Raw genomic sequence first — 230,686 nt, 5'->3', positions numbered from 1 at the left:
CAATATCCGTGACTTACGCTTCAAGGATATTGCCAAAGTGACCACAAACAATGGTTTAAACGTCAGCAAGAAGTACGAAATAAGAAAACCTTTCTTATTAAATATTGATTTAGTTCTAACATTCGAGAAAAATTTTGATCAAAGGTCAGTCCAAGCTAAGTGATCCTCGATTACCGAGCAGGATTGGTTACCAGTTTCAGCAAGCTGATTTACTTCAGCTTGCTTTAACACACCGATCTGTCAGTCACAAACATAATTATGAGCGTCTGGAGTTTTTAGGCGATTCATTACTTGGCATGATCATTGCCAATTATTTATATCAGACCTATCCGCATGAAAATGAGGGTCGGCTTACCCGTATGCGTGCTACACTGGTACGACAGGAAGCTTTAGGCAAAATTGCAAACGATTTGAAACTTAGTCGGTGTTTAATATTAAGCACAGGTGAATTAAAATCGGGTGGTCATCACCGTGAATCCATATTAGCCGATACGGTTGAGGCGATTATTGGGGCAATTTATGTCGACAGTGGTGATTTAGAGTTATTAAAAAGTATCGTTTTAAAATGGTATACGCCTTATCTGGATCATATCGAGCCAAGTGATCAGCTCAAAGATCCTAAATCGCGTTTACAAGAGTATCTACAAGCACGTAAAAAACCTCTCCCTGTTTACGAGGTTGTAGATATTCAAGGTGATGCACCTCATCAGCATTTTAAAGTGCAATGTTCGGTAGCGGGGCTACCCAATATTGTAGGTGAGGGATCAAGCCGACGTTTTGCCGAACAGGCAGCGGCGGCAGAAATATTAAAGTTATTGGAGCAATAGCCTGCATGTCCATGCATTCTGATCAAGTCAATCCAGATTCAAATGAAAATCCTGAAATTCGTGACAATGAAAATCAGGCTAATCAACTGATTGATCAATTCTTTAGTGACGAAGGTGTCACCATTCCTGCTGACTTTAGAAGCGGTTTTGTTGCAATTGTGGGGCGACCAAATGTAGGTAAATCTACATTGATGAACCATTTATTGGGTCAAAAGCTATCGATTACTTCACGTAAACCACAAACCACACGTCATAAAATTGTGGGAATTGATTCACGTGAAAAGTCACAGGCGGTCTTTGTCGATACGCCGGGTATGCATAAAAAAGAAGTCCGTGCGATTAATAAAATGATGAATCGTGCAGCGCATTCAGCATTACGTGATGTCAATCTGGTTTTATTTGTAGTCGATGCGCAAAAGTGGACTCAAAACGATGAGCTGGTTTTGGAAAAGCTGAAAAATGCAGAAATGCCTGTGATCTTGGTGATCAATAAATTAGATACCTTTGAAAATAAGAATGAAGCTTTGCCATTGATTCGTGAACGTGCAAAACTCATGAACTTTGCTGAAATTGTACCTGTTTCTGCGTTACGCGGTGCAAATTTGGATCATTTACGTGACACGATTGAAAAATATTTACCATTTCAACCGCCGTTGTATTCGATGGATCAAATCACTGATCGTTCTGAGCGTTTTCTGGCCAGTGAGATTATCCGTGAAAAAATCATGCGTCAGTTGGGTGAAGAATTACCTTATGATTTAACGGTACAAATCGAATCCTTTAAAACTGAAGAAGAAACGATCAGCGAAAAAACAGGTCGATTAAAACCTGCTTGTACTTACATTGATGCCACGATTTTTGTGGAACGCGCGGGACAAAAAGCCATTGTGATTGGTGAGAAAGGCGCTAAACTCAAACGTATTGGTATGGAAGCGCGTACAGACATGGAAAAAATGTTTGAACAGAAAATCATGCTCACTCTTTGGGTTAAAGTTAAAGGCGGTTGGTCTGACGACGAACGTGCGCTCAAAAGTTTAGGCTATAGCGATATTTAAAAAAAGAGAATAAGCAATGACAGTCTTGATACGTTGTTTGGGTACTTTAGCTTGTGTAGTGATGCTACAAGGATGTATTACTAAAGTCGTGACTGTTCCAGTCAAAGTTGCTTATGGCACCACTAAAGCTGTTGTAAAAGGTACAGCAGCTGTTGTGGGTGCTGCCATTCCAGATGGCGACGATGAAAAAGATGAGAAAAAAAAGGATGATTAACTTCGCTTATGCGTAATGAAGTCATTCATGGCTATTTAGTTCATCATCGTAAATATCGTGAAAAAAGCCATATCGTGCATTTGTTTACTGAAGAATATGGTCGTATGGATGGTATTCTAAGACAAACGCCACCTCCACAATATCAACCCATTACCTTACAAGCGACAGGTAAAGGCGATTTAAAGAATTTCACTAAACTTGAAATTTTAAATCATCCTGTTTTCTTTCATGGTGATGCATTTTTTGCAGGATTTTATTTGAATGAAATCCTGTTGCGTTTGTGTCCTCTAGAAGAAGCCATGCCGCAAACTTTTATTCAATATCAAAAAACGCTGGCGCAATTACAGCTTTTATCGACACATCCTCAACCTGCTTTATTTTTAAGACAAATTTTACGTCAGTTTGAACATGCGTTATTGCAAGAATTAGGCTATGCAGTCGATTTTTATGTGGATTGTAATCAGCAAGCAATTAGTAAGGTGATGTCTTATCAATTTCAGGCAACTGAGGGTTTTTTGCCTGTTGCGAGTCGCAGTGCTGCAAATCTTTCGGGTGAGTTGATTTGCTGTATGCAAAATTATGTAGAAGGTGCAGAATTTTCTGCCGAACAGTTACAATTATTGGGTAAACTATACCGTCAAATGATGAGTTCTTTGTTAGGTGATCGACCTTTAAAAAGTCGTCAGCTTTGGATACAAAGTACACAATCACATTCTTAAATTTTCTTTCAGGACTTATCTATGGCTGCTTTGCTTGGTGTGAATATTGATCATGTTGCGACCTTAAGACAGGCGCGAGGCACGACTTATCCAGATCCAGTTCAGGCAGCGTTGGTCTGTGAACAGGCGGGTGCAGAGGGCATTACCTTGCATTTGCGTGAAGATCGACGTCATATCCAAGATGATGATGTGCGTCGTATGCGCCCATTATTAAAAACGCATATGAATTTAGAAATGGCTGTGACGGATGAAATGGTAGAGTTTGCCAAAGAAATTCAACCTCATCATGTGTGTTTTGTGCCTGAACGTCGACAGGAAGTCACAACAGAAGGCGGACTGGATGTCGTGGGGCAATTTGAAAAAGTCAAAGCCGCGACTCAAGCCTTAGCTGAAATTGGCTGTGAAGTTTCTTTATTTATCGATGCTGATTTGGCGCAAATTGATGCCGCGATTGCCTGTGGCGCGCCGACCATCGAACTACATACGGGAGCTTATGCTGATGCTGCCAATGATGATGAGCAACAAGCTGAACTTGCCCGAATCATTCAGGGCGCAGAGTATGCTGCAAATAAGGGTTTAATTGTTAATGCTGGACATGGCTTGAATCTTGAAAATGTTGCGCCGATTGCAGCGATTCCACAGATTCATGAGTTGAATATTGGTCATTCCATTATCGCAGAGAGTATTTTTGTTGGTTTGACGCAAGCGGTACAGCAAATGAAAGCCGCAATACAGTCAGCACGATAAGAGTTTTGAACATGTCAAATCCCAACTATGATGAACTCATGCAGCCAGTCATTGCATTCTTAGGCTGCAAAACACCTCAAGCATGGTTAGATGAAGCCATCAATCATCTTGATTTGTTGATGCAAGATCATGCCAATTGCGAAAAAAAGGCAGCAGGCACTGCCATGAATTTGATGTTCCGTTACAGTTTTTTTACCGATTTACAGGTCAAATTGGCACAACTGGTTCGTGAGGAAATGCTGCACTACGAGCAAGTGCTTGAGTTTATGAAAAAACGTGGGCAGGAATGGAAAGCCGTGAGTGCAGGACGTTATGCAGGTGGTTTACGTAAAGAAATCCGAACTTATGAGCCTGAAGCATTGATTGACGTCATGATCGTCGGGGCATTTGTAGAAGCGCGCTCTTGTGAGCGTTTCCATGCACTGGCACCTTTGGTGGATGATGAGCTTGGGCGCTATTATCGTTATTTGTTGAAATCTGAGTCTCGTCACTTTGAAGATTATTTGGCCTTGGCAATGGAAGTCGCGACCACGGCTAAAATGAAAAATCCCGAAGAAGATATTCAGCAGCGTATTGAACATATTCGTGAAGTGGAGAAAAATCTAATCTTGACGCCTGATGATGTCTTTAGGTTTCATAGTGGAGTGCCCGCTAAAGTGGCTACACCAGCCTCCTAATCTTTAAAATGTTAAAAACACAAAAGCCAGTTTGAAAACTGGCTTTTACACTTTCTTTAACAATCATTAACTCACTATTTTCTTTTGAATATCATGATGAACTAAACTTCCCCATACCAGACCTGCAATAAAGCAAATACTAAAATAAACCGCAAAGGCAGTAATCGGTAAGTTTGGTTGATTCAGGAAGAAATAGCGATAAAGCAACATTAAAATCGTAAAACCACAGCCCCAGAATATTCCACCGTAGAGCAAAATAAATCTGAATTTGTCATTCATCATAATGGTCTTAAGCTATGCCTGTGATAAATGCCCTATATGATATATTAAAATATTCTCAAATAGTGAAATTTATTACAATTTTGTGAATAAAAGAATGTTGCTTAAAAACACAGCATTTTTGAAACAAAAATTCGGTTACACTAGGTTTTCTGATCGAAGTGAGCCTGTTATGCCGAACATACCATCTAAACTTAAGCAGGAAAAAATATTAACTCCTGAATTAAAAAAATGGTTGTATGCATCAGGCTCTTTGACCCAACAATTAACAGATTTAGCGTCTGGTCAGTTTCGGGTTGAACCCACCAAAGAACATTTTCAGCGTTTAAGTTTTATTGATAGTCAATGGATGAACATGCCACATGCTCATACTGCATGGGTACGTGAAAGTTTACTTTATGGTTGTGAAGCAGAGCCATGGGTGAAAGCGAAAAGTATTTTCCCAATTTTAAGCTTACAAAAAAAAGCCAGAATTTTTCAGCATATCGGTACAAAGCCTATAGGAAAGTTTTTATTCCAGCGTACAAATCCAGCTTGTGAACGCCGAGTGATATATTTAGAAGATGGCTGGACTCGACAAAGTTGTTATGTCTGGCATGGCTGTAAATTTATTGTCCAAGAAACATTTCTCACCACATTTGAAAACTTTATCAAGAAACAAAACGAGCAGGGGTAAGTCATGGCAGCAGTACAATCCATCACTTGGCGACAACGGTTAGAAGCCTATTATTATTTATGTCGTTTTGATAAGCCGATTGGAACCGAATTGGTTTTCTGGCCAATGATGTGGGCACTTTGGATTGCTGCTGAAGGAATTCCTCCATTACATATTTTATTACCATTTATGTTCGGCACCATTTTTATGCGTGCTGCTGGATGTGCCATTAATGACTTCGCAGACCGTGAAGTGGATGGTCATGTAGAGCGAACCAAGACCAGACCACTTGCGACAGGAATTATCCAACCTAAAGAAGCCATTGCTGTGTTTTTAGTTTTAGTCGCAGCCAGTGCCTGTATGTTGTTTTTCTTACCTATTGAGACATTTTACTGCGCTTTTGGCGCATTAGGACTCGCTTTTATTTACCCATTTATGAAGCGTTATACCCATTTACCGCAAGTGGTTTTAGGTATGGCATTTTCATGGGGTATCCCGATGGCATTTACCGCGATGGGTAAGCCGCTAGATTGGACATGCTGGTTACTATATTTTGGAAATTTATGTTGGACAGTGGCTTTTGATACTCAATATGCCATTACCGATCGTGAATATGATTTAAAAATCGGCGTAAAGTCCACAGCAATTTTGTTTGGTCGCTATGATATTGAAATTATTTCCTTATTGCAGTTTTTAAGTATTGTATTGATTGGTGCTTCTTTTTACCTTGCAGATATTCTATTTCCGTGGGGACTTGTCGCTTTGTTATTGGTTGCCGCAGACTATTTCTATCAATGGTCAAAAACCAGAACTCGCGATCCTCAAATGTGTTTTTGGGCATTTCGGCATAACCGTTGGGTGGGGGTTATCCTATTTTTAGGAATTTTTATGGCTTATTCATTTTAAAAAATTGACCATCTAGTAAAAGAGTGTTCTATGCAGAGCACTTTTTTTGTGCATAAATAAAGATGCATGTAAGACCATGCAGATTAAATACTCAAAAACATAAAAAGGATATTTTATGAAACGGTCAAAAATTGCTTTAGCACTAGCATTTTCAACAACAACTTTATTGCTAAGCGCATGTAATGACAGTAATGATGATTATTTTGGAGTAAATCCAGACCAAACCTATATCTCAGAAAAGACTTATAATAAGGACCAAGTTTCAAGCGCCGCATCTGTTAAAGTGATGACCTATAATATGGTCAATGTCCAAGGTAAAACAGCCAAAGCGACTGCTATGGTAATGTTTCCAAAGGCTACTCAGCCAAAAGATGGTTATCGTGTTGTGGTTTGGGAGCATGGAACAGTTGGTGTTGGAGATAGTTGTGCGCCAAGTAATAATAAAATCAATCCACGCTTTAGAATATTGGCTGAAAGCCTATTAGCAGCAGGTTATGTGGTGATTGCTCCAGACTATGAAGGTTTGGGCACATCAGGTATTCATCCGTATCTTAATTTGGGCAGTGAGGCGAAATCGGCACTTGCCGCAGTAAAAGCTGCAAAAGATCACTATGGAGTTCAGCTTAATGGCGCTTGGATGTCAGTGGGGCAATCGCAAGGTGGACAGGCATCGCTAGGGACTGCTGAATATGCAAATGCTGATGCAACCTATCAAGGTGCTGTTGCGGGCGCACCAGCATCAAGTTTGGGTAAAATTATTTTAGAGGTTGCACCAGCGGCATTGGCAGCAATTGAACAAAAAGAAATAACTGCGAACGTGCCATTAGCCAATCGTGTGTCTGTCGATTCTTACGCGACATTACTGGCTTATGCTGCGCTGACTGGTGTGGGAATCAAAGCATATGAAACGCGATTTAATTATCAGGATATTTTTCAAGAGCGAGCAAAACCACTGGCTGCATTTGCAGAAGGCACTACTGGAGAAAATGGACTTTGTTTAGACAGCGATGATACCAACTTAAGTTTGATTGATAAATTTAAAACCGACATTATCAAATTTATGACCGATAACCCAGATAAGAAAGTTATGGATTATCCTGGTCTGGATACCAATAACTTTAAAACCAATCAAACGGTACAAAACTTTTTAGCTGCGAATCAACCAGGGACTAAACGTATAGATAAACCAGTTTATATTGTTCAAGGTACAGCTGATACCAACGTTCCTTACCCTGTGACAGAAGCCTTGGTTGCGAATTTAAAAGGTTTGGGTTCAACGAGTATTCTACTTGATCCAGTCCTGAATGCGTCACATACACAGGCTATCGTTTGTCGAAATCTACAAGTCTATAATTTTATCCAATTGAAAATGCCAGCCAAAACCAATATCACGGTTGATCCGTCCACTATAGATGCCAGCAAAAATCCACAATGTACTGGAATAGGCTTATAAGGACTCATATTTAAGTTTTAAATCAAAATTGCGAAAAAAAGAGTAACTGATGATCTCAGTTACTCTTTTGATTTTTCGGGCTGATAAAGGCTTAGACTTGTTTCAGCGATAACATGTAATTCTCTGCTTTTTCAGCATCATATTGTTTTTGCCATTTACTGATGACCAATGCAGCTAAAGCATTCCCCACAACATTCAGTGCAGTCCGTGCCATATCCAAGATACGATCTACACCTGCAATAAATGCCAGACCTTCAAGTGGAATACCAACCACACCTAAAGTCGCAAGCAATACGACAAACGAAGCACCTGGTACGCCAGCAACACCTTTGGACGTGACCATGAGCGTTAACACCAAAATAAGCTGTTGAGTAATCGTTAAATCGATTCCATAGAGTTGGGCGATAAAGATTGCAGCAATACTTTGATAAAGTGTCGAACCATCCAGATTAAATGAATAACCTGTTGGAATCACAAAACTTGCAATCGCACGAGGAGCGCCGTAGGCTTCGGTTTTTTGAATAATACGAGGTAATACTGTTTCAGAGCTTGCCGTTGAAAATGCCAAGATCAGTTCGTCTTTAAGCAGTTTAATGATATTAAAAATATTTAAACCACAAAATTTTGCAACTGATCCAAGAACAACAAAGGCAAAGAACAAAATAGCGGTATAAACCAGTACCACCAATTTAAACAAAGGCACAAGCGATGAAAAACCGAATGTTGCAACAGTGGCGGCAATCAAGGCAAACACACCAATTGGAGCATATAGCATCACCATATGTGTAACTTTAAACATGGTTTCTGCAATCGCATTAAATACATTGAGCAAAGGTTGTTTGGTTTCGTGGGGCAAACTTGCCAAGCCAACACCAAAAATCACCGAAAAGAAAATAATCGGTAACATCTGGGCTTTAGCCATCGAGTCAATAATATTGGTCGGAATAAGACCTAAAATTGTTTGTAGGAAACCATGCGCATGCGATTGATATTCATGTGTAGTAGCTTCAAACTTGGTGATGTCGACTTTGTGCAGCATAGACATGTCCACACCTGCACCTGGCTGAAAAATATTGGCAGCAAGAAGTCCAACAATAATCGCAACCGTGGTAATGACTTCAAAATAAATAATAGTTTTTAAACCAATACTGCCAAGCTTTTTGGTATCACCAATTCCTGCAATGCCTAAAATTAAAGTTGAAATAACAATAGGCACGACAATCATTTTGATTAGGCTAATAAAAATTTGGCCTGCGGGTTTTAGAATATTCGTAACGATATAGTCTTGATATTCAGGCTGATTGTGCAGAATGCTACCAACAATAATACCTAAAATAAGTGCAATCAGAATTTGCCATGCAATGCTAATTCGTTTTTGTTTCATATCAATCTCAATATTTTACAAAGACTCCGATCGTGATGACATTGAAAACATAAGAAATTGTTAAAGATGGCATAAGTCGTTTTAACTGGTGGTAGGAGGAATCACGCTACAATAAAACGTTCAGTTATCATGCTAACTTTCAATTTCTTTACTTTTCATCTGATCATTTCGATGAATCTAAAATTTGCCCTTAACTCACCAAGGAAAATGATGGATCTCGTCCTTACAGGACTGGAAAGTAAATTCCGATCTCAAAAAATTATCTTTGGATCATTATTAAATGTGACTAAGGAAGATGCAGTATTTAAATACTAAAATCTAAAATTAAGTATCACTAAATAATTTTGTTGCAATGAATATGCCAAATTAATTAAATTGGAACTAAAAAATTAATAAGTCTGAATTATATTTAAATAAGGTTGGTTTTTGAAATAAATAAATTTGTCTGATGAGTTTCTCATAAAATAAATCCTTTTATATGAAAATTGGTCGTCATTTGATGGTGCATTTTAATAAAAATTGCACTAATAAAAAGCATATTACTCAAGAAAACTAAAATATCAATGCTTTTATAATTATAAATTTACTTTTATATCAACTATTTGTTGAAAATTAATCTAAATCTGAAGTTTGATAACGTTGTAAACCGAAATTATTTTATTTTGATATTTAAGTGTTATATTTGGATGTGGTTTTCCTATTATTAATCATAATAATTAAATATATTGAATATGTAAATTCGTATTTTTATAATATTGTGATATTAAAAACGTATGAGTTTTAGATTTTCTTTTATTAATCTTTTCTTACTAATGCTAGGCATGTTTTGCAATTGAAAAAAACATTCACCTTTAGAGCTTGAGCGAAAGAATAAAAAATATTTGGCGGGTGATATTGAATGCATTAGAAATTAAGATAAGCCTAGATCTGGTAAAAATAGGTGATTTTTCTATTAAAAAATGGATTTACTTCACTTAAGTTTTCTAAGCCTGATTTGTTGACAAAAAAAAGCCCACCGAAGTGAGCTAAAGGGCTAAACCTATAGACCTCTTTCATCATTGTTTAAACCCGCTTTATTTGTCTCCCGTAGGAGAAATAAAAGCGACTTAAGAAAGGAGTCTTATATAACGCTGAGAAATATATCATATTTATTATATGTATCTATAATACTTTGGATTAGATCAAATAGGTTTAATCTTTAGTCGTAGGCGTAGCAAAATTATGAACGGCACAGTCATCGTGCATTCAACAGTCGAAGTTTTAGAAAAAACAGTATAGTTTTTAAATTTTTCGATTTATCTGATGCGTTAATCTGTTTATTGCTCAAGCTGAAGATGTTGTAAGGCAAAATTAACTTGTTGTAATTGTTGATTCAATTGCTGAGGAGGAATGCGGGTTTCCTGTAAATGGGTAATCCATTGCATTTGACAAATTTTAAGCTGCTTAACATTGCTTGCATTTTTAATTTGTTCTAAAAGTTGTCTTGCCAGTAAACCACAATAGCGGGATAAGGTTTCTGCCATTAAAGTTTTGATTTCGTCAAAGGCCATTATTGCCATTGGGGTAATTTCAACTTGTTGGTGCTGAATCAAGTCATCCGAAACTCGATATTCTTGACTAGGACGAGTTGGATGATTGATAGCGTCTTGAATATTGGCGACTTCATTCTGGCGAGATACTGTGCTACTGCTGGATGGTGGAATTTCAGTGTCTGGTTTAGGCGTGGTGATAGAGCTCGAAAACGTTTGAGCTTGGATGAGTCCCATTGCTTCAAGTTGCTCTAGCAATTCAGGAGATGCAATTTTTTGCCTGAACTGATCACTTAACTTATTAAAGTCTTCAGTGCCGATTAATAGTAATAAGCGTCGTTGTCTTACATTCAGATTAAATTGACGGTTTTCAAGCGCAGTATGACCTTGCGCAGTTTTATAATAATGAGACATCCCCAATTTATCCCTTGTTATAAATTGGTGATACCATAAAACGAGAAAATTACATTAATATGAAATAACTTATAAATCAAAAAATTAGTTTCAAACGAGAGTGTTCTCTAGCGCTTTTTTGAGATAAGGATCAAGATCATCTTGACGAAGTAACCAATTGATATAGTCATGGGGGAGGTCTTGGATCAAGCTACCTTTATGTTTGCCGAAATTAATTTTAGTGGGAATACGTGCTTGTTCTGATGCCAGATAAAGATCATCAATATTGTGAATATTCAAATGATGCACAATATGCATCAGGATATTCGCAGTTAAAATGATATCCGCGTCGGCACGATGTGCACCTTTTAGTAGTTCTCGTGCTTTATCGCTGCCTTTAGAAATCAGATAAATTAAAGCAGAAATATTATGCGCATCTGCCTGTGGCCAGACTTTTCGTGCCAGTGCTAAGGTACAAATCGCTTTAATATCTTGTGTTTCTACACCGCAGCGCGCGATGGCAGCCATATCATAATCAACATTATGCCCAATAATATAAGTGGTATCAGCAGGCAACTCAAAAGAGCTATATAAAGGTTGATCGACGAGATCGGACTCTAAAATATGATGTACCGCCATAGCCGCATAGGAGATTGGTTGATTGACTTGATATAGCTGATCAAATAGCTGACTTTTATCCAGACTGAGTTTTCCTGCATGAACTTCTACAGGTGCGTAAGCAATTTCAATCGGTAAACCATTGAGGGTATGGGTTTCGGTGTCCAGAATAATGGCAGTCATTAAATGAATAATCTCGATGCGACAGCAAAAGTTAAATGTAGCATCTCTGATAAATCGTGAAAAGATTCAACTGTATTCATGAATGTTATGTTTCACTTTGTATAACTGTCTTGTTTATACGGTTAAACAAGGCATAATTTATAAATTGCATTACTGTGCAAAACAACAAGAATGTTGAATACCTTCAAAAGGATAAGAAAAAATGAAAAAGACGTTGCTCGCAGTCTCTACGCTCAGTTTAACTCTATTTTTATCAGCCTGTAATGATGACAATGACTGGGATGATTTTTTTAAACCACCCTCAGATATTCCTGAAAATAATATTCAAAACCCTGTTGTTCGCACGGATAGCTATGGTCTAACTGATATGAGCGCTATTGCTGGTGAAAGTCTGGTAATGACTTATAAGATGTTGGGGATTAATAATAAAGAAGTGCAGGCGACAGCGCTAGTTTTCACGCCTAAAGGAGCGGCACCCGTTGGAGGTTGGCCAATTGTTGCGTGGGCGCATGGCACAACAGGCGTTGCGGATAAATGCGCACCAAGCCGCACGGCAATGAATGATTATATTAAAGGGATGATTGCTGCACTACTTGCCAAAGGCTATGTGGTGGTAGCACCTGACTATGAAGGTTTGGGAGAGCCAAGCGGACAGGAATTGCATCCATTTTTAAATGTAAAAAGTGAAGCATTTTCTATAACCGATGCGGTCGTTGCTGCACGAAATTATTTGGGCAGTAAAGTAAATAATAAATGGGCGACCGTTGGGCATTCACAAGGTGGACAAGCAGCTTTAGGCGCTGCTCAATATGCATCACGGGCCAAGCTCGATTATAAGGGAACCGTTGCTGTTGCACCTGCATCTAACCTTGATTTGATTTTGACTTTGGGCGAAGCCTCAGTTGCAAATCAACCTGTAACTACACAGATTCCTGTATATGCAAGTTTGGATACCTTTACTGCACTGATTACCGCAGGATTGCGTAATCCAAATCCAGATTTTAAATATACTCAGGTTTTTAAAGATCCAACTGCGCAGATTGCCCAAACCTACGCAGAAACAGAATGTTCAGGTGATATTGGTAATGCCTTTGCTGGCAGTATGGGTTTATATGCTCAATCTACTGGAAGTTTGAATGGTTATGGGCGTACTCAGGATAATTTCCTGAATATTCCAGTGGTGAAAAACTTTACTTCTAAAGATGGTCAGCCTTTAACGGTTAAAGTGACGTCGCCAATTACCATTTATCAGGGCAGTAATGACACTACTGTACCGCGAATTGCGACCAATACACTGGTCGGTTCAGCCCAGCAAAAGGGTACAGCTATTCAATACATTACCGATGATGGTAATGCAGTGAAATGGGATCACGGGACTGCTTATGTGTTAAATATTCCAAATATTGTGCAAGATGTTGGAACGATGCTTTCCAAATAAATCATGATGGTTCTGCCGTATGGCTCATGTATATCACATGAGCCATTTTTATTTAAAACTGAGTAAAGTTCATTCTGCTTAATCCTAAAGTTCATGCTACAATAGCGCCCAATCTTAGCACGGCTTAAAAGCCCTAATTCATAGGACCCTCGCTAATGTTTGCCAACATTTCTCTTTCTGAATTTGATCCAGAATTGGCCAAAGCAATTGACGCTGAAGACGCGCGCCAAGAAGCGCATATTGAGCTGATTGCATCTGAAAACTATTGCTCTCCTGCGGTGATGGAAGCGCAAGGTTCAAAACTGACTAATAAATATGCAGAAGGTTATCCTGGCAAACGCTATTATGGCGGTTGCGAATATGTCGATGTGATTGAACAATTAGCCATTGACCGTGCTAAAGAACTTTTTGGTGCTGATTATGCCAATGTTCAGCCGCATGCAGGTTCACAGGCAAACTCTGCGGTATACTTAGCATTATTAAATGCAGGTGATACAGTATTGGGTATGAGCCTTGCACATGGCGGTCACTTGACTCACGGTGCAAAAGTAAACTTCTCTGGTAAAACTTATAATGCCATTCAGTACGGTTTAAATCCTGAAACTGGCGAGATTGATTACGAAGAAGTTGAACGTTTAGCTTTGGAACATAAACCACGCATGATCGTGGCAGGTTTTTCTGCATATAGCCGTGTGGTGGATTGGCAGCGTTTCCGTGATATCGCGGATAAAGTTGGTGCTTATTTGTTTGTTGATATGGCGCATGTTGCTGGTTTGGTTGCAGCAGGTGTTTATCCAAGTCCGGTTCAAATCGCAGACGTGACAACGACTACTACGCATAAGACACTTCGTGGCCCACGTTCTGGTCTAATCCTTGCTAAAGCAAACGAAGAAATTGAGAAAAAACTTCAATCTGCGGTGTTCCCAGGTAATCAGGGCGGTCCTTTGGTACATGCAATTGCAGCTAAAGCAGTTTGTTTTAAAGAAGCAATGGCCCCTGAATATAAAACGTATCAACAACAAGTGGTTAAAAATGCTCAAGCCATGGCTGAAGTATTAATTTCACGTGGTTATGATGTGGTTTCAGGCGGTACAGATAATCATTTATTCTTATTGTCTTTAATTAAACAAGACATTACAGGTAAAGATGCTGACGCATGGTTGGGCAACGCCAATATTACGGTCAATAAAAATGCAGTTCCAAACGATCCACGTTCTCCATTTGTGACTTCTGGTATTCGTATTGGTACTCCAGCAGTGACGACTCGCGGTTTTGGTGAAGCCGAAGTTCGTGATTTAGCGGGCTGGATTGCGGATGTATTAGATAGCAAAGGTGATGAAGGCGTCATCGCTGATGTTAAAGCAAAAGTTGAAGCAGTATGTGCAAAATTCCCTGTATATGCTAACTAAGCAAATTGCTTGAGAAGAAGCTCCCTCAAGGGAGCTTTTTTTATCTGTGAATATTTTAATCATCAGAACTAAACTCTGATATAACAATAAAATTATATTTAAGTCATTTGTTTTGAAAATTGATAGATTTAAGGAGTTTATAACATGTCTCAGCCTAATATTATTATTTCCTCGCAAGATCTACATCGTTTAGAAACGATGCTTGAACATCAAACGACTCAAAGCTCGACCATGCAGCATTTAGAAAATGAACTGGCGCGAGCAGAAGTGGTTGATCCTGAAAATATTCCAAAAAATGTGGTCACCATGAACTCCCGAGTGAGTATCACCATTGCACCTTCAACAGATTCTGTTGAGATTGTTTTAGTCTATCCACATGATTTTACAGGTGATAAAAGTCAGGTTAATATTTTGGCACCTGTGGGTGCGGCGATCTTGGGACTGACAGAAGGGCAGAGTATTGAATGGCCACAGCCTGATGGTCAATTGATGAAAATTAAAATTGAAAAAGTCATTTATCAGCCTGAATGAGAAGGAAAATATCTGTAATAGACTGCTTTCTCATGGTTTAAACTCTTTTTATTTTTCTCTCAATAGGGAGAAATAAAAAGGACTGATGAAAGACGTCTAATGTCTATTTGCAAAATGGTGAGATGAAAAATTTAAGATTTAACATAAAATCATCATGTTGATATAAAAAATAGACTTTGCACTATATCGATTTGTGCCTATGATGAATTGACAAAATATATTGGTTGATTATGACTCAATTTAATTTATTGATTCCGCTAGATCGGATTGAAGTTGATCCAAAAGCAATTTTGGCGATCAAACGCAATGATCTGGTGCCTTTACTGGATAATCAATATCAGCTCAATCATTATGCCGATCAGCTGATTCAATCGCAGTCGGTATTGCTCAATGGGGTTGATCCCAAGCTCAATCAAGAATTGAGCAAGGTCATTTCTCAATTGATTGAGAAGTTAGCGCAATCTAACAAAGTGCTCAAGAAACGTAAATTTAATGCATTACAAAAATGGTTAGGCATTGATATCGAATATGATCATGGGCAGTTGAATTACTTAAATGAATTGGAACGTCTGATTGACCAAGCCAGTTTTTTAAGTCAACGCTTGCAGATCGAAATTCAAAAATCACAGGCGCGTGTCCAACAGGTACTGGGTTTACGTGAACAGATGGCGAGATATATCGTTGCGGCTCAAGAATTTTTGCAGGAATATCCCGCTTTTATTCAGCAGCGACATCCGCTGGATAATTTTGCAGAACGATTATCTAAAAAAATAAACACCTTACACACTTTGCAAGCGAGTAATGATATCGCTATTACGCAAATGCAATTGGCCGAGCAACTTTCTTTTACCTTATTGGATCGTTTTAAGGAAGCGCAACAAGTCTTGATTCCTGCTTGGCAATATCACCTCAAACAGAGCATGCAAGGCAATTCAGTTGCAGAATTGCAAAAGCTGGATCATAGTCGTGAAATATTGATGAATACTTTAAAAAAATCATTAGAGAAAAATAGGGTGGAATAATGTCACAATCCGAATCTAACCATAAAAATGTACTGGTTGAACAATCTACAGAGCTTCAGCAGCAAGAGTTTGAGCGTTTAAACTTAAAAGAGCTAGGTTTACAGCCTGAAGATTTTGCTCAGGTGATGGATGCACATCAGACATTGACTGATATGACGCACAGTAGTGTTTCTGAATATGGTAAGGATATTGCGACCAAGACTTCAACCTACACCGATGAACTCCTGAATCTGGTTCAAAATAAAGATCTGGATACGACAGGACAAAAGTTAAATGAAGTAGTTCAAGTTGCCCAGCAACTCAATACATCGAGCATCTTGAATAAACCGAAAGGCTCATCAATTCCGATTTTAGGCGGTTTGTTGAATAAAATTAAAGGTGCCAAACAAAGCTTTGATCAACATTTTAATACCACGAAAGAACAAATTGATGCTTTGGTCAAAGAAATTGAGCAATCACAAAACGGACTAAAATCCCGTGTGAATACTTTGGATAAAATGTTTGATGCGGTGCAAGACGAATATAAACAACTTGGTGTTCATGTTGCTGCGGGTAAGATCAAACAGCAGGAAATTCAGCAACAGATTGCTCAATTAAATCAGCAAGAACAGAATCAACAAATGACTCAGCAGATCTATGATCTGAACCACCTTGCGAATAATTTAGAAAAACGGGTCAGTGATTTACAAGTTCTACAGCAGTCTGCCATGCAAACTTTGCCAATGATTCGTATTATTCAGTCCAATAATTTAATGTTGGTGGATAAATTTTATGCGATTAAAAATATCACTTTACCTGCATGGAAAAATCAAATCAGTCTGGCGATTTCTTTACAGGAACAAAAAAACAGTGTGCAATTGGCAAAGAGTATTGATGATGCAACCAATGATTTATTGCGTCGAAATGCTGATTTATTACATCAAAATTCAGTTGATACAGCTAAAGCCAATCAACGTTCGGTGATTGATATTGAAACCCTTGAACATGTGCAAAATACCCTCATTAAAACGGTTAACGATGTGATTCAAATTCAAAAAGAAGGTATGCAAAAGCGCGATGAAGCGGCAACGAGATTACGTACACTTCAGCAAAATTTAAATCAACTGGTCATTGAGTCGAGTCATGATGCTTCTTCAAAGTAGTAAATAAATTGGTACTTCTTAAGTCTAACAGTATGAGGAGAGTAGGTTGCCACCCATCGAAAATGCTCCGATGAATATTCAGTCGATACAGTCTCGATTGACCCAACTCAAAAAGCGTCAACATCGTGTGATGCTGTTGAGTCTAACGGTAACAGGGATTTTTATCATTGCGTTGGTTGCATCATTTACTCAACAGGCGTTGGTCTATAGTTTTTTTGATTTGAGCCAACAAGTCGAGCAATTGCATATTCCTGTGGCGATGGCTGATCAGTTATTGTTGGATCAACAGTCTGATTATTTTAGCAATCTATTGTCATGGTTCGGCTGGCTGTTTTTAAAAATTTTCACTGCATTTTTTGGTGCTTTTATTTTTGTCCGAATTTTAAAAAAATTTAAATTTTTTCAGTTACGTTTTCGTTCACTGATTTTACGCTTTGTGGCGTGGTTAATTGGATTTATTCTCATCTGGTCAGGTTTGACTTACTGGCAATATGACCGTACTAGTGATCAAGCCAAAGCTTATGCTGAATTGGTGGCTTATGATCAAAGTATTCAGCAAAGCCAAATCGCGCATGAGTTGAAAAATGTGGATACACCTGATGCAGTGAAAGATTATCTTTTAGCGCAAACCGCTTTATTACACCGACCAGTGGATAAAGAGACAGCATTACCTTATGTTTCACATTTGATCCGTGAAGAACGTCAGGATCCGCATTTTATGGAATATGGCTTTAAACCTGAACAGCTTTGGATCATGCAGCAGCAACTTTATGGGAAAGCAGTCACGCCATTGGCACAAAGTGTTCAAAAACAAGCGGATCAAGCACAACAACTTTCTGAAATTGTGAAATTCTTATGTTGGGGAATCAGTTTATTGGCTGCACTTATTGCAATGATGACCTATGCTTTAGCCTTAAATCTTAAGAATCGAGCAGATCGGATTGAGCAAAAAAGTAAATAATGATTTTATGTTCGGTAAAACCGATTAAAATCATAAAAACATACTGTTTCACCTATTTAAAGTTTTATCGTAATATTCTCAACAAGTTAAAAATTTTCTCCTTTGGAGCTTTACAATGTTAGATCAAAATATCAAAACTCAGTTAAAAGCCTATTTAGAACGTTTAGAAAGTCCTATCGAATTGGTCGCTGCTCTGGATGATTCAGACAAAGCTGCCAAGATCAAAGAATTAGTCACTGAAATTGCGGAACTCTCTGATCAAGTCACGGCTCGCTTTGATGGTCAAAATACACGCCGTCCAAGTTTTGGTATTGCCAAAGTCGGTGAACAACCACGGGTATTCTTTGCGGGCTTACCGATGGGTCATGAGTTTACTTCATTGATCTTAGCTTTGTTACAAACTTCAGGTTATGCACCGAAAGTCTCTGATGAGGTGCTCAACCAGATTAAAGGTTTGAATCTTAAAGCAGACTTTGATGTATTTGTGTCTTTAAGCTGTCACAACTGTCCAGATGTGGTTCAGGCACTGAATCTAATTGCGATTTATAACCCAAATACCACTGCGACCATGATTGATGGTGCCTTCTTCCAGGATGAAGTGGAACAACGCAAAATCATGGCTGTTCCGATGGTATTCCAAGATGGCAATCATATTGGCCAAGGTCGTATGACCTTAGAAGAAATTGTGGCAAAACTGGACAGTGGTGCTGCTGAAAAAGATGCAGCGGCAATTAATGCCAAACAGGCTTTTGATGTATTAGTGGTGGGTGCGGGTCCTGCGGGTGGTACTGCGGCGATTTATGCAGCCCGTAAAGGCATTCGTACAGGCATGATCGCAGAGCGTTTTGGTGGTCAGGTCATGGATACCATGGACATTGAAAACTTTACTTCTGTACAAAAAACTGTAGGTCCACAGTTTGCTGCGGATATGGAAAAACATGTACGTGAGTACGATGTGGACATTATGAATCTGCAACGTGTCAGTAAAATTGTCGGTGCAGATCAAACTGCTTCAGGTCTGGTGGAAGTTGAATTGGAAAATGGTGCCAAAGTTGAATCAAAAACCGTGATTTTATCGACAGGTGCGCGCTGGAGAAAAATGGGCGTTCCGGGTGAACAGGAATATGCGACTCGTGGTGTAGCGTATTGTCCACACTGTGATGGTCCATTGTTTAAAGGCAAAAAAGTTGCGGTGATTGGTGGTGGTAACTCGGGTGTTGAAGCGGCAATTGATTTGGCAGGTATTGTGGAGCATGTGACTTTGGTTGAATTTGATACCAAACTTCGTGCCGACCAAGTGTTACAGGACAAACTAAACAGTTTGCCGAATGCGACCGTCATCACCCATGCACTTTCAACTGAAGTCGTCGGTGATGGTGCTCAGGTGACCGCTTTGAAATATAAAGACCGTGCTACAGAGACAGAACACAGCATTGAACTGTCAGGAATTTTTGTACAGATTGGTTTATTGCCAAACACAGATTTCTTGAAAGGATCAGTCGAGTTAAGTCCACGCGGTGAGATTATTATCAACGAGCGTAACGAAACCAATGTAGCAGGTGTATTTGCTGCTGGTGACTGTACCACTGTGCCGTATAAGCAGATCATTATTGCCACAGGTGAAGGGGCGAAAGCATCTCTGTCAGCGTTTGATTATATTATTCGAAATAGTTAAACGCGCCTTTTTAAATCATGGAAAGCAGAGCAGTTTCGACTGTTTTGCTTTCTCATTTAACGGCTTGTCAATTTAAAGGCATTCATATTTAAGAGCTTTCAGATTTAATTTAAAATTCATTTTATACGAACTTGATCTTCTAACAGTCAAGTTCCTTTTTTTATTTTTCAATTAATTCGAAACTATATTGAGTTGTTTAAACTTATCCATGAGTTGCGTTTCATCTTCAATATGTGCAGGATCCACTATGATGCAGTTGATCGGACAAACCGCAATACAAGTGGGTTCGAGGTAAAACCCGACACATTCTGTACAGCGATTTGCATCAATTTCATAGACCTTTTTTCCTTCAAAAATTGCAGTGTTTGGACATTCTGGCAAACACATATCGCAATTAATGCATTCAGATGTGATCAATAAAGCCATTATTACTCCGCAGCATATGCCAAAGCAGAAGATGAAATCTGTTCTGTGGCATGTGGTAGGTTTCGAATCAGGAGTGCATATTTGATATCAATACTCGGATCTAATGGAATTTCAACCACATGTCCCGAGCCTTTGGCACTCTCGATTTGCTGACCTTTATTGTCCAAAATTTCACTGAGGACAAAACTTATGTTTCCTTGTGGGGTCATGAGCTCTAATGCATCTCCGACATCAAAACGGTTTTTGACATCGATCTTGATATAATTGCCATTACGTTCCAGAACTTCACCACAAAATTGCTGATAATCAAAATGTGAAGAACCATCAGCATAATTTTGATAATCGCTATGCACATGACGACGCAAGAAGCCTTCGGTGTAGCCACGATTTGCTAAACCTTCGAGCAGTTTCATCAAACTTGGATCAAAAGGTTTGCCCGCCAACGCATCATCAATGGCTTTACGATAAATCTGTGCTGTACGCGCACAATAAAAATAAGATTTAGTGCGGCCTTCAATTTTTAAGGAGTGAATACCCATCTGACTTAAACGCTCTACATGCTGTACCGCACGTAGATCTTTCGAGTTCATAAAATAAGTGCCGTGTTCATCTTCCTCAGCAGCAAACATTTCCTCATCATTGCGTTGTACCAAAACAGGTTGCGTGAACGGAGTTTGATCATCTTTCGGACGACAGCAACTGTGTGTGGAGGCGAGTTGCTGGGTAGGAATCACATCTCCAGTTTCATTTTCCATGGCATCATGAATTTTATATTCCCAACGACAGGCATTGGTACACGCGCCCTGATTGGCATCACGTTTATTCATATAACCCGAAAGCAAACAACGGCCCGAATAAGCCATGCATAACGCGCCATGTACAAACACTTCGAGTTCAATATCTGGAACATGCTTTTGTATTTCCGCAATTTCCTCAATCGAAAGTTCGCGTGACAGAATGACACGAGTAAGACCGTAATCTTTCCAGAATTTTACCGTTGCCCAATTGATGGCATTGGCTTGTACCGATAAATGAATAGGCATCTGTGGAAAATGCTCACGAACCAACATGATTAAACCTGCATCAGACATAATCAGTGCGTCTGGTTGCATTTTGATAATAGGCTCTAAATCGGCGATAAAATTTTTGAGTTTACTATTGTGTGGCTGAATATTGACCACCACATAAAACTTTTTGCCTAAAGCATGTGCTTCATGAATTCCAATGGCCAAGTTGTCATGATCAAATTCATTATTACGAACACGTAAACTATAGCGCGGTTGACCTGCGTAAACTGCATCTGCCCCATAGGCAAAAGCATAACGCATATTTTTTAGTGATCCAGCGGGAGAGAGCAACTCAGTTTTCATGGCAATTGAAAAGGCATAGTAAATATAAGTGATTATTTTAAAATTACTCAGTGTTTTGCTCAACCTAGCAAATTAGTCAGGATTAATCGTTCTAAAAATGCATCTGATTGTTCTGTTTTTATTATTGTTGTTGCATTGGTAAGCTTATTAAATATTAGACAATGATTGAATAAAACCTGAGGGAATATCCATGAAAATTGCAAATCATCGACAGCCTGTATTTTTTATCTCGCACGGTGGTGGACCATGGCCGTGGATGCCTGATTATCTGAATACGGTTTATGCCAATCTGGCCCAATCACTGGGTGATTTGTTAGATTCTGTGGTAGTACGACCTAAAGCCATTTTGATGATTTCTGCGCATTGGGAGGCGGCAGAATTTACGGTTCAGACGGCATCGCAACCCGATATGATTTATGATTATGGTGGTTTTCCTGCACATACCTATCAGGTACGTTATGAATCATCTGGATCACCAGAACTGGCTGAACGTGTTGTGGAATTGCTAGAACAAGCGAATATTCCAGTGGTGACCGATGCACAACGTGGCTACGATCACGGCATGTTTTCGCCAATGCAGATCATCAACCCTGCTGCGGATATTCCAGTGGTACAGTTGTCTTTGAAAAAAGGGCTAAATCCGCAACAACATATCGAGATGGGACGTGCTTTAGCGCAGTTACGTGATGAAAATGTGTTGATTGTGGCAAGTGGACTCAGCTATCACAACTTGCGTATGTTCAATGCTCATGCGGCAGAGCCTTCACGTGCCTTTGATCAGTGGTTGTTTGAAACAGTGGTTGAGCATCAGGGCAATGCACGTAATGCATTATTGAACGATTGGGAACATGCTCCTGCGGCGCGCGTTGCGCATCCTCGTGAGGAGCATTTATTGCCATTGATGGTGGCTGTAGGTGCCGCAGAGCAGGAATTAGCTACACGTAATTATCATGAAGAGCAATTTATGGGCGGCTTGTCGGTTTCCAATTTTGCTTTTGGTGAGCTTAAATCATAGATTCAGTGTATTGATCTAGTCTTGAATTTTATCAGCATAGTTAAATTGGTTAGAAGCGATCTGGAGAATTCAACAGATCGCTTTTTTTGTTCGTCTTATCATTATTTTATTTTTTGGTTGATGATTCATGTAATAACTAAAATAAATTGATATTTCTTTACAAAATTAAGCTTAAATTAAGTTTTTATCATTCTTTTTTGACATTGCCATCAGTTGATAGCCACACTAATTCTAGACTGCTGGCTATGTCATCAAATGCAAAATTATTAATCTAAATAATGGTTTTCATTTTTAATTTCGTGAGAATAAGGAGTGATCTATGGCTGCTACAAATGGAATGTTAGATCCAGACGATTCAGTTATTTTACTGATCGATCATCAAAGTGGTTTATTCAATACAGTAAGAGATGTTCCGGTCCCAGACTTACGCAATTACGTCATTGCCATTGCAAAAGCTGCATCCTTATTAAATATCCCTGTTATTACAACGGCGTCTGTACCTGATGGACCAAATGGGCCATTAATTCCAGAAATACATCATTATGCTCCTCATGCCGTCTATGTTCCACGTACAGGGCAAATTAATACATGGGACAACCCATTATTTGTAGATGAAGTTAAAAAGACTGGCAGAAAAACGCTGATTATTGCAGGTACGCTTACCAGCGTATGTTTGGCTTTTCCGGCAGTTAGTGCGCGTCAGGAAGGATATAATGTTTATTGTGTGATTGATGCTTCAGGTAACTGGAGTAAATTAGCAACTGACACAACAATTGCACGTGTGACTCAGGCTGGTGCAATTCCAACAGATACCTTTGCGATTGTGGCCGAGTTAATGCGTACATGGAATCGACCTGAAGGCTCTCGTTTTGCTGGAATTCTTGCTGATCATGTATGCCCAGAATACAAGTGCTTAATGGAAAGCTTTGATAAAGCACAAGCGGTTGTTCGCGATGGTCCAGAAACCAACTTGGATAAATATCAATAAGATAAATTAATTTTATTTGATTATAAATATAGAATCATGAACCCAAATTCTTGTTAAGAATTTGGGTTTTTTATTTAATATTGAATAGTCTTGATATCACCTTACAGACAAAATTGTTTTGATCTGGAAAAACAGCAATAATTTTGGTGGTGGATGCAGCAACTTTTTTGGTACTTTCATCGAATTAAAGAGTGGATCAAGCTTTCTGGTGATTTTCATATTTGTTTATGTGAAGCCAATCATAATCCGATCGTGACAGGATATTTGCAAACTTTAATTGCTAGAACTTCCTTGTTAATCGGGATGTATGAAACCAAACCAAATCAGTGTTCCGTTGAAGAACATGAGGCAATTTTGCAGGCGATTGAGCAAGGTGATGAGCAAAAAGCCATTCAATTGATGGAAGCACATTTAGGTGAATATGCGCGGAGCTTTTTAGATGAACAGCCAGATACCAAGTCGCCAAATCTAGTGGATATCTTTCAAAATAAAAAGCTCCAAAAATAATGAATATAAAAAACCGAGAAATTTTTCTCGGTTTTTTGGGTCATGAAGGCAGATTATTTTTCAACGAATGCACGTTCAATTACGTAATCGCCTAAAACGCCCATACGCGGAGATTCTTTAAGACCTGCTTTGTCTAAAAGTGCAGCTACATCAGTTAAGAAATGTGGGCTACCACAAAGCATCGCACGGTCAGTTTCTGGGTTAAATGGTGGTAAACCAATTTTTTCAAATAATGCGCCCGTTTCAATGGCAGTGGTGACACGACCTTCATTTTCAAATGGTTCACGCGTCACAGTTGGGTAGTAGATCAATTTGTTTTTGATGTCTAATTCTTCAAACCATTCATTATTTGGTAATTCATTCAAAATTAGATCTTGGTAAGCCAATTCACTAATCCAGCGTGTACCATGAACCAAAATCACTTTTTCAAATTTTTCATAAGTTTCAGGATCACGAATTAACGATAAGAATGGTGCAAGACCTGTACCTGAAGAAAGGAAATACAGGTTTTTACCTGGATTAATATCATCATGTACCAAAGTACCTGTCGGCTTTTTAGAAATCAAAATTTCATCGCCAACTTGCACTTTTTGTAAAATCGAAGTGAGTGGACCGTCTTGAACCTTAATTGAGAAAAACTCAAGTTCTTCTTCATAATTAGCACTGGCAATTGAGTAGGCACGCATTAATGGTTTGCCATTGACCTCAAGCCCGATCATGACGAACTGACCATTTTTAAAACGCAGTGCGGTGTCGCGTGTGGTTTTAAAACTAAAAAGAGTGTCATTCCAGTGGTGAACATGGGTGATGCGTTCAACGTTAAAAGCAGCCATTAAAGGTCTCAATCACGATCAAAAGAAAACAGGTTGCTATTCTAATCTAAAATCATTCTCGATAAACTGAATATATTTAATTGTGTTTATAAGAAAAAGTGATGATGAATTCTGTAAATTTGCCAATCATCGGCAGCATGCATTCGCCTTACCTTGAAAAGTTTGGTATTCCGCGCCAGCCTAATCTGGTGCAGGTCGAATCGTATATTGAAATGTATGAACCCTATAATGATCCATTGGCATTTGAAGGTATCGAGGAATTTAGTCATTTATGGCTGATTTGGCAGTTTCATGACAATAAACATCAGCAGGAGTTTGAAAAATTTCGTCCGCAAGTCCGCCCACCACGTTTGGGTGGTAATAAAAAAATTGGGGTGTTTGCGACCCGTAGTATGTATCGACCTGCGCCGATTGGGTTATCTGTGGTGCAATTTAAATCAATTGAAAAAATAGGCAAAACACTTCGTATTTATGTGACAGGCAGTGATTTACTGAATGAAACGCCTATTTTAGATATCAAACCTTATATTGAATATTCTGACGCCATCGAAAATGCGCAAAGTGGCTATGCACAGCATGAACCCGCGAGAAAAAAAGTCATGTGGACAACGGATGCTGATGCGCTACGAAAAAAATATTTAGATGAGAAAAAACTGACGGTTCAGATTGTGGATGAGCTTGAACAAGTATTGTCTCTTGACCCACGACCTGCGTATCAGGATGATCCTGATCGGATTTATAAAATAAAATTTGCTCAGTTTGATGTCAGTTTCAGGGTGAATGAAAAACACATTGAGATTGTTGATTTTACTGAATGAGCAGCATTATTTTAGTCTGCTTTACACTGTTGCTTATGGATATACATTTGCTCATCAGCGTGTTTACATGCGTCTTCCAACCCCTGACTTGGATGGCGCATTGCATAACCAATCGCAGCACTGATTTTAGCATCTGCCAAATGTTCCAGTAAGCGTTGTTTTAATTGTTCCAGATGATCATGGTCATGACCCAGTATCAGGATTCCAAATTCATCGCCGCCTAAACGTGCCAGTAAATCTTCCTGACGTAGTGAATTTCTTAAAATAAAAGCAGCTTGTTCAATAAAACGATCGCCCTCGGCATGTCCTTGTTGATCATTGATTGCTTTTAAGCCGTTCAAATCAATCATGAAAACAGCAGCAGGATGTCCATAGGTTTTACAACGTTCTTCTTCTGTACAAATGAATTGATTCCAGCCGCGGCGGTTATAGACACCCGTCATGGCATCAATAACGGCTTCGTTTTGCAGGCGTTCATGTAAACGAATTTGTTCATTTTCGCGGATTTCACGCTGCAAAATATGGCTGAGTAAATTACCAAATAATTCAACCAAACCACCATCTTCAATAATTTTTTCTGACTTGGGCTCTGGATCAATCGCGCACAAAGTGCCAAATAGACTGCCATCTTCTTTAACCAGAGGTTGTCCGATATAGGCCTTAATATTGACTTGTTGGGCAATGGGTGCAGAAGCGTAAAGTGGAACATCTTCAGAACGTGGCGCAATCCGTGGTGCGTGTCCTTGTACCATATGTGAGCAAAACGAATCTGCCCAGTTAAAAACTCGGCCAGGTTTAACATCATAACCATGATCTTCTGCCTGTAATACGATCCAGTCATTGCCTTCTACACGTGTGATCATCCATAAATCAAAGCCAAATTTTTGACGTAAAAAATGCAGTACTGCTTGTCCTGCGTCATGAAAGTTTTTAAATGCAATTGAACTCATTTAGCCGCCTATGATCTGGATATTTTATTGGTGCTTTTTATGGCACTTTAAAACAATTTTGGGCGGCTGCATATCCCTAATTTAAAGACTAAAAAATACATTGCAAATGAACTCTGCTATATTGTGTAGAGTGTTCGGGGTATAACAATGAAGTTTAATTTTGAAATAGATACGGTTTGGTGTTTAGAACAATTATTAAAAGATGGGCGCATCACTGAGCGTGATAAATTATTGATTCAAACCACACATCGTCAGAAAGATCAGTTGAAATGGCACCCGATTCAATGGATTGCCCAATTCAATCTTAAAGACCAACAATCACCAGATAAAGTATTAAACAGCACGCGTTTAAGTCAATGGCTTGCGGAAAAATCAGGGCTGGCATTTTATGTGATTGATCCACTAAAAGCTGATGTTGGTAAATTAACCTCGGTGATGTCACAAGAGTTTGCTTTACGCAATAAAATTTTAGCCGTAGGCATTACAGCAGATTCAGTTTTAATTGGGACAGACCAACCGTTTATGACAGACTGGTTGGTCAATCTTGAGCGTAGCTTGAGTCCGAAAAAAATTGAACGGGTGATTTTGAATCCTGAACAGTTACATCGTTATCTGGTTGAATATTATCAGGTCAGTCGCGCGGTCAATTCATCGCAAAATTCGGGTAGTTATGATCGGGAAAATAAAGGCGTCGAAGCACTTTTACAATTAGGCGATACCCAAACCCCTGATGCTAATGATCAACACATCGTTAAGCTAGTTGATTGGGTGTTGCAATTTGCTTTTGAACAGGGTGCAAGTGATATCCACCTTGAACCACGTAAGGATACAGGCAAGGTTCGTTTCCGTATTGATGGTGTTTTGCACACCATTTATAACATGCCTGCAAATACTCTAACTGCGGTGATTGCGCGGATTAAAATTTTGGGACGACTCAATGTTGCAGAAAAGCGTAAACCACAGGATGGACGATTAAAAACCCGAACGCCAAAAGGACAAGAAACAGAATTACGTCTTTCGACTTTGCCGACTGCGTTTGGTGAAAAAATGGTGATGCGTATTTTTGATCCAGAAGTTTTGGTGCGTAGTTTCCAACAACTTGGATTTGAAGGACGTTTACTCAATGACTGGAATACACTCACTCAGCATAGTCACGGCATTATTTTAGTTACGGGACCGACAGGTTCAGGTAAAACCACGACACTTTACTCATCATTAAAACAATTGGCAACTGAACAGGTCAATGTCTGTACCATTGAAGACCCGATTGAAATGTTGGAACCCAGTTTTAATCAGATGCAGGTCAACCCTGCCATTGAACTTGGTTTTGCCGATGGTGTCCGAGCTTTAATGCGTCAGGATCCCGATATCATCATGGTGGGTGAGGTACGTGATCAGGATACCGCCAATATGGCGATACAAGCAGCATTAACAGGTCATTTGGTACTTTCTACCTTACATACCAATGATGCACCATCAAGTTTAACCCGATTACATGATCTTGGTGTCCAGCCATTTCTGACGGCCGCAACCATTTTGGGTGTATTGGCACAACGTCTAGTACGAAAGTTATGCCCGCATTGCAAAGTGCAAACCCAGATTAATGAACAGGAATGGGAACACCTGACTTTTGATTACATTATGGATATGCCTGAAACTGTCTATTGTGCAGTGGGCTGTGAAGCATGTCGTAACACGGGTTACAAAGGACGTGTTGGTATTTATGAATTTATGCCTGTAAGCACTGAAGTTAAACATTTAATTAGTGCCCATGCGACCTTAAATGAATTACGTGCCCAAACTAAAAAAGAAGGTGTAGAACCATTGCGGATTGCAGGTGCGCGTAAAGTGATTGAAGGCGTTACCACGTTAGAAGAGGTTTTGCGTGTTGTTCCACTTAGCTAAATAGCCTAAGCGCAAATTTTCCTAAGATTCACCTCATCTTGTTTGTTTAATTTACGCATATTGAATGAATCAACTCGATACACCGACACCAATGAGGTCATTAAAATGAATATGATGCGTAATATCTTATTAGCTGCAACTTTAGCAACCACGGGTTATGTATCTGCACAGACACCTGTTAATCAGTCTGCTCTAGCGCCAACAAAAGTGACAAGTGTGAAGCAAGCTTTGACCATGAAAGATGATGCGCCTGTAATGCTTAAAGGGCAGGTGGTTAAATCTTTGGGAGATGAAAAATATCAATTCCGAGATACCACTGGTACGATTACAGTCGATATCGATGATGAATTATGGCAAGGTCGTGCAATTTCTCCCACTACGACCGTCACTTTGATCGGTGAAGTTGATATTGACCGTATCCCAACTAAACGTGTTGAAATTGATGTGGATAGCGTTCAATTTTAACAGTAAACCCTAAATGTTCTCCTCCAGAGAAACCGCATGTCTGATTTTGGATTTGCGGTTTTTTTACTTTATAGTGAAAAACAGATCTATTTAATCATAAAGCACTTGAGATCGCACATGCGCATATTAATAGCTGAAGATGATTGTTCCCAAGCCGAAAGTATCAAATCATGGCTCGAAATGGATGGCTATCGTGTGGATTGGGTTGAACGTGGCGATTATGCGATTGCCGCCATTGAACAACACCAGTACGACTGTATTTTGCTAGATCGAGGTTTACCTAAAGTGACAGGGGATGATGTATTAGTGGCTTTACGCAAACATCAGCCGATCACGCCCGTTATTTTTATCACTGCCAAAGATACGATTGAAGATCGAGTGACAGGGTTGGATTTAGGGGCAAATGACTATCTGGTTAAGCCTTTTAGTCTGGATGAACTTTCTGCCCGCGTACGCGCCCAGTTGCGTTCTCAGCAACGTGCCAATAGCCATATTTTAGAATGGAAACAACTTAAACTGGATACCCATGCCAAAACGGTATTGCTAGATCAGCACATGGTGGATTTAACCGCAAAAGAATTCCAGATTTTATATAAATTAATGCAATACCCAGAACGGATTGTAAGGCGTGAACAACTTGAAGAATCGCTTTATGCATGGGGCGAGGAAATCGAAAGTAACGCGATTGAAGTCTATATTTATCAGTTGCGTAAAAAAATCGGTGCAACTTTGATTAAAACCATTCGTGGTTTGGGCTATCGAATGGGTGAGTAAATAATGAATCGACCCGTGTCTTTGTCATTACAGTCGAAACTGATCAGAACAACGCTATGGAGTGGCGTGATTGCAGGCGTAATTGCTTTTATGTTGCTGGTGTTTTTGACCTGTTATCACACCATGAAAGTACAAGATGAAATCATGGATGAAGTTTCAGATATGTTACTGCTTTCTGATGTGCATTTACCTTCAGGTCAGCAATTGGATGAATTAAGTGATGAGTTCGATCTGCAATATGTCTTGTACTGGAATCATCAACTGCTCAGCCAATCCGCAGATCATGATGCTATACCTCTAAATTTAGACGTTGGAACAGATTTTTCCTTGCGATGGAAAGATGGACAGCTTTGGCGTATTTATCGGCAGGATAAAGCTGAAACAGGACTCATATCTATTGTGATTCAGCCTTTATCGGCACGCTTTGATGAACTATGGCAAAGCTTGATCTGGTACTTGGTGATTCTGATCATTTTATGGTTATTACAATGGGGACTGATGCGTTGGGGGATTCGCCGTGATCTGGCCAGTTTACGAAATTTATCTCAATCTATAGAACACAAATCGGCGCAGGATTTACAACCCATTGTCACGGCACACATGCCTACAGAAATTCAACCTGTAATCAACTCTTTAAATCATCTCCTGCATCGACTGGATCGAGCCTTACTGGCCGAACAGGCATTTACTGCGGATGCTTCACACGAATTACGTTCTCCTTTATCTGCCATACAAATGCGTCTGCAATTGATTCAGCGAAAATATCATGATATTCCACAGCTTAAACAGGATTTAAGCCAAATTCAAAATGATGTCAATCGTAGTACGCAGGTTTTGGAAAATTTATTACTTTTAGCCCGGTTGGATCCTGCCCATGAACAACAACTCGCAAAAACGCGGTTATCTCTAGATGAAATTATAATAGAAGTTATCGCCGCATTGTCTTTGTTTGCAGAGGATAAAGGCGTTCAAGTTATTTGCGATTTTAATGCAACACAAACGTATATCAATGCCAATCATGAACTGGTTTTTACCTGTATCCGTAACCTGCTGGATAATGCCATTCGTTATTCACCTAGCGATTCTCAAGTCCATATTCAACTTGAAAATATACCACCACAGCGCATTCGTTTAAGCATTCACAATCATGGCGAGAAAATGGATCAGCAAATTTTTGAACGTTTGGGGCAACGTTTTTTTAGAGGTTTGGGAACAGGGCAACGCGGTTCGGGATTAGGGCTTTCCATCACGCGAAAGATTGTAATGCTGCACCACGCACAATTGGAGTTTCATGTCGTTGAGCAGGGTGGTTTAACGGTAGAACTTGTGTTTACTTTGGCAGAAGATTTAGATCTTTCTTAAAGTGGGAGATGCTGTTTTAAAAAGCATTGAGTAGGTAATATTTAGACTATTCACAAAGAAAAACAGTATGGCTCAAGCCATACTGTTTATATATTTTATTTGCCCACGAGTGTTATTATTTTAGACGGTTTTTCTAATTATTTGGTTAGAATCAAACGGTTGTTACGGGTTAAGCGTAAGCGGTATTCTTCACCGGCATGCATAATGCGAATTTCACGACCTAGGGCAAATAGATTGTTTGAATGCAACATTGGCAAAGATTGAGCTGTTTCGTTGCTACGAGTAAATAGGTTAAAAGGTGCGTTCATTTGTTGTGCTCCGTGGTGTTTTAGCTAACGATTTAAATGATAATCATTATCGAATAGGCCTGTCAATCAAAAAATGAATATTTTATAAAAAATAAAATTTGCTTACACTTGGGTAAAATTGAGGAAGATCTAAACGCTATGTCAAAACCTGTGATCGATATTGCTATTGGGCTGTTATTACATCGCGGAAAAGTATTAGTAGGCTGGCGCCAAGCAAAGCAACATCAAGGCAATAAATATGAATTTCCAGGTGGCAAGGTAGAATCAGGAGAAAGCCCTGAAGAGGCGTGTCGCCGTGAGATTTATGAGGAAGTGGGTATTGGATTATCACAATGGTATGCGTTTGATCGTATTCAACATGAATATGACGATATTGTGGTCAATCTTCATCTGTTTTATGCCTATGTCCCTGACGACTTAATGCAGCTGATTCAGCAGCCGTGGACGTGGTATGCACGTGAGCAACTCACGCAGCTCAATTTCCCCAAAGCCAATGATTCGATTATTCGGCGTTTAGTTTGGCCGCATTACATAAAAATTAGTCATCAATTATCCGACTTTCGACCAGAGGCAAATTCACTTTTTTATTGGAGGGTAGAACCAGATCAGTTTTTAGCTGAAGATTTACATCGATACTCATCAGAAGATTTACAAAAACTGATAATCAATATTGAGCATTTTCAAAAAATGCCCAGCGATTTAACACCCTCGATAAAGACTTTGCATCTTAAGCAACATCAATTGATGCAACTGCGAAAAGGGGATTTACAACAAAGTAAGCGTTATATCGCTGCCTGTCATGATCTGGTTGCCTTACAACATGCCGAGCAAATTGGCTGCGATGCGGTGTTGATCAGTCCAATCCAGAACACACAAACCCATCCAGAGCGTAAAGCTTTAGGATGGGAAACTTTAGCGCAATGGACACAACACACTCATATTTTAGTTTTTGCACTGGGAGGGTTACATCCTGATGATTTTGTCAAAGCACAGCAGCATGGTGCTTACGGAATTGCAGGTATTCGTAATTTTTAAATTAATATAAAATTTCAGATGTTTGCAACATCTACGACAAGCCTTAAAGTGAATTTAAGGCTTGTTGAGCTTGCTGTACGGTTTGTGCATGATTTTGCTTTTGCCCAGCGACTAAAATAGCCTGCCAAAGTTGTTTTTTCATTGGCGCAGATTGAGCATAACTTAAACCGCGTCGTGCCAGTGATTCTGCTGAACTGTATTGTCTTTTTTGATTGGCGACTAAAGCCAGATACATAAAGGTTTCTGCCGCTTGTGGCGCTAAACGCTGAGCCTGTAGAGCAAACCGTTCAGCATCGTCCCATTTTTGCTGACGATATGCCATCTGAGTCTGTTGTATCAGATTTTTAAAAGCAGGAAGAGATCGTCCATCATTAAATTGCTGTTTTGCCTTTTGTTCAGGAACGACAACACGTACTGGTTTACGTTTGATTTCTTCCTGTTCATAGGGTGTGATTTTAACCCCATCAGGTGTTTCTACCGTTTTCTTGGTAGGTTCAGCAGGCTTTTGTGGTGCTTTTTTCTGTTCTTCATGTAAAGGGAATGTTGAACATCCCACAAAAGCAGCCATTGTTAATACTAAAAAACCTTGCTTCCACATACGTTTTAAATCTCTTTTACCAACCGTGATCATTAGTTTGAATAACTACCACTGGAAATGACGCGATTATTGGACAGATCATTTTGCATTTGATCTTCGCTGTCACGAATATAGTTGTCCATGCTATCGTTCGCAGGGGCACTTGTATCACCGTTTTCCGTATCAGAATTGTAAGTTGGCTCAACCTGATAATGTGGTAAGCCACACACAGTTGCCTGACGCGGGACATTGTTACGCATGAGTGGGATGTACATCGCACCTTCGCAGCCCTGAGCGGATAAATGACCTGTAGCAGAGTCAATCCATTGCCATTGCACATCATCTGTTTGACGTAAGTTAACGGGCTGTTGACGCAATTGTTTCATGACATTGGTCCAGACAGGTAATGCACCTGATGAACCTGTTAAACCCGTGATTTTATTGTCATCCAGACCCAACCATACGACAGCCAGATAATTGCCAGAATAACCTGCAAACCATGAGTCACGTGTATCGTTGGTCGTTCCTGATTTACCCGCAAGATTCAGATCAGGAGATAAAGTATTGTAAGCGGCTTTACCTGTACCTGAACGCATGACTTGTTGCAGGCCATAATTCAAAATGTAGGCAGCAGATGGATCAATGGTTTGTTGAACATTTAAGCCAAAACGTTCTAATACATGACCATTGGCATCAACCACAGAACGAATCGCACGAGTCGGGTATTTAAAACCGCCTGTTGCGAAGTTTCCATAGATACTGAGCATTTCCATAGGCGACATATTCACCGCACCTAAAAATGCAGATGGATAGTTTGGAATATCTGATGTGACGCCAAATTTTTTCAGGTTATTGCTAAAAGTGGATAAACCAAATTCCTGACCTAAACGCACGGCTGAAAGGTTATATGAGTGTGCCAATGCTTGTTGCAATGTAACGACACCATGCTCACCGCCACTATAGTTCTTAGGTGTCCAGCTCTTATCGCCGCCTACTGGGATATTGACCGCCGCATCTTGAATTTGACTCGCCCAGTTATAACGTCCAGACTCAATTGCACTTAAATAAATGACAGGTTTAAGTAATGAACCGACTTGACGTTTAGCATCTACTGTACGATTAAATCCTGTAAAGTCCTGAGTCGAACCAACAGCAGCAATCAACTCTCCATTTTCTGGATGTTGAACCAATACAGCACCTTGTAAATCTTTAAGACGAGCTGGATTACGATTTGCAATTTGTTCTACAGTCGATTTAAAGGCATTTTGAATACGAGTTTGAGCAATTGGATCAAGTGTTGTGAAAATACGTAATCCCTGATTGGTTAGGTCATTTTCCTGATATTCAGAACGGAGTTGGCGACGAACAATGTCGAGAAAATCTGGGAATTTCGCTGGCCCAAGACTTGGTTTAGCCACCACGCCTAAAGGACGTGCACTTTCTTTATCATATTGATCCTGAGTTAAGTAACCCATCACTAACATATTATTTAGCACGATATTACGACGTTTAAGTGCCGCTTCAGGATTACGCCACGGATTATATAACGAAGGTCCTTGTACCAAACCCACCAGATAAGCTTGCTGCGCGATGTTTAATTCACGTAGCGGTAGACCAAAATAAAACTGTGAAGCCAAACCATAGCCATTAATAGAATAGCTGCCATTTTGCCCGAGATTGACTTCGTTTAAATAGGCTTCCAGAATTTCATCTTTACTGTAATGTAGCTCTAACAACATGGCCATAAACGCTTCATTGGCTTTACGTTTGAGTGTGCGTTCTGGACTCAAATAGAAGTTTTTGACTAATTGCTGTGTCAAGGTCGAACCACCCTGACGTCGACCACCTGTGACATTACTCACCAAGGCACGTGCAGTTCCACGTATAGAAATACCATGATGACTATAAAAGTTACGATCTTCTGTTGCGACCAGCGCTTCAATCAAGGTTTTTGGCACTTTGTCGAGTTTAATCAGGACACGATCTTCATTGTGCTGCGGATAAATGCCGCCAATCAAGAGCGGTTCAAGTCTAGCAATGCCTGTTGAAGATGGCTTGGTGGCGCGAATATCTGAAATTTGATCATTGGCAAAAGACACCTGCAAAACTTGTTCAGGTTCAGTGCTATCACCAAAGTCAAAACCACGTGTATGCACATACATGGTATTGCCCTGAACCACGTAACTCCCAGATTTAGTGTAATTTTGGGTGCTTTTATAGCCAAGTAATCCTAGCTCTTGACTAAAGTCAGTCTGAGTCACAGGTGCATTGGTATAAAGTTCCAGAGGGCGTGCAAAAACCTTTGCGGGGATGTCCCAGCGTTTACCTTCAAATTTCTCGCGAATAATATTATCCAGTCGAATTAAATAAATACTAAATGCAAGAAAACCGCCAATAATGATCACTGAAAAAATAAGCGCAAAAAAGCCGATGCCACGTTCAAACTTCATAAATCTGTCATAAAAGCCAACAAAGTGTGCTAATCATGCGATAGCTTTTATACATTTTGCAATGATAAATCTGTGAACAAGCTAAAAAACTCATTTTTTCTGCTAAAGCTTCAAATTCTTTAGATATTATTGATTGATAATCAACATTTTTATAGAGATAGATGGGGTAGATTGATTCGAGACGATTTTAGAATTACTGTGTTATATTAGTCGCACAAATCGCATATGATATGTTGATCTTAGGGTTCATCGTGATTTTGCGATGGATGAGCCTCATGTATATGATGCTTCACAGACCAACCCTATACTGGCTTTAACTTATAGGCATCCAATGCAGTCTGCAAATCTTTCAGCCAAATCTTTTCGTAATATCGGTTTAATCGGCCGTCCTGATAAATCATCAGTCGTTGAAACATTAAGTCTGATTCACGACCATCTTTTGCATTTGGGATTACATCCTGTTTTTGATCAGGAAACGGCAGCACTTGTACCTGACAATAACACGCAAAGCGTAAGTCGTAGTTTATTGGGTGAAGTGGTCGATCTCGTGATTGTGGTGGGTGGTGATGGTTCACTGTTGCATGCTGCACGTGCATTGGTTCGACATAATACCCCTGTAATCGGGGTCAACCGTGGTCGCTTGGGATTTTTAACCGACATTAAACCGTCTGAGGTGATCTTTAAACTTGATCAGGTATTACAGGGACATTTTCAATTAGATCGACGTTTTTTACTGGAAATGGAAGTCCGTTCCAAAGGTGAAACTATTTATGATGCGATTGCGCTCAATGATGTGGTTTTACACTCTGGCCGCTCCGTACATATGATTGATTTTGAGCTGAATATTGATGGTCAGTATGTTTATCGTCAACATAGTGATGGTCTGATTGTATCGACACCAACAGGCTCAACCGCGTATGCACTGTCAGGTGGTGGTCCTATTTTGCATCCGGGTATGGATGCGATTGCACTTGTCCCGATGCATCCACATACTTTATCTTCACGTCCAATCGTGGTCAGTGGACACAGTGAAATAAAACTCACGATTCGCGAAAATCGTGTTCTCCCGATGGTGAGTGCTGATGGACAAAACAGTATTTCCTTGAATGTCGGGGATACAGTGCATATCCGAAAGCATCCATTTAAGTTAAACTTATTACATCCACCCGGTTATGACTTTTATATGGCTTGCCGTACAAAGCTTGGCTGGAATCAGGATTTTGACTCATTTCAACAGCAGGATGACGCATGAATATTGAACAAATGCTTGCCGTTTTAGATCCAGATATCGTGGAGCGTTTAAAAACGGCAGTGGAAATTGGCAAATGGCCAAATGGTGTTGCACTGACTCAAGAACAACGCCAAATTTGTATGCAAGCGGTCATTGCGTGGGAACATCAGAATGTCCCTGAAAAAGAGCGTACAGGTTATATTGATAAAGGTAAAAAGGAAGAAGGTGAGGAGTGTGATTCACACCTACCAGAACCTGAATTTAAACCGATCCGTTTTATTTAAAACGTATCGGTTTTCATGGGATTTAAAGTGCTTTGTCGAATCTAGTATTCCAAAGCACTTTTGCTTTTTGCATCGCTTGAGCATAATCGTCAACCACATTCATGGTATATAGCGCGATACCCATCGTTTCAATAATTGCCATTTCACCATATTCATGACTCGTCTGACCCAACCACACTTGTTTAAATGTGGCTAAATCAAGCTCATCTTCAGTTGGGCTACGTTCTGGGGTCAATTTAGGTAACTCGTATTCATACAATTCACCATTTTTAATACCGCAAATAAGCGTTTTTGCATCAGGATTACGCTCAAATTCACCACCTTCGCCTTTAATCACCGCACTATTTTTATAGCCTAGTTGATACGCTGCTTGTTGGTGTGAATTACGGTAGGCAGGATGAAAAATCGCTTGCAGGGTAGCTTTGGCATTAAAGGGATTAATTAAACGCGCTAAAGTATGAACAGGTGAACGAAGCCCCATGACATTCCGTAAATCGATCATATCACTCAGGACAGGGGAAATTACGTCCAAAGGTAAATAAGCAAAATGTTGTTGCTGTAATTGTTGCTTAACATCTTGTTCAGACTGACAAATTGCATAGTCCAAATATTGTAGGACTTGTTCAGTATACACACGGTTAATGGTATGACCCGCAGCACCATGCATGACAATGTTATAACCATGCTTTGCTAAAGTGAGTGCAGATAATAGAAACCACGGATAATGTTTACGTTTACCCGCATAAGATGACCAGTCCAGATCGACATCTAATGGCTGAAAGTTCAGTTGATCTTTGGTGGCTTGTACAAATCCCGTGAGTTCTTCAACAGATTCTTCCTTCACCCTTAGCAACATCAAAAAAGCACCCAACTGAACATCCAAGACTTCTCCTTTCAAAATCATGGAAAAAGCAGCATAAGCTTCTTCATAATTTAATGATCGCGAACCTGTTTTTCCTTTGCCGAGTATTCGTACATATTGGGCAAAAGGATGTTCACTGTCTTTATATAGATTTTTCTTAGTGTTCATATGCGGTCAATATTTCGTTGAAAAATGAATAGCATCACTATGACATAAAAATAAAATGAAAGAATTATTCTTAAGGGTATTAGACTAATGTCTACACTATTTTTGCACAAAAAATATCCAAAAAGAGGATTTTGTAACCGATAGAAACTGGAATTGCAGTACACTCTCGACGTTTTAAAACTGTTTAATTTTTATTAACGATTTACTTGTTATCTCCTGTTTTTTTACACAGATCAAGTTCTGGTTCGATCAGAATGTTGAAGTCATGAGACTTTTTTGAAAAACCAATTGTTTTTCGTCTTTATGGAAAGTTTTCTTTTAAGAAAACTTCCACCATGCGTCATACAGACAAGTGGACTAAAGGGCTGTCTATATACTATTTATAGATATTTTTATGGATATATTTCTAAGGGCTTAGAAATATTTGTTGACGTAGAGTTATGGCTAAAAAACCGATTTACAAATCACTTTATTTTCAAGTGATCATTGCCATTATCGCAGGTGTTTTGGTTGGACATTTTTATCCAAGCACAACCCAAATCGTAGATGGTGTCAAAGAAAATATTCCGGGGTTAGGAGAGCAACTCAAACCTCTGGGGGATGCATTTATTCGTCTGATTAAGATGATTATTGCACCTGTCATTTTCTGTACGGTGGTTAGTGGTATCGCGGGTATGGAGAGTATGAAATCTGTCGGTAAGACTGGCGGAATTGCATTACTTTACTTTGAGATCGTTTCAACCATCGCACTGATTGTAGGTCTTTTGGTGATTAATATTGCCAAACCAGGTGTGGGGATGAATGTCGATCCAGCGACACTCGATACAGCAGGGATTGCGAAATACGTTGCTTCTGGTCAGTCCCAGTCTACCATCGAATTTTTGATGCATATCATTCCTGAAACGGTAGTAGGCGCATTTGCCAATGGTGAAATTTTACAAGTTTTACTGTTTGCTATCCTATTCGGTTTTGCACTTCATAAATTAGGTGATGCAGGTAAACCTGTGTTGAAACTGATTGATCAAATTTCACATGTATTTTTTAACATCGTGAATATGATCATGAAGCTTGCGCCGATCGGTGCTTTTGGTGCAATGGCTTTTACCATTGGTAAATATGGTGTTGGTTCTTTGGTACAACTTGGACAACTTATCTTGTGCTTCTATGTCACGTGTTTGTTGTTTATTTTTATTGTACTGGGCACGATCAGCCGTGTGTGTGGTTTCAGTATTTTCAAAATGTTACGCCTCATCCGTGAAGAATTACTGATTGTACTGGGGACATCTTCGTCAGAATCAGTGTTACCGCGAATGCTGAAAAAGCTCGAAATCGCAGGTTGCGAAAAGTCGGTGGTCGGTTTGGTTATTCCGACAGGTTATTCATTTAACTTGGATGGTACTTCGATTTATCTGACCATGGCTGCAATTTTCATTGCTCAGGCCACCAACACCCAACTAGATATTCAACATCAGATTACGTTGCTAATTGTGCTATTGATTTCATCGAAAGGTGCAGCAGGAGTCACAGGTTCTGGATTTATCGTCATGGCTGCAACTTTGTCAGCGGTAGGGCATATTCCAGTTGCGGGACTTGCCTTGATTTTAGGTATTGATCGCTTTATGTCTGAAGCACGTGCTTTGACGAATTTAACGGGTAATAGTGTGGCAACGATTGTCGTTGCGAAATGGGTCGGTGCATTGGATATGCAAAAACTTCAGAATGCATTGAATAACCCTGAAGAAGTTGATCGTCAAATGCTTGAAGAAAAATAAGCCTTCAGTTACTTAACTAAGCCAAAAATGTAGAAAAAGGGATGATATTGATCATCCCTTTTTTATTGGAAATTTTGGGGTGTAATGAATGTTTTATTGCTGATGCTTCACGGTTTAGTGCGATATTTGTTTTGTAATTCTTAAAAATATAGTGGAATTTTCAACTTTAAAGTCAATATTATTAAAATCATCTTAATTATTTGTATCTAAAATAATCAATTTGTATAAAAATATTAATGCAAATGAGAATATTTTTTATTAGTATTCGCTTGTTTTATTTTACTAAATATTTTAAGTCTGAGTAATTTTTCTAATGAATCATTTAAATTTTAAAATGAAGCAAGTCGGGGCTTTTAAACTGAGTTTGTTGGCTATGATGATTGTGCAAAGCCAAGTTGTTTTTGCCAAAGATATTGAAGCATCATCACATTCAGAAATGCTAGAAACGGCTAAGGCGGTATTACCGACGATTAAGATCGAAGCGATGAGTGAGCTTGATCCTATCAAAAGTTATATTGACTACGACGAAGCCAATGTCACTCGTAATGGGCTAAAAAAGAAGGATATTCCGCAAACCATTGATACCATTGATGTGCAAAAATATAAAATATATGGCGCCAATGATCTGAGTATTATGCTGCAAGGGACACCAGGCGTTTCAACAAGTTATGATACTCGCGGTGATGGTATTTATTTACGTGGTTTTGCAGCAGATGCAGGCGATATTTATCGTGATGGTGTGCGTGAAAGTGGACAGTTACGCCGTAGTACCGCCAATGTTGAACGAATCGAGATACTAAAAGGGCCAGCTTCTGTTCTCTATGGTCGAAGTCAGGGTGGTGGCGTGATCAATATGGTCACAAAATTTGCCAATTTTGATTCGAAAAGTACGCTAGGGCTTTATACAGGATCTTATAACAATGTGGGAGCAACTGTAGATCTCAATCGAGTTTTAAATGATCACTGGGCAGTCCGTTTAACAGGTGAAAAGGCCGATACCAATAGTTTCCGTAAAGGAATTGGTTCGCAAATAGAAATGCTTTCACCGAGTATTAGCTATCGCAATGATGATCAAACTTTGTTATGGACGACACAATATACCTACGATAAATTGGACCGTACTCCTGACCGAGGGCCAAGTTATGAAAACTTGCCGAAAGATGTCTCATTAAAAACAGGTTTTGCGCGTCCAACCGATTATATAGAAGATGAACTTCAAACTATTCGTACAGATCTCAAATATGAATTTGCACCTGAGTGGAAATTCCACTGGGCGGCTAGTTACCGCCAAGCCTATCAAAATTTTGACAATTTCTTTGGCGGAACATGGTGTGATTTGAACGGTAAACAAATCACGGGTGCAGCGTGTACTTGGAAGGGATATTTACGCCAAAGTTATGCATGGCAAGAAACCATGAATAAAACATTACTTAATACTTTTGATATTACAGGCAAATTCAATACAGGTCGTCTTGAACATCAAATCATGTTTGGTAGTGATTGGACACATGAGGATCGAGATCCAAAGCTTGGTAACTATTCAAGCGGTAGTCAAAGTTATTATGGTTATATCAATCCTTATAATCCTTCAGATTATTATGATGATTTGCCTGTAAATGCCCATAAAGCAACCACGACCATTAACCATCACGATGCAGAAAATCTAGCGTTTTTCTTACAGGATTTAGTGACACTTACTCCAACTTTAAAAATGATGCTCGGTATTCGCTACGATACATTTGAATTTAAAACACAGGCACAGGTTGCAAATAGTAAGCCTGTAAATGTATCGAAAAGCTATGATGGCGAAAGCTTAAGCCCAAATGTTGGCTTTGTCTGGCAGCCAACAGATCAGCATAGTTTTTATAGCTCATATAGTAAAAGTTTTGCACCTTATGGTGGGCGAGGCATGATCAGTATTGATCCAAATGTGAATAATACCAGTGTCTATGATGCAAAACCTCAATACAATGAACAATACGAAGTCGGGGTTAAAAGTGATTGGTTCGAGCAGCGTTTAAATACACAGTTATCGGTTTTTGATATTACCAAGAATAATATTCGCTATCAGCCAGATCCAACAAATCAACCTAATGAATGGCAAGTCGGACAGCAACAACAATCAAAGGGTGTTGAATTCAGTTTTATTGGTCGTGTCTTAGAGAATGTCTTTGTACGCGGTGGATATGGTTATACCGATGCCAAATGGAAAAAAGATACTCGCGCTACAGTAGCAGAAACCAGCCGCTTGAAAGGTAATCGTCTTGCCAATATCTCTGAAAATACAGGTAATTTATTTATACGTTATTTACCCGTTGAAAGAGTCTATGCTGAAATTGGTGGCACCTACGTGGGATCATTTTATACCGCAGATAACAATCTGAACAAGATTGAGGGTTGGACACGCCTAGACGCAGCTTTGGGTTATAAAGATGAGCATTGGGGGATTACTTTCGCGGTAAATAATCTCACCGATAAAGAATACTGGCGCTCTAACGCGATGCCAGGTGCGCCACGAAATTATTTGGTTCGTCTTAATTATCAGTTCTAAAGTTTCAGTTTTAAATCTCAAATAAGCTTTTAATAAAAAACCGTGCAAATGAATTGCACGGTTTTTTATCTCTTAGAGTGAGCGTTTTTAAATTCTGGCGTGTTTACCGTACTTATCGATCATGATCGAACTTGCTTCATTTAGGCCTTTTACAGTGACCTGTATATTATTTTTCTGAAACTTTTCAATAATGCTATCGAGAGAAGCGACTGTCGTCACATCCCAAATGTGAGAATGCGTTAAATCAATAACGACTTGTTTAACATTTTCCTGAGAATCAAAAGCCTGAGAGAAACGTTCCGAAGAGCTAAAGAATAATTGACCACGTACATCATAAATGCGTGTGTCGCCATGACGTGAAGTTTCAATATGTACATCATTTTCAAGTTTTTGCGCCAAAAATAATGCAGAAAGGAGAACCCCAACCAAAACCCCAATTGCCAAATTATGAGTTGCAACCACCACGATGACTGTGGCTATCATGACAATATTGCTGCTTTTAGGATTATGTTTAAAGTTTTTAATCGATCCCCAATCAAAAGTGCTGATAGACACCATAATCATCACGGCAACCAATGCCGCCATAGGAATGACCCGCAACCAATCACTGATAAACACGACTAATATCAGTAGAAAAACACCAGCAACGAGAGTTGAAGGACGTTTGCGCGCGCCAGATTTTACATTAATCATGGATTGCCCAATCATGGCACATCCCGCCATACCGCCCATAAAACCAGTCACGATATTGGCAAAACCCTGACCTTTACACTCACGATGTTTATCGCTCGAGCTATCCGTCAGTTCATCCACAATAGTCGCGGTCATCATCGATTCTAATAATCCTACTGCTGCCAATGCACAGGAATAAGGTAAAATAATCCATAAAGTTTCAAGATTCCACGGAATATCTGGAATAAAGAAATGCGGTAGGCTATTGGGCAAATTGCCCATATCACCGACGGTTCGTACATGTGAGTTTAAAAATAGCGCCAAGAATGTAATGACAATAATACAGACCATGGGTGAGGGAATTAACTTGCCAATCTTGGGAACATAAGGAAATAAATAAATAATGGCGAGCCCTAAAATCACAAATACATAAACCTGATACGAAACATGTAATAATTCAGGAAGTTGTGCCATAAAAATTAAAATAGCCAAAGCATTTACAAAACCAACCACCACAGATTTGGAGACAAAGCGCATCAGTTTGGCGAGTTTAAGTTGTCCCGCAATAATTTGAATAATACCTGTCAAAATTGTTGCTGCAAGAAGGTAGTTTAGTCCATGTTCTTTGACTAGGCTAACCATCAATAATGCCATAGCGCCTGTAGCTGCGGAAATCATGGCTGGTCGACCGCCCATAAAAGCAATTACAACCGCCATGGAAAACGAGGCATATAAGCCAACTTGAGGGTCAACACCTGCGATAATGGAAAATGCAATTGCTTCGGGAATAAGAGCAAGTCCAACGACTAAGCCTGCAAGAACATCCCCGCGAATATTGGAGAACCATTCTTGACGAATTTGCTGAAACATAAATAGCCTGTAAGAGTATTTGTATATGATTAAAGGCTAGTGATGTGATATTTACACACACGACGACACCACATCACTAGACAGTGATGAATTGATAAATAAAAAACAATCAATTAAGGTGGCGTGATTTGCATAAAATGAAAGAGATTTTGAAACGAGTCGCTAGTGTAGCACCATTAGCCAGAGAAACCAAAGCGAGCAGATGAGTCACTATGTGATTGCTAAACTTGAACTTAAAAAAGTGAAGAATAAAAAAAGATGTATCTGCTGACAAAAAAAGTCACTTTATGCCAATCTGAATCATCCTAAAAATATCATGATATCAGACTGAGAATTTATCATTAAAACGGCAGAATAGTGATGCATTCATTATTTTGTCACGATAATACAATAATTTATTAGTTGAGGTATTGTAGGACATACGCTGAGTATATTTGTATTTCCCAGCTTAAGTCCTCATAATTTAATACCTAAAGATCATTTGTTGTGCTTTTAAAAGTCTAAAAATGATAGTTTTGATACTTAAGTAACCAAAATTATACGAATACAATGAATAGCGAAACAATGAAAAGTTTTTAAATTATCCGAAGGAGTTTAAGAATCAGATTGATGTTGACGCGATGGTTATCATAAATAGTTCTAAACTATTTGAATAATAATTTTAAATCAAAAGATTAACAATAAATGAGCGATCTGAAGGCTGTATTGTCCAGATTAGATCATGATGCACAAAGGGTTAAAAATTTCAAAAATGCATCACATATAAAGTATCAAGAGAATGTTTTATGTGTCGCTTTTTGTCTATTTTTGGTAAAATAAATCACAAATATGTGGATAACAAGAATATCGCTTATGAGAAATATACTTATTTTGATTTTTGCGAGCCTAGTGATTCTGCTTGGTTACAGTATTTATCTTGATTCTAAAGTAAAGAAAAGAGAACAGGTGAGTCGAGTAATCACAGAAGCAGAGCATAGTCTCAAGACACTTGAAGCGAATCCAAACTACAATCAACATTCGTCGCTTTCTGGTGTTCATCGTCAAGGTCTAATACAATAGCTTTAAGATTGTGATTTTAAGATCATGTTTTTAAATAAATTTTATAGATGTATCGAATTGGATTGCTAAAACAAAAATATAAATAATATGATATAATCTTCTCGGGGGAAGGCATTAAAGATATCAATTTATATTTTTAACATCATATTCCTTCAATTATATGTGAAGCTGCATACATCTATGCGGCTTTTTTGTGTTTTGGTCAGATGATTAAACCTTATACTTTGTTACTAATAGTGCGTATTTGGAAATAGGGAATTGCTTTTTAGTAATAAGCAAATGGCATATTGATTGCTTAATCCATTATACAATCGCAATGTGTCTTAGAAGTGTATTCAAATAAATATTTCCTTTAAGACCATATACATATAGCAACACAGTATGCTCAAACTTTTTGTAGGGACTATGTTATGTCAACTCCTAACCCTTCAGCAGACTTGTTAGAGCGCTTATTTAAACTAAGCGAAAATAAGACAAGCTTTAGAACTGAAGTGCTTGCAGGTGTAACGACCTTTTTGACGATGTGTTATATCATTATTGTCAATCCACTAATTTTGTCTGAAACTGGAATGGATCATGGTGCGGTCTTTGTCGCAACCTGCTTGGCTGCCGCAATTGGCTGCTTGGTCATGGGGCTAATCGCCAATTATCCAATCGCACTTGCTCCTGGTATGGGGTTAAATGCTTATTTTACCTACTCAGTTTGTCTGGGCATGGGTGTGCCGTGGCAAACTGCCTTAGCCGCAGTTTTTATTTCGGGTCTTATTTTTCTGGCAATCAGCTTTTTAAAAATTCGTGAAGCGATTGTGAATGCCATCCCGATGTCACTCAAATTTGCGATCGGGGGTGGGATTGGCTTATTCCTTGCGCTAGTAGCACTCAAAAATTCGGGCATTATTGTAGCAAACCCAGCGACGTTAGTCGGTTTGGGTGATATTAAACAGCCAACTGTTTTATTGTCACTACTTGGGTTTTTGATGATTGTAGTGATGCATCACTTTCGAATCCGTGGTGCGATTATTATCAGTATTCTGGTCATTACAGCTATTTCAACATTCATGGGTTTGAATCAATTTAAAGGTGTCGTTGGTGAGATTCCATCATTAGCGCCGACTTTCCTACAAATGGATTTTGAAGGACTATTTACCGCAAGTTTGATTGGCGTTATTTTTGTCTTCTTCTTGGTCGATTTGTTCGACAGTACTGGAACACTGGTTGGTGTTTCACATCGTGCGGGTTTATTGGTCGATGGCAAATTACCGCGTTTGAAAAAAGCCTTATTTGCAGATTCGACTGCGATTGTTGCAGGGGCTGCTTTAGGAACTTCTTCGACTACACCATATATTGAGTCTGCATCAGGGGTGGCCGCAGGTGGTCGTACGGGTTTGACTGCGGTGGTAGTCGCTTGTTTATTCCTTGCTTGTTTGTTTTTGGCTCCTCTTGCTCAATCAGTCCCAGGTTTTGCCACTGCTCCAGCACTTTTATTTGTTGGGGTGTTGATGATTCAAGGGATCACTAATATTGATTGGGAAGATATTACAGAAGCTGTTCCTGCGTTTTTAACCATTGTCTTTATGCCATTTGCTTATTCAATTGCAGACGGTATTGCGATGGGCTTTATTAGCTATGCCTTGATTAAATTACTGACAGGCAAAGCTAAAACTGTCCCATATATGGTTTGGATCGTAGCAGTACTTTGGGCATTTAAGTTTGCTGTATTTGGCGGTTAATTTTTATTGAAGAAAAAAGGGTGCAGAGTGTTTTCTGCGCCCTTTGTTATTTTGGAGTTATTATGAATCAAGTTGAGTTAATTCGTGCTTTACCCAAAGCCGAATTACATGTGCATATTGAAGGCACGTTTGAGCCTGAATTGATGTTTGAAATTGCACAGCGCAATCATATTCAGATTCCTTATCAGTCGGTCGAAGAAATCAAACAAGCTTATAACTTTCATAATTTACAGTCATTTTTAGACATCTATTATGCGGGCGCAAATGTTTTGGTACATGAGCAGGATTTTTATGATCTGGCTTGGGCATACTTCGAAAAATGTGCTGAAGATAAAGTCGTGCATACTGAAATGTTTTTTGATCCGCAAACGCATACTGAGCGTGGAGTTGAATTTGCGACAGTCTTGAACGGGTTAAAACGCGCTTGTACTGATGCAAAAGACAAACTAGGCATTAGCTCTCAACTGATTATGTGTTTTTTACGTCATTTAAGCGAAGAAGATGCATTTAAAACGCTCGAACAAGCATTGCCATTTAAACATGACATTATTGCTGTTGGATTAGATTCTAGTGAGGTTGGACATCCGCCGTCCAAGTTTGAACGTGTTTTTGCTAAAGCACGTGAAGCAGGTTTTTTAATTGTCGCACATGCAGGTGAAGAAGGTCCGCCAGAATATGTGTGGGAAGCACTGGATTTGCTTCAGGTCAATCGTATTGATCATGGCGTGCGATCAGACGAAGATCCAGCTTTATTGCAGCGTTTGATTGATGAAAAAATGCCATTAACGGTTTGTCCGCTCAGTAATTTAAAGCTTTGTGTCGTAGAGGATATGACTGAACACAATATTCACCGTTTACTCAAACAAGGTGTACATGTCACGATTAATTCAGATGATCCCTCTTATTTTGGTGGTTATATGAATGATAATTTTCTTGCGGTTCATGCTGCTTTGAATTTATCCAACGATGAGCTAAAACAATTGGCGATCAATTCATTTGAAGCCTCTTTTATCGATTCTGCTGAAAAGCAGAAATGGATTGCAACTATCCAACAGCTATAAAAAAATAGAATATTGAATTAAAAAACGCATCTGAATGAGATGCGTTTTTTATGGAATTTGTTTAAGGGATTATTTGGGTTGTCTGGTCATGCTGATCAACACATGATCTTTGTCAATAAAATGATGTTTAAGTGCTGCCAAAATGTGTCCAACGACAAGAAGCCCTGCAAACCATGAAAGATAAATATGCATCGGTTTTACGATCGCCATCACTTCAGGATTTTCACCAATCAGTTGAGGGATATTAAACAGGTAAAGCACAGGTGCAGGGTGTCCAGCACTCCAGCTAAATAAGCAGCCAGTAATTGGTAATGCCAATAGAATAAAATATAGGGCTAAATGACCTGCATGTGCCAGTTTTTTCATTAAAGGGGACATATTGTCTGGAAGTTGTGGTGCAGGATGGGTGTATCGCCAAAAAAGTCGAATCATGACAAGGAAAATAATGGTCGTTGCAATATTCTTGTGAAGAGTAATGACATCACCTTTAAAGCTGCCGTCAGTTTCATAGCTTAAAAAATTACCACTATAAAAACCAATGATCCACGCCGTAATAAAGATAATAGCCATAATCCAGTGTAAATATTGTGCCGTTCTGGTGTAGTACTGGCTAGAGTTAGACATGAAATGATGCCCTTTTACAATTGCGAATTATCACGCGAGAATAGACGAGAAGACACCTTGAAAAAATGGGGCTACTGTAACGAAGCGTTTTTTTAATGAAACGATCAAAACCGCCATACATACTGAGCTAGTGATGATTGATTTAATTTAGCGCTTTTCTACAAATTAGTTATTTCATCGTAGGCTGGCTTTAGGCAAAATAGCTAAAATTTTTTTGGAAACAGCGATGAAAAAATCACTATTCGGTTTGACTGCATTTGTCTTGCTTTTAACAGGTTGTGCAACAGATGGTTCGATGAATACAGCGACAAATACTACTGAGCAATTAAGCATGACTGCCTTGAAAATTGCGGTAAATAACAAATGTATGAATGAAATCAATACTATTCCTGCTTGGCAAACTGCTTCTAAACTGATGACTGCTGATCAAAAACAGGATATTCAAACTGAAATTTGTGGCTGTGTCAGTGAAAAAGCACCTTATAGCGTTACCGCCGCAGATTTAGCAAATGCCACCTTTGATCCAAATGCAAGAGCCGCAATGGTAGGTCAAGTGGTGTCGAAAACGGTAACTGCCTGTGTAAATGAAACGTTCCAACAAACTTTGACGAAATAAATCATTATGATTATTGCTGGTGTAGATGAAGCAGGGCGAGGGCCGTTAGTGGGGTCGGTAGTCGCTGCGGCGGTTATTTTAGATCCGAATAACCCGATTCAAGGCTTAAATGATTCTAAAAAACTGACTGAAAAAAAACGTGAAAAACTGTTTGTTGAGATACAGGAAAAAGCGTTGGCTTGGTCAATTGCGGAAGCAACGCATACTGAAATTGATGAACTCAATATTTTACAGGCGACTTTTCTGGCCATGAATCGCGCTGTAAATAATCTGAAAATTCAACCAAATAAAGTGATTGTGGATGGTAATCAAATTCCAAAAGGAATGAGCATCAGTTGTGAGGCGATTGTCGGCGGTGATGCAAGCCATGCTGAAATTAGTGCGGCCAGTATTTTAGCCAAAGTTGCGCGAGATCGACAAATGAAAGCGCTGGATGAGAAATATCCTGTCTTTGGTTTTGCAAAACATAAGGGATATCCTACCAAAGCTCATTTTGAAGCCATCACCAGTCATGGGGTGATCGATGAACATCGTCGTAGCTATGCACCTGTAAAGAAAGCACTCGCACTGGATGTTTGATCATCTAGGCCATAGAAATATTTAAAGCGGCTTGTAAGCCGCTTTAATCATCAACAACAATATATTCTTAACGATTAAAATTGTTTTGAGAGAAATTATCATCTTCAAATGAAGGCTGATAGTCTTGATCAAGATGTTGAAGGTGTTCATGCATGGCACGTTCGTGTTGAATACGTTGGTAGATTTCTTCACGGTGCACAGATACTTCTTTTGGTGCATTCACACCAATACGAACCTGATTACCTTTAACGCCAAGCACAGTTACACTGACTTGATCCCCAATCATTAATGTTTCTCCGACACGACGGGTCAGAATCAGCATGTTTATCTCCTTGCTAAAACGCTAAACCTGCGATAGTGGTTTAAGAAACCGAAATTACAACCTCAGAATTAGAGAAATAATTAACAGAATCAATAAAAAAGATGTTGTATTTAATGATGCTGCTTAATTTTTCTAAATACATAGGTGCTAATATAACAGAGCCACTATAGAAAAAACTACAGTGGCTCTATTTTTTTGACACAAATTGTTGAAAAGTGATCTATTTCACAATTTGTTTGATCAAAGTTTATGCACGTGCACTACTTTCACCATGTTCACGATCCAGACCAAATGCGGTATGTAGCGTACGAACTGCAAGTTCCAAATAGTTTTCTTCAATTAAGACTGAAATTTTGATTTCTGAAGTTGAAATCATCAAAATATTGATACTCTCGTCTGCAAGAGCGATAAACATTTTACTTGCAACACCCGCATGAGAACGCATACCCACACCGACGATTGATACTTTGACGATATCATCACGTGTTGCAACTTCACGCGCGCCAATATTTGCTGCGGTTTCTTTCAGAATTTTTTCAGCTTTGGCAAGATCACCACGATTGACAGTAAAAGTGAAATCAGTTGTACCATCTTCTTCGACATTTTGGATGATCATATCGACTTCAATATTAGCAGCACTGATTGGAGCCAAAATTTTAGCAGCAACACCTGGCTCATTAGCTACACCTAAAATGGTCAGCTTAGCTTCATCACGGTTAAATGCGATACCTGAGATAATCGGTTGTTCCATATCGTCTTCTGCCTCAGTGGTAATTAAAGTACCTACGTTTTGTTTAAAGTCTTCATCAAATGCACCGTCGTCGTCATTGTCAAAACTAGACAAGACACGCAGCGGCACCTGATATTTACCTGCAAATTCAACTGAACGAATCTGAAGGACTTTAGAGCCTAAAGAGGCCATTTCCAGCATTTCTTCAAAAGAAATACGATCCACTTTTTTGGCTTTTGGTGCAACACGTGGGTCCGTGGTATAAACACCATCCACATCGGTATAAATCTGGCATTCATCTGCTTTTAAGGCTGCTGCAAGCGCAACACCCGTGGTGTCAGAACCACCACGACCTAATGTCGTGGTATTACCTTCATCATCGACACCCTGAAAGCCTGCGACAACCAATACACGACCGACATCAAGATCGGCCGTCATCACATCAGTATCAATCGCTTCAATACGTGCCTTGTTATACGCGCTGTCAGTTCTAATCCCAACCTGACGACCTGTATAGGATTTAGCTTCTACACCAATTGAATTAAGTGCCATTGCTAACATGGAAATCGTCACCTGTTCACCTGTAGACACCATTTGGTCTAATTCACGTGGATCAGGTGTTTCAGTAATGGCTTTGGCAAGTGCAAGTAAGCGGTTGGTTTCACCACTCATTGCAGAAACCACCACTACAACCTTGTGGCCGTGATCATGCCAACGCTTCACACGACGAGCAACATTTAAAATGCGCTCAGGAGTCCCCATTGAGGTCCCGCCATATTTCTGTACGATTAATGCCATAGTTGTTCCATATAAGCCATGACTCTGAGAGGCTTAATTCAGAGTCAGTTACACAAAAGTGAAGTCTTAGTGCTGTCCAAGCCAGACAGGGAGAGCTGTCATAACCTGTTCAAACTTCTCGTTTAGTGGCGCGCCACCTTGTGCTAAGTCAGGTTTACCACCACCTTTACCACCGAGTTCGGTCGCAAGATGTTTAATGATATCGCCTGCTTTTAGATGTGCTGTATATTGTTTGGCAACCGATGCAATCAGACTGACTTTGTCATCTTCGACACCTGCCAATACAATCACAGCATCCTCTAATTTTGATTTCACACTGTCGTGTAGGTTACGAAGTGATTTCGCATCCATGTTTTGAACAGTGGTGATCAGGGTAGAACGACCCGCAACGGTTTGAACTTGGCTTAAAAGTTCAGTCGCCTGAAAGTTTGCTAACTTTTGGTTAAGCTGTTCAATCTGCTTTTGCAACGCTGAGGTATGTTCTACCGCAGCCTGAACACGTTCTACTGTTTGATCTTTTTGTGCTTTTAATAAGCTGTTGATCTGTTGAATGTCACTATCGGCTTTTTGTACAACTTCAAGTGCTTTGGTGCCTGTGACGGCTTCAATACGACGGATACCCGCCGCAACACCGCCTTCAGACGTAATTTTGAATAGGCCAATGTCGCCAGTACGCTGTACATGAATACCACCGCAAAGTTCAATCGAGAAGTTACGCTCGTCAATCACTGAACCCATGGAAAGTACACGAACTTCATCGCCATACTTTTCACCAAATAACATCATGGCGCCTTTGGCTTTGGCAGATTCAATATCGAGTAGTTCAACGCCAACAGCTGTATTGGCAATCACTTCGCGATTCACCAATTGTTCCACTTGTTGCAATTGCTCAAAAGTCACGGGTTGGTCATTGGCAAAGTCAAAACGTAAAATGTCGCTGGCAACCAATGAACCTTTTTGTTGAACATGTGTGCCTAAAATTTGACGAAGTGCAGCATGTAAAAGGTGGGTAGCGGAGTGGTTACGCGCAGTTGCAGCACGAATGTCTGCTTTAACGGTCGCTTCAACCTGTTGAGAGGCTTTTAAGCTACCCATGGTGACGATACCCTGATGCACAAATGCACCACCAGATTTTTTGGTATCTTGAACTTCAAAAATCCCTGTCTCGTTTTTGAATAGACCAGTATCGCCAATCTGGCCACCGCTTTCTGCGTAGAAAGGCGTTTGATTTAAAACGATTAAAGCTTCATCACCTTCAACGATTTCATCAACTTGCTCGCCATCTTTATAGATTGCGATAATTTGACCTTGACCTGCGGTCGCATTGTAGCCATCAAATTGTGTTTCGCCGTCCACTTTAACAATGCTGTTGTAGTCGACTGCAAATTTACCAGCATCACGTGCACGGCGACGCTGTGCTTCCATTTCACGTTCAAAACCGACTTCATCGATTTCCAGATCGCGTTCACGAGCAATATCAGCGGTTAAATCGGTTGGGAAGCCATAAGTATCATACAGTTTAAATACCGTTTCGCCCGCAATCACTTTGCCAGTAAGTTGCGCAAGTTCACCTTCAAGCAGTTTTAGGCCTTGCTCAAGGGTTTTGGCAAATTGTTCTTCTTCTTTAATTAAAGTCGCTTCAATGCGTGCCTGATCATGTTTAAGTTCAGGGTAAGCTTCACCCATGACGTCGATTAAAGGCTGAAGCATTTTATAGAAGAACGTACCTGTTGCACCAAGTTTATTACCATGACGTACTGCACGACGGATGATACGGCGCAATACATAGCCACGACCTTCATTAGACGGATTAACACCATCAGCAATCAGGAAACAGCAAGAACGGGCATGATCCGCCACAACACGAAGGGAAGGTTGAGCTTGATCTTGAACGCCAATAATTTCACAGGCAGATTTGATCAGATGCTGGAATAAATCAATGTCATAGTTTGAATTGACATGTTGCAGTACCGCACTAATACGCTCCAAGCCCATGCCAGTATCGACCGATGGAGCTGGAAGAGGGTGCAATACGCCATCCGCAGTCCGGTTAAACTGCATAAAAACGTTATTCCAGATTTCGATAAAACGGTCGCCATCTTCTTCTGGTGTACCGGGTAAACCACCCCAGATATGATCGCCATGATCAAAGAAAATTTCAGAACAAGGACCACATGGTCCAGTATCACCCATTGCCCAGAAGTTATCAGATGCGTATTTTTCGCCTTTATTATCGCCAATACGAATAATGCGTTCAGGCGCTAAACCAATTTCTTTGTTCCAGATGTCATAAGCTTCATCATCGGTGTGATAAACCGTGACATAAAGCTTATCTTTCGGTAAGCCTAACCATTGTTCGCTGGTTAAAAAGTCCCATGCAAATTTAAGTGCATTTTCTTTGAAGTAATCACCAAAAGAGAAATTACCGAGCATTTCAAAGAAAGTATGGTGACGGGCAGTATAACCGACATTATCCAGATCGTTATGTTTACCGCCTGCACGCACACATTTTTGTGATGAAACAGCGCGCACATAATCGCGTTTTTCCAGACCTAAAAAGCAATCTTTAAACTGGTTCATGCCGGCATTAGTAAACAGCAACGTTGGATCGTTGGCGGGTACAAGTGAACTCGACGCGACACGTGTGTGGCCTTGCGATTCAAAATAACGCAAAAAAGCTTCACGAATTTCAGCAGATGTCATAAAACGAGTACTCACGACCAAGTCACTCCATAAATTCAAATAGGCTATATGCAGACAGTGCATCGTTTAAACAAAAACGATGAAGGATGAATGCGTGGCGTAGATTTCAAAAGTGCCAAATTATAACGGAAAAACCCTGTTCAACCAATGATTTTACCGAGAAATGATGACAATTCTATGCAATCGTTTGATCGAGAATTGTCAGCGTATGTGATCAAAAAAGCAGTAAATTTCCAGAATGCCTATATTTGTTAAGGCAATTCAGCTTAATTCACAAATCATAGGGAAACCAAATGATCGTTAATGATAATTTCTGATTGGTTAAAAAATAACAAACTCGTCTAAACTCTCGATTCAATTGTATCATCGTGATAATCAATGTTTTAACATAGAGTCTGATCGCTTATATAAAAGGATAAATCATGCAACGTATTGCCATTAATGGGTTTGGTCGAATTGGCCGAAATGTGTTACGTGCATGGTTTGAAAATCCAAAACGATTTCATTTTGATATCGTGGCGATTAATGACATCGCTGATGTCGAGACATTGGTGCATTTATTTAAATATGACACGACGCATGGTCGTTTTCACGGTGAAGTTGCGATCAAGATCGAAGATGAGAAAATCTTCTTGCATATACAGGCGTTTGGTCGTGAATTAAAGCTACAGGTGTTTCGTGAAGAGGCGCCTGAAAATTTACCGTGGAAAACTTTAGAAATAGATGTTGTCCTCGAATGCACTGGATTATTTCGTTCACACGCCGATGCAATTCGACATTTAGGGGCAGGAGCAAAACGGGTCATTATTGGTGCTGCACCCTTTGATGAGGTGGATGCGGCGATTGTCTACGGAATCAATCAATCAGAAGTCAAAGCTACAGATCGTATTATTTCCAGTGTCTCATGTACCACGCAAGCGCTGGTACCCTTAGTCAAAATTATTGATGATGCCTTTGGGATAGAAACTGCGCTGATGACTGAAATTCATGCAGTGACTGCTGATCAGTCGGTACTCGATCATGCACATCGTGATTTACGTCGCGCTCGCGCATCGGGACAAAACATTATTCCGACCACATCAAGTGCTTTAAATGCGCTGAAAAGAGTGATGCCTAAAATGGAAAGTAGAATTGATGGTTATTCGATTCGAGTGCCAACGATCAATGTCGCTGCAATTGATCTCAGTTTTGTGTCGCAAAATCCAGTCAATGTGCATCATTTAAATGAAGTATTAATAAAAGCGGCAAAAAATGACTATGCCGAAATTATGTCTGTGACAGATGAAGCACTTGTTTCAAGTGATTTTAATCATTCACCTTATTCATTGATTGTCGATTTAACTCAAACTATGGTCGTGGGTCGCCAAGCAAAAGTTTTTGCGTGGTATGACAATGAGTGGGGCTATGCCAACCGATTGCTGGATTTGTGTGAATCATTTCATTAAGCTAAGTTGAATGTGTTGCTTTTTATATTTCAAAACTTAAAGCTTCTATGATTTAAATTAAATCTAAATCAACATGGATACTTTTGAGATATCTTTAATAGACTTCTTTTTATAAGTGTATAAGTGCCTTTTATTTCTCCCTATGGGGGGAAATAAAAAAAGGTTTAAACAATGATGAAAGAAGGCTAATCAACATAATTTGAATAACGCAAGAAATTCAGGGGAAAACAATGCTTATCTGGCTATTTATTATTATTTTAATGATCGCGGTTCTAATTTTAATTGTTTTGCAATTTCGCAAAGAGCAAAATTCACTCACTGACGAAACTCAGAATCGCAAGCTTGAAGAAAAAGTGGTGATGCTAGAAAGTAATTTGAAAAAGACTTTGGAAATTATGCAGGATCTTGCAAAAAGTGTTCAGGTTGATCGAGAATTGCTCAATCAAACTGTGCAAAAATCGAAACTTTTAGAGTTGCAGAATGCAGAACTAATTGCTCTGATCACTCAATATGTGGGGCATGCAGAAGATTTTAAGCGCCTCAATGAGTCTGAGAAAGATGACCTGAAATAATCATCAAATCAAAAGCCAAGCTATAAATTTAATTTTCCTAAAATTCTCAGGTGCATGGCAACTACGAACGTGTTAGACTTGGAGAAATCGGGTGTGTTCCCGATTTTTTTATGCGGATTGATTCCGCCTTGAGCAAATTTTAGGTTTGAAACATGCCGATTTCAGAGACATGGTTGTTACCTGATGGGGTAGCAGATGTATTACCAGAACAAGCGCAAGTCGTAGAAACTTTGCGTCGACATACACTCGATTTTCTTGCATCTCGTGGTTATCAGTTGGTGTATACACCATTTATCGAATACATCGAATCGTTGTCTTTATTATCTGAATCAAATCATGATTTGGATTTAGTCACCTTTAAAGTGATAGATCAACTTTCTGGGCGCTTATTGGGTGTCCGCGCAGATATGACCCCTCAAGTTGCTCGTATTGACGCTCATGTTCGTTCTATCGAAGGTGTAGCGCGCTACTGTTATGCGGGTACAGTTCTTCATACCAAACCACAAAATTTTAATTCTTCTCGTGCACCTTTGCAGTTGGGGGCGGAGCTTTATGGTCATGACAGCATCGAAGCTGATGTTGAAATGATTGATGTGATGTTGGGTTTAATTCAACAAGCCAAAGCTTTAGACGGTGTTCATCTGGATTTGGGACATGTAGGCTTGTTCCGCAGTTTGGTAGAACGCGCTGGGTTAAATAAACAGACGGAACAAGATTTATCTGATCTGTATCAACGCAAAGCACTTCCAGAGTTAGAAGAATTTACCCAAGATTTAGCTTTTGGATCAGACTTTTATGCCCTTGGGCGCTATGCCAGTGATCTTGATGCACTTGAGCGCCATTTAAGTGATGAAGTGCTGAATGACGTTGCCTTCCAAGACGCGTTAAATGCACTTAAATCCACACTGATCCAAATTCAGTCACGCTGGCCAGCACTACAAATCGGTATCGATGTGGTCGAACTTCGTAGTTATCACTACCATACTGGTCTAATGTATGCGGTTTATGCTCCTAATCGTGCTGCACCACTGGCACAGGGTGGTCGTTATGATGGCATTGGTGAACATTTTGGTCGTGCGCGTCCAGCAACAGGGTTTAGTTGTGACTTGTACGCGCTTTGTGCAGGGCAATTTAAACAGATTGAAACGATTGTCGCACCAAATGGTCAGGATCAAAGTTTGTTAGAAGCCATAGCAGTCGCTCGCCAACAGGGTTTGGCTGTGATTCAGTTATTAGGCGAAGATGACTTAAGCTCAGTTCCTTATGCAACGCATCAGTTGCGACATGTAAACGGTACATGGCAGATCGAAAAGATTTAAGGGTTTATTTGTCAGACATGCACAGCAAATAAACGTTCAATTTTAACAGCATGATGTAATGAGGCTATTATGGGCAAAAATGTTGTGGTACTTGGTACCCAATGGGGCGACGAAGGTAAAGGTAAGATCGTCGACCTGCTCACAGATCAAGCGGCAGCTGTGGTTCGCTATCAAGGTGGGCACAATGCAGGTCATACTCTTGTCGTAGGTGGAAAGAAAACTGTTTTACACCTCATTCCATCAGGTATTTTACGTGATAACGTACTGTGCTTAATTGGTAATGGCGTGGTGCTTTCTCCAGCTGCTCTCATTGAAGAAATGGATATTTTGGAAAAAGAAGGCGTTCCAGTTAAAGAGCGTTTACGTATTTCTCCAAACTGTCCTTTGATTTTGCCAAACCATATTGCACTGGATCAGGCGCGTGAAAAGAAACGCGGCAATGCCAAAATTGGTACGACTGGTCGTGGTATTGGTCCAGCGTATGAAGATAAAGTGGCTCGTCGTGCTGTGCGTGTTGCAGACTTGGTGCGTGGTGGTGCAGCACTTGAAGAAAAACTTCAGGAAATGCTTGAGCTACATAACTTCCAATTGACTCAATTCTACGGTGTCGAAGCTGTTAAGTTTGAAGATGTATTGGCACTTTGTAATCAATGGCGTGAAGTTTTGGCACCATTAATTATCGATGTGACTCAGGTTCTACACGACTATCGTAAAGATGGTAAAGCCATCATGTTTGAAGGTGCGCAAGGCTCGTTACTTGACATCGATCATGGGACTTATCCATATGTGACCAGTTCAAACACCACTGCGGGTGGCGTAAGTTCGGGTTCGGGTATGGGACCATTGCATTTGGACTATGTTTTAGGGATCACAAAAGCATATACCACACGTGTCGGTGCAGGTCCGTTCCCAACTGAATTGCACTATGATGCTGCGACTGATACAGGTGATGCGATTGGTCGTCATTTGGGTACTGTTGGACATGAGTTTGGCGCTTCAACGGGTCGTCAACGTCGTTGTGGTTGGTTTGATGCTGAAATTCTACGTCGTTCAGTCGATGTAAACTCACTTTCAGGAATTTGCTTGACTAAACTTGATGTACTAGATGGTTTGGAAGAAGTCAAAATTTGTGTCGGTTATGAAAATACTGATTCTGGTTGTATTGGTTCATCGGATGCAGTTTCATTTGAAAGTTTAAAACCGATTTATGAAACCATGCCAGGCTGGACAGATTCAACAGTAGGTTTGACCAGTGTTGATCAACTTCCTGCAAATGCATTGGCCTATGTAAAACGTATTGAACAACTAATCGAATGCCCAATTGATATTATTTCAACGGGTCCAGATCGTGCTGAAACAATTGTGCTACGCCACCCATTTTCTGCGTAAACACGTTCTTACGACTAAAGAGAGCACCTAACGAGGTGCTTTTCTTTTATGATAAAACTGATTTTTTTTATAAAAATGGGAAAATAACGTCGGCATGAAGCTACAACCACATATTGCACAAACGATTTTTTATTCGCTGTTATTTGCAATTGGCGGTGCGCCCACGATTGCCATGTGGATTATTTCTTTACAGACCAATGATCCAAACCTATTTATGGCAGCTTTTATGGGCTTAACTGTGATTATTGCTTGTGTTATTTTACCTGTGATTTTATTACAAAATGCTTATTTGCTTTTTAAGCGAAACGATTTAAATCTTGAAGACAAAATTAAGCCACTATTGAGATTTTATTTTATTGTGAATGTGATTTGTTTAATTTCATGGATTTTATTTATTTTTCGATAGAATTACATAAATCTAATGATATTCATCTCATTTATTTCAAACATTTATCTATAATGCACGTCAAAACAGCAAGTTAAATAGTTTTGTCTTGTAAGGAGATGCTTTTAATGAATAAAAAAATAGTATTTAGTTTTTTAACCGCTACGATGATGACACTTGGCGGTTGTGCGACTTTTGCGGACATGGCAGGTGCAGACTCTGCAACCCTGAATGCGACAGCAGCACAGGGCTTCAGTAAAATGACAACTGAAGCGCGACAAAAGGGTCAGTTGGATACTTCTTCCGCCACATATCGTCGTATTAATACGGTGATGCAACGCTTAGTTCCTTATGCAAACCAGATGAATCAAACGGGTCAGCCATTTCAATGGCAACTGGCAGTGTTGAAGTCAGATACAGTCAATGCTTATGTCGCGCCTGGTGGTAAAGTAGTGTTTTATACAGGTATTGTGAATAAACTGAACCTTACGGATGCTGAAATTGCTGCGGTGATGGGTCATGAAATGACACATGCGTTGGAAGAACATTCAAAAAGTAAAATTGGCGCTGAAGCTCTGACTGGTTTAGCACTCAATATCGGTAAAGCTTATGCAGGGGATAGCATTGGTCAGCTAGGCTCAGCTGCACTTGATTTGGGAAGTCAGGTTGGGGTGGGTTTGCCTTATTCGCGTAATCTTGAAAGCCGTGCAGATTTTGGTGGATTAATGCTAATGGCAAAAGCGGGTTATAATCCTCAAGCTGCGATTACTCTGTGGGAAAAAATGAACAAACTTGATGGTGCAGGCGCAGGACCATCATTCTTGTCAACACATCCATCAAATGCACAGCGAATTAATGATATGCGTAAGAACTTGCCAGCCGCGATGGCAGTTTATAATAATCGTCGTTAATTTTATTCAATGTCAGAATCAGAAAATAGGATGCCATCAGGCATCCTATTTTTATGCTTAAGGTGCAGGATTAGGTTGTTGTGTATGAATCTCTTCAATCCCTTTTAATACTGCTTCATCCAACGTAATGTCGAAAGCTTGAATATTTTCTTTTAACTGATCCAGACTGGTAGCGCCAATGATCGTACTGCTTACAAAGAACTGCTGTTTGATAAAAGCCAGTGCCATTTGGGTCAAGCTGAGACCATGTTTTTCAGCCAATTGAGCATATTGCTCGGTTGCCCATTCACTTTGAGGATTACTGTAGCGGGTAAAACGCGAAAATAAAGTCACACGAGCGTTCGCAGGACGAGCGCCATGACGGAATTTGCCAGTTAAGTAACCAAAGGCCAATGGCGAATAGGCAAGGAGTCCAACGCCTTCAAATTTGGCAATTTCAGACATGCCAATTTCGTAGGTTCGGTTTAATAGGCTATACGGGTTTTGTACACTGACAAATTTACTCACACCTAGCTTTTCCGCAAGTTGTAGAAACTTCATGGTTCCCCAAGGCGTTTCATTGGATAAGCCAATATGACGAATGCGCCCACGCTCAATTTCTTTTTGGAGAGCCAATAAAGTGTCTTGCATGGCTTCGATTTCATAATGCGCGGCCGCCTCTGCATTTGCATAGCCCAAACCGCCAAAGAAGTTGGTATGACGCTCTGGCCAGTGCAATTGATAGAGATCAATATAATCGGTCTGTAAACGCTTTAAAGAGCCATCTAGTGCTTGTTCAATATGTTTGCCAAATTGGGTATGACCTTCACGAATATGGCTGCCACCGAAACCAGGCCCTGCAATTTTAGATGCTAGAAACACTTTTTCACGTTGAGCGTGTTGTGCAAACCAGTTCCCAATAATAGTTTCGGTCGCCCCATAGGTTTCAGGTTTGGGGGGAACAGAGTACATCTCTGCGGTATCCCAGAAATATAAGCCATTTTCCAGTGCATAATTTAATTGATCAAAAGCTTCGGGCTGGGAGTTCTGTTCTCCAAAGGTCATGGTGCCTAAACAAATTTCAGGCACTTGAATGCCTGAATCACCCAATGCATGATATTGCATAACCTGATCCTTAACTTCCATTGAAAATTGACATTTTTGAACTTAAATGATTTGCTTTAAGTTGTATGTATGTTTTTGTATCTTAGATATTTTTCATAAAAAAAAGCAAACGATAAAGTTTGCTTTTCTTATCAGATAAAACGAAATTCTATTCTTCGTCATCAAAATCAGTATCATCCAGAGACTTCTCTTCTAATGATGCATCAAAAATGAGAATCGCTTTACCATCGGTTTCAATCATGCCTTGTTCTTCAAGCGTTTTAAGAACACGACCGACCATTTCGCGTGAACAACCAACGATACGGCCAATCTCCTGACGTGTAATACGGATTTGACGACCATTTGGTAAAATCATGGCTTCTGGCTGAGCAGATAAATCAATCAAACAGCGTGCAATACGACCAGAAACATCAATAAATGCTAAATCTGTGACTTTACGGGTCGTATTTTTCAGACGACGTACCAATTGGGCAAATACCGCGTAGCTTAAATCTGGATATTGCTTACTAAGTTCGTGGAAATTGTCATATGAAATTTCGGCAATTTCACAGACATCACGTGTACGAACTTCTGCTGTACGCTGTGGATTTGATTCAAAGAGACCCATTTCCCCAAAAAAGTCCCCAGGATTTAAATAAGCAACTACGATTTCACGTTCATCATCTTCACGTAAAATAATTGAAACGGAGCCTTTCAAAATCAAATAAAGCGATTTTGATTCGGTACCTGCGTCAACAATCGTCGTGCGTTTTGGATAGCGATTAATATGAGCACGTTTTAAAAGCGCCTTGACTGACTCTGGTAGTTGACCTGGAGACAAAGCATCGGTGCTGAGTTGTGAAAAGTTTGACGTCATGCTTAAGTTTTCCGATTAGGATATATAAAAAAGATCGCACAAGACCTAAATGAGCGTATTCACACACAAGAGATGAAATTCCTTATCAACTCATTTTATGCTAGTGTACAAGAACTATGTAAATTTATAATTTTTTTTGGGTAGTTGCAATGCAAACAAGTGTTCATTGGCTAGAGAATGTTGCTTTTGAAGCGAAATCTGAAAGTGGTCATCAAGTCGTGATGGATGGCTCTGCCGAATATGGTGGTGAAAACCGTGGCCCACGTCCGATGGAACTGATTTTAATGGGACTTGGTGGGTGTGCTTCGTTTGATATTGTGACCATTTTAAAGAAAGCACGTCAAGATGTGACCAATGTCGTATGTGAGTTAAAGGCAGATCGTGCTGATGCCATTCCAGCCGTTTTTACCGACATCCATTTGCACTTTGTAGTGACTGGAAAAGCAGTGAAAGAAAAACAGGTGGCAAAAGCAGTTGAGCTTTCCGCAGAAAAATACTGTTCGGCCAGTAAAATGCTGTCGGATGGTGGAGTCAATATTACGCATGATTTTGAAATTATTGAGGCTGAATAAGTTTAGTTTGAAAATAATTTGATTAAATCTGTAAGGTTAAGGCTGACAAACTGTCAGCTTTTTCTTTTAGATAGCATAAAAAGATAAAGAAGGAATGACTGTGGTGCAAATACGTGAAGCAAAACTAGAAGATGCCCAAGCATTACAACCTCTACTGGATCAATTGGGTTATGCTCAATCGATCCATTTCATTTCACAAAAAATCAAGGCCTTTATGCATGATCCTCATCAATATATTTTTGTTGCTCAAATTGAGGCTGAGGTTGCTGGCTTTTTGTCTTTGAGTATTATTCCACAAATCGCGACAGAAGGAGATTTTGCACGAGTCGCGTATCTCTGCGTACATGAACAATTTCGAGGGCAGAAAATTGGTCAGGCATTGTTAGCCTTTGCCGAAGAGATTGCACGACAGCGTGGCTGTGATCGGATGGAATTACATTCAAGCGATCATCGAAAACTGGCGCATCAGTTTTATCTAGCTCAAGGCTATGAAGATGCGCCAAAATATTTTCGGAAGTTCTTGGATTGAATTAAGGCTTTAAAAACAATTGCGGATCCACTCGCGCATTATTTAAGCTCATTCCCCAGTGTAGATGTGACCCTGTGACACGCCCCGTTTTTCCGACTAATCCTAAAACTTCACCTTGATGAATCTGCTGACCTTGCTTCACCTCTATTTTACTTAAATGACAAAACATACTGATTAAACCTTGTCCATGATCAATCAGTACAGTTTTTCCATTAAAAAAATAATCGCCTGTTTGCACGACTATGCCGTCGGCAGGAGCAACGACTTTTTGTCCAATCGGTGCAGGAATATCCAGCCCCGAATGGGGTGCGCGTTCTTCACCATTAAAAAAACGTTTGCGTCCAAAAGAATTGCTAAATTTACCTGAAGTAGGTGCTATAAAGTGAGGCATCGACTGCCATGAACTCGCTGTAAACGAACTATAGATGTCATTTTGTTGTTTGGCTTCTTGAGCATAACGTGCGAGTTGCGCCTCTGACGGATCTACATAATCCTGATTTTGGACCTTTATTCGTTGTTCAGCATACGCGTAAGGCTTTATTTCAATTTGAATCGGTTGGGCATTTGTATCGACTGTTAAAGTGCCGATTGGCGTATTTAATGGAATCCCTAGAATGGCATAACGTTGGGTATTTTCATTGCTAATCAGAATATTTTGCTGATTAAAGCGAACACTTTTAATCTCTTGACCCAGTGGAATAACTGCGATCCCACCTGGACGGCGTGAGTCTTGTGGTAACTCAGCATAGAGAGATTGTAAGCAGAGCAAAGATAAGCCTAGCATAAAACAGCTTTGTTTAAGCATAAGAAAATATCAGCAATAATTTCTTAGGTTTTTATCAGATTATTTTGAAAAATTCTGCTGCTTTGCTGTGAATAACTGAATTTGTTGGGCTGATGAAATGGGTATGTATCTAAGAATTAACAAAAACAGCATACAGACTTACTTGAAAATTTTGCCTAAAGAACCCATATTATAACTGAGTTATATATTATTTAATATTAATATAAGCTTATGAAAAATATAATGAAATTTTATAAAACTTATTTGAAATTTATAAAAGCGTTCCCATGTATTAAGCAAGTAACAAATTGATGATGAGGAATAACAATAATGCGTTTTGAAAAATTTACCAATCGCTTACAGCAAGCCCTGTCAGATGCGCAATCGTTAGCCACTGGTAAAGACCATACTTCTATTGATGGCATTCATATTCTTTCGGTTTTACTTGAAGAGCCATCCAATTTAAGCCTGTTGCAGCAATCAGGTGCAAGATTGCCTGAGTTAAAGAAAAAGCTGGAACAGGCGATTCAGGATGCGCCAACCATTGCCAATCCAACAGGTGACGTCAATCTAAATCCAGAAGCGGTGAAGGTTTTGAATCTGGCAGATCGTCATGCGCAAAAAGCAGGTGATGAGTTTTTATCAACAGATTGGGTACTGCTGGCACTTACTGAAACTGGTAGTACCAAAAGTTTATTAAACAGCGTAGGTGTAACGACTGATGCATTACGCAAAGTGATTGAATCTATTCGAGGCGACGATAAAGTCATGAGCAATAATCACGAAGATCAACGTGACTCATTAAATAAATATACTATTGATTTAACCGAACGTGCTTTGGCAGGCAAACTTGACCCTGTGATTGGGCGTGATGATGAAATTCGTCGCACTATTCAGGTCTTGTCGCGTCGTACCAAAAATAACCCCGTGTTGATTGGTGAGCCAGGGGTAGGTAAAACCGCCATTGTCGAGGGTCTGGCACAGCGTATCGTCAATGGTGAAGTGCCAGAAAGCCTGAAAAATAAACGGGTTTTATCACTGGATTTAGGTTCATTGCTTGCAGGTGCAAAATACCGTGGCGAGTTTGAAGAGCGTTTAAAAGCGGTACTTAATGATCTGGCCAAACAAGATGGGAATGTGATTTTATTTATTGATGAATTGCATACGCTAGTTGGAGCCGGCAAAACCGATGGCGCGATGGATGCGGGCAATATGCTGAAACCTGCTTTAGCGCGGGGTGAACTGCGTTGCGTCGGTGCAACCACACTAGATGAGTATCGCCAATACATCGAGAAAGATGCTGCTCTTGAACGCCGTTTCCAAAAAGTTTTGGTCGATGAACCAAGTGTTGAAGATACCATTGCGATTTTGCGTGGATTAAAAGAGAAATATGCCGCACATCATGGTGTACAAATTCTTGACTCCGCAATTATTGCAGCGGCGAAAATGTCGCACCGTTATATCACAGATCGTCAGCTACCTGACAAAGCCATTGATTTGATTGATGAAGCGGCATCACGTATTAAAATGGAGATCGACTCTAAACCAGAAGCTTTGGATCGTTTAGAACGTCGTATTATCCAGTTGAAAATGCAGCTTGAAGCGGTAAAACGTGATGAAGATGCAGGCAGTAAAGCTGAAATCAACCATCTTGAGGAACAGATTTCAATCATTGAGAAAGAATACAATGATATGGAAGAGATCTGGAAAGCTGAAAAAACTTTGGTTGAAGGGGATAAAAAGGCACAGATTGAACTTGATCAGGCGCGTATTGCGTTTGATAAAGCACAACGTGAAGGCGATTTGGCAGAAGCTGCACGTTTGCAATATGGCGTCATTCCAGAATTGCAAAAACGTCTGGAACAAGCTGAAGTTGCTGAAGAAAACGAAGAGCCAAAACTGATTCGTACCAAAGTAACGGAAAATGAAATTGCTGAGGTGGTCAGTGCTGCAACGGGTATTCCTGTGGCGAAAATGCTGCAAGGTGAACGTGAAAAACTTCTGCATATGGAAGAGTTTTTACATAACCGTGTTGTCGGGCAGGATGAAGCTGTCGTCGCGGTCTCGAATGCGGTTCGACGTTCTCGTGCAGGATTGTCTGATCCAAACCGCCCAAGCGGTTCATTCCTATTCCTTGGGCCAACAGGTGTGGGTAAAACAGAGTTGACCAAAGCATTGGCAAATTTCCTGTTTGATAGTGACGATGCCATGATTCGTATCGATATGAGCGAATTTATGGAGAAACATTCGGTGAGTCGTTTGGTGGGTGCACCTCCAGGCTATGTCGGCTATGAAGAAGGTGGTGTATTGACGGAAGCTGTGCGTCGTAAACCGTATAGCGTGGTATTGTTTGATGAAGTCGAAAAAGCGCATCCAGACGTGTTTAATATCTTGCTACAAGTCTTGGATGATGGTCGTTTGACCGATTCACAAGGTCGCGTGATCGACTTTAAAAATACGGTCATTGTGATGACATCGAACCTTGGTTCGCAAGATGTTCGTGAGCTAGGGGAAGGTGCAACTGACGATGAAGTGCGTAGTGTAGTGATGGCAGCGGTAAGTCAGCATTTCCGTCCAGAATTTATCAACCGTATTGATGAGTTGGTGGTATTCCACTCTCTGAAAAAATCACAAATTCGCGGCATTGCCGATATTCAACTTGATCGTTTACGCTCACGTTTGGCAGATCGTGAAATTGGATTGACCGTGGATGATACTGCTTTTGATATCTTAATTGATGCAGGTTTTGATCCTGTTTATGGTGCGCGTCCGTTGAAACGTGCAATTCAGCAACAGGTTGAAAATCCACTTGCTCAAAAAATTCTGGCTGGAGAATTTCAAGCTGGAGATAATATCATTATCAAAGGTGATCATGGTCATCTCGTGTTTGATAAATTAAAACTGAGTTAATTTCTGACTGAATGTGAAGCTTTATAAAGAGGATGTAGTCGATACATCCTCTTTTTTTACATCTTGATAGATGGATAACCGACAGATTATCGGGAACTTCTGTTTAAGCATTGCGGTTTAAATCAAATCTTGTTAGCGTGAAATTAAATAAGAAGAACTGAGTAAATAAAGGAAGAATCACGTGATGGAAAGTCAAGGATCTGCACTCTATATAATGATTGTTTTGCTAGGAAGTTTGGGGTGCTCAGGCTATACAATTTCTGCGACACCTTTAAATGAAAATGTCTTGAGAAATGAAAGTGATTCACTCGAACGTGTAACACCGCCTGTAGTAAAGGCAGTTGAACAAGACGCAAAAAAACCAGTATCTGAGCAAAAAAATCTAAACCAGAATATTGCAAAAAAGCATAGCAAACAATTGATTCAGGATAATCTGGATGCCAGTGTCTTATCTGAATATGAGGAACAGAAGAAAATTACAGAACCGACGAGAACCAGTATCTATCTGCAACAACAAATCCCTGAATTACCACCTTATGAAGAAAAAGTCCGTATGGATAAGCTTAATTTAAGTGGACCACAGCTTGGTAATGCCAAAGGTGATGTTACGATTACCATCAATAAATAAAGCCCGTTGAAATTTCAACAGGCTTTATTAAATGGATTACATTTTCTCAAAACATAGGTTTAGTTCGGTAGATGCTGAATTTTCCAAGCACGGTGAATTTTTTGATTTCGTTTAAAATCAGGGCCAATCGTATCATGGGTGATTTCTTCAGCATCAAACAGGGCTTCGATTTCTTCGTCAAGTTCAAAACCACGATAGTTATTGGAAAAATATAATGTTCCTTCAGAACTTAAACGATTCATGGCTCGTTTAAGTAATGACACATGATCACGTTGAATATCAAAAGTGCCATAAAACTTTTTAGAGTTTGAAAATGTTGGTGGGTCAATAAAGATCAAGTCATATTGTTCATGACCTTCTTTGAGCCATTCAAAACAGTCACTGGCAAAGAACATATGTTGTTCATCAGCATGGTCAACTGTGAGACCATTTAAAACAAAATTTTCTTTTGACCAATTCAAATAAGTGTTGGATAAATCTACGCTCGTCGTGCTGGCTGCGCCACCCAATGCTGCATGCAAGCTTGCAGTCGAAGTATAACTAAACAGATTTAAGAAGTGCTTACCGCGTGCTTCTTTAGCAATGCGCAAACGCATTTGTCTATGATCCAGAAACAAACCAGTATCCAGATAATCTGTTAAGTTGACTAAAATCTTGGCTTGACCTTCCTGAACAATAAAACGCTTAGATGCAGTGCTTTGTTTAGTGTATTGGCTTTTACCTTCTTGACGCGCACGAGTTTTAATAAATATCGCTTCGCGAGATAACCCTGTTACAGCACGAACAGCAGCCAATGCCAAATTAAAACGTTTCTTGGCTTTTTCAGGATCAATGGTTTTCGGTGGTGCGTATTCCTGAACGTGTAAGCGATCACCGTATAAATCTACCGCGACATTAAAATCAGGCAAATCAGCATCATAAAGGCGTAAACAGAACACTTGTTCTTTGGTAGCCCATTTTTTCAAGGCAGACATATTCTTTTGTAAGCGATTGGCAAAATCTTGCGCGCCTTCAATTTCGACAGGATCGGCATGCCAAGTTGCTAAAAATGGCTGGTTATTGGCGATAGGTTTAACTTGACCAAAACGAATGTAAATTGGCAATTTACCATTCATTAAGCGTAAGGTTTCTGGGTCGCTCAATGCCAATACATCAGCTTGCTCAATCTGTGCTGCAATCACGGCAGCATGCTGATTTGGAAAATGTTGCTGTAATAGAGCAGATAAACCTAAATAAAAAGCACGGTTTGAGGCTTTATCACCAAGACGTTCGCCGTATGGTGGATTGGTTACCACGAAAGCCTTGTTATAGGTGTTTTCAAAAGATGGCCAGTCTGCAAGTGGACGTTCTTCAATCTGGATTTGATCTAATAATTTTTCAAAACCTGCCGCAATAATATTTTGGCGAGTTGCTTTTACGGCTTCCCAGTCTGCATCAAAAGCATAAAATTTTGGAAGTGGTTTTTCCAAAGCGACCTCATGACGCTGCGCAGCCTCGGCTTTAATTTCAAGCCAGAGTTCACGATCATGTCCATGCCAACCATTAAAACCAAAACGACGAACTAGACCAGGTGCACGATCGGTCAAAATCATCAAAGATTCAATAATAAAGGTACCTGAACCACACATCGGGTCGAGAATTAAATCGGGTTGTAATTGTTCTAATTTAGCTTTTTGTAAAATTGCGGCGGCTAGATTTTCTTTAATTGGTGCTTCGGTCATATAGTGACGATAGCCGCGCTTATGTAAGGAATCACCTGATAAGTCTAAGCAAAAGGTGTGTTCGGTTTTACCTGCCAATACAAACAAGGTAATTTCGGGTTGTTTGGTATCAATGCTCGGACGACGGCCAACGGCTTCCATAAAGGAATCGACCACACCGTCTTTTGTACGAAGCGTTGCAAACTGAGTATTCACTTTGATGTCCCGTTCGACATGCAAACGGATGGCAAAGGTGCTTTGTGGTGCAAAAATCAGTGACCAATCAAAATTTAAAGCCCCTTCGTACAGTTCTTCTGCAACATCACGGGCATCATGACTAAATTCGATCTCGTAGGTATGAATTGGTTTGAGTACGCGTGACGCTAGACGCGACCACATACAAATTCGGTAAGCTTGTTCAAGCGACCCTTGGAAAATGAGACGACCTGCAAAGCGTTCAGTCTGCTCGATGCCTAAACCTTGTAATTCTTGTTGCAATAAGGTTTCCAGTCCATCTGCACAGGTAACCCAATATGTAGAAAGACGTTGCGGTGAATTCATTCAATTTTCCAAGAGCAGCTAAAGCAATCGGTTATTTTAGCGTATTTTCAAGGGGAAAACTTGTTCATTTGCCTAAAACTTCAACTGCCCGATTGAGAAAAATATCTGTATAATGCCTTAACTTAACGTCTAAGGAATCTCTCATGCACTTGGCGGCATTGCATACACCGAGTCAGATTCAGCTCAATCAGCAGGGCAATTTAAAACACTTTTTGACCATCGAAGGTCTTTCCAAAGAAACGCTTACAAAAATTCTCGATACCGCGCAATCTTTTATAAATGATCAAAATCAGTTGATCACGACGCCATTACTTGAAGGGCGTACCGTGATGAATTTATTTTTTGAAAATTCTACTCGTACCCGTACTACTTTTGAGGCGGCAGCGAAACGTTTGTCTGCCAATGTGTTGAATATTGATATTGCACGTTCAAGTACCTCTAAAGGGGAAACCTTGCGAGATACACTCTGGAACTTGGAAGCAATGGCAGCAGATATTTTTGTGGTTCGTCATTCCTCTTCAGGTGCGGCACATTTTATTGCCAAAGATGTCTGTCCAAATCTAGCCATTATTAATGCAGGGGATGGACGTCACGCCCATCCAACGCAAGCCATGCTGGATATGCTAACCATTCGTCGTGATACCCATAAACCTTTTGAAGAGCTTAGCGTTGCGATTATTGGTGATATTAAACATTCTCGTGTTGCACGTTCAGATATTGCGGCTTTGCAGACATTGGGCTGTCAAGATATTCGCGTGATTGCACCGAATACTTTATTGCCAGTTGGTTTCAGTGAATATGGTGATCATGTTCGTCTATTTAATAAAATGGACGAAGGCGTTAAAGATTGTGACGTAATCATCGCTTTACGTATTCAAAATGAACGAATTGATTCGCCTGCATTGTCTTCTCAAGCAGAATTTTATCGTATGTATGGACTGAATCAGGAACGTTTGGCGTTGGCTAAACCAGATTGTATTGTGATGCATCCAGGGCCAATGAATCGTGGTGTTGAGATTGATTCCAGTATTGCCGATGGTCCACGTTCTGTGATTTTGCATCAGGTGACCAATGGTATTGCGGTGCGTATGGCGGTTCTGGCACTCACAATGCAAGGGCAGTTACAGCAACAGGGTTTAATCGAAGCAATCGTGGTATAAGGGTCAACATTATGAGCAATATCAAACTTGAAAATGTCCGTTTACTTGATCCTGTAGAGAAAATTGACCTAATTACAACTGTTTATTTAAAAAAAGGTAAACGTGTTGAATCACTTGAGCATATTGATGAAAGTATCGATGCACAAGGTAAATGGTTGATGCCGACCATGGTAGATTTGTGCGCACGTGTACGAGAGCCAGGACAACAACAACATGGTACTTTGAAGTCTGAAGGTAAGGCTGCACGTGAAAATGGTATTTTACATGTGATTACGCCACCAGATTCTAAACCGATTGTGCAGGACAATGGTGCCTTGATTCATGGCTTAATTGAGAAAGCATGGACGGATGGACAGTTTCATTTACATATTATTGGCGCGCAGACCCAAGGTTTAATGGGCAAACAACCTGCCAATATGGCGGCACTTAAAAAGGGTGGCTGTACCGCCGTGTCAAATGCCAATGCATCTTTTGAAGATGATGATGTGGTGATTCGTACACTGGAATATGCAGCAGGTTTGGGCTTAACCGTAGTGTTTTATCCAGAAGAAGCACAAATTGCCAAAGATGGCTGTGTGCATGAAGGGTTTATCGCTTCACGTCAGGGTTTACCGATGATTCCTGCGATTGCAGAAACCATTGCGATTGCGAAATACCTCATCATGATTGAAGCCACAGGCGTTCGTGCACATTTTGGTCTTATTTCTTCTGGAAAATCCATTGAGCTGATTGAAGCGGCTAAAGCCAAAGGCTTACCTGTAACTGCTGATGTTGCGATGCATCAGTTACATTTAACTGAATCCTTAATTGATGGTTTTAATTCATTGGCTCATGTACGTCCGCCTTTGCGTTCTGAGCAAGATAAACAACAATTACGCCAAGCAGTAAAATCAGGTGTCATTGATGCAATTTGTACGCATCATGAACCTTTAAGTAGTTCTGCCAAAATGATGCCATTTGCAGAAACATTACCGGGGATTAGTGCTTTTGATACCTATGTGGCTTTGGGTGTCCAATTGGTCAAAGAAGGATTGTTTGAACCACTTGAGTGGGTAGAGAAAGTGACCATAGCACCTGCACAAGTGGCTAACATGTTTGAACGTTGGCAGGCTGAAAAAGGTTGGGTATTAGTTGATCCTGATTTACAGTGGACATTAGAAAAGAAAAGTATTCTGTCTAGTGGTAAAAATACACCACTTTTAAATCAGACTTTGACTGGAAAAGTAGTACAGACGTTCTTGATTTAAATTTTAAACAATCTTAAAAAAACTCGGTAAAATCATAGCCGAGTTTTTTATTGGATGAATAAATAAAAATAGAATAAAAACTCGATTTTTAGTGATAAAGATGATTAAAATATGCCCGCTATAAATAACGACAAACAATTAGTGGAAAGCGATGAAAAAATTTATCATTTTAACAACTTTATCAACTGCAATTTTATTTAGTGGCTGTGACTACTTTAAAAATAAGAAAACTGAGAATCAAGCTCAGGATGTTGCAGATTTTAGTTGTACTAATCAGGATAATCTTAATCAAATACAGGATTATTTAAAGTCTGAATATATTAAAGCTCTTGAAAAAAGTTTGCGTCAATCCTCAGGATATTATGAAGCTGACCGTACTTTGTTAGAAAAGATTAATAAAGGACTTCGATTTGAAATTAAAACCATTCGAACTTTGACAGAAGATCCTAAAACAGCAACCGAGCTCAACTGTGAAAGCCAATTGGTGGTGCATTTTCCAAAAGGTTTAATGCAACGTGCAGAAAATGCCTATCAAGCCTACATTGAGAATAATGAAGGAGATGGCTATGCCACTGTAAAAGATTATCTGGATAATAATGAATCAGGGTTGTCAGTAACGAATGATGAATTGCGTGGTAATTTATTATATGACATTACCAAGACTGATAAAGAAGGCATAAGTTTAAGTGTTCAAAATCAAAAAGAGATATTAGAGGGCGTTGCTTTTATCACTGAGCAAGCAGTTTTATTTGAAAGTTATATAGAAAAAAATAAACAATATCAATCTATGATTCAGGATAATGATCAGAAAGAAGCTGCTCAATATAATCTGGCAAAACAAGCGATGGATATCCGAAAAAAAGAGCTGGATGCTGAAAAACAGAAACAGGTAGAACGTTTAAATCAAACTTGGGACAATTTGACTGAGGAACAGCGAGAACAACTTAAACAAGATCAAACGGACTGGTTTGAAAAACGTGATATTGACTGTAAAGTTCTTGCACAAAAGTCTGCCCATGAAATTCCTGAAAAAGAAAAGGAAACTTATCAAAAACAATCGGATTACTGGGATCAGGCTTTGAACGATCAAAATACAGAAATGCAATACACCAAATGTTTTAATCAGCGAACCATTGAACGTATTGTCTATTTAAATAACGTATTTAACTAATTTTGTATCTTTTAAATTGATACAGGTAAAGGGCGATTGATTCGCCCTTTGTTTATTGGCATGCTTAAGCCTATTGCGATCAATGGGTTGAGTTATGCGGATTAGTTTTGTGGGTTCAGGCAAAGTGGCGACAAATTTAGCCAAAACATTTGCATCCCAGCATCAAATTGTTCAAATCATGAGTCGTAATCCCGAACGCGCAACAAAGCTTGCCGAGCAGGTTGGAGCACAAGCGGTTGATGATATAAAACAATTGAATTCAAAAATAGATTTAATTATTCTCGCTGTTAGTGATCAGTCTATTGCAACAGTCGTGCAATCTATTTCACCACAATTATTTGACGTTTTAATGGTGCATACTTCAGGAAGTACCGACCTCAAGGTATTATCAGATATACATCCAAATGCAGGGGTATTTTATCCGCTGCAAACTTTTAGTTTTGAACGTGAAATTGATTGGGCTGAAACTCCTTTGTTTATAGAGGCAAAACAACCACAGGCGTTAGAAATTTTAGATCAATTAGCAAATAGCCTAAGTAAACACGTTTATCATTATTCATCATCTCAGCGTTTAAGTTTACATTTGGCTGCGGTGTTTGCCTGTAATTTTAGTAATTATTGCTACGATATGGCCAAGCAAGTTGTAGATCAGCAACAGGTCGATTTTTCACTGCTTTATCCTTTAATCTTGGAAACAGCAAAAAAAGCGACCCAATATGACCCTGTTCAAGTTCAAACAGGGCCTGCACTTCGAGAGGATCATAATATTTTGCAAATGCATCAGCATTTACTCGAACAGGCTAGTCGTCCTGATCTAAAAGAAATCTATCAGCTTTTAAGTCAAGCGATTATCACTAGACACCATGTTTAAACTCGATTAGATTTTTTCATAACAGCGTAGATCGTCTTTATTTTCTCTCCCATTGTGAAATAAAAACAAAGATGAAATAAATCTGTTGATAAGGCATTGATCGAGATATAAAAAAAAGGGATAAATCATTATGGCAAAAGATTTTAGTTCACAGCAAGTGGTAGAAGGTTACGATCAACATATTCGTAAATTGATCCCCGGATATGAGGTGGTTCATCAACAAATACAAGCATTGTTAAAAACTTATTTGCCTGAGTCTGCGCATATTTTAGTAGTAGGTTGCGGAACGGGTTATGAGCTTGGTTATTTATTACAAACTTTTCCCAATTGGCATTTTACCGCAACTGATTTATCAGCCGCTATGTTAGATAAAGCGCGAACCTCTCTCCAAGATTTGAATGTTGATCATCGTGTTGATTTTCACTTGGGTGATGTACATGAATTAGAAAATATCGTGAGTTTTGATGCAGCGCTTTCTATTTTAGTGACGCATTTTGTTGCATTTCCTCAAAAGTTGAAATTTTTACAAGCCATTCAAAAACGGCTCAAAACAGAAGGTTTGTTTATTACTTTTGACTTAACTGAAATTTCTTCAGAACCCCAACAACGTGCTTTAAAAAATATCTGTGAAAGTAATGGACTAACACAAACTCAAACGACTGCCATGTTAAAACGGCTTGCAGATGATTTCTATGCGTTAACGGATGAGCAAACGTTTGAATTGCTCGAACATGCCGAATTCAATCAAGTGGCACGATTTACTCAAATTTTAAATTACCAAGGTTTTTTAGCTTTTTCAAAATAACAAAATTCAATGTAGTCTGAAACAGATCTATGATTGCTTGCGCATTGAGGATGATATATAAAATGATGATGAGCTGGACTTTTTAGAAAGGTTTGAGCATTTAAAAATGATACTATCGCAGCTCAGTGACTGCTCTGATCTAGGAAAAATTTTAAGTATTTCTCATCTGTTGGTACGTTGTTTATTGATTGAAATGCAATCTTATTATCGAAAAAATTAACAATAAAAGAGTCTTGATACATTATGAGTCAACCTTCATCACAGGATTCATTTTTGACTGAGTTAGATCAGAGTCGTTCAAATTCATCTCGTGATGTGTCACAGCGTAACTTATGTTGTTGTGAAGAGTGCGATGCAATTTATCAGAAAGTGAAACTCGGACGGGGTGAGCGCGCGTATTGTTGTTGCTGTGGTGCAGAACTTTATCGGCAAGTTAAATCATTTAATACGCTATTGGCGCTGGTGATAACTGCATTAATTATTTTTATTGTCGCCAATAGTTTTCCCATCGTGAGTGTTGAGCTCAATGGCAATGTTTCCCAAACCACATTGTTGGGGGCAGCCTTGATGATGTTTCATATTGATCGAGCTTTTGTCGGGGTGCTTATTTTAATCACCACATTTATTGTTCCACTCACAGATTTATTGTTACTGGCTTATATCTTTGCATCAGTCAGTGTTTTTAAAACCAGACCCAAATACTTGATCCCTGCGTTAAGAATAATCTATGTATTTCGAACATGGGGCATGGTCGAAGTTTTTTTAATTGGTGTTCTGGTCACTTTGGTGAAATTAGTGGGAATGGTGGTGGTGATTCCGGGGATCGCTTTATGGGCATTTGCAATATTGAGCCTATTACTGGTCTATATCGCGTCAGTTAAAGTTCAAGATATTTGGGATGAAGTTGATCGGTGCCAGCCATGAAAAAAATCAAACACATCGGGGAACAAGTGCATCAAACAAGCGATGTTGCCGATGATGATGCCCGTATTCATCGAGTGAATCCAAGAGCGGTTGATCTCGGATTAGTGGCATGTCATTGTTGTGGTCTGGTGAATCCACAAAGTCACCACACGGATCAAACTCAATATTGCATTCGATGTAAGAGTGCATTGCATATTCGTAAAGATCATAGTCAAAGCCGCACCTTGGCATTGGTGATTGCTGCGACGATTTTATATATTCCAGCAAATGTATTGCCAATGACCATTACCGATTCATTATTGGGACATCAGCAAGATACCATTATGAGTGGGGTCATTTACTTCTGGCAAAGCGGTGATTATTTTGTGGCAGCCGTGATTTTTACGGCCAGTATTTTTATCCCCATGGTCAAGTTGCTAATTTTATACTTTCTGGTTTTTGTCGTGCGAATACAATCTACTGCGCAATGGACTATATTACCTTCACATTGCAGCGTGTTATATCGTATTGTGGAGTTTGTGGGGCGCTGGTCCATGATAGATGTATTTGTTGTGGCCTTACTAACCGCGCTGATACAAATTCAATCATTGGCAACGATTTTGGCGGGGCCTGGTGCCGTGGCTTTTGGTGCAGTGGTGGTATTGACCATGTTTGCTTCAATGAGTTTTGATCCACGTATTATTTGGGATAATTATTATTTATCTCAACAGCGACTAAATACCTCAACCAATGCTTCAAAAAACAACATAGTGAATCAGGTCAATCATTTGCCATCTAAAAATGATTTTTTTCAGCCTCGTTAAAAAGAACATGCATGATGACGGAAAATAATACAACGAATAACCCCACAGAAGCTGATCCCACTCAAACGGATCATCAGACTGAGCAACGTGTGCCACAGCCTCAGAAAAAAAAGGGCAAATGGCGACCTGCATTGATTTGGTTGATTCCGTTTATTGCCTTATTAATTGGGCTGTCTTTGGCAATCAAATCTATTCTTGCAATCGGACCGACGATTTATGTTTCATTTCGAACGGCTGAAGGATTGGTGGCTGGCAAGACGACTGTTAAATATCGGCAAGTAGATATCGGATTGGTTCGTGAAATTGTACTGTCGGATGATCGCTCACACGTTATTGCCAAAATCGAATTACGCAAAGATGCCAGTAATTTTGCAGCGAAAGATGCGCGATTTTGGGTGGTGCGCCCTAGAGTAGGAACCAGTGGTATTTCAGGCATAGATACTTTATTTTCTGGCTCATATATTGGCGTCGATGGCGGAAAAGCAAAGGAAAAAAAAGAAGAATTTAATGGATTGGAAGTCCCGCCTGTCGTGACCTCGGATGTACCAGGTAAAAGATTTTTCTTAAAAGCAAAAGATTTGGGATCGTTAGATATTGGATCTCCTATTTATTATCGTCGGATCAATGTTGGTCAAATTACTGCGTATAATTTGGCTAAAGATGGTCAGCATGTTGAGCTACAAACCTTTATTCGTTCACCTTATGACAAATTTGTCACGCAAGATGCACGTTTCTGGCAGGCCAGCGGGATTGATGTGAGTTTAAATGCATCTGGATTTAATCTGGACACGCAGTCTTTGGCAAGTATCGTGGCGGGTGGTATTGCATTTGGATACCCTGATAATTCTGATGCGCCGATTGCTCAGAATTCGAGTCACTTTAATCTATGGGACTCTAAAACAGAGGCTTTAAAAGATCCTGATGGTAAAGCGATTAATATTGTCATGTACTTTGATCAGTCGTTACGTGGTTTAAGTGCAGGTGCGCCAATTGACTTTATGGGGATTGATGTCGGAGAAATTAAAGCGATCAATGCTGAGTTTGATCACAATTATACACATGTACGTATGCGTGCTGAAGGCGTGGTTTATCCATCCCGTTTAGCGCATGGTCAGGAGATGGATCCTGATGGAGAGATTTTTAAACGTTTTGTGCAAAATGGTTGGCGAGCACAAATGCGAACAGGTAATTTAATCACAGGTCAAAATTATATTGCTTTCGATCTGTTCCCTAAGGCTAAGCCTGCATCCGTAAAAGTATTGCCGAGTGGTCGCTTTGAAGTTCCAACCATGCCATCTGAATTAAAAGGATTACAGGCTCAGGTTTCTCAGATTGCAGATAAATTGACTAAATTCCCACTGGTAGAAATTGGTCAGGATATGCGTAAAACACTGGGGAATATGAATAATGCGATTAACTCAACCAATCAACTGGTTCAACAGTTAGATGGCAAAGTTGCGCCAGAATTACAATCTACCTTGAATGATGTACGTGGGACTTTACGTTCGACCCAATCTATTCTCTCTAGCGATGCGCCAATGCAACAAGATGTTCGCCGAGCTTTACAGCAAATGACTCGTGCAGCAGCATCTTTACAATTAATGTCAGATTATATTGAACAACATCCAGAATCGTTGATTCGCGGTAAAACTCCTGAGGTAGATCGAAATGAAAAATAAAAATAATTTCAGATTAGGTGTCGTCATCCTGACAGGAGTAATGTTGAGCGCCTGCTCAAGCTCACCAACACCCAACTATTACACCTTGCAGGCTAAAGCAACACCGATTACACATTCGGGGGTGAGAGTCATTGAAGTTATGCCTGTTGGATTGCCTGATCGCTTAGATCGGGCATCTATTGTGGTGCAGGATCATCAAGGCAGATCTAAAGTGCTGGACAATGATCGTTGGACATCAACTTTAAGTACCCAATTAAGGGATGGTCTGTCGGCTGGATTACAGCAAAAATTGGGTGCAGTCGATCGATATAATAGTGGCATGTCCGCTGGTCAGGTGTCGTATCGAATTGCGACTGATTTTTCAAATTTTGATGTGATTGAGGATTCTGCAAATCATCCACTGGCAAGTACGCATGATCACTATATGAATGTCATGGTGACATGGATCATTAAAGCAGATATTCCGCTGGCAATGGAGTCATCTGCTACGAATCAAGCTACAACTACTTTACAAAATCGTTCAATCAGTTGTCGAACTCATTTCACTGTGCCTATTCAGGGCGAGCGTCGAAATATTAATAATATTGTGGCGGCCTCCACACAATCACTAAACCGAATCATTGATTATATTGCTGATTCTGTGGTGATGATGAATGCGAAAAAAGTAGTGAGCATCGATGGTGTGACTTGTAGCTAAAGCTTCAATTGTTCTTTTTTTTAATGCGCTTATCGTTGTTTATTGATAAGTCATCTTCAATGAGGAACAGCGCATAAATTGGTATTTGTGCGCTCTGATCAGTTTGTAAGTGTCACATTTGGATACATCTGAAAAAACCTATTGCAAAGTACTAAAACGGTTTATTTTTATTCAGCTTAGCTTTAGCTATGGTTTAATCGGATCAAGAACAAAGATATAAATTGGGCTAATTGTTGAATAAGCTGAGAGAAATCCATGCTCTCCATCTAGCTGATTTTGCCTTTTCACAGTAGAATATGCGCTCTCTCTAAAGTCACATTGCGGTAAAGTTCAAAAGACTTGCCCGTGGAGCCAAAATCAACATGTTTATCGTGGCCGGTGCACCAGCACATTCTTCATTCAAGAAAGCTCAACTATTAACACGTTTATCGTCAATCAGTTCAGTCCAAACCTTTGACAGCCAATGGGTTTACCTGTTTGATCAAGCGCTCGACGAGCAGCAGCATCAATCTGCATTGCAACTTTTAAATGATGGTACATCGTTTGAGTTGCGCCAAGTGGCCAATGATGAACTTCAAGTTTTGGTCACTCCACGCATTGGAACGATTTCACCGTGGTCTTCTAAAGCGACAGATATTTTTAAAAACTGTAATACCCCAGTGCATCGTTTGGAACGTGGTATTTTATATACCTTAAAAGGTGTTTCTGAACTCAGTAATGAAGTCAAACAGGCTTTGCATGACCGTATGACTGAAACCGTTTTCAGCCAGATCGAAGATGCCCATCGTTTATTTTTAGAAACAGCACCAAAACCATTAAACTCAATTGATATTTTGGGTGAAGGGAAACAAGCACTGGTCAAAGCCAATAATGAATTTGGTTTTGCCTTGTCTGAACAAGAAATTGACTATTTAACTCAAGCCTTTACTGACTTGGGACGCAATCCAAACGATATCGAATTGATGATGTTTGCACAGGCAAATTCTGAACATTGTCGTCACAAAATCTTTGGATCAGAATGGACAATTGATGGTGAAAAACAACCATTATCGTTGTTCCAGATGATCAAAAATACCTATAAAGAGTCACCAGATGAAGTATTGTCGGCATATAAAGACAATGCTTCTGTGATTGTAGGTTATGACACTCAGCGTTTTTATCCAAAGAAAGACAATGAAACAGGTCATTTTATATATAAATATAAGAGCCAAGCGGCTCACATCTTGATGAAGGTGGAAACCCATAACCATCCAACTGCGATTTCTCCTTTTGCGGGGGCTGCAACAGGTTCGGGCGGTGAAATCCGTGATGAAGGTGCAACTGGTCGTGGCGGTAAACCAAAAGCAGGTTTAACAGGCTTTACGGTGTCTAACCTGAATATTCCGGGTTTTGAGCAGCCATGGGAAGATAACTACGGCAAACCTTCACGTATGGCATCGCCATTACAAATTATGATTGAAGGCCCATTGGGCGGCGCGGCGTTTAATAACGAATTTGGTCGTCCTAACTTAAATGGTTATTTCCGTACTTTTGAACAAAACGTCAATGGTGAAGTGAAAGGTTTTCATAAACCGATCATGATTGCAGGTGGTTACGGCAATATTCGTCCTGACCATGTAGAAAAAGATGCGATTCAACCGGGTGATTTACTGATTGTACTCGGTGGCCCAGCGATGTTGATCGGTTTAGGCGGTGGTGCTGCGTCTTCTGTAGATAGCGGTACCATGGGTGAAAATCTAGACTTTGCTTCAGTACAACGTGAAAACCCTGAGATGGAACGCCGTTGTCAAGAAGTGATTGATACTTGCTGGCGCATGGAAGACTTTAACCCAATCGTCTCTGTTCATGACGTGGGTGCAGGTGGTTTATCTAATGCCATGCCTGAACTAGTGAATGATCATGAGTTGGGTGCGATTTTAAACTTGCGTAAGATTCCATCGTTGGAACGTGGCATGAGCCCAATGGAAATCTGGTCAAATGAAGCACAAGAACGCTATGTACTTGCGATTCGTCCAGAATCGTTAGACTTGTTTGAAGAAATCTGTGCGCGTGAACGTTGTCCGTTTGCGGTCTTGGGTGAAGCAACTGAAGCACGTCATTTGACTGTTGAAGATCCATTATTCCATGACAATGCAGTTGATATCCCAATGCAAGTCATGCTCGGTGGTACACCGCGTATGCAGCGTTCGTATGAAACCGTTGAACGTACAGGCAACGAGTTTGATACCTCAAAAATTGATCTAAAAGATGCAATTTTCCGTGTTTTGAAAAATCCAACCGTTGCATCCAAATCATTCCTGATCACGATCGGTGACCGCTCAATTACTGGTATGGTGGCGCGTGACCAGATGGTCGGCCCATGGCAGGTTCCAGTCGCGGATGCTGCGGTGACTACAACCAGCTTGCAAGGTTATACAGGCGAAGCAATGGCAATGGGTGAACGTCCACCAGTTGCATTGTTAAACCCAGCAGCTTCTGCACGTTTAGCTGTTGCTGAGGCATTGACCAATATTGCATCGGCAAATATTGAACAATTAGGTGATATCAAGCTTTCTGCAAACTGGATGGCAGCAGCAGGTCAAAAAGGTGAAGATCAAGCCTTGTTTGAGGGCGTAAAAGCGATTGGTATGGAGATGTGTCCAGCTTTGGGTATTGCGATTCCAGTCGGTAAAGATTCACTCTCGATGCGTACTACATGGAGTGATGATGGCATCGAGAAAGCTGTCACTTCACCAATGTCTGGAGTGATTACTGCATTTGCACCAGTAAGTGACGTGCGTAAAACATTAACGCCTGAGCTTAAACATATTGATGGTTCTGTACTGGTACGTATTGATTTGTCTAAAGGTCAATTCCGTATCGGTGCATCGATTTTGACCCAAGTGTATAAAGCCATTGGTACGATTACGCCAGATGTAGACAGTTTTGAAAATCTAAAAGATTTCTTCAATTTGATACAAGACTGGAACAATCGCGGCCTGATACAAGCTTACCATGACATTGGTGATGGTGGTTTATTGGCTACTGTGGCTGAAATGATGTTTGCATCACGTTTAGGCGCAGCTTTAGAACCACAAACAATTGAAAGTTTATTTGCAGAAGAAATTGGTGCAGTTTTACAACTGAAAGCTGCTGATTGGGATGCGTTACAAGCTGAAATTGAAAGCTCGAACTTAAAAGATGCGATTAGCTTGGTTGGACGTGTCAATAATACGGATCAACTGAGTATCAATGGTTTAACTTTAGCGCGTGCCGAATTACAACAAGCATGGGCAGAAGTGTCTCATCAAATCCAGCGCTTACGTGATAACGTAGAAACAGCCGATCAGGAATTTGCACTTATTGCAGATCAAAACCATAAAGGTTTAATTGCACAAGCAACTTTCGATCTAAATGAACCTGTAGAAGCGCCATTCATTGCAACACGTCGTCCAAGTATGGTGATTTTGCGTGAGCAAGGTGTTAATGGTCATGTCGAGATGGCAGCAGCCTTCGACAAAGTTGGCTTTAACACCGTTGACGTACACATGAGTGATTTATTGGCAGGTCGTGTTGATTTGCAAGACTTTGAAGGTCTGGTCGCTTGTGGTGGTTTCTCTTATGGTGACGTGCTTGGTGCTGGTGGCGGCTGGGCGAAGTCAGTTCTGTTCAATCCAAAATTACGTGATCAGTTTGAAAGCTTCTTTAACCGTGAAAGTACCTTTAGTTTAGGGATTTGTAATGGTTGCCAGATGCTGTCACAACTTGCGCCACTGATTCCAGGTGCAGACAACTGGCCACGTTTCCATCGTAACGTATCAGAAGTTTTTGAAGCACGTGCGGTCAATGTACGTGTAGAAAAATCGGTATCGGTATTGCTGCAAGATATGCAGGGCTCGATTCTACCAATCGCTGTAGCACATGGAGAAGGGCGTGTGGTTGCAAGTAATGAGCACTTGGCTAGCTTGAATAGCAATGATCAAGTGACCTTGCGTTATGTAGATAGTTTGGGTCAACCGACGCAACATTATCCACTGAATCCAAATGGTTCACCTGAAGCAATTACGGGTGTAACTTCGAAAGATGGCCGAGCTACGATTATGATGCCACATCCAGAGCGTAATTTCCGTGCTTTACAACACTCATGGAAACCAGAAGACTGGAATGAAGATGGGGCATGGTTACGTATGTTCCGTAACGCACGTAAGTTTATTGGTTAATTACAGTTAGCGATTAAACATCACCACCTTTGATTAAGTTGATCAAAGGTGGTTTTTTATTATAAACCATCAGCTCTTGGTGAAAGCCAGTTTTTATACTTATCTCTTAATGCATTTCTTTTCATATCTTCAAAGATGATAAAATCAATGCCCCCATCATAGGGAGCAACTATAATATTTTGCTCAAATGAGATCATAAAAGCTTTTACTTTATCGTCAGCAATTCTTGTTAATAAGTCATTGTGAATATTGGGTTGCCAATTTACTTCAATAGAGCATGGTCTAAAGAAAAGGTCCTCTTCGTCATCGTAATCTTCAGGATTTGTTTGCGTTAAATTTATTTCTTTTTCTAAATGAAATTTGTATTGAAGATTAAAGATTGGATCATAAGCTTGATTCATATTAGATAGGCTAAAATAGTGACCCGAAACAATAAAAATAGAAGTATTTTCGCCGAAGCAGTCTGTAATAATTTCATTGTGCCGATTTAGCAGTAGTTCATATTCTTCAGTCGTATCTGCATATCTTTTTGATTCGGGTAAGCTATGTATTCTGAACCAAGACTTTGTAAAGTATTGAACTAGATATTGAGAAATCGGAACTTTGTTAGGAAATACAGTATCCCATTGTGATTGAAAGGAATGGCTCATATTTTAAGGTCAAAGAATTTATAAATATATTATTAATATAATTTTGCATAGTAAATTTAGAAAGTAAAATTTTTATAAGTACAGTTTTAAGATTAATTTTTCCGTGGCTCAATTCTTGCTAGTTATTTATTAATAATGAACAAAACATGGGAAGTCGAATGATGAAAAATGAAAATCACATGAAAGCAGTTTATAGCAAAGACAAAGGTTGGCTCTGGTTTGGCTTAACACTCATCTTTCAAGTTACATTTATTGTTGTAAATTATATTGTGATGAATATTTCACTTTGATTTTTCATTATTTTTGAGCTTATGATTAATGATTATTTAAAACTAATGTCATTAAAATCATGCTGAAACTAATTTATTACGTACCTGAATCTCATCTTGAATTGACTAAACAAGCTATTTTTGCAGCTGGAGCAGGGGGAATCGGCAACTATCAACACTGCGCATGGCAAGTGAAAGGAATTGGGCAGTTCAAGCCAGTCTGCGGTGCAAATCCATTTTTAGGCAAATTGGATGAGTTAGAACAGCTTGAAGAATGGCGAGTAGAAACCATTGTTTCAGAAGAAAAAGCCAGTACCGTTGCAACAGCATTAAAAGCAAGCCATCCTTATGAAGAGCCTGCTTTTGAATTTATTCAGATTTTAGATATTCAATAATTAAACTTTTTGAATGAATAAATCACGGTCAAAACGATACTGCGGGAAAAATACACCATCACTCGCACGTTCGCCTGCACCAATGACCATCACAGGAAATTGCTGATCATTGAGTTTTAGTATTTTACGAACCATTGGCTCATCAAAACCTTCCATCATGCAACTATCAAAACCATAAGCACGCAGCGAAAGCACTAGATTTTCACAAGCCAAAGCGGTGGATTTACTTGCCCAAAGTTTTGCATCGGCAGGGTTAAATGCGGTAACAGGAAGTTGTTTATCTAAGCTTCGTGCCACTTTAAAGGCGACTTTTTTAAAGTTGCCGAGTGCATTGAAATAACCAGTTTTATAGTTATACGGAATGAAACGATAGTATTTCTTAACCATTTCAGGGGCTTCAGGAAATGGAAATTCTGAAATATTCTTTTTTGCCATTTCATCGACACGATCTGTTCGCGCTACACAAACAATGAGTTCGGAAGCCGTTTTTGCTGCTAATTGTCCCAGACAAGCTTTAACTAACTGTTTTTTCTTCGCAGGGTTTTGGACCACATAAAATGTCCAAGGTTGTAGATTGGACGAGTTTGGTGCAAGGAGAGCCAAATCTAAACAAGCATCAAGTACTTCAGAGGGAATGGCTTTATCCGTGAATTTGCGTACGGAACGACGACTCTCGATCACTTTACGAAAATTTTCAACATCAATATCTTGGGGGGCAGGCTCAAAATAACGTTTTTTATCTGAAACCTGCTGAGAACTTTTTGGGAGATTTTCTGAATTTGCCATCACTATTCAAATATTTCGTTATGAAGATGATGAATGAGAATAACATTCAATCATTTTATCTAGGTAAAAAAGTGTATTCCTGAGATTAAGCTGCATCTTATTCATTGGTTTTTCAATGCAGACATTTAATCTCAGATTTTTTAGTATTAGACTTCATTCATAATTGTTGAAACCCTCTTTATTTTTCTCCCATAGGGAGAAATAAAAGGATTTATGAAAGAAGTCTATTGATTTTATCCAAATTGGGAAAAATCAGGCTTACGTTTTTCCATAAAGGCTTGAACCGCTTCTTTCATTTCAGGCGAACGGACACGTTGCATGAAAATCTCGGCTTCATCATCAACACATTGCACAATTTCATCAAGATCATGCTTCATGAGAGCTTTGGATTGTCGAATGGATGCAAGTGGCAAAGCAGCCAATTGCTGGGCAGTTTGTTCGGCCAATGCGTAAACATCATCACTGATTTGATTGACCAAACCTGCTTTTTCAGCAACTTCCGCGTTAAATTTTTTGGCGGTAAATAAAAGTTCTGCGGCACGGTGATAACCTGCTTGTTTCACCAATAAACGACTTGCAGCGCCTTCTGGCGACAGACCAAGACTGACAAATGGAATCTGGAATAGCGCTGTGTTGTCTGCATAGACAATATCTGCATGCAGTAAAATCGTGACACCAATCCCAATCGCAACCCCTTTAACTGCAACAATCAGCGGTTTAGAAAGTTTCGCCGCAGATTTAAGCAAAACAAAAGGAGGTTGATCTCCAGCTTTACCTTGATAAGGTTTTTGAATAAATGACATAAAGTCTTTCATGTCATTACCCGCAGAAAAGTCTGCATCTGCGCCACGCAAAATCACCACGCGAACTTGGCTGGATTGATCTGCTTCATCCAGTGCCTGTGCAATCCACAAATACAATTCACCATATAATGCATTTTTTGCTTCAGGGCGATGAATGGCTAAAGTCAGTATGCCATTTTCAAGTTTTGCATTTAAATGTTGATGAGGTTGTTGAATACAGCGAAGTGTCATCGTACTATCCTTGCTTTCAATCTTGGGTTTATGTTTGCCATTATGTCGTAAATTTGATTATAAATGACTACTGGTGAGTTCATAAAAAATTAAGTTGGTTTATGTACATATTTGATTATCTCGTTTTTATTGGACGTTTTCAGCCTTTTCATCTTGCACATTTGCAAACTGTAGAAATAGCCCTCCAACAAAGTCAAAACGTTATATTGGCTTTGGGATCGGCGCAACCTGAGCGTAATATTAAAAATCCTTTTTTGGCAGCAGAAAGGGAGCAAATGATTCTTTCTAATTTTTCCGAGGCAGATCAAGAGCGGATTCACTTTGTACATGTCATTGATGTCTATGATGATCAAAAATGGGTCAATCAAGTCAAAACACTGGTTAAGCAGATCACGCCACCGCATGCAAAAATTGGTTTAATTGGGCATTTTAAAGATGAATCTTCGTATTACTTAAAGCTTTTTCCTGAGTGGATCATGGTGGAGTTAGAAAGTTTGAAAGAGTCGATGTCTGCTACTCCGATCCGAGAGGCTTATTATCGTGGTGAAATCCAAAAACAGGCATTTCCTCAGGGAACGATTCAGTTTTTAGAGAATTTTCAGAAAACTTCAATCTATCGGCAATTACAAAATAAGTTTGTATTAAATGACAAGTCGAATCTGATTTAGGAGATTAAAGTAAAGTTTCTTTTCCTGTCTTGGTGTTTATGATGACTGTCATTGCAAATCAGCGATTAGCAAAAAGTTTATGGATTGGTGCGTTGATTGTGGTATCAATGAGCCAGGTTCATGCGGCAAATTGGGTATTAGCTCCAACAAGCAATGTCGGATTTCATATCGATTCAGCTCGTGAGTCTATGGTCATCGCTAAGTTTAATACTGTACATGCGACTTTGAACTTTGATGAAAATGCGCCACAGCAGTCATCTACACGCTTTATAATGGATGTGGATAGTTTAAGTTTGAATAATCCTGCCATGAAAAGTACATTATTGGGAAAAGATTTATTTTATGCTGCACAGTTTAAGACGGTAAGTTTTAAAAGTGATCAATTTAGAGTTTTGGGAAATAATAAGTATCAAATTATAGGGCAATTAACCATAAGAGGGATTACCCGACCTGTCATTTTTGATAGCACACTAAAACCTGTTACCAACAATCAAAAGTTAATGAATATGGTATCTTCAACAACGATCAATCGAACTGATTTTGGTATGAAAAAGGCACCAGATGGGATGGGTGAAAAAATAAATATCAAGATGAACGTCGATTGGAAAGTAAAACGTTAATTGTTTATTATAAAAATTCAGATGTAGCTTATGAGCAATCAATAAGCTACATCATTCGAAATCTAATTATTTTGCTGAAGAGTTTTTAAATCTTCCAAAACTTGTTCGGCATGTCCTGCGGCTTTGACTTTACGATAACTTTTAACCAATTTTTTGTTATGGAAAATAAAAGTTGAACGTTCTATGCCCATGACTTTTTTACCATACATATTTTTTTCTTTAATCACATCAAAATGCTGGCAAAGAATTTCATCTTTATCGCTAATTAAATCAATCGTCAATGCTTGTTTTTCAGTAAAATTTTGATGTGCTTTGACTGAGTCACGAGATACACCAATTACAGTTGCACCCAATGTATCAAATTGATCCTTCAGGCATGAAAACCCAATGGCTTGAGTGGTACAACCAGGTGTCGAATCTTTCGGGTAAAAGTAAAGAATTAACCATTCAGCAGAGACATCTGCCAGATTAATTTCACCCTGTGTTGTGGGGAAAGTTTGATTGGGTAATGAAATATTTTCACTGCTCATTATTATTCTCCATATTTTCCATAAAAAACTAGCCACATAAAGTGGCTAGCAAATCACATCAGTTCTGCTTATTTTTTGCCTTGAGCAGATTTCATCGCTTCTTCAGTCAAACCTTTTAACTTGCCAGTCAACTGTGGGCCAAAGCATGCTTGAAGATCTTTATTTTGCTGTTGTACAAAAGCTAAAGAACTTGGGCTTTTCTTGGCATTAATAGCACTTTGTACTTCCCATTTTTGTGCATTGGTCATTTTTCCATCGGCTTCGACTGCACAAGTACAATACTTACTCACTTCTGCCGCAGTTAATTTATTGCCTTTACCTGTTTCATCTTTACACAGATTAATTAAAGCACCTTTTACATTTGTACTTTTGTAGGCTTGTTGCAGTTTATTTTCATCAGCAGCATGTGAAACCGTTGCAGTAAAAGCAGCAGCAGCCATAAGTGAAGAAAGAAGTAGTTTTGTGTTCAATAATTTCATAAATATTACCTGATTATTATGGTATATAGCGTGTAGGATCTGCGACGCCAGCTTCAATAAACCCTTGTTTACGTAAACGGCAACTATCACATTTCCCACATGCACGACCTTCAGCATCCGCCTGATAGCATGAGACAGTTTGACTATAGTCTACGCCATGTTCAATACCTAAACGTATAATATTCGCTTTGGATAAATGTAACAAAGGTGTTTCAAATGTAAGAGGTTTTCCTTCTACACCTGCTTTTGTTGCCAATCGTGCCATATTTGTAAAGGCGTCGATATATTCTGGACGGCAGTCTGGATATCCTGAATAGTCAACCGCATTAATACCAATCACAATCGCTTCAGCTCCAAAAACTTCGGCAGCAGCAAGTGCATATGATAAAAAGATGGTATTACGGGCTGGTACATAGGTAATAGGAATACCTTCTTGCTCATGGTCAGGCACATCGATATTATGATCGGTCAGGGCAGAACCCCCTAAATTTCCCAAATCAATATTGATAACACGATGTTCAACTCCAGCGCGTTGAGCAAGTGCTTTGGCTGCATCTAGTTCAGTGGTAGAACGTTGTCCATACATGAAACTGAGCGCCATACATTCATAACGCGCTTGTGCCCAAGCTAGGCAAGTCGTCGAGTCTAAGCCGCCTGATAATAAAACAATGGCACGAGGGCGCATATGATATTCTCCAAAAATAACTAACAAAATAAACTGGATTAACGACCTGTTTCATCGTTCCAAAGCAATTTGTGTAATTGCAATTGAAAACGTACAGGGAGATGGTCATCTAAAATCCATTGCGCCATATCACGCGCTAACTGGGGTAGTTTAACCGAAGCTTTTTCAACTGCAAAAGCAGGGGAAAACCAGACGGTGCTGACTTTCTCATCCAACTGATAATTCTCTAATTGCTGTTTAGACCATTCATAATCTTCACGATTACAAATCACAAATTTGATTTGATCATGCGGAGTTAAATAATCCAAATTACTGAGCAGATTACGCTTTTCTTCACCAGACGTTGGAGTTTTTAAATCCAGTACTTTAGATACACGAGAATCGACTTTGGACACATCTAGCGCACCACTGGTTTCTAAAGAAACCTGACAGCCCAAATCTGACAATCTGGTTAGTAAATGCAAACAATTAGGTTGAGCAAGTGGTTCTCCACCTGTGACGCAAATATAAGGTGTTTTAAACGATAACGCTGTTTCGATAATTTGATCGAGTGACTGACGTTCACCGCCTTCAAAAGAATAGGTCGTATCACAATAGGTGCAGCGTAGTGGACAGCCCGTTAAACGAATAAAAACAGTGGGTAAGCCTGCGGTATTGGCTTCTCCTTGCAAGGAATAAAAAATTTCCGTAATACGAAGACCCGCCGCAGGATCTGATACCGGAATAGTCGTTGAGCGTAGAGAAGTCATTGCAGAAATACCACATCTTAGAAAACAAAAATCTCTACGATCAGATTTGAACGTAGAGACGAGGAACAATTAAGCTCCGCAAATAAATGCAATTAGTCAGAGCGAAGTAAATCGTTCAAACTGGTTTTAGCGCGAGTTTTGGCATCCACTTTTTTCACGATTACCGCAGCATAAAGGCTATAAGTACCGCATTTTGATGGAAGACTACCCGCAACAACCACAGAACCTGCTGGTACACGACCATAGTGAATTTCGCCAGTTTCACGATCAAAGATTTTGGTTGATTGACCAATGAATACACCCATTGAAATCACAGAACCTTCTTCAACAATCACACCTTCAACGATTTCAGAACGTGCCCCGATAAAACAGTTGTCTTCGATAATGGTTGGGTTGGCTTGTAAAGGCTCTAAAACACCACCTATCCCTACACCGCCAGACAAGTGAACATTTTTACCAATTTGAGCACATGAACCCACAGTTGCCCATGTATCCACCATAGTGCCTTCATCTACATAAGCACCAATGTTGACATAAGAAGGCATTAACACGACATTTTTTGCCTGAAAACTACCACGACGAGCTACAGCAGGCGGTACAACACGTACACCCGCAGCTTTGAACTGTTCTTCAGTCCAGCCTGCATGCTTAGTATCAACCTTGTCATAGAAACGTAAATCACAAGATTCGATTGGTTTGTTATCATTCAATTTGAAAGATAATAACACGGCTTTTTTTAGCCATTGATGAACCATCCATTCGCCATCGATTTTTTCAGCAACACGTAATGTACCGTTGTCTAAACCCGCAATCGCTTGCTCTACAGCATCACGAATTTCTGCTGGACAATCCGTTGCGCTCAAATTCGCACGATCTTCAAACGCTTGCTCAATGATTGTAGAAAGCTGAGACATGTTCTTCCTTCCAAAAAAATTTGCATAATTTTACACTAATTAGCGTCAATAATGTTGTGAAAGAAAAGATTGATTTGAAAAAAGCCATTTAAAATCTTGATAAAAAAAATTACGAATAACTGCTTTAAAAACAAGAACCAAACTTATTTGTATCAAAACTTAACAGAAAATGATCAATTCTCGTATAAAACCAAACCATACTTTCTCCTAAGATACATCTACGCAATAAAAATTTAGATTTGAATAAAAGTCTTTTGAGGAGAGAGCAATGAAAACATTAAAACTACTTGCGGTTGCTGGTGCTTTAGCTGCTGTGGCGGGTACTACTATGGCTGATGATTCTGTAGTCCATGATCATTATGCATTTGATCAGAAACAACTTCTTCCAGTGGGTGTTCGTGCTGAAGTCGGTACAACTGGTTATGGTGGTGCTTTCCTTTGGCAAGCCAATCCATACGTCGGTTTAGCTTTAGGTTATAATGGCGGCGATATTTCATGGTCAGATGATTTGAAAATCGATGGAACAACTTATGACATGGATATGGACAATAAATTAGCCTATTTGAATGCTGAAATTCGTCCATGGGGTGCAAGCGCTAATCCATGGGCTCAAGGTTTGTATGTTGCTGCTGGTGCTGCTTATGTTGACAATGATTATGACTTAACTAACCGTGTTTCTGGTTCTAATACCTTAAAAGTGAATGGTAACTTTTACCAAGGTACTGCTGGTCAGGAAGGTTCTGTTACAGGTAAGTTAAAGTATGATAACGACATTGCACCATATGTTGGTTTGGGTTTTGCACCTAAGTTTAATGAACACTGGGGTGTCTTTGGTGAAGTAGGCGCTTACTATACTGGAAATCCAAAAGTTCAATTGACTGCAAATAACTTATCCCCAGAAAATGGTGTAAGTGATATCAATGCGGATTTAAGAGCTGAAGAACATAAAATCGAAGACAAAAATAAATATGAATGGCTTCCAGTGGGTAAAGTTGGTGTTAACTTCTATTGGTAATTCAAACTTAATAAAAAGAACCGCAATTGCGGTTCTTTTTTTAACTTTGAAATAAATATTATGTCAAAAGATCTAGATGATTTTCTAAGATCTATTGATCTTGTACATCAGTCAGGCGATCTAGTTTTTTCTGGAAATAATCACCTTGTAAATAGCGCGCTTCAATGTTCCATGCATTTGCAAACAAAGTCATATCATTTAAACCCTGAGCTAAAATTTCTATAGGTTTAATTTGATGAAAGTTTTCTATCTTGTGTTGAAGAGAAGGAAGGTCTTTATCTGAAGCCAACATTTTGCATAAAGTAGGATGTAGGCTTAAATAATCCAGATTAGTCTGACTTAAAATAGAGTCGCTATACATTGAGATGCCAAAGTCACGTACAGAAATTTCCACTTCATTTTGCTTTAATTTAGCAAATTGCTGTTGAGCCAAAGGTAGGTTCTGACTAATGGATTCCTCAGAGAACTGTAATATTAATGGCGCTTTAGCGCGGCCACCGACAATGGTAAGAAGCTTGCCCATCAAATCAGGTAATTGTTTGTCATTTAAAAGAATATGACGATTTAAATTAATAATCAGCTTTGCAGTTGGATATTGTGTTAAAAAATTGTGTAATTGTTTGCAGGCTTCGACTAATATCCAGCGATCAACTTTAATAGAAAGTTCTGGATCATCACGTAAATCCGCAAGGTGATTAATATCTTGCCAACTATTGTCATAAATGAAGCCGCTCGTTACTTCATAAGTATATAAGTTACTGTCTTGTTTATCATAAATTTGTTGGTATTTTAGGTGAATATCACCTGTTTCAAGTTTTTGTTGAAGCGTTTGAAGTATCGAATGTTGAACTTTGGGAATATTTTCGGTACTGATGTCTATTTGTTTAAGAACAGCGACCTGGCCTAAATCACGTTGAGACAAACTTTGTTCCATATTAGGTAAAGGCTGATGAAATGCTTGCTCTAAAATATCATCAAAGTTTTTATCATCTGCGATACTAGGTTGATTTAATACAGAAAAACCTAAATGTAAATGTAGTGGTAAAGTTGATTTATCAACACTTAACAACTGAGGTTTTTCTAATGATTTGAGGCTGATTAATTGAGACTTAAGAACTTGGTCAGATTCTGCTTGAAATAAAGCCACGTAGAGTACGGGATTAATTCTGAAAACAGAAACGTTGACTTGTTCTTTAATAAAGCCATAAATATTGGAAAAATAAGTTTTAATCGTTTCTAGATTATGTTTAAAGACATCATCAGGACAGCTTGAAAGCGTCACTATAACAAGTGCATTGACCTCTGCGGGTTGTTTAGTTAACTGACGATTGATAGCATTTAAGGTATTGATATTGGATGACAGCTTTTCAGTTTGACTCGCTTGCGATGCTATTGCGTTATTGGGTTGGATTGAACTAGCTGTACTGTCTTCATACTCGATAGTCAATTGAACGGCATCATCTTCATCACAAGGTAAAAATTCAATTTTAAGCGGGTTTGCAATCGTAATTGCAGAATTTCTACAAACAATATCAAAGCTGGCTTGGTCAAATATTCCTTGTGAAACACGTTTAAATTTTTGTTTAAATTGATTAGGATCTGTCGGCTGTAAAATATCAAGAATAGGAAGACCGACTAGCTCATTTTCATTTTTTAACCCAAAAAGTGCCAAGTATTCAGCATTCGCTTTGATGTGAATACCTTCTTGTAGTGTCGCAACCGCCTTGTTGCTTTCTTTTACAATAGATTGAACGTGAGACTGTGCAGTCTCTAATTCTTCAATTAAGCGTTGTTCATTTTGTTGCAAACGGCTGTAGGATAATGCTCTAACAATTGCAATATATAAATGCTCTGGTGCTTTGAGATCAATAATTTCATAGACACCTTTATGTATATAACTCAGATAATCATTAGCGCTATATTGATCAGGAGTCAGCAATAAAACAGGTAAATTGGGCTGCGTTGATACTTGAATGAGGGACAATACCTGTTCAATTTTTAAGTCATAAGCTCGCCCAAAAATGACTATATCCCAGCCGATATTTAATTGCTTTTCAAAGCTATTTAAATCATCTAGCAGTGTTGCCTGAACTTGATGATTTTTGGAGTTAAATAGCTCAATAATTTGATTATAACGAAGCTGGTTATCATCAATAATGAGTAAACGTGTTTTGCTTAATTTTAACTTTTTAGAAAGTAACGAGTTTCTCACTTTAACGCTTCCCATAAATCCTGATTATCTGAATCTTTGGCCTGTTTAAACATCAATTTTTTCAGGCTATTTTGCTGTTGATCATCCAAGAGTTCATAGTCAAATTGCACAAAGCTTTGGGTGACCAGTTGCGCTTTGAGCAAATACACTTTGAACTCTTCTTTTTCTAACCTTAAATGAACCCCTTGCTGCTCTCTGAAAATTTGTGAACCCGGTAAAATTAGTGTTGTTTTAACCTGATCCAAATTTTGGCTTTGCATGAGTAAAGCAGGGTAATAATTATGACGATGACGGTCAGCTTGTACACGAACGGCGCAAGGAAAAATATCTTGCGCTAATATTTCTAAACCAATTTCCAGGCTTTTTTCAGCCGATTGTTTAATCCAGCGAATTACTCCACCACGCCATTGGCTATGTGTATCTTCTTTAACCAGTATAAATTCACCCGTTCTTAAATTTTTAGGGGCTTCTTCAGTCCATTTAATTCGATAACCATTGACACTAATATCTAACACTTCGGTTTGATAAATAAGTTTGGCTTCACGATTTAAACGCTGGTTATTGGGAACATCGCTTGATGATTCTTGTTGGGTTAAGCCAGATGAGGTTTTTGAGCTATTTTGGAAACCATAATGACTCTCAAGCTGAAGCGTTTCATTAAAATTTTTAGCTTTAGATAAGTAAAAATGGGCAGTTAGCAAACCAAAACAAATTTGTAATTGTGCTGAATATTCATATCGTTCATGATGACGTTCAGCCACCGTTCCTAAAATGTTCTGAACATGAAATTTTAGCGCAGGACTCAAATAAATTTTCTCTGTTTGAGACAGATAATCCGCATTACGATGCAAAGTAGCGGTAATGTGTTCAAGTAAATCTTGGATGACGACATAAATAGAGGGGCTAAAACCTGAGTTTTGATGTTTATTATAAACAGGCGGATGATCTTTTTGAGTATCAATCACATATTTGGATAGTGTCGTTTCTTTTGGAAAAATCTGGATCTTCTTAGCCCAATCATAACTACATTGATATAAAGCTTGAATCTCAGCCTGACGAATCTGATTGGTATTTAGAATATCCAGTAAAATCAATTGAGCATAGGCTTGGGTAATATTATTGAGCTGATTTTGAGTGCCTTGCAATTGATTGATATTACTCAGATGCACATGAGATTTCATTGCGACTTCATATAAATGATGAGCAATTAACCATTGTCCAGTCATTGGCTCACTGTAGAGCATGTGCTCCTGATATAGTAATTCTGTGAGCTGTCTTAAACCATAAAATATGGCAAGTGTTCGTGCCGTTTGTAGATTTTTCTTTTTATGCAATGCAAAAACAGAAAATTTATTTTGTTCGAGTTGCTCGGTACTACGTCTTACAATATCAATATAAATGCCCGCAAAGTGTTTGCGTAATAAAATGGCGAGTTCAATAATATGCCCGTTCCGATCGGTGTTGATCAGTCCTTGATTAAAAAAATGTTTTTCAAAGCTTGCCAAAACATTTTCAAGCACAGGATGCATGGTTTGTAATAGATCAAAACGTAAAGTTTCAGAGCAATTTAATTCTGAAAGCTCAATCAGCGCAGAAAATAAAGCCCGTGAAGTATCCCCAAGTTGCATAATGGATAATGATGAAACCCAGTCTGAAACAGCTTTAACATTAGCTTCACTAAAGCTTAATTCATCTCGACTTAAAGCAGTAGATGTTTCAAAAATATCCGTAAAAGTTTGATTCATCATAGTTTATTATTCAACTCAAAATGTTGAAACCCCAAATAGCGGTGTTTTATTCTTTTCGCCCGCGATTTCCCTAACCAGCTTAGGAACCAGATAACCTGGCAAATTCGCTAAGACTTCCTGATAGATACAATCAATCTCTGATGATACAACATCAAAATGTTGAGCACCCTTTACTTTATCTAAAACATGTAAGTAATAGGGCATAACCCGAGCTTCAAACAAACGATGACTAAGATGAATCAAGGTTTGTGCGTTATCGTTCACACCCTTAAGTAAAACTGCTTGATTTAACACAGTTATTTGCCCAAATGATAACGCTGCCAGCTTGCTACAGGTGTAGTCATCTAGCTCTGAAGCATGATTCGAGTGTACCACCACTATAATGCGTAGCCTACTGTTTTTTAATAGGGAAATCAGCTCTTCATCGACACGGTTGGGAATAACAATCGGAACACGTGAATGAATTCGCAAAATTTTTATTTGAGGAAGTGATTCAATTCTTTCTAGCCAGAGTTGTAATTTACGATTGGACAACGTTAATGGATCACCGCCACTTAAAATCACCTCATTAATCGAAGGATGATCTTGGATATAAGTTTGAATATTTAACCAATCTTCATTTTTGGGCAAATTTTCCTGGTAAGGGAAATGTCGGCGGAAACAGTAACGGCAATGTACTGCACAAGCACCCGTTAAAGTCAGCAAAAATCTGGAGCTATATTTATGTAAAACACCTGGAAGTTGATTGGCTTCTTCTTCGCCTAATGGATCGGTAACAAATTCAGGATGTTCTTCGAGCTCTAAATGATGTGGCAAAATTTGCAGAAGCAGGGGATCATAAGGATCAGACTTTTGCATTTTTTCAACAAAAGCACGAGGTACACGCAATTTAAAATCGTTTGATGCAAGAATAGCGCCAGATAACAACTGTTCTTTAGACAGTTGTAATACATTTAACAGCTCTAATGGATCAATGATTAGATCATTGAGTTGTTTTTGCCAGTTTTGCTCTTGATACAAATAGTTTATCATGCGACACGGAAAAAATAATGCTAGTCTAGCATTAATACATTTAAGTTAGTAAGTTTGGAGTGTGCCAGTCATGGCCAGTTATTCTACAAATGAATTCAAGCAAGGCCTTAAAGTCATGCTTGACGGTAACCCATGTTCAATCATGGAAAACGAATATGTTAAACCTGGTAAAGGTCAGGCATTCAACCGTGTAAAACTTCGTAACCTTAAAACAGGTAAAGTTTTAGAAAAAACATTTAAGTCAGGTGATTCATTAGAAGCTGCGGATATCGTAGAAGTAGAAATGGACTACTTATACAATGATGGCGAGCTGTGGAACTTTATGGATCCTGTAAGTTTCGAGCAAATTGCAGCTGATAAAGTTGCGATGGGTGATGCGGCGAAATGGTTAAAAGATGACTCAAATGAGAAATGCACCATTATGCTATTTAATGGTGTGCCATTAAATGTAAATGCACCAAACTTTGTGGTATTAAAAATCGTGGAAACTGATCCAGGTGTTCGCGGTGATACTTCTGGTGGCGGCGGTAAACCTGCAAAACTTGAAACAGGTGCTGTGGTTCGCGTACCGTTATTTGTTCAGCAAGAAGAAAGCGTTCGCGTTGATACTCGCACAGGCGAATATTTAGAACGTGCATAATGGTTTAAAAATAGACTATTATGCAGGGGATGATTAAAATCATCCCTTTTTTTATGCCAAAGTATTAGATGAAAATAAAAAGATGAGGAGTACAGTCACAAGGAAATTCTCTATATCAAGATGGATCTGAATTTTAGGGCGGTTAATCATAAAGAATGAGGTCATGAATGGATACAATTCAAAGGAAATCTACACTCCCCTCAAAAATACTCTGGAGTCTAGTCGCGATTATTGGTGCCATTTCTTTCGGGATACTGGCAGTCAGTCGTGGTGAACATGTTAATGCAGTCTGGATGGTGCTCGCTGCAATCTGTGTGTATAGCATTGCTTATCGGTTTTATAGTCTATTTATTGCTACTCGTGTTTTTGAACTTAATTCAAGACGCTTAACACCCGCACATCGGTTAGCGGATGGTCTGGATTATGTACCGACCAATAAATACGTTTTATTTGGACATCACTTTGCTGCAATCGCGGGTGCAGGGCCTTTAGTCGGTCCAATCTTGGCAGCGCAAATGGGTTATTTGCCAGGAACCATCTGGTTATTGGTGGGTGTGGTCTTGGCGGGTGCTGTTCAGGACTTTTTAGTTTTATTTATTTCGACTCGACGTGATGGAAAATCATTGGGTGAAATGGCAAAACTAGAGCTTGGCTCATTCGCCGGTGTTGTGGTCATGCTTGGTGCGCTAGGGGTTATGATCATCATCTTAGCGGTATTGGCATTGGTGGTGGTTAAAGCACTGGCACACAGTCCTTGGGGTGTATTCAGTATTGCTGCAACCATTCCGATCGCACTATTGATGGGCGTATATATGCGTTATATACGTCCGGGAAAAATCGCGGAAGTTTCAATCATTGGCTTTGTGCTGATGATGTTAGCCATTGTTTATGGTAGGCATATCGCGGCTGATCCATATTGGGGGCCATTTTTCACTTTAACTGGAACGCAATTGACATGGTGTTTGATCATTTATGGTTTTATTGCTTCTGTTTTACCTGTTTGGTTGTTACTTGCTCCGCGTGACTATTTATCGACCTTCCTGAAAATTGGGGTGATTGCAGGTCTTGCAATTGGTATTATCGTGGCCTTACCTGAACTTAAAATGCCAGCAGTCACGCATTTTATTGATGGGACAGGACCGGTTTTTGCGGGTAGTTTATTCCCGTTCCTGTTTATTACGATTGCCTGTGGTGCTATTTCTGGTTTTCATGCCTTGGTATCGAGTGGCACTACACCTAAACTCATTGAAAATGAAAAAGATATTCGTGTAATCGGTTATGGTGGCATGCTCATGGAATCATTTGTTGCCATTATGGCCATGATCTGTGCGACTGTGCTTGATCCGGGTGTTTATTTTGCAATTAATGCGCCAGCCGCAGTATTGGGTACAACGGTTGAAAGTGCCGCAGAAGCGGTGCGTAATATCGGTTTTGTAGTCACACCAGAAATGTTGACTTTATTGGCTCAGGAAGTTGGTGAAACCACGATTTTATCGCGTACAGGCGGTGCGCCAACGTTTGCGATTGGTATGGCACATATCATCTCTGAGATTTTCAATAATCGTTCAATGATGGCATTCTGGTATCACTTTGCGATTTTATTTGAAGCGTTATTTATTTTAACTGCGGTCGATGCGGGTACACGTGCTTGCCGTTTCATGGTGCAAGATACAGTCGGGATCGTTATTCCTGCGATTAAAAAGTCAGGCTCATTTGTAGGAAATGTGATTGGTACCGCCGTTGCAGTTGGCGGTTGGGGCTTCTTTGTCTATCAGGGTGTGGTTGATCCTTTAGGTGGGATTAACTCATTGTGGCCTTTATTTGGTATTGGTAACCAGATGTTGGCAGCCATGGCACTGATTTTGGGTACAGTCATTTTATTTAAAATGAAAAAAGAAAAATATGTTTGGGTCACGATTGTCCCTACGATTTTCTTACTGATTACTTGTATGACCGCGGGCTGGCAAAAGATTTTCCATGAAAATCCAAAAATTGGTTTTCTTGCTCAAGCAAACCGTTTTTCAGATGCAATGGGTCGTGGTGAAATGTTAGCGCCTGCAAAAACTATGGCAGAGATGCAAACGGTGGTGTTATCTAACCAGATTAATGCTGTTCTTTGTGCGTTCTTTATGATTGTGGCAGTGGTGATGGTGATTGCATCGATTGGCGTGATTCGTCGTGCTTTAGCGAGTCGCGAACCGACCACACATGAAGCGCCCGCTGTGTATGCCGATCCTGAAACGGTAGCGCCTGCTTCAACGCGAGGTGAATGATCATGAATCTAAAAGTTGCTCAAAATGGTCGTGCGGTGATTGTTAAAATCATCAAAATGACCATTATGTCGCAAAAGGATCTATTACTTTCTCCAAAGAATTGGTCACGTATTGCGACATTATTTAAGCGTTTACAGCAAAGTTTCCGTTTAATGGTCGGTGTCCCAGATTATGACACTTATCTTGAGCATATGCGTAAACATCATCCAGATCTGGAACCGATGGATGCCAAGACATTTTATCGTCACTGCGTGGATTCACGTTATCCATCCAGTGGCAATCTAAAAAAATGTCCTTGTTGATATCTGTTTCATTTGTTTAGAAAAAAGCAAAAAGGGTGTATGTTGATTCATACACCCTTTTTTTAATTAGGAAAGCTTGTGATGTGGGGCATGGAAAAACTCAAAAAAACTGAACTCCAACAGGAAAATTCAGAAATTGACCAGAAAATTGCGCAATATAGCCCCAAGATTGAGCAATTCTTAGCTGAAATTAATCAACTCATTTTAGATAAATCTAAACAAACTCAACTTGCACTAACTTGTTTGTTGGCTGGCGGGCATGTTTTATTTGAAGATTTACCCGGTTTGGGTAAAACGACACTGGCGAGTGCATTAGCGAGATTGGCTGGACTGGATTTTGGGCGGATTCAATTTACCAATGATATGCTTGCAAGTGATGTGATTGGTATCAATATGTTTAATCAAAAAGAACATGTTTTTGAGTTTAAACAGGGACCGATTTTTACCCAGATTCTTTTAGCAGATGAAATCAATCGCTGTAGTCCCAAAACTCAAAGTGCCTTACTTGAAGCCATGGAAGAAGGTTCAGTGACCGTAGATAGCATACATTATGATCTACCGAAGCCGTTTTGGGTGGTTGCTACGCAAAATCCGTTATTTCAGAGTGGAACATACGCCTTGCCTGAGTCTCAGTTGGATCGTTTTTTGATGCGTCTTTCACTTGGTTTTCCGTCCCGAAACGCTGAAAAATTACTATTACAACAAGCCTCAAGGCAAGATTTAGTTGCTCGGATTCAGCCTGTCTTCAGTGCGGACGAAATTCTTGAGCTTCAAGAGCTGGTAAAACAAGTTTATCTCAGTGATGTGATTTTGGAGTACGTACTGGATTTGGCAGAACAAACCCGTAAGCATCGACATGGTTTGTCTACACGTGGTGTTCTGGCTTTAAAGTTGGCAGCTCAGGCTTATGCCTTGATTGAGAAAAGAAGTTATGTCACTTCAGACGATATACAGGCTGTTTTTGTGGCAGTCACAGCGCATCGTATGAATATGACTGAGCATGAAGCGCGTCAATGTCTGGATGCCGTGGATATTTTATAAGTGAGAGAATCAAACATGCCATCTGGGTTTCAGAAATGGTTTGCCAAACGTTTTCGTATAGATCATTTTAAAAGCCTAAAGCAACGCGATATTTTGGTTTTTATCTATCAACAAGGATGGTTGTATCTGACTTTGATTGTGATTACGTTCATTGCAGGGATTAACTATGCAAACAATCTTATTCTTGGTTTTTGTTTTTTAATTAGTTCCGTGCTATGTATTAGTTTTTATCTCACTTTTAAACAACTTCATCAATTACAGATTGAAATGATTTATCCAGAGGTAGGACAGTTGGGTCATTCCTTGATCCTAAAATTACACTATAAGCAAACACGTGCATCGGCTCGCTTTATTCAAATACGGGTAGAGGATCAAGTGCATACCGTTCTTATTGATCAAATAAGTCAGGAAGCGGAACTTGTATTTTCACCTGAGCAACGAGGTCAATTTAAATTTCCTGTGATTCAGATATATTCAACTTATCCATTTGGTTTGGTTCGGGCATGGACATATCTTTATTTAGAGCAAGAGATCTGGATCGCACCACAAAGTTTGAATCTTGAGCTTGAATATAAACAACAACATCAGCTCAATCAGCATGATCTGGAAGAATTCCGTGAGCTTCGTAACTTTAGAGAAGGAGATTCTTTTCAGGCGGTGTCGTGGAAACAAGTTGCGCGGGGGCAAGGCTTATTTGTCAAAATGTTTGAAGATGAATCGGATCAGCATCAGTTTGAAATTGATTATGCTCATATTCCATGTCAGGAACATGAACAGAAACTGAGTTGGATGATGGCATTGGTTGAGCTTTGTGAACAGAGGCAGATTTTCTATAGTTTACATTTACCAATTCAACAGCTTGAATATGGTGCAGGTGAAAAGCAAGTGATTGAGGCACGCAAGTTATTGGCACAAGCTTGACCTGTTTTGCGAGTCTATTTGACTGGCTGAGTTGTTATATAGCGAAAAAGAAATTTTGCACAAAAAAGATGCACTTCAATCTATCTTGTCTTGTTAAGCAGAATCGAAAAAGTATTTTAGTTGCAACAATAGGTTGTTTATTCGATGATCAATCTGACAAAGTGTAGATGCATCGATAAAAATCAGATTGATGAAGTCAAATATATTTTAATACTAAATTAATTAAGTGTTTGATAGATAAAACAAAATACTTTGACTGCTAAAAATATATCAATTTATTTATATCACTAGTGTGAACCTATTTTGGCATAGCCCTTGCTAATCTATAACTGAGTATAAGCGGTTAGTGCGTTCAGTCGCATGGGACATTGCTCTACAGCGCAAGCTGTTCCTCTTAGGGGGACGGGGTTTTTATTGATCATAATAAAAGCCTTGAGAGTGTGTCATAAATAAATTGATCAGCACACTTAATGCCTCCTTTGAATGAATAGCAAAAGCTTTCACCTATTCATCAGAGGTTTATTATGAAAATTTATAACTGTTTAGGCAAAACGCGTCTGGCTGTGGTTGCCGCATCATTACTTTTTACTTCTTTGGCTCAAGCCAATGATAAATTGATTTTACAAACGACGTGGTATGCGCAGGCAGAGCAAGGTGGCTATTATCAAGCATTAGCAGAAGGGATTTATAAAAAACATGGTTTAGATGTCACCATCAAAGTCGGTGGCCCTCAAATCAATAACATGACCCTGCTCTTGGCTAAACGCGCCGATGTCATTATCAATTATGATTTACAAGTCTTAAAGGGAATCGAAAGTGGTTTCCCAATCAAAGCCATTGCTGCGCCATTCCAGTTTGATCCACAAGGGGTGATTACGCATAGTGATGTAAAATCACTGGCTGATCTAAAAGGTAAAACCGTTTTGGTTTCGACCAGCGGACAAGCAAGCTGGTGGCCGTGGTTACGTGGCAAGTATAAATTAGACAATTCTCAGGCACGTCCTTATACCTTTAATATGCAGCCGTTCTTGGCAGGTAAAAATGTTGTACAACAAGCCTATGCAACTTCAGAAGTCTTTCAAGCAAAAAAAGCAGAACCATCCAGTAAATTCTTTTTATTCGCGAATGATGGCTATCCAGCCTATGGCGGAATCTTAGTGACCCGTAACGATCTTTTACAGAGCAAACCAGACGTGATGCGCCGTTTTGTAGAAGCTTCTATGGAAGGTTGGAAAAGTTATCTGAAAAATCCTGCTGCGGGAAATGCCATTATTAAAAAAGAAAATCCAAATATGGATGATCCACTTTTAGCCTTTGCTGTTGGTCAAATGAAGAAGCTTGGTCTGATTGATGGTGGTGATGCCAAAACGATGGGCATTGGTGTTATGACCGATGCGCGTTGGAAGAAAACGCGTGATTTTATGGTGCAGGCTAAATTATTGGATGCCAAAGTGGATTGGAAAGCGGCTTATACCACTCAGTTTGTTAAACCCACTGCCAAGAAAAATTAAGCCGACCAATTAGGTTGTAAAAATGCCAAAGGGGGAACCTAATATGAATTCAGCAGTTTCGGTCAGTATTGCGACAGAACCTAGTGCAAACCTGAGTAGCCCTATGTTGATGGTGCGTGGCGTAGAAAAAGTGTATCCAAATGGAACACATGCTTTGCAGCGCTTTGATCTGGATATCCAGCGCGGTGAAATTGTGTCACTACTTGGGCCATCGGGTTGCGGTAAAAGTACCTTACTCAAAATGTTTGCCGATCTTGAGCAGCCATCTGCGGGACAGGTGCGCTGGAACGGGAAAGCTGATATGCAATCTCAGTGCAAAATGGCAATGGTGTTCCAAGAAGCAACTTTAATGCCGTGGGCAAATATTCAGGATAATGTGCGTTTGCCACTGGATTTACGACATGTGTCTAAAAATATCAGCAATCAAAAAGTAACCGCTGCTTTAACTTCTGTTGGTCTGGGTAAATTCGGTGAATCTTATCCGAAAGAACTGTCTGGTGGTATGCAGATGCGCGCATCACTGGCTCGTGCATTGGTCACTGAACCTGATTTATTGCTGATGGATGAACCTTTTGGTGCTTTGGATGAGTTTACTCGCCATCGCTTGGATAGTGATATTCGGACTTTGTGGTCTGAGCGTGATTTAACCATTGTTTTTGTCACACACAGTATTTATGAAGCTGTTTTTTTATCGTCACGTGTCATTGTGATGGGTGCGCGTCCTGGTCGAGTAGTGGCTGATATCCGAATTGAAGGCCCTGATCATCGCGATGAACATTTTAGAAACTCAGATATTTTCATGAAGCAATGTGCGCATTTATCTGAAGTATTAGAGCAAGCCAGTGGAGGCGAACATCATGGTTAAACCGTTAATGAGCCATCCTAAATTTCGCCGTATCGCTGCACCTTTGCTTTTGGGCGTCGTATTATTGTTAATTTGGCAAATCAGTTTGCAACAACTCAATGTCCCTGTTTATTTGATTCCAAAACCTTCCGATATTGGTCATGCTTTGGTGTCTCAGTCAGGCTTACTTTTTGGAAGTCTGTGGGTAACTTTAAAAGTGACACTACTGGCTTTTCTTTGCGCCGTTGTGATTGGAACTTTGATTGCTTTCTTATTTGTACAAAGTCGTGTGATTGAAGCCTGTTTTATGCCTTATGCCATTTTATTTCAGGTCACACCGATTGTTGCAATTGCGCCTTTAGTGATTATCTGGATTCAAAACACGACTTTGGCTTTAGTGGTGTGTGCCATGTTGGTTGCTATTTTCCCAATTTTAACCAATACCACCTTAGGTTTACGCAGTGTCAATGCAGGTTTGTTGAATCTATTTCGTATCAATAAAGCCAGTCGCTGGCAGGAGTTAATGCGTTTACGTGTACCAAATGCGTTGCCATATTTCTTTGGTGGTTTACGGATTTCCAGTGGTTTGGCTTTAATTGGAGCGGTGGTATCCGAGTTTGTTGCTGGAACAGGTGGAACCAGTGCAGGATTGGCGTATCAGATTTTACAGGCAGGATTTCAGCTTGATCTACCGTTAATGTTTGCAGCACTGTTCTTGATTACTTGCACAGGATTGGTTTTATTTGTTGCAATGTCCATGTTAAGTCAAATGTTTCTAAACAAATGGCATGAGAGTGAGCAGACCTGATGAATTATCTAATTAAAAATGCACACGCAATTTTAACAGGTCTGGCTGGTGAAGCAGCGCGTATTCAGGCAGACAGTATACGTATTGGAAATGGCGTTACTACCGAGATTGGCTCATCACTCAGCTTACAGGCCAATGAAACGGTAATCGATGCACGAGATTGCGTGATTTATCCTGCTTGGGTAAATACCCATCATCATTTGTTTCAGTCACTTTTGAAAGGTGAGCCGCAAGGCCTGAATCAAAGTTTGACACCGTGGTTGGCTTCTACACCCTATCGGTTTCGTGGGGCTTTTGATGAAGAAAGCTTTCGATTGGCAGCGCGTATTGGTTTGATTGAACTGCTGCGATCAGGCTGTGGGACTGTCGCAGATCATCATTATTTATATTGGCCAAATATGCCTTTTGATGGCGCGGAAATTTTATTCGATGAAGCCGATCGACTCGGTTTACGTTTTATCCTGTGTCGTGGTGGCGGGACGTTAACCCGCGGGTTGGAAGCAGAACTTCCGCAGGCATTACGTCCAGAAAAATTTGAAAATGTGATTGCTGATATTGAACGTTTAGTCAGTAAATATCATGACAGTCGCCCGCAAGCCTTTAAAAGAATTGTCATGGCGCCAACAACGGCATTACATTCGACTACACCAGAACAATTACGTGAAACGGCACAAGTTGCAAGACGTTTAGGCATTCGCTTACATAGTCATTTGTCTGAAACGGTGGACTATCTGGATGCGGCGCGGGCCAAATTTGGCATGACGCCTGTTCAATTTTGTGCTGAGCATGATTGGGTCGGTGAAGATGTTTGGTTTGCACACTTGGTTAAACTTTTACCAGAAGAAATTCAGCTTTTAGGGCAAACTAAAACAGGGATTGCGCATTGTCCACAAAGTAATGCGCGTCTCGGCAGTGGAATTGCAGATCTGGTAACTCTAGAAAAAGCGGGAATGAATATCTCAATTGGGGTGGACGGTGCTGCCTCCAATGAAGCCGCAGATATGCTGTCAGAAACTCATGCAACATGGATGTTACAGCGTGCCCGTAAAGGTATGTTTGCCCAACCAAAGTATGATGGTGGGACGTTTGAAGGCGGTGCTGATGCGGCGACCGTCGAAGATGTCATCCGTTGGGGGACGCAAGGCGGGGCACAGGTTTTGGGTTTATCTGATATTGGTACGCTTGAAGTCGGTCAGCAGGCTGACTTGGTGGTGTATCAACTCGATGATTCACGCTATATGGGGTTGCACGATATGGCAATTGGGCCTGTCGCCAGTGGTGGTCAGGCACAAATTAAACACATGCTGATTGGCGGTAAGACAGTGATTGAAAACAATCACATCCCTAATCTGGATATGCGTGAATTAGCCGCACAGGCTCGTGAAGCTGTCAAAAAACTTCAGCAGCGCGCTGAAAACATGGCATTAGCTTCATAAATCTGTATTAAAAAACAACAGCTCTCAATGGAGAGCTTTCTTTTTGCTACTGAAATGTAGTTGTCGCTTGAAAAAAATGATCAAGCCGAGCTAGTCTAAGCTATAGAGCAATAAATACAGGTAAATCCTTATGATACTTAATACTCATATCGTCGAATCAGATCATGTAACCAGTAACACACCAGTGGTTTTATTACATGGTTTATTTGGTAGTTTGTCGAATTTGGGTGTTATTGCTCGAGCTTTGAATACCAATCATAAAATCATTCAAATTGATTTGCGTAATCATGGTTTATCACCGCACAGTGATGAAATGAATTATGAAATTATGGCGCAGGATGTGATCGATACTTTAGATGAGCTTGGTATTCAACAATTCAGCTTAATTGGCCATTCAATGGGTGGAAAAACTTCCATGAAAATCACAGGATTATATCCTGATCGTGTCGATAAATTGATTGTATTAGATGTCAGCCCTGTGGCTTATCAGGGGCATCGTCATCGAGATATTCTGGATGCCATTAATGCTGTTCGTGCAGAGCCGCATGAGTTGAGTCGTAAGCAAGCGACAGAGATTATGAAACTATACATTCCACAAGATGGCGTGATTATGTTTTTACTCAAATCTTTTAATCAGGGGCATTGGTTATTTAATGTCGATGCGCTTGAAAAACAATATCCAAATTTGACTGGCTGGAATGACATTGAGCCGTGGAATAAGCCGTGTTTATTTATTCAGGGCGCGAAGTCTGAATACATTCAAACAGAATATGAAAAAAATATTCGCGAACAATTTCCACTGGCTGAAATTAAAACCATAGAGGGTGTAGGACATTGGTTACATGCAGAAAAACCTGAACAAGTGGTCAAACTTATTCAGGATTTTTTACATGAACAAGGTGAGTCACGCGCTTATTGATGCAGCATAAATCGTTAAGATTTGGCTCTAAGTACATTGAAATAAGCGTTAGAGTCAGTTTTTCTCATCAGCTTGTGAAGCTTGAGTTAAGAAATGAGGAGTTAAAAATTAAATTAATCAGGATCTGTCGCTGAATAAAACTTCACGCCAAGTTTAATCCGATCACGTCCCTGACTCATGCGCCAGCGATTGCTATCACGTAGCGAATAGACGCAACCGCAATATTCTTGTTGATAAAATTCTTCACGTTTACTGATTTCTAGCATTCGAGTCGCACCGCCATTTTTACGCCAGTTATAATCCCAATAGTGTATATCTGGATAATGTGATGCGGCACGAATCCCACAGTCATTAATTTGTTGCATATTTTTCCATCGAGAAATGCCCAAGGAACTACTAAAAATTTTAAAATCGTGTTCATGGGCATACAGCGCCGTGCGCTCAAAACGCATATCAAAACACATGGTACAACGAATACCTTTTTCAGGTTCGTTCTCCATTCCTTTGGCACGTTGAAACCAGTTGTCTGTATCGTAATCACAATCAATAAAAGGAATATTGTGCTTTTCGGCAAAACGAATATTTTCTTCCTTGCGAATCAAATATTCCTTAACAGGATGGATATTTGGATTATAAAAAAAGATGGAATAATCGATTTCAGAATGCAACAAAGTTTCCATGACCTCACCTGAGCATGGTGCACAACATGAATGTAGTAATAATTTATCAGCTTGCGCTGGAAGTTCGAGTTTAATACGCGATTTGCTCATGAAGACAAAATAAAGAATAAAATAGTTTTTTAAATTTAACTCAAATCATTCGAAGTAACCTGAAACTTATTCACGCAAAGTTGAGTGATCTTCATTGTTATCTCGTGATTTAAAAATATAGATATTCTAAATCAAAAAATTAAGATAAATTTATGATAAAGACTTACGGAAAAAGGAACTTAATTTCTATGAATGTCGAGTCGAGATAATAGATAGTCTTCTTTCATTCAAGTTTATTAGACTCTAAGTGTTTATTTCCTTTGATTATCTTTGACTTGCAGAAAATATCCACAAAGTCTCCATAATTTTACTATAATATAACAACTAATAATGATTCTTGTTATTGTTTCTATTTTTTGTTTCAGACATATCAGGGGATATTGCATATGTCTAGTTCTGAGTTAACACAACAGTCATCTGTTCAGGTTCAACAGATGCCACGGTCAAAACGTGCATCTAAAACCACACCTATTTCATATCGTATTCAAATTTTTATACGTTTTGTGGTTGCGTTATTTGGAGGTTATGCACTATCTGCTTCATTGGCCGTCGTAATCAGTTTAGCTTTTAAAAATACGCCTACCAGTGCAGTCATGACGGCAACCATGCTCGCTTTTATCTGTCATGTTTGCGTCTTTATTTGGGTATTTTTGCAGCATTCATTGATTAAATCGATTATGGGTGTGATGATTCCTTTACTGATTTTAACTGTCATCTACTTCGGCTTAGGAGGTACATCCTAATGCGCGTAGATGGAAAGGCCGAAGGCCCGCGTCAGTCAATGTCATGGTTACACACTTGGTCGAGTTTGATTTTGGGCTGGTTGTTGTATGCGATTTTTCTCACAGGAACTTTGAGTTTTTTCCAAAGTGAAATGACGGTCTGGATGAAGCCAGAGTTACATCAGTCATTACCGCCTCAGTCACAAGTGCAACAGGTTCAAACGGCATTAAATTTTTTACAACATAAAGCCCCAGACGCAGGTGCATGGAATATCAATTTACCTTCATCACGTCAAACGACGACTGAACTTAACGTTCGTGGTGCCAATGAAGATCCAAGAGCACGGCGCGGTGGTGAGCGTATTACGATTGATTCTAGTACGGGTGAAGAAATTAAAGCGCGAGAAACCCGTGGTGGTGGTTTCTTGTATCGCTTTCATTTTGAACTTTATGGTATGCCACGAATTTGGGCACGATGGATAGTCGGTATCGCGACATTGATGATGTTCGTTGCCATTATCAGTGGTGTGATTACGCATAAGAAAATTTTTAAAGATTTCTTTACTTTTCGTGCAGGCAAAGGTCAGCGTTCATGGTTAGATGCGCATAATGCGACCGCAGTACTGGCTTTACCTTTTCATATCATGATCACGTTTAGTGGTTTATTGCTACTGATGTATATGTTGATGCCTTGGGGAATTTCTTCTGTATATCCTGATCGTATTCAATTTTTACAGGCACAGCGCGCTGAAATGTTAGGTGAAAAGCCACCATCACATCAGGAAGGTGTTAGGAGAGAAGGGCGTGGCGAACAAAGTCAGAATCAGGGCAATCGCAATATGGTGGCAGGTCAGGACAGATCTCAATCGATGTCGCGCGGTGAAGGATCGGTCTCTCAATCTGGACAGCAACGAGGCGAGCGTCGTAACGGCGCTCCACGGGATGGCGCCAGAGAGCGCCGTGATTTATCAACACAAACTGCTGCATTGACTGACATCACACCTTTAATGTTATACGCACAGAAGCAATGGCCAGATAACACAGTTGGTACTATCAGTATTATTCGTCCGAACACGACCAACAGTGAAATTGAGATTAAGGCGTTGTATGCTGAAAGTGTACTGCATCGTAACGTTGTTCCAACTCTGATTTTCAATGGTGTCACAGGGGAGTTGGTTTCAGATGCGAAACCTGTTTATATTTCAGTTCCCACAGGAATCTATAATGCTGTGACCGTGTTACATGAAGGTCGTGGTCTAGATCCTGGACTAAGGTGGTTGCTGTTTATTTCAGGGGTGGTTGGTACCTTGATGGTCGCGACTGGGCTGATTTTGTGGTGTGTTAAACGTGCGCCGCAACAAGAAAAACAGGGATTTAAAAGTTTTGGCTTTCGTTTGGTTGAAAACTTAAATATTGCTGCGATTATTGGTTTGCCTATCGCGATTGCCAGTTATTTTTATGCAAATCGCCTTATTTCTGCACAACTGGAAAATCGTTCTGATTTGGAAATTAAAACCTTTTTCTGGATATGGTTATTTACGCTTATTTATGCTGCTTTACGTCCTGCACGTCAGGCGTGGCTTGAACTTTTGACATTGGCTGCACTGATGTATTTGTGTATTCCAGTCCTCAATGCTTTGACGGATGGACGTGCTTTATGGAGTAGTATCTATCATGAGCAATGGATGGTCGCCAGTTTTGATTTGGTCTGTTTATTTTTAGCAATCCTGTTTATCTTTAGCTTCTTTAAGTTAAAAAAACATAAAGGTACAGTTAAAGTTAAAAAGCATATTCAGCCGAAACAAGCTTTGGCAGAAGCGGTTGAGGAGGCATGATGATTTTTTTCATACTCTATATATTATGCCTATGGGGATTTGTGGCTTTAGCTTCTTATCTGGATAAACACCAAAGCCAAATTTATCAAAAAGTCTTATCTCGCCAAAAAGCAAAATGCGCTTTAGCTGTGGGCTATATACTCATTACAATAGCTTTAATCATTGCGATCAAAATGCTTAAAGCTTCAATTGGCATGAGTTACTGGTTTGGTATTTTGACTTTAGCTGCATTAACTGTGGGTTGGACATTATCTTATCAATCACAGCGCTTTTTTAAAGTGATCGGTAGTCTCAGTGTGTTTAGTTTTATTGGGTTGTTACTTGTAGCACTTCGTTAATTAAGCAGCAAATAATCGGAGTTTAAGAAAACCCTCAAATTTAAATTTGAGGGTTTTCTTTTATATGAGGCAAGTGAATATGTCTTTTGAATATTATTGAGCTGCTACAGCCACGCTAATAATGGTGTAGTACTGATTCTGTGGTTTTTGTGCTGGATCAACCGATTCTGTGACTTCAATCAGATATTCTCCTGCATGTGGAAAAGTGATAGCCGCATTCCCTTGTTCATTGGTTTTAAACTGTATGATCTGCTTGTCTGATGCACCTTTGGCACGAACATTAATTTCAGCCTGTTTCAGTGGCTGCTGTGACTTGCTGATTTTTAAGTTCTCTGGTTGATTGGCTTTGAGCTGGGTTGGATGATGACTAAAGACCACTTGAATCGGTGCTGTGCCTGACGTGCTAAGCGGCGTTGCTTCACCTTTAGTGATATAACTTTGCAATGTCCATTCACGCGTAATTTTTTCTGAAGTGTATTTTTTATTTTTAAAATCATCTGGAATCAAGTATTCACGCTGAGACTTTTCACCTGCTTTATCTGCGGGAACTTCAAATAACATTTTCCATTGCTTTTGATCTTTGACATAGGTCAAAGGGAATTGGGCTTTCGTCTCTACCAAATAAGTGCCTTTAACAGGTAATGCCAAATCTGCCACACTGACTGATTTTAAAGTACTGGTGACGTCAATTTGGCTGCTTTCTTGTTGGGGATTAATGACTGTAATTTTGGTATCTTTAAGCGCATGTTCACTATTTAAAGCTTCCTCTGCGTAGCCTGCAATTAAAGGAATCTGTGTATTATCGGTATGATAACTTAAAGGTGCTAAATATGGTTCGTGGGCAAAAGCAGAAGTAGTCAGCATTAAACATGCAAGAAGTTTTATTTGATTCATTGAAATAACCTGATCGGAGCAAAAAATTTAAACAAGCTATTATAACTAATAATCATTATCGTTAAATCAATTTTTGCTATTTAAACCCCATAAATCATTAAAATAAGCTTAAAAAAACAATCAAATGCCAAATTAAATCATTTCAACACTAAAACTTGTCTGTGCAATCTGGAACTGATTACGACCACTACTTTTTGCAAGATATAAAGCATGATCGGCTTTGGCTATAAAATCAGATATATCACAGTCTTGATTTGGCGTCATGGTTGCTACACCTGCGCTAATCGTCACGTGGGAAGAGACTTGGCTAGAAGGGTGAAGTATTTCAATGTTTTTGACGGCATTCATTAAGCGTTTTACATGCAAAATTGCTTCAGATTCATCGGTCATTGGAAATAATAATAAAAACTCTTCACCTCCATATCTGGCTGCAACTTCGCCACTGCGCGAAACAAGTGAGGCAATAGATGTTGCAATTTTTCTTAAGCATTCATCGCCTTGGACGTGTCCTAAGGTGTCATTATAATTTTTGAAAAAATCAATATCGACCATCATCACTGTAATGGGAGTTTGATAACGTATCGCCCGATTCCATTCAGCAGATAAAACCTCATCCAGATAACGTCGGTTGGCAAGTCCTGTCAATGAGTCTTGTTGTGAGAGTGCAGATAGTTTCTGAGCTTGTTGCACTAATTCCAAACGGTTGAGTTCAATGATGCAATCCTGTAAATAATTTTCCCGATGTTGTCGGTCTGTTGCATAGGCCAAAGCCATACCTAGAAAGCTACTAAATGTGTAAGTTCGATTTAATAAAGTCCAGTCAATTGCTCCATTTAAAGAATGGCTGACGACAATTCCAATAAAGCCTCCCAACCAACCCGCAATCAGGGCAGTATAAAAACGCATCCCTACAAACCCATAGATAATAACGATGGCATACATCATGGCTGCATGATACAAAATGCTGCTCTGACCGCGTTCAAGCACATTGATCATAATGAAAGTAATCGCGACAGCAGCGCAAGAACCTAAACAAACATAGAACTCGAAATAGGGATTAAGTTTTTTGACAAAAGATAAGAGCCATGCAATGAATACGATGATCCCAACCCAGCCATAATAGGAAAACCATTCATGGACTTGGCCTTTGGGTAATGTCTGATAAATACCGAAACATAAAAAAGCATATAGTGCTAAGATAATGGGAGCACGAAAGCGAAACTCATATGCAGCTTCAGTTTGATATTGTTGACGATAAGCAGACTCAAGCCGTCTGGGAAACCAGACAACATTTAACCCACGTGCAATCAACTGATCGATTTGTTCACGGGTTAATATATTTGAGCCATGTAATCTCATAGCTTATCTCACTGTCCTTGAAATTGTTAAGATCGTTATGTTTCATCATGTCCTATATTTCTTTTACTCTTTTTTATCAAAAAATAAAAGTCTGCTAAGCTGAGCTTATAATGTATTTTTTGCTAAAAATTATTTTTAAAATAAAGAATCTATTTTTTATAATATTATAGTCATAAAAAAATAGAAATAAATGATTTATGTAAATGTTTAAAAAATTATAAATCTTTATAAAACTATAGTTTTATCTGTTTTTAGTTGAGCTTATAAGTCATTGGAATCATTTGGTTAATGTAAATAAAAATTGGGGTTAAAATTATAAATTAAAAAACAGACTTAAATTGTCACATTCTGCCAAATTTTAAAAATAAAATAAAATGTTAAAATAATAAGGGAAAATAAAAAATAATTTGAATTATCTTTGTTTTATTTAAGAAATTGAGATTAAATTCACAAAGTATAAGTCATCCTATAAAAAACTGATCAATAACTTTAGAAAGATATTCTCTCTTATACAAATAGTAGGTAATATATTTTTTGAATGAGTCATCGATACTGAAACTAAAAGTGACTCCGATGAAATGAAGAAAATCTTTAAATTTCATGCAATAAATGACACTTACGGTTGATCATAGAAAGGGAAGAGAACGATGGGAGCTCTTACGCAAGGATTAGTACTTGAAATTACACCACATTCTGGTTGGGCTCAAGCATTTTGGGATGATTTAGTTCCCGTAAAAGAGCGAGTGAGTCATCATCCTTTATTTATTGACATGGCCAATGGAAAATTGTCGTTGGCGTGTTTTCGTCTTGCGCTATTGAATTTTTATCCTTTGGTCGCACATTTCCCTTCTTATATGGCACTGGCTTTATCAAAAGCAACCGATTTCACTCAACCGGGTGTTACTGAAAGTCGAGATTGGCTTATTCAGAATATTAAAATTGAAGAAAGGCATCTAAATTGGTATCGAGAGTGGGCGGTTGGTTTTGGGCTAACGGTCGATGAGTTGGATCGTGTCACGCCTCCAGTAGAAATGAATGCAGTGAATCATTTTTTATGGAATATGAATTATCGCAGTTCATTGGCTGAATGTCTGGCAGCAACCAACCTTGCGATTGAGTGGGCGACAGGAGATTGGTCAATTCAGGTCTATAAAGGAATTAATGCATATATCGATCATCCTGAAGTCAATATTAATAAGCGTTCACTGGCATGGCTACGTGCGCATGCACATTATGATGATCTGCATCCTTATGAAGCGATGGAACTGATTAAACGTTTATGTGACCATCAACCTGAGTTACAAACAAAAGCCTTTAAGGCAGCTCGAGAAGGGCTTGAATATTATGAGTTAGCACTGGATTATTGCTATAAACAACACGCTTAATCGCTAACACAGTGTGAATAAAAAGGCTCTGTCGATTTAAACAGAGCCTTTTTTTGATTATTTGATATTGTGATCTACTAAATGTTGGCGAAGAATACGTCTGAGTTCAAGGACAGCTTCAGGAGTTTTTTGAATCGAATGTCCACCTTTAATGATAACTTCTGATGTTGCTCCATCCAGATGCGCGCTCTTGTAAGGAACAATACCATCAGTCATCACATCTGGATCTTTGCTATTAGTTTTGTTGCCAATAATCGAATGGAAAACAAAGCCTTTTGGCGGGTTAATATCTTCAGTTAAAGCCATGAATTTAGATTTATGACTTAAATCACTTGGTCCATTTTGAATAAGACCTTTATCAATACGAGTCAGGATATCTTTCGCATCGATATCTTGATTGGTAATGGTATCAGTCACTGCACCGAGGAAAGCACCAGGTAACTTAATAATTTTACGGGCCGCACGAGTAAACCATAAATCTGCGAAATCAGTTCCACGATTCGGCGATGACATGAAAACAGCACGGTCAAAATTGGTAATCGGTTGAATTTTTAAACGTTCTGATACGATAGGGTGTTTTTTGAGCTTGGCTTGTTGATATGGACTCATCATCGACAAAGCTGATTGGGAAATATCGGCATTACTCACCAAAAGTCGACTGATAATGCCACCCATACTGTGTCCAATCAGAACGGCATCTTTGTCGGCTGGATCGTTTGGATTGAGTCCACCAAATGCTTGTTTAAGCAGAGCATATATTTGGAAACGGCTCTCCAATATCGGCATATTGGTCGAATAAAAGACCTGCCATACCTGATAATGTTCACGTAAGATACTATCTCCCATAATGTCATTGGTTAATGCAATCCAAGCTTCAGGACTACTTGCTAAACCATGAACCAGAACAATCACTTTTTTGTTTGGGTTATAGGGTTCAAGCATATAAAGATGTGGCATGGTCAACCGTTCTTCACGGTCAATCAGGCTTAAGTAGGCAGCAGCGCCTAAATTATTTTCTGCAAGCCATAAACCGTATGGGGCAGAAAAGTTTGCAGCCAATGGATAGCTCTTTCCTGCGATATCCACATTTTCTGTACGATATGGATCCATGACCTGCACAGTAATGTTAGGTGAATTAATAATGTCATCAACACTCTCTGCTTTGACTGGTCGTGCGACGATGGTTGCAGATAAATATCGAGCCTTGTGGATATTAGGGTTTATGCTTGTTTGGTAAGATGCATTGAGAGGATCGAGAATATATTTATTATTGGATTTTTCCTCTGATGCTGGAAAAACCGCGACAAACTCTGATCCGAAACCATCACGACGGTTGATGGTACGTAGCCCAGAGAAATTCAAATTATAGCTTGAGATAAATCGATCTAACTCTTTATTTTTTAACAGTTGATATTGATCCAGATTGATATTGTAAATGCTATTACCAATTTTTACGCTATCAGTTGCTTTTTTCACACTTGAACGTTGCGCGCTAATCGTCACTAATTTAGCAATGGCCTGATTATAAAAATCGCGAATTTGAACTTGTCTGTTATCAAAAATACGATCTATCGGTTTGCGTTTGGTCTTAAATAAGTATGCATAACTATAACGAATACTTTTATCCAGCATTTTGAGTTGTTCAGTTTGACAGTCATCATAGGTTTGTTGCGTTTGTCGTTGATGGTCTTCTGAACGATGCTTGGTAATGCTGCTCACGGTACATGCAGAGGATTTATCCAATTGCATGGCTTTGGCTAGATAGAGTTCACTTGCCGTTGAGAGAAATTGCTCATCGACAATTTCAGGGATCATTTTGAGTTCATTGACACAGGACGTCGGTTGATCCATACAAATTTTGGCTTCACGTCCAGACATGGAAAGAACATTTAGGCTCGCTTCACTTAATTTGTCTTGCATCAAAATACTATTACGTTCATTGGCAATAGTGACATTCACTGCTTGTTGTTTGACACTAACAACCTGACATCCGCTCAGCAGTGTAATTGAAAAGGCAGAAACCAAAAATAAAGTGCTATTTTTTTTTCTAAAATTAATCATGGTTTATAAAGAGAATCTGATAGAAACTTAGTTTGATCATACGTGATCTGTGTGAATTTTCAATTCACCCCAATTATAATTCACAAAAAAGGCTGTAGAAACAGCCTCATTATGAAAGGGATGATATTAAGATGCAGGTTTAGCTGCTATGGCAGGATTATTTAACACCTGCCAGACATTCCATCGTCCTTGTTTCTCAATCTCAGTGAGCAAACGGTCAGCGACTTCTGCTTCATCTGGATATTTGATTTTGTAATTTTTTAGGGTTTGGATCGCGTTTTTCTTTTGTTCCATTGCAATGTAGTTATTGACAGAAGCTAAATAAGCTTCTTGTACACCGCCTTGCATGGCTTTATTTAAATAAGGAATAGCTTCGCTTTGACCACCACCTTCAGATAAACCAAAACCAAACCAGAAATTCGCTTCTGGGTCTTCTGGATTAATTTTGAGTAAACGTTGAGCGTAGGTCAGCGATTTAGTGGTATAGGCAGAGCCTAAATCCAGATTACGACCTAAAACACTGGCTTTGAACGCACGAATAAGCACGTCAAATGATGCATTTGGATTGGTTGCTAGCGTATCTAATTGATGTGAAACTTCTTTTAATTTGCTTTCGTAGCCTTTACGTTCCTGACGATCGGTGAAGCGTGGTGGATAATGACGGGCTTTACCTTCAACCAATTGTAAAAAGTCATCTATATCAGTGACATCAAGCTCATTTTCACCAGCAAGGGCTGCATATTTCATCGAGCGAGTGTTGCTATTGACCGTTGGAATAATCAGTTTATTGACATCAAGCGTAATACTTTTATTTGGATCGTTTGGGTCTTTAACCACCATTTTGGTTACAGGCTGAGCCGCAGCTTCTTTAAGAGCAACTTCAAAAGGAGGGGGGGCATCATAATTGAATGGATTTAATGCATAAAATGGAGGTGAAACGTCAGGTTCGGTAAAAACAAAAGGTTCAGGTGCATTATTTTTTTTGACAGCAACAGGACTACATGCAGTTAATAGCGACGCTGCGAGTAGTGTGTATGCCAAAGGCTTAAGCATCATATAAACGTCCATTCTTTGTTGTTTAAAGTTAAAAAGATGTTTGTCGAGCCAGTCTAAGAAAAGCCAGACAAACATGCAATGAGAGACGTGTTACAGTATTAAACCAATTGTTTAAGCTTTAGACGAACTGCTTTGAGCTTCACATTCGCGTCGAACTTCTTCAATGATTTTGAGTTCTTCTTCGCTAAATGGTTGCTCTTCCTGATTTTGCTTTTTAAAGGTCGGGTCGAGCAGTGATAATCGTTGGCACAAGGTATTCATACGTGCTTCATTGTTCTGGATTCGATCCAGCAACACACGCATACCTTCTAAAATAGGATCAGTCTGATCACTGGTCGTTGCATAAGGCTGAAAACCAATACTTTCAGCATAATTGCGACGACGTTGTTCTTCTTCATTTTCAGTGACTTTATCTTTATAGATAAAACGGGCAGGATTACCCACCGCAGTGACGCCTGCTGGAACTTCTTTGGTCACGACTGCATTTGAACCGACTTTGGCACCTTTGCCGACTGTAAACGGCCCCAAAATTTTGGCACCTGCACCCACAATCACGCCATCTTCAAGTGTTGGATGACGTTTACCTTTATTCCAAGTCGTGCCGCCCAAAGTTACTCCATGATATAGCGTGACATCATCACCAATTTCAGCCGTTTCACCAATCACCACACCCATACCATGATCGATAAAAAAGCGTTTACCAATTTTGGCACCGGGATGAATCTCAATCCCTGTTGCGAAACGGCTAAAAGTCGATAATAAGCGCGCGCTACTTTTACAGTCTTTTTCCCAGAGTTTATGCGCGACACGATGCATGATCAGGGCATGAATACCTGGGTAGTTGCTAATGACTTCTAAGGTATTGCGAGCTGCTGGATCACGCGCAAATACAGCCTGAATATCTTCTTTGAGCTGTTTAAGCATTGGATTGATCCTCTTTATCCATTGATGTTTTTTTCCATGTGCCCTGACTCAAGGCTTGGACACGGCTAAATATGCCACGAAGTAAATGATATTCCATACGATCTAATTGTATACGTCCAAACAGACGACGCAAGCGTAAAGGCAGGAGTCGTGGATTTTGAGGATCAAGGAATTCGATATCCACCAGCATTTTTTCTAAATGTGGATAGAACTCTTCCATTTGTTTATGCGTGACCAAAGGTTCATCCCAATCCATTGCTGTGTCAGCGGTAACAGGCATTTGCTCAACTTTGGCATTGTCTTGTGATTCAGTCTTTTGTTCATGCTGTTGTAAAGTTGCCATGCGCATTTCATAACAGACCACTTGAATGGCTTGTGCTACATTCAGTACACCATACTCCGTATTGACAGGAATGGTCAGATGATAATTGGCCAATGCCAACTCTTCGTTGGTCAAGCCACGATCTTCACGACCAAATACAATCGCAACTTGCTGTTTTTTTTGTACGACTGCCTGCATGGAAAGCTCCGCGGCGGGGCGTACATCCAGCAATGGCCATGGAATGGTGCGACTACGCGCACTGGTGCCAAATACAAGATGACAGTCTTCAATTGCTTGTTCTAAGGTGTCTACAATCTCAATCTGATCAATTAAATCCTGTGCGCCTGCTGCCAGTGCGTCAATATCGGGATGAGGATAAGTTTTGGGTTTGACCAAAACCAGTTTGCTCAGTCCCATGGTTTTCATGGCTCTTAATGCACTACCAATATTTGCAGGCAAGGTGGTATTCACCATGACAATTTTTACATGCGACAAAGATTGTGAAACTGACGCATTGTCAGATGTATTCATAAATAATCCAGACTAAATTTTAAGAATATTGAGAAACTTCAGCCTGATACAAATCCATGGCTTCATCCATAGACAGATCGGTTGGCGGTGGTGCAAGTGGCACGGTTCGTACGGTTTCGGCTGCTTTTGCGGCTTTAGACTTCACTTGATATTCGATATACACCGATTCTTTACCAAAATAATCACGTAATTTCACCAGTAGTTCATCCAGTGGTGCAACTTTCCAGTTTTGTCCTAAATGTAATTCGGCTGTAGCATAGTTTTGTTCTATCGCGATTTGCACGGGAATGTGTTGGCACAGATCAATATTACAAAATGGTAAAATGATCTGTTGTAGCTCTTGAGCCAGTGCTGGAGTCATTAAATCTTGGGTCGGCTGAATCCGAATATGATTAGCACGTTTTTGACGAATTTCATTCAGGCTAAACGCTTTGCTTAGACGTGCCATTGGACGATCAAAGCCTTCTCGTTCGTAAATTTCACCCTCAATCACCACCACTTGTTCAACTTGGACAATATCTTTGAAACGTTGAAAGCGTTCATGGTTACAACTGACTTCAATTCGGGCAGTACCATCATCCAGTGTAATCATGATTCGATTCGGAAAGTTGGCAACGTCCAGCACCAGTCCTGCAAATACGGTGGTTTGACCCCGACGCGTCGGGGTCAACTCGTTAATTTTAAGTGGAATAAACGCTTTTAACTCTGAACGATACACATCAATTGGATGGCCAGTTAAATATAAGCCCAGTGTATCTTTTTCACCTTTAAGCCGAACCTCATCTGACCATGGTTTTACGGGTTTAGCAGGTTTACGTTGAACTTCTTCAACTTCACCAAACAAATCCATAATTCCAGTTTCACGGTTTTGTCGCGCTTGTTCCGCCGCCTGTACGGCTTCAGGCAATTGTGCCATTAAACTGGAGCGTTCAATACCTAAACAGTCTAGTGCACCTGCACGAATTAACGCTTCAAGAGTACGTTTATTGATTTTTTTCAGATCAATTCGATGGCAAAAATCAAACAGGTCGGTATAAGGGCCGTCTTTTTCACGCGAGTCGATCACGGATTGCATGGCTTGTTCGCCTACGCCTTTGATCGCACCTAAACCATAGACCACGGTTTTTTCGTCACTGGCATGGAAGCGATAAATCGACATATTCACAGAAGGCGGCAAAACGTCTAGACCATTACTACGGCAGTCATCAATCAAAAACACCACGTTGTCGGTGTTTTGCATTTCTGATGACATCACCGCGGCCATAAATTCAGCAGGATAATGTGCTTTTAACCACGCAGTATGATAGGCGACGAGAGCATAAGCCGCAGCATGCGATTTGTTAAAACCATAGCCTGCAAACTTTTCCATATAGTCAAAGATATGGTTGGCTGTGGCTTCATCAATATCTTTTTGGGCAGCACCTTCGATAAAGATCTGGCGTTGTTTCACCATTTCTTCAGGTTTCTTTTTCCCCATCGCTCGACGCAGCAAGTCTGCGCCACCAAGTGTATACCCTGCACAGAACTGTGCCGCCTGCATCACCTGTTCCTGATACACCATAATGCCGTAAGTCGGTTCGAGTACACTTTCGAGTAATGGATGCAAATATTCAAACTCGCCACCATGCATACGGTGAATAAAGTCAGGAATCAGATCCATCGGACCGGGACGATACAAAGATACAAAGGCAATAATTTCTTCAAATTTACTTGGGCGTGCTTCTTTGAGCATGCGCTTCATACCGACGGATTCAAACTGGAACACCGCTGTCGTATTTGCATCTGCGAAGACTTTATAGGCATCGACATCATCAAGTGGAACACGTTCAATCGCCAGCGGCTCTTTGACATCGCTACGTTTATTAATATTTTGAATCGCGTCTTCAATCACGGTCAGGTTACGTAAACCCAAAAAGTCGAATTTGACCAAGCCTGCGGCTTCAACGTCATCTTTATCAAATTGCGCAACACGGCTGGTTCCATCTGCTTCACACATGACGGCCGAATAATCTGTGATTTTACCCGGCGCAATCACCACGCCACCTGCGTGTTTACCTGTATTACGGGTAATCCCTTCCAGTTTGAGTGCCATATCCCAAATTTCACTGGCATCATCATTATCTGGATTAGAGGGATTGGTGACGATGTCCTTGAGCTGCGGTTCCATGTCAATGGCTTGCTTTAGATCGACACCTAAAGGTTTGGTCGGCACCATTTTGGAGATACGATCGGCCAAACCATAGGATTTACCCAAAACCCGCGCTACGTCTCGGATTGCACCTTTGGCCGCCATCGTACCAAAGGTTGCAATCTGGGACACGGCTTCACGTCCATAAGTACGCGATACATAATCAATCACGCGGTCACGACCTGCAATACAAAAATCGACATCAAAGTCGGGCATTGATACACGTTCTGGGTTTAAGAAACGCTCAAATAGTAGATCGTAGCGTAGGGGGTCAAGATCGGTAATTTTTAAACTATACGCCACCAATGAGCCCGCACCCGAACCCCGTCCTGGGCCAACAGGTACGCCGTTATTTTTGGCCCATTGAATGAAGTCCATCACGATCAGAAAGTAACCCGGGAAGCCCATTTTTAGAATAATATCAACTTCATATTTGATACGTTCATCGTAGGGTTTACGAATCTCATTCCAGTCTTCATCACGTTCGGCAACAGGATAGAGTAATTCCAGACGTTCTTCTAAACCGACTTTGGATAAATGCTCAAAGTAGGTATCAATGGTAAAGCCTTCTGGAATCGGATAATCAGGCAAAAAGTAAGTACCCAGTTGTAAACTGACATTACAACGCTGAGCAATATAATAGGTATTGTCTAAAGCGCTGGGAATGTCTGAGAATAATTCAGCCATTTCTTCGGCTGTTTTAAAATATTGTGCTGGACTATAGTTTCTTGGGCGGCGATCATCTGCCAGAACATAACCATCGGCGATACAGACACGCGCTTCATGCGCTTCAAAGTCATCACTTTCAATAAAGTGAACGTCATTGTGAGCCACGACTCCGACATGGTATTTTGCAGCGAGTTTAACCGCTTCCTGAATATAATCTTCTTCACCAGCACGATCGGTACGGGTGAGAGCAAGATAAACCCGATTACCAAATTTTTCTTGCCAGGCTTCAAGTAAAGCTTCAGCTTTTTGTGGATTGGAAGAACACAGCATTTTACCAACGTCACTATGTTGCCCTAATAGCACAATCATGTCTTGATGTTGCTGTAAAACCCATTCTTTTTGTACACAAGGAATACTAAGTTGCTGGCCTTCGATAAAACCACGTGACACAATTTCAGTCAGACTACGCCAGCCATCATTGGTCATGGCAAGCAGGGTAACGCGATGTTCAGCATCATTCAGACGAATTTCGCTGCCCAAAATTGGTTTAATCCCTTTAGAGAGACAACTCTCATAAAACTTGACCGCAGCATGTAAATTGGAAAGATCGGTTAATGCCAAAGCAGGCATACTTTCATTGACCGCAGCTTTGATCAGATCAGGTATCCGCACAATTGATTCGGTAATCGAAAACTCTGTATGAATACCAAGATGAACAAACTGCATAACACGATCCTGACCAAGTCCGTCGATGAATATAAGGTGCCAGTAGTTTAACATGCTCTGAGTTGAGCCGTTGTCTATTATTTTTCCAATAAAAACATAATCACTTTTTATGGGAAATACAATGTAAAAAGAAGCTCAATATGGGAAGTTGAGCTTCTTTTCAAATCATAGCTGAAAAACAGCAGATTAGTACTGCCAGAACATCCGCTGGATTTCTTTGGCATCATTGGTTTTGGTCAAAGCTAACGCTGCAAGAAGACGTGCTTTTTGTGGATTTAAATCGTGTGAGACAATCCAGCCATATTGATCATCGGGTTGTTCTGCGTTGCGTAGTACAAAGCCTTGAGGCACTCGTGATGAACGGATAATTTGAATGCCTTGTTCATCATGGAGTTGTCTTAAAGTTGGAACAATATAGTTTGCCACCGAACCGTTACCTGTACCTGCATGAATAATGGCTTTTGCGCCTGCTTTGGCGTAGGCCAAGTATGCATCAGGCAGCATTGAATCTGAACCATATACAATTTGCACCAATGGCAACTGATCACCCTTAATATTTTCAATATTAAATTCAGACGTATTGTTAAAACGTTTGACCGAGCTTCTAAACCAATAAGGTTTACCTTCTACTAGCGTCCCTAAAACGCCCCATTGGCTAGCAAATGCGTTGGTATGAATATTAATGGTTTTGGTGACATCTCGTGCAGCAAAGATGGAGTCATTCATCAGCACCATGACGCCTTTATTTTTAGCTTCATCAGAAGCAGCCAGCGCCACTGCACTATACAGATTAAGAGGGCCATCGGCTGAAAGCGCGGTTGATGGACGCATTGAACCCACCACCACAATCGGTTTATCAGTATGAATCACCAAGTTGAGGAAAAATGCAGTTTCTTCTAAAGTATCTGTGCCGTGGGTAATCACAATTCCATTCACAGATGGTTTTTTGACTAAGTCATTGACTTGACGCGCCAGTGAAAGCAATTCTTTATCGGTAATGCTTTCAGACGCAATCTGTAAAGCTTGAACGCCACTGACATTGGCGAGATCTTTGACTTGGGGAACAGCATTGATTAACGCATCGACTGGAACTTTGGCAGCAGTATAGGTTGCACTATTAGTTGAACTTGCTCCTGCACCAGCGATGGTTCCACCTGTTGCAACTACCACGACGTTATTTTTTGCATATAAAGACGCTGATGCAGCGAGCAGAGTCAGCGCAAGACCACATGATTTAAAAGTTTTACTTATCATTAACCGTTTCCTAGTTGTTAAAATTCCATTAAAAAGCAATGTCTATGCCAGACATTGCTTTAATTTATGATTTTTTAAACACCTAAGTCATTGGCAAATTATTATGTAGTCATAATTAACGCTTTGTGGCTAAGAAACGACCTAAACGGGTAATGGCTTCGCGTAGTTCATTTTCCGCAGGTAAAAACACTAAACGGAAATGATCAGGCGTTGGCCAGTTAAAGCCTGTTCCTTGCACCAAAAGAACTTTCTCTGCACGTAAAAAGTCCAGCATCAGTTGTTCATCATCTTCAACGTGATACATATTGGGATCAAGTTTTGGGAAACAATACATCGCACCTTCAGGTTTGACACAACTAACTCCTGGAATTTCATTGAGCATTTCCCAAGCAATATTGCGTTGTTCATATAAGCGACCACTTGGTCGAATCAAGTCATTAATAGACTGGTAACCGCCAAGCGCAGTCTGAATCGCATATTGAGCTTGATGATTGGCACATAAACGCATGGATGCCAACATATCTAGACCTTCGATATAATCTTTGGCGCGGGATTTATCGCCTGTAATGGCCATCCAGCCCGAGCGATAGCCTGCGATACGATACGACTTTGACAGTCCATTAAACGAAATACACAATTGATCGCCTGCTAAAGCAGCTAAGGCGACGTGTTCAATACCGTCATAAATAATTTTGTCGTAGATTTCATCGGCAAATAAAATCAGATCATGCTTTTTCGCCAAAGCGACAATTTGCTCTAAGACATGGCGCGGGTACACCGAACCTGTCGGATTGTTGGGATTAATCACCACAATCCCGCGTGTATTCGGCGTGATTTTACTTTCCATATCCACAATATCTGGATACCAACTATTTTCTTCATCACATTTATAGTGAATCGCTGTGCCGCCAGACAAATTCACTGCTGCTGTCCATAAAGGGTAGTCAGGCATTGGCACTAGCATTTCGTCGCCATCATCGAGCAGACCTTGCATAGCCATAACAATGAGTTCAGATACACCATTACCAACATACACGTCATTGACATGCATATCGCGAATGCCTTTTTGTTGATAATACTGGCAAATTGCTTTACGGGCAGGAAATATCCCTTTTGAGTCAGTATAACCAATGGCATTGGGTAAATTTAGTGCAACATCATTAATGATTTCTTGTGGTGCTTCAAAGCCAAAAGGGGCGGGGTTACCAATATTCAGTTTAATAATTTTGTGGCCTTGTTCTTCCATCTCATTGGCCGCTCGTAACACAGGTCCACGAATGTCGTAGCAAACATGCTCAAGCTTAGACGATTTTTTAATTTCTCGTGGCGTTTGATGTGTTGTGTTCATTTTGGGGCTCTCAGAAGGAGTAGGGGTCACTTTTGCATAACGATATAAATAACTTTTAAATGTTTCGGTTGTTACCAGATCAAGGTCATGTTGATCTCGAAGTAAGGCAACAATCTTTTCATGCGTAAATCCTGCCAGTTGATATTGTTTGATCACGGGCAGTAGATTTTTAAAAATAACGCTTTTTTTCTGCGACATTTTTTAATCCTGAGCAAGAATAGCGCTAAGCCTATCATATTTATGCTCACAAAAAAGCAATATTAGAAAATAAAATGCTCACCTTGTTTTATTATTTTGCTTACTTTTTGCTTTTATGAGAATTATAAGTGTTTTGTAATTTGTGAAGTAAAGACTAGAAATTTTAGAATGAATCACGTAAATATAGAATTATTCTATTTAAACAGTTAGATGAATAGGGAAATGGTCATGGGAAAACTCAATAAAACAGAACGAGAATGGCAAAGAGAGTTATCACCAGAAGAGTACCGAATTACGCGACAAAAAGGCACTGAACCTGCTTTTACCGGGCAATATTGGAACACCAAGCAGCAAGGAACGTATGTTTGTCGTTGTTGTGGTACCGAGCTTTTTACATCGGACACCAAGTATGACAGTGGTAGTGGCTGGCCTAGCTTTTATCGACCTGTCAATGCAGGCGCGATTGATGAACAGGAAGACTCAACCCATGGTATGACACGTACAGAAATTATTTGCCATAATTGCGATGCGCATTTAGGACATGTATTTGAAGATGGACCACAGCCGACAGGACTACGTTACTGCGTAAATTCGGCTTCATTACAACTAAAAACCAACGAAAAGAATGATGAGGAAACTTATCCATGACGAGTCTTTATCAGTTTGAAGCTGAATTATTAGAGGGTGACACTAAGCAGATGTCTGACTATGAGGGCAAAGTGCTTTTAATTGTCAATACTGCAAGTAAATGTGGCTTCACACCACAATTTGCGGGCTTAGAAAAAGTATACGAAAAATATAAAGATCGAGGCTTTGAGGTACTAGGTTTTCCTTGTAATCAATTTGGGGGGCAGGATCCAGGTTCGAATGATGAAATTGGAGCTTTTTGTCAGCGAAACTATGGAGTTGATTTTCCTATGTTTGCTAAAGTGGATGTCAAAGGCCCTGAAGCACATGCCATTTTTCGCTATCTGACGCGTGAAGCCAAAGGCATTTTGGGTAGCGAAAGCATTAAATGGAATTTTACCAAATTCCTTGTTAGTAAGGATGGTAAAGTGCTGAATCGTTATGCACCCACCACGAAACCTGAGAGTATAGAAGAAGATATTGAAAAAGCATTGGCTCAATAATATTTATACAGAAATTGAGTATGTCTCACTCAGATATCGCATTCTGGAGTGATCCTCGCATGCCTTATGTGGAAACACGTAAGGCATGTCAAAGTCGTATTTGCTATAAAGCGCATAGTCATCCGACTTTTTCAATTGGTGCTGTAGATCAGGGGCAAAGCCGCTTCAGTAGCTATTTACATACGACAGAGAATATTGAAGCGGGTTCAATTGTTTGTATTCCTGCATATATTGAACACGCGTGTAATCCATTGCCAGATCAGGCGTGGAGTTATCAGATGATGCATCTTGATCTGGATTGGCTTAAGCAATTATTAGAAGAATCCGTTACAGAGTGTATTTGCAACCAGATCCCTGAGTTAGTGCCAGAAATTATCAAAAAGCCTGAAATTTATCAGCATTTTTGTCAGTTGAATGATACTTTATTTGATCCAGGACGAACCATTTTAGAAAAAGAGCAATCTTTGGTTGAAACACTTACGCAGATTATTTTTCCATCATTACAATTAAAGCAAGTAGAGGAAAAACTTTATCTTCAGCAACATCTAAAACATTTAGTTGATCTTATTGTTCAGTACGAGCATTTTCTTTCACTTGAGCAATTATCCGCACAAAGTGGTATTAGCCGTTACGCGATTATTCGTTTATTTAAAAGAAACTTTGGTCTGACACCTCATGCTTTTCAACTCAATTTGAGAATTAATCAAGCGCGAGACAGGTTGAAAAGCGGGAGCTCAGTCGTCGATATCGCTTATGATTTGGGCTTTAGTGATCAAAGTCATTTCCATCGCGTGTTTAAAAGCTTAACAGGCGTAACGCCAAAACAATATCAGAGTGGCTTTTAAACGCAATTTTATACAAGAACACGATTTGACATTTGCCTAAGCTGCGATTTTTGATCTGACCGAATATTGTTTATGGAACTCTTTTTAGCGATTGCGGTGACTCATTTTGTTGCTTTACTCTCACCTGGGCCAGATTTCTTTTTAATTTTAACGACTTTGCTTGCTCGAAATAAAAAGGCAGCACAGCAGGTCTGCTTAGGGATTGCTCTCGGAAATGCTTTAATTTTATGGGTAGTTTTTTCCAGTTGGTACTTACTTGGAAAAATAGATCACTCGACTTTGAAATATTTAAAATGGGGAGGTGCATGTTACCTCTTTTATCTGTCATTTTTGTGTTTACGTCATGCGCATGCCAAGATTGAAATTTATCAAACTGAATCATCTCAATATTCTTCTTTTTCTGCTTTAAGACAATTATTACTTGGATTGCAATCCAGTTTACTTAATCCTAAAAATATCCTTTTTTATAGCAGCTTAACCTTACTCGTTTCTGAAAAATTTAATGTTTATCAAAAAATTACCATTTCAGTGTGGATGGTGATGGTAGTTTTAATTTGGAATTTATTTTTGCTGAGATTATTATCACATGAGCGCTGGATGGTCGCTTTACGCAGCCATTCTAAATGGCTTTACTATCTTTCTGGGTTAAGTTTTGTGGGGTTTGCAAGCCTTTTGATGTTGACTCCATCTTAGACATTCTTTAGAAAAAAATGATGTTTCTCATGGACTTTTTCATCAGTCTCTTTTATTTAGCCCTATGGGAGGAAATAAAGAGGGTGTAAACAATGATGAAAAGAAGTCTAATGTTGATAATGAATAAATTACATTGAAGTTTTTTACATGAAAAATTGCAATCGAATTGTGAAGTTCTATTAATAAAAACATTCTGTATTTGAGAAAAGTTATTTAAATTATTTTTATTCTCATTTAGTATCATCGCAATTTTATAAACTGTACTCGTGGAATTGTGATGATCAAACTTAAACCGCTTGTCTTGATGATGGCTTGTGCATCAGGCTATATCATTACCCATGCTGATGATCAGGTTTCTCAGCAATCAGAGTCGGATGGTCAACCCGCAACTGCTTTGGAAACTATTCGTGTGGTTGCTAGTGCAGATGCTTCTGCAACAGGGCTTATGGAAGCCTACGCAGGAGGTCAGGTGGCTAGTGGTGGACGAGTAGGAATTTTTGGTAATCAAAAAAATTTAGATACGCCGTTTAACTGACCAGTTATACCAATCAATATATTCAGGAACGTCAAGCCAAAAGCGTGGGTGACGTTTTAAAGGCAGATCCAAGCGTTCGTGTAGGACGCGGTTATGGTAATTTTCAGGAAAACTATTATATCCGTGGTTTTAATTTAGGTTCAGATGATACCGCCTATAATGGACTGTACTCGATCTTGCCACGTCAATATATTCCAACAGAGCTTTTTGAGCGGGTTGAAGTGCTGAAAGGGGCTTCTTCATTTTTAAATGGAGCGATGCCAAGTAATGGGGGGATTGGCGGGGCAATTAACTTATTACCTAAACGTGCAGGCAATGAGCCTTTAAACAGTGTAACTGTGGGCACTGACTTTAATGGTGGCTATATTTCAAGTGATATTTCACGCCGTTTGGGAGAGGATCAACAGTTTGGTGTTCGAGTAAACACCGCCTATCACGGAGGTGATACTCCAGTTGATGATGAAGAAAAATCTTTGGGACTTGTCTCAGTCGGGCTAGATTACCGTGGCGATCGTTTGCGTCTATCTGGAGATATGGGATATAGCAATAATCGTTTAACAGCAACGCGTCCAAGTGTAACTTTGGGTAGTGGTATCACCTCAATTCCGACACCTGTTGATAGTTCAAGTAATTATGCACAAAAATGGTCTTATTCCAACGAAGAAGATTATTTTGGAAGTTACCGCGCTGAATATGATTTAACCGATGCGATTACGGCCTATGCTGCTTATGGTTTTCGTCATGGTCAAGAACAAAATAGCTTGGGTAATGTGACACTTACAAATGCAAACACGGGTGATTCTACCTTCTATCGTTTTGATAATGCACGTGTGGATATGGTGAATACGGGGGAAGTCGGTATTCGAGGAAAATTGGATACGGGTTCTGTTCAACATAACTTAGTGCTGTCTGCGTCAGCTTTTCAACAGAATACCCGTAATGCATATTTTATGGATTGGGCAAGTCAGCTAGCTACCAATATTTATCAGCCAGTCCAATATGATCAGCCTGAAGCACTAAATCCGTTATTTAATGGTAATGATATGGATTCACCAAAGCTTACGACAAGAACAAGACTTAGAAGTATTGCTATTGGTGATAATTTAAAAGCCTTTGATGATAAATTGATTGTTATGTTGGGTGGTCGTTATCAGACCATTATTCAAGATACTTATCAATATGATAATAAAGGTAAAAACCCTTCATATGATGAAAGTAAATTTACCCCTGCATTAGGTTTAACCTATAAAATCACACCTGAAATTTCAGTCTATGGTAATTATATTGAGTCTTTAGCCAAAGGTTTGAGTAATACAACAGCTAATGTCACTACGACACTAAAACCATTTGTTGCTAAGCAAAAAGAAGTGGGTGCCAAGTATGAAAATGGCGTGATTGGAGCAACACTGAGTTTATTTGATATTAATAAGCAGCGTGGTATCAAAGATGCTAATGGTGTCTTTAGTGATGGTGGTGAACATGTACATCGTGGTGTTGAGCTTACTACTTATGGCAAATTAACTGATGATATTACCGTACTTGGTGGTGCAACGTGGATGCATGCTAAACAGGAAGATACAGGTTCAGTCACTTATGATGGCAACTATGAAGTAGGTGTTCCAAAGTTTCAAGCTAATTTAGGTGCAGACTGGAAACTCCCTGTTGCACAGGATATTTCTTTAAATGCACAATTGATTTACACAGGTTCGACGTATGCGAGTCTAGACAACAATCTAAAAGTGAAAGACTGGACGACACTTGATTTGGGTGCAAGCTATAAGACACATCTTGGACAAACACCGACTACATTTAACTTTGCTGTAAATAATGTATTCGATAAAGATTATTGGGGTTCGGTCGGACTGTATGACAATATCAATAGTACAGGGAATACCAATAATGGTTATGTTGTTGCAGGTCAGCCACGAACATTTATGCTAAGCGCCAGCTTTGATTTTTAATTAATTTTTGACTCAGTCAAAATAATAAAGCCTCAATATATATAGAGGCTTTATTATTTTAATTTTTTAAAATCTACAAGATTTTCTTTAAACGCTGTACCACTTGCTCACATTGTGCCAAGTCCGCGACCAATGCCATACGTACATGATTTTCGCCTGGATTCCCATGTGTCGTTCCACGAGATAAATAACGGCCTGGTAATACTTTAATATGGGCTTTTTCCATCAACATTTTGGCAAAAGCTTCATCATGATCCACTTGTAACCAATAGTAAAATCCAGCATCAGGCTTTTTTAGTGGTAACAAAGACCCAAGTTCTGATTGAAACAAATCAAATTTTGCGCGATATTGTTGACGATTTTCTTCGACATGCGCTTCATCATTCCATGCTGCGATTGAAGCCAATTGATGTTGTACAGGCATGGCTGCGCCATGATATGTACGAAACTTTAAATAGGGTTTTAACAGTTCGGCATCACCTGCGACAAAACCAGAGCGCATTCCCGGTAAGTTGGAACGTTTGGACAATGAATGAAAAACGATACAGTTTTTATAATCATCACGCCCCATTTCCGCACAGACTTCCAATAAACCAACTGGTGCTTGATCAAACCAAAGTTCTGAATAGCACTCATCAGAGGCAATCACAAAATTGTATTGATCTGATAGTTGAATCAGTTTTTTAAATTGTTCTTTAGATAATACAGCGCCCGTAGGATTGCCCGGTGTGCAGACAAATAATAATGCTGTTTTTTCCCAGACTTCGGCTGGAACCGCATCAAAGTCACCCAAATAATCATTTTCAGGCGTACAGTTGATGAAATACGGTTTTGCACCTGCAAGCAAAGCTGCACCTTCATAAATTTGATAGAAAGGATTTGGCATCACTACATAAGGTGCATCTTCACGATTAATCAGTGCCTGTACAAAAGAGAAAATCCCTTCCCGTGTACCTGTGACTGGCAAGATATGATCTTCAGCACTAATGCTATTGAGCTTAAAACGCTGAGTCAGCCAGTTGGCAATACTCTGACGTAACTCAGGTAGCCCTTTGCTATTGGGATAAGTCGATAAATGCTGAAAGTTGTCAATAATGGCTTGTTTTACAAATTCAGGAGCAGGGTGTTTGGGTTCACCAATAGAAAGCGGAATGAGGGGTAGATCTGCGGGTGTGACATCTTTAAAAAGCGCATTTAACTTTTCAAAAGGATAAGGATGTAATAGCGACAAACTGGAATTCATGAAACATTTACCGATTTAAAACTGTGAATTAATGTTGACTGATGACTTGATTAGATGCTTCGTCTAACGCAGATTTTAGCTTATCTGCAAAAAGTTTGGCTTCTTCAATATTCATGGGTTGACCATCTTTTTTAGTCACAAAGAAAATATCCTCAGCACGTTCGCCGAGTGTGGCAATCTTGGCTGAATGGATATCGAGTCCTTGCATCATAAAGACTCCACCCACTCGTGCTAGTAGGCCGGGCTGATCCAGTGTAGATATTTCAACCATGTTTTGTTGAAGTACAGGGTTTAGCGTAATATCAACGGTATTTTCTACATCAAAATGACGAAGTTGGCGCGGAATACGGCGTTGCATCAAGCCCGGATATTTATCGGACTGGCTAAGCGCTTTCACCAATGCCTCTTTCACGGTAGTCTCGCGTTCTGGATCGGTCAGCAGTGTACCAAAACGATCTAATATGACATAGGTATCCAGACTAAACGCTTTGGTAGCTGTGATAATTCGTGCATCCTGTACATCCAGATTCATGCGATCTAGCACTGCAACAGTGGTGGCAAACAGGTTGGGTTTATCTTGAGTATAGATAAAGATCTGAATAGCATCCTGAGCTTGTGTCGACTGACGATGTGCACGGAATAATACCAAAGGTGTAGGGTTATCACCGTGCTGCAAAATCGCACGGGTATGCCATGCAATTTCATCGGCAGATTCTTTAAGGAAGTATTCATCGCCAAGTTCTTGCCAGACTTTTTCAACAGCGTCTAGTGAGAACTCATTTACCAGCGCTTCACTCGCAGTAAATTTGGTGTCTTCAATCAACATTTGATAATCGACAGGACGACCTAAACCTGACCGGATCACGTCTCTGGAATAGGTATAAAGCTGACGCATGAGAGAAGCTCGCCATGTATTCCAGAGTTTTGGATTGGTGGCATTAATATCAGAAACAGTCAGACTATATAGATAATCCAGATGTTCCATATCACCTAGTTTTTCCGCAAATTCTTTGACGACATCTGGATCAGAAATATCTTTTTTCTGTGCAGTGAGTGACATGAGTAGATGGTTTTGAATTAGCCACGCGACCAGTTTACATTCGCGCTCGGTAAAGCCATGTTTACGACAAAACTCAATGGCATCTTCAGCACCCAATTCACTATGATCACCGCCACGACCTTTGGCAATATCATGAAAAATCGCAGCCAAATATACAATATCGCGACGCGCCAAACGCTGAAACACTGAGCTAACCACTGGAAAATGCTGTGCAAATTCTGGTTCTTTAAAGCGATTTAAATTACGAATCAGTAATAAGGTATGTGCATCGACGGTATAAATATGGAATAAATCATATTGCATCAGCCCCATAATTTGACCAAATGCAGGAATGTAGTTGCCTAAAATTCCATAGCGTTTCATATCGACGAGCGTGTCGTATAGACGATAAGGCGAACGGATAATTGCCATAAACAAGGCTTGATGCGCAGGATTATCACGAAATTCCTGATCAATCCGTTTTGCCGCCATAATCAACAAACGCAAAGTTCTTGCACGAATCCCTTCGATTTCAGGGCGATTGGCTAATAAATAGAAGAGTTCTAAAATTGCGCTTGGATGTTCAGCAAAAATTTTATGATGTTGTACTGCGAGTTTGCCATCGACTAATTTGAAGTTTTCATTAATTTCTTCAATTTTACGTTCATAGTTAGGCAAACGTGGGGTAATCACAGACTCATTAAAATAGGCCAGTAGCATTTCATTGAGTGTTGAAACCTGCTGCGCAGTACGATAGTAACGTTTCATGAACTGTTCTATCGCATAATTGGCCGGTTTACCTTCTTCTTGTACATAGCCAAATTTGGCGGCGATATCACGTTGATAGTCAAATAAAAGTCGATTTTCATCGCGCTTGGTCAAGCGGTGTAAATGATGGCGAATTTCCCATAAAAAGCTTTCGGCTTCTTCTAGTACGCTCAGTTCAAATTCGGAAATAAAGCCAAGATGAACCAGATCATAAATGCGGTTGACGCGGAAATGCCGCTTGGCAATCCAGCCGATCTGATTCATGTCACGAATGCCACCTGGTGCATTTTTTATATCTGGTTCGAGATTACTCTCGGTATTGTTATGTTGAGCATGTCGTTTTTCCTGCTCTTCCATTTTGGCATCAAAAAAGGTTTTATCTGTCCATGTTTGAGAAACAATGCGACGCGGCCATTTGGCTAAATGTGAGTTTCCTGTAATCAGTCGTGCTTCGATGAGCGTGGTGGCGACTGTTAAATCATTGGTGGCTTCTTCAAAACAGTTGCGAATAGTACGTACACTGATACCGGGTTTAAAATTCCCCACATCCCATAAAGAGGACACAAAAGTAGAAATCTGTTTTTCTTGTTCAGGTGCAATATCATGCTCGGACAAGATCATGATATCCACATCTGAATAGGGCAACATTTCACGACGGCCATAACCACCGACCGCAAAAAGCCCTAAATCAGTTTGATTTAGTCCTGCATGATTCCAAAGAAAAATCAGCGCTTCATCAATAAAATTAGAACGTGCTAAAACAATATCACGTATGGGTTGACCATTTTCATAAAACTCCTGTAGCTGCTGTTCAACGTCATTACGCCATTGATTAATTGCCTGAATGTCATGGTGACTGGTGACATAACTCAGCAGCGGAGAAGTATTGATCATAAAAATAGGCCTACCTTAAACTGATGAATTTGTTTGAACTTGAACAAGGCTGGCTGCTTGAGCAGCAAGCTCACGCGCCTGATCGGTATCTTCAGCACGCGCGGTAGCAACACCCATACGACGACGCTTAAAGCCTTCAGGCTTACCAAAAAGGCGCAAGTCAGTATCGGGGTGAGCTAATGCTGTATTTAAATGACTAAAGCTTAAATTATTGGCATCTACACCCGCATAAATCACGGCACTGGCTGCTACGCTATGTCGTGCAGTATTGACAGGTAACCCTAAAATAGCACGCGCGTGTAACTCAAACTCACTTTGAAATTGAGATGCCAAGGTAACAAGTCCTGTATCGTGCGGGCGTGGTGAAACTTCACTAAACCAGACTTGGTCACCTTTGACGAATAGCTCAACTCCAAAAATGCCACATCCGCCAAGCGCAGTCGTGACTTTATGCGCGATTCGTTTTGATTCTTGTAGGGCAGCTTCAGTCATGATTTGAGGTTGCCAACTTTCAACATAATCACCAGAATCTTGACGGTGCCCAATCGGATCACAATACTGCGTTTCAATTTCACCGGTTTCTGGATTTTTAGCACGAACAGTTAGTAAGGTAATTTCAAAGTCAAAATCAATTTGAGATTCAACAATGACTTTGCCCTGATTGACGCGACCACCTGTTTGAGCATATTCCCAAGCGGCATCGACTTCTTCAAAGCTTTTAACGCGCGACTGACCTTTACCCGATGAAGACATCACGGGCTTTACAAAGTTCGGATATGCAATATCGTCGCAGGCAGCACGGAAACTTTCCAGTGAATCTGCAAAGCGATAAGCTGAGGTTGGCAAACCTAGCTCTTCGGCCGCCAAACGACGAATGCCTTCGCGGTTCATGGTGAGATTAACCGCTTTAGCAGAAGGAATAACCGTTGCAATGGCCTTATTTTCAATCTCAACCAACACTTCAGTTGCAATCGCTTCAATTTCAGGGACGATCAGATTTGGTTTTACTTTTTCAATGAGTCGATGCAACTCATTTGCGTCCGCCATATTGAGCGTATAAGAATAATGTGCAACTTGCATTGCGGGAGCATGATCATAGCGATCTGCAGCATGAACTTCGACTCCTAAACGCTGCAAAGAAATGACCACTTCTTTACCGAGTTCTCCTGAACCCAATAACAGGACTTTAAAGGCAGAAGATTGAAGGGGAGTACCAATAGTCACGCTCATGCGAATCATCCGTGCAAAAGTTGGGTATTAAGCATAGCAGAACTCGATCGTGAATTAAGCCTTGATTCACATAAAAATATATAGTTTTGTTCGACAATAAAGGAAAAATGAATAAAAGTTTAAATCTGAATAAAAATTAGATGTTTATTTTATAATTTAGCTGTAATTCATCGGCATTTTGTCCACGAATACCCCAGTTTTCTTTAGGGGTTTCAAAGATTGTAATTTCTACATCTTGTGGACTGATTCCACATTGCGCCTGAATGTTGCTAAAAATCTGTTGAATCAGTCGTTTTTTGGTTTCTGCCTGCCGTCCTGAAAACATTGAAATCTCAATGATGGTATAAGCTTCACTTCTGTCCAGAGGATAAATAAAGTCTTCTGGAGCTAGTGCAATGAATCGATGGAAACGTTTATCTTCTGGGTATTGAAGAGTCATTACCAAAGCTTGGTGAATTGCATTTGATAGGGTCATTCGATGTTTGAATGGTACTTTGGTTGGCATAGATTTTAATTTGAGACATTTAATGATCACGTTTAGGTCAAACTCATAAAATAGCAATGTAACATCAACAATTCTTAGGTTTCAAAAAACAAATTCATAAAGATTGAGTATTGTCTTGGAATTCACTAGCATAGGGGCGAAATGTTGAGACAGGTAATCGTTGATGATCACTTCAACACCCAAATTTTTGATTTTTACTCCCGTATTTTTAACTTTGGCTATGCTTTCTGGCTGTAATCAAAATGAGCAGAAGCAGACCGACAAGGTTGAAATTAAAGCTGCTCCCACACTAACCAATGATGCAACCACCTATGCACACAAAGCATGGGATTTGATTAATCAAATAGATCCGATTGTATATACAAAAAAAGTGGATCAAATTGATGAGCAAGTCAGAAAACCACTACGCCAACTCAGTACAGACTGGCGAATTAATGTCAAAATGACAGATTCAGTCACTGAAGGTAAATATGCGCTATGTCGTAAGGCATTAACTTCGCTTGATACATGGGCAAGAGAAACAAAAGACAACAGTGCCACCGTGACCCAGAAACAAGCAGATTACGAACGGGATAAATCGCAGTGTAAGGATGCCATTGCTAACCCTGCTTTAGGTAATACTGATCCCAAACGCTAATTAAATGATTATGTAAAAAAGCGAGATTCAAAAGAATCTCGCTTTTTTATGATTCAATTTTTGTGAAAAACAGATTAATGGTTTTGGTGACTGGTTGTTGTTGAGGTGGTCGTGGTAGTCGAAGCGGCTTTAGCTTTTTCTGGTTTAGTTGTTTTCACTTCTGTAGTTTTTACTGTTTGCGTGGTTTTTTTCGCTTCAGCTTTAGTTGGTTTTGCTTTAGCACCTGATACAGCCACACATTTACCACCTTTATGATTTGGGCCAGTTCCGCCTTGTAGTGAGGTTCCTTTTGGGCAGGCAAATGCAGTTGCACTCATAAATGCTAAGGTGCTGCTTAAGATGATGACAGAAATTTTTTTCATAGTGTTCTGATGAATATAAGGCATTAGTACCTGATTAAAAAATAGAAGATCACATACTGAGCAAAAAGAGTAGTTTTGTGTTGTATTTAATTAAAAACATTAAGATTTATAGTAATGATTTTATTTTTAATTCAGATTTAAGTTTGATGCATTTAATCGACAATTGAACCAGCATATAAAAGCAAGCCCTATTGTAAACAAAACAATAGAGCTTAGGTCGCTATTTTGACAAATATACAATCATGTGGGGTTTAAATTTGAAAAAAATGGCGAAAAAACACCATGAATCCTCCGCACAAAATTAAAATACCGATCGTATAACGCAATAGTGCAGGAAAGGACATGTCATAAGAACCTGTATGCAAAATAGCTGAACCTCTTATTGGATTGCTGCTTGATAACGACGATTGACTTCATTCCAGTCCACCACATTGTAAAATGCAGCAATATATTCAGGACGACGGTTTTGATATTTCAAATAGTAGGCATGTTCCCATACATCCAGACCTAAAATTGGAGTATTGCCATTCATGAGTGGAGAATCCTGATTTCCACTACTTTCTACTACGAGTTTTTTCTCAGGGGTGACGCTGAGCCATGCCCAACCACTCCCAAAACGACTAATCGCTGCTTTGGTAAAGGCCTCTTTAAATGCATCAAAACCACCAAGCTCTTGTTCAATGGCTGTTGCAACTGCACCTGTTGGATTTCCACCTCCTTGAGGACTCATGACTGTCCAGAACAAAGAATGGTTGGCATGACCACCGCCATTGTTAATTACTACATTTTTGATATCGGCAGGCACTTCATTGACCTTTGATACCAGTTCTTCGACTGCTAGTTTTTCCCATGCAGTGCCTTCAATCGCGGCATTGATATTATTGATATATGTTTGATGATGTTTGGTATGATGAATTTCCATCGTTTTAGCATCGATATTGGGTTCAAGTGCATCGTATGCATAAGGTAACGCGGGTAGGGTGTACGCCATGAAAATGATCCTTTTTAAATCAATTCGTAAAATCAAAGTGTTTTAATCAGATTTAGTTTAGGGGATATTGGTTTTTATGTAAATATATTGATAATCATTATCATTGTATTTATTGTTTATAAATTCATATAAGCAATAAAAAAACCAGCAGTGCTGGTTTTTTTATAATTGATTAAATCAAGTCGTGATTACACGTTAAAACGGAAGTGCAATACATCACCATCCTGTACCACATAGGTTTTACCTTCAAGGCGCCATTTACCCGCTTCTTTGGCACCCGCTTCGCCGTTGTATTGGACAAAGTCATCATAGGCGACACATTCTGCGCGAATAAAGCCTTTTTCAAAGTCAGTGTGAATCACACCAGCCGCTTGTGGCGCTGTAGCACCCACTTTAACTGTCCAAGCACGAACTTCCTGTACACCTGCGGTAAAGTAGGTTTGTAAACCCAAGAGCGCATAACCTGCACGGATTACGACATTGAGACCTGGTTCTTGCATGCCCATTGCTTCAAGAAACTCTGCGCGATCTTCATCTTCAAGCAACGAAATTTCTGCTTCAATCTGGTTGCATAAAGGCACCACAATGGCGTTTTCTTCTGCCGCCAATTGTTTAACCGCATCCAAGTGTGGGTTGTTTTCAAAACCATCTTCAGCAACATTGGCAATATACATGGTTGGTTTTAAAGTCATTAAACCAAAACCACGAACAAGTTTACGTTCATCGTCACTTAAATCCGCCGCACGAGCAGGTTTACCTTCATCCAGTAAAGGCTGGATTTTTTCTAATACGGCTTTGGTTGCAATGGCATCTTTATCGCCGCCTTTTGCAGATTTGGTCAGACGCAATAATGCTTTGGCTACAGTTTCAAGATCTGCTAATGCTAATTCTGTATTAATCGTAGCAATATCATCGAGTGGATCGATTTTACCATTTACGTGAATGACATTTTCATCTTCAAAACAGCGTACCACATGCGCAATCGCATCGGTTTCACGGATATTGGCTAAAAACTGATTCCCCAGACCTTCACCTTTAGATGCACCTGCGACTAGACCTGCAATATCTACAAATTCCATCGTGGTTGGTAGAATGCGCTGTGGTTTTACAATCGCTGCAAGTTTATCAAGACGTGCATCAGGTACTGGTACGATGCCAGTATTGGGTTCAATGGTACAGAACGGAAAGTTTTCTGCGGCAATCGCAGCCTTGGTGAGTGCATTAAAAAGTGTTGATTTACCAACGTTTGGCAGGCCGACAATACCACAATTAAAACCCATGAGAGGACTCACAAAAATATAAATTAAAAACTGGCGCTGATTTTACATGAAAGCCATGACAAAGTCAGGTCATGGCTAAGTGCAAATCATCACAAGTTTAAATTTTGCGTTTGTCTAACTGTTGAGAAAGCGTATCTCCAGTGGCTTGAATCAACATCACCAATACAATCAGCACTACAATCACCGCAAACATCACAGTTAAATCAAAACGTTGATAGCCATATCGATAAGCAATATCCCCCAGACCGCCTGCACCAATCGCACCTGCGATAGCTGAAGAGTTAATCATGGTGACGATGGTCACGGTAAAACCTGCCACAATGCCCGGTAATGCTTCAGGCAATAGCACATGCCAGATAATCTGCTGACGATTACAGCCGATCGCTTGTGCAGCTTCGATTAGCCCTTGATCCACTTCGCGTAAACTGACTTCTGCAATGCGAGCAAAAAAAGGAATCGCGGCAAGGGTCAGTGGAACCACCGCAGCCCAAACGCCATAACTGGTTCCGACAATCCAGCGGGTGATGGGAATCAGTGCGACCATCAGGATCAAAAAAGGAATAGAGCGGGTAATATTAATGATCCAGCCAATCGGTTGATTGATGGTCTGAGAAGGATAAATACCATTTTCTGAGGTACTGACTAAAATCACAGCGAGTGGTAGCCCGATGAGAAATGCCAATAAAGCGGAAACCCCGACCATGATCAAGGTGTCGAGCGTTCCTGTCAGTAATAAATCAATGAGTTGGTCGTGCATAACCGATCACCTCGATATGTTGTATCAGCGATGTAAGTTGTTGTTTTAAATGATTTAGATCAGGATTGAGTCGTGGTATGCCGACCACCCACGATCCAATCAAATGTTGTTGAATGTTATCTACATAACTTTGGTACAAATACACAGGGGTATCAAAGCTCGCCAGAAGTTGCGTCAGATCCGGTGCATGTTGGGTATCGCTTTGATATTTCAGTTTAAGAATCGTATGGGTGGAGTCGGCTTGAATGTATGAATGCACTTGAAATGGTAAATCCAATTGTTCCAGATTTAACAGTTCTTGAGTAATCGGCTGTACAGGATTGGAAAAGACCGACCAGACTTGGCCTGACTCCACGATTTGACCTTGTTCAATCACCACCACCTGATCACAAATTTCACGTATCACTTGCATTTCATGGGTAATCAAGACAATGGTAATGCCAAGTTCCTGATTAATTTTTTTCAGTAAAGACAAAATGACAGCAGTGCTTTCAGGGTCTAAAGCCGAGGTTGCTTCATCACACAGTAAAATTTCTGGATGATGAACCAGTGCTCTGGCAATGCCGACACGCTGCTTTTGTCCACCTGAAAGCTGAGAAGGGTATTGCTCAGCTTTATGGCTGAGCCCTACCAAAGCTAAAACTTCATCGACGCGATTTTTAATGTCAGATTTGGCATAGCCCGAAACTTTGAGTGGGAGTGCCACATTTTCCCATACCGTTTTGGCTGACATTAAATTAAAATGTTGAAAAATCATGCCAATGCGTTGACGTAACTTGATCAAACGTGCGTGATCCAGTGTGGTCAGTTCATCTTGATGAATTTTGATTGAGCCTGAACTCGGTTGCTCAAGTCCATTTAGGGTACGCAATAAAGAAGATTTACCCGCACCGCTTTTACCAATGATCCCAACAATTTTACCTTCTGGAATATCCAGATTAATTTCTTTTAATGCCTCAACTTGTTGACCTTGACTATCATAGGTTTTATTGAGTGAGCGAATTTGAATATGTGGAACTGCAAAATTCACTTGAGCGCCGAAACTGACCATGACTTAACTCCATGAATGTAAGTTATACCCAACCTGGGAACCAAAGTTTTGGCCCCAAATCTTCATTCAGCGCTGCTTTAACCGCAGGCGAAGTTTGATAAATTTCGACAAATTTTTTCAATTTATCGCCTTTGTCCTGATAATCATCACGCACCACAAATAAAATCGCATAACGTTTATTGGTGGTATCGTCCAGCACTAAAGCACTTTCAGGATCAGCGGTTTTGGCTAAACGTAAATAATGTGGATAGCCAAAGGCTAAATCGACATCATCAATGGCACGTGCCGTTTGTGGGCCTTCTACTTCAATAAACTGTAAGTTTTTAGGATTCGATGAGATATCGCTTAACTTGGATAAATAATTATTTGGATCTTTCAGTTGAATCAGTTTGGCTTGTTGTAATAGCAATAACGCGCGTCCTTGATTGACAGGATCGTTTGGAATGACCACGCGTGCATTTTGTGGTAAATCATCCAGACTTTTATATTTTTTGGAATACAGTCCGACATGCGAAGCCGCACCTACACCAAACGCTTTAAGCTTATAGCCTGTTTCTTTAATGGCATTGTTTAAAAAAGGTTGATGTTGGAAAAAATTGGCATCAATATCGCCATTATTCAAGGTAATATTCGGGGTATTCCAATCGGAAAATTCAACCAGCTTAACATGAATGCCTTGTTTCTCTGCTTCTTTAGCCGCAGCCTGTAAGGGATGCGCAAAGGGTGGACTAATGCCAATCACCAACGCTTCATTCTGCGTTTGGCGTTGTTTATTCCAGATGAATAAACCAATAATTAGAATGACAAAAATTGCCCCGAATATAATCAGTTTTTTGTTCGATGAACGTGATGTGAAAGATGATTGAGTCATCCGATACTCCAAAATTTAAGCGCTAATATGTTGTGAAAGGTGAGAAGGTTTTTCTTGTTTTAAAGGTCGACATCGGAAGGCATCGGCAGGGTGCGATGCAGCAAGACGATCACCTTGTTGATGCAGTTTGTGTCGTAAAGAACCCGCCTGATATTCCGTTTTATAACGTCCGCGTTGTTGTAATTCAGGAACCACGAAACGGATAAAATTCTGATGTGATTCTGGCGCGACAGTACGGGTCAAATTAAAACCGTCAATGCCTGTGTCATCCATCAAGTCAATCAGTTGCTGTGCGACATGGCTGCCGCTCCCGACAATCAATGGATAACGTCCACCCAAAACATGCTGATTTTTTAGATCATTTTTCGTGATTTGCTGAGTTTTGAATTTTTCATTCACAGACGCGATACTGTTACTTTTTTGATAGGGGATGATTTCATCATCTGCGAATTTGGATAAATCCATGCCGACTGAACTGGCATAATGCGCAAGTCCTGCTTCTGGGCTGGCGTATTGACGATATTCTGCCAATTTCTCCTGAGCAATTTGCTCGGTTTCCCCAGTTACAACGGTAATGCCCAGAAAAATTTTGATGTCACTGGCTTGGCGGCCTTGCTGTACTGCAAGTTCACGAATTTTATCCACTTGCTGACGAATTTTTTTAGGTTGATCGCCACCAATAAAAATACATTCGGCATGGGCTGTCGCAAATGCTAATCCACGCGGGGAAGCGCCTGCCTGAAATAAAACAGGGGTACGTTGTATTGAGGGTGCAACCTGAAACACGCCCTGACTTTGGTAAAAACGTCCTTGATGCTGAATTTCGTGAACTTTGCTGGGATCAGTGAAAATACGACGGATTTTATCTTTTTGAATCGCATCATCTTCCCATGAACCTTCCCAATATTGATAGCAAAGCTGTAAAAACTCTTCGGCCTGTTCATAACGCAAATCATGATCTTTGAGACCTGAATGACCAATGAGACGTTCTGCGCTGTCCAGATAGCCCGTGACAATATTCCAGCCAATACGACCTTGTGTCAGATGATCCAGAGAGGCAAAACGCCGTGCAAATTGGTAAGGTGTTTCATAACTTAAATTAACCGTGATGCCAAAACCCAAATGCTGAGTGACTGCGGCCATTGCAGAAACCAAGGTACTAGGATCATGACTCGGCAGTTGAATCGATTCTCGTAAAGTCAGATCAATATTGTTTTGATAGACATCATAAACCCCTGTAATGTCCGCGATAAATAAACCATCAAATAGTCCAGCTTCCAGAGTTTTTGCCAGCTCAGTCCAATAACTTAACTCGTTAAAACGATGCGATTGATCACGCGGATGCGTCCATAAACCATGATTGATATGACCGACACTGTTCATATCAAAGGCATTCATTAGAATTTTCTTTTGTGATGTTTTTGTCATTACAATGTGCCTCTGCGTGGAGGCAGAATGCCATTTAAAATATAGTTTCCAATAAAGTAATATTTCCAGCGCGCGGCATCATGCAAGGTATGAACGCGCGCATTTCGCCAGAAGCGATCTAAACCATCCCCAGCCTGACTGCCACGACTGCCTGCCAGTTCAATCAGTTTTGATGAGGCTTTTAGTGCAGTATCGGTACTATGCGCCCGTACTTTTGCCACATCAATTGACGCTTTGGCAATCGTTTCAGCATTGGTTTGTAATTTTACTGCATCAATCGACTGTGCTGCTTGCTTGAGTAAAGCTTCACTGGCACGAATATCGGTGGCAACACGGCCAATTTCATAAATGGTCAGCGGATCTTGTGCTGCGGTTTCAACATTGGAATCGATCCACGGACGTGCCAGATGGACACGTTTCAATGTTTCTTCAAAAGCAGCACGGGCAATCCCCACTTCAATCGCTGCATGCATAATTTGTGCAAAAGGCCCAACCAGTGTCGGTTGCTGAAAAGCTGTATCGAATGGAATGACATCTTCGGCAGCAACAAAGACTTGATGAAACTTGACACTACCACTGCCTGTGACGCGTTGACCAAAACCTGTCCAGTTATCAATCAAACTCAGTCCTTCACTTTGACGTTGCACAAAAGCCAGATATTCACGACCTTCGGCATCCACCACTAAGGTCGGAATACGATGCGCAAATAAACTCCCCGTGCAGTAAAATTTTTCACCATTAATCAGATAACCCTCTTTAACAGGGATCAGCGCTGTTTGTTTTAAACTGGCATTTTTTGGTTTAAATTCTGCCAATGCATTGCCAAAACGGGCGCCATCGAGAACTTCCTGATATAACCGTTGTTTTTGTGCTTCGGTTCCTGTATTTCTTAACACTTCCAGCGCATAAAAATGGTTTTGCGGAATCTGACCAATTGATCCATCAACGCCACTCAATAACGCAATAATTTTGGCAACCGTGAGGCTAGATACTTCTGCACCACCATAACGTTTAGGGACTGTAATCGCCCAGAGTCCAGACTGACTAAAAGCCTCAATTTCAGCAAAAGGTAAGATACGCTGTGCATCACGTTCGATACTTTGAGTTTTAAATTGCTCGGCAAGTTGCTGTGCGACGTCAAGTGCTTCAGCATCATTTTGAATCACACGTAGCGCAGAATAATGCTGGGTACTGGGATGATTAACAAGATCATTTTCCGCTTGATGAATGGCTTGATAAGAGGTCATTTTATTATCTCCTTAGATCCATGCATGACGAGCAGGCAAAGTACCGTTCAGGTAATAGTTGCCAATGGCGTGTATTTTCCAGCGCACGGGATCATGCAAGGTATGCACGCGTGCATTACGCCAGTGTTGATCGAGATTAAATTGGCTCAAGCTGGCACGACTACCACCCAGTTCCAGTAATTTTTCTGAAATCTGTAAGGCTGCATCATTGGCATACACTTTGGCTTCTGCCACTAAAATCGATGCTTTGGCTGCTTGTTGTTCGGTGACTTGATTAAGCTGATCCAGTTCATCCAGATACTCAGCTGCTTCATCCAGAAGTAAAATTGCAGCATTGAGGAGAATATCCAGCTTGCCCGTTTCTTGTAGGGTATAAGGTTCAAGACTGGCCTTTTCCACTTGTGCATCGAGAATAGGACGGGCTTTTTTCACGGCTGAAATCAGATCTGCAAAGGCCGCTTCAGCGATTCCCACATCAATGGCGACCTGTAATAATTGTGAATACGCGCCACGATAGGTGGGTGCCTGAGTTAAAATACGTTCATCAAAAATCAAGTCTGGATCAACGATGACCTGATGCAGTTTTACCGTGCCACTTGCCGTGGTTCTTTGTCCAAAGCCATTCCAGTTATTGATGATTTCAATCCCGTCACTGTGTCGGTCTACAATCACCAGAACCACATGACCCTCTGGATGAATGGCTTTAATCGCAAGCCAGTGCGCAAAAATACTGCCTGTTGAGTAAAATTTTTCACCATCCAGATAATACTTGCCATTTTTAAGTGTGAGGGTGGTCTGTAGTGTTTTTGAATCTTTGGTATGACGTTCAGGGCCGCCATTGGCAAGGCGTTTACCCGACAAAATTTCATTAAAAATAAATTGTTTTTGTGATTCTGTTCCCATCAGATCAATTAAATTCAATAAGCTAATTTGATTTTGAGGAATTTGCCCAACACTTGAGTCTGCCTTATTTAAAATCCGAAATACCTGAGCCAGTGTTTTATTGGACACAAAAGCACCACCATAACGCTTAGGAATACGAATGCCGCCTAAACCTTTTAGACTAAATTGATCGATTTCTTCAAAGGGCAAAATCCGCTTTTGATCACGTTGATTACGACCTTCCAGTGCAAAATCTGCAACTTGATAAGCTGCATTAATTGCTTGTTGATCGTTTTGAATGACTTGAACCGATCGGGTAGGATAGAAATTTAACTCAGACATAATGATACCTACTATAGATAGGGGTACCTTAGAAAAAATATACCTAATGGTTAAACGAAGTATTGCGCGTAGTTTATGAAGAAAAGTGCTTAATCATTTTTGATCTAAATTAAGTTGTTTTTTGAATAACATGAAATTGATATAAATCAATGATATATTCATTTTTGATAATTTGAATTTTGGTTTTTTATATCGTATTTATTTGTTTTAAAGATATCTAGCGCGGAAAAACATATAAATTATAGGTATCCAAATCGGATTGCAGATTGTGCCAATAGACGATTTCGCCCAATGTTTGGCACAAAAAGTACATTGTTTTCATTTTGGGTTACTTTTAAAGTAAGCAAAACAAGATGTTGTTTTTTAAAATTGTTTGACTAAAAAAATAAATTGGAGTTTTTATGCGGGTTTTATACCAGTTTCCTTTGTCCCATTATTGTGAAAAAGCTCGCTGGTTACTTGATCATAAGGAATTGGATTATGTTGCGCATAACTTGATTCCTGGTTTCCATCGTGCTTTTGCCCAGTTAAAAACAGGTCAAAATAAACTTCCGATTTTAAAAGATGATAAAAGATGGATTGCTGAATCAACTCAAATTGCGTTGTATCTGGATGATCACTACCCAGAACATTCATTATTACGTCGAGATCCGCATTTACGTGAACTGGCTATTGAGATCGATAAAATTGCTGACGAACTAGGCGTTCATGTACGTCGTTGGAGTTTGGGGCATGCACTGACGCATGGTGATGAAGCGCTTGAAATCATGATGGGTGAGCAGGGCTATTTGCGTCAATTTGAAAAGTTTTCAAAACCGATTTTGAAAACTTTAGTGACCAAAAGCTATGAGCTTCAAGAAGAAAAGATTGCCCAATCCAAACTGCGTATGGATGAATTAGTATTGGTCTTGAATGAACGCCTTATTGATAATTTTGGACGTTATTTGGTCGGGGATCGTTTAGGGCTGGCAGATATTGCCGTTTGTGCAATGCTTGCGCCGATTTTGGAGCTTTCAGGAACACCGTGGGAGCGGGAAAATAATGAAGTCAGTTCACCTGAATTACGTCAATATAAAGACTATTTGCTCAGTTTACCTTTGGGGCAATATGTACAACGAATTTATGAAACTGAACGTAATGCACGTGTAGATTGGCGTGGTATATAACTTAAACTTGATGCAATTTTCAGAAACCTGATTTGATCAATCAAATCAGGTTTTTTTATTTCTTATGGATGATTTTCTACATACAAAAAGAATGGATTTACTTACTCAAACGCTATCTAAACCAAGATTTTGTATCAATAAGTGAGGCTTTGAAGGCGTTTTGCTGCAAAGCCTATTCAATGTCTTTAACTCTCTTTAATGTGGGTGGGTGTACAAATAGTGCCGTGTTTTGGTGACTCATCTGATTAACAGATATGCAAACAAAATAACGCCACATAATGTTGCTCGACCAACGCATTTTGAAATGTTTAAACCATTCAAATTTCACTTAAGATAAACATAATGATTGGAGATAGCCATGAGTTATCAGTCGGTAAATCCTTTTAACGGTCAAATTCTTAAAACTTATGACTTTCATGATCAAGCTAAAATTGATGAAAGTCTGGATCATGCTGAAAAGCTATTAAAATCAGATTGGTCTAAAAAAGATCTGGAAAAACGTCTTGCGCTACTCAAAAAAGTAGCAAGTCAGTTAAGAGCAAATAAAGAAAAACTGGCACAACTTATGTCTACAGAAATGGGTAAGTTGATCAAACAGAGCCTTGGTGAAGTGGAGTTATGTGCCAATATCGCAGATTATTATGCACAAAATGCCGAGAAGTTTTTAAGCCCACAAAAGTATCCGACTGAAATTGGTGAAGCGTGGGTTGAACATCATCCACTGGGGGTGATTATGGCAGTCGAACCTTGGAATTTTCCTTTTTATCAACTCATGCGGGTATTTGCGCCGAACTGCGCGATTGGTAATCCAGTCTTAGCTAAACATGCCAGTATCGTTCCGCAATGTGCAGAAGCCTTTGAAAAGATTATTCATGATTCAGGTGCACCAGCAGGGGTATGGACCAATTTATTTATTTCAACGGATCAGGTTGCTGAGATTATTAAAGATCCGCGTGTACAGGGTGTTGCTTTGACAGGTTCAGAAGGCGCGGGGAGTAGTGTTGCCGAACAGGCGGGAAAATATGTTAAAAAGTCGACTTTAGAATTGGGTGGAAATGACGTTTTTATCGTATTGGATGATGCTGATTTGCAGCGTGCGATTAAGGTCGGTTGCCAAGCACGTATCAATAATGCAGGTCAAGTTTGTACCGCAGCCAAGCGTTTTATTTTGCATGAAAAAATTGCAGAGCAATTTAAGCAAGGCATGATCGAAGCATTTAAAAACTTAAAAACAGGCGATCCACTAGATGAGTCGACAAGTCTGGGCCCTCTATCATCGGCTTCGGCAGCAGAAAACTTATATAAACAGGTAGTCAAGGCTGTTGATGCTGGAGCCACATTAGTATTGGGTGGTAAACCTATTGACGGAGCGGGTAACTTTTTTGAAGCGACTATTTTAGAAAATATTGAAGAAAGTAATCCTGCTTGGTATGAAGAGTTTTTTGGCCCAGTGTCTCAACTTTATGTCGCTAAAGACGACGATGAGATTGTAAAAATTGCCAATCAATCACATTATGGCCTAGGCGGTGCAATCCACTCTAAAGATATTGAGCGAGCAAAAAAACTAGCGTCACGTGTTGAAACAGGCATGATCTGGATTAATAGTTTGACTCAAACTGCACCAGAGTTACCTTTCGGTGGCGTAAAACGTTCAGGTTATGGTCATGAACTTTCTGAACTGGGTTTTAATGAATTTGTACAAAAAAAATTGGTGGTCATTCCTGCATAATATTGCAAAAAAGCCTGTCATGATTTTTCATGACAGGCTTTTTAATGGGTGATAGAGCTGCAAATTTACCAGTAGCCCAGAAATTTCCACCAGATGCCACCAATGACGATAAAAATCACAATATTGACCACACTCATGACAAAGCCTGCCTTCCACCATTCTCCCAAAGTGGTATAGCCAGACCCATAGATAATCGGTGAAGTACCTGTTGCATAGTGCGTAAGTGTCATCATAATACTGGATGCAGCAGCCATAATCAGTGCAAACAACATTGGGGGAGCACCAAGTGCAATACCTGCTGTGTAAAAGGCAGCGAACATTGCGGTAATGTGTGCTGTAGTACTTGCAAACATATAATGCGCATACATATACGTCAGTAAGAGCAATAAACTTGCCAGTACCCAGTTGAGTCCAAGATGTGCAATTTGGGCTTCAAGAACTCCAGAGAACCATGTAATAAGACCTAACTTATTTAAGTAGGTTGCCATCATCACTAAAGCAGCAAACCATGTGATGGTATCCCATGCACTTTTTTGAGTCAGGATATCTTCCCAAGTCAAAACCCCTGTTAAAAGTAAGAGGCTTAAACCAATAAATGCGGTCGTCGTCGCATCCACTGACCACGCATCACCCAAGATCATGGCAGGAATACCTGCCCAAAGTAATAGCATGATGCCAAAAACACCTAACATGATGAGCTCAGGTAGGGTCACTTTCCCCATTTCCTTCAGGCGTTCTTTTGCAAATTGTGCTGAATTTGGCGTTCGTTTAATTTCAGGTGGATACATGAGATAGATAATAATCGGCATAACAATAAGCGCCATGATCCCTGGAAGGATCATGGCAATTGCCCATGTTGTCCAACTGAGGTAAATCTGGGTATTGGTCGCTTTTGCGACCAGATCTACCACCAGTGGATTAGGTGCTGTTGCAGTAACAAACATGGCAGAAGTAATCGGATTGGCATGATAATTCACCAAAGCCAGATATTTCCCCATACGACCTTCAGTGCCTTTGGCGGGGTCTGAATCATAACTGGTCGCAATAGCGCGAACAATTGGATGGATAATTCCACCGCCACGTGCCGTATTGCTTGGCGTAACAGGAGCAAGTATGAGTTCCGACAACACCATGCTATAACCGATACCAATGGTTCGTTTACCCCATACCGCAATAAATAGATAACCTAAACGTGCTCCAAGCCCTGTTTTTTGAAGCCCTTTGGAGATCATGATCGACACCCCAATCAGCCAGATAAGAGGATTGGCAAAACTACTTAAAGCGTCCTTAATGGCTTCACTGGGTTTGGGGTTGGTGACGCCCGTAACGGCAACTAGCGTAATGGCAATCATCGCAATTGCTCCAATCGGGAGTGCTTTCCCGATAATGGCCGCAATTACCCCTACAAACATGGCCAATAAATGCCAAGCTTCAGGTGTTACTCCTTGAGGGACTGGGATAATAAACCAGATGATAAGTGTTAATGCACAGGATATTGCAGCTGGAATTGGTTTAAAGCCCATAAAAACCGCCTTATTATGAATAGATTAACGTTATAATTTATATAGTTAGTATTGTTAAACTGCATGCAAACGCATTTGAGTTTATGATTTTATTATGAAAGAGTCTTGCTCTATTACCAAATGAAGAATTGTTGCCTGTCTGTTACTGCATTCTCACTAGGATTAAGCTAAAAGCTGACACAAATACTGTGAGCATGTTAAATTGTGCCGAGTATTGAGCATAATTATAAGTTTTTATTTATGATGACTAAATTTTCCTTACGTCATTTACGTCGTTTTGTTTTTAATAATTTACAGAATCATGATTATGAAAGTCACTTAAGTCGTCTCCTGAATTTCTTTTTGATATTTTTGATTATTGCCAATGTTTTAGCCGTTATGTTGGAGTCGATTGATTCCATTTATTTTGCGCACAAAAAACTCTTCGATCTATTTGAAACAGTTTCTATCGCTCTATTTACGATTGAATATTTATTGCGCTTATGGTGTGTTGCAGAAGAGCACCCAGATCAACCTGCATGGAAAACACGATTGCAATGGTTTAGTAGTGGCGGTGCGATTATTGATTTATTGGCGATTTTACCCGCATACCTTAACTTTATAGTACCAATTGACTTACGGTTCTTGAGAATTTTAAGATTACTGCGTCTGTTAAAGTTGACCCGTTATTTCGTTTCACTCCAGATTTTACTTGCGGTTATCGAGCGTGAAAAAGGTTCATTTCAGGCAGTTGTATTTATTTTACTCATCATGATTGTTATGGCTGCGGGTGGTATCTATGTGGTTGAAAATAAAGCACAGCCCGGAGTATTTAGCTCTATTCCAGAGGCAATGTGGTGGGCAGTTGTTACGCTGACTACAGTCGGCTATGGTGATGTGACTCCAGTCACTAATATTGGCAAATTATTGGGCGCTGTGATTACAATTTTAGGCGTTGGTTTAGCTGCATTGCCAGCAGGTATTTTGGCGACTGGTCTTGCAAATGAATTAAGTTTACGTAATCAAAAACTTGCTCAGGAGTTTAGAAATTTACTGATTTCAAATCAGATAGACTATCTAAATGAAACAAAGGAAATCGAAAAAATCCGTAAACGAATAGGCTTAAGCAAAGAGCAAACCAATGAAGTGATTATGCAATTGATCCGTGAAAAAGATTTGGAAGAGCAGGAACAACAAAAGAAAGCCTTTAAATATTGTCCTCATTGCGGTGAAAAGTTGCCAGAGGCATGAGGTCACTGAAATTGATCTCATGCCAAAGAGTTTATTTCTTATATTTTTCTACAGCAAAGGCGATCAATAAAATCACTAATCCGCCAAGACTTAGAACAAAACCCACCCAGATAGGTGCGATCCAGCCCATCTGATGACTCAAGACCCAACCACCTAAAAAAGCGCCTAACGCATTTGCCAAATTAAAGGCTGAATGGTTGAGAGATGCCGCCAAGCCTTGGGCTTCGCCAGCAACATCCATTAAGCGCATTTGTAAAGTTCCGCCTAAACCCATGACCGTGAGTCCAATCAAAAACAAGGCAAAAATCGCAGTATAAAGCTGGCTCATCATGAAACTGGCTAAAACGAAAGCAAGTGCCGAACTGATAAGCACGGCTACAATGGTTTTATTTAGATTCCGATCGGCCAGCCAACCTGCCAATAATCCTCCAATCACCATACCAACGCCCCAGATGGCTAAAGCAATGGGAACAATATCGATACTGACTTGGGTATATTCAGTCAAAATAGGTGAGACATAACTATAGACCGAAAACATACCGCCAAACCCAATTGCACCCACAGCAAGCGTGAGCCACATATGGATATTTTTCAGCCCTGCTAACTCGGTTTTAACACTGGCTGTTGAATGTACTGGTATTTGGGGTACAAAAATGGCAATGGCAACTAAGGTAACAAAAGCAATAATTGAGGAAAATTCAAAGCCTGAACGCCAACCAAATTGTTGACCTAGCCATGTTGCCAATGGAACACCGAAAACTGTCGCAATGGTTAACCCCATCATCATTTGAGCAACAGCGGAAGCTCGTTTTTTAGGACCAGCCAGTTCTGCGGCGACCAATGCGCCTACACCAAAATAAGCGCCGTGTGGAAAACCCGCGATAAAACGTGAAAGTAAAACAGTTTCAGGTGTATGAGCCAAAGCGGTTAGAGCATTGGCAATGCCGTAAAATAACATCAAACCCAGTAATAACGACTTGCGTGGAATGCGTGCAGCTAAAATAGCAATAACTGGCGCACCAATCACCACGCCAAGTGCATAAGCACTGATAAAATGACCTGCATCTGGAACACTAATATGTAGATCTTTGGCAATTTCCTGAATCAGTCCCATTGCAACAAATTCAGTTGTTCCGATACAAAAGCCACCAATCGCTAATGCTAAAATGACCCAAAATAATGAATATTGTCGGGGTGAACCCGAAGCAATCGATGTATTTGATTTAGCTGACATAAAAAATTGAGAGAAATGGGAGAATAATCAAGAAATAATTATAGTGGAAAGAGATTGTAATAGTTAACTAATTTACTCGGGATTAAAGATTTTTAACATCTTTACAGCGATAAATAATGATTGAAAAAAGTTATATACAATATATATTTGCATGCTGCATTACGGGGTTTAATGCGGTGATGGAGTTAATCAGAATAATGAGTATGAAGATGTTAAAAAAATGTATGGCTGTGGGGTTGCTGGTATCTGTCTTGACTAGTAGTGGTTGTGCTGTAGTCATGGCAAGTAATCAGCCCAGTAAGAAAAATCTAAGTGTTTTAAATACAGGTATTTCACGTAATCACGTGATTGCTGAGTTTGGTGCACCTGTTGCAAGTGAATATAAAGATGGTCAACGTGTAGAAATTTATACTTTCCAACAAGGTTATTCCAAAGCAAATAAAACCAGTCGTGTGATTTGGCATGGCTTAGCAGATGTCGCTTCGATTGGTTTGTGGGAAGTCATTGGAACGCCTGCGGAATCATATTTTGATGGAAAGAAACTTTCTTATCAGGTGATATTTGATCAAAACGATAATGTTGCAAGTCATCAGTTACTTTCAATGGTTGCTCAATCACAAACTCAAGTTAATGATGTTGCACAATAACTCCATGATGAATTTGATAGATCAACCGTTCTGATAAAAAAAGCTCTAGGTCAACGTTGACCTAGAGTGTCTGGAGTTTTTGATTATAGTTTTTTATATTTATTATTTTAAAATTTATAACATTTTTATTTTCAATATCTTAGTAAGAATTTAGCATCCAAATTATTTGATCTGTCAAAATGGAACTAGAAGATGATTGTGTTTTAAAGTCATATAAGTTGAGTCATATTCATGTAGTGAACGAATAATGAAATAAAATTTAGGTTGAAACAAGCTAATAAATTTCATGATATAATGAATAATATTCACTCTTTTGTTTTGATTCGACTTTATGCTTGAAATTCGCCATCTTAAAACGCTTCTGGCTTTACGTGAGCATGGTTCACTGGTCGCTGCTGCAAATGATTTGTGTCTAACCCCTTCAGCAATTTCACATCAACTGAAAGAACTTGATCATTGGTATGGGGTCGAAGTCGTCAATCGTCGTAGTCGACCTGTAACCTTTTCAAATGTGGGGCAACGCTTATTAAAACTTGCCGATGATGTGTTACCACAAATTCAAATTGCACAAAGTGATATCACGCGTATTGTCCATGGGCAGACAGGACGTATTATTTTTTCGTCTGAGTGCCACAGTTGTTTTGACTGGTTAATGCCATTATTAAATCAATATCGTCAACAGTATCCTGATGTCGATCTGGACTTTGCTTCGGGTTTTGAAGCCAATCCACATGAACTTTTACAAACAGGTGAATTCGATTTACTCATTACCGCAGATCCGATCGCGCTTAAAGGGATTGAATATTTTCCGATTTTTGAATATGAATCACGTTTGGTCTTATCCAATACGCATCCTTTGGTGCGTAGCGAAAATATCACGGTACAAAATTTAGCTGAAGAAACGTTGATCACATATCCTGTTGATAAACATCGTCTGGATATTATGGCGCACCTATTTCTTCCTGCAAATATCCAGCCTAAAGCCATCCGTACCACCGATTTAACTCAGATGCTCATTCAACTGGTGGCCAGTGGGCGTGGTATTTCAGCTTTGCCTGATTGGGTGGTGAATGAATATGAACAAAAAGGCTGGGTGACAAGTCGTCGTTTGAGTTGTGTTGCACCACAAGGTTTGCGCCGTACTTTATATGCGGGTTATCGGACTGACGAGAAAGAAAAAAGCTATTTTGAAGGTTTTTTGAAACAGTTGGAAAAATTTTCTCAGAAAAGAATAAATTATTATTCAGCCTAATTATAAGACTTCTTTCATCATTGTTTAAACTTTCTTTATTTTTCTTTAATAGAGAGAAATAAAAGGAATTTATGAAAGAAGTTTGTATTCTTTCTAATAAAGACACTTGGACATTATTTAAATTGTAGGTCATTCGGCAGATTGATTAAAAATGCCCTTTTTGAGCGCATAAGTCTGTTTATTTTCTATGCATTTTTCATAATTAGTCGTAAAATTCCCTCCCATCACTTCCTTATTATTTTAATAGTCAAAAAGTCATCATTTTTAATACGGGTTAGGGCTTAGAATGTCAGGTAAATTTCAACCGACAGTCGAACAATTACTTTCTGTGATCAAGACGCAGACTGAAATTGTAAAATTGGGGCTAGATTTAGACTCAGTGATGACCGTGGTTGCCCAACAGTCAAAGAACATTATTGAAGCTGATGGAGCAATTATTGAACTCTTAGAAACCAATGAAATGGTGGTTCATTCAGTATCTGATCATAATTTAAATCTACTAGGTCATCGCATAAAAGTTAAAAATACTCTTTCGGGGCTTTGTATTGAAAAAAAAGAAATCTTATATAGTCCAGATACTGAGACAGATCCAAGAGTGGATGTATTTGCCTGTCGTTATGTAGGACTTCGTTCAATGGCGGTTGTTCCACTTATTCATTGTGAAGAACCTTTAGGCGTTTTAAAAATATATTCAAAAAAAGTAGCCGCTTTTGCAGAAGGAGACTTAAGACTACTCGAGCTAATGTCTGAACTGATTGCGGCCGCCATGTATCATGCAACACGATTTGGTACACAAGAACTCTATCGTATGGCGACTCAGGATGTGCTTACCGAGCTTTCCAATCGAAGTCAGTTTTTAGATCATTTCAGAAGATGTCTTGCTTCAACTCAATCTACTCAGAATTATTTTGCTTTGTTAATGATTGATATGGATGGTTTGAAACAAATTAATGATCAGTATGGACATCGGGTTGGTGATGCTGCTTTAAAAGAATTTGCCCAAAGATTAAAAATGGTGATTCGAGTTCAAGACCATCTGGCTCGTATTGGAGGAGATGAGTTCGCCATTATTCTTACTCAATTAGCTGATCCAAAACTAAGTTTGAACGTAGTTGATCGAATCAATGTTGTTTGTGATCAAGAATTTATCTTTGAAAATAAAAACTTGAGTATTCGAGCCAGCACAGGGGTTGCAATTTATCCAACCCATGCAGATAGCGTTGAACAATTACTTGAATATGCAGATCAGCAAATGTATTTATCAAAACGATCAAAGAAACAGCCTGAAGACTTAAGTGGTTTTAATCAATTGATTATTGATAGCTAATCAGTAAAGACAAAATTCCTGCTGCAATCAGTGGCCCGACAGGAACTCCTCGAAGTACAGCGACCCCCGCTACTGTACCAATCAATAAACCTGCAACAACATCTGGTTGATTGGTCATGAGTTTAACGCCGCGACCGCCCAGCCACGCCACTAATAGACCAACTGCAATGGCTAAAATGGATTTGTAACTCAGGAATGATTTAAGAATCGTCTCACCACTTAATTTGCCGCTGGCGATAGGCGTAAGCACACCGATGGTTAAAATAATAACGCCAATATTTAATCCATGTTGTTGTAAATAAGGGAAAAATTGACTTAATGGTGTAAGCTTAAAGAAGATTAGAACACCCGCAGCAATCGTGACTGCCGCATTTTGACTGAAAATACCACAGGCCAGTAAAACGAGTAAAACCAACAGATTGACATCAAGCTGTGACATGATCATGGTAATAAAAGCGTATATTGGGGGAGAGGTATATTGTATAACGATTTTTTATTTTACCAATGGTTGAAAAATATCATTTTTCTTTTTTAATATTTGATAATCACAGGCAATAAGGGATGTATATAGCTGAAGGCCATTATCTGTAATATTAGCCACACATAGTTGAAGGTATGAGTTGATTGAAAATATTTGCAGTAATATCGGGATTGATTATATCTGTAGTTGCCGTTTGAGCTAAGTTATTGTAAATACTGGATATGAGAAATGATAACGTACTTAAGCTCGTTACCATTTCTCATTACATTTACTAATTTAAAAATGCCCAGACATCTTGTGATTCAAGTTTACTTGAAAGCATTCTAAAACTTGTTGGCTCTAGATCGCCATCAACAACAATATAGCCTTGGGTGTTATTTTTTAGTAAATCACATTTATTATCTGTCAATGCATATATTGCAGTATTTGCCAGTTGGCTAGCAGTTATCACACCATTAAAGGTACAGTTAGGATCTTTAGCGATCATCTGTCCGTTAGCTTTCACTTCGATAGGAATCGTAGTGCCATTGGAAAATGAGAGGTTATAGAGTCCGATCAACTGATTAATATCCAGTTTTTCATCGACAATTTTTTCATAATGATCTAGCTTAATAACAAGATTTTTATCTTTCTGGTTACTTTGCCATGTTTTACTTTTTGCATCGTAACTCATCACGATTTGTGCACGATCTTGCTCATCATTGAGTACCAATAACTTGTTGCCATCTTGTCCTAAATAATACTTGCCAACCTGCGGTAAATCTTCATTGGTGACTGTACTAATAATGTATGTGCCTACTGGTAAGTTTGGGGCTAATTCAGGCGACTCAGCTATCGTATTTTGTTGATCCTTATGATCATCATTACAAGCAGTTAAACCTAAGCTCAAAAACAAAGCTAATAAGTAACGTTTCATCAATTTATTCCCCTTTACTTATTAAATAACCCTTTTAATCGTATTTTTAGCCATTCTTGAGCTGCGGGTCGCTGCTCATAAGCAACTTGCATTGCCGTAACGGCAATCTTACTTTGCATGACAACACTTTCATCGGACATTTGAGTAGAAGCTGGGGTACTAGATGTCACATCAAAGCCTAAACCATATTGATTGTTTCCACTATTATCTTTACTTACATTAAATTTAAAATTGTATAAATCAAAAGTTCCAATTTTTGAAAAAGCAAAAGGAGTATTGGTTGTTAAATTCTTAGGAAAATTAACATTTAAAGTTATACCTTTGGCTAATAATGGTCCTTTACCCGCCTTACTTTGTAATTCTTTTAGCAGCACTACAGTTTGCTTCGCCACAATCACAGAATTGGGATTTTTTAAAGATTTATCATCAACTGTATTAGTATCTGCACTTAATGCAATGGATGGAATCCCACGACCTGCAGATAATTGAACATTACCAATAGTTCCAGAATGAATAACTACTTTTCCGACATTTTGTCCTTCATTGGGCCCTGAGAGGACTAGATCTGGTAATTTTCCCCAATGCTTTTTAGCAACAATATCTAAACCGTAAATGGTCGCCATTACAGGCGTTCCATGGACATAGTTCCAGTCACCATTGGTATAGCCCGCTTTAGTAAAAGTTCCAGCGGCAGGTGCTCCTATTGGAGCTGCACCATTATGACAACCATTTTCTGCTGCAATTTGTTTATCATTGTCAGATGTTATTACAGTTGTACTATACATTACGATAGCACCTCCACGTCCACTTTGTGGTGAACAGGGTACTGAGACTAAAACATTATGACCCTCTGTCTTTAACTCGTCGTATAGAGCTTTAATATTACTGGTTAGACCATCATCATTAACTAATAATATATTCATTGCAAAAGCTTGTGTTGTACAAGCAGATAAAATAAGACTGCCCAATAAAATTTTTTTCATATCCAAACCATCGCATTATTCAATTAAGAAGTGGACAGTAATCAAAATATATTTAATTTTTATTACTATTGAAAATTATTTTATCAAAGCAAAACTTTAACTTTATTGTCATTAATTACAATTAAAATCCCAAAATTTCATGATTTTGAATCATTAAAATTCTTTTTTTTAAACTTAAATATATCTTGGATTAGATAATGAGTGAATTTCCCAATAGTAATCGTAGAAAATTTTTAGCTATAGGTACCGCACTGGCTGCGGGAACTTTATTGAGTGGTTGCAATGATAATGATCAGCAACAAGAAATAAGTAATCAAGAGCCAATAAATGACTCAAATTTACTAACACAAATTGAAGCTAAAATGAATCTACAACTAGGTGATGCTAAGCTCGCAAGTATTGTCTCTCCCATCATACTTGACTGTTGCTTCAACTGGGAATTACCACAAATTAAAGCGAATCAAATCAATAGTATTATTGGTTACGCTTTTGGTAATCGTCCTAATGAACAAAGTGGAAATACTTCTAGTAATGGTGGAAATCAAGCAGCAATGCCTGATCCTGGCCCAATGAATGAAGCACTTGCGGATACCATTTATAGTATATATAAATTAAAGCCTGTCAAAATTTATGCACAATGGGAAATTGCTCGTTTTTTAACATCTAAATATCATTTAGAGAAAGATGTATTAACTTCTATTGAGCCGATCATCGCGTCTGATGGAACTATTATCTATCTCAGTACTGACGATGTCGCCAATACAATTATTAAAATTTCTGGTGGAGCATCTGCGCTAGGTAATGCTGCTATTGTAGGCCATAGAGATCACGCAAAACGATGTATCTTGACTTCACAATTACGTGGAATACAGGCAGCCGTGGTTCAAGAGATTCCTCTACCAATGATTTATGATGAGCAGTCTGGGCAACCTTGGACACGCAGTCGTGATCTATACCTCATTCACGATATATATGCACAGCTTTATACCAAAACAATTTTATTAACCAAGCAAGCATACCCTCAGGGCTAATACCTTATTTAGGACATCTTATAATGTTAACACGTCGACGTTTTCTTACTTTAGCGCCCTCTATTGTGGGTTTGTGTACAATCGGTTCCTCTGTCTTTGCGACAGTTTCAACTTTGGCTGCATCAGATGCTGAATTAAAGCGACAAATGTTAGGTAAATTAACGACTGAATTGAATGATGCTACTTTGGCAAATACACAGACTCAGAACCTATTTAAGACATTATTTAATTGGGATACTGCTACTTTCGATTTGAATACAATTAATACAATCGTAGCTTATAGCTTTGGATATCGCCCAGCATTGAATGGTAATACAATGCCAGAATCTGGACCTATTAATGAGCAAATTGCCGATGCAGTGTATATGCTTTATCAAATGAACCCAGTATTAATTTACGCACAGTGGGAAGTGGCTTCTATCTTAAAGTCAAAGTATCACCTAGAGAGCGATAAAGTCATTACAGTCGGTAATCCAACGATCAATACAAATGGAGTCGTTACGGCAAGTATTGATCAAGTGGCCGCTATGATTGTTAAGAAAGCAAGCTCGGGCACTAGTTTAGGTAAAGTTGCAATCTTTACTCATGCAGATCAACAATCTTTAGCTATTGATATATCTAAAATTTATGGAATGAATGCAGCAATACCTAAAGGAATCGTGATGCCAATAAATTATGATGTCGATGCTTTGCCAGCACAGAATCGGAGGAGAGATTTATATATACTAACTAACCCGAATCGCGGATAAGCAATTGACTTGAAAAATAAGGGGACTAGAGCCATCAGTTGAGTTACCACACCAAACCTAAAGCTCTAGCCCTGATGTTCAATAGTACCGAATTATTCTGCATCATTGATGATTTCTTTCTTAAATTTGAAGCAACTTATTGGAAGTTTCTCAAACAAAGTCGTCGCTCTGTAAGAATTCGACCAGCCCAGCTGAGTCTCTCAGAAATACATTTTATCGCTATTTGGTATAAGTGTTCTCATTTCAACAATTTCAAAGCTTTCTTTTCATGGTTGAAGCAGGATAAAAATCATTTATTTAAACGCTTACCCTGTTACCAAAGGATGATTCACCTGATCAATATGCATCAATTAGCTTTACATGCTTTACATGTCGCTTTGATGAAAGGTGAATACAAACAATATTTATGGATTGATTCAACGACTCTGCCTGTCTGTAAAAATCAGCGTATTCAGCGTCATAAATCATTAGCCAAGATTGCATCTCGCGGTAAAAGTTCAATGGGATGGTTTTATGGCTGTAAGTTACATATCGTGATGAATCAATTCGGTGAGATCGTTAGCTCAGGCTTATCTAATGGGCATGTTGCTGACATAAAAATGGTTGAACAATTGGTTGAAGGCTTAGACGCAAAGCTTTATGCAGATCGTGGCTATATCAGTCAAAATTTAAAAAGCAGGTTAAAAGATCAAGGTGTTGATTTGATTACTTACCATAGAAAGAACATGCAGGCTATTCAACTCTGTTCATCAGATAAATATCATTTAAAACAACGCAATAAGATAGAGACGTTATTCAGCTTATTGAAAGGACAATACAATTTAGTGACGAGTAAAGCACGTAGTATTCATGGATTTCTTAGTGGAATTTATACATCGTTATGTGCATATCAATTAACTCATCGGAATAAGCCAACAATTCAAGTTATGGAATCATTAGCTTAAGCAGGATTCGGGTTAACTAATCTTTCAACACGAATGGGTCTTCTCCGAACCCAATTAATTAATCAAAAATATCCTAATGGTTAGATTTTAGAGTTATCACATATTTTTTAAAAAGTGTGGGTTAATTAATCAGTATATAATACATATAAGTATCTTGCTTATATGTATTATTTTTTAAATAAGGTTTATTTGGAATTTATAAAATATAAGTCATATAAATAAAATATGAAAGATAAATTTAAATATGAAGCGCGTTTATTTAAAATCGTAATATCTTTAAATAATTAGGGAATTGATTTAAAGGTGCTTTTAGAATAAAGTAAATAAGTCTTATAAAGGTTTAGATTTTGTTAATAAATTTTCCGAGCTATTCAGACTTTATATTTGTATTGTCGCTTAAATCTAGTTGATTTAAGCAAAGCTAAACTTTAAATTTCTGTGGCAGTTGTGCTATTTATGCCTATTTTATCGCGTTAAATTTTAAAAATCAGTTAAACTATACCATCGCTTATTTCGGATATTGTTATGCTCTTGGAAAAAATGTTGCAATCACAAGGTTTTGGTTCACGCAAACATTGTCAGCAACTGATTAAAAACGGAGCAATAAGCATTCATGGCGAAGTGCAAACAGACCTAAAATGTCGTGTCGATGTGAAAGATTTAAACTTTTCAGTATATGGTCAAGATTATATTTATCGCGAAAAAGTGTATATTGCACTGAATAAACCTCAAGGTTTTGAATGTTCACATCAACCTCAGCATCACAAAAGCGTCTTTAATTTATTCCCAGAGATTTTAAGAGAGCGTGGACTCGCTGCGGTAGGGCGCTTAGATCAAGACACAACAGGATTATTATTACTAACAGATGATGGTCAATTTTTACATGCGCTCACTCATCCCAAGCGTCATGTTCCAAAAGTCTATCATGTCACGACACTCGACCCGATTTTTCAGGAACAATTAATCGCGCTAGAAAATGGAGTTGAATTACATAACGAAAAAGGAATTTTTGCTGCAACAGATGTTCATTTATTAAATGAGTACCAACTCAGTTTAACCATTCATCAGGGTGTTTATCATCAGGTTAAACGTATGCTTGCCGCAGTAGGGAATAAAGTTCAAGCGCTGCATCGGCAGCAAATTGGTGAATTGGATTTGCCTGAGCTTGAATTAGGGGAGTGGATTTATTTAGATAAAGAGCAAATTCAGGCAGCACAACAATCAAATTCACAGTGAAATTATTTAAGAAAACAGTGATAAGTAAGAAAAGCATCATCCTGAATAAATCCCATAGACTCATAAAGCCGTTGAGATTCGACGTTGGTTTTCTGAGTCTCCAGACTAATTCTTAATGCACTTTCATGTCGTGCAAATAATATTGCAGTATCGATGAGTTGTCTGGCGGATCCTTGACGACGATAAATGGGGGTTACATAGACATCGTCTAAAATATAATAATTTGAACACGCAACTGAAGAAAAACCCAGATAAAGCAAGACAAAACCAGTGAAAACATCATCTTTAACATGGATGAAGATGACACTTTCTTTATTTTCGAAGCGTTGTTTTAGAAAATTATAAGATTGTTTAAGATTAGATGAAGCACCGTAAAACTGACGATATTCATCAAATAACACCGCAAGCTGATTTAGATCTTCTAATGTCGCGCGTCTTACAATCATCTAATGTCTCCATATATTTTATTAATTATCCTAAACATGGAGAGCATAACGAAAAAATCTAAAGAAGAACGTTAAAACTTGTTTATATTTATAAATAGTAAAGCGTATTTAAAGTTGATCACTTTCACCTAACAGCGCATTTAACTCTTCAAAAAATGCATCATCATCAAGTTCTGTATCTATAGCAGACCCATTGCTTTGCGTCGTCGCAGATTTCATTTTACGCAGCTTTAATAGCTGTTCCATATTGATATTCTGGTTCTCAATGGTAAATGGAATAGACTTAGTCAAAACCACTTGCTTGAAAAAAAGACGAACTGCTTGAGCAGGTGTAATCCCCAGTTGCTTAAAAACAGCAAAGGCCTGTTTCTTTTCTTGTGAGTCAAGGCGAACCTGATAGACTTCTGTTTTTCGCATGAATAATAACCGAATGATTTTTTAATTTTAAAAAATTCATTGTAAACCAAGAAATTGTAATTTCAATATTTTGCACATAAAAAATCGTTCATTTGTCATTACTTTGGTATGACAAACTCAAATCAAATGTTGATTCAATACAAATTTTCTGACTATTGATAGGATCGGTAAACTCAATGCTTTTGGCTAAAAGTTGTAATGGCGCAGAAAAATCATCGTCTGCTTTATGTTGAACAGTGGGATAAAAAGGATCATTTTGAATCGGAATACCTAAATAATTGAGATGAACTCGCAGTTGATGCTGTTTACCCGTATGGGGTTTTAACTGATATTTTGCCCATGTTTTATTATGCTCCAGACATTCAATCAAGGTTTCGCTATTGGGTTCACCGTAAGGATTAATCTGCATGGTATAAAAAGGTTGTCCTTTTTCCATACAGAGATTAAGAGCTTGGGGAAAATATAATTCTGGCTCATAAGCTGCAATTGCATGGTAAGTTTTTTGGACTTGTCGTTTGGCAAAAAGCTCCTGATACGCGTGTCTAACTTCAGCTTTTTTACTAAATAGAACGATTCCTGCTGTTTCCCGATCAAGCCGATGTATTGGACTTAATTCTTCAATTCCAGTCTGATTTTTTAAGCGTACCAGTAATGTTTCCTGTACATATTGTCCTGTCGGACTGATGGTTAAAAAATGTGGTTTATCGACAATCAATAAATATTCATTTTCAAATAAAATTTGGTGCTCAAACGGAACATGGATTTCATGTGCCAAAAAACGATAATAAAAAATATGGGTATTGGCTTGATATGGACTATCGACTGCGAGTATTTGTCCAGTCGAATCATAAATCAAACCCTCTGTAAAACGTTGTTGCCATTCTGGTTCTAAAATATGTGCAAAATGTTTGCAGAGATATTGAAAAACCGTCTGAATAGTTTGATCTCGATCGTGGGGTAAGAAGACTTGACTGGCACTCACGCCATTGATCATCGGCGGTTTAAATTCAATTTTGTTCATGAAATGTGATAAAAATAAACAGATGTAAATGGCTTGTTTTAAAATAAAACAGATGTCCGCCTAGCGTAAGCTTTTAAAGCCTGAAAATGCTATCATATTCCGTTCTTCGATTCATGTCGTGTGTGCTATGCAATATTCCTTATCGTTACAATTAAATAGTGAAGATGATACTCAGCAGTTTGCGCAGCATTTAGCTAATTTTGTGCAATCTGGTGTGATTTATTTGATTGGTGATCTAGGGGCGGGGAAAACCACTTTTACACGCTATTTATTGCAACACATGGGACATCAAGGTGCAGTCAAAAGTCCAACTTATACGCTGGTTGAACCTTATAAAATTAACAATAACGAAATTTTCCATTTTGATCTTTATCGTTTAAATGATCCTTATGAATTAGAGCTGATGGGGATTCGTGACTATCTCGAAGTGCCTAACGCTTTATTTTTATTTGAATGGCCATCTAAAGGTGGAGATGAAATTCCTCAGGCAGATCTTGTCATCAATATTGAAAAATCAGAAGATGATCTTCAGCGTTTTGTTACATTGTCTTTAAATGATGAAAACCTTTATCAGGTATTAAAGGAAACATTGGAATCATGAGTGATTCAATTAGCTTGCGTCGTATCCATGCTTTAAATCCTGCGTTAGCCAACCAGATTGCTGCGGGAGAAGTAATTGAGCGCCCGTCATCAGTAGTCAAAGAGCTTCTGGAAAACTCGATTGATGCAGGAGCAACCGAGTTGATTATTCGTGTTGCACAAGGCGGCGCAACCCTCATTGAAATCATCGACAATGGCAATGGCATTCATCCAGATGATCTGCCGCTTGCCGTTATGCGACATGCCACTAGTAAAATTCAAACTGCTGAAGATTTGCATGCGATTGTCAGTTTGGGCTTTCGTGGAGAAGCATTGGCTTCAATTGCAGCCGTATCACGTTTGACTCTGGTGAGTAGCCAAAATGAAGAAGGGATTGGTTATCAGGTAGAAGTGAACGGTACCGCTTTTGAACATCAACAGGTTCAAGCAGTGGCAGCACAAAAAGGTACCCATATTCGTGTACAGGATTTATTTTTTAATGTACCTGCGCGGCGTAAATTTTTAAAAAAACCAGGTACAGAATTTGGACATATTGAAGAAATTGTTCGCCGTTTGGCTTTAACCCATTTTGATATCCGCTTTGTCCTTGAGCATAATGATCAGATTCGTTTAAACCTGCCTATAGCAGATAGCGGTGCTTTAAGATTCCAACGAGTGCAACAATTACTCGGTCAACAATTTACGCAAAATGCTTATTGGCTCGATAGTGAAAGCATCAATATGCGTTTGTCAGGTTGGCTTGGACACCCTTCTGATGCCAGACCACAGGCTGATTTACAATATGTTTATGTGAATGGTCGTATCGTCAAGGATAAAACCATTTCTCATGCGCTGCGCATGGCTTATGATGGTATTTTACATGGCCATCAATATGCGGGTTATTTACTGTTTTTAGAGGTTGATCCCGAGCAGATCGATGTCAATGTGCATCCCACCAAGCATGAAATTCGTTTCCTCAATCAACGCGAAGTGCACGAGTTCGTCAGACATTATGCCAAAGAAACCTTGGCGCAGTTTCAAACCGCAAGTACTGATTTGGCTCAGGCAATGAAAGCTGATGAGCAGGTGACATCCGCTTTAAATAAGGTCATTCAACCGCGTTATCAGGAACAATTTGCTTTACATAAAAATTTGGATACGTCGCCACGTGTATCAGATCAGTCTGAAACAACACCAGAGCTTTCTACTGAGTTACTGACTGATTTTAATTCCAGCCGTCCGCAGAACGTTCAATATTCACCCCAAAGTCGTTATAACGGTTCAACGCAGCTCAATAATGCCCTGAAAACGTATTTGTCGCCGCTTCGGGAAAATTCAGATACTGAGCATGATGCATCTGCAACATCCTCTTCAGTCGATGAGTTTCCTTTAGGGATCGCCATTGCACAGTTACATGGCATTTATATCTTGGCACAAAATACAGAAGGGCTGATTATCGTTGATATGCATGCGGCGCATGAACGTATTTTATTGCAACAAATGAAAAGTGCTTGGGATAAACCAGAGTTTTGGACATCTCAGCAACTTTTAATTCCAAAAATTATTACCATTAGTCGCATGCAAGCCACCCGCATTGAGGATTTAAAAAATCAACTGCTTCGATTGGGGCTTGAAATCGATCAATACGGCGATGAGCAGGTCATTGTTCGTGGGGTGCCTGCGATTTTGCAAAAAGCCGATTTTGACAAGCTCATTCCTGAACTGTTGCATGATTTGGATCCAAATGATGAGGCTCAGGCACTGATGCAAAAGCGCGATCAGATTTTGGCGGGCATGTCATGTCATGGCGCAGTACGTGCGCATCGTATGCTTAGTCTTTCGGAAATGAATGCATTACTCCGTCAGGTGGAACAGACTGAATTTGCCAGTCAATGTAATCATGGTCGTCCAACATGGCGAGCGTTTCCACTTAATCAACTTGATAAACTTTTTGCTCGCGGAGAATAATCTCAAATGTCATCAAACTTGCCTGTGATTAATCTGATGGGGCCGACTGCCAGCGGCAAGACTGCGCTGGCATGTGAGTTATACGAACGTGGTCATTTTGAAATTATTTCAGTGGATTCAGCACTTATTTATCGAGATATGGATATTGGTACTGCTAAACCTACGCAAGAGGAGCAAGCACTTTATCCGCATCATCTGATTGATATTATTTCGCCGTTAGAGGTGTATTCTGCTGCCCAGTTTGTCGAAGATGCGAGTCGCTTGATTGATGACATTCACGCACGCGGTAAAACCCCGATTTTGGTGGGTGGAACGATGTTGTATTTCAAAGCATTGCTTGAAGGGCTTTCAGATCATTTACCTAATGCAGATGCACAGGTTAGAGCGGAAATTGAACAAAAAGCAAATGAGCAGGGTTGGCAAGCTGTTTATGAAGAATTAAAGCGGGTGGATCCACTTGCAGGAGAAAAGTTCAAAGTTTCAGATAAACAACGAATTATTCGGGCATTGGAAGTTTTTCGTTTAACTGGTCAGCCAATCACAAAATTACAAGCCGAACAGCCTAAAAATTTACCATATCGCTACATTTTTCATAATTATGCTTTACTCCCAGATCGAGTAGAATTACATCAGCGAATCGAACAAAGATTACGCAAAATGTGGGATATTGGTTTTTTAAATGAAGTGGAATACTTGATTGAAAAATACGATATTAATGACAATTTGCCCTCAATGCGATGTGTCGGCTATCGGCAAGCACTCGATTTTCTTCTAAAAAGTGACAAAAGTCACAAAAATAAGCTGGAGATGGAAGATAGAGCATTATTTTCGACACGACAACTTGCAAAACGTCAATACACTTGGTTACGATCTTTGCAAGAAACACACTGTTTTAAAACTTATTTAACGATAAAGCAAGCTCAAGAAGACTTGCGAAACTCTTATGGATAAAGCAAAATTTACATACTATCTTTTTTATAATTTTTAATTGAAAACTAAAGATGGTTTTTTGCGCTGATTTTTAATTTTTTTTGGAGTTATAACATGTCTAAAGGTCAAACTTTACAAGATCCGTTCTTAAATTCTCTCCGTAAAGAACGTATTCCTGTTTCTATTTTCCTTGTGAACGGTATCAAGCTACAGGGTCATATTGAATCTTTTGACCAATACGTGGTTCTATTAAAAAACACAGTAAGCCAAATGGTTTATAAGCATGCAATTTCTACAGTTGTTCCTGCTCGTAATCCACGTCCAGCTGGCGCTCCTGCAACAGCAGGTCAAGGTGGCGGCTTTGGCGGTGGTCAAGGTGGTGGCTTTGGCGGTGGTCAAGGTGGCGGCTTTGGCGGTGGTCAAGGCGGCGGCTTCGGTGGTCAAGGCGGCTTCGGTGGTCAAGGTGGTGGCTTCGGTGGTCAAGGCGGCTTCGGTGGTCAAGGCGGCTTCGGTGGTCAAGGTGGCTTTGGTGGTCAAGGTGGCGGCTTCGGTGGTCAAGGCGGCTTTGGTGGTGGTCAATCATCAGGCTTTGATGGCGATACAAAATTTGAAGATAATCAAGAAGACGAAAATAATCGTTAATTGATCATTTTAGAGAAGCCCCGATCTTAATCGGGGTTTTTTTATGTCAAGAAGTATGTGTACGATTAAATTTGAACAAGTTAAAATAAAAAAGCCAGCAATTGCTGGCTTTTTTATAAAATCAGGTTTTAAGATTTATTTTTCTGACTTTGTTCCTGAAGGGCTTTTTTATCCAGAGTTGGATCTTTGATTTCGACGTAGGCATTAGAACGTACTTCACGTAACCAACTATCCACTTCAGTATCAAACTGGCGTTCACCTAATATTTGACGCGCCATACGTTCTTGATATTCATGCGTCATATCCTGTTTACGGGTATCTTGTACCTGTAAAATATGCCAACCGAACTGAGTTTGAAATGGCTCGCTGATTTGACCCACAGGCGTATTCTTCATTTTTTCATCAAACTCAGGAACCATCATCCCAGGAGTTACCCAGCCTAAACTACCGCCATCACGAGCAGAACCTGGATCATTGGAAAAGGTGGCCGCTAAAGTTGCAAAATCTTCACCTGCTTTTAAGCGATTATATAAGCTTGTGATCATTTGTTTGGCATTTTCAGGGCTGACCACTTCAGAAGGTTGGATTAAGATATGGCGAGTTTTATATTGCTCCACCATCGCTTTTTGATCACTGGTTTTGCGGTCAAGTAGTTTTAATACATGAATTCCATCACGGACATTAATCAGTTCGGTGGTTTGACCTGTTTGTAAGGCACTTACACGCGCTGCCAGTTCCGCAGGAATATCGGCTAAGTCACGATAACCCATATCCGCACCTTCAACCTTGATATCTTTGGTTGAATAAGTCTTGCCAATGTTTGCAATATCATCGCTGCTATTTAAAGCGGTTTTAACTTCTTGAGCGACCTGATTGAGTTGTTGCGGATCTGCTTTGGCACCAGAAATACGTGCATGTAAGACATGAACCTGACTGCCTAACATGGCTTGACCCTGTGGGGATTTTAAAAAGTTGGCAACGTCTTGATCGCTAATTTTAATACGTGACATCACTTGTTGCTGACGTAAGCGACTGATGGCTAGATCTTCACCAATACGATCACGTAAGGATGCATAAGTTCCTGGCGCCATAGCATCCAACTTTTGCTGGAAAGCTTCAAGAGATTTGCTGCCAGATTGGTTTGCAACTTTAAGTACGGCTTCATTAAGCGCTTTTTCGTCAGGCTTGATTCCATAACGTTTCACTTGCTCAAGTTGGGCTTCACGTAAAATCAGTTGATCTAAAACTTGTAGCTGTAAGTATTGTTCAGGTGGAACTTCTTTTTTTTGCGCTTGCATTTGATGGGCTGCCTCAGCAACGCCTTGTTCTAAATCGCTCTTTAAAATGACACTATTGTCCACAATTGCAATCACTTCATCCGAAGGAGTTGCAGCAAAACTATGCATTGATGAAGAAACAACCGCTGCGAGGGCAGTTGCTTTAAATAACTGTTTTAAATACTTTGTCTTCATTAACGTTGTGTCCAAGATTGATTAGTTTCTTTAAAGCCTAAAACTCGATTTTCCATAATAGATGCAAGTTTGTTATTTACACCACCTAAGCCTTTCAGGGTAAGTTCGACCATAACCGCTTTTTTTACATTGACGTTTGGATCGTTTGGATTATCAAGGTCATTGTAATAAGAGCGTCCATAGACTGAAACGCCCCAACAGCATGATTCGTAATTTACACCGAGTAAATATTCACGCGCGACACTATTGTCAAGGTCGTATTGAACATGGCCCATAATACGCCAATTGTTATGGATAGGTTGTATAAAGGATGCAACCACCTGATCATAAGTATTTTGGCGATCTGGAATTTCTTTACGATAAAAATAGCCTAAGTTATACAGATTTCCTTTGTCACCTGTGTAGTACATTTGAAAATCACGTTGTGAATTCGTACCGTTTGACATCCATGCCGAATTTGCACCAATGGTAAAGTGCTGTGAAAGCTGGCTAGATAAACTCACCACAGGCCCTGTATTTTTTTCCGTGTCGCTTTCATCATTACTGATTAAAGTGACGCGTCTATCTTGAAAATAGTAGCTTTGTCCAACACTGGCGCGCAGGCGTTCTAAACCTTCTGGATCAAATAAACTATAACTTACGCCCAAAGACATAAAGTTATTATCTTCTAAACGGTCATGTCCATAGAAGCGATATGGGTTAAACAGTTGATCATAATTAATCGAAGCTGTAGTGGTGTCAAAGTTTGGATAATCTGTCTGATTTTTATACGGCGCATAGGCATAAAATGCTCTTGGCGTAATGGTTTGCAGGTATTTTCCATCTTTTTCAAAGGTTAAACCAGTATCCAGACTGAATTGCGGTACAACCACCGATTTATTTTTATCGTTTGGTGTTGCTCCACCTTCAGGATATAAAGCGTTGATGGTGTTTTCATCATAAAATGTATTAATGCTACGAACCGAGACTTCAGGAATGGCAAAAGCATAGGTGTTTCTAAAGTTATAACGTGCCGCGAATTGGTTATAGATTCGTGTACCACTTGGCTGAGTGCTATAGTTGTTAGTATCACTAATGTCTTTTTTGAAATATGCGGTGTCGTTATTAAACTCGTATTGTAACCCTAGAGGATTGCCCGTGACATAGTTTAGTAAAAACTGAGGCAGACGCGCATAAGGTCGGTCAATATCAGCTACGGTTTTATCTAGAGTCTGAAAGTCTTCAACTTTTAATTGAGCTTTTAAGCCAGGAATTTGATTTTTATAATTTAACACCCAGGCACGACGTAAATTTAAATCTGTCTTTGAATCAGGACTTGAGTTTAAGTCTGCCGTAAAGTCTTTATCTGATGCGTAATTGTATTCTAAGTTGGTTGACCAATAATCATTGATATCCCAATTATGTAAAAATTTTAAATCTTTACGGTCTTGATCATTATATTTTTTATCTTCAGGAAGATAAGCGCCAGAAATTTTACCCTCACCAAAGTTCTCGGTGATATATCTGAACTGACCTTCCAGCATCGTGCCACGATCAGCATAGTAGCGTGGCGTCACAGTTGCATCGTAGTTAGGCGCGAGATTAAGATAAACAGGAACGGCAAGTTCAAAACCTCCATCATTGGAGAAACCAAAGGTGGGGTTTAAAATCCCAGTAGTTCTACGATCATCAATCGGAAAGTTAAAATAAGGAACCGCCAATACAGGTACATCTTTGACGTAAAGTTTTGTGCCCTTGGTTATGCCCCGACCACTGTCCTGATCCAACTTGATTTCTTTGGCTTTAATTTGCCATGTTGGTTTTTCTTCAGGAGGACAGGTCGTGTAGGTCGCATCATTCAAAACCATCGTCGTCGGTGATGTACGATTGATCTGCTGTGCATGACCATGCGCATGCCGTTCCTCAGAAATGTAGAAACTATTATTTAAATCACCTGTTTGGGTCTTTAAATTGTAATTGATCTTGTCGCTCTGAGAAAGCAGACCGCCTTGTGCTAATTGTACGTGACCTTCAGCGTCAGCATAGGTTTGAGTCTGATCAATGGTGACTTTGTCGGCGCGAATAGATCGACCTTCCTGATCAATTACGACATTACCACTTAGCTGTGAATCGCCTTTGGGATTGTAATGTCCATAGTCGGCAGTCACCACAGAAGTCGCCTTTTCTGGATCTACGGCTTGAGCGGTTGGACTGATGGGAGTGATCCATGTACCTGTACAAAAGGCAGAGCTTAATGATTTTGTATCTCTGACCTGAGCTTCAGGTGCAGATTTATCTACATAATATTGCTCAAAAAATTCCTGACCAGGATAAGCTTTTTGAATGCTTTCCTTGAGCTGTTTATTATCAACGTTAGAAGCCGCATTATCCGACTCAGCATAACTTGATTGTATGGAGCCACCACATAAAAGTGTCAAAATAGCGGTCGCTAAAGGATTAAATTTAAACTGATGCTTCATTGTTTCATTAACCAAGTATGCTAATTCGCAATTAATTATTGTCGCATCATAGAGAAAAAGTTTATAAGTGGCTACACTTATGACTTCAAAATCTCAGCTAGTTTTAGATTTTATTGCAAATGAATACACAACGTGAACAATTGATACAATCATGGATTGCCTCTGCTTTGAATACTGAAGATTTTCAGGTTCACTTTTTAGCTGGAGATGCGAGTTTTAGACGCTATGCACGCGTCATTAACCAAAATAATACCTTTATGTTGATGGATGCGCCACCTGAAAAAGAAGATTGTGCTCCATTTGTGATGATTGATGAGTTTTTTGATCAGCATGGTGTACGTGTGCCACATATTATTGCTAAAAATCTGGAGCAGGGTTTTCTGCTACTTGAAGACTTTGGTGATGTGGTCTTATCAACTCTACTGAATGATGTCACGGTGGATCATTATTATCTACAAAGCTTTAAGCAACTGATTCAATTGCAATCGATTCAGGGTGAGGGACATTTCCCAGTCTATTCGCATGAAAAGTTACTGACCGAAATGAAGTTGCTGACAGATTGGATGCTGCCATCACTTCAAGTTATACCAAGCGCAGAACAGCAAACAGTTATCGATCAAACATTTAATTTATTGGCAAACACTGCGCTTGCGCAGCCTCAGGTGATTGTGCATCGGGATTTTCATAGTCGTAACTTGATGAAAATTGAAGGCGAAGAACAACTGGGTGTGATTGATTTTCAGGATGCGGTGGTCGGCGCAGATACCTATGATCTGATCTCGATTACGCGTGATGCGTATGTGCAGTGGAATGCAGATCGGGTTTATCGTTGGTTCCAGCTTTTTTATGATTTATTACCCGATGAAGCCAAGATCAATCGCAGTTTTGAACAATTTAAAAAAGAAGCGGACTTTATGGCGATACAGCGTCATATCAAAATTCTGGGAATTTTCGTCCGTTTATTTGAGCGAGATGGAAAATCGGGTTATCTCAAAGATTTGCCTCGTGTGATGTGGTATTTACTCGAAGAAAGCAAAGCTTATCCAGAACTGGATGCTTTTATGCAATTTATGCAGCAGACAGTCATGCCTAAGTTTATTGAAAAATATGGTCGTTATGAGGTAGCCGCCTAATGAAAGCTATGATTCTTGCTGCGGGCTTGGGTAATCGTATGCGTCCATTGACTTTGCATACACCGAAGCCTTTATTGCAAGTCGCTGAAAAACCTTTGATTGTTTGGCATATCGAAAAATTGAAAAAGATTGGTGTCACCGAGATCGTTATTAATACGGCATGGCTGGCTGATAAACTGGTAGATGCTTTAGGTGATGGCTCGCTTTTAGGTGTCAAAATCTTATGGTCACATGAGAGTGAAGGTTTGGAAACAGCGGGTGGCATTATCAATGCCTTGCCATTGTTGGGTGATGATCCTTTTATTTTGGTCAATGGTGATGTTTGGACAACGATGGATTTTGCATCGCTTTTAAAGGTCAAATTAATCGACGATTTAGCGCATTTAGTATTTGTGCCTAATCCTGTGCAACATCCGCAGGGTGATTTTGTGCTATCCAATGGCAAAGCTTATACTTTTGAGCAAGCGCAAATAGGTGAGGCTCTAACTTATAGTGGCGTGGCTGTTTTATCGCCCAAACTATTTGAAAATTTAGAACACGGTAAACGACCTTTAGCACCTTTATTGAAACAAGCCATGCTTAACGGCCAAGTGAGTGCTGAAAAAATGCAAGGTGTTTGGGTTGATGTGGGTACGCCTGAGCGATTAAATGAGCTAGATCAACACATTAAAGCAGGTTTATACATTTAACTGTGTAAACGCTAATCGTTGACCACTACTTTTGAGTAGAGAAATAGGTATACTGCAACTAACTTTTTAGAGATGTTCCACGGATATGCATCCTTTTTTCCACGAATTAAAACAGGGCAGTCAGGCTTTAGGTTTAGACCTGAGCGATGATGCTTTAAATCTGTTGTTGAAATATCAAGATGCATTGGTGCTCTGGAATAAAGCCTATAATCTCACGGCGATACGGGATCCAAAAGAAATGTTGGTGAAGCATTTATTGGATAGTCTAAGTATCTTAAAAGATTTACCTGAAGGTCGTTTACTCGATGTCGGTACAGGTGGCGGTATGCCAGGTATGATCATTGCATTATGTCAGCCAGAACGTTGCTGTGTATTGCTAGATTCAAATGGTAAAAAGATTCGATTTTTAAAACAGTTTATTGCAGATTTAAAATTAAACAATGTGATTGCTGTCCAAACACGTGTGGAAAATGAAGATTCGATTGGTGAATTGGGGCAATTCGATGTAATTACCAGTCGTGCATTTGCTTCACTGACTGATTTTGTCAATGCCGCACGGCCGTACATGCATCAAAGTAGTATCATCGCTGCGATGAAAGGTTTGGTTCCTTTAGAAGAAATGCAGCAAATGCAACATGAATTTTCGTGTCAGGTGATTGAGTTGCAAGTGCCGCGTTTAGATGAACAACGTCATTTGCTTTTACTTGAACAAAAACAATCTTAAATTGGGGTAACTATGGCTCAGATTATTGCAATAGCCAATCAAAAAGGCGGCGTAGGTAAAACCACGACCGCTGTGAATCTGGCTGCCTCATTGGCTGTATTAAAAAAACGCGTACTTTTAGTGGATATGGACTCACAGGGCAATGCCACTATGGGGTCTGGTGTGCAGAAAAATGATTTGCTGTATTCCATCACCGATGTATTGCTCGGTGAAGTTCCTGTCGAAACTGCAATCACAAAATCTGAAGTAGGTTATAAAGTGCTGGGTTCAAACCGTGAGCTTTCGGGTGTAGAGCTTGCGATTGCGGATCAGGAAGGGCGTGAATTTATTCTAAAAAAAGCGCTAGATAGTGTTCGTGATGCTTTTGATTATATCATCATCGACTGTGCGCCTAGTCTGAGTCTAATTACCGTTAACGCACTTGCTGCTGTAGATGGGGTTATGATTCCGATGCAATGTGAATATTATGCGCTCGAAGGTTTAGCCGATTTAACCCAGACCATTGATCGTATTCAACAGGCTTTGAATCCTGAGCTACAAATTATTGGTGTACTACGCACCATGTACGATGCACGTAATGCTTTGACTCGTGATGTTTCTGCTGAATTAGAACAATTTTTTGGCAAAAAACTCTATGATACGGTCATTCCGCGTAATGTTCGTCTTGCTGAAGCACCTGCACACGGTTTGCCGATTATTTATTTCGAGAAAAGCTCCAAAGGTGCAGTGGCTTATTTAAATTTGGCTGCTGAAATGTTGAAAAAAAGTAAAGTGAAAAAAGGGAGTCACGCATGACCACAAAAAAACGCGGATTGGCAAAAGGGCGTGGTCTGGATGCACTTCTCGGCTCTATTCAAAAAGAAAAGTTACAAATAGAAGCACAGGCGATTGATCATGGTCAGCTCAAACAGATTGATGTCAATCTACTGAAACGTGGGGAATACCAACCACGTCGCTTTATACAGGAACAAGACTTAAAAGAGCTTGCATCATCGATTGAAAAACATGGTGTGATGCAGCCGATTGTGATTCGTCCGATTGAGGATGAACAATATCCGTATGAAATCATTGCGGGTGAACGTCGTTGGCGCGCAGCACAATTGGCAGGTTTAAAAGAAATTCCTGCGATTGTCCGTGACTTGAATGATCAGGTAGCGATTGCATTGGCACTGATTGAAAACATTCAGCGTCAGGATCTCAATCCAATTGATCAAGCATTGGCTTTACAACGTTTTCACGACGAGTTTGGTTTAAGTCATCAAGAAATTGCAGAAACCGTGGGCAAAGCCCGTACCACGGTCAGTAATTTACTGCGTTTACTCAGTCTGGATGATGCCATCAAAAATCTGATGCAGGAAGGTCAATTGGATATGGGACATGCTCGGGCGATTTTGGCGTTAAAAGCCAAAGATCAAATGGCAGTCGCTAAAATTGTCATCGAAAAAAGTCTTTCAGTACGTCAAACAGAGCAACTGGTTCGTGAATGGAATGAGCCAAAACAAGACAAGCCTCAGGCTGTGATTTCGCCAGATATTGAGCAATTGACCCAAAAATTATCTGAACGTTTTGGTGCAAATGTAAAAATCGATCACAATAAACAAGGAAAAGGCAAACTGGTCATTCACTATCATTCACTTGATGAGTTAGATGGTATTTTAAATATTTGCTTAACCGATTAGTCTATGCTGACCTTTTAAATTTTTTGTAGTCATTGGGGAAGTACAGCATGTGGGAATTAGTTAAGGCAGGGGGCTGGTTGATGCTGCCCCTCATTCTATGTTCTATTTTTACTGTAGCGATTAGTATCGAACGTTTTATTCGCCTGAAACGATCAGCAGTTTTGCCAAGCGCCCTCATGTCTTCAAGTTCTCATTCGGTTGATCAGGTCATTGTGCAATTGCAGCAAAACCAAGCCTTGCAAACCAGTCCTTTGGGACGAATTTTAAAAGCTGGTATTGAAAACCAGAGTATGGGCGAGCAATTTGCTAAAGCACAAATGGAAGTTACCGCTTCTCAGGAAATTGGGTATCTGGAACGTAATATTAACTTTTTGGGAACGATGAGTGCTGTTGCGCCTTTACTTGGTCTTTTGGGTACAGTCGTTGGAATCATCGAATCCTTTCTAGTGATTGATATTGGATCGAGTAGTAGTCCAACTTTAATGATTCCTGGTATTTCTAAAGCGTTGATCACTACCGCTGTGGGGATGTTGATCGCAATTCCAGCGTTAATGGCGTATCGTTATTTTCAGCGTCTTGTACATGAATACATCGCGGAGCTTGAACAACAAGCGACTCTTTTTCATGCCGCACTTTTTTTCAAACCTTCACAGTCAAATGCATTTGAGCAACGTCGTGTAGGCTAGGGTGGGATATTATGAAATTTAAGCGCCCGCAAGTTGAAGATATTCATATCAATCTGACACCGATGATTGATTGTCTGCTGTTTATTTTGGTGTTTTTGTTGCTTTCTACGACCTTTGCACAAAATAGTCGAATTAATCTGACTTTACCCGATGCACAAGGGGTTCCACCAAAACAATACGATCAAAAAATCGAGGTCATGGTAGACTCTTCGGGGCATTACATGGTCAATGGTCAAGCTATTTCTAGTCAGAGTAGTTCTGATTTAAGTAGTGCAATTAAACAGGCGGCACATGATCGTCGTGATTTAATGTTTGTCATCGCTGCTGATGCCAAAGCGACGCATCAGGATGTGATTCGCGTGATGGATGTGGCAGGACAGCTTGGTTTTGTTAACATTAACATTAGTACAAAAGTTCCTTCCAGAGGTTTTACTGAGTGAAGCAAGATTTTAAGATTTATCTTCGTCTACTATCCTATCTAAAACCCTTTTGGGGCATTGCATTATTGGTATTGGTTGGTTTTGCGATCAATGCTGCAACTGAGGTGTCAGTTGCCAAGTTATTAAAATATATCATTGATGCAATTCAGGAAGGTAGTCGACAAAATCTTGATTGGTTTCCAGCACTTATAGTGTTGTTGGTTTTCTTTCGTGGTCTGGGCTTGTTCATGGGCAGTTATTTTACCGCTGTCATCTCACGCAGTTTGATCTTTAGTATCCGTCAGGATGTCTATGCAAAACTGTTGTGTTTGCCTTCACAATATTATCTGGATAATTCGTCAGGGCATATTACTGCCAAGATCATGTATAACGTAGAGCAACTCACGGCTGCATCTTCTGAATCGCTGACGACCATTGTTAAAGAGGGTTTTATTACCATTGGCTTATTGGGTTATCTTTTTTACTCGAACTGGCGTTTGACTCTGTGTATTCTAATTTTTATGCCTTTGATTGGTTTGCTTGTTCGTAAAGCATCTAAAAGAATGCGTAAACTTTCGATTCAAGTACAAAATACCATGGGTGATGTGAATCACGTGGTACAGGAAAGTATCAATGGTAATTCAGTGGTCAAAACCTTTAATGGCGAGGCCTCAGAACAACAGCGCTTTTATAAATCTTCTCAGGAAAACCTCAAACGTGGTTTGAAAATGGTGGTAGTTCAAAACATGAACTCGCCACTGGTACAATTGGTAATGGCATTTGCCATGAGTTTGATCGTCTGGTTGGCATTGCGTCCACAAATTTTGGGTAATACGACTGCGGGTGAGTTTGTGGCCTATATTACGGCTGCCGGCTTGCTCGCAAAGCCTATAAAAAATCTGACCGATGTTAATGAAAAGATACAACGCGGTATTGCAGCAGCTTATTCTGTTTTTGAATTATTGGATCTACCTGAAGAAAAAAATACAGGAACTTTGAAGCCTGAATTGAAAGGTAATATTCGTTTTGATCATGTGGGTCTGGTGTATAAATCAGATGTTCATGCCATTCAGGATTTTACGCTCAATATCAAATCAGGTGAAACGATTGCTTTGGTCGGGCGTTCTGGCGCAGGTAAAACTTCTTTGGTGAATTTGTTGGTGCGTTTTCAGGAAACGACTAGCGGTCAAATTTATCTGGACGATCTTCGTATTGAAGATATCGATTTACCAACTTTACGCCGTCAGGTTGCGATGGTGAATCAGCAAGTAGTGTTATTTAATCGTACAGTGCGCGAAAATATTGCGTATGGACAGCTTGAAGGTGCAAAAGAAGAGGATATTATCGCTGCGGCAAAAGCTGCTTATGCACATGATTTTATTATGAACTTACCACAAGGTTATGACACTGTTCTTGGCGCTCAGGGATTGAATCTATCGGGTGGTCAGCGTCAGCGTATCGCGATTGCCCGAGCGATCCTAAAAGATGCTCCGATTTTGATCTTGGATGAAGCGACAAGTGCACTGGATAATGAATCTGAGCATTTTATCCAAAAAGCTTTTGATCAGGCGATGCAGCAAGATCGTACCACCATTGTGATTGCACATCGTTTGTCAACGATTGAAAATGCAGATCGAATTGTGGTGATGGATAAAGGTCGTATTGTGGAGCAAGGTACACATTCGGAATTACTGGCTAAACAAGGCGCTTACTATCAATTACACCAGCGTAATTTCGAGGATTAGTCTGCATGTCTTTTGCCCAAATAATTCAGGATGCGTGGAATAAACAAGCAAAATGGCTAATTTTGTTACGTCCACTGTCATGTTTATATTGGGTAGGTTCAAGTTTTAATCACAAGCTTTATCAAACTGGCGTAAAAGCAGTATATACCGCACCCGTACCTGTGATGGTGATTGGCAATATTACGGTAGGTGGGAGCGGTAAAACGCCTCTATTAATCCAACTGATCAAATATCTGATGCAGCGACAGCTTAAAGTCGGTGTGATCAGCCGTGGTTATGGTGGTCAAGGTCCTTTTCCTGCTTTAGTGGATATGAGTTCCAAACCTGACGAAGTGGGCGATGAGCCGTGTTTAATTGTTCAATCTACACATGTGCCGATGGCTGTAGGAGCAGATCGTAAAGCAGCAATTGAATTACTGTTAAGTCAATATGAGATTGATCTCATTATCAGTGATGATGGCTTACAACATTGGGCCTTAGATCGACAAATTGAATGGATTGTACTGGATCTTAATCGCGGCTTGGGCAATGAAAAACTGTTGCCTGAAGGTTATTTACGTGAACCCAAATCACGTTTAGAAACGGGGACTGTTATTGAACATGGAGTACAACCGCAGTCGAGCTTAAATATGCATCTTCAAGCAGGTCAGCCGTATTTGTTAAATCCATCTGAAAATGCTGCAAGTTTATTTAATCCGCAAGACCAGTTTTATGCAGTAGTCGGTATTGGTTTTCCGCAGCGTTTTTATAAAACGCTTGAATCGATTGGCATTCAGGAATTTCAATGTCACGAATTTCCCGATCATTATGATTATGAAATTGAAGATTTACAGTTTGATGATCACAACCCCATCATTACCACTGAAAAAGATGCAGTAAAGATTTTAGCTTTGCTTCAACAGTATCCAGATTTCGCTACTGAAATTTGGGTCGTGCCTGTAGAGGCAATCCTTTCTCAAGATTGTTACCAATTACTTGACGCTCAATTACATCAGTTGGGTATTTCTCTGCCTCAGGAAATTTAAATGAAACACATCGTCATTCCTGCTCGTTTTGCTAGCTCACGTTTACCTGGGAAACCCCTTTTAGAGATTCATGGTCGTGCCATGATTTTACGTGTTGTTGATCAGGCAAAAAAAGTTCAAGGTTTTGATGATTACTGCGTGGCCACAGATGATGAACGTATTGCTCATATTTGTCGTACAGAAAATATTGATGTCGTGATGACCAGTACGGAACATCCTTCTGGTACAGATCGTTTAAGTGAAGTTGCACGAATCAAAGGCTGGGCAAGTGATGACATTATTGTTAATGTGCAAGGTGACGAACCTTTACTGCCTGCCAAATTAGTACAACAGGTGAGTCAGTTATTGGTTGAAAAACCAAATTGTTCCATGTCGACCTTATGTGAGCCGATTCACCAGTTGGAGGAATTTCAGCGTAACAGTATTGTGAAAGTCGTCATGTCTAAAGGCAATGAAGCGCTATATTTTAGTCGTGCAACGATTCCTTATGACCGTGATGCGGCACAACAGCACACCCAACAACTACATGCACATGCTTATCGTCATTTGGGGTTGTATGCTTATCGGGTCAGTTTGTTACAGGAATATGTGACTTGGGAACAGGGTACATTAGAAAAACTTGAAAGTCTTGAGCAGTTGCGTGTGCTAGAAAATGGTCATCGAATCGCGATTGCGATTGCAGAAGCCAATCTGCCACCGGGTGTGGACACTTTGGTGGATTTAGAGCGTTTAAACGCGATGCCCGTTTCAAGCTTTCAATAATTTTGGATGATTTGATGCAAACTGTTTATCCGTGGCAACAAAATGTATGGGAGACGCTCACCAGCCGATTCCCAGAAGTGGGTCATGGTCTCTTGTTTTATGGCAAAAATGGTTGTGGGAAACATGAATTTGCCCAGCATTTTTTAGCTTGGATTCTCTGTTCTAATAAACAGGCTCAAGCAGCATGTGGTGAATGCGTAAGTTGTCAGTGGTTAAAGTCCGATACACATCCCAATTATGTACATATCAGTACCGATGAAGACAATAAAAAACAAAATGCCAAGATCAAAATTGAGAAAATACGTGAGCTATTGCCTTTTGTGCAACAAACCGTAGATGGCTGGCGTGTGATTGTGATTGAACCCGCGGAAGCTTTGAATATTGCTTCGTCCAATGCGCTCTTAAAAACACTCGAAGAGCCGGGTGAACGTATCATTTTAATTTTATTGGCAGATCATTATCTAAAATTACCTGCGACTATCCGCAGTCGTTTGCAGCATTTTGCACTAGATCGAATTTCACCTGAGCAAGCATTGCAATATATTCAAAATGAACAGCCTGAACTTTCGGTAGAACAAATCAACTTACTTTTGAATCTTACGGGCGCTATGCCCTTAAGTGCGTTACAGTTAGCAGAAAGTGATTGGTTAAATAAGCGTACTGACTTTATGGCTGATTGGACAAATTTGGTCATACAGAAAAATAAACCCATAATGCTCGCAACCAAATGGTCAAAAGAGCTGAGCTTTAATGATTTTATTGCGATGTTGGAGTACTTGTTGGGTGATGTAATTTGTGTCAAGCTCAATCAATCAATCAAAAACATTGATCTGTCTTTTGATCAAATCGTGCCAGCCTATACGCTTGAGCAATTGTTTGAAATCTATGCAGAAATACAACATGCCAAGCAATTGGTTGAACAAAATGTACAAACCAATCTGGTTTTGGATCAACTTTTTATAAAATTAATGAATGTTAAATAAAGGGGAAGTAGAATGGAACCACGTATGATGGGCGGAATTATTCAGTTAAATATTCCTGATCGTGTAACCTTGCAAGCCAGTTATATGAGTTTTGTGCAAGGTGGTGGTTTATTTATTCCTTCCAAGCAAGCTGTCAAGCTGGGTGACGAGATATTTGTACTGGCTACCTTGCCTGAGCAGTCGCAAAAGATTCCACTCACTGGAAAAGTGATCTGGATTTCACGTAAACAAACTGGGGTTAAACCGCATGGTTTTGCGATTCAACTCAGTGGCGAAAAGGGAATCTACTACAAAAATGAAGCAGAAAAGCTTTTGGCGGGTAGTGTATCTGATCGTCCTAATTTCACCATGTAAAAAATAGGAAAAAAATGTGTTTGTAGATACTCATTGTCATCTGACCATGCTGGATTTGACAGCTTATGATGGAGATTTGGATCAGGCCTTGGCACAGGCGCGTCAAGCAGGTGTATCCAAGTTTATGAGTATTTCAGTGGATCTGGACGATCATCTTCAACTTGCTCAAATCGCCGAACGCCATGATGATGTGGGTTATAGTGTTGGTGTGCATCCCTGTGAAGATGCAGCCACGATGGCGCGAGCGACCACTGAATTTCTGGTTGAATTGGCACAATCTGATAAAGTTTGGGCATTAGGCGAAACGGGGCTTGATTATTATCACAGTACTGAATTTGTAGAACAACAAAAGCAATGTTTTGCCCGACATATTGCGGCATCTAAAATTGTGAAAAAACCAGTGGTGGTACATACTCGTTCTGCCAAGCAAGATACCATTGATATTATCCGTGCTGAACATTCGACACATGGTATTTTACATTGCTTCACTGAAGATTGGGAAACGGCAAAAGCGGCGCTAGATTGTGGTTACTATATTTCCTTTTCGGGCATTATTTCCTTTAAAAATGCGCAAGATTTACGAGATGTCGCTAAACAAGTCCCACTTGATCGAGTGTTAATCGAAACAGATAGCCCCTATTTGGCACCTATGCCTTATCGTGGTAAATCAAATGAACCAAAATATGTGCCATTTGTAGCCAAAGCTTTAAGTGATGTATATGATAAACCTCTAGAAGAAATGGCAGCTATTACTCGCCAAAACTTTGAAAATCTTCTGAATATGAAATAGTTGAATTAAACGAAAGCTAAAGTAAGAGAGTTATTGCGTGAAGATGGATCGTCAGGCTCAGTTTCGAGCAAGAGAAATATTGATATTTCAGGTTGCAGAACAACTCCTATTGGAAAATGGCGAAGCAGGTATGACACTTGATGCTTTGGCAGCGGAGCTTGATCTTGCTAAAGGCACGCTTTATAAGCACTTTCAAAGTAAAGATGAACTGTATATTTTATTGATCATTCGTAATGAAAAGATGTTGCACGAAATGGTGCAGGATACGCAAAAGACTTTTCAGGAGCATTTAGCTTTTTTTATGTTGCATCATTTGCATCATCCTGAACGTACCGTGATGTTTCATCAGATTGAAGAGCGTTTGTCGACAACTGGACAAGGGATACAGCAACTTTTTCAAGAGCTTTATCAGATTCGTAAAAAACGTTTACGCATTATTATTGGTATGACAGATACTTATCTGGAGTCAATCCAAAGTTCAATGACGACCCGTGATTATTTGGCTGGGATTTGGTCACTTACGCATGGTGCTGCGGCGATCTTAAATTCAAGTTTTTATCAGCGTTATTTGGGTTCAAGAGATACTTTGCGCATTGCTTATATTGATCAGGCTTTAGCTATGCCTAAGTTTATTCAAGAACAATATGCCTAATCAGGACGAACACGCGAAGCAAGGCTTTTCGTCTTGTGCTCATCCTCATACTCGAAGCATAGCTTCTCAGCCTTCTTGCGAAACGTTGCTTCTCAGATCGAGCGTTGCTCGATTTAAACCTTGCCACTCCAAGCATAGCTTTTCGTCTTGCGCTCGGACAAAGCTTCGCTTTGTTAATCCTCGCTCAGGATTTACGTTGATCGAGTTGATGGTGGTCATTGTTATTATCGCGATTTTGGCTTCGCTGATTTTATTAAATATCAGTGGGGTTGATCAGCGTAAAGCAATGCAAGCACGTGAATTTTTTATTCTCGATTTAAAAAAAATCAATAAAGAATCGGTTGATCAATCCCGTATTTTTGCTCTATTAACTCATAATGCGACTGATGTCGCCCCATTTAGCTATGAGCTGGCTGAATATCATGACCTTCGTACTCAAACAGTTATTCAGGAAGATAAAAAATGGCAACCTTATTCGGAATTTCCTGTCAGAGTATTGCCTGAAAGAGTCGCGTTTAATATTGAATCTGTTGATCAAAACTATCAGAATGCAAATCAACAGGATTTAATTAATCAACAAGCTCCCAAATTAATTTGGTTTGGTAATGGCGAAGTAAAACCAGTACGAATCCAGTTTTATTTTGAACAAAACCCTGTTGGTGATCCAATTGAGGTTGATCATCTGGGTAATATTAATGAAAACCAATAAACCCGATTCTGGATTCTGGTCTTGTGCTCATCCTCGCATTCGACGCATAGCTTCTTATTATTCTTGCGAAGCGCTGCCTTTTAGATCAAGCGTTACTCGATTTAAATCTTGTCACTCGAAGCAGAGCTTTTCGTCTTGCAGAGCGGCAAAACTATGTTTTGTTAGTCCTCGCCATTCGAAGCATAGCTTCTCATCTTGCGCTCGGACAAAGCTTCGCTTTGTTAATCCTTACTCAGGATTTACATTACTTGAAGTCATGGTGGCTTTGGCTATTTTTGCAATTGCAGCCGTTGCCGTGACAAAGGTGGGTATGCAATATACTCAGTCCACTGCAAATGCCATTTTAAGAACTAAAGGTCAGTTTGTTGCCATGAATGAAGCGGCTCAAATGGAAATTAATAAACAATGGTTGACTGGAACTGAGTCTAAGCAAATCACGTCTCAGGGTGAAACATGGCAAATTGATAAACGTTCTGAATCTACGATCAGCCCTAATGTGCAGCGCGTTGAGATACAAGTCAGTTTATTTAATACTGAACAAGGTAAGGTCGAATCTGGCATTACCAATGTTGTGTTTTTTAATTATCCTCAACAAGTCAAAACGCAATGAAAAATAAAAAAGATAATCAAGCCTGTAATGAACCCCTTTTTTCGAGACGTAAAATAATTACGCAATTTCAACCTTGCCAATTCACCTATGACTTTGTGTTTTGCGCGCATCATCGTACTCAAAGCACAGCTTCTCAGTCTTCTTGCGAAGCGTTGCTTCTCAGATCGAGCGTTGCTCGATTTAAACTTCGCCACTCGAAGCATAGCTTCTCACCTTGCGCTCATCTTCGCACTAAAAGCATAGCTTTTCGTCTTGCGGCAGGATCGAGCGTTGCTCGATTAAAACCTCGCGACTCGAAGCATAGCTCCTCACCTTGCGCAGCGGCAAAACGATGTTTTGCTAATCGCTGCTCAGGATTTACGTTGGTTGAGCTTTTAGTCGCGATTGCGATATTTGCAGTATTATCTGCATTAGGTTGGAAAGTTTTTGATTATCTCATCAAGACTAAAGATCGAAATGCTCAGCACGAAGAGCAACTTTTTATTTTACAAGACGCATATCAGCAAATTTTGCGAGATACTCTACAGATCATTCCACTTACGGCAAATATGAATGGGCAAATCCGTCCAGCATTATCACTGAATAATAACGTACTTCAGTTTAGCAAAGCTGGTGTGACTGATCCATTAGGGCAGGGGGTGTCGCCTTATGAGCGGATTGAGTATCGCTATGATGCTTCGCAGAAAGTAGTCTATCGCTTAAAATATTCAGATTTGAATCTACCCAATAGTGTACAGCCTCAATCCAGTATCCTATTGAAAAATGTGGAACAGTTTCAAATTAATGTATTGAATCCTCAAGCCTTGAATCAATGGCCTGATGTAAGTTTAGATTTTACCCAGACTCAAAATTTAAAACTTTTGCCCGCAGGTTTAAAAATTAATATCACCATTGCGGGAACTGAATATGAATGGATTTACAGTTTGCTGGATACTAAACCTATTGTTTTAAAGCAGCAACAAAATGATGCACCAAGCAACAATAATAATTCAACGAATAATACCAATCACAATTCCACTAATCAGACTGGACAGAATTAATCATCATGATGAGAAGCCGCATAAAGAATCAGCAAGGTATTGCATTGATTACAATTCTGGTGATGGTGGCGTTAGCAACAATTTTGGCCGCAACAATTGCAAAAAAACAAAGCAATACTGCTGAAAACACAGCCTATCTGATTCGACAAGATCAATCCTTGCTTTATGCCAAAAGTGCGGAAGCCTTCTTTTCAGAGCTTTTGGTGCAAGATGCTCAAGATAGTGCGCAAGTTGATCATTTAGGGGAGACATGGGCTAAGCCGATGTCTGCTTTTCCTGTGGAAGATGGTTATATTTCTGGAGAGTTGCAGGATGAATCTGGAAAATTCAATCTTAATAATTTGGTGAAGGCGGATGGAACACCTGATGAAAATGTTCAAAAATGGTTTGAAAAGTTATTAGTCAGAGTTGGGTTACCAGCAGAACTAAGTCAGGCTGTCATTGATTGGCAAGATCCAGATGATCAACCTACTGGCGCAATGGGGGCGGAAAGTTCGTATTATCAAGGCTTACAGCCACCTTATCTTGCACCCAATACCCAGTTTCATAGTATTGAAGAATTAAAAAGAGTACGCGGTTTTGAGGGTAAAAATTTTGATTTGATCAAACCTTATATTAGTGCTTTACCCACTACACAATCCACAAAAATCAATATTAATACGGCATCTGCTCTAGTTCTGGCAAGTATTGATGAAAAACTGGATCAACACGCGATTGAAGAGCAACTCAAGGCAAAATTTGCAAAAATGGAATATTTTAATAGTGTCAATGATCTCTGGTCATTAGATGCATTTAAAAATATCGATCCAGACAATAAACAACGGGTGATGTCTTTACTCGATGTTAAATCCAATTATTTTCAGGCACATATAGAGGTCATGTTGAGTGAACGTAAACGTCAGTTTAGGAGTAGCCTGATGCGTAAGGACAAACAGGTTTTTGTCTATTCAAGAAGCTTGGCGCCTTTTTAAAAGTATTAAAAAGTACGATCGCTCATCAGTGTTGAAAAATTGACCTAAAAATAAATGTTCTGATACTTTTTGACTATTGCTATTAACGTTAAAATTAATGTAAAGCTCCGACTTTTTCCTTTATAATTAGAATCCGTTGATCATTATTTTTAATTTGGCGCATGTTAATCCGAAAGTTATTTAAGTTTGAAAATGCTCATATTGTGCGAAATTGTACATCGGATCGTTGTAAACGTTCGATTCACGGTCATAGCTATAAAGTTGAGTTGATACTTAAAGCTTCCAAGCTTGATCATGGGCAAATGGTATACGACTTTGGTTTGCTCAAAGGGGTCATCAAAGAACTATTTGATAGTTTTGATCATGCGATTTGTTTTTGGCAAAATGATAGTGCTGAATATATTCAAGCTTGTAAAACATTTAGTGCACGTTGGGTGGCGTTACCTGTTTCACCTTCGGCAGAACAGTTTTCCCGTATCTTCTTTTATTTGGCGCAGCAAGTTTTAAAATCAACGGAAACCCAAAATGGTGAAGGAGATGTTGAGGTTTATTCTGTGATCGTGCATGAAACTGATACAGGCTATGCACAAAGCTTTTTGGAAGATATTCAAAATACACAAATGGGTGAACTGGGTCTGGAAAGTATTGAATTTTCAGAGCAAGTCAGATTAGAGTGGTCTGATCCAGAGATGTATGAACAATTAAAACAAGGCGCTAAATTTCAAAACCCAAAAGTTGAGTTACAAGTGACCATCTAGGTCAATAAAGAATATAAAAGGTAATCGATTGATTTCAGGATGGAATAATGCAATTAACTGAGCAACAGCAGGATAAACTGGGTAAGGTTCAGTTAGAACAAAGTTGGAAATATTCACTGGCAGACTTTTTGCTAAGTCCGCTGATGGATAACTTGCGTGATTTCTTGGTTCAGGAAAAGCAGGCGCAAAAACTGGTTTATCCGCCGAGTAAACAAATTTTTAATGCCCTGAATACCACGCCTTTAGATCAGGTGAAAGTCGTTATTTTGGGACAAGATCCTTATCATGGACCGAATCAGGCCAATGGATTAAGTTTTTCTGTACAACGTGGCATCACCTTACCACCCTCTTTACGCAATATTTTTCATGAATTACACACTGATTTGGGTGTGCCTATGTCAAATCATGGGGATTTGACCAAATGGGCCAATCAAGGCGTTTTGCTTCTCAATAGCGTACTGACTGTTGAAGCAGGACAACCGACCTCACATCAGAAACGTGGTTGGGAAGAGTTTACAGATCATGTTATCGATGTACTCAATGAACAGCGTGAACATGTGGTTTTTATTTTATGGGGTGCTTATGCACAACGTAAAGGACAACGTATCGATCGAAACAAACATCTGGTGCTGACCGCAGCACACCCATCGCCACTGGCAGCAAATCGTGGCGGTTTTTTTGGTTGTAAAGTCTTTTCCAAGACGAATAATTATTTGAAACAAAATGGCATTGAGCCTATAGATTGGCAGTTGGACGCATGACAAATTCTCCCGATGTAACCCGATATCACCCAGATCTTATTGTCGAAGAGGCAAAAAACGGCTGGCGCATTGTTCGCCTGAATCGCCCGAAGTCTTTGCATGCTTTAGATGAGTCGATTGCGACTGCACTATTGCGTGTCTTTGAGGATTTCCACAAGGATGATCAGGTGAAAGCCATTTGGTTAGATTCTACAACGCCAAAAGCATTTTGTGCGGGGGGAGACGTCCGTAAGCTTCGCCAATTGGTGATTAATAATGAAGTTGAAACTGCCAATCAGTTTTTTGAGCAGGAATACGCGCTAGACCTTTTACTTCATAACTATGCCAAACCTGTGATTGTGTGGGGTGAAGGTTATGTCATGGGCGGTGGTTTGGGCTTATTTATGGCTGCGCCATTTCGTTTGGTGACGCCATATTCACGTTTAGCAATGCCAGAAATTAATATTGGTTTGTATCCTGATGTCGGTGCAAGTCGTTTCCTTGCAGATCGTGGTCCTATAGGTTTATTTACAGGACTGACAGGTTCGATCATGACGGCAGCTGGTGCGTACAGCATTGGTTGGGCAACCCATATTTGCGATGCTCAACGTGATAATGTACTGAAAAAAGTCATCGATATCGACTGGAGTCATTATCCAGCAGGCGACTTTAGAGCAATTGATGATACGTTAAATAGTTTGCATCGACCTGTGGCAGCAGGGCCATTACAAAACTCTCTGGATGTCATTCATAGCGTTTGTCGTGGCGTCAGTTTTGAGCAGGATTATCAGGCGATTATTGGACTAAATGATGCGCGTAGTGACTGGTTACGTCAAGCCAGTGAAAATTTACAAAAGGGTTCACCAAGTACGGCAGCAATTACATGGCTTCTGTGGCAATGGGGCAAGCAGGTACATGCTTGGGATGAAGTGTTTAAGCTTGAAGCGCAAATTTCTGACTGGAAAATCCGCCATCCTGATTTTGTAGAGGGTGTTCGTGCACGTCTGGTTGATAAAGATTTATCGCCTGCATGGAAAGATACTCAAGATTTTAGCTTAAAAGGTATTTTGGGTGATCATCCACCTGTCACCAATATTGAAAGCTGGAATCAATTGCTCAAACATTATGGTGTTATCAACTAGCTTATGTCTGAGCCAATTTATTCTGATGAGTATTGGATGCAGCTTGCTTTTGAGCAGGCTGCATTGGCTGCATCAAAAGGAGAAATACCTGTTGGTGCGGTGATTGTGAGCCAAAATAAGGTAATTGGTACAGGTTATAATTCACCGATTTGTTTAAATGATCCTACAGCACATGCTGAGATTCGTGCGATTCGCATGGCTTGTGAATCGATTCAAAATTATCGCTTACCCGTTGATGCAACCTTGTATGTGACTTTAGAGCCTTGCACGATGTGTGTGGGTGCATTAATACATTCTCGTATTCATCGCGTAGTATTTGCAACCACAGAGCCAAAGGCAGGATCGTTGGTCAGTGCGCGCCAATTACTCGGCTCAGGTTATTATAATCATAAATTTATCGTTGAGCATGGTTGTATGCAACAACAATGCTCAGAGCAATTGAGCCTTTTTTTTAAGCAGCGAAGAGAGCAAAAGCGTTCCGAGCGTCTGCTTAATTTTAACGCTTTAAAAAGTGATGCAGAATAACCTCATATTCGCTGAACTGACAAAAAACATTCACGCAGCATCTCTTGATTCCTTTTGCATGTTTCGATAGTGTATTTTGACAATATAAATTGTCATTGCTATCTGGAGGGATGTGATGAATGCCATCACCATAAAAAAAGAATTTAATGCGCCGATAGATCAAGTATTTGATCTACTCTCAAAACATGCAACCTATAACCAAGCTTTTGCGCCAATCCAAGTGTTGAGAGTTAAGGACTCCGCAGATCCTGATCGCCCAGATGGTTTAGGGTCAGTACGTCGTATGGGGTTTGGGCCATTTAAGCCGTTAAAAGAACAAATCACTTTGTTGGAAGAAAATAAGCGTATCGAATACAAATTAATCGATAATCCATTGATCAAACATCATATTGGTCGAATCGATTTTCAGGAAATTTCGCCCAACAAAACTTTAGTGACCTATACCATTGAATTAACCGCAAAAATTCCATTTGTCAGCAAATTAATTCTTGCACAACTTAAAGCAGCGATTACACTAGGCTTTTCAAAATTAGCAAAATCGATCGCTTAGTGGGATTTTAATGACAGTTCATATTATTACAATCGATGGACCAAGTGGTTCTGGTAAAGGCACACTTGCTGCAAAACTTGCTCAACATTATGGTTTTCATTTACTTGACTCAGGTGCTTTATATCGATTGCTGGGGCTGTCATTACATCAAAAAAACTTACTCGATGCGTTAGATATACGTTTAGATGAATGTGTAGAAGTTGCGACCCATCTTAATATTAAATTTGAAACAAAAGATGAAGGAACTGCCATTATTTTAGATGGTGAGGATGTGACCCAAACGATTCGTACAGAACGCGTGGGGGAGTTTGCATCTCAGGTTGCGGCAGTTCCCGAACTTCGCAAAGCCTTATTTGATCGACAACGCGCTTTTATTCTGGCCCCAGGTCTGGTTGCAGATGGTCGTGATATGGCGACTTCCATTTTCCCAGAAGCCGAAGCCAAAATTTATCTGACCGCATCTGCTGAGTCGCGCGCAGAGCGTCGCGTAAAGCAGTTGCAGGGGATGGGGCTAGATGTTAAAATGAACGACATTTTGGCTAATATACAGTCGCGTGATCAGCGTGATATGCAACGAGCAGTTGCACCCTTGCGCCCAGCTGAAGACGCTTATCAGATTGATAGCTCAAATTTGACTATTGATCAAGTTTTTCAGTTAATGACCGATTACGTCGACCAACGTATAAAAGCCTAACCGATTTTTTAAATCAGTTAAAGCATAGCTTGATCAGTTTATTACGGACTATGTAGAGACTTAACTAAACCGGCCTTGTCTGATCCAAGACCGCTGACTTTATCAGGTATATCATGACCGAATCTTTTGCAGCCCTCTTTGAAGAAAGTGAATTAAACCTCAACGTTGAAAAGGGTGCAGTCATCCAAGGTGTTGTTGTTAGCATCGATAGTGACTGGGTAACTGTTGACACTGGCCTTAAATCTGAAGGCGTTGTTGATCGTGCTGAATTTTTAAATGAACAACGTGAACTTGAAGTTCAAGTTGGTGATACTGTTGACGTCGTTGTAGAAGCGCTTGACAACGGTATGGGTCAAACTGTTTTATCACGTGAAAAAGCAAAACGTGCTGAAACTTGGACTAAACTTGAAAAAATCTTTGAAGATGGCGAAATCGTTACTGGTGTTATTTCTGGTAAAGTTAAAGGCGGTTTCACTGTTGACATCGGTCCAGTTCGTGCGTTCCTACCAGGTTCACTTGTAGATACTCGTCCAATCCGTGACACAACTCACCTTGAAGGTAAAGAGTTAGAGTTCAAAGTGATCAAACTTGATGCTAAACGTAACAACGTTGTGGTATCTCGTCGTGCAGTTATGGAAGCTGAATCTTCTGCTGACCGTGAAGCACTTCTTGCTCAGCTTGAAGAAGGTCAAACTGTTACAGGTACAATTAAGAACCTTACTGATTACGGCGCATTCGTTGATCTTGGCGGTATCGATGGTCTTCTTCACATTACAGATATGGCTTGGAAACGTATCAAGCACCCATCTGAAGTGGTTGAAGTAGGTCAAGAAGTGACTGTTAAAGTCCTTAAATTTGATCGTGAGCGTAACCGTGTTTCTCTAGGTCTTAAACAACTTGGTGAAGATCCATGGTTAGCGATCATGAACCGTTATCCTAAAGGTTCTATCGTTAAAGCTCGTGTTACGAACTTAACTGACTACGGTTGTTTCGCTGAAATCGCTGAAGGCGTTGAAGGTCTTGTTCACGTTTCTGAAATGGATCACACCAACAAAAACATCCACCCATCTAAAGTTGTTCAGATTGGTGATGAAGTTGATGTTATGGTGCTTGAAGTTGATGAAGAACGTCGTCGTATCTCTCTTGGTATCAAACAAACTCGTGCTAACCCATGGGAAGAGTTTGCTAAGGCTCACGACAAAGGTGAAAAAGTTTCTGGTACGATCAAATCAATCACTGATTTCGGTATTTTCATCGGTTTACCTGGCGGTATCGACGGTCTAGTTCACTTGTCTGATATCTCTTGGAACGAACAAGGTGAAGATGCAATCCGTCGTTACAAGAAAGGTGACACTGTTGAAGCGGTTATCTTGTCTGTAGACGCTGAAGGCAACCGTATCAGCCTTGGTATCAAACAATTGAACAGCGATCCATTCAATGACTTCTTGGCAGCGAATGAACGTGGTGCATTGGTTAAAGGTACTGTAACTGCGGTTGACGCGAAAGGCGCAACTGTTAAGTTGGCTGACGAAGTTGAAGCAACTTTGAAAGCATCAGAAATCAACCGTGATCGCGTTGAAGATGCAACTAAGTTCCTAGAAGTTGGTCAAGAAGTTGAAGCGAAAATCATCAACGTTGACCGCAAGTCTCGCTCTATCAACTTGTCTATCAAAGCGAAAGACGAAGCTGAAGAGAAAGAAGCTGTTGCAAATCTTCGTACTGCAACGACTTCTCAAGAAAATGGTCCTAAGACCATTGGTGACTTGATCAAGGCACAAATGAAGTAAAACTTATATAAAAGTACGGTTAGTGTAACTAATTCGTACTTTTTATACGATTTACTGTAAACGGTAGCGTAGTATTAGTGTACTGCGCTACCGTTTTGTATTTAAACAGGTTATTATTAAAGTCATTGAAAATCAGTAAGAAATAAAGAGGTCATCAATGACGACTGAAGCACTTAACAAATCTGACTTAATTGAGCGTATTGCTTTAAAGAATCCTCACTTGGCAGAACCTTTAGTAGAAGAAGCGGTAAAGATCATGATCGATCAAATGATCGAGGCTTTATCAACAGATAATCGCATTGAAATTCGTGGTTTTGGTAGTTTTGCATTGCATCATCGTGATCCACGTGTAGGGCGTAATCCTAAAACGGGAAAATCAGTTGAAGTCGCAGCGAAGGCCGTTCCGCACTTTAAACCTGGAAAAGCACTTCGTGATGCGGTAAACGAAGTTGTGGCAAAATAACAATTAAGAATTAATAAAAATGAGGTGCTTATGCGTATTATCTTGATCGCATTACTCGTTGTTTTATTTGGTTATTCGCTTGCTCTGGTACTCCAAAATAGTACGGAGTTATCTGTGGATTTGTTGTTCACACAAATACCAGCAATGCGTTTGGGCTTATTACTTTTGATTACTTTGGCACTTGGAATTGTCATTGGACTTTTACTGGGTGTTTTAGTCTTTAAAGTCATTCAAAAAGGTTGGGAAATTAAACGACTGAGAAAGGATATTGAACATCTGCGTAAAGAGCAGATTCAAATGGCACAGGTTGCTGCTGCCCAAGTTGCGGCGAATACCAAGCATGAAAAGACAGTGGTAGAAGTTCAACCTGAGACTCAGAATCGAACTCCTTTATAAATTGTCTTATTTATAGATAAAAGTATGAGATATTGAAATAGAAAAACCCTTTATGACTTAAAGGGTTTTTTTATGGGAAACCTATAGCTCTCAAGGTGGCAGTCACTCTAACTGTGATCAGGATTACGGGTCCTCAGTTAGATATGAGATTCGCATTATCAGGTAGTTTACTAGCGAATTGTCCTACAAAATTAAGATGTGATTTATATCCTGACTACTCAGCCAAGTGAATCACGTTTGAGTCATCGGTACCCGATCGGAAGTATTGAACATATTATTATGAAAGGACACGCAAAAGTTGGGTTGAATGCTGAACCCATGATTTTAAATGACGAGGATTATATTTGTTAGGCTGCCGATCAAGAACATATACTTGAAGCACTTGATGATGATACACATGCCATCCTGATCTCTGAACAAAGATAGATCAGATGAATTTTGTGATTTGGCTTTTTTCATAAAAGCCATATTCCTGCTTTGTTGAATGCGTGAATCCATCTATAATTAGCCGAATTTAAAGCTGTGGAAATAAATTTGTGAGTATTATTGTTGCTTTGGACGCAAAGAGCCAATATGACGCTTTGAGCATTGCTGATCAGCTCGATCCATCACTTTGTCGGGTGAAAGTGGGTAAAGAGCTATTTACTCATGATGGTCCACAAACGGTCAGAATTTTACAGGATCGTGGCTTTGAGTTGTTTCTTGATCTTAAATTTCATGATATTCCGAATACGACGGCACAGGCAGTTTGTGCCGCGGCTAATTTAGGCGTATGGATGGTCAATGTTCACGCTTCAGGCGGGCGTAAAATGATGGAAACTTGCGTTGAGCGTTTAAAAGCAGGGAACTATCATACTCAATTGATCGCTGTTACGGTTCTCACTTCAATGGGAAGAGAAGATTTACGTGATATTGGTTTAGATATCGAGCCATTTGAACAAGTCAAACGTTTAGCTCAATTGACCAAAGACAGTGGTTTGGATGGCGTAGTATGTTCTGCGCAAGAAGCTAAGATGTTACGAGAGCAAATTGGTTCAGAATTTTCTTTGGTGACGCCTGGGATTCGCCCAGAAGGTTCAAGTGCCGATGATCAGAAACGGATTGTGACACCAAAGCAAGCGATGCTGGATGGCGCAACGCATTTGGTGATTGGTCGTCCGATTACCAAAGCTGAAAATCCAAATGAGATGCTCAAAAGTATTTGGGCGTCACTCAACTAAAGCATTAAAAAGAAACTAATGAGTAAGGGTGCAAGTAAACTTAATATGATCCCGCTCATCATGGCATGTGGTACATAATGTGTGCCGCATGACTGTTTGACCATTGCTAACGTGACATCCATTGATGTTGCGCCAGCGCTTGAAATTGCAGAGCGAGGAAAGCGCCAACCTAAGCAATACATCAATAGAATTGCAAAAATTTCTCTAAATAAATCAGTAAGTAAAGCAATGCCGCCTAATTCGGTTGAGTGCAATTTAGTAAATAAGATTCCTGACATCGAATACCAACCATAACCCTGAGATAAAGCGATCACTTCATTTAAGCTATAGCCAGTTAAAAGCATAAAACAGAAGAAAGCAGCAATCAGTGAACCAAATATCGCAGCCAAAGGTACAACCAGTATTTTCCAGCTGAGCCAAGTACGGTCAAAATGGGTGTAAGCAAGTTCAACACCGATAAAACCTATAAAAACTAAAAGCAAATACCAACTATTGAACAGCACATTGATCTGAAAATGATGAACTACAAAGCCTAAAGTGGCTCCAAAACCAAGTGCAATAAAGGCATAACTGATGTTTGTCAATGCATTCAAAAACAAATGCAAAGAAATTGTTCCCTGTACACTGTCTTTATCTAATAATTTATAAGCAATCAAACACACAAAAAATGAAGCAATGGAAGTCGATGCTGCAATTAAAAGAGCAGTCGGTAAAATCCGCTCAGGATGCTCTAAATGAGTTAAAGCTTGAGCAAATTCAAAAGCAACACTGATTAACAGTAAGTAAGAAAAGTAGGGGAGCGTTTTAAATATAAACTGGCGAAGTTTTTGCTTTAAATGAGGTGCAATAAAATAGCCTAAGCCAATTGCGATAAAAATTTGCACAATTAAAATAAGGGATTGCATAAAATAAGTAGGTTATATTTAACCTACTTATTATGATGATAAAAAATTATGCAGCAACCTGTTTTTTATCATTTGTTCTATTTTGTCCAAGAAAGACATAGTCAGAGGCATTCGCAGTTCGGGTTTCTAACCAATATTTCCATGTATAGGTTGGCCATAAAGCAAAGTTTTTACCATCCGCAGCCTGATACCAACTGACACATCCGCCAGACTGCCAGACGGTATCTTTTAATTGCTTTTGAATTTTAAGGTTAAATTGAGTTTGAACATCGGCTTTCACCTCAACCGCAAGTGTTTGAGTTTTATCCACCATCTCGATCAGTTGAAGAATATAGTTCACTTGAGATTCGATCATAAAAATAACGGAATTATGTCCAAGCACTGTATTTGGACCGAGAAGCTGAAATAAATTCGGGAAACCTGCTGTCGCTATTCCATAATAACTTTCTGGTCCATTTTTCCAAGCTTGTTTGAGTTCTTGGTGATTTTTCCCGAAACATTCAAAATGTTTCAGATAGATACGTGGATCTGTAATAAAACCTGTTCCATAAATTAGGCAGTCGATCTGTCTTTGCTTACCATCTTTGGTCACAATGGCATTTTCTGTAATTTCTTGAATTCCGTCGGTTATTAACTCGACATTTTTACGATTGAAAGTTGGAAAATATTTATTTGAAATCAAAATACGTTTACAACCCATTACAAAATCTGGGGTCAGTTTCCTCGCAAGTGCTTTATCTTTTACCTGAAATCGAATAAAAGCTTCTGCAAGTTTTTGTCCATATTTCATAATTTGTGGTTGGACAATAGGTATAACTCTCGATTCATTACTCCAGTATAATCTCGCACGATGCACTTGCCGATAAATATTTGATTTTTTAAATAATAATTTGCTTAAATGTGAATATTGACGCTCGTCTCTGGGAATCACCCACGCTGCTGTACGTTGAAATACATATAGTTGTTTAACTTGTTTGGCTATTTCAGGAATGTATTGAATTGCGCTGCCGCCTGTTCCGATAGAAGCAACATTTTTACCTGTTAGGTCGTAATGGTGATCCCATTCTGATGAGTGAAATACTTTGCCTTGAAAGTTTTCAATGCCTTTAATATGTGGGATTTGTGGAACATGTAAAGGGCCTGAAGCAAAAATCACAAATTGTGCTTCCAATGGGTCATGCTCTTTAAATGAGATGGTCCAGATACAACGCCCTTCATCATATTCTGCACGGGTAACTTCATACTCAAATTGACAATATTCCCTAAGTTGAAATTGCTCCGTAATATCCTGAATATATGAAAAAATTTCGCCCGCTTCGGCATAACGTTTAGACCAGTTGGTTTTGGGTGCAAACGAAAGTGAATACATGTGTGATTGGACATCGCAAGCCGCACCGGGATATTGATTTTCTCGCCAAGTTCCACCGACATCTTTGGCTTTTTCTAAAATTACAAAATCATGAATATTGTTTTGTAGAAGACGAATTGCCATTGCAAGTCCCCCAAAACCCGCACCGATAATCGCAACTTTTGTTTTTTGAATTGCATTGATTGAGGAATCTTGCATGATATTGATCCGATAATGAAATAATGATCTATTTATAATCAGTTTAATGAATTATCAGAGCCAGAAACATGATTAGATCGACATCAAAATTGATAGATTCGGCAATTAATTTTATTGCTGCTTTATAGTACAACACTACAGTAATCGAAAAATAGAACTGTGAATGAAGCGATCAATACTCGGACTCATGTATTTAATACAAGGAATGCGTAATTCTGGTATTGATGTCGATTCGCGTCTGGCAAATATTGGGATTCGGATAGATGCCCTCAATCCACATTCTATTATTCATGATAGTTTGGAATGGGATATCCAGCATATTATCAGTCAGGATGTTCCTTCTGAACAAGGCTTATATATTGGACAACATTACGCGCTGGCAGGTTATGGACCTTTACTAATGTTATTGGTCACTGCCGATAGCATTCGTCATGCCATTTATAAAGGTATTGAATATCAAAGTCTCACGCATTTGTTTGGACAACTCAGTCTGAGTGAACGAGATGGATATGCGTCATTAGTTTACGTACCCATCGATTTAAATACAGAAATGGGGCGCTTAAGAGCCCAGTGTGAAATATCGGGTACTTACAAATTTATTTTAGATATTTATAAAATGATGGGATTGGAGGCACCTGAAATTCGAGTGGATTTGCCATTCCCGCAGCCGCAAAATTTAAATATGCTAGCGCAGTATCAGCATTATTATGGCAATAATTTGCATTTTAATGCAGATCATGCGGTTTTTAGTTTGAATCAAGCGGTATTAGATGTAAAAATCCCATCTGCGGATATCATAACCCATCGCGTCTATGAAGCTAAATGTCTGGATGAGATCAAACGTTTAGATGATGAAGCAACACAGCAATCCGATCTGGTGCAGCGTGTGCATAACTATCTCGAATTACAACAGGGTGTAATTCCCACAATGGCGGAAACGGCGATTGCTCTTCAGATTCCTGAGCGAACTCTGCGGCATCAATTGCAACAACTGAATACGAGTTATAAGCAAATTCGTGAGCAGTTAATTAAAACTAAGGCATTAAAGCTTATGGAATATAAGGAATATTCAATCGAAGTCATTGCAGAATTACTGGGTTATTCGGAACCCGCTGCATTTAATCATGCATTTAAACGCTGGTTTGGACAAAGTCCAAGACAGTATGGAAAATAGCATCAAAGCTATAGTCCAAAGTTCTATTTTCACGCATCGAATCTTCGATATACTTTTTCTACAAATACTGAAAGCAAATAAAAGACATGGCAAACATTCATTCTCCTCATGGTACAGCGTTTACTCCTTTATCTCCTGCAGAGCGTTATGCACAAGCATTATCTTCAGGACAATTTATGCCTGATGAAGCTCAGGCACAGGCTGTACATGAATTAGAACGAGTTTGGCAGGATCTCATTAGTCGTTATAAAGCTTCAAAAAAAGCATTCCGCCGTTTCCGTCGCCAAACTGCGCCACGAGGCGTATATATGTGGGGGGGTGTAGGGCGTGGTAAAACATGGTTGATGGATCAATTTTATGATTCTGTTCCATTTCGCCGTAAGACACGCATGCATTTTCATCATTTTATGCAGCATGTACATCGTGAGCTAAATCGTTTGTCTGGTCAGCGTAATCCATTAGATTTGGTCGCGGATCAAATCTATAAAGATGCTGTGGTGATTTGCTTTGATGAATTTTTTGTATCCAATGTCACGGATGCCATGATTTTAAGCGATTTGTTCCAAAAATTGTTTGCACGTGGTATTACCCTCATTGCAACTTCAAATATTGCCCCAGATGGCTTATACAAAAACGGCATTCATCGAGATCGTTTCTTACCTGCAATTGAACAGGTGAAAAAGAATTGTGTGGTTTTAAATGTAGATGCAGGTGTCGATTATCGTTTACGTGTACTTAAGCAAGCACAACTGTTTAAGTATCCTCTTTCTGATGATGCTAAAATCTGGATGGCACAGCGTTTTAAAGCTATTACCCAAACACAGGGTTATTCGGATGAACCGATCACCATTAATCACCGTGTTGTAGAAACGTTAGGTCATACGGAAGATGTACTTTGGTGTGAGTTTTCGGAGCTTTGCTTCAAACCGCGCAGTCCAGCAGATTTTATTGAAATTGCAAACTTATATAATACGGTTTTGGTGAGTAATGTACCGCATTTAACCGATAGTTTATCTGAAGGTGTGCGTCGTTTTATTTATCTGGTAGATGAGTTTTATGATCGTGGCGTCAAATTGCTTCTGACTTCTCAGGATTCCATCATTGATTTATATCAAGGTGAGAAATTGGCTTTTGAAATTGAACGTACTCGTTCTCGCTTGCTAGAAATGCAATCTGATGAGTATTTGCATTCTGAACACAGACAGATTCATCAAGCCGCTGAAAACAGCTAAGCTTTAAAATAATGGATACTCAAGGCGTTCAAATTGAACGCCTTTTTCTTTGCATCTAAATCGTTATAAAAGAATGTACAAATTTCTTTGAGCCAATGCTTTCAATGCCATATTTTTTTGTTATAACTATGGTTCATTATGAAAAAGGAGTCGATTAGACTGATCTGAACTTAAGTCTAATTTCGGCATTTTAAAAATTTTATACACTGTAATTGGGTATGCGAATTGCTGAAATGAAAGTTTTACCTCGCTAAATAAGAACCAACAAGATGGTTTGTTTTTGAAATGCTTGTTATTTAGCAGCGTGATATTACTATTCAGCAAAGTATAAATCGGTATACTTGAAACTCTTGTTATAAAAAGTAGCAACATCAGGAAAGACAATGACGGCACGTATTCAAAAAGGCAAGTTAGCGATTGCTAAAGAACTTTACGACTTTATCGAAAATGAAGCTCTACCAGTTTCAGGTTTGGACAGTGAAACTTACTGGAAGAACTTTGAGCAAGTCGTTGTTGATCTTAGTCCAAAAAACACGGCGCTTTTGGCAAAGCGTGATGAGTTACAGGCTAAAATTGACGAGTGGCACCGTAATAACAAATTTGAATTAGAAGCTTACAAAGCTTTCCTTACAGAAATTGGCTACTTATTACCAGAAGTAGAAGATTTCCAGATCACCACTGAAAATGTAGATGAAGAAATTGCTTTACTTGCAGGCGCACAATTGGTCGTACCTGTACGTAATGCACGTTATAGCCTTAATGCTGCTAATGCACGCTGGGGTTCTTTATACGATGCACTTTATGGTTTCGATGTGATTCCAGAAACGGATGGTGCTGAAAAAGGCAAGGGCTATAACCCAGTGCGTGGCGAAAAGGTAATTGCTTTTGCTAAAAATTTCCTTGATCAAACATTCGCTTTAGCACAAGGCTCACATGCCGATGCAACTCACTATGCGATTGAAAATAAAGCACTCGTAGTGACCTTAAAAGATGGCTCACAAACCAAGCTTAAGCAAGAATCAGCATTTGTTGGTTATAACGGCGAAGAAGCAGCACCGACCGAAGTGGTCTTACTCAACAATGGTTTGCATGTCATTATTGAAATCGATGCCAACAGCCCAATTGGTAAAACAGATGCTGCTGGGGTCAAAGATTTAGTTCTTGAAGCTGCAGTTACCACTATTCAGGATTTGGAAGATTCAGTTGCAGCTGTAGATGCAGAAGAAAAAGTTGAAGGTTACCGTAACTGGTTAGGTCTGATGAAAGGTGATCTAACAGAGTCTATCGAGAAAAACGGTAAAACCGTTACACGTAAACTCAGCGAAGATCGTGTTATTAAGAATCTGATTGGCGGTACAACGACGTTGCATGGTCGTTCATTGATGCTTCTTCGTAATGTTGGGCATTTGATGACGAATCCAGCGATTTTAGTCGATGGCAAAGAAATCTATGAAGGCATCATGGATGCTTTAGTAACGCCTTTGCTTACGATTCCAGATATTCGTGGCAACAATACATTGAAGAACTCGCGTAAAAGTTCTATGTATATCGTTAAGCCAAAAATGCATGGTCCAGAAGAAGTTGCATTTACGGTTGAATTGTTTGAGCGCGTAGAACAAGCATTAGGCTTGCCTGCTAAATCACTTAAAGTCGGTATTATGGATGAAGAGCGCCGTACTTCTGTAAACTTGAAAAACTGTATTGCTCAGGCGAAAGATCGTACCATCTTCATTAATACTGGTTTTATGGATCGTACAGGTGACGAAATCCATACCTTTATGGAAGCGGGTGCATTTGTTCGTAAAGGCGAAATCAAAGGACAAAAATGGTTCCCTGCTTACGAGAACCGTAATGTTATGATTGGGTTGCAAACAGGTTTACGTGGAAAAGCGCAAATTGGTAAAGGTATGTGGCCAAAACCAGATATGCTGTTAGACATGTATAAAACCAAAATTGAGCATCCAGAAGCAGGCGCAAGCTGTGCTTGGGTTCCGTCTCCATCTGGCGCGGTGATTCATGCGATTCATTATCATCAATGTAATGTATCTGAACGCCAAAAAGAGTTACTCAATACTCAAGCTTTACCACTTGATGATTTGCTTACTCCACCGTTGGCTGAAAATACCAACTGGACAGCTGATGAAATTACCAAAGAACTTGAAAACAACTGTCAAGGTATCTTAGGTTATGTGGTTCGTTGGGTTGATTTAGGTGTTGGTTGTTCTAAAGTTCCAGACATCAATGATGTGGGCTTGATGGAAGACCGCGCGACATTACGTATTTCTTCACAACACGTTGCGAACTGGTTACGTCACGGTATTGTGACCAAAGAGCAAGTTGAAGAAGTTCTAGAGCGTATGGCGAAAGTGGTGGATGGTCAAAATGCTAATGATCCAGAATACACGCCAATGGCGCCTAAATTTGTTAATGATATTGCCTTTAAAGCAGCTTCTGACTTGATTTTCAAAGGTGCTGAGCAACCTTCAGGTTATACAGAGCCTTTACTACATGCAGCTCGTTTAAAATTGAAAGGTTATACAGGTGATTAATTTAATCACTTGTTGATAAAAAAGTCCCTTCGGGGACTTTTTTATTGAAAAATAGAAAATCAGCATCATTTAAATAGAGGGTAATCAAGATTTATTAAAATGTGCGCAAATTTTAAGCCTTTAACTTATAGTCAACTTCAAGCATTGAATTTACCTCCAATTCCTTTTGAATATTTGGATGAAGTTTATCCTGCTTATACGACACCGTTATTATTTAAATCTGAATTGGGTTTGGAATGGCGAGATGTGATGTTTGGTTTAGTACCTAAATGGGCGACTGATTTATCTTCTGCAAAAAAAACCTACAATGCGCGTAGTGAAACCTTATTACAGCGTTCAAGCTTCTTTGAAGCCGCGGCTAAGTGTAACTTTGGTGTTATCCCTGTCACTGAGTTCTATGAAGCTAAATACATTGATGGGAAACCACAACGTTGGTGTGTGCGTCGTAAAGATGGTGAAGCTTTCTTTATTGCAGCAATTTATGAAATTTGTCGATTAGATGGTGATATTATTCGTTCGGCTGCCATGATTACAATGGACGCCATAGATCACCCGATGATGAAAGAATTTCATGAACCAGGAGATGTCAAACGATCGGTAATCGTCATTCCTCATGAACGTTTGCATGAATGGCTTGATTTAAAAACACCTGACATACAAAGTTTTATAGAGGGTTTTCCTGTTGATGAGTTTGAATGTATGCATGTGCCACGTCAAACTGCTACGAAAATATCACCACAATTAAACTTTTTTGATTAATGTGACAGATTTTTATAAATCTGTTTTAAGTTTTCAATGGTTTTTTCCAGTTGAAGAGGAGTCAAGCCATCAAAAGACTGTTCTAGCACGACACTGGTAATATCGTTAATTTTATAAATCATTTCCTTGCCTTTTTCAGTGAGTTCAACGCGAGTAATTCGCGCATCTTCAGGGCAACAAAAGGTATTGACTAGCCCTTCATCTTTTAGGCGGTAAACGATTTTCGTGGTCGTAGACATTTTTGAAATGATCATCTCAGATAAATCTGAAACACTGGCTTTGGGTTTTGAATTCAATGCTAATAAAATACGCCGACGAGAATTATCCAAACCGTATTTTTTTAGGACATTATCAATGTTTAGGACATAACGTGCATGGACTTGTGTAATCCAGTAATATGGAAATTCGTTAAAGTCATAAGACTCTGCGGTTGGTAAAAACCTCGTGTATTTTTTACTCATTTCATAATTCCCAAGTTGGTGAATGTGTAATTATTGTTGCTATACCGTATTGTTCTAAAGTCGTTGTGTTAGCAGAATAATCATAATATTTTGTGATGTGTTTGGCAATATTTTTTGAATTTGTATATTTATTCCGGTGGAAATGCAGTGCTCAAAAGCACAATATGATAATTTATAGCAGTCATTATCCAGTTGTAAAGTATCAATATTTTGGATAAATTTGAGTGTTTCACTTTTTTATTTGATTGTGTGCGGCAATTGTTAAAATTATTCGATAAATTAACTTTTTTGATTAAAGTTTGTGAGATATTTTTATAAAACTTAATTTAAGCTTAAAAAATTTACTCAATATACAAAAAAATAATTACAAGTAGAAAAAGTTATGCATAATAAAACCATCTTAATTGAAAAGGGTATCCGTGAATGGATCCATCGCCGTGTAGGTTGTTTGTATTGATTTGTTCTCAAGTATTTGAGGTGATCTAATGATGGAATTTTTATTAGATCCTGGTATTTGGGTAGGGTTGCTGACCCTGATTGCATTAGAAATTGTTCTAGGAATTGATAATCTGGTTTTTATCGCTATTTTGGCCGATAAACTTCCTCCTGAACAGCGTGATAAAGCACGTGTTATTGGTTTATCGTTGGCGCTTATTATGCGTTTGGCGCTTCTTTCTGTTATTTCATGGTTGGTTACACTCACAAAACCTTTGATTGACGTTGCGGGAATGACATTCTCTGGTCGAGATTTAATTCTGCTATTGGGTGGTTTATTTCTTGTTTATAAAGCGGTGACTGAACTTCATGAAAAGATGGAGGGCAAACCTGAAATCAAAACGAATTCTTCAGTTGCCTATGCAAGTTTCTGGGCAGTGGTTGCACAGATTATTGTACTCGATGCTGTATTCTCGCTAGACTCAGTTATTACTGCCATTGGGATGGTGGATAATATTTATGTCATGATGACTGCTGTGACTGTTGCGGTGATTGTGATGCTCATCGCATCTAAACCTTTAACAGCCTTTGTAAATCGACATCCAACCGTTGTCATTTTATGTCTGAGTTTCTTGCTTTTAATTGGTGTCAGCTTGATCGCTGAGGGAATGGGTTTCCATATTCCAAAAGGTTACATCTACTCAGGTATTGGCGTTGCCATTCTGATCGAAGCCTTTAATCAGTTTTCACAGCGCAATGTCGAAAAAAATCAGTCCAAGATTCCATTACGTCATCGAACTGCCAATGCCATTTTCAAAATGATGGGTGAAAAAGATCGAATTGCGGCTGTGGATGAAAACTCGGAATCGCAAACATTATTTGTAAATGATGAACGATATATGATTGGCGGTGTACTGACCCTTGCCGAACGAACTGTGGCATCGATCATGACTCCTCGTTCTCAGATCTCTTGGGTCAATATTGATGATGATCCTGAACTTATCCGTCAGCAGATTTTGTCTGTTCCGCATAGTTTGTTTCCCGTATGTCGCGGCAGTTTGGATAAAGTGATTACGGTTGCTCGTGCTAAGGATTTAATTGATGCGCTGGATCATCCAGATCATGTCAAAGTTTTATTAAAGCGACAGCGTCCAATCTTTATCTTTGAACGTATGAAAGTGATTGATGCGATTAATACCTTACGTGCTTCCAAAGGATCACTGGTTTTAGTGAGTGATGAGTTTGGTACAGTACAAGGCCTGATCTCGCCACTAGATGTATTTGAAGCAATCGCGGGTGAATTTCCAGATGCCGATGAACAGCCAGAATTGGTGAAAATCGATGATCGTACATGGCAAGCAACTGGGCTTTTGGATTTGTATCAGCTTGAACTTGAACTGGGGATGATCGAACTCATGCCAGAAGATGGTGAATATATCAGCGTTTCGGGCTTAATCATGGATAAAGCAGCTTCACCGATTCAGATTGGTACCACGATTGATCATGAAGGCATTCGTTTTGAAGTATTGGAAATGGATGAAAATAGAATCAAGACGATCAAGATTACCTATCCGGTCGACGATTAAGCTTTTTCAACCTATTTGATTCCCAGAAACCTCATTAGTTTTAGGCTGATGAGGTTTTTTTATTCGAGCTACAAAATAAAGTTGGACTTTTAAAAACTGGCATGTACATTGCTTTTATAACAATATGAATTATTGCAGGAGAGATGTTCCTGTGAACACGCCGAAGGAGCAACGACCCCGGAAACTCTCAGGCAAAAGGACTGTAATAATCGACATCAATCTGGAGAGAAGTATTTAAAAATACTCACCGAAGGGGATGGTTAAAATAATTAATAGGAATTATTGAAAACCGAAGCTCTCAGGTACATAGACAGATGGGGCATTTTTTGAGATGAGTTTCATTTCAAGGAGTTGTATATGTCTCATGTAATTGTGGTTGGTTCTGGAATCACGGGTGTCACGTCTGCTTATGAGTTGGCTTTATTGGGCTATGATGTCACCGTGATCGATCGGCATTTATTTCCTGCCATGGAAACGTCTTTTGCCAATGGTGGTCAATTATCCGCATGTAATGCTGAAGTTTGGAATCAAAAATCTACCGTGCTGAAGGGTATGAAATGGATGTCAAAAAAAGATGCACCATTATTGCTCAATCCGTCTTTTGATGTTCATAAATATAGCTGGTTATTTGAATTTTTAACCAGTATTAAACACTATGAAACCAATACACTCGAAACGGTAAGACTAGCTTTGCTGGCTCGTAAACGTCTGTTTGAAATTGCTGAAAAGGAACAAGTCGATTTCAATCTGGAAAAGCGTGGAATTTTACATATTTACCATAGCGAAGCAGATTACAACATTGCCAAAAATGTCAATGATATGCTTTGTAAGGGAACATTGGCACGACATGCGGTGAGTCCAGAGGAAATTAAGCAAATTGAGCCTACACTCTCAGGTGATTACTATGGCGGTTATTACACGCCAGACGATGCGACAGGTGATATCCATAAATTTACTGTAGGATTGGCTGAAAAAACCAAAAAATACGGCGTGAAATATCGCTTTGGGCTAGATGTACAGCAAGTGCAACTTTCGGATCAAAAAGTGATTGTGTCTTGCCAGCCAAGCACAGAAAACATGCTTGAACCTAAAGATCAACCTATTCGCCTAGAAGCTGATGCAATTTTGATTTGTGGAGGCGTGGGGAGTTATCAACTGGCAGATATGCTGGGTGATCGAGTGAATGTTTATCCTGTGAAAGGCTATTCCATTACGATACATTTAAATGATCAAAAAAGTATTCAAAATGCGCCTTGGGTTAGTCTGCTTGATGAAAGTGCCAAAATTGTGACTTCACGCTTAGGTGAGGATCGTTTCCGTGTCGCAGGAACGGCAGAATTTAATGGTTATAACCGTGATATTCGTGCAGATCGTATTCAGCCCTTGATTAATTGGGTCAATGCCAACTTTGACATATCTACAGAACATGCTGTTCCTTGGGCAGGTTTACGCCCGATGATGCCGAATATGATGCCTGTCATTAAACAAGGAAAGCATCCACGAGTATTTTATAATACAGGACATGGGCATTTGGGTTGGACACTTTCAGCAGCAACAGCGGCTATTATTAGTCAGGAAATCGCGATGAAATTATCTGCCTGACGCTATAAAATTAAAGCTTAAAAATAAAATGAGGGGAGATCAACCCTCATTTTTAATCATAAAGACGATAGATACCGCTGAACCGTTCGCAACCTTTCTGGTCAGTTTTTACCACTAAAATACTTTTCTGAAAATTAAAATTGTATTTACAATCATGCTCATTATCAAAAATTTGCTCTTTTTTATCTGGTGTCGTATACGCCAAAAAAGAAATTGTCTGGCTATCATTACTGTTATTGGGATTGCGATACGCCATGCCTTCAATTTTAATTTTGTCTTTGCCTAGTTGATGAACTTGTAAATGAATTGCTGGTTGGGCAATTTTGCCATGTTCAAACTTTAAAAAATGCTGGGTTAAACTTTGATTTAAAGAGGTATAAAAGTTGAGATCATCATCGCGTAGTGCAAATTGTTGATCAATACAGTGTTGAGATTTACATTGTTGTAAACGATTGAACCAAAGTGAATGCGTGTCGTACAACAGTTTAATAGGCGCATCTGAAACTAGATAAGCGATTAGAAATTTATTATTGAGCTCATGTCGTGTCTCATGAAAATTTTCAGCGCAGATTTTCTTGCTCACAAATGACGCTTTATGATTGTCACAATCAAATTGATCTGTTGCATAGGCTGAGGAAAAGCAAAAACTGATCGTGAGTGCACAAACTACGTTTTTTAAAGGAAATCTATCTGTACGAGACGTCATGATCGCTTATACTTCCATTTCAGTGGCTAGACGTACTATAGCGAAACCAAAAGCCAGAATACAAGTTGTGTGATTTGTTTTATAAAGGAAAATAAATGATATTACCAATTCGCATCGGTCAGGGTCTGGATGTGCATGCTTTTGAAGATGGAGACCATGTGACTTTAGCAGGCGTGAAAATTCCACATACCCATGGTTTAAAGGCACATTCCGATGGTGATGTGGTATTACATGCTTTATCGGATGCATTATTAGGGGCTTTAGCACTTGGCGATATTGGCCAGCATTTTCCCGATACTGATCCAGATTTTAAAGGTGCAGATAGTCGTGTCTTGTTAAAACATGTCTATCAGCTCATTTTAGATCGTGGCTATGTTTTAAATAATGCAGATATTACCGTAGCGTGTGAGCGTCCAAAACTTGCAAAGTATAATCTGGAAATGCGTCAGAGTATTGCAGATGTGTTGGAGCTAGATATTACTCAAATCAGCATCAAAGCAACCACGACAGAAAAGCTTGGCTTTACAGGCCGCCAAGAGGGAATCCTCTCAACGGCCACCGTTTTAATCACCCATCAAGTAAATTGATTTGGATCGATCAAAGATTGTTGTAAATCTTGAGTTGCCATACGACCTTGAAGTTGTAGGGCAACACTATGCATCAGTCCCGTCCACGTTTCATTCGGTTCCCAAATTTGATGCAATAGCTCTTGTGCAGAGCCGATATCCATTCCCATGAAATATTGGCGGTACAGTGCCATTAAGCAACTGACACGATAATTTTTTGCGCAATGTATCCAGACGATCTCGTTTGTAACCAAATGGTCGATTAAATCCAGAACCAATAGGCACTGATCTGCTGCTGGCATTTCCCATAAAATAGGTAAATGAATATAGTTTAATCCTAGTTCCAGACAGATTCGGTCTTCCTGATCAAGGTGTGGTTCGGCATCATTCAATGCAAGATTGATGACCGTGCTACAGCCATATTCTTTAATATGATGTAACTGCTCGGCTGTCGGTTGTCCTGAACTCAGTAGATGTTCATGGACTGGAGAAAAGTTCGGAATTTGGGATAAAGATTGTTCTAAAGTGGTCATAGAAATACTGATATATCGTTAGAATATAATAAGGTGTTCGTTTCAGCCAAAACTGAATGTTAACCGCATCATCATATTAGCTTTAAATTCCCTATAAAATCTACTGGATTGTTGATCAGAAAATATGATCATTGATCAGTAAACATTCTTGAATCAGATGAATATAAAAAAACCCTTAATAATTAAGGGTTTTTTATTCAATGGTTGCTCAAATTAGCGTTTTGGAAGCAACTCTTTAAGTTTCTCATGCATTTCGAGTAAAACTTGTTCCGTAGTATCCCAATCAATACAGCCATCGGTTACAGATTTACCGTATTCAAGATCACATAAGTTTTCAGGAATATCTTGGCGACCACCTTTTAAATGGCTCTCTACCATCACACCCACAATGGACTTGTTTCCGTCATTGATTTGTTCAACCACATTACGTAATACCAATGGTTGCAGGTAAGGGTCTTTATTTGAGTTGGCATGACTGGCATCAATCATAATTTTGTTACTAACTTTGGCTTTAGCCAAAGCCGTTTCAGCTTCCGCTACAGAACCCGCATCATAATTTGGTTTACCATTTCCACCGCGCAACACCACATGCGCATATGGATTGCCACTGGTACGAATCACAGAAACCTGTCCATTTTCATTGAGACCAAGAAAGCTATGACCATGCTTAACCGATTGCATTGCATTGGTCGCAACTGTTAAACCACCGTCTGTCCCATTTTTAAAACCGACTGGAGAAGATAAGCCCGATGACATTTCACGATGCGTCTGGCTTTCGGTAGTACGTGCGCCAATTGCAGACCAGGAAATAAGATCTTGATAATACTGTGGTGAGTTAGGATCAAGTGCTTCGGTTGCGCATGGCAAACCTTTTTGGTTTAACTCAAGTAATAATTGACGACCAATACGTAGACCTTTCTCAATATTAAAAGAGTCATTCATATCTGGATCGTTAATTAGTCCTTTCCATCCTACTGTGGTACGTGGTTTTTCAAAATAAACACGCATCACGATGTAAAGTGTATCTTTTACTTTTTCACTCAAAGCTTTTAAACGATCAGCATATTCATGTGCAGCTTTTGGGTCATGAATAGAACAAGGGCCAATCACAACAAAAACACGGTTGTCGGTACCATCTAAAATATTACGGATGGTTTCGCGGCCTTTGAGAACGGTTTGATACGCATCTTCAGTCAATGGCAGTTCAGACTTTAATTCTGCTGGTGTTACAAGAGGGTGGATGCTTTTAATATTAACGTCGTCGATATCTGGCTGAGAGACTGGATTAGACTGTAGAGTATTCATTGCTGTCACTGATTCGATCATTGCTTAGGGTTATCTGTTTAACGAATATACCATGAAATAAGCGGTATCTGACTATATTTACAACGGATTAATCATTTAAAAAAAACGATTAATCCGTTAGATAGCTTATTTTGTGGTGGTTTTTTCGGCAGAAACAGGTTGAGTGATGGCAGGCTTTTCAACAGGTTTGGCTTTAACAGGATGAACAATAAAGTTCACACCCAGTGCAAATAGCGTAACCCCCAAGACCTTACGGATAATTTTTTCAGGTAAACGTGAGCTAATTAAAGTTCCGATTATGATCGCAGGAATTGAACCTACTAATAACCACATGAGTAAGTGAAAATCGACATTACCCGCACTCATATGACTCAAACCAGCCACCAAAGTTAACAGTACGGCATGTACCACATCTGAACCAATAATTCGAATCATCGGCAGATTAGGAAACATAATAATCAGTGCCATGATACCAAAAGCACCAGCACCGACCGATGATAACGTGACAAACACACCCAAAATAATGCCCATGATTATAATATAAATGCGTTTAGTTTCAGAAATAGTGTCATGTGCGATTTGTTCTGGAAGTTCTTTTTTCTTACGCAAACCCATAAAAAACTTTTCAATCGTGGCGCGAAAAATAATTGAAATACCAGTCAGGGTGAGCATGAAGCCCAACACCATAGTTAAAACCATTTTATAGTGCGAGGACTGACTTAAATAATGTTCGAGCACCCATGCGGTAGCAAAAGAAGCAGGAATACTACCTACTGCCAGCCAGATGACAATCGGCCAGACAATATTGAGTTTTTTGGCATGTACCAGAGAACCGCAAAATTTGGAAATTGCGGCATAGAGTAAGTCTGTACCAATTGCGATATGAGGTTCAATTCTAAAAAGACTGATTAAGATAGGGGTCATTAACGAACCGCCACCTACGCCAGTGATACCCACACAGAAACCAACCAGTACGCCTGCTAATATAAACTCAAGAGGACCAAACATGAATAAATCAGCCAAATATAAAAAACCTGCATATCTTATGACTTTTTAAGATAAAGGATTGTGAATAATAATGCTTTGCTTATGCAAAAAAACGCTAAAGACATGTTTAGCGTTTCACAAATCAGCAAGTTAAGATTGGCAAATTAAATTTTATGTACTCTGGATGACTGGTTGCGCTTATCGGCTTTGGGTTTTAAGTCATTGAGATACAATATAAGTGCAAAAACTAAAGGAGTAGCAAACAGCCACCAACTGACAAAGCCAATAGAAGTGCCATAAGCCGCAATAAACAAACTTCCTGCAATCAAAAATAAAAGGCATGCGAAGAGACGAAGGATATTGATATGCTGGGTCATAAAATGTAATTTAGATTTTTTGGTTTTTTCAATCTGTTTACTGCTCAGCACATATAAAATATACATGCCGAACACGATCAAAAAGACACCTAATACAATACTCATGAGGCATTTACCTCAGGATTAGCAAGCGCTAACTTCTTTTCAAGCTTTTCTCGGGATTTGGTTTGTATCGGATGAATATTTCGCACAATAAATAATCCCAAACCAGCAAATAGAACAAAGACAATATCGACTCTTAAAAATAGCCAGTAACTTCTTAAGTCTGTAATCAGATGGTTTTGGATTAAATAAATCACATTGAAAAAAGGCAGGGCGATAGCCAAAAGGATAAAAATGCTGAGTTGTGAACGCCATAGCCAGTGTTTTTTTGTAAAGATTGCCAAGATAAAACTAGCCAGCCAGACAATAAAAAAGGTATAGATTTCATAGTTAGGCATTGCAGGCTGTAATTCGATAAAACGATTACTATAGAGATAAGCCAGCATAGAAATTGGTAAACCTACAAAAGTAGCAACATTTAGCCGATCGACCAAGTAATGTCCAAAATGAAATGCATGTGTTTTATTTTGAATTTGACGTTTCAGGCTCCAGAGTAACAACCCAGAAGCAATCATAAAGCAGCCTAAAATACCTGAAAAGAAGAAGGCAAGGCGTAATAATGGTTGGGCAAAAGTCGCCATGTGTAAACCATATACCCCAAAACTTAATGTAGCAATCGAACTATCATTTCGTGTGGCAGCCAATTGTTTTCCTGTCGTTGCGTCAAAGGTAATTTGTGGTTTATTGCCTGTAATGGAATGATCTTCAGTTTGACTAATCGTAATTTGGGCTTGATTAGTATTGGGTTTATCCGCCGTAATGGAATCGATTTCTTTATTTCCCCATTGAGTTTGTGCTTTGGCAAGCAGAACTTCGAGAGGTAAATTTTGCATGTCTGTTGGGGGTTGTTTATTTTCTATGACATTGGTGCGAATTTCTTTAAAGAATTGAAAAGAGTTCTCTGGATAAAGTTTTTTCATTCCAAATGGTAAATAGATATAAAAGAAAATTGCTAAACCAGTAAAGGTAATCATCAAGAAAAATGGTAGAGCAATGACGGATGAAACATTATGAAAATCTAGCCATGAACGCTGCGACTTAAAAGTCCTGAGCGTAAAGAAATCGGTAATGATTTTTTTATGGGTAATGATCCCTGAAATCAGCGCAATCAACATAATAAATGCTGCTATACAGACGATGATCCGACCAATAATGACGGGAAAACCAAAAAGTTGATAATGAAAGGTATAAAAGAAATCGCCACCTTGCGTGGCAGAAAGACTGAGCTCTTTGCCTGTAGTGGCATCGAGTGTTTTACTTTCATAGCCACCATCTGCTTTTTGCCAATAAATATTCGTGACAGGAGACTGTTCAGATGCAACACCGATATACCAAGTTTTAGCCCCGACGGCATGTTCTTGCAAATATTGATAGGCTGTTTTAATCGCAGTTTCTTGGTTGACATCATATTGAGCAAGCTTAGGTTGCATCCATAAATTAATTTCATGACGATAATAGGAGGCTGTCCCCATTACAAAAATAGCAAATAGTAACCACCCTAATAGTAATCCTGTCCAAGAGTGTAACCATGCCATCGACTGTCGAATACTCTTATGCATGATTTAGCCTAATCCTAATGTCAGAAAAATACAGATGCCACTCACCACAACACTATAAATGGTCAGTTTTAATAAAGATTGAACGCAAAATGCGATGATGACAAAAATGGCATAAAATAAAATAGCGCAAAAAGCAGCTAAATAAACAGATTCAGCTTTTGGCATCATCATATTAAAAATATAAGCCAAAGCCATACTAAAAAAAGCAGTGCATACAAAACCGATAATAAAAGCAATTACAAAGCGATAGAACACTGTAAATCGGTAAGTAATGGAAAGTGACTGTGTTTTACTCATAATGGCTTGCTTCTTTTAAAATGCTTAAGCCAAGCCTTGTACCGAAGACTTGGCTTAATAGACTTAGTATTTAAATTTTACAGCAACGGTATAGTTGGCAGGTGCGCCGTAAAATGCTTGGGAGTCTTGAAAATTATATAAATATTTTTTGTCTCCAATATTGTTGCCATTGGCTTGGATTGAAATATTTTTATTGATGTCATAACTTGCCATCAAATTAACAAGAGCATAATCTTTTTGCTTAATTAAACCATTTACATCTTCATTGTAAAGGCTGACATCATCCTGCCATTGAATCCCCACACCTATTTTGAGTTTTGGAAGTGCAGGAACAGTATAAGTAGTTAAGATATTAAACATTTGACTAGGACTATATGTTCTTGCATGTCCGCCATTTTTAAGATCTTTTAGACTGAAATTGGTGTAACCGAATGAAAGATCCAAATTATCAGTCAATTTTCCAGCAAGACCAAATTCCACACCTTGCGAGCGCAAATCACTGACAGGAGTGGTGCGTGTAATAATATCACTCGAGCGCAATGGATAATTACTTTCCTCTGTTCTAAATACGGCTAGTGTTCCAGTTAATTGATCATCCATCCAAGAACTTTTTACGCCAACTTCGTAACTTTTCCCTTCGATAGGTTTTAGTGGTTGATGGTTTTCATCTTGACCAGTTTGTGGGCGGAAAATTGAAGTATAACTGGCATATGCCGTATATTCTGGGGTGATATTATACGTGATACCTGCATACGGTGAAGTTTTAGATTTATCATAATCTGCGGTTGAACCGTAGTTATATCCTTTACTAATTGCCTGAATATAGTTGATCCCTAATAGTAATTTAAGGTCATCGTTTAAGTGTAAACGTGTAGCACCGTACAAGGACTGTACTTTTTGATAGATATCAGATGAGTTATTTTGAGTTGGGGTGGTGTAATCCCAAGTTGGTTCATCTGGTGTCCAGCTAGCAAGATCAGTTGTTAGATGGTCAGGATAAGCCCCTGGATAAGACTGTTCTTTGGTCTTATAAGATGTCCAGCTATATCCTAAAACTGCCTCATGACGTTGTCCTAATAGAGGGAAAGTACCCTGAACATTGGCATCGACTTGTTTTTGGGTATATTTACCATCAAATGCTGAAGGCCAGAGATAAACACCACTGGTATTATCGCTACTATCTGGTAAGCCTGAAAGATAAAGAAGTTTTGAATCTGACTTTGTTTCTTTGTTGGTGAAGGTAACTTTCGCTTTCCAGTCCCCACCTAGTTTTTGAGTCAATTCTGCAAAGGCAGTCGTAACTGTATTATCCCAGTAAGTCCAGTCAGGACTATAGTTATATTTACGATCATAGCTGAGTTGCTGACCTGCGCTATTGAGTAAAGGTAATGCCCCCCAATTGACACTATTAGATAAAGTTTTTTCTTGGCTCCCGCCAATGGTCAAAAGTGTAGAATCGGTTAAATCAGCATCAATAATGGCTGCAATTCCATTTTTTTCCTGAGAATAGCGGTCAAGATAAGAATCGCCAGTTTGTTCAAAGCCCATAACTCGAGCTCGAACTCGACCATCTTTTGTTAGCGAACCTGAAACATCTCCCTCATAGCGTTGTTTATCCCATGAACCATAGCTAATTGTGCCGTTCGCTTGAAACTGTTGGGTTGGACGCTTACGAATCATATTGATAGTAGCAGATGGATCACCAAAGGCATTGGTAATTGCATCAGCACCTTTAATGATTTCTACACGGTCATATAAATAGGTGTCAGGATTGGTATTTTGATAATTATAACCTTCAGCAGGAAAACCTACACCGTCCACAAGTACATTAGAAATTTCAAAGCCACGTGCCATATAGGTGCTACGTTCAGTTTCCTGATTGGCGACATAAATGCCTGGAGTATTTCTTAGGGCCTCACGCGTGTCAGTAATATTAAAGTCATCCATTTGCTGACGAGTGACAACATTGATGGTCTGAGGTGTTTCCTGAGCATCAATATTAAGCTTGGTTGCACTGCTACTTTTTTTGATGATGTAGGATTTAGTCTGTTCTGAAGTTTGATTACCAGAAGCATCCGCCTGAAGTTCGATCACAGGTAGAGTTGTATCTTCTGCATGCGCAAGATGCACTTGGAAGATCGCTAGAGTGATCAATGATAACTTAAATAAAAGTGGGTTGGATGTGGTCATGAGATAAAGTAATGTGAATAATTCTCATTTATTTTATTATTTAGCTAAATGCTCTACAATCTTCTTGTCATCGTTAATTGTGATAATCATCATATTTCTAAATGTAATTTTAGATAAACTTATGTAACAAATACACGAACACAAATAGAAAAAAATGCGGAATTTCTTGATTATAAAACCTATATGTTAGTATAGAACCCGCTATAAATTTGATGCAGGACGTTTGCAATTGTCTACACGAAAACTAAAAATTGGCATTGTGGTTGGGGAAGTTTCAGGTGATACCTTAGGCGTAAAACTGATGCAAAGTTTTCGTGAGCAGGGCATTGATGCTGAATTTGAAGGTATAGGTGGCCCGCAAATGATTGCGGAAGGATTTAAAAGCTATTATCCGATGGAAATATTATCGGTGATGGGGATCGTTGAAGTTTTAAAAGACCTGAAAAAGTTATTTGCAGTACGCGATGGATTGGTCGAACTCTGGACAGCTCAACCCGTAGATGTATTTATTGGGATCGACGCACCAGATTTTAATTTAAGACTTTCTAAAACAATGAAAGAAAAAAACTTGCCAATTAAAACGGTACAGTATGTCAGTCCATCGGTATGGGCATGGCGACAGGGACGAGTACATGGCATCAAGAAAACCATCGATTTGGTGTTATGCCTATTTCCGTTTGAAAAGAATTTTTATCAACAATACGGTGTGCCAGCAGCTTTTGTGGGACATCCATTGGCAAAGCAACTTCCTTTAAATAATTCAGTTCAGGATGCAAAGCGAAACTTGGGACTTGATCCTGAGAAAACGTATATTGCCTTGCTACCGGGTAGCCGTCGTGGCGAAGTGGAACGGCTGTTGCCTCTAGTATTAGGTTCAGCCCAGATCGTATCTACAAAATATCCAAATGTTGAATACTTGATCCCTGCCATTAATGATGCCCGCAAGACTCAAATAGAAAGTAGCGTTGCGCAATGTGATCCAGCTTTGATTGCAAAATTACATATTCTTGAAAATAGCGATACTGAATCAAACGTTGGTCGAATGGTGATGAGTGCCAGTGATATTGTGGCTTTGGCTTCGGGTACAGCAACCTTAGAGGCGATGCTGTTACATCGACCAATGGTGACTTTTTATAAGCTCAATACGTTGACTTATTTTATTGCCAAGCTTTTGGTCAAAATTCCATATTACTCTTTACCCAATATCATTGCAGGTAAAAAAGTCATTGAAGAGTTGATTCAAAAACAAGCCACGCCTGAACGCTTGGCACAGGAAATTGAATCACTCATGAATATAGAAAAATCTCAGATTCAGGTGATGCAACATCTTTCGATGCATAAAAGACTCATTTCTGGCGATACCGAAGATCCCGTTCAAGCAATTTTAAGCTTAGTAGATCATTAAACGTATAAAAATGGAGCAATGATTGCTCCATTTTTATAATTTACAATAAGTTTTAAGCGCGTAGAATCAACTCGTAACCTGTATATTTACGTACATTGATTACGCCCATATCAAAAATTAAATATTGCCCTTTGATCCCGTGCAGAACACCACGAATTTTAGGCGTTTTATCTAGGTTTAATGATTTAATTTTTTCTGGGTATTGCTCCACAGGATAGACAAACTCACGTGGCTGTTCATTCTCTAGCAATTCAACAGATTCATTAAACTCAAGATTTTGCCCAAATTCTTCACGAATGCTTTGAATTTTTGGCGCAAATTCTTCAATAATTTGATCGCGCTGTTCAAGTAGATTGAGAGGTTCTGCTTCACCTTTTAATAGTTTGCGCCAGTCAGTTTTGTCTGCGATTTGCGTACCAAATAAAATTTCGAGTTGGCCTGATAAGCGTCGTGAGCCAACTTTTAAAATCGGCAGTGCTTGGGTTGCTCCCTGATCTAGCCAACGTGTGGGCATATGGCTGACTCGGGTAATCCCAACTTTAAGTGCGCTAGAGTTTGCCAGATAAACAATATGTGGCTGAAAGCAAACCTTATGTGCAAAATCATCTTCACGGCAAGTTCCAAGATGATAATGACAGGTTTCTGGCTTCATAATGCAAAGATCACATTCAGCTTTGGTTTTAAAACATTTAAAGCAATGACCTTGTGAATAGGATTTAGGCGTTTTAGCACCGCAAGAGGTACAGTAAATATTTCCTGTCCATTCAATCTCAACTTCTTGACCCGGAACGAAAGGGAGGTCAATTTCTGAACGGTCTAATATAAATTTGTATTCAACATTTGCCTTGCTTGCTTGCTGATCAGTTACACTACAGTTTTTAAGCGCTGCGTGCATTTTATGACAAATGCCTTGTAGTTCCATCGATTTAAACTCACATCAAAAAAGGTTGCAGTTATGGCTGAATTAAATGTCATCACTTCTATGCTAGACGATTTATCAAGTGAACAGCCCATACACACTGCACTCTGTATAGGTCAAAATATTGACCAGAATAGCGCAATCCAGTGGCACTATTTTAACGTAAATGAGTTTTTAAATCTGCCTTTTAGTCAGCGTTATGATCTGGGTTTTGTGGTTTTTGATACAGCATTGATGCGTGATATTTCAGAAATTCAAAAGTCTCAAATGCTAGTCAAATTACGTGATTTGATGGCAAAAAGAATCGTGGTGGTGAGTCAACGTCAGGATGAAAAATTACTTCGTGCTCTAGGTTTCACGCAATTGATTGATAAGACTTCACATGAGGCGGATTTTGCGTTGTGGCAGTTTAATATTTTAACCTATAAGCACGTACCTGACTGGTTTAACTCAAAATTTTGGGCAAATCCTGACAACTGGGATAAGTTTCGCTGGTAATTTAGAAGGGTCGTTGATCTTGCAAAAATAAACAATTTGTCTTTTGGAAACTATCTAAAAACTAGTCTATGCTGAAGATGGAATGTTTTTCAGGATAAACATAAGATGACGGATTTAACTAATATTGTTGAGATGCTAGCCAAACAGGCAATGGGCGGTCAACAATCTTCTCAAGGCGGTCTGGGTGGTATTTTAGGTTCGGTTTTGGGTCAATTAGGTGCAAACCAACAGACTCAAAATCAGGGCAATACTCAAACTCAAAATACGGACGCTGGACTCGGTGGCATTTTGGGTTCGGTACTGAATCAATTTGGTGTTGGAGCGAATAATCAAGCTCCAAGCAATCAAAGTTCAAGTAATAGCTCTGGTGGTTCAACACAGGCATTATTGATTGCAGTCGTACCTTTGATTTTGGCTTGGATTCAGCAACAGGGTGGTTTACAGGGCGCTTTGGATAAACTTAGAAATATAGGTTTGGGTTCTCAAGTGCAAAGTTGGGTTGACCCTGAACAAAGTAATAATCATGTAGCTCCTCAAAATGTGCAGGAATTATTTGATGATCAGCAGGTCGAGCAAGTTGCTGAACAAACACAAGTTCCTAAGCAAGATATTTATGGAGCTATTTCATCTGTATTGCCTCAGATTATTAATTCATTGACCCCACAGGGCGATCAAACCAATCCGCAAGAAGCCAATCAAGATATTCAAAATGTACTGAATATCGTTTCAGGATTTTTAAAGAGATAAAACACAAGGCTTTCAAGCTATTTGCCTGAAAGCCTTTATTTATATGATCGGGATGCTTTGCTGAGGTTGTGTTAATCCTGAAATATCATCGGGATAAGGGCAGATCTCGGTTTGTTCAACTACATCGATATATTCTAAATAACCCTGACCATATCGATGACATGAATATAAATGATCAATGGCTTCAAACTCAAAAGCCGCGGCATAGCCTAGTCCAACGCCATACTGAAACGTACTACTGATTTTGGCTTTAATCATTAAATAGGGTTCTTGGTTTTGATTGAATATTTTCCATTCAAAGCTTTTGGGTAAAAGAGTATATTGCCCAAAAGGTGACAAGGTCGGTTTGTCTTGATACTCAGCAATACTAAACTCAACATTATCATAGACTTCGCATAGACCACTTTTATGCCTGATATAGGCTTTATAGCTCATCGATTTTGCAGCCACGTCAATTTTAGATAGAATCAGTTGGCTCTGGTCATCCAAGTTGATAATTTGATAAGTCACAAAATTTACTGGAACTTTATCTGCTAGAGATAGTGGGTGAGGGAGCAAACTATGTGGCGTCGCTGCTCTTGCAAATTCAAATGTTCCTGTACCAGAAACAGGATAGCGTTCACCTTGAATATGAAAAAATCCTTCATAGTGCATCACTAAACTTAGATCATCATATAAAGGAGTTTTCATCATCCATGAGCTTTGACGACTCACATCAATCTTGAATTGAAGTTCGATACCTTGAAAATGTGCTTTTAACTGAAATTCTGGATAATGACCTTCAATTAAAAGCTCACGACCAAATAACATTTTATTTGAAGTATGTACTACCTCATCACCATCTAAAGCATAGTGTTGCAACAATGCTGAAGATTCAAAAGCGGTACTCATAAAAACCGTGGCATTTTTCCTCGGAGGAGTATGCTGTAACTCATCCTGATCATAGCAAAGTAAACCTGTTGTACCTAAAATCGCCGAGATATTTAGATACTGTAATGGCGAAGGAAGATGAGGAAAGTTAAATCCATAACGGGTACATGAATAAAAAGGATGATCAAAATACGGTTGGATCATGGCATCTTGTTGGAAAAATTGACGTGAAAAAGTTGTGGAATGATCTACTAATGGAGTGAGGTGATGTAGAGTTTTTGCCAATAGTTCGGCACGGGGAGATAATTTGGGAAGAGAGAAAAGATTCATAAAAATAGCCTGTCTAGTTATAAGTTATACTGTTCAGTGTATAAATCTTTAAACGACAGGCTACAGACCTTATTGAGTCACTTTTAAGTCAGTTAAGGACACAATTTACTATGAATTGTCTGACAATTTTTGCTGTAATTGCTCAGCACCAATCCAGTGTTTAGAAAATTGATAAGCAGCACGTCCTGAACGTTGTCCACGTAATTGACACCATCTTAGGCTTTCGGCACGAACTTCATCGTTATACTCTAGCCCTGATTTTTTGATGTAATGTTCAACAATTTCAAGATATAAGACCTGATTCATTGGATAAAATGAAAGCCATAAACCAAAGCGATCTGATAATGAAATTTTCTCTTCAATGGCTTCTTGTGGATGCAATTCGGTGTACTGCGGAACATCTACTTTGGTAACTGGTGTATTCTCATGCATAAATTCTGGCAGAAGGTGGCGACGGTTACTGGTCGCATAGATAATAAAATTAGTTGAACCTGATTGGAGTGAACCATCCAGAACACTCTTTAGGCTACGATAGTTTTCATCTTCTGCATTAAATGCCAAGTCGTCACAGTAAACGATAAATTTTTCAGGACGATCTTGAATGATTTTTTGAATGAGTGGTAAATCAGAGAGATCATCACGTTCAATTTCAATCAAACGAAGTCCACGATCTGCATACTGTGTTAATAACGCTCTAACAATCGAGGATTTCCCTGTCCCTCTCGAGCCTGTCAGTAAAATATCATTGGCAGGTAAACCTTCAAGAAATTGCAATGTATTTTGGATAATCTTTTGTTTTTGTTTATCAATTCCGAGCAAATCTTCCAGATACATTTGCTTGGGTTGATAAATGGGTTTGAGCTGATGATGATGCCATTTAAAGGCTGGGGCATTAAAATCAGGCTCTTGATGAACCTCTGGCAAAGTTTGATGAAGTTGTTTTAACACCAAAGAAAGGGTTTCAATCAGATGATCTGGGAGTTCAAAGTTTGCCATTATGATTCCTTTGTAGTCATTGCCACAAGATGATACAGACTCTTGTGTGATGTTTCAAAGTAAACCTCTATAACCTAGAGTCGAACATTTTAGCAATTGACCCTAAGCTGTTCAGCTTGCATAGTGCATAAAATAATCCAGAATTAGGATTTGACTTGATATGTTTGAAACACTTCAACAGGATATGAATTTACATCAGCGACATCGTGTAAAAAAATTGAAATATCAATTAAAAAATGCCGAATCTTATGATGAGTGGAAAACTGTCGCCTTAAAATTGGATGAAGAAACAGGGGCGCAAGAATGGAAATATGATAACAGTTCGCCCTATTTCAATGCTGAAGTTATTTCCTATCGGCTTAACTTATTACGCAAATATCGTACTCAGCAAAGAGTACTGGATGCACTTTATTTATTGCAAGAAGGCTTGACCCACGACATTGCAAATATTGGGCATCCGATGCTCTTTACAGCAACTTATCTGGGGACTAAACAATTAATTGTCGATTATGTGGAAGAGGTCAGTCATTGTCTGAGATTCATTGCGATTAGTACCTGTCAGACACTTACCCTTAAACAAAAGATTAATTTTTTTGAAAACTGTCAAAAAGCCTATGGTCAGCCCGCTTTAATGTTTTCTGGCGGTGCAACACTGGGTTTGTTTCATTCTGGAGTTTGTAAAGCGTTAGTTGAACAAGACCTATTGCCAAAAGTGTTATCAGGATCAAGTGCAGGCGCAATTATGGCGGGGATGCTTGGCACTTCTTCGATTGGCGATATTCCTGAAATTCTGAAAGGGCAGAAGTTCTTCACTGAAGCCTTTCATTTTAGAAAATTAAGTGACATTGCAAAAGGGAATGGGGGATTGGCAGATGTTAAGTATTTAAAAAACTTTTTAATTGAAAATCTGGGTGATTTAACTTTTGCAGAAGCCTATAAGAAATCAGGCTTACATACCAATGTGGCAGTGGCACCTTATGATGCTTCACAGAATCCACGGATTATGAATGGATATACCGCGCCTAATTTACTGGTTTGGAGTGCTGTCTTGGCATCTTGTGCGGTTCCTGTTTTATTCCCGCCAATCCGTTTAACCAGTAAACGCTACGATGGTGTTCATACTCCTTATATGGCCAATGCAAAATGGGTGGATGGAAGTGTTCGTAGTGATTTTCCTCAAGAAAAAATGGCGCGTTTATATAATCTGAACTATACCATTGCCAGTCAGGTCAATCCCCATGTCGTGCCATTTATGCAAAGTGATCAATCGCGTTATCGTAAGGATTTACTCAGTTGGCCGCAAAGAATTTTACGTCGTCAGGCGAAAGTGGTGGCAATGGGCTTCATGGACTTTACTCGTGAACGCTTAGGTCGTGTACAACCAGTACGCCGTTTATTGGATCATGGTTATGGTATCGTTGGGCAGCGCTATTATGGCGATGTCAATATTATTGGTCGCTTTAACCTGCGTAATTATAGTTATATGCTGCAAAATCCTCGTCCCGAATTATTTAAACTGTTGCAGCAAGAAGGTGAGAGAGCCACATGGCCCAAAATTTCCTCAATAGAAATTCATGCCCGTATTGGAAAGACCATTCAGCATTGTTTAGAAATGTTGTATTTTCAAGAAACGCAGCATTTGACTAAAGAAAGTGTTAAAAAATAAATGCTGGAACAGTTTGATCAATTGTGTTTAAAGACCAAAGCTAAAAGTATGGCGCTTGGGCGTCGTCTTTATACTTTTAAATCTCAAGGAAAAACCTATTGGCTTAAGCTACAGTTACAAGATTCTCATGCAACCAGCAAAGCAGGATTTGAACATGAGCTCAGCTTTTATCAAAAGCAAGGTTCTTATGATTTTGTACTGCCTGTACAATTTCTCGAAATCGATGATTTTTTTCAAGAAGAATTATATAAGTGGGGAATGGTACTACCGCATGCCGATCCTTATTTTACGGATCATCAGATCTCTTTAATGACTTTGTCGCAAACTAAGCAATATATTGATAAGGCGCTAAAGAGTTTAGCGAACATGCATGCTTCTGGCTGGATACACGGTGATTTAAAAACTGAACATTTTGCAAAATATCAAGAACATGTCTATCTCATCGATTTTGAGCAGTCTCAGCAAATAAATGCTAAAAATGCTTTAACCATGACAGCAACACCTCATTATATGGCGCCAGAGTTATTTCATGGTAGTCCCAAAACTATTCAAAGTGATTTATACGCTATAGGCGTTATTTTATATGAGTGGCTCACAACACAACGATTCACTGCACGTAGTTATCAAGATTGGGCAATTTTACATTGCCAACAACTCAACATAGAGCTACCTGAAAATAAACAATGTTTTTTTCCCTTACTCAATGGCTTATTAAACAAGCAGCAAAACTTACGATTTCATGATGTAAATCAAGCTTTAAAAGTACTTAACTTAACAAAAATGTCGATATAATAAACATAAGTTTTTGATTTGTTTTTTATTTAATCAACCAATTGGTTTTTTTATAAAAAATACTTGTCACAATCCAACCTTCTCTATAATATACACAGCCATCGGGGGCGTGGCGAAATTGGTAGACGCACTGGATTTAGGTTCCAGCGCCGCAAGGTGTAAGAGTTCGAGTCTCTTCGCCCCCACCATTTTAAGCAAGATAAAGCTTTGCTTAATTATAGTGAGAAGTAAAAATCTTCACATTATAAGATCTAGAGGATTGGTGTAATGGTAGCATGACGGTCTCCAAAACCGTTCGTCAAGGTTCGAGTCCTTGATCCTCTGCCAGAATTTAGTTGTAAAATCCCAAGTTTTGGGGGCGTGGCGAAATTGGTAGACGCACTGGATTTAGGTTCCAGCGCCGCAAGGTGTAAGAGTTCGAGTCTCTTCGCCCCCACCATATATTATCAAGAGTTGATTTGCTCTTGAGTTAAGAACTTAGCTTCGATAAAAGCTTAATATCATAGAATATTAAGCTTTTTTTATTTATAAAACCTATATTCATGAATTGTAGACATTAAAAAGGCTTAAACATAATGTTTAAGCCTTTGAGTGATTATTATATTATTATCAATCACTTATTTTATCTGTAAGCTAATTGTCCAAATAAGTAGACCATAATCATGAGTGTGAAAATGGTCGAGGAAACTAAAACGACTTCTACTGTTTTCATAACCCCACCTTTTTATAATTGTTGAGTCTTTTTTATACAGTAAAAAACAACTTAATGCAATGAGAATAATTCTCAATATAAGAAATGTATAGCAAAATTTAAGCTTAAGGAATATTGAATCATAAAAATTACAATAAAAAATAGCATCAGATATGATGCTATTTAAAGTCATTCATCATTTTTTAAATTTCTATTCTTATACAATCCTATATGTATTAAGTACATAGAGAAAATAGCTTATCAAGTTTATGCTTTTAAATGATCCTCAAATTCTTCACCAAGTTGAATGGCTAAATTATTACCAGATAAATCGCAGGTAACAAGACCATATTCTTTTTTGAAACTAAACGTAAAACCTTTGTCATCCGCTAAGTTTTTTACGGAATATCCCAGTTTTTCTAGCCAGATACGAAACGCAATTAAATTTTTAGCTTTGACCACTTTTCTCATTTGAATATTCTCCATTACCACCACAATCGTTATTTTTATTAATAAGGGTAACTGTGAATTTTTTAAAGGGGAAAACTGTTTAAGAATTTTTCAATTCATGAAATTGCCATCAGATTGTATAAATAAAAGATCAATTTTTATGTTTTTTGCAAAGCACAACGCTTAAAAAATTAGAACTATTTTGATTAATATATTGATTTTTAATCATTTAATTTTTTATGCTAAAGATGAGGAATTAGCTAAATGAGTACAGCATTCAAAAAAAATAGATGTAAAAATATATTTCATATTTCAAAAAGATCGGTCATAAGACAAAAGAGAGAGTTGCATCAACCAATGACCGATTGATCCTTCATCTTTAGAATTGATCTTTTAACGTTCGTATTCTAGCGAACTCTTCAACACAGTCGGTGCGTAAGAAAGGATTGGTTTCTAATTCTAGTTGAATGCTGCTGGGTAAGGTGATTTGGCCATTTTCTCTGAGTTGTTGAACCTGTTGAGCACGTTCTTGCAGTGCAAGATTATGAGGTTCAATTGTTAATACAAATTGTGCATTGGCAAGCGTATATTCATGGGTGCAGTAGACTTGGGTTCGTGGTGGTAGTGCAGCCAAGCGATTTAAGGAGTGATACATTTGTTCAAATGTACCTTCAAAAACTCGACCGCAGCCAAGTGAAAAAAGTGTATCACCGCAAAATAGACTATCAATTTGATCGATAAAATAGACGATATGACCAAGCGTATGACCCGGAGTTGCAATAATATCAACATTTAATTGATTAAATCTAAATTGATCTGCATGTTGTAAAGCATGAGTGATAAATGGAATTTTACTCAACTCTTCACGAGGGCCAAAAACAGGAATTGAATGTTGGGCAATTAGAACGGGTACGCCACCGATATGATCTTTATGCCAGTGAGTGAGCCAGATTTGAGTTAACTTCAAATGATGTTGTTCACAAAAATTCTCTACCAATTTTGATTCAGTCGGATCAATAGCAACAACTTCTTGCGTTTCTGTATCTTCAAGCATCCATATGTAATTTTTTAAATCATTTTGGACATCAATAAAGTGAACCTGATAACGCATTTTTTTATCCTAAAAATCAATTAAACTGTTTAAATTGAAAGGCGAGTCTATACTTGTTCAATATCATCATAACAGATATTTTGAGTAAGCTTGGCATAGAATAAATGTTTAACTTTTAGAAAGTGATGAATTTATCATTCTTTCCTAATAATATAATGTAGTTAAACATAATAAGCTAATCTTATGATTTTACAGTGGATTTTATCGATCAGCCATTTTATGATGCCTTTAAAAGAGCAAATATGTAATCAAGCAACACTTTTGTTCAATCAAAATAACGGCATTTAAATAAACGATTAATCAGTAGTTTCATGTATGGAGAGGAGATATGTCAGGAAGACAAGATCATGAAATCGTCGAAGTATTTAAAACATATTTGCATCCACTTTCAGAAAAACTGACAGAAATGTTAAATGAACATTATAGCCATCAGACCGAACGACGCGGCTGTGGTTATACGCAAGCAACCCGTGTGATTGCAGAAATAGTGAATCAGCCCAGAGATCATCAAAACTTTCAGGATTTACGTTTGTTTGCAGATTATGATCTGAAACTTTTGAAATATATTTTAAATCAAAGTTCCTGCTATCACATTGATCTGGATTCATGGCGCGATCTGGATCAACATCATAATTTGCAAAATGATCTCAAAGCCCATGATGTTTCAGTACATTTTCATCAGGCGGTATTGCAGGAAGCAAGTTTTCAGGCAAAACTTAGAAGCCTTTATCTAGAGATGCAACTTGAAGAAAGTATTCTGATTTGTAGGTTGATTGAAGATATTATTCTTCCTAAACTGGCTGAAATGAATCCTTTTATTGAACTAAAAACCCTCCAAGAAAAACCCAAAGTGGGCTCATGTCCTTTAGCAGAAAAATATTTTTTAAAAGTGGCGCATCGACGTTTATTGCGACAGGGTGAAATTAATATTTTTGTCGATGCACATCAACAACCCGTCATGATTGAAAAACTAAATATGGGGGATAATCACTCCTGTATTAGTTTGCAGCCGTTAATCATGAATGGTGTGCGTTTACCCGTGGGTTGTCTTTTTTCAGTCAGCTATGATCATGCAAGTATTAGCAAACGAAAAAATAAAAATTATAAGGGCAATATTATTCCAATCGATGAAGTCGAGGGTTTCTGGTTTTTAAGATTGACGACGCTTGCAATTTCTCCAGCTCATCGGGCGAGAGCATTTAGTCACCATTTTAAACAACAGGTTCAAAATGGTTTATTTCGTCCTGAAAGTACTGAACTGAGCCAATTAATGGAAGTTGCTCTTGAGCAAATCTAATCATAAAAAGGGATACTATGCTCAAAGCCTGTTATTCACCACGTTATTATGCAAATACTCATACCAACAGTATGGAAAAATTAACTGAGGTTGCGAAAATAGTCGAACAAAAACAATTAGCGCAATGCATTGATCCGGGCATGATTGAGGTGGAATTACTTAAACAGTTGCATCGTCCTGATTATGTCGAAGCATTTATCACGGGTAAACAACCAGAAGCTTCGATACAAGGATTTCGTGACTGGAATCCACAGCTTCGTGATGCAGTATTATCAATTAACGCAGGTCAATTATTGGGTGCTGAACTTGCTATGAAAGAGGGAATTGCTGCCAATATTGCACAGGGTTTTCATCACGCTAGTTATGAAGCTGGCGCCGCATATTGTACTTTTAATGGGCTGGCACTTATCGCTAAATATTATCCAAAGAAGACGATCTTTATATTGGACTGTGATCAACATGGTGGAGATGGAACAGCACAATTTACAACAAAATTACCAAATCTCATTAACTTTGGAGTTTTTGGGATTCGTTTTGGGTGCCGTGCCAACAGTCGTAACTTTACTCGATATATTCATCCTAAACAGGGGAATTTTGAACAATATTTAGAGGCTTTACATGAAAGTTTTGAAATGATTGAACGCTTTCAGGCCGATTTAATTGTGTATCAGGCTGGAATGGATTGCCATCAAAAAGACAAATATGGCTCAAAATGGTTCACGACTGAATTGTTATATCAACGTGATCAAGCTGTATTTAGAATGGCAAAACAAAAAGGCATTCCAATTTTATTTGTACTTGCTGGTGGTTATCAGCCACTTGAAGAGCTTGTCCCATTACACGTCAATACCTTTATTGCAGCGGATGTTACCTATTTCTCAGATCATTAAAATCATTGAGCTATAAAAGAGGGAGCTGATAAAGCTCCCTCTAATGCGGCTTTGGGCTCAACTAGCGAAGTTTGGAAAGCCAATTCCCTAGTGACTGTACCAATTGTACCAAGATCAACAAGACAATCACGGTCAAGAGCATCACGCTACTATCAAAACGTTGATAACCATAAGAATAAGCCAGATCACCAATACCACCTGCACCGACAGCACCTGCCATTGCGGTTGCACCAATCAGACTGATCGTTGCAGTGGTCATATTTAAAATGAGTGAGCTACGTGCTTCTGGCAAAATAAAC

The 230,686-nt window shown here is 39.4% G+C and carries 213 protein-coding genes, 3 tRNA genes, 5 pseudogenes and 1 riboswitch (2 of these 222 cut by a window edge); of the genes and pseudogenes, 139 read left to right on the top strand and 82 right to left on the bottom strand.

The window, feature by feature from the left end:
- The 7 genes in view from EGS47_RS17860 to EGS47_RS17830 are tightly spaced (at most 21 nt apart) and all read left to right on the top strand, a layout consistent with a single transcriptional unit that may run on beyond the window.
- Positions 1-163 carry the final stretch of a DUF4845 domain-containing protein gene (locus tag EGS47_RS17860; protein ID WP_119686404.1) on the top strand. It extends 212 nt beyond the left edge of the window, so the window shows 163 of its 375 coding nt (coding positions 213-375); the start codon falls outside the window, past its left edge; the stop codon is at positions 161-163.
- Positions 135-827: a ribonuclease III gene (gene rnc, locus EGS47_RS17855; protein WP_004989842.1), complete on the top strand. Its 693-nt coding sequence runs from the start codon at positions 135-137 to the stop codon at positions 825-827. The genes EGS47_RS17860 and rnc overlap by 29 nt, the downstream gene beginning before the upstream one ends.
- Before the next feature lie 11 nt (positions 828-838).
- Positions 839-1,882, top strand: a complete 1,044-nt coding sequence (gene era / locus EGS47_RS17850) for a GTPase Era (RefSeq protein WP_119686463.1) — start codon at positions 839-841, stop codon at positions 1,880-1,882.
- Positions 1,883-1,898: 16 nt separating this feature from the next.
- Entirely contained in the window at positions 1,899-2,096 is a 198-nt protein-coding gene (locus EGS47_RS17845) for an NF038104 family lipoprotein (RefSeq protein ID WP_119686403.1), read from the top strand.
- 8 nt (positions 2,097-2,104) lie between these two features.
- Positions 2,105-2,815 (top strand): DNA repair protein RecO, encoded by a 711-nt coding sequence (gene recO / locus EGS47_RS17840; RefSeq protein WP_119686402.1) that lies wholly within the window; start codon positions 2,105-2,107, stop codon positions 2,813-2,815.
- 21 nt (positions 2,816-2,836) lie between these two features.
- The gene (gene pdxJ, locus EGS47_RS17835; RefSeq protein ID WP_005003694.1) at positions 2,837-3,562 is read left to right on the top strand and encodes a pyridoxine 5'-phosphate synthase; all 726 of its coding nucleotides are present in this window, start codon (positions 2,837-2,839) and stop codon (positions 3,560-3,562) included.
- 11 nt (positions 3,563-3,573) lie between these two features.
- Positions 3,574-4,239: a tRNA-(ms[2]io[6]A)-hydroxylase gene (locus EGS47_RS17830; protein WP_119686401.1), complete on the top strand. Its 666-nt coding sequence runs from the start codon at positions 3,574-3,576 to the stop codon at positions 4,237-4,239.
- 66 nt (positions 4,240-4,305) lie between these two features.
- Here the strand turns inward: EGS47_RS17830 and EGS47_RS17825 are convergent, their stop codons facing one another.
- A complete protein-coding gene (locus tag EGS47_RS17825) occupies positions 4,306-4,521 on the bottom strand; it encodes a hypothetical protein (RefSeq protein WP_004998453.1) in 216 nt (71 codons plus the stop codon).
- A gap of 169 nt (positions 4,522-4,690) precedes the next feature.
- On the opposite strand from EGS47_RS17825, the gene EGS47_RS17820 reads away from it, so the two are divergent.
- The 3 genes from EGS47_RS17820 to EGS47_RS17810 all read left to right on the top strand — a co-directional run bounded on the left by EGS47_RS17820 (position 4,691) and on the right by EGS47_RS17810 (position 7,532).
- Positions 4,691-5,194: a chorismate--pyruvate lyase family protein gene (locus tag EGS47_RS17820; protein ID WP_044437178.1), complete on the top strand. Its 504-nt coding sequence runs from the start codon at positions 4,691-4,693 to the stop codon at positions 5,192-5,194.
- 3 nt (positions 5,195-5,197) lie between these two features.
- Entirely contained in the window at positions 5,198-6,079 is an 882-nt protein-coding gene (gene ubiA / locus EGS47_RS17815; RefSeq protein ID WP_119686400.1) for a 4-hydroxybenzoate octaprenyltransferase, read from the top strand.
- A 115-nt stretch (positions 6,080-6,194) separates the two neighbouring features.
- Positions 6,195-7,532, top strand: a complete 1,338-nt coding sequence (locus EGS47_RS17810; protein ID WP_119686399.1) for an alpha/beta hydrolase — start codon at positions 6,195-6,197, stop codon at positions 7,530-7,532.
- A 91-nt stretch (positions 7,533-7,623) separates the two neighbouring features.
- On the opposite strand, the gene gltP is transcribed toward EGS47_RS17810, so the two are convergent.
- From gltP to EGS47_RS17795, 3 genes are all read right to left on the bottom strand, one after another.
- Positions 7,624-8,916, bottom strand: a complete 1,293-nt coding sequence (gene gltP, locus EGS47_RS17805) for a glutamate/aspartate:proton symporter GltP (protein ID WP_004989816.1) — start codon at positions 8,914-8,916, stop codon at positions 7,624-7,626.
- 1,316 nt (positions 8,917-10,232) lie between these two features.
- Complete coding sequence (locus tag EGS47_RS17800; protein WP_005003699.1) at positions 10,233-10,859, bottom strand: hypothetical protein; 627 nt, start codon at positions 10,857-10,859, stop codon at positions 10,233-10,235.
- A 90-nt stretch (positions 10,860-10,949) separates the two neighbouring features.
- Positions 10,950-11,639, bottom strand: coding sequence for a putative quorum-sensing-regulated virulence factor (locus tag EGS47_RS17795; RefSeq protein ID WP_005003702.1), 690 nt, complete (start codon positions 11,637-11,639; stop codon positions 10,950-10,952).
- Positions 11,640-11,841: 202 nt separating this feature from the next.
- Here EGS47_RS17795 and EGS47_RS17790 point away from each other — a divergent pair, with 202 nt between their 5' ends.
- The 7 genes from EGS47_RS17790 to ahpF all read left to right on the top strand — a co-directional run bounded on the left by EGS47_RS17790 (position 11,842) and on the right by ahpF (position 19,817).
- A complete protein-coding gene (locus tag EGS47_RS17790; protein ID WP_119686398.1) occupies positions 11,842-13,077 on the top strand; it encodes an alpha/beta hydrolase in 1,236 nt (411 codons plus the stop codon).
- Positions 13,078-13,232: 155 nt separating this feature from the next.
- Positions 13,233-14,486, top strand: a complete 1,254-nt coding sequence (gene glyA / locus EGS47_RS17785; RefSeq protein WP_005003708.1) for a serine hydroxymethyltransferase — start codon at positions 13,233-13,235, stop codon at positions 14,484-14,486.
- A 144-nt stretch (positions 14,487-14,630) separates the two neighbouring features.
- Entirely contained in the window at positions 14,631-15,017 is a 387-nt protein-coding gene (gene rnk / locus EGS47_RS17780) for a nucleoside diphosphate kinase regulator (protein WP_005003710.1), read from the top strand.
- Between the two features lie 230 nt (positions 15,018-15,247).
- Positions 15,248-16,039, top strand: a complete 792-nt coding sequence (locus tag EGS47_RS17775) for a tellurium resistance protein (RefSeq protein WP_119686397.1) — start codon at positions 15,248-15,250, stop codon at positions 16,037-16,039.
- The gene (locus tag EGS47_RS17770; protein WP_119686396.1) at positions 16,039-17,181 is read left to right on the top strand and encodes a toxic anion resistance protein; all 1,143 of its coding nucleotides are present in this window, start codon (positions 16,039-16,041) and stop codon (positions 17,179-17,181) included. Before EGS47_RS17775 ends, EGS47_RS17770 begins: the two co-directional genes overlap by 1 nt.
- A gap of 46 nt (positions 17,182-17,227) precedes the next feature.
- Positions 17,228-18,142 carry a hypothetical protein gene (locus tag EGS47_RS17765; RefSeq protein WP_049175055.1) on the top strand — a complete coding sequence of 305 codons (915 nt, stop codon included), beginning with the start codon at positions 17,228-17,230 and terminating at the stop codon, positions 18,140-18,142.
- Positions 18,143-18,257: 115 nt separating this feature from the next.
- A complete protein-coding gene (gene ahpF, locus EGS47_RS17760; RefSeq protein WP_005004919.1) occupies positions 18,258-19,817 on the top strand; it encodes an alkyl hydroperoxide reductase subunit F in 1,560 nt (519 codons plus the stop codon).
- Positions 19,818-19,988: 171 nt separating this feature from the next.
- On the opposite strand, the gene EGS47_RS17755 is transcribed toward ahpF, so the two are convergent.
- Together EGS47_RS17755 and yegQ are read right to left on the bottom strand one after the other, a co-directional pair.
- On the bottom strand, positions 19,989-20,243 hold the full coding sequence (locus EGS47_RS17755; protein ID WP_119687012.1) for a YfhL family 4Fe-4S dicluster ferredoxin: 255 nt from the start codon (positions 20,241-20,243) through the stop codon (positions 19,989-19,991).
- Between the two features lie 2 nt (positions 20,244-20,245).
- A complete protein-coding gene (gene yegQ, locus EGS47_RS17750; RefSeq protein WP_044435382.1) occupies positions 20,246-21,613 on the bottom strand; it encodes a tRNA 5-hydroxyuridine modification protein YegQ in 1,368 nt (455 codons plus the stop codon).
- 190 nt (positions 21,614-21,803) lie between these two features.
- Here yegQ and EGS47_RS17745 point away from each other — a divergent pair, with 190 nt between their 5' ends.
- From EGS47_RS17745 to EGS47_RS17735, 3 genes and pseudogenes are all read left to right on the top strand, one after another.
- Positions 21,804-22,628: a DODA-type extradiol aromatic ring-opening family dioxygenase gene (locus tag EGS47_RS17745; protein ID WP_049175615.1), complete on the top strand. Its 825-nt coding sequence runs from the start codon at positions 21,804-21,806 to the stop codon at positions 22,626-22,628.
- Positions 22,629-22,947: 319 nt separating this feature from the next.
- A complete protein-coding gene (locus tag EGS47_RS17740; RefSeq protein ID WP_004989775.1) occupies positions 22,948-23,616 on the top strand; it encodes an isochorismatase family protein in 669 nt (222 codons plus the stop codon).
- 189 nt (positions 23,617-23,805) lie between these two features.
- A pseudogene (locus tag EGS47_RS17735) lies at positions 23,806-24,123 on the top strand (GntR family transcriptional regulator); the annotation flags it as partial.
- Positions 24,124-24,176: 53 nt separating this feature from the next.
- Here EGS47_RS17735 and EGS47_RS17730 read toward each other — a convergent pair.
- A complete protein-coding gene (locus tag EGS47_RS17730; protein WP_004989772.1) occupies positions 24,177-24,956 on the bottom strand; it encodes a ferredoxin--NADP reductase in 780 nt (259 codons plus the stop codon).
- 104 nt (positions 24,957-25,060) lie between these two features.
- On the opposite strand from EGS47_RS17730, the gene tsaA reads away from it, so the two are divergent.
- Complete coding sequence (gene tsaA / locus EGS47_RS17725) at positions 25,061-25,774, top strand: tRNA (N6-threonylcarbamoyladenosine(37)-N6)-methyltransferase TrmO (RefSeq protein ID WP_119687013.1); 714 nt, start codon at positions 25,061-25,063, stop codon at positions 25,772-25,774.
- 11 nt (positions 25,775-25,785) lie between these two features.
- Here the strand turns inward: tsaA and EGS47_RS17720 are convergent, their stop codons facing one another.
- Entirely contained in the window at positions 25,786-26,724 is a 939-nt protein-coding gene (locus tag EGS47_RS17720; protein ID WP_125269851.1) for a sensor domain-containing diguanylate cyclase, read from the bottom strand.
- Between the two features lie 147 nt (positions 26,725-26,871).
- Here EGS47_RS17720 and EGS47_RS17715 point away from each other — a divergent pair, with 147 nt between their 5' ends.
- From EGS47_RS17715 to EGS47_RS17700, 4 genes are all read left to right on the top strand, one after another.
- Positions 26,872-28,629, top strand: a complete 1,758-nt coding sequence (locus EGS47_RS17715) for a GspE/PulE family protein (RefSeq protein ID WP_044435375.1) — start codon at positions 26,872-26,874, stop codon at positions 28,627-28,629.
- Positions 28,630-28,734: 105 nt separating this feature from the next.
- Positions 28,735-29,094, top strand: a complete 360-nt coding sequence (locus EGS47_RS17710) for a NirD/YgiW/YdeI family stress tolerance protein (RefSeq protein WP_005003738.1) — start codon at positions 28,735-28,737, stop codon at positions 29,092-29,094.
- Between the two features lie 117 nt (positions 29,095-29,211).
- A complete protein-coding gene (locus tag EGS47_RS17705; protein ID WP_119687011.1) occupies positions 29,212-29,868 on the top strand; it encodes a response regulator transcription factor in 657 nt (218 codons plus the stop codon).
- A gap of 3 nt (positions 29,869-29,871) precedes the next feature.
- Positions 29,872-31,230 (top strand): ATP-binding protein, encoded by a 1,359-nt coding sequence (locus EGS47_RS17700; RefSeq protein WP_119687010.1) that lies wholly within the window; start codon positions 29,872-29,874, stop codon positions 31,228-31,230.
- A 137-nt stretch (positions 31,231-31,367) separates the two neighbouring features.
- Here EGS47_RS17700 and hemP read toward each other — a convergent pair whose 3' ends face one another.
- Positions 31,368-31,538, bottom strand: coding sequence for a hemin uptake protein HemP (hemP, locus tag EGS47_RS17695; protein WP_004989761.1), 171 nt, complete (start codon positions 31,536-31,538; stop codon positions 31,368-31,370).
- A gap of 138 nt (positions 31,539-31,676) precedes the next feature.
- Between hemP and EGS47_RS17690 the strand changes: the two genes are divergently transcribed.
- Positions 31,677-32,573, top strand: coding sequence for an NUDIX domain-containing protein (locus EGS47_RS17690; protein WP_005003743.1), 897 nt, complete (start codon positions 31,677-31,679; stop codon positions 32,571-32,573).
- Positions 32,574-32,616: 43 nt separating this feature from the next.
- Here the strand turns inward: EGS47_RS17690 and EGS47_RS17685 are convergent, their stop codons facing one another.
- Together EGS47_RS17685 and mrcB are read right to left on the bottom strand one after the other, a co-directional pair.
- Positions 32,617-33,171 carry a tetratricopeptide repeat protein gene (locus EGS47_RS17685; RefSeq protein ID WP_035272275.1) on the bottom strand — a complete coding sequence of 185 codons (555 nt, stop codon included), beginning with the start codon at positions 33,169-33,171 and terminating at the stop codon, positions 32,617-32,619.
- A 32-nt stretch (positions 33,172-33,203) separates the two neighbouring features.
- On the bottom strand, positions 33,204-35,600 hold the full coding sequence (mrcB, locus tag EGS47_RS17680; RefSeq protein WP_004989756.1) for a penicillin-binding protein 1B: 2,397 nt from the start codon (positions 35,598-35,600) through the stop codon (positions 33,204-33,206).
- Positions 35,601-35,931: 331 nt separating this feature from the next.
- Between mrcB and EGS47_RS17675 the strand changes: the two genes are divergently transcribed.
- The gene (locus tag EGS47_RS17675; RefSeq protein WP_004989753.1) at positions 35,932-36,852 is read left to right on the top strand and encodes an NAD(+) kinase; all 921 of its coding nucleotides are present in this window, start codon (positions 35,932-35,934) and stop codon (positions 36,850-36,852) included.
- A complete protein-coding gene (locus EGS47_RS17670) occupies positions 36,849-37,115 on the top strand; it encodes a YeaC family protein (protein ID WP_005003745.1) in 267 nt (88 codons plus the stop codon). Before EGS47_RS17675 ends, EGS47_RS17670 begins: the two co-directional genes overlap by 4 nt.
- A gap of 22 nt (positions 37,116-37,137) precedes the next feature.
- On the opposite strand, the gene EGS47_RS17665 is transcribed toward EGS47_RS17670, so the two are convergent.
- The gene (locus EGS47_RS17665; RefSeq protein WP_119687009.1) at positions 37,138-38,145 is read right to left on the bottom strand and encodes a glycosyl transferase family protein; all 1,008 of its coding nucleotides are present in this window, start codon (positions 38,143-38,145) and stop codon (positions 37,138-37,140) included.
- Between the two features lie 440 nt (positions 38,146-38,585).
- On the opposite strand from EGS47_RS17665, the gene EGS47_RS17660 reads away from it, so the two are divergent.
- Positions 38,586-39,917, top strand: a complete 1,332-nt coding sequence (locus EGS47_RS17660; RefSeq protein WP_005003748.1) for a dicarboxylate/amino acid:cation symporter — start codon at positions 38,586-38,588, stop codon at positions 39,915-39,917.
- Positions 39,918-40,230: 313 nt separating this feature from the next.
- Positions 40,231-42,468: a TonB-dependent receptor gene (locus tag EGS47_RS17655; RefSeq protein ID WP_125269850.1), complete on the top strand. Its 2,238-nt coding sequence runs from the start codon at positions 40,231-40,233 to the stop codon at positions 42,466-42,468.
- A gap of 87 nt (positions 42,469-42,555) precedes the next feature.
- Here the strand turns inward: EGS47_RS17655 and EGS47_RS17650 are convergent, their stop codons facing one another.
- Entirely contained in the window at positions 42,556-44,010 is a 1,455-nt protein-coding gene (locus tag EGS47_RS17650) for a SulP family inorganic anion transporter (RefSeq protein ID WP_004989740.1), read from the bottom strand.
- 1,469 nt (positions 44,011-45,479) lie between these two features.
- Here EGS47_RS17650 and EGS47_RS17645 point away from each other — a divergent pair.
- The gene (locus EGS47_RS17645) at positions 45,480-46,799 is read left to right on the top strand and encodes an NCS2 family permease (RefSeq protein WP_004989736.1); all 1,320 of its coding nucleotides are present in this window, start codon (positions 45,480-45,482) and stop codon (positions 46,797-46,799) included.
- Between the two features lie 62 nt (positions 46,800-46,861).
- Complete coding sequence (locus tag EGS47_RS17640) at positions 46,862-47,860, top strand: adenosine deaminase (protein ID WP_005003761.1); 999 nt, start codon at positions 46,862-46,864, stop codon at positions 47,858-47,860.
- Between the two features lie 69 nt (positions 47,861-47,929).
- Here the strand turns inward: EGS47_RS17640 and EGS47_RS17635 are convergent, their stop codons facing one another.
- Positions 47,930-48,484: a cytochrome b gene (locus EGS47_RS17635; RefSeq protein WP_005003763.1), complete on the bottom strand. Its 555-nt coding sequence runs from the start codon at positions 48,482-48,484 to the stop codon at positions 47,930-47,932.
- A 226-nt stretch (positions 48,485-48,710) separates the two neighbouring features.
- Between EGS47_RS17635 and EGS47_RS17630 the strand changes: the two genes are divergently transcribed.
- Together EGS47_RS17630 and rnhB are read left to right on the top strand one after the other, a co-directional pair.
- Positions 48,711-49,100, top strand: a complete 390-nt coding sequence (locus EGS47_RS17630; protein WP_119686555.1) for a hypothetical protein — start codon at positions 48,711-48,713, stop codon at positions 49,098-49,100.
- Between the two features lie 6 nt (positions 49,101-49,106).
- Positions 49,107-49,679 (top strand): ribonuclease HII, encoded by a 573-nt coding sequence (gene rnhB, locus EGS47_RS17625; protein ID WP_005003767.1) that lies wholly within the window; start codon positions 49,107-49,109, stop codon positions 49,677-49,679.
- A gap of 67 nt (positions 49,680-49,746) precedes the next feature.
- Here the strand turns inward: rnhB and csrA are convergent, their stop codons facing one another.
- The 3 genes from csrA to alaS form a co-directional block, all read right to left on the bottom strand.
- A complete protein-coding gene (gene csrA, locus EGS47_RS17620; RefSeq protein ID WP_004989721.1) occupies positions 49,747-50,001 on the bottom strand; it encodes a carbon storage regulator CsrA in 255 nt (84 codons plus the stop codon).
- Positions 50,002-50,248: 247 nt separating this feature from the next.
- A complete protein-coding gene (locus EGS47_RS17615) occupies positions 50,249-51,529 on the bottom strand; it encodes an aspartate kinase (protein WP_004998416.1) in 1,281 nt (426 codons plus the stop codon).
- A 66-nt stretch (positions 51,530-51,595) separates the two neighbouring features.
- Entirely contained in the window at positions 51,596-54,232 is a 2,637-nt protein-coding gene (gene alaS, locus EGS47_RS17610; RefSeq protein ID WP_005003770.1) for an alanine--tRNA ligase, read from the bottom strand.
- 422 nt (positions 54,233-54,654) lie between these two features.
- On the opposite strand from alaS, the gene EGS47_RS17605 reads away from it, so the two are divergent.
- From EGS47_RS17605 to EGS47_RS17580, 6 genes are all read left to right on the top strand, one after another.
- Complete coding sequence (locus tag EGS47_RS17605) at positions 54,655-55,677, top strand: type I glyceraldehyde-3-phosphate dehydrogenase (protein WP_005003773.1); 1,023 nt, start codon at positions 54,655-54,657, stop codon at positions 55,675-55,677.
- Between the two features lie 230 nt (positions 55,678-55,907).
- Complete coding sequence (locus tag EGS47_RS17600; RefSeq protein ID WP_004989711.1) at positions 55,908-56,249, top strand: hypothetical protein; 342 nt, start codon at positions 55,908-55,910, stop codon at positions 56,247-56,249.
- A 152-nt stretch (positions 56,250-56,401) separates the two neighbouring features.
- Positions 56,402-57,568 (top strand): ATP phosphoribosyltransferase regulatory subunit, encoded by a 1,167-nt coding sequence (locus tag EGS47_RS17595; protein ID WP_005003777.1) that lies wholly within the window; start codon positions 56,402-56,404, stop codon positions 57,566-57,568.
- Between the two features lie 69 nt (positions 57,569-57,637).
- Positions 57,638-58,957, top strand: a complete 1,320-nt coding sequence (locus EGS47_RS17590) for an adenylosuccinate synthase (RefSeq protein ID WP_004989707.1) — start codon at positions 57,638-57,640, stop codon at positions 58,955-58,957.
- 94 nt (positions 58,958-59,051) lie between these two features.
- Positions 59,052-59,363: a hypothetical protein gene (locus EGS47_RS17585; protein WP_005003779.1), complete on the top strand. Its 312-nt coding sequence runs from the start codon at positions 59,052-59,054 to the stop codon at positions 59,361-59,363.
- Positions 59,364-59,470: 107 nt separating this feature from the next.
- Positions 59,471-60,253, top strand: coding sequence for a M48 family metallopeptidase (locus EGS47_RS17580; protein WP_005003781.1), 783 nt, complete (start codon positions 59,471-59,473; stop codon positions 60,251-60,253).
- Positions 60,254-60,310: 57 nt separating this feature from the next.
- Here the strand turns inward: EGS47_RS17580 and EGS47_RS17575 are convergent, their stop codons facing one another.
- Both EGS47_RS17575 and crp read right to left on the bottom strand, forming a co-directional pair.
- Entirely contained in the window at positions 60,311-61,357 is a 1,047-nt protein-coding gene (locus EGS47_RS17575) for an NADP(H)-dependent aldo-keto reductase (RefSeq protein ID WP_005003783.1), read from the bottom strand.
- A 148-nt stretch (positions 61,358-61,505) separates the two neighbouring features.
- Positions 61,506-62,213 (bottom strand): cAMP-activated global transcriptional regulator CRP, encoded by a 708-nt coding sequence (gene crp / locus EGS47_RS17570; RefSeq protein WP_004989690.1) that lies wholly within the window; start codon positions 62,211-62,213, stop codon positions 61,506-61,508.
- Between the two features lie 149 nt (positions 62,214-62,362).
- Between crp and EGS47_RS17565 the strand changes: the two genes are divergently transcribed.
- A complete protein-coding gene (locus EGS47_RS17565) occupies positions 62,363-62,785 on the top strand; it encodes an OsmC family protein (protein WP_004989689.1) in 423 nt (140 codons plus the stop codon).
- A 94-nt stretch (positions 62,786-62,879) separates the two neighbouring features.
- Positions 62,880-63,314, top strand: a complete 435-nt coding sequence (locus tag EGS47_RS17560; protein ID WP_228128604.1) for a GNAT family N-acetyltransferase — start codon at positions 62,880-62,882, stop codon at positions 63,312-63,314.
- A 1-nt stretch (position 63,315) separates the two neighbouring features.
- On the opposite strand, the gene EGS47_RS17555 is transcribed toward EGS47_RS17560, so the two are convergent.
- A complete protein-coding gene (locus tag EGS47_RS17555) occupies positions 63,316-64,119 on the bottom strand; it encodes a M23 family metallopeptidase (protein ID WP_005003787.1) in 804 nt (267 codons plus the stop codon).
- 309 nt (positions 64,120-64,428) lie between these two features.
- Between EGS47_RS17555 and clpB the strand changes: the two genes are divergently transcribed.
- A complete protein-coding gene (gene clpB, locus EGS47_RS17550) occupies positions 64,429-67,008 on the top strand; it encodes an ATP-dependent chaperone ClpB (RefSeq protein ID WP_005003789.1) in 2,580 nt (859 codons plus the stop codon).
- A gap of 184 nt (positions 67,009-67,192) precedes the next feature.
- Positions 67,193-67,636 (top strand): hypothetical protein, encoded by a 444-nt coding sequence (locus tag EGS47_RS17545; protein ID WP_005003791.1) that lies wholly within the window; start codon positions 67,193-67,195, stop codon positions 67,634-67,636.
- Between the two features lie 59 nt (positions 67,637-67,695).
- Here the strand turns inward: EGS47_RS17545 and rlmKL are convergent, their stop codons facing one another.
- Positions 67,696-69,897 carry a bifunctional 23S rRNA (guanine(2069)-N(7))-methyltransferase RlmK/23S rRNA (guanine(2445)-N(2))-methyltransferase RlmL gene (gene rlmKL, locus EGS47_RS17540; protein WP_005003793.1) on the bottom strand — a complete coding sequence of 734 codons (2,202 nt, stop codon included), beginning with the start codon at positions 69,895-69,897 and terminating at the stop codon, positions 67,696-67,698.
- A gap of 143 nt (positions 69,898-70,040) precedes the next feature.
- On the opposite strand from rlmKL, the gene EGS47_RS17535 reads away from it, so the two are divergent.
- The 10 genes from EGS47_RS17535 (at position 70,041) to purL (ending at position 83,453) form a co-directional block, all read left to right on the top strand.
- Positions 70,041-71,057 (top strand): aspartate carbamoyltransferase catalytic subunit, encoded by a 1,017-nt coding sequence (locus tag EGS47_RS17535; protein ID WP_125269849.1) that lies wholly within the window; start codon positions 70,041-70,043, stop codon positions 71,055-71,057.
- 11 nt (positions 71,058-71,068) lie between these two features.
- Positions 71,069-72,304 carry a dihydroorotase gene (locus EGS47_RS17530; RefSeq protein WP_125269848.1) on the top strand — a complete coding sequence of 412 codons (1,236 nt, stop codon included), beginning with the start codon at positions 71,069-71,071 and terminating at the stop codon, positions 72,302-72,304.
- A gap of 151 nt (positions 72,305-72,455) precedes the next feature.
- Positions 72,456-73,475, top strand: coding sequence for a hypothetical protein (locus EGS47_RS17525; protein ID WP_004989672.1), 1,020 nt, complete (start codon positions 72,456-72,458; stop codon positions 73,473-73,475).
- Positions 73,476-73,569: 94 nt separating this feature from the next.
- A complete protein-coding gene (locus EGS47_RS17520) occupies positions 73,570-74,346 on the top strand; it encodes a Rossmann-like and DUF2520 domain-containing protein (RefSeq protein WP_119686545.1) in 777 nt (258 codons plus the stop codon).
- A gap of 130 nt (positions 74,347-74,476) precedes the next feature.
- A complete protein-coding gene (locus EGS47_RS17515) occupies positions 74,477-75,151 on the top strand; it encodes a class I SAM-dependent methyltransferase (protein WP_119686544.1) in 675 nt (224 codons plus the stop codon).
- Positions 75,152-75,394: 243 nt separating this feature from the next.
- The gene (locus tag EGS47_RS17510) at positions 75,395-76,075 is read left to right on the top strand and encodes a paraquat-inducible protein A (RefSeq protein WP_119686543.1); all 681 of its coding nucleotides are present in this window, start codon (positions 75,395-75,397) and stop codon (positions 76,073-76,075) included.
- The gene (locus tag EGS47_RS17505) at positions 76,072-76,878 is read left to right on the top strand and encodes a paraquat-inducible protein A (RefSeq protein ID WP_119686542.1); all 807 of its coding nucleotides are present in this window, start codon (positions 76,072-76,074) and stop codon (positions 76,876-76,878) included. Before EGS47_RS17510 ends, EGS47_RS17505 begins: the two co-directional genes overlap by 4 nt.
- A 14-nt stretch (positions 76,879-76,892) precedes the next feature.
- Complete coding sequence (locus EGS47_RS17500) at positions 76,893-78,557, top strand: intermembrane transport protein PqiB (protein WP_119686557.1); 1,665 nt, start codon at positions 76,893-76,895, stop codon at positions 78,555-78,557.
- Complete coding sequence (locus EGS47_RS17495) at positions 78,547-79,254, top strand: PqiC family protein (RefSeq protein ID WP_119686541.1); 708 nt, start codon at positions 78,547-78,549, stop codon at positions 79,252-79,254. The genes EGS47_RS17500 and EGS47_RS17495 overlap by 11 nt, the downstream gene beginning before the upstream one ends.
- Before the next feature lie 362 nt (positions 79,255-79,616).
- Complete coding sequence (gene purL, locus EGS47_RS17490) at positions 79,617-83,453, top strand: phosphoribosylformylglycinamidine synthase (RefSeq protein WP_119686540.1); 3,837 nt, start codon at positions 79,617-79,619, stop codon at positions 83,451-83,453.
- A 59-nt stretch (positions 83,454-83,512) separates the two neighbouring features.
- Here the strand turns inward: purL and EGS47_RS17485 are convergent, their stop codons facing one another.
- Positions 83,513-84,103, bottom strand: a complete 591-nt coding sequence (locus EGS47_RS17485; RefSeq protein ID WP_005003816.1) for a DUF3885 domain-containing protein — start codon at positions 84,101-84,103, stop codon at positions 83,513-83,515.
- Between the two features lie 158 nt (positions 84,104-84,261).
- Between EGS47_RS17485 and EGS47_RS18815 the strand changes: the two genes are divergently transcribed.
- Together EGS47_RS18815 and EGS47_RS17480 are read left to right on the top strand one after the other, a co-directional pair.
- A complete protein-coding gene (locus tag EGS47_RS18815; RefSeq protein ID WP_005003818.1) occupies positions 84,262-84,393 on the top strand; it encodes a KGW motif small protein in 132 nt (43 codons plus the stop codon).
- Between the two features lie 59 nt (positions 84,394-84,452).
- Positions 84,453-84,767: a hypothetical protein gene (locus EGS47_RS17480; RefSeq protein WP_005003819.1), complete on the top strand. Its 315-nt coding sequence runs from the start codon at positions 84,453-84,455 to the stop codon at positions 84,765-84,767.
- Here the strand turns inward: EGS47_RS17480 and EGS47_RS17475 are convergent, their stop codons facing one another.
- Both EGS47_RS17475 and EGS47_RS17470 read right to left on the bottom strand, forming a co-directional pair.
- The gene (locus EGS47_RS17475) at positions 84,768-85,553 is read right to left on the bottom strand and encodes a nitroreductase family protein (protein ID WP_005003822.1); all 786 of its coding nucleotides are present in this window, start codon (positions 85,551-85,553) and stop codon (positions 84,768-84,770) included.
- 233 nt (positions 85,554-85,786) lie between these two features.
- Positions 85,787-86,587 carry an enoyl-CoA hydratase-related protein gene (locus EGS47_RS17470; protein ID WP_005003825.1) on the bottom strand — a complete coding sequence of 267 codons (801 nt, stop codon included), beginning with the start codon at positions 86,585-86,587 and terminating at the stop codon, positions 85,787-85,789.
- Positions 86,588-86,688: 101 nt separating this feature from the next.
- Here EGS47_RS17470 and EGS47_RS17465 point away from each other — a divergent pair, with 101 nt between their 5' ends.
- Positions 86,689-87,255: a nicotinate-nicotinamide nucleotide adenylyltransferase gene (locus EGS47_RS17465; RefSeq protein ID WP_119686539.1), complete on the top strand. Its 567-nt coding sequence runs from the start codon at positions 86,689-86,691 to the stop codon at positions 87,253-87,255.
- 38 nt (positions 87,256-87,293) lie between these two features.
- Complete coding sequence (locus EGS47_RS17460; RefSeq protein ID WP_119686556.1) at positions 87,294-87,875, top strand: YceI family protein; 582 nt, start codon at positions 87,294-87,296, stop codon at positions 87,873-87,875.
- Positions 87,876-87,937: 62 nt separating this feature from the next.
- On the opposite strand, the gene EGS47_RS17455 is transcribed toward EGS47_RS17460, so the two are convergent.
- From EGS47_RS17455 to dapD, 5 genes are all read right to left on the bottom strand, one after another.
- On the bottom strand, positions 87,938-88,405 hold the full coding sequence (locus EGS47_RS17455) for a peroxiredoxin (protein WP_119686538.1): 468 nt from the start codon (positions 88,403-88,405) through the stop codon (positions 87,938-87,940).
- Positions 88,406-88,473: 68 nt separating this feature from the next.
- A complete protein-coding gene (locus EGS47_RS17450; protein ID WP_004989635.1) occupies positions 88,474-88,884 on the bottom strand; it encodes a hypothetical protein in 411 nt (136 codons plus the stop codon).
- A 16-nt stretch (positions 88,885-88,900) separates the two neighbouring features.
- Complete coding sequence (gene queC, locus EGS47_RS17445) at positions 88,901-89,569, bottom strand: 7-cyano-7-deazaguanine synthase QueC (RefSeq protein ID WP_119686537.1); 669 nt, start codon at positions 89,567-89,569, stop codon at positions 88,901-88,903.
- 38 nt (positions 89,570-89,607) lie between these two features.
- The gene (gene queE, locus EGS47_RS17440) at positions 89,608-90,318 is read right to left on the bottom strand and encodes a 7-carboxy-7-deazaguanine synthase QueE (RefSeq protein ID WP_034697700.1); all 711 of its coding nucleotides are present in this window, start codon (positions 90,316-90,318) and stop codon (positions 89,608-89,610) included.
- 92 nt (positions 90,319-90,410) lie between these two features.
- On the bottom strand, positions 90,411-91,232 hold the full coding sequence (gene dapD, locus EGS47_RS17435; protein WP_104795001.1) for a 2,3,4,5-tetrahydropyridine-2,6-dicarboxylate N-succinyltransferase: 822 nt from the start codon (positions 91,230-91,232) through the stop codon (positions 90,411-90,413).
- 268 nt (positions 91,233-91,500) lie between these two features.
- On the opposite strand from dapD, the gene carO reads away from it, so the two are divergent.
- Positions 91,501-92,247 (top strand): ornithine uptake porin CarO, encoded by a 747-nt coding sequence (gene carO / locus EGS47_RS17430; RefSeq protein WP_005003849.1) that lies wholly within the window; start codon positions 91,501-91,503, stop codon positions 92,245-92,247.
- A 91-nt stretch (positions 92,248-92,338) separates the two neighbouring features.
- Here carO and EGS47_RS17425 read toward each other — a convergent pair whose 3' ends face one another.
- The 3 genes from EGS47_RS17425 to epmB are packed head-to-tail and all read right to left on the bottom strand — an operon-like array spanning position 92,339 to position 97,239.
- Positions 92,339-94,474, bottom strand: coding sequence for an EAL domain-containing protein (locus EGS47_RS17425; RefSeq protein ID WP_035272045.1), 2,136 nt, complete (start codon positions 94,472-94,474; stop codon positions 92,339-92,341).
- Positions 94,456-96,207 carry a GTPase gene (locus tag EGS47_RS17420; protein WP_125269847.1) on the bottom strand — a complete coding sequence of 584 codons (1,752 nt, stop codon included), beginning with the start codon at positions 96,205-96,207 and terminating at the stop codon, positions 94,456-94,458. The genes EGS47_RS17425 and EGS47_RS17420 overlap by 19 nt, the downstream gene beginning before the upstream one ends.
- A 15-nt stretch (positions 96,208-96,222) precedes the next feature.
- Complete coding sequence (gene epmB, locus EGS47_RS17415; RefSeq protein WP_005003856.1) at positions 96,223-97,239, bottom strand: EF-P beta-lysylation protein EpmB; 1,017 nt, start codon at positions 97,237-97,239, stop codon at positions 96,223-96,225.
- A 70-nt stretch (positions 97,240-97,309) separates the two neighbouring features.
- On the opposite strand from epmB, the gene efp reads away from it, so the two are divergent.
- From efp to EGS47_RS17365, 10 genes are all read left to right on the top strand, one after another.
- Positions 97,310-97,879, top strand: a complete 570-nt coding sequence (efp, locus tag EGS47_RS17410) for an elongation factor P (protein WP_004989617.1) — start codon at positions 97,310-97,312, stop codon at positions 97,877-97,879.
- Between the two features lie 167 nt (positions 97,880-98,046).
- Entirely contained in the window at positions 98,047-100,152 is a 2,106-nt protein-coding gene (locus EGS47_RS17405; protein WP_125269846.1) for a carbon starvation CstA family protein, read from the top strand.
- Positions 100,152-100,454 carry a YbdD/YjiX family protein gene (locus EGS47_RS17400; protein ID WP_171063279.1) on the top strand — a complete coding sequence of 101 codons (303 nt, stop codon included), beginning with the start codon at positions 100,152-100,154 and terminating at the stop codon, positions 100,452-100,454. The genes EGS47_RS17405 and EGS47_RS17400 overlap by 1 nt, the downstream gene beginning before the upstream one ends.
- A gap of 81 nt (positions 100,455-100,535) precedes the next feature.
- Complete coding sequence (locus EGS47_RS17395) at positions 100,536-101,495, top strand: AAA family ATPase (protein ID WP_004989608.1); 960 nt, start codon at positions 100,536-100,538, stop codon at positions 101,493-101,495.
- A 15-nt stretch (positions 101,496-101,510) separates the two neighbouring features.
- Positions 101,511-102,416 carry a DUF58 domain-containing protein gene (locus EGS47_RS17390; protein ID WP_004989606.1) on the top strand — a complete coding sequence of 302 codons (906 nt, stop codon included), beginning with the start codon at positions 101,511-101,513 and terminating at the stop codon, positions 102,414-102,416.
- A 524-nt stretch (positions 102,417-102,940) separates the two neighbouring features.
- The gene (locus EGS47_RS17385) at positions 102,941-103,927 is read left to right on the top strand and encodes an ABC transporter substrate-binding protein (protein WP_004989605.1); all 987 of its coding nucleotides are present in this window, start codon (positions 102,941-102,943) and stop codon (positions 103,925-103,927) included.
- A 43-nt stretch (positions 103,928-103,970) separates the two neighbouring features.
- Positions 103,971-104,792, top strand: coding sequence for an ABC transporter ATP-binding protein (locus tag EGS47_RS17380; RefSeq protein ID WP_010588771.1), 822 nt, complete (start codon positions 103,971-103,973; stop codon positions 104,790-104,792).
- A complete protein-coding gene (locus tag EGS47_RS17375) occupies positions 104,785-105,579 on the top strand; it encodes an ABC transporter permease (protein WP_004997010.1) in 795 nt (264 codons plus the stop codon). Before EGS47_RS17380 ends, EGS47_RS17375 begins: the two co-directional genes overlap by 8 nt.
- On the top strand, positions 105,579-107,015 hold the full coding sequence (locus EGS47_RS17370; protein ID WP_034697706.1) for an amidohydrolase family protein: 1,437 nt from the start codon (positions 105,579-105,581) through the stop codon (positions 107,013-107,015). Before EGS47_RS17375 ends, EGS47_RS17370 begins: the two co-directional genes overlap by 1 nt.
- A 130-nt stretch (positions 107,016-107,145) precedes the next feature.
- Entirely contained in the window at positions 107,146-107,934 is a 789-nt protein-coding gene (locus EGS47_RS17365) for an alpha/beta fold hydrolase (protein WP_004997016.1), read from the top strand.
- A gap of 113 nt (positions 107,935-108,047) precedes the next feature.
- Here the strand turns inward: EGS47_RS17365 and EGS47_RS17360 are convergent, their stop codons facing one another.
- The gene (locus EGS47_RS17360) at positions 108,048-108,704 is read right to left on the bottom strand and encodes an epoxyqueuosine reductase QueH (protein WP_004997020.1); all 657 of its coding nucleotides are present in this window, start codon (positions 108,702-108,704) and stop codon (positions 108,048-108,050) included.
- 386 nt (positions 108,705-109,090) lie between these two features.
- Between EGS47_RS17360 and EGS47_RS17355 the strand changes: the two genes are divergently transcribed.
- The 3 genes from EGS47_RS17355 to EGS47_RS17345 are packed head-to-tail and all read left to right on the top strand — an operon-like array spanning position 109,091 to position 111,599.
- Positions 109,091-109,447 carry an iron transporter gene (locus tag EGS47_RS17355; RefSeq protein ID WP_125269845.1) on the top strand — a complete coding sequence of 119 codons (357 nt, stop codon included), beginning with the start codon at positions 109,091-109,093 and terminating at the stop codon, positions 109,445-109,447.
- Positions 109,447-111,261 (top strand): PepSY-associated TM helix domain-containing protein, encoded by a 1,815-nt coding sequence (locus tag EGS47_RS17350; RefSeq protein WP_004997023.1) that lies wholly within the window; start codon positions 109,447-109,449, stop codon positions 111,259-111,261. The genes EGS47_RS17355 and EGS47_RS17350 overlap by 1 nt, the downstream gene beginning before the upstream one ends.
- A complete protein-coding gene (locus EGS47_RS17345; RefSeq protein WP_035254256.1) occupies positions 111,258-111,599 on the top strand; it encodes a DUF3325 family protein in 342 nt (113 codons plus the stop codon). Before EGS47_RS17350 ends, EGS47_RS17345 begins: the two co-directional genes overlap by 4 nt.
- Positions 111,600-111,692: 93 nt before the next feature.
- Here the strand turns inward: EGS47_RS17345 and EGS47_RS17340 are convergent, their stop codons facing one another.
- Together EGS47_RS17340 and EGS47_RS17335 are read right to left on the bottom strand one after the other, a co-directional pair.
- On the bottom strand, positions 111,693-112,493 hold the full coding sequence (locus EGS47_RS17340) for a DUF4198 domain-containing protein (RefSeq protein WP_004997027.1): 801 nt from the start codon (positions 112,491-112,493) through the stop codon (positions 111,693-111,695).
- Positions 112,494-112,625: 132 nt separating this feature from the next.
- Positions 112,626-113,852: a GGDEF domain-containing protein gene (locus EGS47_RS17335; RefSeq protein ID WP_004997029.1), complete on the bottom strand. Its 1,227-nt coding sequence runs from the start codon at positions 113,850-113,852 to the stop codon at positions 112,626-112,628.
- 647 nt (positions 113,853-114,499) lie between these two features.
- Here EGS47_RS17335 and EGS47_RS17330 point away from each other — a divergent pair.
- Complete coding sequence (locus EGS47_RS17330; RefSeq protein ID WP_125269844.1) at positions 114,500-115,237, top strand: TenA family transcriptional regulator; 738 nt, start codon at positions 114,500-114,502, stop codon at positions 115,235-115,237.
- A gap of 57 nt (positions 115,238-115,294) precedes the next feature.
- Here EGS47_RS17330 and EGS47_RS17325 read toward each other — a convergent pair whose 3' ends face one another.
- The 7 genes from EGS47_RS17325 to EGS47_RS17295 all read right to left on the bottom strand — a co-directional run bounded on the left by EGS47_RS17325 (position 115,295) and on the right by EGS47_RS17295 (position 126,514).
- On the bottom strand, positions 115,295-117,298 hold the full coding sequence (locus tag EGS47_RS17325) for a lipase family alpha/beta hydrolase (RefSeq protein ID WP_125269843.1): 2,004 nt from the start codon (positions 117,296-117,298) through the stop codon (positions 115,295-115,297).
- A gap of 126 nt (positions 117,299-117,424) precedes the next feature.
- Positions 117,425-118,354, bottom strand: coding sequence for an ABUW_2363 family tetratricopeptide repeat lipoprotein (locus EGS47_RS17320; protein WP_004989597.1), 930 nt, complete (start codon positions 118,352-118,354; stop codon positions 117,425-117,427).
- Between the two features lie 111 nt (positions 118,355-118,465).
- Positions 118,466-119,278 carry a serine O-acetyltransferase gene (cysE, locus tag EGS47_RS17315; RefSeq protein WP_034697719.1) on the bottom strand — a complete coding sequence of 271 codons (813 nt, stop codon included), beginning with the start codon at positions 119,276-119,278 and terminating at the stop codon, positions 118,466-118,468.
- A complete protein-coding gene (locus tag EGS47_RS17310) occupies positions 119,271-120,131 on the bottom strand; it encodes an RNA methyltransferase (RefSeq protein ID WP_004997053.1) in 861 nt (286 codons plus the stop codon). The genes cysE and EGS47_RS17310 overlap by 8 nt, the downstream gene beginning before the upstream one ends.
- A 19-nt stretch (positions 120,132-120,150) precedes the next feature.
- Positions 120,151-123,714 carry a DNA polymerase III subunit alpha gene (gene dnaE / locus EGS47_RS17305; RefSeq protein WP_004997054.1) on the bottom strand — a complete coding sequence of 1,188 codons (3,564 nt, stop codon included), beginning with the start codon at positions 123,712-123,714 and terminating at the stop codon, positions 120,151-120,153.
- A gap of 186 nt (positions 123,715-123,900) precedes the next feature.
- On the bottom strand, positions 123,901-124,968 hold the full coding sequence (locus tag EGS47_RS17300; protein WP_004989587.1) for an asparaginase: 1,068 nt from the start codon (positions 124,966-124,968) through the stop codon (positions 123,901-123,903).
- 115 nt (positions 124,969-125,083) lie between these two features.
- Positions 125,084-126,514 (bottom strand): pyridoxal phosphate-dependent aminotransferase, encoded by a 1,431-nt coding sequence (locus EGS47_RS17295; protein WP_004997056.1) that lies wholly within the window; start codon positions 126,512-126,514, stop codon positions 125,084-125,086.
- Positions 126,515-126,742: 228 nt separating this feature from the next.
- Between EGS47_RS17295 and msrB the strand changes: the two genes are divergently transcribed.
- From msrB to EGS47_RS17265, 5 genes and pseudogenes are all read left to right on the top strand, one after another.
- Positions 126,743-127,162, top strand: a complete 420-nt coding sequence (gene msrB, locus EGS47_RS17290) for a peptide-methionine (R)-S-oxide reductase MsrB (protein ID WP_004989584.1) — start codon at positions 126,743-126,745, stop codon at positions 127,160-127,162.
- A complete protein-coding gene (locus EGS47_RS17285; RefSeq protein WP_004989581.1) occupies positions 127,159-127,644 on the top strand; it encodes a glutathione peroxidase in 486 nt (161 codons plus the stop codon). Before msrB ends, EGS47_RS17285 begins: the two co-directional genes overlap by 4 nt.
- Before the next feature lie 20 nt (positions 127,645-127,664).
- Positions 127,665-128,489 carry an AraC family transcriptional regulator gene (locus EGS47_RS17280; RefSeq protein ID WP_179943801.1) on the top strand — a complete coding sequence of 275 codons (825 nt, stop codon included), beginning with the start codon at positions 127,665-127,667 and terminating at the stop codon, positions 128,487-128,489.
- Between the two features lie 72 nt (positions 128,490-128,561).
- The gene (locus EGS47_RS17275; protein WP_004989576.1) at positions 128,562-129,182 is read left to right on the top strand and encodes a LysE family translocator; all 621 of its coding nucleotides are present in this window, start codon (positions 128,562-128,564) and stop codon (positions 129,180-129,182) included.
- Positions 129,183-129,459: 277 nt separating this feature from the next.
- Positions 129,460-131,678, top strand: a pseudogene (locus tag EGS47_RS17265) (TonB-dependent receptor).
- Positions 131,679-131,751: 73 nt separating this feature from the next.
- On the opposite strand, the gene dapC reads toward EGS47_RS17265, so the two are convergent.
- The 4 genes and pseudogenes from dapC to EGS47_RS17245 all read right to left on the bottom strand — a co-directional run bounded on the left by dapC (position 131,752) and on the right by EGS47_RS17245 (position 137,376).
- Positions 131,752-132,921, bottom strand: a complete 1,170-nt coding sequence (gene dapC / locus EGS47_RS17260; RefSeq protein ID WP_004989569.1) for a succinyldiaminopimelate transaminase — start codon at positions 132,919-132,921, stop codon at positions 131,752-131,754.
- Between the two features lie 28 nt (positions 132,922-132,949).
- Positions 132,950-135,622 carry a [protein-PII] uridylyltransferase gene (gene glnD, locus EGS47_RS17255; RefSeq protein WP_004989567.1) on the bottom strand — a complete coding sequence of 891 codons (2,673 nt, stop codon included), beginning with the start codon at positions 135,620-135,622 and terminating at the stop codon, positions 132,950-132,952.
- Positions 135,623-135,637: 15 nt separating this feature from the next.
- On the bottom strand, positions 135,638-136,861 hold the full coding sequence (purT, locus tag EGS47_RS17250; protein WP_171063271.1) for a formate-dependent phosphoribosylglycinamide formyltransferase: 1,224 nt from the start codon (positions 136,859-136,861) through the stop codon (positions 135,638-135,640).
- Between the two features lie 127 nt (positions 136,862-136,988).
- Positions 136,989-137,376, bottom strand: a pseudogene (locus EGS47_RS17245) (tautomerase family protein).
- Between the two features lie 201 nt (positions 137,377-137,577).
- Between EGS47_RS17245 and EGS47_RS17240 the strand changes: the two are divergent.
- On the top strand, positions 137,578-137,994 hold the full coding sequence (locus EGS47_RS17240) for a hypothetical protein (RefSeq protein WP_227546650.1): 417 nt from the start codon (positions 137,578-137,580) through the stop codon (positions 137,992-137,994).
- A gap of 74 nt (positions 137,995-138,068) precedes the next feature.
- Here the strand turns inward: EGS47_RS17240 and EGS47_RS18855 are convergent, their stop codons facing one another.
- From EGS47_RS18855 to EGS47_RS17195, 9 genes and pseudogenes are all read right to left on the bottom strand, one after another.
- On the bottom strand, positions 138,069-138,356 hold the full coding sequence (locus EGS47_RS18855) for a hypothetical protein (RefSeq protein ID WP_010588705.1): 288 nt from the start codon (positions 138,354-138,356) through the stop codon (positions 138,069-138,071).
- A 379-nt stretch (positions 138,357-138,735) separates the two neighbouring features.
- Positions 138,736-139,347 (bottom strand): superoxide dismutase, encoded by a 612-nt coding sequence (locus EGS47_RS17230; RefSeq protein WP_004989559.1) that lies wholly within the window; start codon positions 139,345-139,347, stop codon positions 138,736-138,738.
- A gap of 188 nt (positions 139,348-139,535) precedes the next feature.
- Positions 139,536-140,627 carry a redox-regulated ATPase YchF gene (ychF, locus tag EGS47_RS17225; RefSeq protein WP_004989558.1) on the bottom strand — a complete coding sequence of 364 codons (1,092 nt, stop codon included), beginning with the start codon at positions 140,625-140,627 and terminating at the stop codon, positions 139,536-139,538.
- 97 nt (positions 140,628-140,724) lie between these two features.
- Positions 140,725-141,384, bottom strand: coding sequence for a methionine ABC transporter permease (locus EGS47_RS17220; RefSeq protein ID WP_005003894.1), 660 nt, complete (start codon positions 141,382-141,384; stop codon positions 140,725-140,727).
- Positions 141,365-142,435 (bottom strand): methionine ABC transporter ATP-binding protein, encoded by a 1,071-nt coding sequence (locus EGS47_RS17215; protein WP_119686854.1) that lies wholly within the window; start codon positions 142,433-142,435, stop codon positions 141,365-141,367. Before EGS47_RS17215 ends, EGS47_RS17220 begins: the two co-directional genes overlap by 20 nt.
- Positions 142,436-142,457: 22 nt before the next feature.
- On the bottom strand, positions 142,458-143,306 hold the full coding sequence (locus EGS47_RS17210) for a MetQ/NlpA family ABC transporter substrate-binding protein (protein ID WP_119686853.1): 849 nt from the start codon (positions 143,304-143,306) through the stop codon (positions 142,458-142,460).
- Positions 143,303-144,734 (bottom strand): annotated as a pseudogene (locus EGS47_RS17205) (LLM class flavin-dependent oxidoreductase). The gene EGS47_RS17210 and the pseudogene EGS47_RS17205 overlap by 4 nt, the downstream one beginning before the upstream one ends.
- The gene (locus EGS47_RS17200) at positions 144,734-145,981 is read right to left on the bottom strand and encodes an SfnB family sulfur acquisition oxidoreductase (RefSeq protein ID WP_005003897.1); all 1,248 of its coding nucleotides are present in this window, start codon (positions 145,979-145,981) and stop codon (positions 144,734-144,736) included. Before EGS47_RS17200 ends, EGS47_RS17205 begins: the two are co-directional and overlap by 1 nt.
- 12 nt (positions 145,982-145,993) lie before the next feature.
- Complete coding sequence (locus EGS47_RS17195) at positions 145,994-147,205, bottom strand: SfnB family sulfur acquisition oxidoreductase (protein ID WP_005003898.1); 1,212 nt, start codon at positions 147,203-147,205, stop codon at positions 145,994-145,996.
- 401 nt (positions 147,206-147,606) lie between these two features.
- Here EGS47_RS17195 and EGS47_RS17190 point away from each other — a divergent pair, with 401 nt between their 5' ends.
- Entirely contained in the window at positions 147,607-148,371 is a 765-nt protein-coding gene (locus EGS47_RS17190; protein ID WP_005003899.1) for a glutathione S-transferase family protein, read from the top strand.
- A gap of 358 nt (positions 148,372-148,729) precedes the next feature.
- On the top strand, positions 148,730-150,100 hold the full coding sequence (locus EGS47_RS17185; RefSeq protein WP_005003902.1) for an NAD-dependent succinate-semialdehyde dehydrogenase: 1,371 nt from the start codon (positions 148,730-148,732) through the stop codon (positions 150,098-150,100).
- A gap of 65 nt (positions 150,101-150,165) precedes the next feature.
- On the opposite strand, the gene EGS47_RS17180 is transcribed toward EGS47_RS17185, so the two are convergent.
- Positions 150,166-151,623, bottom strand: a complete 1,458-nt coding sequence (locus tag EGS47_RS17180; protein WP_005003913.1) for a DASS family sodium-coupled anion symporter — start codon at positions 151,621-151,623, stop codon at positions 150,166-150,168.
- Between the two features lie 243 nt (positions 151,624-151,866).
- On the opposite strand from EGS47_RS17180, the gene EGS47_RS17175 reads away from it, so the two are divergent.
- Positions 151,867-152,853 (top strand): ion transporter, encoded by a 987-nt coding sequence (locus EGS47_RS17175; RefSeq protein WP_026039907.1) that lies wholly within the window; start codon positions 151,867-151,869, stop codon positions 152,851-152,853.
- Positions 152,854-152,884: 31 nt separating this feature from the next.
- On the opposite strand, the gene EGS47_RS17170 is transcribed toward EGS47_RS17175, so the two are convergent.
- Positions 152,885-154,087, bottom strand: a complete 1,203-nt coding sequence (locus EGS47_RS17170; protein WP_005003916.1) for an MFS transporter — start codon at positions 154,085-154,087, stop codon at positions 152,885-152,887.
- Positions 154,088-154,296: 209 nt separating this feature from the next.
- Here EGS47_RS17170 and EGS47_RS17165 point away from each other — a divergent pair, with 209 nt between their 5' ends.
- The 3 genes from EGS47_RS17165 (at position 154,297) to EGS47_RS17155 (ending at position 157,313) form a co-directional block, all read left to right on the top strand.
- Positions 154,297-154,734 (top strand): hypothetical protein, encoded by a 438-nt coding sequence (locus tag EGS47_RS17165; protein WP_034697739.1) that lies wholly within the window; start codon positions 154,297-154,299, stop codon positions 154,732-154,734.
- Positions 154,735-155,065: 331 nt separating this feature from the next.
- Positions 155,066-155,986, top strand: coding sequence for a LysR family transcriptional regulator (locus tag EGS47_RS17160; RefSeq protein WP_004989520.1), 921 nt, complete (start codon positions 155,066-155,068; stop codon positions 155,984-155,986).
- A gap of 286 nt (positions 155,987-156,272) precedes the next feature.
- Positions 156,273-157,313: a sensor domain-containing diguanylate cyclase gene (locus tag EGS47_RS17155; RefSeq protein WP_119686851.1), complete on the top strand. Its 1,041-nt coding sequence runs from the start codon at positions 156,273-156,275 to the stop codon at positions 157,311-157,313.
- Here the strand turns inward: EGS47_RS17155 and EGS47_RS17150 are convergent.
- The 3 genes from EGS47_RS17150 to EGS47_RS17140 all read right to left on the bottom strand — a co-directional run bounded on the left by EGS47_RS17150 (position 157,300) and on the right by EGS47_RS17140 (position 159,693).
- Positions 157,300-157,755, bottom strand: a complete 456-nt coding sequence (locus EGS47_RS17150; RefSeq protein ID WP_161798701.1) for a DUF441 domain-containing protein — start codon at positions 157,753-157,755, stop codon at positions 157,300-157,302. The two genes, EGS47_RS17155 and EGS47_RS17150, sit on opposite strands and share 14 nt — an antisense overlap.
- A 310-nt stretch (positions 157,756-158,065) precedes the next feature.
- Positions 158,066-158,710: a hypothetical protein gene (locus EGS47_RS17145; RefSeq protein WP_005003931.1), complete on the bottom strand. Its 645-nt coding sequence runs from the start codon at positions 158,708-158,710 to the stop codon at positions 158,066-158,068.
- A 14-nt stretch (positions 158,711-158,724) separates the two neighbouring features.
- Positions 158,725-159,693, bottom strand: coding sequence for a 5'/3'-nucleotidase SurE (locus EGS47_RS17140; RefSeq protein WP_005003933.1), 969 nt, complete (start codon positions 159,691-159,693; stop codon positions 158,725-158,727).
- A 197-nt stretch (positions 159,694-159,890) separates the two neighbouring features.
- Here EGS47_RS17140 and EGS47_RS17135 point away from each other — a divergent pair, with 197 nt between their 5' ends.
- From EGS47_RS17135 to EGS47_RS17120, 4 genes are all read left to right on the top strand, one after another.
- Positions 159,891-160,724: a hypothetical protein gene (locus tag EGS47_RS17135; protein WP_005003935.1), complete on the top strand. Its 834-nt coding sequence runs from the start codon at positions 159,891-159,893 to the stop codon at positions 160,722-160,724.
- A 23-nt stretch (positions 160,725-160,747) separates the two neighbouring features.
- On the top strand, positions 160,748-161,473 hold the full coding sequence (locus EGS47_RS17130) for a hypothetical protein (protein WP_119686850.1): 726 nt from the start codon (positions 160,748-160,750) through the stop codon (positions 161,471-161,473).
- Between the two features lie 74 nt (positions 161,474-161,547).
- Positions 161,548-162,417, top strand: coding sequence for an IS982 family transposase (locus EGS47_RS17125; RefSeq protein ID WP_005001726.1), 870 nt, complete (start codon positions 161,548-161,550; stop codon positions 162,415-162,417).
- A gap of 525 nt (positions 162,418-162,942) precedes the next feature.
- Complete coding sequence (locus EGS47_RS17120) at positions 162,943-163,653, top strand: pseudouridine synthase (protein WP_119686805.1); 711 nt, start codon at positions 162,943-162,945, stop codon at positions 163,651-163,653.
- Between the two features lie 2 nt (positions 163,654-163,655).
- Here the strand turns inward: EGS47_RS17120 and EGS47_RS17115 are convergent, their stop codons facing one another.
- The 3 genes from EGS47_RS17115 to EGS47_RS17105 form a co-directional block, all read right to left on the bottom strand.
- Positions 163,656-164,099, bottom strand: a complete 444-nt coding sequence (locus EGS47_RS17115) for a GNAT family N-acetyltransferase (protein WP_004989495.1) — start codon at positions 164,097-164,099, stop codon at positions 163,656-163,658.
- 108 nt (positions 164,100-164,207) lie between these two features.
- Positions 164,208-164,516, bottom strand: coding sequence for a type II toxin-antitoxin system RelB/DinJ family antitoxin (locus tag EGS47_RS17110; protein ID WP_004989494.1), 309 nt, complete (start codon positions 164,514-164,516; stop codon positions 164,208-164,210).
- An 88-nt stretch (positions 164,517-164,604) separates the two neighbouring features.
- A complete protein-coding gene (locus EGS47_RS17105; RefSeq protein ID WP_005003941.1) occupies positions 164,605-165,537 on the bottom strand; it encodes an RluA family pseudouridine synthase in 933 nt (310 codons plus the stop codon).
- A gap of 127 nt (positions 165,538-165,664) precedes the next feature.
- Between EGS47_RS17105 and tsaE the strand changes: the two genes are divergently transcribed.
- From tsaE to hfq, 4 genes are all read left to right on the top strand, one after another.
- Positions 165,665-166,138 (top strand): tRNA (adenosine(37)-N6)-threonylcarbamoyltransferase complex ATPase subunit type 1 TsaE, encoded by a 474-nt coding sequence (tsaE, locus tag EGS47_RS17100; protein ID WP_005003944.1) that lies wholly within the window; start codon positions 165,665-165,667, stop codon positions 166,136-166,138.
- A complete protein-coding gene (gene mutL, locus EGS47_RS17095; RefSeq protein WP_171455422.1) occupies positions 166,135-168,084 on the top strand; it encodes a DNA mismatch repair endonuclease MutL in 1,950 nt (649 codons plus the stop codon). Before tsaE ends, mutL begins: the two co-directional genes overlap by 4 nt.
- 6 nt (positions 168,085-168,090) lie before the next feature.
- A complete protein-coding gene (gene miaA, locus EGS47_RS17090) occupies positions 168,091-169,035 on the top strand; it encodes a tRNA (adenosine(37)-N6)-dimethylallyltransferase MiaA (protein WP_005003948.1) in 945 nt (314 codons plus the stop codon).
- 93 nt (positions 169,036-169,128) lie between these two features.
- A complete protein-coding gene (hfq, locus tag EGS47_RS17085; protein WP_004989480.1) occupies positions 169,129-169,656 on the top strand; it encodes an RNA chaperone Hfq in 528 nt (175 codons plus the stop codon).
- A gap of 128 nt (positions 169,657-169,784) precedes the next feature.
- On the opposite strand, the gene EGS47_RS17080 is transcribed toward hfq, so the two are convergent.
- Complete coding sequence (locus tag EGS47_RS17080; protein WP_004989478.1) at positions 169,785-171,128, bottom strand: peptidylprolyl isomerase; 1,344 nt, start codon at positions 171,126-171,128, stop codon at positions 169,785-169,787.
- Positions 171,128-173,587, bottom strand: coding sequence for an LPS-assembly protein LptD (locus EGS47_RS17075; RefSeq protein WP_005003952.1), 2,460 nt, complete (start codon positions 173,585-173,587; stop codon positions 171,128-171,130). Before EGS47_RS17075 ends, EGS47_RS17080 begins: the two co-directional genes overlap by 1 nt.
- A gap of 119 nt (positions 173,588-173,706) precedes the next feature.
- Here EGS47_RS17075 and EGS47_RS17070 point away from each other — a divergent pair, with 119 nt between their 5' ends.
- The 29 genes and pseudogenes from EGS47_RS17070 to pyrF all read left to right on the top strand — a co-directional run bounded on the left by EGS47_RS17070 (position 173,707) and on the right by pyrF (position 196,833).
- Entirely contained in the window at positions 173,707-174,720 is a 1,014-nt protein-coding gene (locus tag EGS47_RS17070) for an aminoglycoside phosphotransferase family protein (RefSeq protein ID WP_005003953.1), read from the top strand.
- Positions 174,720-175,409 carry an N-acetylmuramate alpha-1-phosphate uridylyltransferase MurU gene (gene murU / locus EGS47_RS17065; RefSeq protein WP_005003955.1) on the top strand — a complete coding sequence of 230 codons (690 nt, stop codon included), beginning with the start codon at positions 174,720-174,722 and terminating at the stop codon, positions 175,407-175,409. Before EGS47_RS17070 ends, murU begins: the two co-directional genes overlap by 1 nt.
- A gap of 85 nt (positions 175,410-175,494) precedes the next feature.
- Positions 175,495-176,133 (top strand): 16S rRNA (guanine(527)-N(7))-methyltransferase RsmG, encoded by a 639-nt coding sequence (gene rsmG, locus EGS47_RS17060; RefSeq protein ID WP_005003957.1) that lies wholly within the window; start codon positions 175,495-175,497, stop codon positions 176,131-176,133.
- A 12-nt stretch (positions 176,134-176,145) separates the two neighbouring features.
- The gene (locus tag EGS47_RS17055) at positions 176,146-176,928 is read left to right on the top strand and encodes a ParA family protein (protein ID WP_004997149.1); all 783 of its coding nucleotides are present in this window, start codon (positions 176,146-176,148) and stop codon (positions 176,926-176,928) included.
- Positions 176,925-177,812, top strand: a complete 888-nt coding sequence (locus EGS47_RS17050) for a ParB/RepB/Spo0J family partition protein (protein ID WP_005003960.1) — start codon at positions 176,925-176,927, stop codon at positions 177,810-177,812. The genes EGS47_RS17055 and EGS47_RS17050 overlap by 4 nt, the downstream gene beginning before the upstream one ends.
- 47 nt (positions 177,813-177,859) lie before the next feature.
- Complete coding sequence (locus EGS47_RS17045) at positions 177,860-178,498, top strand: MotA/TolQ/ExbB proton channel family protein (protein ID WP_004989462.1); 639 nt, start codon at positions 177,860-177,862, stop codon at positions 178,496-178,498.
- 11 nt (positions 178,499-178,509) lie between these two features.
- Positions 178,510-178,938 carry an ExbD/TolR family protein gene (locus EGS47_RS17040; protein WP_004989460.1) on the top strand — a complete coding sequence of 143 codons (429 nt, stop codon included), beginning with the start codon at positions 178,510-178,512 and terminating at the stop codon, positions 178,936-178,938.
- A complete protein-coding gene (gene msbA / locus EGS47_RS17035) occupies positions 178,935-180,662 on the top strand; it encodes a lipid A export permease/ATP-binding protein MsbA (protein WP_005003962.1) in 1,728 nt (575 codons plus the stop codon). Before EGS47_RS17040 ends, msbA begins: the two co-directional genes overlap by 4 nt.
- 5 nt (positions 180,663-180,667) lie before the next feature.
- On the top strand, positions 180,668-181,687 hold the full coding sequence (gene lpxK / locus EGS47_RS17030) for a tetraacyldisaccharide 4'-kinase (RefSeq protein ID WP_005003969.1): 1,020 nt from the start codon (positions 180,668-180,670) through the stop codon (positions 181,685-181,687).
- The gene (gene kdsB / locus EGS47_RS17025) at positions 181,688-182,449 is read left to right on the top strand and encodes a 3-deoxy-manno-octulosonate cytidylyltransferase (RefSeq protein ID WP_005003970.1); all 762 of its coding nucleotides are present in this window, start codon (positions 181,688-181,690) and stop codon (positions 182,447-182,449) included.
- 14 nt (positions 182,450-182,463) lie between these two features.
- On the top strand, positions 182,464-183,432 hold the full coding sequence (locus EGS47_RS17020; protein WP_005003974.1) for a DNA polymerase III, delta' subunit: 969 nt from the start codon (positions 182,464-182,466) through the stop codon (positions 183,430-183,432).
- A 12-nt stretch (positions 183,433-183,444) separates the two neighbouring features.
- Positions 183,445-183,786, top strand: coding sequence for a PilZ domain-containing protein (locus EGS47_RS17015; RefSeq protein ID WP_005003975.1), 342 nt, complete (start codon positions 183,445-183,447; stop codon positions 183,784-183,786).
- Positions 183,787-183,802: 16 nt separating this feature from the next.
- Positions 183,803-184,576, top strand: a complete 774-nt coding sequence (locus EGS47_RS17010; RefSeq protein WP_005003977.1) for a TatD family hydrolase — start codon at positions 183,803-183,805, stop codon at positions 184,574-184,576.
- A gap of 43 nt (positions 184,577-184,619) precedes the next feature.
- Complete coding sequence (locus EGS47_RS17005; RefSeq protein ID WP_004989445.1) at positions 184,620-185,228, top strand: TetR/AcrR family transcriptional regulator; 609 nt, start codon at positions 184,620-184,622, stop codon at positions 185,226-185,228.
- A gap of 208 nt (positions 185,229-185,436) precedes the next feature.
- Positions 185,437-185,937 carry a type II secretion system protein gene (locus EGS47_RS17000; RefSeq protein WP_267313005.1) on the top strand — a complete coding sequence of 167 codons (501 nt, stop codon included), beginning with the start codon at positions 185,437-185,439 and terminating at the stop codon, positions 185,935-185,937.
- Positions 185,938-186,193: 256 nt separating this feature from the next.
- Complete coding sequence (locus EGS47_RS18745; protein ID WP_005003985.1) at positions 186,194-186,547, top strand: type II secretion system protein GspI; 354 nt, start codon at positions 186,194-186,196, stop codon at positions 186,545-186,547.
- A gap of 239 nt (positions 186,548-186,786) precedes the next feature.
- Positions 186,787-187,587, top strand: coding sequence for a GspJ family type II secretion system protein (locus tag EGS47_RS16990; RefSeq protein WP_228711836.1), 801 nt, complete (start codon positions 186,787-186,789; stop codon positions 187,585-187,587).
- 5 nt (positions 187,588-187,592) lie between these two features.
- Positions 187,593-188,558, top strand: a complete 966-nt coding sequence (gene gspK, locus EGS47_RS16985; protein ID WP_005003990.1) for a type II secretion system minor pseudopilin GspK — start codon at positions 187,593-187,595, stop codon at positions 188,556-188,558.
- Between the two features lie 161 nt (positions 188,559-188,719).
- The gene (locus tag EGS47_RS16980; RefSeq protein WP_005003992.1) at positions 188,720-189,316 is read left to right on the top strand and encodes a 6-pyruvoyl trahydropterin synthase family protein; all 597 of its coding nucleotides are present in this window, start codon (positions 188,720-188,722) and stop codon (positions 189,314-189,316) included.
- A gap of 47 nt (positions 189,317-189,363) precedes the next feature.
- Positions 189,364-190,077 (top strand): uracil-DNA glycosylase, encoded by a 714-nt coding sequence (ung, locus tag EGS47_RS16975; RefSeq protein WP_004997171.1) that lies wholly within the window; start codon positions 189,364-189,366, stop codon positions 190,075-190,077.
- On the top strand, positions 190,074-191,198 hold the full coding sequence (locus tag EGS47_RS16970) for an enoyl-CoA hydratase/isomerase family protein (protein WP_004989425.1): 1,125 nt from the start codon (positions 190,074-190,076) through the stop codon (positions 191,196-191,198). The genes ung and EGS47_RS16970 overlap by 4 nt, the downstream gene beginning before the upstream one ends.
- 3 nt (positions 191,199-191,201) lie before the next feature.
- Positions 191,202-191,723: a tRNA adenosine(34) deaminase TadA gene (gene tadA / locus EGS47_RS16965; protein WP_125269837.1), complete on the top strand. Its 522-nt coding sequence runs from the start codon at positions 191,202-191,204 to the stop codon at positions 191,721-191,723.
- Positions 191,724-191,835: 112 nt separating this feature from the next.
- Positions 191,836-192,273, top strand: a complete 438-nt coding sequence (locus EGS47_RS16960) for an SRPBCC family protein (protein ID WP_035272066.1) — start codon at positions 191,836-191,838, stop codon at positions 192,271-192,273.
- A 10-nt stretch (positions 192,274-192,283) separates the two neighbouring features.
- Positions 192,284-192,967, top strand: coding sequence for a (d)CMP kinase (gene cmk, locus EGS47_RS16955; protein WP_004997193.1), 684 nt, complete (start codon positions 192,284-192,286; stop codon positions 192,965-192,967).
- A 113-nt stretch (positions 192,968-193,080) separates the two neighbouring features.
- Positions 193,081-194,754 (top strand): 30S ribosomal protein S1, encoded by a 1,674-nt coding sequence (gene rpsA, locus EGS47_RS16950; protein ID WP_004989421.1) that lies wholly within the window; start codon positions 193,081-193,083, stop codon positions 194,752-194,754.
- 157 nt (positions 194,755-194,911) lie between these two features.
- The gene (locus EGS47_RS16945; protein ID WP_004989420.1) at positions 194,912-195,217 is read left to right on the top strand and encodes an integration host factor subunit beta; all 306 of its coding nucleotides are present in this window, start codon (positions 194,912-194,914) and stop codon (positions 195,215-195,217) included.
- Between the two features lie 30 nt (positions 195,218-195,247).
- Positions 195,248-195,613 carry a lipopolysaccharide assembly protein LapA domain-containing protein gene (locus EGS47_RS16940; protein WP_004989418.1) on the top strand — a complete coding sequence of 122 codons (366 nt, stop codon included), beginning with the start codon at positions 195,248-195,250 and terminating at the stop codon, positions 195,611-195,613.
- 164 nt (positions 195,614-195,777) lie between these two features.
- Positions 195,778-196,039, top strand: a pseudogene (locus EGS47_RS18740) (transcriptional regulator); the annotation flags it as partial.
- Positions 196,040-196,149: 110 nt separating this feature from the next.
- Positions 196,150-196,833, top strand: a complete 684-nt coding sequence (pyrF, locus tag EGS47_RS16930) for an orotidine-5'-phosphate decarboxylase (RefSeq protein ID WP_004997195.1) — start codon at positions 196,150-196,152, stop codon at positions 196,831-196,833.
- Here the strand turns inward: pyrF and EGS47_RS16925 are convergent.
- Positions 196,830-197,738 (bottom strand): lysine exporter LysO family protein, encoded by a 909-nt coding sequence (locus EGS47_RS16925; RefSeq protein WP_005003998.1) that lies wholly within the window; start codon positions 197,736-197,738, stop codon positions 196,830-196,832. The genes pyrF and EGS47_RS16925 overlap by 4 nt on opposite strands.
- Positions 197,739-197,784: 46 nt before the next feature.
- Positions 197,785-199,305, bottom strand: a complete 1,521-nt coding sequence (locus EGS47_RS16920; RefSeq protein WP_005004000.1) for a flavin-containing monooxygenase — start codon at positions 199,303-199,305, stop codon at positions 197,785-197,787.
- A 163-nt stretch (positions 199,306-199,468) separates the two neighbouring features.
- Between EGS47_RS16920 and EGS47_RS16915 the strand changes: the two genes are divergently transcribed.
- The 4 genes from EGS47_RS16915 to EGS47_RS16900 all read left to right on the top strand — a co-directional run bounded on the left by EGS47_RS16915 (position 199,469) and on the right by EGS47_RS16900 (position 205,019).
- Positions 199,469-200,479, top strand: a complete 1,011-nt coding sequence (locus EGS47_RS16915) for a helix-turn-helix transcriptional regulator (RefSeq protein WP_034697761.1) — start codon at positions 199,469-199,471, stop codon at positions 200,477-200,479.
- Positions 200,480-200,565: 86 nt separating this feature from the next.
- Positions 200,566-201,711, top strand: coding sequence for a cell division protein ZapE (gene zapE, locus EGS47_RS16910; protein ID WP_004989408.1), 1,146 nt, complete (start codon positions 200,566-200,568; stop codon positions 201,709-201,711).
- Between the two features lie 383 nt (positions 201,712-202,094).
- Positions 202,095-204,260: a malate synthase G gene (locus EGS47_RS16905; RefSeq protein WP_005004002.1), complete on the top strand. Its 2,166-nt coding sequence runs from the start codon at positions 202,095-202,097 to the stop codon at positions 204,258-204,260.
- A gap of 99 nt (positions 204,261-204,359) precedes the next feature.
- Positions 204,360-205,019 carry an SOS response-associated peptidase gene (locus EGS47_RS16900; RefSeq protein ID WP_004989402.1) on the top strand — a complete coding sequence of 220 codons (660 nt, stop codon included), beginning with the start codon at positions 204,360-204,362 and terminating at the stop codon, positions 205,017-205,019.
- On the opposite strand, the gene EGS47_RS16895 is transcribed toward EGS47_RS16900, so the two are convergent.
- On the bottom strand, positions 205,016-205,480 hold the full coding sequence (locus EGS47_RS16895) for a MarR family winged helix-turn-helix transcriptional regulator (protein ID WP_004997357.1): 465 nt from the start codon (positions 205,478-205,480) through the stop codon (positions 205,016-205,018). The two genes, EGS47_RS16900 and EGS47_RS16895, sit on opposite strands and share 4 nt — an antisense overlap.
- Before the next feature lie 488 nt (positions 205,481-205,968).
- Here EGS47_RS16895 and EGS47_RS16890 point away from each other — a divergent pair, with 488 nt between their 5' ends.
- Together EGS47_RS16890 and EGS47_RS16885 are read left to right on the top strand one after the other, a co-directional pair.
- Positions 205,969-207,501 carry a TerC family protein gene (locus EGS47_RS16890; protein WP_119686807.1) on the top strand — a complete coding sequence of 511 codons (1,533 nt, stop codon included), beginning with the start codon at positions 205,969-205,971 and terminating at the stop codon, positions 207,499-207,501.
- Between the two features lie 125 nt (positions 207,502-207,626).
- A riboswitch (glycine riboswitch) is annotated at positions 207,627-207,714 on the top strand.
- A gap of 144 nt (positions 207,715-207,858) precedes the next feature.
- Positions 207,859-209,103, top strand: a complete 1,245-nt coding sequence (locus tag EGS47_RS16885; protein WP_125269836.1) for a D-amino acid dehydrogenase — start codon at positions 207,859-207,861, stop codon at positions 209,101-209,103.
- 52 nt (positions 209,104-209,155) lie between these two features.
- On the opposite strand, the gene EGS47_RS16880 is transcribed toward EGS47_RS16885, so the two are convergent.
- A complete protein-coding gene (locus EGS47_RS16880; RefSeq protein ID WP_005004009.1) occupies positions 209,156-209,809 on the bottom strand; it encodes a hypothetical protein in 654 nt (217 codons plus the stop codon).
- A 95-nt stretch (positions 209,810-209,904) separates the two neighbouring features.
- Between EGS47_RS16880 and ispF the strand changes: the two genes are divergently transcribed.
- Positions 209,905-210,396, top strand: coding sequence for a 2-C-methyl-D-erythritol 2,4-cyclodiphosphate synthase (gene ispF / locus EGS47_RS16875; RefSeq protein WP_004989384.1), 492 nt, complete (start codon positions 209,905-209,907; stop codon positions 210,394-210,396).
- Here ispF and EGS47_RS16870 read toward each other — a convergent pair.
- The 7 genes from EGS47_RS16870 to EGS47_RS16840 form a co-directional block, all read right to left on the bottom strand.
- Positions 210,384-210,908: a protein tyrosine phosphatase family protein gene (locus EGS47_RS16870; RefSeq protein WP_005004011.1), complete on the bottom strand. Its 525-nt coding sequence runs from the start codon at positions 210,906-210,908 to the stop codon at positions 210,384-210,386. The genes ispF and EGS47_RS16870 overlap by 13 nt on opposite strands.
- Positions 210,909-211,121: 213 nt before the next feature.
- Entirely contained in the window at positions 211,122-212,213 is a 1,092-nt protein-coding gene (locus EGS47_RS16865; protein WP_034697849.1) for a 3-deoxy-7-phosphoheptulonate synthase, read from the bottom strand.
- A 126-nt stretch (positions 212,214-212,339) separates the two neighbouring features.
- On the bottom strand, positions 212,340-213,221 hold the full coding sequence (locus EGS47_RS16860; RefSeq protein WP_005004015.1) for a sulfite exporter TauE/SafE family protein: 882 nt from the start codon (positions 213,219-213,221) through the stop codon (positions 212,340-212,342).
- A 143-nt stretch (positions 213,222-213,364) separates the two neighbouring features.
- Positions 213,365-213,682, bottom strand: a complete 318-nt coding sequence (locus EGS47_RS16855) for a hypothetical protein (RefSeq protein WP_004989378.1) — start codon at positions 213,680-213,682, stop codon at positions 213,365-213,367.
- Positions 213,679-215,238 carry a PepSY-associated TM helix domain-containing protein gene (locus tag EGS47_RS16850; RefSeq protein WP_005004017.1) on the bottom strand — a complete coding sequence of 520 codons (1,560 nt, stop codon included), beginning with the start codon at positions 215,236-215,238 and terminating at the stop codon, positions 213,679-213,681. Before EGS47_RS16850 ends, EGS47_RS16855 begins: the two co-directional genes overlap by 4 nt.
- Before the next feature lie 3 nt (positions 215,239-215,241).
- Entirely contained in the window at positions 215,242-215,535 is a 294-nt protein-coding gene (locus EGS47_RS16845; protein ID WP_119686802.1) for a hypothetical protein, read from the bottom strand.
- A gap of 63 nt (positions 215,536-215,598) precedes the next feature.
- Positions 215,599-217,725, bottom strand: a complete 2,127-nt coding sequence (locus EGS47_RS16840; protein ID WP_119686801.1) for a TonB-dependent siderophore receptor — start codon at positions 217,723-217,725, stop codon at positions 215,599-215,601.
- Positions 217,726-217,954: 229 nt separating this feature from the next.
- On the opposite strand from EGS47_RS16840, the gene lpxB reads away from it, so the two are divergent.
- Positions 217,955-219,130, top strand: a complete 1,176-nt coding sequence (gene lpxB / locus EGS47_RS16835; RefSeq protein WP_119686806.1) for a lipid-A-disaccharide synthase — start codon at positions 217,955-217,957, stop codon at positions 219,128-219,130.
- A 52-nt stretch (positions 219,131-219,182) separates the two neighbouring features.
- On the opposite strand, the gene EGS47_RS16830 is transcribed toward lpxB, so the two are convergent.
- A complete protein-coding gene (locus tag EGS47_RS16830) occupies positions 219,183-220,052 on the bottom strand; it encodes a DUF2797 domain-containing protein (RefSeq protein WP_125269835.1) in 870 nt (289 codons plus the stop codon).
- Between the two features lie 33 nt (positions 220,053-220,085).
- On the opposite strand from EGS47_RS16830, the gene EGS47_RS16825 reads away from it, so the two are divergent.
- Together EGS47_RS16825 and EGS47_RS16820 are read left to right on the top strand one after the other, a co-directional pair.
- Entirely contained in the window at positions 220,086-220,547 is a 462-nt protein-coding gene (locus EGS47_RS16825) for a DUF6231 family protein (protein ID WP_004989364.1), read from the top strand.
- A 105-nt stretch (positions 220,548-220,652) separates the two neighbouring features.
- Positions 220,653-221,294 (top strand): YidB family protein, encoded by a 642-nt coding sequence (locus EGS47_RS16820; protein WP_119686800.1) that lies wholly within the window; start codon positions 220,653-220,655, stop codon positions 221,292-221,294.
- Positions 221,295-221,333: 39 nt separating this feature from the next.
- On the opposite strand, the gene EGS47_RS16815 is transcribed toward EGS47_RS16820, so the two are convergent.
- Positions 221,334-222,494: a DUF6670 family protein gene (locus EGS47_RS16815; protein WP_005004021.1), complete on the bottom strand. Its 1,161-nt coding sequence runs from the start codon at positions 222,492-222,494 to the stop codon at positions 221,334-221,336.
- Positions 222,495-222,602: 108 nt separating this feature from the next.
- Positions 222,603-223,490 carry an ATP-binding protein gene (locus tag EGS47_RS16810; RefSeq protein ID WP_005004023.1) on the bottom strand — a complete coding sequence of 296 codons (888 nt, stop codon included), beginning with the start codon at positions 223,488-223,490 and terminating at the stop codon, positions 222,603-222,605.
- A 160-nt stretch (positions 223,491-223,650) separates the two neighbouring features.
- Here EGS47_RS16810 and EGS47_RS16805 point away from each other — a divergent pair, with 160 nt between their 5' ends.
- From EGS47_RS16805 to EGS47_RS16785, 5 genes are all read left to right on the top strand, one after another.
- Complete coding sequence (locus tag EGS47_RS16805; RefSeq protein WP_049173765.1) at positions 223,651-225,156, top strand: DUF3336 domain-containing protein; 1,506 nt, start codon at positions 223,651-223,653, stop codon at positions 225,154-225,156.
- A complete protein-coding gene (locus tag EGS47_RS16800; RefSeq protein WP_005004029.1) occupies positions 225,157-225,948 on the top strand; it encodes a protein kinase domain-containing protein in 792 nt (263 codons plus the stop codon). It abuts the gene before it with no gap.
- A 103-nt stretch (positions 225,949-226,051) separates the two neighbouring features.
- Positions 226,052-226,136, top strand: a tRNA-Leu gene (locus tag EGS47_RS16795).
- Positions 226,137-226,201: 65 nt separating this feature from the next.
- Positions 226,202-226,275: transfer RNA gene (locus EGS47_RS16790), tRNA-Trp, on the top strand.
- Between the two features lie 27 nt (positions 226,276-226,302).
- A tRNA-Leu gene (locus EGS47_RS16785) sits at positions 226,303-226,387 on the top strand.
- Positions 226,388-226,906: 519 nt separating this feature from the next.
- On the opposite strand, the gene EGS47_RS16780 is transcribed toward EGS47_RS16785, so the two are convergent.
- Entirely contained in the window at positions 226,907-227,110 is a 204-nt protein-coding gene (locus tag EGS47_RS16780) for a hypothetical protein (RefSeq protein WP_005004031.1), read from the bottom strand.
- A 358-nt stretch (positions 227,111-227,468) separates the two neighbouring features.
- A complete protein-coding gene (gloB, locus tag EGS47_RS16775) occupies positions 227,469-228,200 on the bottom strand; it encodes a hydroxyacylglutathione hydrolase (RefSeq protein ID WP_005004032.1) in 732 nt (243 codons plus the stop codon).
- Positions 228,201-228,528: 328 nt separating this feature from the next.
- Between gloB and EGS47_RS16770 the strand changes: the two genes are divergently transcribed.
- Complete coding sequence (locus EGS47_RS16770; RefSeq protein WP_005004033.1) at positions 228,529-229,497, top strand: hypothetical protein; 969 nt, start codon at positions 228,529-228,531, stop codon at positions 229,495-229,497.
- A 17-nt stretch (positions 229,498-229,514) separates the two neighbouring features.
- Positions 229,515-230,387 (top strand): hypothetical protein, encoded by an 873-nt coding sequence (locus tag EGS47_RS16765; RefSeq protein ID WP_005004034.1) that lies wholly within the window; start codon positions 229,515-229,517, stop codon positions 230,385-230,387.
- A gap of 61 nt (positions 230,388-230,448) precedes the next feature.
- Here EGS47_RS16765 and EGS47_RS16760 read toward each other — a convergent pair whose 3' ends face one another.
- Positions 230,449-230,686, bottom strand: the final stretch of a protein-coding gene (locus EGS47_RS16760; RefSeq protein ID WP_005004035.1) for a methionine ABC transporter permease. 458 nt of this gene lie beyond the right edge of the window; 238 of the gene's 696 nt are visible here — the last part of the coding sequence; its start codon lies off the right edge, out of view — the gene reads right to left on this strand; it ends in the stop codon at positions 230,449-230,451.

The organism is Acinetobacter sp. FDAARGOS_515, assembly GCF_003938865.1.
Taxonomy (GTDB): Bacteria; Pseudomonadota; Gammaproteobacteria; order Pseudomonadales; family Moraxellaceae; genus Acinetobacter; species Acinetobacter ursingii.
Note: the sequence above shows the minus strand (reverse complement) of the source record. Positions and strands in the feature narration are given on the sequence as shown.

Coding starts and splice junctions, on each gene's coding strand:
- era (WP_119686463.1), top strand. CDS start 839: ATGCATTCTGATCAAGTCAATCCAGATTCAAATGAAAATCCTGAAATT.
- EGS47_RS17845 (WP_119686403.1), top strand. CDS start 1,899: ATGACAGTCTTGATACGTTGTTTGGGTACTTTAGCTTGTGTAGTGATG.
- recO (WP_119686402.1), top strand. CDS start 2,105: ATGCGTAATGAAGTCATTCATGGCTATTTAGTTCATCATCGTAAATAT.
- pdxJ (WP_005003694.1), top strand. CDS start 2,837: ATGGCTGCTTTGCTTGGTGTGAATATTGATCATGTTGCGACCTTAAGA.
- EGS47_RS17830 (WP_119686401.1), top strand. CDS start 3,574: ATGTCAAATCCCAACTATGATGAACTCATGCAGCCAGTCATTGCATTC.
- EGS47_RS17825 (WP_004998453.1), bottom strand. CDS start 4,521: ATGATGAATGACAAATTCAGATTTATTTTGCTCTACGGTGGAATATTC.
- EGS47_RS17820 (WP_044437178.1), top strand. CDS start 4,691: ATGCCGAACATACCATCTAAACTTAAGCAGGAAAAAATATTAACTCCT.
- ubiA (WP_119686400.1), top strand. CDS start 5,198: ATGGCAGCAGTACAATCCATCACTTGGCGACAACGGTTAGAAGCCTAT.
- EGS47_RS17810 (WP_119686399.1), top strand. CDS start 6,195: ATGAAACGGTCAAAAATTGCTTTAGCACTAGCATTTTCAACAACAACT.
- gltP (WP_004989816.1), bottom strand. CDS start 8,916: ATGAAACAAAAACGAATTAGCATTGCATGGCAAATTCTGATTGCACTT.
- EGS47_RS17800 (WP_005003699.1), bottom strand. CDS start 10,859: ATGTCTCATTATTATAAAACTGCGCAAGGTCATACTGCGCTTGAAAAC.
- EGS47_RS17795 (WP_005003702.1), bottom strand. CDS start 11,639: ATGACTGCCATTATTCTGGACACCGAAACCCATACCCTCAATGGTTTA.
- EGS47_RS17790 (WP_119686398.1), top strand. CDS start 11,842: ATGAAAAAGACGTTGCTCGCAGTCTCTACGCTCAGTTTAACTCTATTT.
- glyA (WP_005003708.1), top strand. CDS start 13,233: ATGTTTGCCAACATTTCTCTTTCTGAATTTGATCCAGAATTGGCCAAA.
- rnk (WP_005003710.1), top strand. CDS start 14,631: ATGTCTCAGCCTAATATTATTATTTCCTCGCAAGATCTACATCGTTTA.
- EGS47_RS17775 (WP_119686397.1), top strand. CDS start 15,248: ATGACTCAATTTAATTTATTGATTCCGCTAGATCGGATTGAAGTTGAT.
- EGS47_RS17770 (WP_119686396.1), top strand. CDS start 16,039: ATGTCACAATCCGAATCTAACCATAAAAATGTACTGGTTGAACAATCT.
- ahpF (WP_005004919.1), top strand. CDS start 18,258: ATGTTAGATCAAAATATCAAAACTCAGTTAAAAGCCTATTTAGAACGT.
- EGS47_RS17755 (WP_119687012.1), bottom strand. CDS start 20,243: ATGGCTTTATTGATCACATCTGAATGCATTAATTGCGATATGTGTTTG.
- yegQ (WP_044435382.1), bottom strand. CDS start 21,613: ATGAAAACTGAGTTGCTCTCTCCCGCTGGATCACTAAAAAATATGCGT.
- EGS47_RS17745 (WP_049175615.1), top strand. CDS start 21,804: ATGAAAATTGCAAATCATCGACAGCCTGTATTTTTTATCTCGCACGGT.
- EGS47_RS17740 (WP_004989775.1), top strand. CDS start 22,948: ATGGCTGCTACAAATGGAATGTTAGATCCAGACGATTCAGTTATTTTA.
- EGS47_RS17730 (WP_004989772.1), bottom strand. CDS start 24,956: ATGGCTGCTTTTAACGTTGAACGCATCACCCATGTTCACCACTGGAAT.
- tsaA (WP_119687013.1), top strand. CDS start 25,061: ATGAATTCTGTAAATTTGCCAATCATCGGCAGCATGCATTCGCCTTAC.
- EGS47_RS17720 (WP_125269851.1), bottom strand. CDS start 26,724: ATGAGTTCAATTGCATTTAAAAACTTTCATGACGCAGGACAAGCAGTA.
- EGS47_RS17715 (WP_044435375.1), top strand. CDS start 26,872: ATGAAGTTTAATTTTGAAATAGATACGGTTTGGTGTTTAGAACAATTA.
- EGS47_RS17710 (WP_005003738.1), top strand. CDS start 28,735: ATGAATATGATGCGTAATATCTTATTAGCTGCAACTTTAGCAACCACG.
- EGS47_RS17705 (WP_119687011.1), top strand. CDS start 29,212: ATGCGCATATTAATAGCTGAAGATGATTGTTCCCAAGCCGAAAGTATC.
- EGS47_RS17700 (WP_119687010.1), top strand. CDS start 29,872: ATGAATCGACCCGTGTCTTTGTCATTACAGTCGAAACTGATCAGAACA.
- hemP (WP_004989761.1), bottom strand. CDS start 31,538: ATGAACGCACCTTTTAACCTATTTACTCGTAGCAACGAAACAGCTCAA.
- EGS47_RS17690 (WP_005003743.1), top strand. CDS start 31,677: ATGTCAAAACCTGTGATCGATATTGCTATTGGGCTGTTATTACATCGC.
- EGS47_RS17685 (WP_035272275.1), bottom strand. CDS start 33,171: ATGTGGAAGCAAGGTTTTTTAGTATTAACAATGGCTGCTTTTGTGGGA.
- mrcB (WP_004989756.1), bottom strand. CDS start 35,600: ATGAAGTTTGAACGTGGCATCGGCTTTTTTGCGCTTATTTTTTCAGTG.
- EGS47_RS17675 (WP_004989753.1), top strand. CDS start 35,932: ATGCAGTCTGCAAATCTTTCAGCCAAATCTTTTCGTAATATCGGTTTA.
- EGS47_RS17670 (WP_005003745.1), top strand. CDS start 36,849: ATGAATATTGAACAAATGCTTGCCGTTTTAGATCCAGATATCGTGGAG.
- EGS47_RS17665 (WP_119687009.1), bottom strand. CDS start 38,145: ATGAACACTAAGAAAAATCTATATAAAGACAGTGAACATCCTTTTGCC.
- EGS47_RS17660 (WP_005003748.1), top strand. CDS start 38,586: ATGGCTAAAAAACCGATTTACAAATCACTTTATTTTCAAGTGATCATT.
- EGS47_RS17655 (WP_125269850.1), top strand. CDS start 40,231: ATGAATCATTTAAATTTTAAAATGAAGCAAGTCGGGGCTTTTAAACTG.
- EGS47_RS17650 (WP_004989740.1), bottom strand. CDS start 44,010: ATGTTTCAGCAAATTCGTCAAGAATGGTTCTCCAATATTCGCGGGGAT.
- EGS47_RS17645 (WP_004989736.1), top strand. CDS start 45,480: ATGTCAACTCCTAACCCTTCAGCAGACTTGTTAGAGCGCTTATTTAAA.
- EGS47_RS17640 (WP_005003761.1), top strand. CDS start 46,862: ATGAATCAAGTTGAGTTAATTCGTGCTTTACCCAAAGCCGAATTACAT.
- EGS47_RS17635 (WP_005003763.1), bottom strand. CDS start 48,484: ATGTCTAACTCTAGCCAGTACTACACCAGAACGGCACAATATTTACAC.
- EGS47_RS17630 (WP_119686555.1), top strand. CDS start 48,711: ATGAAAAAATCACTATTCGGTTTGACTGCATTTGTCTTGCTTTTAACA.
- rnhB (WP_005003767.1), top strand. CDS start 49,107: ATGATTATTGCTGGTGTAGATGAAGCAGGGCGAGGGCCGTTAGTGGGG.
- csrA (WP_004989721.1), bottom strand. CDS start 50,001: ATGCTGATTCTGACCCGTCGTGTCGGAGAAACATTAATGATTGGGGAT.
- EGS47_RS17615 (WP_004998416.1), bottom strand. CDS start 51,529: ATGGCATTAATCGTACAGAAATATGGCGGGACCTCAATGGGGACTCCT.
- alaS (WP_005003770.1), bottom strand. CDS start 54,232: ATGACATCTGCTGAAATTCGTGAAGCTTTTTTGCGTTATTTTGAATCG.
- EGS47_RS17605 (WP_005003773.1), top strand. CDS start 54,655: ATGCAACGTATTGCCATTAATGGGTTTGGTCGAATTGGCCGAAATGTG.
- EGS47_RS17600 (WP_004989711.1), top strand. CDS start 55,908: ATGCTTATCTGGCTATTTATTATTATTTTAATGATCGCGGTTCTAATT.
- EGS47_RS17595 (WP_005003777.1), top strand. CDS start 56,402: ATGCCGATTTCAGAGACATGGTTGTTACCTGATGGGGTAGCAGATGTA.
- EGS47_RS17590 (WP_004989707.1), top strand. CDS start 57,638: ATGGGCAAAAATGTTGTGGTACTTGGTACCCAATGGGGCGACGAAGGT.
- EGS47_RS17585 (WP_005003779.1), top strand. CDS start 59,052: ATGAAGCTACAACCACATATTGCACAAACGATTTTTTATTCGCTGTTA.
- EGS47_RS17580 (WP_005003781.1), top strand. CDS start 59,471: ATGAATAAAAAAATAGTATTTAGTTTTTTAACCGCTACGATGATGACA.
- EGS47_RS17575 (WP_005003783.1), bottom strand. CDS start 61,357: ATGCAATATCATGCATTGGGTGATTCAGGCATTCAAGTGCCTGAAATT.
- crp (WP_004989690.1), bottom strand. CDS start 62,213: ATGACGTCAAACTTTTCACAACTCAGCACCGATGCTTTGTCTCCAGGT.
- EGS47_RS17565 (WP_004989689.1), top strand. CDS start 62,363: ATGCAAACAAGTGTTCATTGGCTAGAGAATGTTGCTTTTGAAGCGAAA.
- EGS47_RS17560 (WP_228128604.1), top strand. CDS start 62,880: ATGACTGTGGTGCAAATACGTGAAGCAAAACTAGAAGATGCCCAAGCA.
- EGS47_RS17555 (WP_005003787.1), bottom strand. CDS start 64,119: ATGCTTAAACAAAGCTGTTTTATGCTAGGCTTATCTTTGCTCTGCTTA.
- clpB (WP_005003789.1), top strand. CDS start 64,429: ATGCGTTTTGAAAAATTTACCAATCGCTTACAGCAAGCCCTGTCAGAT.
- EGS47_RS17545 (WP_005003791.1), top strand. CDS start 67,193: ATGGAAAGTCAAGGATCTGCACTCTATATAATGATTGTTTTGCTAGGA.
- rlmKL (WP_005003793.1), bottom strand. CDS start 69,897: ATGAATTCACCGCAACGTCTTTCTACATATTGGGTTACCTGTGCAGAT.
- EGS47_RS17535 (WP_125269849.1), top strand. CDS start 70,041: ATGCACTTGGCGGCATTGCATACACCGAGTCAGATTCAGCTCAATCAG.
- EGS47_RS17530 (WP_125269848.1), top strand. CDS start 71,069: ATGAGCAATATCAAACTTGAAAATGTCCGTTTACTTGATCCTGTAGAG.
- EGS47_RS17525 (WP_004989672.1), top strand. CDS start 72,456: ATGAAAAAATTTATCATTTTAACAACTTTATCAACTGCAATTTTATTT.
- EGS47_RS17520 (WP_119686545.1), top strand. CDS start 73,570: ATGCGGATTAGTTTTGTGGGTTCAGGCAAAGTGGCGACAAATTTAGCC.
- EGS47_RS17515 (WP_119686544.1), top strand. CDS start 74,477: ATGGCAAAAGATTTTAGTTCACAGCAAGTGGTAGAAGGTTACGATCAA.
- EGS47_RS17510 (WP_119686543.1), top strand. CDS start 75,395: ATGAGTCAACCTTCATCACAGGATTCATTTTTGACTGAGTTAGATCAG.
- EGS47_RS17505 (WP_119686542.1), top strand. CDS start 76,072: ATGAAAAAAATCAAACACATCGGGGAACAAGTGCATCAAACAAGCGAT.
- EGS47_RS17500 (WP_119686557.1), top strand. CDS start 76,893: ATGACGGAAAATAATACAACGAATAACCCCACAGAAGCTGATCCCACT.
- EGS47_RS17495 (WP_119686541.1), top strand. CDS start 78,547: ATGAAAAATAAAAATAATTTCAGATTAGGTGTCGTCATCCTGACAGGA.
- purL (WP_119686540.1), top strand. CDS start 79,617: ATGTTTATCGTGGCCGGTGCACCAGCACATTCTTCATTCAAGAAAGCT.
- EGS47_RS17485 (WP_005003816.1), bottom strand. CDS start 84,103: ATGAGCCATTCCTTTCAATCACAATGGGATACTGTATTTCCTAACAAA.
- EGS47_RS18815 (WP_005003818.1), top strand. CDS start 84,262: ATGATGAAAAATGAAAATCACATGAAAGCAGTTTATAGCAAAGACAAA.
- EGS47_RS17480 (WP_005003819.1), top strand. CDS start 84,453: ATGCTGAAACTAATTTATTACGTACCTGAATCTCATCTTGAATTGACT.
- EGS47_RS17475 (WP_005003822.1), bottom strand. CDS start 85,553: ATGGCAAATTCAGAAAATCTCCCAAAAAGTTCTCAGCAGGTTTCAGAT.
- EGS47_RS17470 (WP_005003825.1), bottom strand. CDS start 86,587: ATGACACTTCGCTGTATTCAACAACCTCATCAACATTTAAATGCAAAA.
- EGS47_RS17465 (WP_119686539.1), top strand. CDS start 86,689: ATGTACATATTTGATTATCTCGTTTTTATTGGACGTTTTCAGCCTTTT.
- EGS47_RS17460 (WP_119686556.1), top strand. CDS start 87,294: ATGATGACTGTCATTGCAAATCAGCGATTAGCAAAAAGTTTATGGATT.
- EGS47_RS17455 (WP_119686538.1), bottom strand. CDS start 88,405: ATGAGCAGTGAAAATATTTCATTACCCAATCAAACTTTCCCCACAACA.
- EGS47_RS17450 (WP_004989635.1), bottom strand. CDS start 88,884: ATGAAATTATTGAACACAAAACTACTTCTTTCTTCACTTATGGCTGCT.
- queC (WP_119686537.1), bottom strand. CDS start 89,569: ATGCGCCCTCGTGCCATTGTTTTATTATCAGGCGGCTTAGACTCGACG.
- queE (WP_034697700.1), bottom strand. CDS start 90,318: ATGACTTCTCTACGCTCAACGACTATTCCGGTATCAGATCCTGCGGCG.
- dapD (WP_104795001.1), bottom strand. CDS start 91,232: ATGTCTCAGCTTTCTACAATCATTGAGCAAGCGTTTGAAGATCGTGCG.
- carO (WP_005003849.1), top strand. CDS start 91,501: ATGAAAACATTAAAACTACTTGCGGTTGCTGGTGCTTTAGCTGCTGTG.
- EGS47_RS17425 (WP_035272045.1), bottom strand. CDS start 94,474: ATGGGAAGCGTTAAAGTGAGAAACTCGTTACTTTCTAAAAAGTTAAAA.
- EGS47_RS17420 (WP_125269847.1), bottom strand. CDS start 96,207: ATGATGAATCAAACTTTTACGGATATTTTTGAAACATCTACTGCTTTA.
- epmB (WP_005003856.1), bottom strand. CDS start 97,239: ATGATAAACTATTTGTATCAAGAGCAAAACTGGCAAAAACAACTCAAT.
- efp (WP_004989617.1), top strand. CDS start 97,310: ATGGCCAGTTATTCTACAAATGAATTCAAGCAAGGCCTTAAAGTCATG.
- EGS47_RS17405 (WP_125269846.1), top strand. CDS start 98,047: ATGGATACAATTCAAAGGAAATCTACACTCCCCTCAAAAATACTCTGG.
- EGS47_RS17395 (WP_004989608.1), top strand. CDS start 100,536: ATGTGGGGCATGGAAAAACTCAAAAAAACTGAACTCCAACAGGAAAAT.
- EGS47_RS17390 (WP_004989606.1), top strand. CDS start 101,511: ATGCCATCTGGGTTTCAGAAATGGTTTGCCAAACGTTTTCGTATAGAT.
- EGS47_RS17385 (WP_004989605.1), top strand. CDS start 102,941: ATGAAAATTTATAACTGTTTAGGCAAAACGCGTCTGGCTGTGGTTGCC.
- EGS47_RS17380 (WP_010588771.1), top strand. CDS start 103,971: ATGAATTCAGCAGTTTCGGTCAGTATTGCGACAGAACCTAGTGCAAAC.
- EGS47_RS17375 (WP_004997010.1), top strand. CDS start 104,785: ATGGTTAAACCGTTAATGAGCCATCCTAAATTTCGCCGTATCGCTGCA.
- EGS47_RS17370 (WP_034697706.1), top strand. CDS start 105,579: ATGAATTATCTAATTAAAAATGCACACGCAATTTTAACAGGTCTGGCT.
- EGS47_RS17365 (WP_004997016.1), top strand. CDS start 107,146: ATGATACTTAATACTCATATCGTCGAATCAGATCATGTAACCAGTAAC.
- EGS47_RS17360 (WP_004997020.1), bottom strand. CDS start 108,704: ATGAGCAAATCGCGTATTAAACTCGAACTTCCAGCGCAAGCTGATAAA.
- EGS47_RS17355 (WP_125269845.1), top strand. CDS start 109,091: ATGTCTAGTTCTGAGTTAACACAACAGTCATCTGTTCAGGTTCAACAG.
- EGS47_RS17350 (WP_004997023.1), top strand. CDS start 109,447: ATGCGCGTAGATGGAAAGGCCGAAGGCCCGCGTCAGTCAATGTCATGG.
- EGS47_RS17345 (WP_035254256.1), top strand. CDS start 111,258: ATGATGATTTTTTTCATACTCTATATATTATGCCTATGGGGATTTGTG.
- EGS47_RS17340 (WP_004997027.1), bottom strand. CDS start 112,493: ATGAATCAAATAAAACTTCTTGCATGTTTAATGCTGACTACTTCTGCT.
- EGS47_RS17335 (WP_004997029.1), bottom strand. CDS start 113,852: ATGAGATTACATGGCTCAAATATATTAACCCGTGAACAAATCGATCAG.
- EGS47_RS17330 (WP_125269844.1), top strand. CDS start 114,500: ATGGGAGCTCTTACGCAAGGATTAGTACTTGAAATTACACCACATTCT.
- EGS47_RS17325 (WP_125269843.1), bottom strand. CDS start 117,298: ATGATTAATTTTAGAAAAAAAAATAGCACTTTATTTTTGGTTTCTGCC.
- EGS47_RS17320 (WP_004989597.1), bottom strand. CDS start 118,354: ATGATGCTTAAGCCTTTGGCATACACACTACTCGCAGCGTCGCTATTA.
- cysE (WP_034697719.1), bottom strand. CDS start 119,278: ATGCTTAAACAGCTCAAAGAAGATATTCAGGCTGTATTTGCGCGTGAT.
- EGS47_RS17310 (WP_004997053.1), bottom strand. CDS start 120,131: ATGAATACATCTGACAATGCGTCAGTTTCACAATCTTTGTCGCATGTA.
- dnaE (WP_004997054.1), bottom strand. CDS start 123,714: ATGCAGTTTGTTCATCTTGGTATTCATACAGAGTTTTCGATTACCGAA.
- EGS47_RS17300 (WP_004989587.1), bottom strand. CDS start 124,968: ATGATAAGTAAAACTTTTAAATCATGTGGTCTTGCGCTGACTCTGCTC.
- EGS47_RS17295 (WP_004997056.1), bottom strand. CDS start 126,514: ATGTCGCAGAAAAAAAGCGTTATTTTTAAAAATCTACTGCCCGTGATC.
- msrB (WP_004989584.1), top strand. CDS start 126,743: ATGGGAAAACTCAATAAAACAGAACGAGAATGGCAAAGAGAGTTATCA.
- EGS47_RS17285 (WP_004989581.1), top strand. CDS start 127,159: ATGACGAGTCTTTATCAGTTTGAAGCTGAATTATTAGAGGGTGACACT.
- EGS47_RS17280 (WP_179943801.1), top strand. CDS start 127,665: ATGTCTCACTCAGATATCGCATTCTGGAGTGATCCTCGCATGCCTTAT.
- EGS47_RS17275 (WP_004989576.1), top strand. CDS start 128,562: ATGGAACTCTTTTTAGCGATTGCGGTGACTCATTTTGTTGCTTTACTC.
- dapC (WP_004989569.1), bottom strand. CDS start 132,921: ATGAATTCCAGTTTGTCGCTATTACATCCTTATCCTTTTGAAAAGTTA.
- glnD (WP_004989567.1), bottom strand. CDS start 135,622: ATGATCAATACTTCTCCGCTGCTGAGTTATGTCACCAGTCACCATGAC.
- purT (WP_171063271.1), bottom strand. CDS start 136,861: ATGATTCGCATGAGCGTGACTATTGGTACTCCCCTTCAATCTTCTGCC.
- EGS47_RS17240 (WP_227546650.1), top strand. CDS start 137,578: ATGCTTTCTGGCTGTAATCAAAATGAGCAGAAGCAGACCGACAAGGTT.
- EGS47_RS18855 (WP_010588705.1), bottom strand. CDS start 138,356: ATGAAAAAAATTTCTGTCATCATCTTAAGCAGCACCTTAGCATTTATG.
- EGS47_RS17230 (WP_004989559.1), bottom strand. CDS start 139,347: ATGGCGTACACCCTACCCGCGTTACCTTATGCATACGATGCACTTGAA.
- ychF (WP_004989558.1), bottom strand. CDS start 140,627: ATGGGTTTTAATTGTGGTATTGTCGGCCTGCCAAACGTTGGTAAATCA.
- EGS47_RS17220 (WP_005003894.1), bottom strand. CDS start 141,384: ATGCACGACCAACTCATTGATTTATTACTGACAGGAACGCTCGACACC.
- EGS47_RS17215 (WP_119686854.1), bottom strand. CDS start 142,435: ATGGTCAGTTTCGGCGCTCAAGTGAATTTTGCAGTTCCACATATTCAA.
- EGS47_RS17210 (WP_119686853.1), bottom strand. CDS start 143,306: ATGACTCAATCATCTTTCACATCACGTTCATCGAACAAAAAACTGATT.
- EGS47_RS17200 (WP_005003897.1), bottom strand. CDS start 145,981: ATGACCTCTTATCAAGCCATTCATCAAGCGGAAAATGATCTTGTTAAT.
- EGS47_RS17195 (WP_005003898.1), bottom strand. CDS start 147,205: ATGTCTGAGTTAAATTTCTATCCTACCCGATCGGTTCAAGTCATTCAA.
- EGS47_RS17190 (WP_005003899.1), top strand. CDS start 147,607: ATGCGGGTTTTATACCAGTTTCCTTTGTCCCATTATTGTGAAAAAGCT.
- EGS47_RS17185 (WP_005003902.1), top strand. CDS start 148,730: ATGAGTTATCAGTCGGTAAATCCTTTTAACGGTCAAATTCTTAAAACT.
- EGS47_RS17180 (WP_005003913.1), bottom strand. CDS start 151,623: ATGGGCTTTAAACCAATTCCAGCTGCAATATCCTGTGCATTAACACTT.
- EGS47_RS17175 (WP_026039907.1), top strand. CDS start 151,867: ATGACTAAATTTTCCTTACGTCATTTACGTCGTTTTGTTTTTAATAAT.
- EGS47_RS17170 (WP_005003916.1), bottom strand. CDS start 154,087: ATGTCAGCTAAATCAAATACATCGATTGCTTCGGGTTCACCCCGACAA.
- EGS47_RS17165 (WP_034697739.1), top strand. CDS start 154,297: ATGTTAAAAAAATGTATGGCTGTGGGGTTGCTGGTATCTGTCTTGACT.
- EGS47_RS17160 (WP_004989520.1), top strand. CDS start 155,066: ATGCTTGAAATTCGCCATCTTAAAACGCTTCTGGCTTTACGTGAGCAT.
- EGS47_RS17155 (WP_119686851.1), top strand. CDS start 156,273: ATGTCAGGTAAATTTCAACCGACAGTCGAACAATTACTTTCTGTGATC.
- EGS47_RS17145 (WP_005003931.1), bottom strand. CDS start 158,710: ATGAAACGTTACTTATTAGCTTTGTTTTTGAGCTTAGGTTTAACTGCT.
- EGS47_RS17140 (WP_005003933.1), bottom strand. CDS start 159,693: ATGAAAAAAATTTTATTGGGCAGTCTTATTTTATCTGCTTGTACAACA.
- EGS47_RS17135 (WP_005003935.1), top strand. CDS start 159,891: ATGAGTGAATTTCCCAATAGTAATCGTAGAAAATTTTTAGCTATAGGT.
- EGS47_RS17130 (WP_119686850.1), top strand. CDS start 160,748: ATGTTAACACGTCGACGTTTTCTTACTTTAGCGCCCTCTATTGTGGGT.
- EGS47_RS17125 (WP_005001726.1), top strand. CDS start 161,548: ATGTTCAATAGTACCGAATTATTCTGCATCATTGATGATTTCTTTCTT.
- EGS47_RS17120 (WP_119686805.1), top strand. CDS start 162,943: ATGCTCTTGGAAAAAATGTTGCAATCACAAGGTTTTGGTTCACGCAAA.
- EGS47_RS17115 (WP_004989495.1), bottom strand. CDS start 164,099: ATGATTGTAAGACGCGCGACATTAGAAGATCTAAATCAGCTTGCGGTG.
- EGS47_RS17110 (WP_004989494.1), bottom strand. CDS start 164,516: ATGCGAAAAACAGAAGTCTATCAGGTTCGCCTTGACTCACAAGAAAAG.
- EGS47_RS17105 (WP_005003941.1), bottom strand. CDS start 165,537: ATGAACAAAATTGAATTTAAACCGCCGATGATCAATGGCGTGAGTGCC.
- tsaE (WP_005003944.1), top strand. CDS start 165,665: ATGCAATATTCCTTATCGTTACAATTAAATAGTGAAGATGATACTCAG.
- mutL (WP_171455422.1), top strand. CDS start 166,135: ATGAGTGATTCAATTAGCTTGCGTCGTATCCATGCTTTAAATCCTGCG.
- miaA (WP_005003948.1), top strand. CDS start 168,091: ATGTCATCAAACTTGCCTGTGATTAATCTGATGGGGCCGACTGCCAGC.
- hfq (WP_004989480.1), top strand. CDS start 169,129: ATGTCTAAAGGTCAAACTTTACAAGATCCGTTCTTAAATTCTCTCCGT.
- EGS47_RS17080 (WP_004989478.1), bottom strand. CDS start 171,128: ATGAAGACAAAGTATTTAAAACAGTTATTTAAAGCAACTGCCCTCGCA.
- EGS47_RS17075 (WP_005003952.1), bottom strand. CDS start 173,587: ATGAAGCATCAGTTTAAATTTAATCCTTTAGCGACCGCTATTTTGACA.
- EGS47_RS17070 (WP_005003953.1), top strand. CDS start 173,707: ATGAATACACAACGTGAACAATTGATACAATCATGGATTGCCTCTGCT.
- murU (WP_005003955.1), top strand. CDS start 174,720: ATGAAAGCTATGATTCTTGCTGCGGGCTTGGGTAATCGTATGCGTCCA.
- rsmG (WP_005003957.1), top strand. CDS start 175,495: ATGCATCCTTTTTTCCACGAATTAAAACAGGGCAGTCAGGCTTTAGGT.
- EGS47_RS17055 (WP_004997149.1), top strand. CDS start 176,146: ATGGCTCAGATTATTGCAATAGCCAATCAAAAAGGCGGCGTAGGTAAA.
- EGS47_RS17050 (WP_005003960.1), top strand. CDS start 176,925: ATGACCACAAAAAAACGCGGATTGGCAAAAGGGCGTGGTCTGGATGCA.
- EGS47_RS17045 (WP_004989462.1), top strand. CDS start 177,860: ATGTGGGAATTAGTTAAGGCAGGGGGCTGGTTGATGCTGCCCCTCATT.
- EGS47_RS17040 (WP_004989460.1), top strand. CDS start 178,510: ATGAAATTTAAGCGCCCGCAAGTTGAAGATATTCATATCAATCTGACA.
- lpxK (WP_005003969.1), top strand. CDS start 180,668: ATGTCTTTTGCCCAAATAATTCAGGATGCGTGGAATAAACAAGCAAAA.
- kdsB (WP_005003970.1), top strand. CDS start 181,688: ATGAAACACATCGTCATTCCTGCTCGTTTTGCTAGCTCACGTTTACCT.
- EGS47_RS17020 (WP_005003974.1), top strand. CDS start 182,464: ATGCAAACTGTTTATCCGTGGCAACAAAATGTATGGGAGACGCTCACC.
- EGS47_RS17015 (WP_005003975.1), top strand. CDS start 183,445: ATGGAACCACGTATGATGGGCGGAATTATTCAGTTAAATATTCCTGAT.
- EGS47_RS17005 (WP_004989445.1), top strand. CDS start 184,620: ATGGATCGTCAGGCTCAGTTTCGAGCAAGAGAAATATTGATATTTCAG.
- EGS47_RS17000 (WP_267313005.1), top strand. CDS start 185,437: ATGGTGGTCATTGTTATTATCGCGATTTTGGCTTCGCTGATTTTATTA.
- EGS47_RS18745 (WP_005003985.1), top strand. CDS start 186,194: ATGGTGGCTTTGGCTATTTTTGCAATTGCAGCCGTTGCCGTGACAAAG.
- gspK (WP_005003990.1), top strand. CDS start 187,593: ATGATGAGAAGCCGCATAAAGAATCAGCAAGGTATTGCATTGATTACA.
- EGS47_RS16980 (WP_005003992.1), top strand. CDS start 188,720: ATGTTAATCCGAAAGTTATTTAAGTTTGAAAATGCTCATATTGTGCGA.
- ung (WP_004997171.1), top strand. CDS start 189,364: ATGCAATTAACTGAGCAACAGCAGGATAAACTGGGTAAGGTTCAGTTA.
- EGS47_RS16970 (WP_004989425.1), top strand. CDS start 190,074: ATGACAAATTCTCCCGATGTAACCCGATATCACCCAGATCTTATTGTC.
- tadA (WP_125269837.1), top strand. CDS start 191,202: ATGTCTGAGCCAATTTATTCTGATGAGTATTGGATGCAGCTTGCTTTT.
- cmk (WP_004997193.1), top strand. CDS start 192,284: ATGACAGTTCATATTATTACAATCGATGGACCAAGTGGTTCTGGTAAA.
- rpsA (WP_004989421.1), top strand. CDS start 193,081: ATGACCGAATCTTTTGCAGCCCTCTTTGAAGAAAGTGAATTAAACCTC.
- EGS47_RS16945 (WP_004989420.1), top strand. CDS start 194,912: ATGACGACTGAAGCACTTAACAAATCTGACTTAATTGAGCGTATTGCT.
- EGS47_RS16940 (WP_004989418.1), top strand. CDS start 195,248: ATGCGTATTATCTTGATCGCATTACTCGTTGTTTTATTTGGTTATTCG.
- EGS47_RS16925 (WP_005003998.1), bottom strand. CDS start 197,738: ATGCAATCCCTTATTTTAATTGTGCAAATTTTTATCGCAATTGGCTTA.
- EGS47_RS16920 (WP_005004000.1), bottom strand. CDS start 199,305: ATGCAAGATTCCTCAATCAATGCAATTCAAAAAACAAAAGTTGCGATT.
- EGS47_RS16915 (WP_034697761.1), top strand. CDS start 199,469: ATGAAGCGATCAATACTCGGACTCATGTATTTAATACAAGGAATGCGT.
- zapE (WP_004989408.1), top strand. CDS start 200,566: ATGGCAAACATTCATTCTCCTCATGGTACAGCGTTTACTCCTTTATCT.
- EGS47_RS16905 (WP_005004002.1), top strand. CDS start 202,095: ATGACGGCACGTATTCAAAAAGGCAAGTTAGCGATTGCTAAAGAACTT.
- EGS47_RS16900 (WP_004989402.1), top strand. CDS start 204,360: ATGTGCGCAAATTTTAAGCCTTTAACTTATAGTCAACTTCAAGCATTG.
- EGS47_RS16895 (WP_004997357.1), bottom strand. CDS start 205,480: ATGAGTAAAAAATACACGAGGTTTTTACCAACCGCAGAGTCTTATGAC.
- EGS47_RS16890 (WP_119686807.1), top strand. CDS start 205,969: ATGGAATTTTTATTAGATCCTGGTATTTGGGTAGGGTTGCTGACCCTG.
- EGS47_RS16885 (WP_125269836.1), top strand. CDS start 207,859: ATGTCTCATGTAATTGTGGTTGGTTCTGGAATCACGGGTGTCACGTCT.
- EGS47_RS16880 (WP_005004009.1), bottom strand. CDS start 209,809: ATGACGTCTCGTACAGATAGATTTCCTTTAAAAAACGTAGTTTGTGCA.
- ispF (WP_004989384.1), top strand. CDS start 209,905: ATGATATTACCAATTCGCATCGGTCAGGGTCTGGATGTGCATGCTTTT.
- EGS47_RS16870 (WP_005004011.1), bottom strand. CDS start 210,908: ATGACCACTTTAGAACAATCTTTATCCCAAATTCCGAACTTTTCTCCA.
- EGS47_RS16865 (WP_034697849.1), bottom strand. CDS start 212,213: ATGAATACTCTACAGTCTAATCCAGTCTCTCAGCCAGATATCGACGAC.
- EGS47_RS16860 (WP_005004015.1), bottom strand. CDS start 213,221: ATGTTTGGTCCTCTTGAGTTTATATTAGCAGGCGTACTGGTTGGTTTC.
- EGS47_RS16855 (WP_004989378.1), bottom strand. CDS start 213,682: ATGAGTATTGTATTAGGTGTCTTTTTGATCGTGTTCGGCATGTATATT.
- EGS47_RS16850 (WP_005004017.1), bottom strand. CDS start 215,238: ATGCATAAGAGTATTCGACAGTCGATGGCATGGTTACACTCTTGGACA.
- EGS47_RS16845 (WP_119686802.1), bottom strand. CDS start 215,535: ATGAGTAAAACACAGTCACTTTCCATTACTTACCGATTTACAGTGTTC.
- EGS47_RS16840 (WP_119686801.1), bottom strand. CDS start 217,725: ATGACCACATCCAACCCACTTTTATTTAAGTTATCATTGATCACTCTA.
- EGS47_RS16830 (WP_125269835.1), bottom strand. CDS start 220,052: ATGGAACTACAAGGCATTTGTCATAAAATGCACGCAGCGCTTAAAAAC.
- EGS47_RS16825 (WP_004989364.1), top strand. CDS start 220,086: ATGGCTGAATTAAATGTCATCACTTCTATGCTAGACGATTTATCAAGT.
- EGS47_RS16820 (WP_119686800.1), top strand. CDS start 220,653: ATGACGGATTTAACTAATATTGTTGAGATGCTAGCCAAACAGGCAATG.
- EGS47_RS16815 (WP_005004021.1), bottom strand. CDS start 222,494: ATGAATCTTTTCTCTCTTCCCAAATTATCTCCCCGTGCCGAACTATTG.
- EGS47_RS16810 (WP_005004023.1), bottom strand. CDS start 223,490: ATGGCAAACTTTGAACTCCCAGATCATCTGATTGAAACCCTTTCTTTG.
- EGS47_RS16805 (WP_049173765.1), top strand. CDS start 223,651: ATGTTTGAAACACTTCAACAGGATATGAATTTACATCAGCGACATCGT.
- EGS47_RS16800 (WP_005004029.1), top strand. CDS start 225,157: ATGCTGGAACAGTTTGATCAATTGTGTTTAAAGACCAAAGCTAAAAGT.
- EGS47_RS16780 (WP_005004031.1), bottom strand. CDS start 227,110: ATGAGAAAAGTGGTCAAAGCTAAAAATTTAATTGCGTTTCGTATCTGG.
- gloB (WP_005004032.1), bottom strand. CDS start 228,200: ATGCGTTATCAGGTTCACTTTATTGATGTCCAAAATGATTTAAAAAAT.
- EGS47_RS16770 (WP_005004033.1), top strand. CDS start 228,529: ATGTCAGGAAGACAAGATCATGAAATCGTCGAAGTATTTAAAACATAT.
- EGS47_RS16765 (WP_005004034.1), top strand. CDS start 229,515: ATGCTCAAAGCCTGTTATTCACCACGTTATTATGCAAATACTCATACC.